The sequence below is a fragment of the Pseudomonas sp. BR20 genome, assembly GCF_050780135.1.
In the GTDB taxonomy this organism is placed as follows: Bacteria; Pseudomonadota; Gammaproteobacteria; order Pseudomonadales; family Pseudomonadaceae; genus Aquipseudomonas.
Genome location: NZ_CP172012.1, coordinates 325001 through 555686, shown reverse-complemented (window position 1 = coordinate 555686; position 230686 = coordinate 325001). Strand labels below are relative to the sequence as shown.

General features: G+C 59.7%; 183 protein-coding genes, 2 tRNA genes, 3 rRNA genes and 3 pseudogenes (2 of these 191 cut by a window edge). 86 read left to right on the top strand and 105 right to left on the bottom strand.

Annotation, left to right across the window (positions count from 1 at the left end; all coding sequences use genetic code 11):
* On the bottom strand, positions 1-12508 hold the 5' portion of the coding sequence (locus tag ACHPFG_RS02435; RefSeq protein ID WP_431701525.1) for a retention module-containing protein. It extends 1943 nt beyond the left edge of the window; only the first 12508 of its 14451 coding nucleotides appear in the window; it begins with the start codon at positions 12506-12508; its stop codon lies off the left edge, out of view.
* Positions 12509-12855: 347 nt separating this feature from the next.
* Between ACHPFG_RS02435 and ACHPFG_RS02430 the strand changes: the two genes are divergently transcribed.
* The 10 genes from ACHPFG_RS02430 (at position 12856) to ACHPFG_RS02385 (ending at position 24390) form a co-directional block, all read left to right on the top strand.
* The gene (locus ACHPFG_RS02430) at positions 12856-14208 is read left to right on the top strand and encodes a TolC family outer membrane protein (protein ID WP_431701524.1); all 1353 of its coding nucleotides are present in this window, start codon (positions 12856-12858) and stop codon (positions 14206-14208) included.
* A gap of 46 nt (positions 14209-14254) precedes the next feature.
* Positions 14255-16408, top strand: coding sequence for a type I secretion system permease/ATPase (locus ACHPFG_RS02425; protein WP_431701523.1), 2154 nt, complete (start codon positions 14255-14257; stop codon positions 16406-16408).
* Positions 16398-17774, top strand: coding sequence for an HlyD family type I secretion periplasmic adaptor subunit (locus ACHPFG_RS02420; RefSeq protein WP_431701522.1), 1377 nt, complete (start codon positions 16398-16400; stop codon positions 17772-17774). The genes ACHPFG_RS02425 and ACHPFG_RS02420 overlap by 11 nt, the downstream gene beginning before the upstream one ends.
* Positions 17775-17895: 121 nt before the next feature.
* Positions 17896-17971: transfer RNA gene (locus ACHPFG_RS02415), tRNA-Thr, on the top strand.
* Between the two features lie 164 nt (positions 17972-18135).
* Positions 18136-19464, top strand: a complete 1329-nt coding sequence (locus ACHPFG_RS02410) for a tyrosine-type recombinase/integrase (protein ID WP_431701521.1) — start codon at positions 18136-18138, stop codon at positions 19462-19464.
* Positions 19465-20367: 903 nt separating this feature from the next.
* A complete protein-coding gene (locus ACHPFG_RS02405) occupies positions 20368-21348 on the top strand; it encodes an integrase domain-containing protein (protein ID WP_431701520.1) in 981 nt (326 codons plus the stop codon).
* A complete protein-coding gene (locus tag ACHPFG_RS02400; RefSeq protein ID WP_221733175.1) occupies positions 21345-21620 on the top strand; it encodes a hypothetical protein in 276 nt (91 codons plus the stop codon). The genes ACHPFG_RS02405 and ACHPFG_RS02400 overlap by 4 nt, the downstream gene beginning before the upstream one ends.
* A 215-nt stretch (positions 21621-21835) precedes the next feature.
* On the top strand, positions 21836-22360 hold the full coding sequence (locus ACHPFG_RS02395) for a TIR domain-containing protein (RefSeq protein ID WP_221733176.1): 525 nt from the start codon (positions 21836-21838) through the stop codon (positions 22358-22360).
* A 6-nt stretch (positions 22361-22366) separates the two neighbouring features.
* Positions 22367-23557, top strand: a complete 1191-nt coding sequence (locus tag ACHPFG_RS02390) for a toll/interleukin-1 receptor domain-containing protein (RefSeq protein ID WP_431701519.1) — start codon at positions 22367-22369, stop codon at positions 23555-23557.
* Complete coding sequence (locus ACHPFG_RS02385; RefSeq protein WP_431701518.1) at positions 23554-24390, top strand: hypothetical protein; 837 nt, start codon at positions 23554-23556, stop codon at positions 24388-24390. The genes ACHPFG_RS02390 and ACHPFG_RS02385 overlap by 4 nt, the downstream gene beginning before the upstream one ends.
* 130 nt (positions 24391-24520) lie before the next feature.
* Here the strand turns inward: ACHPFG_RS02385 and ACHPFG_RS02380 are convergent, their stop codons facing one another.
* Complete coding sequence (locus ACHPFG_RS02380; protein ID WP_401162237.1) at positions 24521-25426, bottom strand: toll/interleukin-1 receptor domain-containing protein; 906 nt, start codon at positions 25424-25426, stop codon at positions 24521-24523.
* Positions 25427-26039: 613 nt separating this feature from the next.
* On the opposite strand from ACHPFG_RS02380, the gene ACHPFG_RS02375 reads away from it, so the two are divergent.
* The 5 genes and pseudogenes from ACHPFG_RS02375 (at position 26040) to ACHPFG_RS02355 (ending at position 31276) form a co-directional block, all read left to right on the top strand.
* A complete protein-coding gene (locus tag ACHPFG_RS02375) occupies positions 26040-27470 on the top strand; it encodes an IS1182 family transposase (RefSeq protein ID WP_431700200.1) in 1431 nt (476 codons plus the stop codon).
* Positions 27471-27759: 289 nt separating this feature from the next.
* Positions 27760-28156: pseudogene (locus tag ACHPFG_RS02370) on the top strand (integrase domain-containing protein); the annotation flags it as partial.
* Between the two features lie 115 nt (positions 28157-28271).
* Positions 28272-29714 carry a caspase family protein gene (locus ACHPFG_RS02365; protein ID WP_431701517.1) on the top strand — a complete coding sequence of 481 codons (1443 nt, stop codon included), beginning with the start codon at positions 28272-28274 and terminating at the stop codon, positions 29712-29714.
* 108 nt (positions 29715-29822) lie between these two features.
* Complete coding sequence (locus tag ACHPFG_RS02360; protein ID WP_401162235.1) at positions 29823-30785, top strand: caspase family protein; 963 nt, start codon at positions 29823-29825, stop codon at positions 30783-30785.
* The gene (locus tag ACHPFG_RS02355; RefSeq protein WP_221733181.1) at positions 30785-31276 is read left to right on the top strand and encodes a toll/interleukin-1 receptor domain-containing protein; all 492 of its coding nucleotides are present in this window, start codon (positions 30785-30787) and stop codon (positions 31274-31276) included. Before ACHPFG_RS02360 ends, ACHPFG_RS02355 begins: the two co-directional genes overlap by 1 nt.
* Positions 31277-32459: 1183 nt before the next feature.
* Here ACHPFG_RS02355 and ACHPFG_RS02350 read toward each other — a convergent pair.
* Complete coding sequence (locus ACHPFG_RS02350; protein ID WP_431701516.1) at positions 32460-33569, bottom strand: hypothetical protein; 1110 nt, start codon at positions 33567-33569, stop codon at positions 32460-32462.
* Entirely contained in the window at positions 33566-34090 is a 525-nt protein-coding gene (locus tag ACHPFG_RS02345) for a DUF4365 domain-containing protein (RefSeq protein ID WP_431701515.1), read from the bottom strand. The genes ACHPFG_RS02350 and ACHPFG_RS02345 overlap by 4 nt, the downstream gene beginning before the upstream one ends.
* A gap of 575 nt (positions 34091-34665) precedes the next feature.
* On the opposite strand from ACHPFG_RS02345, the gene ACHPFG_RS02340 reads away from it, so the two are divergent.
* A complete protein-coding gene (locus ACHPFG_RS02340; RefSeq protein WP_431701514.1) occupies positions 34666-35484 on the top strand; it encodes a hypothetical protein in 819 nt (272 codons plus the stop codon).
* Between the two features lie 450 nt (positions 35485-35934).
* On the opposite strand, the gene ACHPFG_RS02335 is transcribed toward ACHPFG_RS02340, so the two are convergent.
* Entirely contained in the window at positions 35935-36576 is a 642-nt protein-coding gene (locus ACHPFG_RS02335) for a BRCT domain-containing protein (RefSeq protein ID WP_431701513.1), read from the bottom strand.
* 210 nt (positions 36577-36786) lie between these two features.
* Between ACHPFG_RS02335 and ACHPFG_RS02330 the strand changes: the two genes are divergently transcribed.
* The 3 genes from ACHPFG_RS02330 (at position 36787) to ACHPFG_RS02320 (ending at position 40775) form a co-directional block, all read left to right on the top strand.
* Positions 36787-37293 carry a sigma-70 family RNA polymerase sigma factor gene (locus ACHPFG_RS02330; RefSeq protein ID WP_065941133.1) on the top strand — a complete coding sequence of 169 codons (507 nt, stop codon included), beginning with the start codon at positions 36787-36789 and terminating at the stop codon, positions 37291-37293.
* Positions 37290-38252 carry a FecR domain-containing protein gene (locus tag ACHPFG_RS02325; protein WP_431701512.1) on the top strand — a complete coding sequence of 321 codons (963 nt, stop codon included), beginning with the start codon at positions 37290-37292 and terminating at the stop codon, positions 38250-38252. Before ACHPFG_RS02330 ends, ACHPFG_RS02325 begins: the two co-directional genes overlap by 4 nt.
* Before the next feature lie 99 nt (positions 38253-38351).
* Complete coding sequence (locus ACHPFG_RS02320) at positions 38352-40775, top strand: TonB-dependent siderophore receptor (protein ID WP_431701511.1); 2424 nt, start codon at positions 38352-38354, stop codon at positions 40773-40775.
* A gap of 208 nt (positions 40776-40983) precedes the next feature.
* On the opposite strand, the gene ACHPFG_RS02315 is transcribed toward ACHPFG_RS02320, so the two are convergent.
* From ACHPFG_RS02315 to selD, 4 genes are all read right to left on the bottom strand, one after another.
* Entirely contained in the window at positions 40984-41925 is a 942-nt protein-coding gene (locus ACHPFG_RS02315) for a DHH family phosphoesterase (RefSeq protein WP_431701510.1), read from the bottom strand.
* Entirely contained in the window at positions 41922-43118 is a 1197-nt protein-coding gene (locus ACHPFG_RS02310) for a cysteine desulfurase family protein (RefSeq protein ID WP_431701509.1), read from the bottom strand. Before ACHPFG_RS02310 ends, ACHPFG_RS02315 begins: the two co-directional genes overlap by 4 nt.
* A 73-nt stretch (positions 43119-43191) precedes the next feature.
* Positions 43192-43962, bottom strand: a complete 771-nt coding sequence (locus ACHPFG_RS02305) for a sulfite exporter TauE/SafE family protein (protein WP_431701508.1) — start codon at positions 43960-43962, stop codon at positions 43192-43194.
* Position 43963: 1 nt separating this feature from the next.
* On the bottom strand, positions 43964-45013 hold the full coding sequence (selD, locus tag ACHPFG_RS02300) for a selenide, water dikinase SelD (protein ID WP_431701507.1): 1050 nt from the start codon (positions 45011-45013) through the stop codon (positions 43964-43966).
* A gap of 370 nt (positions 45014-45383) precedes the next feature.
* Here selD and ACHPFG_RS02295 point away from each other — a divergent pair, with 370 nt between their 5' ends.
* On the top strand, positions 45384-47513 hold the full coding sequence (locus ACHPFG_RS02295) for a M48 family metalloprotease (RefSeq protein WP_431701506.1): 2130 nt from the start codon (positions 45384-45386) through the stop codon (positions 47511-47513).
* A 73-nt stretch (positions 47514-47586) separates the two neighbouring features.
* Here ACHPFG_RS02295 and ACHPFG_RS02290 read toward each other — a convergent pair whose 3' ends face one another.
* The 4 genes from ACHPFG_RS02290 to ACHPFG_RS02275 all read right to left on the bottom strand — a co-directional run bounded on the left by ACHPFG_RS02290 (position 47587) and on the right by ACHPFG_RS02275 (position 53864).
* Complete coding sequence (locus ACHPFG_RS02290) at positions 47587-48903, bottom strand: OprD family porin (protein ID WP_431701505.1); 1317 nt, start codon at positions 48901-48903, stop codon at positions 47587-47589.
* A 382-nt stretch (positions 48904-49285) separates the two neighbouring features.
* Positions 49286-49501 (bottom strand): hypothetical protein, encoded by a 216-nt coding sequence (locus ACHPFG_RS02285; RefSeq protein ID WP_431701504.1) that lies wholly within the window; start codon positions 49499-49501, stop codon positions 49286-49288.
* Positions 49502-49735: 234 nt separating this feature from the next.
* Positions 49736-50842, bottom strand: a complete 1107-nt coding sequence (aguA, locus tag ACHPFG_RS02280) for an agmatine deiminase (RefSeq protein WP_131696950.1) — start codon at positions 50840-50842, stop codon at positions 49736-49738.
* A gap of 121 nt (positions 50843-50963) precedes the next feature.
* A complete protein-coding gene (locus ACHPFG_RS02275; protein ID WP_431701503.1) occupies positions 50964-53864 on the bottom strand; it encodes an aminotransferase in 2901 nt (966 codons plus the stop codon).
* Between the two features lie 147 nt (positions 53865-54011).
* Between ACHPFG_RS02275 and rfbB the strand changes: the two genes are divergently transcribed.
* The 7 genes from rfbB to ACHPFG_RS02240 are packed head-to-tail and all read left to right on the top strand — an operon-like array spanning position 54012 to position 61074.
* On the top strand, positions 54012-55094 hold the full coding sequence (gene rfbB / locus ACHPFG_RS02270; RefSeq protein WP_431701502.1) for a dTDP-glucose 4,6-dehydratase: 1083 nt from the start codon (positions 54012-54014) through the stop codon (positions 55092-55094).
* The gene (gene rfbA / locus ACHPFG_RS02265) at positions 55091-55966 is read left to right on the top strand and encodes a glucose-1-phosphate thymidylyltransferase RfbA (protein ID WP_431701501.1); all 876 of its coding nucleotides are present in this window, start codon (positions 55091-55093) and stop codon (positions 55964-55966) included. The genes rfbB and rfbA overlap by 4 nt, the downstream gene beginning before the upstream one ends.
* Positions 55963-56508, top strand: a complete 546-nt coding sequence (rfbC, locus tag ACHPFG_RS02260) for a dTDP-4-dehydrorhamnose 3,5-epimerase (RefSeq protein ID WP_431701500.1) — start codon at positions 55963-55965, stop codon at positions 56506-56508. The genes rfbA and rfbC overlap by 4 nt, the downstream gene beginning before the upstream one ends.
* Complete coding sequence (rfbD, locus tag ACHPFG_RS02255; protein WP_431701499.1) at positions 56505-57374, top strand: dTDP-4-dehydrorhamnose reductase; 870 nt, start codon at positions 56505-56507, stop codon at positions 57372-57374. Before rfbC ends, rfbD begins: the two co-directional genes overlap by 4 nt.
* A gap of 36 nt (positions 57375-57410) precedes the next feature.
* Positions 57411-59219, top strand: a complete 1809-nt coding sequence (locus tag ACHPFG_RS02250) for a sensor histidine kinase (protein WP_131696956.1) — start codon at positions 57411-57413, stop codon at positions 59217-59219.
* A complete protein-coding gene (locus ACHPFG_RS02245; RefSeq protein ID WP_259244607.1) occupies positions 59216-60592 on the top strand; it encodes a sigma-54-dependent transcriptional regulator in 1377 nt (458 codons plus the stop codon). Before ACHPFG_RS02250 ends, ACHPFG_RS02245 begins: the two co-directional genes overlap by 4 nt.
* 26 nt (positions 60593-60618) lie before the next feature.
* Entirely contained in the window at positions 60619-61074 is a 456-nt protein-coding gene (locus ACHPFG_RS02240; protein ID WP_339451499.1) for a YiiD C-terminal domain-containing protein, read from the top strand.
* Positions 61075-61139: 65 nt separating this feature from the next.
* Here the strand turns inward: ACHPFG_RS02240 and cysQ are convergent, their stop codons facing one another.
* Positions 61140-61976 (bottom strand): 3'(2'),5'-bisphosphate nucleotidase CysQ, encoded by an 837-nt coding sequence (gene cysQ, locus ACHPFG_RS02235; RefSeq protein ID WP_131696959.1) that lies wholly within the window; start codon positions 61974-61976, stop codon positions 61140-61142.
* Positions 61973-62539 (bottom strand): ADP compounds hydrolase NudE, encoded by a 567-nt coding sequence (gene nudE / locus ACHPFG_RS02230; protein WP_131696960.1) that lies wholly within the window; start codon positions 62537-62539, stop codon positions 61973-61975. Before nudE ends, cysQ begins: the two co-directional genes overlap by 4 nt.
* An 87-nt stretch (positions 62540-62626) precedes the next feature.
* Between nudE and yrfG the strand changes: the two genes are divergently transcribed.
* A complete protein-coding gene (gene yrfG, locus ACHPFG_RS02225) occupies positions 62627-63289 on the top strand; it encodes a GMP/IMP nucleotidase (RefSeq protein WP_431701498.1) in 663 nt (220 codons plus the stop codon).
* A gap of 108 nt (positions 63290-63397) precedes the next feature.
* Here yrfG and lysM read toward each other — a convergent pair whose 3' ends face one another.
* Positions 63398-63844, bottom strand: a complete 447-nt coding sequence (lysM, locus tag ACHPFG_RS02220; RefSeq protein WP_431701497.1) for a peptidoglycan-binding protein LysM — start codon at positions 63842-63844, stop codon at positions 63398-63400.
* A gap of 132 nt (positions 63845-63976) precedes the next feature.
* Here lysM and ACHPFG_RS02215 point away from each other — a divergent pair, with 132 nt between their 5' ends.
* The 4 genes from ACHPFG_RS02215 (at position 63977) to ACHPFG_RS02200 (ending at position 68825) form a co-directional block, all read left to right on the top strand.
* Entirely contained in the window at positions 63977-64864 is an 888-nt protein-coding gene (locus ACHPFG_RS02215; RefSeq protein WP_048725293.1) for a LysR family transcriptional regulator, read from the top strand.
* A gap of 97 nt (positions 64865-64961) precedes the next feature.
* Positions 64962-65801, top strand: coding sequence for a formate dehydrogenase accessory sulfurtransferase FdhD (gene fdhD, locus ACHPFG_RS02210; RefSeq protein WP_431701496.1), 840 nt, complete (start codon positions 64962-64964; stop codon positions 65799-65801).
* Positions 65798-68146: an FdhF/YdeP family oxidoreductase gene (locus tag ACHPFG_RS02205; protein ID WP_131696963.1), complete on the top strand. Its 2349-nt coding sequence runs from the start codon at positions 65798-65800 to the stop codon at positions 68144-68146. Before fdhD ends, ACHPFG_RS02205 begins: the two co-directional genes overlap by 4 nt.
* A 205-nt stretch (positions 68147-68351) precedes the next feature.
* Complete coding sequence (locus ACHPFG_RS02200; RefSeq protein WP_053140314.1) at positions 68352-68825, top strand: glycine zipper domain-containing protein; 474 nt, start codon at positions 68352-68354, stop codon at positions 68823-68825.
* Positions 68826-68970: 145 nt separating this feature from the next.
* Here ACHPFG_RS02200 and ACHPFG_RS02195 read toward each other — a convergent pair whose 3' ends face one another.
* The 3 genes from ACHPFG_RS02195 to ACHPFG_RS02185 all read right to left on the bottom strand — a co-directional run bounded on the left by ACHPFG_RS02195 (position 68971) and on the right by ACHPFG_RS02185 (position 72765).
* Complete coding sequence (locus ACHPFG_RS02195) at positions 68971-69402, bottom strand: acyl-CoA thioesterase (RefSeq protein WP_431701495.1); 432 nt, start codon at positions 69400-69402, stop codon at positions 68971-68973.
* 23 nt (positions 69403-69425) lie between these two features.
* Positions 69426-71363 (bottom strand): RecQ family ATP-dependent DNA helicase, encoded by a 1938-nt coding sequence (locus ACHPFG_RS02190; RefSeq protein ID WP_431701494.1) that lies wholly within the window; start codon positions 71361-71363, stop codon positions 69426-69428.
* A gap of 226 nt (positions 71364-71589) precedes the next feature.
* A complete protein-coding gene (locus tag ACHPFG_RS02185) occupies positions 71590-72765 on the bottom strand; it encodes a tetratricopeptide repeat protein (RefSeq protein WP_431701493.1) in 1176 nt (391 codons plus the stop codon).
* A 176-nt stretch (positions 72766-72941) separates the two neighbouring features.
* Here ACHPFG_RS02185 and ACHPFG_RS02180 point away from each other — a divergent pair, with 176 nt between their 5' ends.
* The 5 genes from ACHPFG_RS02180 to ACHPFG_RS02160 all read left to right on the top strand — a co-directional run bounded on the left by ACHPFG_RS02180 (position 72942) and on the right by ACHPFG_RS02160 (position 76181).
* A complete protein-coding gene (locus tag ACHPFG_RS02180; protein WP_431701492.1) occupies positions 72942-73112 on the top strand; it encodes a YhfG family protein in 171 nt (56 codons plus the stop codon).
* Positions 73112-73711, top strand: a complete 600-nt coding sequence (locus tag ACHPFG_RS02175) for a putative adenosine monophosphate-protein transferase Fic (RefSeq protein WP_431701491.1) — start codon at positions 73112-73114, stop codon at positions 73709-73711. Before ACHPFG_RS02180 ends, ACHPFG_RS02175 begins: the two co-directional genes overlap by 1 nt.
* 328 nt (positions 73712-74039) lie before the next feature.
* A complete protein-coding gene (locus ACHPFG_RS02170; protein WP_167655976.1) occupies positions 74040-74510 on the top strand; it encodes a hypothetical protein in 471 nt (156 codons plus the stop codon).
* A 277-nt stretch (positions 74511-74787) separates the two neighbouring features.
* Positions 74788-75144 carry a DUF1493 family protein gene (locus ACHPFG_RS02165; protein ID WP_431701490.1) on the top strand — a complete coding sequence of 119 codons (357 nt, stop codon included), beginning with the start codon at positions 74788-74790 and terminating at the stop codon, positions 75142-75144.
* 185 nt (positions 75145-75329) lie between these two features.
* The gene (locus ACHPFG_RS02160; protein ID WP_431703428.1) at positions 75330-76181 is read left to right on the top strand and encodes an EamA family transporter; all 852 of its coding nucleotides are present in this window, start codon (positions 75330-75332) and stop codon (positions 76179-76181) included.
* A gap of 57 nt (positions 76182-76238) precedes the next feature.
* Here ACHPFG_RS02160 and ACHPFG_RS02155 read toward each other — a convergent pair whose 3' ends face one another.
* The gene (locus tag ACHPFG_RS02155) at positions 76239-77780 is read right to left on the bottom strand and encodes a phosphoenolpyruvate carboxykinase (protein ID WP_131696972.1); all 1542 of its coding nucleotides are present in this window, start codon (positions 77778-77780) and stop codon (positions 76239-76241) included.
* Between the two features lie 179 nt (positions 77781-77959).
* A complete protein-coding gene (hslO, locus tag ACHPFG_RS02150; protein WP_223016790.1) occupies positions 77960-78862 on the bottom strand; it encodes an Hsp33 family molecular chaperone HslO in 903 nt (300 codons plus the stop codon).
* Between the two features lie 126 nt (positions 78863-78988).
* Between hslO and ACHPFG_RS02145 the strand changes: the two genes are divergently transcribed.
* The gene (locus ACHPFG_RS02145; protein ID WP_431701489.1) at positions 78989-79792 is read left to right on the top strand and encodes a phosphatase PAP2 family protein; all 804 of its coding nucleotides are present in this window, start codon (positions 78989-78991) and stop codon (positions 79790-79792) included.
* A gap of 63 nt (positions 79793-79855) precedes the next feature.
* On the opposite strand, the gene ACHPFG_RS02140 is transcribed toward ACHPFG_RS02145, so the two are convergent.
* Positions 79856-80263, bottom strand: a complete 408-nt coding sequence (locus ACHPFG_RS02140) for an RNA-binding S4 domain-containing protein (protein ID WP_431701488.1) — start codon at positions 80261-80263, stop codon at positions 79856-79858.
* Positions 80264-80379: 116 nt separating this feature from the next.
* Here ACHPFG_RS02140 and ACHPFG_RS02135 point away from each other — a divergent pair, with 116 nt between their 5' ends.
* The 3 genes from ACHPFG_RS02135 to rimK are packed head-to-tail and all read left to right on the top strand — an operon-like array spanning position 80380 to position 82558.
* Positions 80380-81159, top strand: coding sequence for an EAL domain-containing protein (locus ACHPFG_RS02135; RefSeq protein WP_431701487.1), 780 nt, complete (start codon positions 80380-80382; stop codon positions 81157-81159).
* Positions 81160-81191: 32 nt separating this feature from the next.
* Positions 81192-81656, top strand: coding sequence for an ATP-dependent zinc protease family protein (locus ACHPFG_RS02130; RefSeq protein ID WP_174245656.1), 465 nt, complete (start codon positions 81192-81194; stop codon positions 81654-81656).
* The gene (gene rimK, locus ACHPFG_RS02125; protein WP_003171022.1) at positions 81653-82558 is read left to right on the top strand and encodes a 30S ribosomal protein S6--L-glutamate ligase; all 906 of its coding nucleotides are present in this window, start codon (positions 81653-81655) and stop codon (positions 82556-82558) included. The genes ACHPFG_RS02130 and rimK overlap by 4 nt, the downstream gene beginning before the upstream one ends.
* Before the next feature lie 96 nt (positions 82559-82654).
* Here the strand turns inward: rimK and ACHPFG_RS02120 are convergent, their stop codons facing one another.
* Entirely contained in the window at positions 82655-83968 is a 1314-nt protein-coding gene (locus ACHPFG_RS02120) for an ATP-binding protein (RefSeq protein WP_115487864.1), read from the bottom strand.
* A gap of 116 nt (positions 83969-84084) precedes the next feature.
* On the bottom strand, positions 84085-84825 hold the full coding sequence (gene ompR / locus ACHPFG_RS02115; protein ID WP_015373500.1) for an osmolarity response regulator transcription factor OmpR: 741 nt from the start codon (positions 84823-84825) through the stop codon (positions 84085-84087).
* Between the two features lie 356 nt (positions 84826-85181).
* On the opposite strand from ompR, the gene ACHPFG_RS02110 reads away from it, so the two are divergent.
* The 7 genes from ACHPFG_RS02110 to tauD all read left to right on the top strand — a co-directional run bounded on the left by ACHPFG_RS02110 (position 85182) and on the right by tauD (position 93399).
* Complete coding sequence (locus tag ACHPFG_RS02110; RefSeq protein ID WP_431701486.1) at positions 85182-87518, top strand: Tex family protein; 2337 nt, start codon at positions 85182-85184, stop codon at positions 87516-87518.
* Entirely contained in the window at positions 87518-87901 is a 384-nt protein-coding gene (locus ACHPFG_RS02105; protein ID WP_065925818.1) for a PaaI family thioesterase, read from the top strand. The genes ACHPFG_RS02110 and ACHPFG_RS02105 overlap by 1 nt, the downstream gene beginning before the upstream one ends.
* 214 nt (positions 87902-88115) lie before the next feature.
* A complete protein-coding gene (gshA, locus tag ACHPFG_RS02100) occupies positions 88116-89699 on the top strand; it encodes a glutamate--cysteine ligase (protein ID WP_131696978.1) in 1584 nt (527 codons plus the stop codon).
* A gap of 244 nt (positions 89700-89943) precedes the next feature.
* Complete coding sequence (gene tauA, locus ACHPFG_RS02095) at positions 89944-90921, top strand: taurine ABC transporter substrate-binding protein (RefSeq protein WP_431701485.1); 978 nt, start codon at positions 89944-89946, stop codon at positions 90919-90921.
* A 17-nt stretch (positions 90922-90938) separates the two neighbouring features.
* A complete protein-coding gene (tauB, locus tag ACHPFG_RS02090; RefSeq protein WP_431701484.1) occupies positions 90939-91718 on the top strand; it encodes a taurine ABC transporter ATP-binding subunit in 780 nt (259 codons plus the stop codon).
* A complete protein-coding gene (tauC, locus tag ACHPFG_RS02085; RefSeq protein WP_431701483.1) occupies positions 91715-92551 on the top strand; it encodes a taurine ABC transporter permease TauC in 837 nt (278 codons plus the stop codon). Before tauB ends, tauC begins: the two co-directional genes overlap by 4 nt.
* Before the next feature lie 11 nt (positions 92552-92562).
* Positions 92563-93399, top strand: a complete 837-nt coding sequence (gene tauD / locus ACHPFG_RS02080) for a taurine dioxygenase (RefSeq protein ID WP_431701482.1) — start codon at positions 92563-92565, stop codon at positions 93397-93399.
* A 65-nt stretch (positions 93400-93464) separates the two neighbouring features.
* On the opposite strand, the gene mgrA is transcribed toward tauD, so the two are convergent.
* The 4 genes from mgrA to epsC form a co-directional block, all read right to left on the bottom strand.
* On the bottom strand, positions 93465-94502 hold the full coding sequence (gene mgrA / locus ACHPFG_RS02075) for an L-glyceraldehyde 3-phosphate reductase (RefSeq protein ID WP_053140257.1): 1038 nt from the start codon (positions 94500-94502) through the stop codon (positions 93465-93467).
* A gap of 108 nt (positions 94503-94610) precedes the next feature.
* On the bottom strand, positions 94611-95960 hold the full coding sequence (locus tag ACHPFG_RS02070; RefSeq protein ID WP_431701481.1) for an OprD family outer membrane porin: 1350 nt from the start codon (positions 95958-95960) through the stop codon (positions 94611-94613).
* Between the two features lie 158 nt (positions 95961-96118).
* Entirely contained in the window at positions 96119-98080 is a 1962-nt protein-coding gene (betT, locus tag ACHPFG_RS02065; RefSeq protein ID WP_339453456.1) for a choline transporter BetT, read from the bottom strand.
* A gap of 422 nt (positions 98081-98502) precedes the next feature.
* Positions 98503-99429 (bottom strand): serine O-acetyltransferase EpsC, encoded by a 927-nt coding sequence (gene epsC / locus ACHPFG_RS02060; RefSeq protein WP_145335788.1) that lies wholly within the window; start codon positions 99427-99429, stop codon positions 98503-98505.
* Between the two features lie 166 nt (positions 99430-99595).
* On the opposite strand from epsC, the gene ACHPFG_RS02055 reads away from it, so the two are divergent.
* The 12 genes from ACHPFG_RS02055 (at position 99596) to ACHPFG_RS02000 (ending at position 111572) form a co-directional block, all read left to right on the top strand.
* Positions 99596-100591: a D-cysteine desulfhydrase gene (locus tag ACHPFG_RS02055; protein ID WP_340053358.1), complete on the top strand. Its 996-nt coding sequence runs from the start codon at positions 99596-99598 to the stop codon at positions 100589-100591.
* Between the two features lie 217 nt (positions 100592-100808).
* The gene (tcyJ, locus tag ACHPFG_RS02050) at positions 100809-101603 is read left to right on the top strand and encodes a cystine ABC transporter substrate-binding protein (protein WP_108573701.1); all 795 of its coding nucleotides are present in this window, start codon (positions 100809-100811) and stop codon (positions 101601-101603) included.
* Positions 101603-102268, top strand: a complete 666-nt coding sequence (gene tcyL / locus ACHPFG_RS02045; RefSeq protein ID WP_032884921.1) for a cystine ABC transporter permease — start codon at positions 101603-101605, stop codon at positions 102266-102268. Before tcyJ ends, tcyL begins: the two co-directional genes overlap by 1 nt.
* 3 nt (positions 102269-102271) lie before the next feature.
* On the top strand, positions 102272-103018 hold the full coding sequence (tcyN, locus tag ACHPFG_RS02040) for an L-cystine ABC transporter ATP-binding protein TcyN (RefSeq protein WP_053140245.1): 747 nt from the start codon (positions 102272-102274) through the stop codon (positions 103016-103018).
* 368 nt (positions 103019-103386) lie between these two features.
* Positions 103387-104151 carry a hypothetical protein gene (locus ACHPFG_RS02035; RefSeq protein ID WP_431701480.1) on the top strand — a complete coding sequence of 255 codons (765 nt, stop codon included), beginning with the start codon at positions 103387-103389 and terminating at the stop codon, positions 104149-104151.
* Between the two features lie 187 nt (positions 104152-104338).
* Positions 104339-105580, top strand: coding sequence for an SfnB family sulfur acquisition oxidoreductase (locus ACHPFG_RS02030; RefSeq protein WP_167655984.1), 1242 nt, complete (start codon positions 104339-104341; stop codon positions 105578-105580).
* 24 nt (positions 105581-105604) lie between these two features.
* Positions 105605-106798: an SfnB family sulfur acquisition oxidoreductase gene (locus ACHPFG_RS02025; protein ID WP_431701479.1), complete on the top strand. Its 1194-nt coding sequence runs from the start codon at positions 105605-105607 to the stop codon at positions 106796-106798.
* Positions 106798-108150 (top strand): LLM class flavin-dependent oxidoreductase, encoded by a 1353-nt coding sequence (locus ACHPFG_RS02020; protein ID WP_431701478.1) that lies wholly within the window; start codon positions 106798-106800, stop codon positions 108148-108150. Before ACHPFG_RS02025 ends, ACHPFG_RS02020 begins: the two co-directional genes overlap by 1 nt.
* Positions 108151-108294: 144 nt before the next feature.
* A complete protein-coding gene (locus tag ACHPFG_RS02015) occupies positions 108295-109110 on the top strand; it encodes a MetQ/NlpA family ABC transporter substrate-binding protein (RefSeq protein WP_431701477.1) in 816 nt (271 codons plus the stop codon).
* Positions 109107-110222, top strand: coding sequence for a methionine ABC transporter ATP-binding protein (locus ACHPFG_RS02010; protein ID WP_431701476.1), 1116 nt, complete (start codon positions 109107-109109; stop codon positions 110220-110222). The genes ACHPFG_RS02015 and ACHPFG_RS02010 overlap by 4 nt, the downstream gene beginning before the upstream one ends.
* Complete coding sequence (locus ACHPFG_RS02005; RefSeq protein ID WP_016974994.1) at positions 110212-110856, top strand: methionine ABC transporter permease; 645 nt, start codon at positions 110212-110214, stop codon at positions 110854-110856. Before ACHPFG_RS02010 ends, ACHPFG_RS02005 begins: the two co-directional genes overlap by 11 nt.
* 89 nt (positions 110857-110945) lie before the next feature.
* A complete protein-coding gene (locus tag ACHPFG_RS02000; RefSeq protein ID WP_145335771.1) occupies positions 110946-111572 on the top strand; it encodes a class I SAM-dependent methyltransferase in 627 nt (208 codons plus the stop codon).
* A 109-nt stretch (positions 111573-111681) separates the two neighbouring features.
* Here the strand turns inward: ACHPFG_RS02000 and ACHPFG_RS01995 are convergent, their stop codons facing one another.
* The 3 genes from ACHPFG_RS01995 to ACHPFG_RS01985 are packed head-to-tail and all read right to left on the bottom strand — an operon-like array spanning position 111682 to position 116884.
* Positions 111682-114738, bottom strand: a complete 3057-nt coding sequence (locus ACHPFG_RS01995) for an efflux RND transporter permease subunit (RefSeq protein WP_431701475.1) — start codon at positions 114736-114738, stop codon at positions 111682-111684.
* On the bottom strand, positions 114735-115805 hold the full coding sequence (locus ACHPFG_RS01990; protein ID WP_431701474.1) for an efflux RND transporter periplasmic adaptor subunit: 1071 nt from the start codon (positions 115803-115805) through the stop codon (positions 114735-114737). Before ACHPFG_RS01990 ends, ACHPFG_RS01995 begins: the two co-directional genes overlap by 4 nt.
* Positions 115802-116884 carry an efflux RND transporter periplasmic adaptor subunit gene (locus tag ACHPFG_RS01985; RefSeq protein WP_431701473.1) on the bottom strand — a complete coding sequence of 361 codons (1083 nt, stop codon included), beginning with the start codon at positions 116882-116884 and terminating at the stop codon, positions 115802-115804. The genes ACHPFG_RS01990 and ACHPFG_RS01985 overlap by 4 nt, the downstream gene beginning before the upstream one ends.
* Before the next feature lie 205 nt (positions 116885-117089).
* On the opposite strand from ACHPFG_RS01985, the gene ACHPFG_RS01980 reads away from it, so the two are divergent.
* Positions 117090-117446 (top strand): hypothetical protein, encoded by a 357-nt coding sequence (locus tag ACHPFG_RS01980; RefSeq protein ID WP_131696996.1) that lies wholly within the window; start codon positions 117090-117092, stop codon positions 117444-117446.
* Positions 117447-117894: 448 nt separating this feature from the next.
* On the opposite strand, the gene ACHPFG_RS01975 is transcribed toward ACHPFG_RS01980, so the two are convergent.
* From ACHPFG_RS01975 to ACHPFG_RS01945, 7 genes are all read right to left on the bottom strand, one after another.
* The gene (locus ACHPFG_RS01975; protein ID WP_131696997.1) at positions 117895-118677 is read right to left on the bottom strand and encodes a MetQ/NlpA family ABC transporter substrate-binding protein; all 783 of its coding nucleotides are present in this window, start codon (positions 118675-118677) and stop codon (positions 117895-117897) included.
* A 149-nt stretch (positions 118678-118826) separates the two neighbouring features.
* On the bottom strand, positions 118827-119747 hold the full coding sequence (locus ACHPFG_RS01970; protein WP_431701472.1) for a sigma 54-interacting transcriptional regulator: 921 nt from the start codon (positions 119745-119747) through the stop codon (positions 118827-118829).
* A gap of 49 nt (positions 119748-119796) precedes the next feature.
* On the bottom strand, positions 119797-120378 hold the full coding sequence (locus tag ACHPFG_RS01965) for an alpha/beta hydrolase (RefSeq protein ID WP_131696999.1): 582 nt from the start codon (positions 120376-120378) through the stop codon (positions 119797-119799).
* A 314-nt stretch (positions 120379-120692) separates the two neighbouring features.
* Positions 120693-121094, bottom strand: a complete 402-nt coding sequence (locus ACHPFG_RS01960; protein WP_010565408.1) for an ExbD/TolR family protein — start codon at positions 121092-121094, stop codon at positions 120693-120695.
* A gap of 1 nt (position 121095) precedes the next feature.
* On the bottom strand, positions 121096-121815 hold the full coding sequence (locus tag ACHPFG_RS01955; protein ID WP_431701471.1) for a MotA/TolQ/ExbB proton channel family protein: 720 nt from the start codon (positions 121813-121815) through the stop codon (positions 121096-121098).
* Between the two features lie 52 nt (positions 121816-121867).
* On the bottom strand, positions 121868-122683 hold the full coding sequence (locus ACHPFG_RS01950; RefSeq protein ID WP_431701470.1) for an energy transducer TonB: 816 nt from the start codon (positions 122681-122683) through the stop codon (positions 121868-121870).
* 239 nt (positions 122684-122922) lie between these two features.
* On the bottom strand, positions 122923-123774 hold the full coding sequence (locus ACHPFG_RS01945; RefSeq protein ID WP_431701469.1) for a LysR family transcriptional regulator: 852 nt from the start codon (positions 123772-123774) through the stop codon (positions 122923-122925).
* Between the two features lie 108 nt (positions 123775-123882).
* Between ACHPFG_RS01945 and ACHPFG_RS01940 the strand changes: the two genes are divergently transcribed.
* Positions 123883-125070 carry a CynX/NimT family MFS transporter gene (locus ACHPFG_RS01940; RefSeq protein ID WP_431701468.1) on the top strand — a complete coding sequence of 396 codons (1188 nt, stop codon included), beginning with the start codon at positions 123883-123885 and terminating at the stop codon, positions 125068-125070.
* Here the strand turns inward: ACHPFG_RS01940 and ACHPFG_RS01935 are convergent.
* Positions 125041-127389 carry a TonB-dependent receptor gene (locus tag ACHPFG_RS01935; RefSeq protein WP_431701467.1) on the bottom strand — a complete coding sequence of 783 codons (2349 nt, stop codon included), beginning with the start codon at positions 127387-127389 and terminating at the stop codon, positions 125041-125043. The genes ACHPFG_RS01940 and ACHPFG_RS01935 overlap by 30 nt on opposite strands.
* Positions 127390-127543: 154 nt before the next feature.
* On the opposite strand from ACHPFG_RS01935, the gene ACHPFG_RS01930 reads away from it, so the two are divergent.
* Both ACHPFG_RS01930 and ACHPFG_RS01925 read left to right on the top strand, forming a co-directional pair.
* Positions 127544-128488, top strand: a complete 945-nt coding sequence (locus tag ACHPFG_RS01930; RefSeq protein ID WP_431701466.1) for a LysR family transcriptional regulator — start codon at positions 127544-127546, stop codon at positions 128486-128488.
* 99 nt (positions 128489-128587) lie between these two features.
* Positions 128588-130195 carry an alkaline phosphatase family protein gene (locus ACHPFG_RS01925; protein WP_431701465.1) on the top strand — a complete coding sequence of 536 codons (1608 nt, stop codon included), beginning with the start codon at positions 128588-128590 and terminating at the stop codon, positions 130193-130195.
* Positions 130196-130471: 276 nt separating this feature from the next.
* Here ACHPFG_RS01925 and ACHPFG_RS01920 read toward each other — a convergent pair whose 3' ends face one another.
* Positions 130472-131377 (bottom strand): TauD/TfdA dioxygenase family protein, encoded by a 906-nt coding sequence (locus ACHPFG_RS01920; RefSeq protein ID WP_431701464.1) that lies wholly within the window; start codon positions 131375-131377, stop codon positions 130472-130474.
* 179 nt (positions 131378-131556) lie between these two features.
* Between ACHPFG_RS01920 and ACHPFG_RS01915 the strand changes: the two genes are divergently transcribed.
* Positions 131557-132477 carry a LysR family transcriptional regulator gene (locus ACHPFG_RS01915; protein ID WP_053137653.1) on the top strand — a complete coding sequence of 307 codons (921 nt, stop codon included), beginning with the start codon at positions 131557-131559 and terminating at the stop codon, positions 132475-132477.
* Positions 132478-132530: 53 nt separating this feature from the next.
* Here the strand turns inward: ACHPFG_RS01915 and ACHPFG_RS01910 are convergent, their stop codons facing one another.
* Positions 132531-133532, bottom strand: a complete 1002-nt coding sequence (locus ACHPFG_RS01910; RefSeq protein ID WP_431701463.1) for an ABC transporter substrate-binding protein — start codon at positions 133530-133532, stop codon at positions 132531-132533.
* A 288-nt stretch (positions 133533-133820) separates the two neighbouring features.
* Between ACHPFG_RS01910 and ACHPFG_RS01905 the strand changes: the two genes are divergently transcribed.
* Genes ACHPFG_RS01905 through ACHPFG_RS01895 form a run of 3 tightly spaced genes read left to right on the top strand, consistent with a single transcriptional unit; the run spans position 133821 to position 137865 of the window.
* The gene (locus ACHPFG_RS01905; RefSeq protein WP_431701462.1) at positions 133821-135413 is read left to right on the top strand and encodes an ABC transporter permease; all 1593 of its coding nucleotides are present in this window, start codon (positions 133821-133823) and stop codon (positions 135411-135413) included.
* Positions 135410-136225: an ABC transporter ATP-binding protein gene (locus ACHPFG_RS01900; protein WP_431701461.1), complete on the top strand. Its 816-nt coding sequence runs from the start codon at positions 135410-135412 to the stop codon at positions 136223-136225. The genes ACHPFG_RS01905 and ACHPFG_RS01900 overlap by 4 nt, the downstream gene beginning before the upstream one ends.
* A gap of 29 nt (positions 136226-136254) precedes the next feature.
* Complete coding sequence (locus tag ACHPFG_RS01895; protein ID WP_431701460.1) at positions 136255-137865, top strand: arylsulfatase; 1611 nt, start codon at positions 136255-136257, stop codon at positions 137863-137865.
* Here the strand turns inward: ACHPFG_RS01895 and ACHPFG_RS01890 are convergent.
* Positions 137837-138916, bottom strand: coding sequence for a fatty acid desaturase (locus tag ACHPFG_RS01890; protein WP_431701459.1), 1080 nt, complete (start codon positions 138914-138916; stop codon positions 137837-137839). The two genes, ACHPFG_RS01895 and ACHPFG_RS01890, sit on opposite strands and share 29 nt — an antisense overlap.
* Before the next feature lie 101 nt (positions 138917-139017).
* On the opposite strand from ACHPFG_RS01890, the gene ACHPFG_RS01885 reads away from it, so the two are divergent.
* Entirely contained in the window at positions 139018-140022 is a 1005-nt protein-coding gene (locus ACHPFG_RS01885; RefSeq protein WP_131697003.1) for an AraC family transcriptional regulator, read from the top strand.
* 127 nt (positions 140023-140149) lie between these two features.
* On the opposite strand, the gene ACHPFG_RS01880 is transcribed toward ACHPFG_RS01885, so the two are convergent.
* Positions 140150-140515: a response regulator gene (locus ACHPFG_RS01880; protein ID WP_131697004.1), complete on the bottom strand. Its 366-nt coding sequence runs from the start codon at positions 140513-140515 to the stop codon at positions 140150-140152.
* A 38-nt stretch (positions 140516-140553) separates the two neighbouring features.
* Entirely contained in the window at positions 140554-141240 is a 687-nt protein-coding gene (locus tag ACHPFG_RS01875) for a Crp/Fnr family transcriptional regulator (protein ID WP_431701458.1), read from the bottom strand.
* Positions 141241-141323: 83 nt separating this feature from the next.
* On the opposite strand from ACHPFG_RS01875, the gene ACHPFG_RS01870 reads away from it, so the two are divergent.
* Complete coding sequence (locus ACHPFG_RS01870) at positions 141324-141851, top strand: DUF962 domain-containing protein (protein WP_431701457.1); 528 nt, start codon at positions 141324-141326, stop codon at positions 141849-141851.
* A 126-nt stretch (positions 141852-141977) separates the two neighbouring features.
* Here the strand turns inward: ACHPFG_RS01870 and ACHPFG_RS01865 are convergent, their stop codons facing one another.
* The 6 genes from ACHPFG_RS01865 to dibA form a co-directional block, all read right to left on the bottom strand.
* Complete coding sequence (locus tag ACHPFG_RS01865; RefSeq protein ID WP_431701456.1) at positions 141978-142958, bottom strand: sulfate/molybdate ABC transporter ATP-binding protein; 981 nt, start codon at positions 142956-142958, stop codon at positions 141978-141980.
* A gap of 3 nt (positions 142959-142961) precedes the next feature.
* Positions 142962-143834 carry a sulfate ABC transporter permease subunit CysW gene (gene cysW / locus ACHPFG_RS01860; protein WP_090401148.1) on the bottom strand — a complete coding sequence of 291 codons (873 nt, stop codon included), beginning with the start codon at positions 143832-143834 and terminating at the stop codon, positions 142962-142964.
* A gap of 13 nt (positions 143835-143847) precedes the next feature.
* Positions 143848-144666, bottom strand: a complete 819-nt coding sequence (gene cysT, locus ACHPFG_RS01855; RefSeq protein ID WP_027607868.1) for a sulfate ABC transporter permease subunit CysT — start codon at positions 144664-144666, stop codon at positions 143848-143850.
* A gap of 77 nt (positions 144667-144743) precedes the next feature.
* Positions 144744-145754, bottom strand: coding sequence for a sulfate ABC transporter substrate-binding protein (locus ACHPFG_RS01850; RefSeq protein ID WP_131697009.1), 1011 nt, complete (start codon positions 145752-145754; stop codon positions 144744-144746).
* A gap of 65 nt (positions 145755-145819) precedes the next feature.
* On the bottom strand, positions 145820-146002 hold the full coding sequence (oscA, locus tag ACHPFG_RS01845) for a sulfur starvation response protein OscA (protein ID WP_003170956.1): 183 nt from the start codon (positions 146000-146002) through the stop codon (positions 145820-145822).
* A gap of 230 nt (positions 146003-146232) precedes the next feature.
* Complete coding sequence (gene dibA / locus ACHPFG_RS01840) at positions 146233-148146, bottom strand: phosphodiesterase DibA (RefSeq protein WP_431701455.1); 1914 nt, start codon at positions 148144-148146, stop codon at positions 146233-146235.
* A 166-nt stretch (positions 148147-148312) separates the two neighbouring features.
* Here dibA and desA point away from each other — a divergent pair, with 166 nt between their 5' ends.
* Both desA and ACHPFG_RS01830 read left to right on the top strand, forming a co-directional pair.
* Complete coding sequence (desA, locus tag ACHPFG_RS01835; protein ID WP_131697011.1) at positions 148313-149497, top strand: delta-9 fatty acid desaturase DesA; 1185 nt, start codon at positions 148313-148315, stop codon at positions 149495-149497.
* 188 nt (positions 149498-149685) lie between these two features.
* Positions 149686-150687, top strand: a complete 1002-nt coding sequence (locus ACHPFG_RS01830; protein ID WP_431701454.1) for a sensor domain-containing diguanylate cyclase — start codon at positions 149686-149688, stop codon at positions 150685-150687.
* Between the two features lie 106 nt (positions 150688-150793).
* On the opposite strand, the gene gabT is transcribed toward ACHPFG_RS01830, so the two are convergent.
* Entirely contained in the window at positions 150794-152071 is a 1278-nt protein-coding gene (gabT, locus tag ACHPFG_RS01825; protein ID WP_431701453.1) for a 4-aminobutyrate--2-oxoglutarate transaminase, read from the bottom strand.
* Between gabT and ACHPFG_RS01820 the strand changes: the two genes are divergently transcribed.
* Complete coding sequence (locus tag ACHPFG_RS01820) at positions 152064-152186, top strand: hypothetical protein (RefSeq protein WP_256097758.1); 123 nt, start codon at positions 152064-152066, stop codon at positions 152184-152186. The genes gabT and ACHPFG_RS01820 overlap by 8 nt on opposite strands.
* 66 nt (positions 152187-152252) lie before the next feature.
* Here the strand turns inward: ACHPFG_RS01820 and gabD are convergent, their stop codons facing one another.
* Entirely contained in the window at positions 152253-153695 is a 1443-nt protein-coding gene (gabD, locus tag ACHPFG_RS01815; RefSeq protein ID WP_027607874.1) for an NADP-dependent succinate-semialdehyde dehydrogenase, read from the bottom strand.
* A gap of 370 nt (positions 153696-154065) precedes the next feature.
* On the opposite strand from gabD, the gene ACHPFG_RS01810 reads away from it, so the two are divergent.
* From ACHPFG_RS01810 to ACHPFG_RS01800, 3 genes are all read left to right on the top strand, one after another.
* Positions 154066-154142: transfer RNA gene (locus ACHPFG_RS01810), tRNA-Arg, on the top strand.
* A 175-nt stretch (positions 154143-154317) separates the two neighbouring features.
* Complete coding sequence (locus ACHPFG_RS01805) at positions 154318-155433, top strand: AAA family ATPase (protein WP_431701452.1); 1116 nt, start codon at positions 154318-154320, stop codon at positions 155431-155433.
* Positions 155434-155501: 68 nt separating this feature from the next.
* Positions 155502-155990, top strand: a complete 489-nt coding sequence (locus tag ACHPFG_RS01800; protein WP_431701451.1) for a hypothetical protein — start codon at positions 155502-155504, stop codon at positions 155988-155990.
* A gap of 316 nt (positions 155991-156306) precedes the next feature.
* Here ACHPFG_RS01800 and ACHPFG_RS01795 read toward each other — a convergent pair whose 3' ends face one another.
* Positions 156307-157371: a 2,3-butanediol dehydrogenase gene (locus tag ACHPFG_RS01795; protein ID WP_431703427.1), complete on the bottom strand. Its 1065-nt coding sequence runs from the start codon at positions 157369-157371 to the stop codon at positions 156307-156309.
* 562 nt (positions 157372-157933) lie between these two features.
* On the opposite strand from ACHPFG_RS01795, the gene ACHPFG_RS01790 reads away from it, so the two are divergent.
* Positions 157934-158569, top strand: coding sequence for a LysE family translocator (locus ACHPFG_RS01790; protein ID WP_431701450.1), 636 nt, complete (start codon positions 157934-157936; stop codon positions 158567-158569).
* A 44-nt stretch (positions 158570-158613) separates the two neighbouring features.
* Here ACHPFG_RS01790 and ACHPFG_RS01785 read toward each other — a convergent pair whose 3' ends face one another.
* From ACHPFG_RS01785 to ACHPFG_RS01730, 12 genes are all read right to left on the bottom strand, one after another.
* A complete protein-coding gene (locus ACHPFG_RS01785; RefSeq protein ID WP_431701449.1) occupies positions 158614-159219 on the bottom strand; it encodes a hypothetical protein in 606 nt (201 codons plus the stop codon).
* On the bottom strand, positions 159216-159788 hold the full coding sequence (locus tag ACHPFG_RS01780) for an RNA polymerase sigma factor (protein ID WP_431701448.1): 573 nt from the start codon (positions 159786-159788) through the stop codon (positions 159216-159218). Before ACHPFG_RS01780 ends, ACHPFG_RS01785 begins: the two co-directional genes overlap by 4 nt.
* A gap of 153 nt (positions 159789-159941) precedes the next feature.
* A complete protein-coding gene (locus ACHPFG_RS01775; RefSeq protein ID WP_431701447.1) occupies positions 159942-161564 on the bottom strand; it encodes a vWA domain-containing protein in 1623 nt (540 codons plus the stop codon).
* A gap of 156 nt (positions 161565-161720) precedes the next feature.
* Positions 161721-162371 (bottom strand): DUF799 domain-containing protein, encoded by a 651-nt coding sequence (locus ACHPFG_RS01770; protein ID WP_131697032.1) that lies wholly within the window; start codon positions 162369-162371, stop codon positions 161721-161723.
* On the bottom strand, positions 162368-162730 hold the full coding sequence (locus ACHPFG_RS01765; RefSeq protein ID WP_145335732.1) for a DUF4810 domain-containing protein: 363 nt from the start codon (positions 162728-162730) through the stop codon (positions 162368-162370). Before ACHPFG_RS01765 ends, ACHPFG_RS01770 begins: the two co-directional genes overlap by 4 nt.
* Before the next feature lie 29 nt (positions 162731-162759).
* On the bottom strand, positions 162760-163440 hold the full coding sequence (locus ACHPFG_RS01760; RefSeq protein WP_027608087.1) for a CsgG/HfaB family protein: 681 nt from the start codon (positions 163438-163440) through the stop codon (positions 162760-162762).
* Positions 163441-163479: 39 nt separating this feature from the next.
* Complete coding sequence (locus tag ACHPFG_RS01755; RefSeq protein WP_184745660.1) at positions 163480-164061, bottom strand: hypothetical protein; 582 nt, start codon at positions 164059-164061, stop codon at positions 163480-163482.
* A gap of 394 nt (positions 164062-164455) precedes the next feature.
* The gene (locus tag ACHPFG_RS01750; protein WP_431701446.1) at positions 164456-165076 is read right to left on the bottom strand and encodes a hypothetical protein; all 621 of its coding nucleotides are present in this window, start codon (positions 165074-165076) and stop codon (positions 164456-164458) included.
* 117 nt (positions 165077-165193) lie between these two features.
* Complete coding sequence (locus tag ACHPFG_RS01745; RefSeq protein ID WP_237683132.1) at positions 165194-165613, bottom strand: hypothetical protein; 420 nt, start codon at positions 165611-165613, stop codon at positions 165194-165196.
* A gap of 73 nt (positions 165614-165686) precedes the next feature.
* On the bottom strand, positions 165687-166568 hold the full coding sequence (locus ACHPFG_RS01740) for a tetratricopeptide repeat protein (protein WP_167656010.1): 882 nt from the start codon (positions 166566-166568) through the stop codon (positions 165687-165689).
* Between the two features lie 58 nt (positions 166569-166626).
* A complete protein-coding gene (locus ACHPFG_RS01735; protein ID WP_167656011.1) occupies positions 166627-167319 on the bottom strand; it encodes a hypothetical protein in 693 nt (230 codons plus the stop codon).
* Positions 167320-167396: 77 nt separating this feature from the next.
* On the bottom strand, positions 167397-167789 hold the full coding sequence (locus ACHPFG_RS01730) for a DUF2846 domain-containing protein (protein WP_205885720.1): 393 nt from the start codon (positions 167787-167789) through the stop codon (positions 167397-167399).
* A gap of 508 nt (positions 167790-168297) precedes the next feature.
* On the opposite strand from ACHPFG_RS01730, the gene ACHPFG_RS01725 reads away from it, so the two are divergent.
* The gene (locus ACHPFG_RS01725; RefSeq protein WP_145336111.1) at positions 168298-168555 is read left to right on the top strand and encodes a hypothetical protein; all 258 of its coding nucleotides are present in this window, start codon (positions 168298-168300) and stop codon (positions 168553-168555) included.
* Positions 168556-168588: 33 nt separating this feature from the next.
* Here the strand turns inward: ACHPFG_RS01725 and ACHPFG_RS01720 are convergent, their stop codons facing one another.
* The 9 genes and pseudogenes from ACHPFG_RS01720 to ACHPFG_RS01680 form a co-directional block, all read right to left on the bottom strand.
* A complete protein-coding gene (locus ACHPFG_RS01720) occupies positions 168589-169023 on the bottom strand; it encodes an RDD family protein (protein WP_431701445.1) in 435 nt (144 codons plus the stop codon).
* 90 nt (positions 169024-169113) lie between these two features.
* The gene (locus ACHPFG_RS01715) at positions 169114-169530 is read right to left on the bottom strand and encodes a hypothetical protein (protein WP_431701444.1); all 417 of its coding nucleotides are present in this window, start codon (positions 169528-169530) and stop codon (positions 169114-169116) included.
* Positions 169527-170312 (bottom strand): signal peptidase I, encoded by a 786-nt coding sequence (gene lepB, locus ACHPFG_RS01710; protein WP_431701443.1) that lies wholly within the window; start codon positions 170310-170312, stop codon positions 169527-169529. The genes ACHPFG_RS01715 and lepB overlap by 4 nt, the downstream gene beginning before the upstream one ends.
* A 139-nt stretch (positions 170313-170451) precedes the next feature.
* Positions 170452-170910 (bottom strand): SMI1/KNR4 family protein, encoded by a 459-nt coding sequence (locus ACHPFG_RS01705; RefSeq protein ID WP_431701442.1) that lies wholly within the window; start codon positions 170908-170910, stop codon positions 170452-170454.
* Positions 170911-171119: 209 nt separating this feature from the next.
* Positions 171120-171338 carry a hypothetical protein gene (locus ACHPFG_RS01700; protein WP_205885713.1) on the bottom strand — a complete coding sequence of 73 codons (219 nt, stop codon included), beginning with the start codon at positions 171336-171338 and terminating at the stop codon, positions 171120-171122.
* 89 nt (positions 171339-171427) lie between these two features.
* Positions 171428-171922 (bottom strand): hypothetical protein, encoded by a 495-nt coding sequence (locus ACHPFG_RS01695; protein ID WP_139237781.1) that lies wholly within the window; start codon positions 171920-171922, stop codon positions 171428-171430.
* Positions 171923-172281: 359 nt separating this feature from the next.
* A complete protein-coding gene (locus ACHPFG_RS01690) occupies positions 172282-172896 on the bottom strand; it encodes a hypothetical protein (RefSeq protein ID WP_167656016.1) in 615 nt (204 codons plus the stop codon).
* A 5-nt stretch (positions 172897-172901) separates the two neighbouring features.
* Positions 172902-173195: pseudogene (locus ACHPFG_RS01685) on the bottom strand (hypothetical protein); the annotation flags it as partial.
* 906 nt (positions 173196-174101) lie between these two features.
* Positions 174102-177900: pseudogene (locus tag ACHPFG_RS01680) on the bottom strand (hemagglutinin repeat-containing protein); the annotation flags it as partial.
* A gap of 272 nt (positions 177901-178172) precedes the next feature.
* Between ACHPFG_RS01680 and ACHPFG_RS01675 the strand changes: the two are divergent.
* Positions 178173-178442: a hypothetical protein gene (locus ACHPFG_RS01675; protein ID WP_431701441.1), complete on the top strand. Its 270-nt coding sequence runs from the start codon at positions 178173-178175 to the stop codon at positions 178440-178442.
* A 418-nt stretch (positions 178443-178860) separates the two neighbouring features.
* Here the strand turns inward: ACHPFG_RS01675 and ACHPFG_RS01670 are convergent, their stop codons facing one another.
* The 19 genes from ACHPFG_RS01670 to ACHPFG_RS01580 all read right to left on the bottom strand — a co-directional run bounded on the left by ACHPFG_RS01670 (position 178861) and on the right by ACHPFG_RS01580 (position 208578).
* A complete protein-coding gene (locus tag ACHPFG_RS01670; RefSeq protein ID WP_431701440.1) occupies positions 178861-179217 on the bottom strand; it encodes a hypothetical protein in 357 nt (118 codons plus the stop codon).
* Positions 179214-187301, bottom strand: coding sequence for a DUF637 domain-containing protein (locus tag ACHPFG_RS01665; protein WP_431701439.1), 8088 nt, complete (start codon positions 187299-187301; stop codon positions 179214-179216). The genes ACHPFG_RS01670 and ACHPFG_RS01665 overlap by 4 nt, the downstream gene beginning before the upstream one ends.
* Positions 187302-187332: 31 nt before the next feature.
* Positions 187333-189054: a ShlB/FhaC/HecB family hemolysin secretion/activation protein gene (locus ACHPFG_RS01660; protein ID WP_431701438.1), complete on the bottom strand. Its 1722-nt coding sequence runs from the start codon at positions 189052-189054 to the stop codon at positions 187333-187335.
* A 455-nt stretch (positions 189055-189509) separates the two neighbouring features.
* The gene (gene pgaD, locus ACHPFG_RS01655) at positions 189510-189983 is read right to left on the bottom strand and encodes a poly-beta-1,6-N-acetyl-D-glucosamine biosynthesis protein PgaD (protein ID WP_431701437.1); all 474 of its coding nucleotides are present in this window, start codon (positions 189981-189983) and stop codon (positions 189510-189512) included.
* A gap of 2 nt (positions 189984-189985) precedes the next feature.
* The gene (gene pgaC, locus ACHPFG_RS01650) at positions 189986-191326 is read right to left on the bottom strand and encodes a poly-beta-1,6-N-acetyl-D-glucosamine synthase (RefSeq protein ID WP_431701436.1); all 1341 of its coding nucleotides are present in this window, start codon (positions 191324-191326) and stop codon (positions 189986-189988) included.
* Between the two features lie 2 nt (positions 191327-191328).
* Entirely contained in the window at positions 191329-193326 is a 1998-nt protein-coding gene (gene pgaB / locus ACHPFG_RS01645) for a poly-beta-1,6-N-acetyl-D-glucosamine N-deacetylase PgaB (RefSeq protein ID WP_431701435.1), read from the bottom strand.
* A gap of 12 nt (positions 193327-193338) precedes the next feature.
* Positions 193339-195819 (bottom strand): poly-beta-1,6 N-acetyl-D-glucosamine export porin PgaA, encoded by a 2481-nt coding sequence (gene pgaA / locus ACHPFG_RS01640; RefSeq protein WP_431701434.1) that lies wholly within the window; start codon positions 195817-195819, stop codon positions 193339-193341.
* 337 nt (positions 195820-196156) lie between these two features.
* Positions 196157-197653 (bottom strand): YdgA family protein, encoded by a 1497-nt coding sequence (locus ACHPFG_RS01635; protein ID WP_431701433.1) that lies wholly within the window; start codon positions 197651-197653, stop codon positions 196157-196159.
* A 149-nt stretch (positions 197654-197802) separates the two neighbouring features.
* A complete protein-coding gene (locus tag ACHPFG_RS01630) occupies positions 197803-198435 on the bottom strand; it encodes an NADH:ubiquinone oxidoreductase subunit N (RefSeq protein ID WP_131700499.1) in 633 nt (210 codons plus the stop codon).
* Between the two features lie 95 nt (positions 198436-198530).
* Positions 198531-199973: an efflux transporter outer membrane subunit gene (locus ACHPFG_RS01625; RefSeq protein WP_431701432.1), complete on the bottom strand. Its 1443-nt coding sequence runs from the start codon at positions 199971-199973 to the stop codon at positions 198531-198533.
* Positions 199970-200860, bottom strand: coding sequence for an efflux RND transporter periplasmic adaptor subunit (locus ACHPFG_RS01620; RefSeq protein ID WP_431701431.1), 891 nt, complete (start codon positions 200858-200860; stop codon positions 199970-199972). Before ACHPFG_RS01620 ends, ACHPFG_RS01625 begins: the two co-directional genes overlap by 4 nt.
* Positions 200857-201066, bottom strand: coding sequence for a DUF1656 domain-containing protein (locus tag ACHPFG_RS01615; protein ID WP_012721577.1), 210 nt, complete (start codon positions 201064-201066; stop codon positions 200857-200859). Before ACHPFG_RS01615 ends, ACHPFG_RS01620 begins: the two co-directional genes overlap by 4 nt.
* A complete protein-coding gene (locus ACHPFG_RS01610; protein WP_431701430.1) occupies positions 201063-203141 on the bottom strand; it encodes an FUSC family protein in 2079 nt (692 codons plus the stop codon). Before ACHPFG_RS01610 ends, ACHPFG_RS01615 begins: the two co-directional genes overlap by 4 nt.
* On the bottom strand, positions 203138-203548 hold the full coding sequence (locus tag ACHPFG_RS01605; protein ID WP_431701429.1) for a MarR family winged helix-turn-helix transcriptional regulator: 411 nt from the start codon (positions 203546-203548) through the stop codon (positions 203138-203140). The genes ACHPFG_RS01610 and ACHPFG_RS01605 overlap by 4 nt, the downstream gene beginning before the upstream one ends.
* Positions 203549-203959: 411 nt before the next feature.
* Positions 203960-204376, bottom strand: coding sequence for a hypothetical protein (locus tag ACHPFG_RS01600; RefSeq protein WP_431701428.1), 417 nt, complete (start codon positions 204374-204376; stop codon positions 203960-203962).
* Complete coding sequence (locus ACHPFG_RS01595; protein WP_431701427.1) at positions 204373-205026, bottom strand: hypothetical protein; 654 nt, start codon at positions 205024-205026, stop codon at positions 204373-204375. Before ACHPFG_RS01595 ends, ACHPFG_RS01600 begins: the two co-directional genes overlap by 4 nt.
* A gap of 74 nt (positions 205027-205100) precedes the next feature.
* Positions 205101-206594, bottom strand: coding sequence for a Fic family protein (locus ACHPFG_RS01590; protein WP_431701426.1), 1494 nt, complete (start codon positions 206592-206594; stop codon positions 205101-205103).
* 100 nt (positions 206595-206694) lie between these two features.
* Positions 206695-206940: a DUF2789 domain-containing protein gene (locus ACHPFG_RS01585; protein ID WP_431701425.1), complete on the bottom strand. Its 246-nt coding sequence runs from the start codon at positions 206938-206940 to the stop codon at positions 206695-206697.
* A gap of 33 nt (positions 206941-206973) precedes the next feature.
* Complete coding sequence (locus ACHPFG_RS01580) at positions 206974-208578, bottom strand: glycosyltransferase family 39 protein (RefSeq protein WP_431701424.1); 1605 nt, start codon at positions 208576-208578, stop codon at positions 206974-206976.
* Positions 208579-208757: 179 nt separating this feature from the next.
* On the opposite strand from ACHPFG_RS01580, the gene ACHPFG_RS01575 reads away from it, so the two are divergent.
* Entirely contained in the window at positions 208758-210920 is a 2163-nt protein-coding gene (locus ACHPFG_RS01575) for an outer membrane assembly lipoprotein YfiO (protein WP_431701423.1), read from the top strand.
* Positions 210917-211621: a DUF3142 domain-containing protein gene (locus ACHPFG_RS01570; RefSeq protein ID WP_431701422.1), complete on the top strand. Its 705-nt coding sequence runs from the start codon at positions 210917-210919 to the stop codon at positions 211619-211621. Before ACHPFG_RS01575 ends, ACHPFG_RS01570 begins: the two co-directional genes overlap by 4 nt.
* Here the strand turns inward: ACHPFG_RS01570 and ACHPFG_RS01565 are convergent.
* From ACHPFG_RS01565 to ACHPFG_RS01530, 8 genes are all read right to left on the bottom strand, one after another.
* Complete coding sequence (locus ACHPFG_RS01565) at positions 211521-213056, bottom strand: efflux transporter outer membrane subunit (protein WP_431701421.1); 1536 nt, start codon at positions 213054-213056, stop codon at positions 211521-211523. The two genes, ACHPFG_RS01570 and ACHPFG_RS01565, sit on opposite strands and share 101 nt — an antisense overlap.
* Entirely contained in the window at positions 213053-214111 is a 1059-nt protein-coding gene (locus ACHPFG_RS01560) for an HlyD family secretion protein (RefSeq protein WP_431701420.1), read from the bottom strand. The genes ACHPFG_RS01565 and ACHPFG_RS01560 overlap by 4 nt, the downstream gene beginning before the upstream one ends.
* Positions 214112-214126: 15 nt before the next feature.
* A complete protein-coding gene (locus ACHPFG_RS01555) occupies positions 214127-215662 on the bottom strand; it encodes an MFS transporter (protein ID WP_431701419.1) in 1536 nt (511 codons plus the stop codon).
* A gap of 174 nt (positions 215663-215836) precedes the next feature.
* Positions 215837-216757 carry a LysR family transcriptional regulator gene (locus ACHPFG_RS01550; protein ID WP_431701418.1) on the bottom strand — a complete coding sequence of 307 codons (921 nt, stop codon included), beginning with the start codon at positions 216755-216757 and terminating at the stop codon, positions 215837-215839.
* 59 nt (positions 216758-216816) lie between these two features.
* A complete protein-coding gene (locus ACHPFG_RS01545; protein ID WP_431701417.1) occupies positions 216817-217665 on the bottom strand; it encodes an ABC transporter permease in 849 nt (282 codons plus the stop codon).
* Positions 217666-217677: 12 nt separating this feature from the next.
* On the bottom strand, positions 217678-218529 hold the full coding sequence (locus ACHPFG_RS01540; protein ID WP_431701416.1) for an ABC transporter ATP-binding protein: 852 nt from the start codon (positions 218527-218529) through the stop codon (positions 217678-217680).
* Position 218530: 1 nt separating this feature from the next.
* On the bottom strand, positions 218531-219556 hold the full coding sequence (locus tag ACHPFG_RS01535; RefSeq protein WP_431701415.1) for an ABC transporter substrate-binding protein: 1026 nt from the start codon (positions 219554-219556) through the stop codon (positions 218531-218533).
* A 14-nt stretch (positions 219557-219570) separates the two neighbouring features.
* The gene (locus tag ACHPFG_RS01530) at positions 219571-220464 is read right to left on the bottom strand and encodes a TauD/TfdA dioxygenase family protein (protein WP_431701414.1); all 894 of its coding nucleotides are present in this window, start codon (positions 220462-220464) and stop codon (positions 219571-219573) included.
* Positions 220465-220730: 266 nt separating this feature from the next.
* Here ACHPFG_RS01530 and ACHPFG_RS01525 point away from each other — a divergent pair, with 266 nt between their 5' ends.
* The 5 genes from ACHPFG_RS01525 to ACHPFG_RS01505 all read left to right on the top strand — a co-directional run bounded on the left by ACHPFG_RS01525 (position 220731) and on the right by ACHPFG_RS01505 (position 227327).
* Complete coding sequence (locus ACHPFG_RS01525) at positions 220731-221438, top strand: GntR family transcriptional regulator (protein WP_131700471.1); 708 nt, start codon at positions 220731-220733, stop codon at positions 221436-221438.
* Positions 221439-221775: 337 nt separating this feature from the next.
* Positions 221776-222534 carry a DUF3050 domain-containing protein gene (locus ACHPFG_RS01520; RefSeq protein ID WP_431701413.1) on the top strand — a complete coding sequence of 253 codons (759 nt, stop codon included), beginning with the start codon at positions 221776-221778 and terminating at the stop codon, positions 222532-222534.
* Complete coding sequence (locus tag ACHPFG_RS01515) at positions 222531-223469, top strand: diiron oxygenase (protein WP_431701412.1); 939 nt, start codon at positions 222531-222533, stop codon at positions 223467-223469. Before ACHPFG_RS01520 ends, ACHPFG_RS01515 begins: the two co-directional genes overlap by 4 nt.
* Positions 223466-226843 (top strand): amino acid adenylation domain-containing protein, encoded by a 3378-nt coding sequence (locus tag ACHPFG_RS01510; protein ID WP_431701411.1) that lies wholly within the window; start codon positions 223466-223468, stop codon positions 226841-226843. The genes ACHPFG_RS01515 and ACHPFG_RS01510 overlap by 4 nt, the downstream gene beginning before the upstream one ends.
* Before the next feature lie 19 nt (positions 226844-226862).
* Entirely contained in the window at positions 226863-227327 is a 465-nt protein-coding gene (locus ACHPFG_RS01505) for an SRPBCC family protein (protein WP_131700467.1), read from the top strand.
* Between the two features lie 38 nt (positions 227328-227365).
* On the opposite strand, the gene ACHPFG_RS01500 is transcribed toward ACHPFG_RS01505, so the two are convergent.
* The 4 genes from ACHPFG_RS01500 to ACHPFG_RS01485 form a co-directional block, all read right to left on the bottom strand.
* The gene (locus ACHPFG_RS01500; RefSeq protein ID WP_431701410.1) at positions 227366-229246 is read right to left on the bottom strand and encodes a methyl-accepting chemotaxis protein; all 1881 of its coding nucleotides are present in this window, start codon (positions 229244-229246) and stop codon (positions 227366-227368) included.
* A 399-nt stretch (positions 229247-229645) separates the two neighbouring features.
* Positions 229646-229761, bottom strand: a 5S ribosomal RNA gene (rrf, locus tag ACHPFG_RS01495).
* A gap of 109 nt (positions 229762-229870) precedes the next feature.
* Positions 229871-229986, bottom strand: a 5S ribosomal RNA gene (gene rrf, locus ACHPFG_RS01490).
* A 157-nt stretch (positions 229987-230143) separates the two neighbouring features.
* Positions 230144-230686: ribosomal RNA gene (locus ACHPFG_RS01485) — 23S ribosomal RNA — on the bottom strand (it continues 2349 nt past the right edge of the window).

Here is a 230686-nt window from a genome sequence, read left to right as displayed (position 1 = left end):
AGGTGATGGTCGCGCTTTGCATCTGGGTGCTGTCGACGTCACCAATGGCTACTTTGCCAGTGATCGCTACGCCACCGGTACCGCGCTCGGTGTAGGCCGCGCTGTAGCCGGTGAGGACGGAGCCGTCTGCGGTGCTCAGGTCCAGGGTCGGTGCGTCGTTGACCGAGGTCACGGTGATGGTGCCGTTAGCCGGGGCCGAGGTCAGCGGATTGCTGCCGTTAGCGTTGCCGCTGTCGGTCGCGGTGTAGGTGAAGTTCGCCGTGCCGTTGAAGTTCGCGTTCGGCTTGAAGTACACGGTGGCTTCGCCGTTGACCGCGTTAATAGCGCCGGTCACCGCTTTGGTCATCGCTGCGTCGGTGTAGAAGGTGCCATTGGTTGGCGTGCCGACAGTGAAGGACTTCACGTTCGCCAGGCCATCCACGTCGGTCGCGCTCAACTTGACTGCGATACCTACGCTTGGGTCTTCAGCACCGGTCGCGGTAGTCGCCGCTGCAACCGGCGCGTCGTTGACCGGAGTCACGGTGATGGTGCCGTTGGCCGCTGGCGAGGTCAGTACGCTGGTACCGTCAGCGTTGCCGCTGTCGGTCGCGGTGTAGGTGAAGTTCGCCGTGCCGTTGAAGTTCGCGTTTGGCTTGAAGTACACGGTGGCTTCGCCGTTGACCGCGTTAATGGCGCCGGTCACCGCTTTGGTCATGGCCGCGTCGGTGTAGAAGGTGCCATTGGTTGGCGTGCCGACAGTGAAGGACTTCACGTTCGCCAGGCCATCCACGTCGGTCGCGCTCAGCTTGACCGCGATACCTACACTTGGGTCTTCAGCACCGGTCGCGGTAGTCGCCGCTGCAACCGGCGCGTCGTTGACCGGAGTCACGGTGATGGTGCCGTTGGCCGCTGGCGAGGTCAGTACGTTGGTACCGTCAGCGTTGCCGCTGTCGGTCGCGGTGTAGGTAAAGTTCGCCGTGCCGTTGAAGTTCGCGTTCGGCTTGAAGTACACGGTGGCTTCGCCGTTGACCGCGTTAATAGCGCCGGTCACCGCTTTGGTCATCGCTGCGTCGGTGTAGAAGGTGCCATTGGTTGGCGTGCCGACAGTGAAGGACTTCACGTTCGCCAGGCCATCCACGTCGGTCGCGCTCAACTTGACTGCGATACCTACGCTTGGGTCTTCAGCACCGGTCGCGGTAGTCGCCGCTGCAACCGGCGCGTCGTTGACCGGAGTCACGGTGATGGTGCCGTTGGCCGCTGGCGAGGTCAGTACGCTGGTACCGTCAGCGTTGCCGCTGTCGGTCGCGGTGTAGGTGAAGTTCGCCGTGCCGTTGAAGTTCGCGTTTGGCTTGAAGTACACGGTGGCTTCGCCGTTGACCGCGTTAATGGCGCCGGTCACCGCTTTGGTCATGGCCGCGTCGGTGTAGAAGGTGCCATTGGTTGGCGTGCCGACAGTGAAGGACTTCACGTTCGCCAGGCCATCCACGTCGGTCGCGCTCAGCTTGACCGCGATACCTACACTTGGGTCTTCAGCACCGGTCGCGGTAGTCGCCGCTGCAACCGGCGCGTCGTTGACCGGAGTCACGGTGATGGTGCCGTTGGCCGCTGGCGAGGTCAGTACGTTGGTACCGTCAGCGTTGCCGCTGTCGGTCGCGGTGTAGGTAAAGTTCGCCGTGCCGTTGAAGTTCGCGTTTGGCTTGAAGTACACGGTGGCTTCGCCGTTGACCGCGTTAATAGCGCCGGTCACCGGTTTAGTCATGACCGCATCGGTATAGAAGGTGCCATTGGTCGACGTGCCGACGTTGAACGACTTGACGTTGGCCAGACCATCGACATCGGTGGCGGACAGCTTGACCGCGATCCCGACACTTGGGTCTTCAGCACCGCTCGCCGTGGTGGCGATCGCCACTGGCGCATCGTTGACCGCAGTGACCACGACGCTCACCTTGCCAGTCGTGACTTCTTCAACCTGCGTGCTCAACTCTTTGGCTGTTGCCGTCACAGTCAGATCGAAATTGGCCGTCGCATCCTTGGCCGGAGTGACGGTCAAGGTAGCCAGGTTCCAATTGCTGACATCGTACTGGGTGGTCGCGCCCGTCGAGGTATAGCTGTGGCCCGTGGCGCCGTCGGTAATTACAGCGCCTTCAGGCAGGCCGCTGATTTCTACCTTGTGCGATTCCGACTGGTCATTGTCGACAAACGTGGTCGTGATCGGGCTGATCTTGATCGCGCTGTCTTCCAGGCCGTGGTTGTAAACGTAGCCGGTGTAATAGCCTTCTCCGTTGACCACGTGAGCGTCGTCAAAGACCGCCCCGGCGGCTTTCAACGCGTCCAGGCTGGTATAGGTCTGCACGCCGCTGCTGCCCAACGCCATCGACGGGCCGTTGTTGATCGAGACATTGACGTCGTAGTTGCCCGGGCCGGCCTGGTTGTAGTGATAGATGTCGAGGGTGTAATAACCCGACTCTGTCGGCGTAAACGGGGTTGCGTTGATCCCGCTGCCCTGGCTCCAGGTCTCGGTCGACACCAACTTGCCGCCGACGGTAACCGCCATGCTGTCATCGGCGCTGCCGGTGAAGCTGTAGCTCTTGCCGGCTTCCAGGTAAATCAGGCCAGAGACTTTGGTCGCAGTGTGCTCCACCACATTACCGTTACTCACGTTTGCGGTCACACCCGTGGAGGCTGCGCTGCCAGGGGTTTGGGCGTTGATGACCCGGATCAAATCGCTGGACTGAACAACACCATTACCGTTCGTACCCAATGCACCAGGCAGGTTCCCGCCGGTCCAGGTTTGAATGGTCAAGCCGGTTGGCACGTCACCGAACGAGCCGACCGTCACGACAGGAACGTCCGTCACTGGGTGGATATCCACGGTGATGGTTTGAGTGTCGCTGTTGAGCTGGCCGTCGGTAGCCTGGAACTTCAGCTCGGTGTAATCACCCTGCTTGTTACCGACGCCGGTGTTGCCGAAGCTGCTATCACCCGACTCGTTGGCTGCTGGGCTGTAACGCACATTGTGATTGTCGAAGTCGGCCTGGCTGAAGGCCTTGCCCGGCGACGTATCGGTTTTCAGATCAGCTGCGTTGAGCTGGACCCAAACACCGTCGACTTTGTACTCAATGGCACCGCTGGGCAGGCTGGTGAAGACGACTTTCAGGTCCGTGGAATCCACATCATTGACCCCGAACGTCGACCATTTCAGCTCGACTGAAGTGTCTTCGCTGCTTTCTATGTGGCCATTGCTCGCAGTCGGCGCATCGTTGACCGCAGTCACGTTGATGGTGCCGTTGGCTGGAGCCGAGGTCAGCGGGCTGCTGCCGTCAGCGTTACCGCCGTCGGTCGCGGTGTAAGTGAAGTTCGCCGTGCCGTTGAAGTCCGCGTTTGGCTTGAAGTAAACCGTGGCTTCGCCGTTGACTGCGTCAATCGAGCCGGTCACCGGTTTGGTCATGGCCGCGTCGGTGTAGAACGTGCCATTGGTTGGCGTGCCGACGGTGAACGATTTCACGTCCGTCGGGCTGTCTACGTCGGTGGCGGACAGCTTGACCGCGATGCCTACGCTTGGGTCTTCAGCACCCGTCGCAGCAGTGGCATCAGCCACCGGCGCGTCGTTGACCGCAGTCACGGTGATGGTGCCATTGGCTGGCGCCGAAGTCAGCGGGCCGCCGTCGGTGGCGGTGTAGGTGAAGTCCGCGGTGCCGTGGAAGTTTTCGTTCGGTTTGAAGTAAACAGTCGCTTCGCCGTTGACCGCGTCAATGGAACCGGTCACCGGTTTGGTCATCGCCGCGTCGGTGTAGAAGGTGCCGTTGGTAGGCGTGCCGACAGTGAAGGATTTCACGTCCGTCGGACTGTCTACGTCGGTCGCGGACAGTTTGACCGCGATGCCTACGCTTGGGTCTTCAGCACCGGTCGCAGCAGTGGCATCAGCCACCGGCGCGTCGTTGACCGCAGTCACGGTGATGGTGCCATTGGCTGGCGCCGAAGTCAGCGGGCCGCCGTCGGTGGCGGTGTAGGTGAAGTCCGCGGTGCCGTGGAAGTTTTCGTTCGGTTTGAAGTAAACAGTCGCTTCGCCGTTGACCGCATCAATGGAACCGGTCACCGGTTTGGTCATGGCCGCGTCGGTGTAGAAGGTGCCGTTGGTAGGCGTGCCGACAGTGAAGGATTTCACGTCCGTCGGACTGTCTACGTCGGTGGCGGACAGTTTGACCGCGATGCCTACGCTTGGGTCTTCAGCACCCGTCGCAGTAGTAGCTTCAGCCACCGGCGCATCGTTGACCGCAGTCACGGTGATGGTGCCGTTGGCTGGCGCCGAGGTCAGCGGGTTGGTGCCGTCAGCGTTGCCGCCGTCGGTCGCGGTGTAGGTGAAGTCCGCGGTGCCGTGGAAGTTTTCGTTCGGTTTGAAGTAAACAGTCGCTTCGCCGTTGACTGCGTCAATGGAACCGGTCACCGGTTTGGTCATCGCCGCATCGGTGTAGAAGGTGCCATTGGTTGGCGTGCCGACAGTGAACGATTTAACGTCCGTCGGACTGTCTACGTCGGTCGCGGACAGTTTGACCGCGATGCCTACGCTTGGGTCTTCAGCACCGGTCGCAGCAGTTTCCGCAGCCACCGGCGCGTCGTTGACCGCAGTCACGGTGATGGTGCCATTGGCTGGCGCCGAAGTCAGCGGGCCGCCGTCGGTGGCGGTGTAGGTGAAGTCCGCGGTGCCGTGGAAGTTTTCGTTCGGTTTGAAGTAAACAGTCGCTTCGCCGTTGACCGCATCAATGGAACCGGTCACCGGTTTGGTCATGGCCGCGTCGGTGTAGAAGGTGCCGTTGGTAGGCGTGCCGACGGTGAACGATTTCACGTCCGTCGGACTATCCACGTCGGTGGCGGACAGCTTGACCGCGATGCCTACGCTTGGGTCTTCAGCACCGGTCGCAGCAGTGGCATCAGCCACCGGCGCGTCGTTGACCGCAGTCACGGTGATGGTGCCGTTGGCTGGCGCCGAGGTCAGCGGGTTGGTGCCGTCAGCGTTGCCGCCGTCGGTCGCGGTGTAGGTGAAGTCCGCGGTGCCGTGGAAGTTTTCGTTCGGTTTGAAGTAAACCGTGGCTTCGCCGTTGACCGCGTCAATGGAACCGGTCACCGGTTTGGTCATCGCCGCATCGGTGTAGAAGGTGCCATTGGTTGGCGTGCCGACGGTGAACGATTTAACGTCCGTCGGACTGTCTACGTCGGTGGCGGACAGTTTGACCGCGATGCCTACGCTTGGGTCTTCAGCACCCGTCGCAGCAGTGGCATCAGCCACCGGCGCGTCGTTGACCGCAGTCACGGTGATGGTGCCATTGGCTGGCGCCGAAGTCAGCGGGCCGCCGTCGGTGGCGGTGTAGGTGAAGTTCGCCGTGCCGTTGAAGTCCGCGTTTGGCTTGAAGTAAACCGTGGCTTCGCCGTTGACCGCATCAATGGAACCGGTCACCGGTTTGGTCATGGCCGCGTCGGTGTAGAAGGTGCCGTTGGTAGGCGTGCCGACGGTGAACGATTTCACGTCCGTCGGACTATCCACGTCGGTGGCGGACAGCTTGACCGCGATGCCTACGCTTGGGTCTTCAGCACCGGTCGCAGCAGTGGCATCAGCCACCGGCGCGTCGTTGACCGCAGTCACGGTGATGGTGCCGTTGGCTGGCGCCGAAGTCAGCGGGTTGCTGCCGTCAGCGTTGCCGCTGTCGGTCGCGGTGTAGGTGAAGTCCGCGGTGCCGTGGAAGTTCGCATTTGGCTTGAAGTACACCGTGGCTTCGCCATTGGTGGCATCAATAGCGCCCGTCACTGGCTTGGTCATGGCCGCGTCGGTGTAGAACGTGCCGTTGGTCGACGTGCCGACGGTGAACGATTTCACGTTCTCCACGCCATCGATATCAGTAGCCGAAAGTTTGACCTCAATGCCCTGGGCCGGATCTTCGGAACCGGTCGCGGTAGTGGCCATGGCTTCCGGTGCATCATTCACTGCAATCACATTGATCGGCAGAGTGATCGACTCGAATTTCGGATCAGCGGTGCCGTCCTGCGCAGTCGCAGTGACAGTCAGGTTCACCAGGCCGTTGGCGTTTTCCGCCGGGGTGAAGACCAGGGTGGCCTTGTTCCAGTCGCTGATGTCGACGCTTTGATTGCCAGCTGTCGCTGTGAAGGTGTGACCCGGCGTGCCATCGGTGATGGTCGCGTTGAGCGGGACGCCACTGATTTCCAGCTTGAGCGTCTCGGAGCCATCCTTGTCGGTGGCGTAGGCGTCGATGGTCGACAGCTTGATCGCATGGTCTTCCAGGCCGGTGTTCAGCACCTGGGTGACGTTGATGTTATCCAGCACGCCGCCCAACGAGTTGTTTGTCTCGCCAGCCGGGGCTTTGAATTCGAGCTTGGCATCGCCGTCAGCGGTGACCGGCACGACGAAGGTGTAAGTCTTCATGCCAACGGTGGTGGTGTCCAGGGTGCCGACTTTGACGCCGCCCCAGAATACGTCGATCACCGAGTTGTTCTCGGCACCCGCACGCGGCGAGTAGTCGACCGAGATGGTGTACGCCGTGCCAGCTTCCGCCTTGATGATGGTGTACAGGCTGGAGTCGTCGCCGGCGTTTTTCTCAAGCTCGATGACCTGGCTGTTGCCTGGGGTCTCTACGCCGTAGATGCTGCTTTGGCCGATTTCGACTTGGCCGTCGGCATTCCCCGTGAGCCACGGAGTGCTCGGGGTGCCATTGACGACCGGGTTGTTAGCATTACCTACCGCGACGTCGCCCCACGAACCATTGAGATTGGCGCCGTCGAAGTTGATCGAGGTCACCACGCCACCGCCAAGCAGGCCCAAGTGCGGGGTGTCGGTAACCGGCGCGATCGTGATGTCGGCTGTGGTTACGGTGCTCGATTTACCGCCGTTGTCGACCGCAGTAAAGGTCAGCTCGGTTTTGCCGCTCCAGTCGCCGGTCGGGGCGAAGTAAACCGCCGCCTTGCCGTCGGCACCCGCTGGCACCGAGTCGCCGACCTTGAGTTCAGTTTGCAGCGTAGCGTCGCTGTACAGCTTGCCGTTCTCCGGCAAGGTAGTAATGACAAAGCTGGAGACGGTACCGTCCACGTCCTTGCCGTCCAGCACAATCTTGGCCGTATGGTCTTCATCGGCGGTGGTGTTGTCGGCCGATGCAATCGGCGCGTCGTTGAAAAGGTCGATAGTGACCTTGCCGGTGGCGCTGCCGGTTTCCGGTGGTTCGCGATCCAGGTTGCCGCCGCCGACGTCAGTCACATCGATGGTGACGGTACGATCAGTGCCGACAGGATTGTCGCCCGGGCTCTGGAAGGTGATGGCTTCAACCACCTTGACGAAGTCGGCGGCGCTGCTGCCGGTCGCCGAGTCGCTGGTGAGGGTGTAGACGATTTTCCCGTCGGCGGCGCTGCCGCTCTGGGTGATGGTGATGCCGGCAACGGCCAGGGCCTTGAGCACGTCGGTATTGCTGAGCACATCACCCGAAGCCAGGTTGTCGACGGTGACCACGACTTTGCTGAAGGTGGTGTTGTCGACGTCTTTGATGGTCAGGTTTTCGACCAGCGCGACCGCGTCTTTTTGTTCAGTGAACGTGGTGCTGTCGAACTTGACCTCAGGCGGATCGTTCACCGGAACCACGTTCACCACGGAGGTCACGGGTGCCGAATCCAGCTGACCGTCGTTGACGGTGATGGTCAGGGTGCGATTGGCCGGGTCCGGGTTCTCGCTTTCGCTGGCGAAGTGCACCGAACGCAGGACTTCCTGGTATTCCGCCTTGGTGGCTTCACCAGACAGGGTCAGGATGCCAGTGGCTTTGTCGTAGCTGACTGCAATTTTGGTGTTGCTGACATCTGCGATCAGCACATCGTCTGCCAGGTGGTTGACGAGTGTGACTTTGGCGCTTTGCAGGGTGCTGTTGTCGACGTCGCTGACGGTCAAGGTCGCCGCCACGTAGCCGCCTGGCTTGCCTTCAATGTAGGTGTCGCCGAATGCGTTGGTCGAAGCGTTGCCCAGTACTGGCGCGTCGTTGACCGCAGTCACCGTGATGGTGCCGTTGGCTGGGGTCGAAGTCAGCGGGCTGCCGTTGTCAGTAATACCGCCGTCGGTAGCGGTGTAGGTGAAGTTCGCCGTGCCGTTGAAGTTTTCGTTTGGCTTGAAGTAAACCGTGGCTTCGCCGTTGACCGCATCAATAGCGCCGGTCACCGGTTTGGTCATTGCCGCGTCGGTGTAGAAGGTGCCATTGGTTGGCGTGCCAACGGTGAAGGATTTCACGTCCGCCACACCATCTACGTCGGTCGCGCTCAGCTTGACCGCGATACCCTCGCTTGGGTCTTCAGCACCGCTCGCCGTAGTGTCCGCAGCTACCGGCGCGTCGTTGACCGCAGTCACCGTGATGGTGCCGTTGGCTGGGGTCGAAGTCAGCGGGCTGCCGTTGTCAGTAATACCGCCGTCGGTGGCGGTGTAGGTGAAGTTCGCGGTGCCGTTGAAGTTTTCGTTTGGCTTGAAGTAAACGGTCGCTTCACCATTGACTGCGTCAATAGCGCCGGTCACCGGTTTGGTCATTGCCGCGTCGGTGTAGAAGGTGCCATTGGTTGGCGTGCCAACGGTGAACGATTTCACGTCCGCCACGCCATCTACGTCGGTCGCGCTCAGCTTGACCGCGATACCCTCGCTTGGGTCTTCAGCACCGCTCGCCGTAGTGTCCGCAGCCACCGGCGCATCGTTGACCGCGGTCACGGTGATGATGCCGTTGGCTGGGGTCGAAGTCAGCGGGCTGCCGTTGTCAGTAATACCGCCGTCGGTGGCGGTGTAGGTGAAGTTCGCCGTGCCGTTGAAGTTTTCGTTTGGCTTGAAGTAAACCGTGGCTTCGCCGTTGACCGCATCAATAGCGCCGGTCACCGGTTTGGTCATTGCCGCGTCGGTGTAGAAGGTGCCATTGGTTGGCGTGCCAACGGTGAAGGATTTCACGTCCGCCACGCCATCCACGTCGGTCGCGCTCAGCTTGACCGCGATGCCTACGCTTGGATCTTCAGCACCGCTCGCCGTAGTGTCCGCAGCTACCGGCGCATCGTTGACCGCAGTCACGTTGATGGTGCCGTTGGCGGGAGCCGAAGTCAGCGGGCTGCCGTTGCCAGTAATACCGCCGTCGGTCGCGGTGTAGGTAAAGTTCGCGGTGCCGTTGAAGTTTTCGTTTGGCTTGAAGTAAACGGTCGCTTCACCATTGACTGCGTCAATAGCGCCGGTCACCGGTTTGGTCATTGCCGCGTCGGTGTAGAAGGTGCCATTGGTTGGCGTGCCAACGGTGAACGATTTCACGTCCGCCACGCCATCCACGTCGGTCGCGCTCAGCTTGACCGCGATACCCTCGCTTGGGTCTTCAGCACCGCTCGCCGTAGTGTCCGCAGCCACCGGCGCATCGTTGACCGCAGTCACCGTGATGGTGCCGTTGGCTGGGGTCGAAGTCAGCGGGCTGCCGTTGTCAGTAATACCGCCGTCGGTGGCGGTGTAGGTGAAGTTCGCGGTGCCGTTGAAGTTTTCGTTTGGCTTGAAGTAAACGGTCGCTTCACCATTGACTGCGTCAATAGCGCCGGTCACCGGTTTGGTCATTGCCGCGTCGGTGTAGAAGGTGCCATTGGTTGGCGTGCCAACGGTGAACGATTTCACGTCCGCCACGCCATCCACGTCGGTCGCGCTCAGCTTGACCGCGATGCCTACGCTTGGATCTTCAGCACCGGTCGCACTAGTGGCATCAGCTACCGGTGCATCGTTGACCGCAGTCACGTTGATGGTGCCGTTGGCTGGAGCCGAAGTCAGCGGGCCGCCGTCGGTGGCGGTGTAGGTGAAGTTCGCGGTGCCGTTGAAGTTTTCGTTCGGCTTGAAGTAAACGGTCGCTTCGCCGTTGACCGCATCAATGGAACCGGTCACCGGTTTGGTCATCGCCGCATCGGTGTAGAACGTGCCGTTGGTAGGCGTGCCGACGGTGAACGATTTCACGTCCGCCAGGCCATCTACGTCGGTCGCGCTCAGCTTGACCGCGATGCCTACGCTTGGATCTTCAGCACCGGTCGCACTAGTGGCATCAGCTACCGGTGCATCGTTGACCGCAGTCACGTTGATGGTGCCGTTGGCTGGAGCCGAAGTCAGCGGGCCGCCGTCGGTGGCGGTGTAGGTGAAGTTCGCGGTGCCGTTGAAGTTTTCGTTCGGCTTGAAGTAAACGGTCGCTTCGCCGTTGACCGCATCAATGGAACCGGTCACCGGTTTGGTCATCGCCGCATCGGTGTAGAACGTGCCGTTGGTAGGCGTGCCGACGGTGAACGATTTCACGTCCGCCAGGCCATCTACGTCGGTGGCAGACAGCTTGACCGCGATGCCTACGCTTGGGTCTTCAGCACCGGTCGCGGTAGTGGCATCAGCCACCGGCGCATCGTTGACCGCGGTCACGGTGATGGTACCGTTGGCTGGGGTCGAAGTCAGCGGGTTGCTGCCGTCAGCGTTGCCGCTGTCGGTCGCGGTGTAGGTGAAGTTCGCAGTGCCGTTGAAGTTTTCGTTTGGCTTGAAGTAAACCGTGGCTTCGCCGTTGACCGCATCAATAGCGCCGGTCACCGGTTTGGTCATGGCCGCGTCGGTGTAGAAGGTGCCATTGGTTGGCGTGCCGACGGTGAACGATTTCACGTTCTCCACGCCATCGATATCAGTAGCCGAAAGTTTGACTTCAATGCCCTGGGCCGGATCTTCGGAACCGGTCGCAGTAGTGGCGATAGCTTCTGGCGCGTCGTTGACCGGAGTCACGGTGATGGTGCCGTTGGCAGGCGCAGAAGTCAGCGGATTGCTGCCGTCAGCATTACCGCTGTCGGTCGCGGTGTAGGTGAAGTCCGCAGTGCCGTTGAAGTTCGCATTTGGCTTGAAGTACACCGTGGCTTCGCCATTGGTGGCATCAATAGCGCCCGTCACTGGCTTGGTCATGGCCGCGTCGGTGTAGAACGTGCCGTTGGTCGGCGTGCCGACGGTGAACGATTTCACGTTCGCCAGGCCATCCACGTCGGTCGCACTCAGTTTGACCGCAATGCCCTGGGCCGAATCTTCAGCCCCGCCAGCTTCAACGACCTCTGCCACCGGCGCGTCGTTAACCGGCGTCACCGTCACGTCCAGCGTGCTGCTCGAACCGGTATTGGTGGTGTAGCCGATCTGTGGCGCTTCACCGTTGAAATCCTTGGCCGGGTTAAACGCATACGCGCCATCCGCACCGATGGTGATGGAGCCGACACCTTCGATAAAGGCGACTTTGCCTGCGGCATACGTGTTGCCGTCGACGGTAAACGTCGCGACGGTCAGCACGTTGTCGATGTCGCTGTCATTGCTCAGCACGTTGCCAGTGGCAGCCTGATCCTCGACAACGGTGTTGGTGTCCGCGACCAGCACGCTCGGATCGTCGACAGCGACCACTGTGGTCGTGGCGGCTTCCGGGTTGATCGCCAGGTTTTCGTAGTTACCGCCGCTCGCACCGGTGATGGTGGCGCTGACGGTCAGGTCTTTGCCGTCGGCCAGGTTTGCCGGCGTATCGACGCTGACGGTGCCCGTGGTTTTACCGGCTTCGATGGTGATAGTGGTGTTGTTGGACAGCGTGATGGTGACGTCGGTCTGCGCGGCGTTGTTCACGGTCGCGGTATAGACGATCTGGCCACCCTCATCGACCGACGCGTTCGCGCTCAGCGTGACGGTGGTGGTGTCGATGGTGTCATTGATCTGCGTAACCGCCGGCGCCGGGTCCGTGGTAATGATCAGGTTGCCGCCGCCGGACGTACCGGCGATGGTGGCGGATATCGACGAGGCATCCAGGTAAGGCGTGTCATTGCCCGCGAACGTGACGTTCAGTGCGCCCGAGGTCTGGCCGGCGAGGATCACGACGGACAGGCCGTTGGACAAGGTGACGGTCAGGTCACTGGTCGGCGCCTGGGTGATGAACGCGGTGTAAACCACGACGCCACCGGCTTCGGTGATGCTCGGCGTGGCGGTCAGGGTGATGGTGACGTTGAGTGGGTCGACGCCATTATTGGTAGCGGCGGTGAACTGATTGGCCGCGGCATCGCCGGCATTCAAGCCGTTCGTCGGGTAACCGATAGTAGGGTCAACCGTGCCTGCGGTGGCTTCCAGCACGACAAAGCTGTGGCCGCCGCCCGCAACGCCGTCTGCGCCGGTGGCAGTCTGGCCAGCAGCGGTGGCTTCGAGGTCTTGGGTCGGGTCGGCACCGGCAGCGATGGCTTGCTGCAGCTCGGCAACGGAGGGTGCCGCCTGGGCAGTGGCAGCGCTCAGGTCGGTCACCGAGTCAGGCGCGTTCGCGCTCCACTGGCTGTCGCGACCCAGGTCCAGGGTGCGGCCATCGGCAAGCTCCAGCGACACGGAGCCGCCAGGACCGGTTTCCACTAATTCCCCAGTGAACAAGCGATCCCCTTCTACCAGCAGGCGACGAATCCCTTCCGGGGATACCGCAAACACTTGACCGACAATGCTTTTGACGACCGCAACGCTGCTCATAAAAGACTCTCCGTGTATTACCGTTCAGGGGTATCCATCATGGAGACCGGCTTTTCTCTCTCGTGCCGATTCAATAGTTGGAGTACGTTAATCCCATGTAAAAAAATTTGGCGTCAATAATTTGTTATTTCGATCAGCAAATTACTTTTCCGTCAAGGTATTGACCTATTTGAAGCCATCCTAAACAATCTGCCCGGTAATGTCACATTGATATTTAAACGGCATCGCGACTTTCTGTTTGCACCGTCCAGCTCCAATGACAAGCAGTGATTTCGGTTGCCACTCCAATGCACTATTCCAAGTTTGTTGCGGTTTTTCAGGCAACCAATCCCCAGGGAAGAATCACAATGCGTTTGCACTTATTCAAAGCTTTGCCTTTTGCTCTAGCCGCCAGTTTCGTACAGGCTCAAACCCTGACAGAGGCGATGCAGAAAGCGGTGGAAGTTCATCCGGAGATCCAATCGGGTGTCAATGCACGCATTGCTGCTGACTACCAAGTCGACGCAGCCAAAGGCGGCTACCTGCCTAAAGTCGACTTGCTGGGCGGTTATGGCCGTGAACGCTCGGATAACACCTCGACCCGCGCAGCCAGCAACAGCCACGAATGGAAGACCTTGAACCGCGGCGAATCAACCATTCGCCTGCAGCAAAACCTGTTCCAAGGTTTTGGCACCCAAAATGAAATAGGCCGCCAACAAGCTACCGCCAATTCCCGTGGCTATGCACTGCTCAACACTACCGAGCGCACCGCCCTGACGGTCGCCCAGGTTTATCTGGATGTCTTGACCCGTCGCGAGATGGTGCAATTGGCAGAAGACAACCTGAAAAGCCACGAACGTATTTTTGACCAGATCAAATTGCGCACCAGCCGTGGCGTCGGAAGAATGGCGGACATGGACCAGGCCGAAGCCCGTCTGGCTCAAGCTCAAAACAACTTGATCACCGAACAGACCAACCTGGCTGACGCGAACACCAACTACTTGAGCGTGGTCGGCCAAGAGCCCGACCAACTGGAGAAGCCATCGGGTGTTGTGACCTTGCTGCCGGCCAGCCTGGATGAAGCGCGTCGCCAGATGATTGCGGACAGCCCGGTATTGCGCTCTGCCGAGTCGGATATCAGCGCCGCTGAAAAGCAGTACGAATCCGCTAAGTCGACCTTCTACCCGCGCTTTGATGCGGTACTGCAACGCTCGGCTAACAACAACATTGGCGGCGAAGAAGGCCATGACAATGGCTATTCCGCCATGCTGAACATGCAGTTCAACTTGTTCAACGGCGGCAGCGACAAGGCCAACCTGCAGTCCAAGGCCTCCCAGGCCACCCAGGCGCTGGATATCCGCAACAACGCCCTGCGTCAGCTGAACGAAGAGCTGGGCCTGGCGTGGAACGCCTACAATAACGCGACCCAGCAGGTGCCGATCGCGCAGCAATACGTGGACCGCAGCAATAAAGTGCGCACCTCGTACCAGCAGCAGTTCAGCCTCGGTGAGCGTACACTGCTCGACTTGCTCGACAGCGAGAATGAACTGTTCACCGCTCAGCAGCGCCTGGCGCAGATCAAAAGCCTGCAGCTATATACGCAGTATCGAATCAAGGCTGATATGGGCCAACTGCTGAAAAGTCAGGGCGTGGTTGCTCCGCTGGCATCGGTTGTGCAAAACGATATTAAACCGTCGGTAAACCTGCCAGGGATGAACTGATTCTTGACGGAGTTGGACCACTCAACTGCATTAAGTGAGAGTCAGCTTGGATTCTGAAATAGGTGTGGCGCAACTCAACCATGACCCGCGCAGTCAGCATGACGACCCCCTGCTGGATGGGTTGTTGACACTCTGCTCACTGCATTACAAACCCGCCAGCCGCGCGATGCTGACCACTGGGCTGCCACTGGCGGCCCAGCGTTTGAGCCCCGAGTTGCTGCCGCGCGCAGCCGCTCGGGCGGGTTTGCAGGGACGGTTGTTGCAACGCAAGCTGGAACAGATTCCGACCATCGCGCTACCCGCCATGCTGCTGCTCAAGGAAGGGCGCAGCGCGGTGCTGTTGGGATGGGAAGGTGACACGGCGCGCCTGCTGCTCAGCGAAAGCGACGGCGGCGAAGTACACCTCACCCGTGAAGTATTGAGTCAAGATTACAGTGGTCGGGTATTTTTCGCCCAACCGCAGCACAAATTTGACATCACCAGCGGCACGCTGATCCCGCGTGCACGCTCGTGGTTTCGAGACACCCTCAAGCGCTCGCGCTGGCTCTACGCCGACGCGATCGCCGCGAGCCTGGTGATCAACCTGATCGCCCTGGCCGCACCGCTGTTTGTGATGAACGTGTACGACCGCGTAGTCCCCAACCAGGCCACCTCGACCCTGTGGGTGCTGGCTATTGGTATTTGCGGCGCCTACCTGTTCGACCTGCTGCTCAAGAGCCTGCGCAGTTTATGCCTGGACCTGGCGGGCAAAAAAACCGACCTGATCATTTCCGCGACGCTGTTCGAGCGCATCGTGGGCATGGCGATGAAAGTACGCCCGGCACGGGTCGGCAGCTTTGCGCAGAACATCCATGAATTCCAGGGGATGCGCGATTTCCTCACATCGCTGACCCTCGCGAGCCTGATCGACCTGCCCTTTACCCTGATCATCCTGGTGGTGATCGCCATGCTCGGCGGCCACCTGGTGTGGATCCCGATCATCGCCTTCCCGCTGGCCCTGGGTATCGGCCACATGCTGCAAAAACCGCTGACTGCGACACTGGAGCGCACCATGGCCCTGGGCGCCGAGCGCCAGTCGAGCCTGATCGAAACCCTCGCCGGGCTCGATGCGGTCAAGGTCAATAACGCAGAAAGCGAACGCCAGTATCAATGGGAGCAGACCATTGGCACCCTCAGCCGCCTGGAACTGCGGGTCAAAGTGTTGTCCGGCCTGGCCATGAACATCACCTTGCTGATCCAGCAAGTGGCTGGCGTGGCGATGATCATTTTCGGCGTGTACCAAATCATTGATGGCGTCCTCAGCATGGGCGGCCTCGTCGCCTGCTACATGCTCAGCGGCCGCGCACTGGGCCCGCTGGCCCAGCTGTCGGGCCTGCTGACGCGTTACCAGCAAGCCAAGGTGACGATGGTGTCGGTCGACCAGATGATGGAGTTGCCGCAAGAACGCAACTACGACGAACGCCCGCTCAGCCGCAAGGCACTGCAAGGTGCGATGACGTTCCGCGAAGTCGACTTCACCTACCCGAACCAACAAAACCTGGCGCTGCGCGGCATCAACCTGAATGTGAAGCCGGGCGAGAAAATCGGCATCATCGGACGCAGCGGCTCGGGTAAAAGCTCCCTGGCCAAACTGCTGGTCGGTCTTTACCAGCCGGATTCGGGCTCGTTGCTGGTCGATGGCGTGGACATTCGCCAGATCGATGTCAGCGAATTGCGTCATAACATCGGCTATGTGGCCCAGGACATCCAACTGCTGGCCGGCACCTTGCGCGACAACCTCGTCTCGGGCGCGCGCTACGTGGATGATGAAATGGTGCTACAGGCCTCAGAACTTGCCGGCGTGCATGAATTTGCCAGGCTGCATCCGCAAGGTTACGAACTGCAAGTGGGCGAACGCGGGCAAAACCTCTCCGGCGGCCAGCGACAAAACGTCGCCCTTGCCCGCGCATTGCTGTTGAACCCACCGATCCTGCTGCTGGACGAACCGACCAGCGCCATGGACAACACCGGCGAAGAGCGCCTGAAACAGCGCTTGCAGTCGGTCATCGAGAACAAGACGGTGATTCTGGTTACCCACCGCGCCTCACTGCTGAGCCTGGTGGATCGCCTGCTGGTGATCGACCGTGGCCAGATACTCGCAGACGGTCCAAAAGCGGCCGTTATGGAAGCGCTGAAAAAGGGGCAAATCAGTGTCGCTTAATTCCGGCTCACGCCGTTTGAAAGACGTCATCTTCGGCTATTTCAGGGGCACCGACTCGCTCGAAGACCAGCCCTTGCCCGAAGTCGAAAAAGCCCTGGTCGACGACGCCCCGCGCATCGTGCGCCTGACCATTTGGGGCGTGATCGGCTTCTTCGTGTTCCTGCTGCTGTGGGCACACTTTGCGATCATCGATGAAGTGACCAAAGGCGAAGGCAAGGCGATCCCCTCCTCGCGCATCCAGAAGATCCAAAACCTGGAAGGCGGCATCGTCGCCCAGATCTACGTTCACGAAGGGCAGATCGTCGAGGCCGGTGCGCCGCTGGTACGCCTGGACGACACACGCTTTGCCTCCAACGTCGGCGAAACCGAAGCCGACCGCGTGGCCATGGAGCTGCGTGTTGAGCGCCTCAGCGCCGAGATCGAGAATCGCCCGCTGAACATCACCGAAGACGCACGCAAAGCGGTGCCCAACCAAGCCTCGAACGAAGAGTCGCTTTACCTGAGCCGACGCCAGCAACTGTCCGACGAAATTGGCGGGCTGCAACAACAATTGCTGCAACGTCAGCAGGAGCAGCGTGAGTTCGCCTCCAAGCAGGAACAATACCGCAACAGCCTGAACCTGCTGCGCCAAGAGATCGGCATGTCCGAACCGCTTGTAAAACAAGGCGCGATCTCGCCGGTAGAAGTGCTGCGCCTCAAGCGCTCCGAAGTGGAAACCCGCGGCATGCTCGACGGCACCACCCTGGCCATCCCCCGCGCCCAGGCCGCCATAAACGAAGTGCAGCGCAAAATCGACGAGACCCGCGGCAAGTTTCGCAGCGAAGCCCTGGCTCAACTGAACGAAGCCCGCACCAACCTGAGCAAGGCCGAGGCCACGTCCAAAGGCCTGGAAGACCGCGTCAGCCGCACCATGGTCACCTCGCCCCTGCGTGGCATCGTCAAGCAAATGCTGGTCAACACCGTGGGCGGCGTCATCCAGCCCGGCAGCGACATCGCCGAAGTCGTACCGCTGGACGACACCTTGCTGGTAGAAGCCAAAATCCGCCCGCAAGACATCGCCTTCCTCCACCCCGGCCAGGAAGCGATGATCAAATTCACCGCCTACGACTACACCATCTACGGCGGCCTCAAAGGCAAACTCGAGACAATCGGTGCCGACACCGTGATGGACGAAGAGAAGAAAAACACCTTCTACGTCATCAAACTGCGCACCGACCGCAGCCACCTGGGCACCGATGAGAAGCCGCTGCTGATCATCCCGGGCATGGTTGCCTCCGTAGACATCATCACGGGTAAGAAGAGCATCCTGAGCTACCTGCTCAAGCCGATCATCAAATCCCGTGCAGAGGCGATGCACGAGCGTTGATTTTTTGCTGATGGGACGGAGAAATACGGGGAGATTTGCGAAAACTTGGGTTTTCACAAAAATAGTCAGATTTCAGGGGTTTACAGAACCTTTTCAGTCGCTATAATCGTCGCCCTAACACGCCGGTATAGCTCAGTTGGTAGAGCAACTGACTTGTAATCAGTAGGTCCCGGGTTCGACTCCTGGTGCCGGCACCACATTAGGCTCCATTGCATTCCACCGAATGCTCTGGAAGCCCCGAAAACCCGCCTTTTGGCGGGTTTTTTCGTTCCGGGACCCTCTGTCGGGTTCCAACAAAATCCCCCTTCCCCGAGGGTATGTTAGGGGTACTGCGATTTCCCGGTCAGGAGCGCGTACCCCTATGCCACGTCTAGCGATCCCCCTCAGCGACCTGCAATGCCGCACGGCAAAAACCCGCGAACGCGCCTACAAACTGTTCGACGGCGGCGGCATGTACCTTTTCGTCAAACCCAATGGCGTGAAGACCTGGCGCTTGAAGTACACCAAGCCCAGCGGCAAGGAAGGTACGCTCATCATCGGCAATTACCCCATCGTTACCCTTTCCGTCGCACGACGTAAGCGAGACGAAGCCAAGGCGTTGCTGCTCGACAACCTCGACCCAATGGAAGAAAAGAAGAAGGCCAAGATCGTAGCCCAGCGAGCGGCACTGCTTTTCGAGACCGTTGCTCTGGAGTGGCACGCCGACATGTCCCGTCGCGGGACCGAAGGACACGCCAAAACCGTGATGAGCCGACTGCGTACCCACGTCTTCCCGCTGATCGGCCAACGAGCCATCGCTGAACTCGATACCCATGACCTGCTAGAGATCACCCAGCGCATCAAGGAACGCGGCACCATGGATGTGGCGTTACGGGTACAGAACTACTTATCCACCATCATGCGCGGGGCCAAAAGGGCTCGGCAGATCACCATGAATCCTGCACTGGATCTGGCAGGCTCGATTCACGCGCCGCGCACAATCCATCGCCCGGCCCTCTCCCTCAACCGCCTACCCGAACTGCTACACCGAATCGACAACTACAACGGCCGCGAGCTGACGCGCCTTGCCGTGCTGCTGACTCTGCATGTGTTCGTCCGCTCCAGCGAGTTGCGCTTCGCGCGATGGAGTGAGTTCGACCTCCAACGCGCCATGTGGGAAATCCCCGATACTCGCGCACCGATTGAAGGGGTACGCAACTCCATACGCGGGACCAAGATGAACGGCGACATTCAAATGGTTCCGCTATCGCCGCAGGTCATCGAAATACTGGAGCGCCTGCGCAGCCTCAGTCGCTTTTCAGAGTTAGTGCTACCGGGCGACCACAAGTACTGGAAGCCCATGTCCGAGAACACGGTGAACACCATGCTGCGCAACGTCGGCTATGACACCAGCAAGGACGTGTGCGGCCACGGTTTCAGGACCATGGCCTGTAGCGCCCTACTAGAGTCCGGGTTATGGACCGACGCAGCCATCGAAAGACAAATGAGCCACAAGGAACGCAACCGCGTGCGCGCCGCGTATATCCACAAGGCCGAATTCCTCGAACAGCGCAGGCTGATCATGGCGTGGTGGAGCAACTACATCGACGCCAACCGCCAAGGGCATGTGACACCCCACGAATTCGCTCACCCTGTCGGCGACAACATCACGGCCCTACAAAATAGCCGTGGCGCATCCAAACGTGGGTAAGCCTATGAGATCACCGTTGTCCGCCCTTCCACGCGGGTCCATCCAAGCGGGGCTGCAAAGCCGCCCTGCTTGGATGGACCTCATTTAAAAAATCTAAAGCCCACGCAATTGTCTGTGGAAAACCATAGATTTCCACCGGTGGATAATTTCATCCACAGCCGCAGAATTCCCGAAAATTCGAGCCTTGACCCAAATTATCCACAGGCGTAGAAAAGATCGGGCAAAGCGCTGTCTTTGACAGCAACCCAGGTAGCCAGAACCTTTAAGGCTACGCCACACCGTGGTGGTTCTCCCAAAGTGCGATTAGCGTCCGGCGGCTCGCACGGTCACAGCGATGTGATGGATGCCTACTTTTACCAGTGTGCCCACTGCGGCAACTCATCCCCTTTCATAGCTGCCCTGCAGCAACCTATCCGCTTGGCCATTTCCTTGCGCCAACCTGCGCCCGTCTCTTTCTCCCGGAAAGAGACGGGCGCTCCTACCGCTGCTGCAGCCCAACTCGTACAAGGCTTTTCGGCATTTCCCCTCGTGACAATCGGCGTGACAAACACCGAAGTCACCAGCAACAGCGATGCAGATGATGGTGCCGCAGCCCGAGGAATGGACTGCACCTGACTGACAGTCAGGCATGCCCCGGTCATCGCATCACTGCCTTCACCTGACTCAAGATCTCGCGGCGTCGGTCTCGTCAGCCAGCGCAGCCTCCACCCGCCCACTTCCTCGGAAGTGCTCAGGAGGCCGGATCATGAGATGCCCAAGCTCCCGGTCGTAAAGAGCCGCCAATCCCGCGTTAGTGGACAACCCTCACAGGTCGCAGGGGCCTTGATCCCTGATAACACTCAACATCCTTGGCGGGATGACGTGGGGAAAGTCTCAAGGTTTGGCTTCGAGAGGAGTTTGATCATGGCACTGGTAGGTAGACGGGACGGGCGGAATTTTGGCTATGGTCGGCAACTGAGCTATGCCGGGCCGCAAGCGCTAAAAGATCTGTTTGGCGGCGGGCACTATGGGACCGTTAAAGCGCACAGTGATCGCTGGCAGGCGTTTGTGCGTTGGTGTCGGTCGGAGGATGGACCAGGATTTAACGATGCGCGGCAGATTAATTGGCAGACCTTGCTGGACTACGCCGGACATCTGCGCCAACAAGTTGAACGAGGTGAGCTGGCCATCGCGACTGCGCAAAACCGGTTGTCCAGTGTGAATCGGACCCTGGCCGCGCTTCGCGGTGATCAGTATGTGAAAGTGCCGAGCCCGAGTAGGGCGTTGGGAATGCAGCGCACCAGTGTTCGTCAATCGGTGCCGCAAGGCCAAGACCCCGAACACGTGAAGCAGATCGTCGACGCGCTCTGCGAACACCAAATGTCGCGCCCCGCGGCCATCGTGCAGTTGGCGCGAGCCACTGGCATGCGATTGCGCGAGACCATTTTGGCCAACCTTCCGCGCCTAAAGCGTGAAGCTGAACAATTCGGCAAGATCAATATCCAGGACGGCACCAAAGGTGGCCGCTCAGGTGCCTCGGCACCTCGCTGGATTGCGGTGGATGATCATATTCGCGAAGCGCTGAGGTTTGCGGAACAGGTCTCACTCGACGGTAGCCACAACCTGCTTGCGCCAAACGAAAGCTACTTCGATTTCCAACGGGAAATCGTCCGCGCCGCACGAGACCTCCTCCATAAGCACAACCTCAAAGGCTTTCATGAATTACGGGCGGCCTTTGCATGCGAACGCTATGAGCAAATCACACAGCATCCCGCGCCTATCAACAATGGCCATTGCCACCAACTCGACCGACGCCTCGATCAGAAGGCCCGAGTGCAAATCAGCTATGAACTCGGACACGGCCGTATCGACGTGGTGTCGGCTTACATTGGTGGTCGAGCATGAGCACGGCATTCGATATGGAGCTGTTCCTATCAGGTGTCCTGACCGGGTCGCATACCACACGCCAACGCCACCTTCGTCAGGCAAAGACTATCCAAGCAGCAATCGCTGATCGCTGGCAACGCGACAATCCATGGACTTGGCAGAGAAAACACCTTGCGTGGTTTTTGAATCGCCACCTAAACCAGCACACTGAATCGACGCGCTATTACTATTTGCTGACAATGCATTTACTTACTTATCGCTTAGGAAAACCCTGGCAGTTCAACCGCTAAACGAAGTCAGAAAACGGCCAAAAGCAGCCAGCCAAATACGTTTAGGAAATTAAGGGCGATTCAGACTGACCGTTGCCAAGCGGGGGGAAAATGACAATAACAGCGGCAGCACCTGCGCAGAAACGACATAAGCTCTCATGCTGGACAACCTGAACACGGGGGAATAACGTGCGAAATCGCATTTCACCATCGACGGCAATTGCCAAGGAAAGCTAATGAGTTATGGGATTTTCGGTGCACCGGTGAAACACAAAGTATTCGTCAGTTACCATCACCACGGTGATCAGGCCTACTACAACGCTTTTTCAAACGCGTTTCACGATACCTACGACGTTATTTACGACAACTCCCTTGAACGCAGCATCGATAGCGATGACGTCAATTACGTGATGCGCCGTATTCGGGAAAATCATATCACCGGCACCTCTTGTACAATTGTGCTCGTTGGGGCAGAAAGCCCAAAGCGGAAGTACATCGATTGGGAAATCGCGGCAACGCTGGAAAAAAAACACGCCCTTATTGGTGTGCGTTTGCCGACCGCTCGAATGACTACGGACAATCAGCATGTCATTGTCCCTGATCGGCTTCACGACAATATCCGGTCCGGCTTCGCATCGTGGCTTACATGGGCACAGATTACGGCCAGCACGGCGAATCTGGAGGGCTACATTGCCGAGGCAAAAAACCGAAGTCTTACGCTCATCGATAACACTCGAACGCGCCGTGTTCGCAATGGGTGAGTTCAAATGACTGAATCGACCCGTCCTTTCCTGGTGGTGTATGTCGTCTGGCACCCGACTTTTGCCGACGGCCCTGTCATTGCTGAGATCCTTCGACAACATTTTCGTCGAAAGCTGTACGAGAATATCGCGGGAGGTACTGGGCTCAGCGTTATTTACCGATATGTTGTGGCACCGGAATCCAGCCAACCTCTGCCGATTGACCTCGCGGATTCGAACACTGCGGCCATTGTAGTCCTCGCAGACAACAACCTCGTCGGCGATGTTGCTTGGACCGATTATGTCCAAGAACTCTGTAATCGTACTGAGGAAGCAGGGTTAGGAACGAGGGTCTTTCCCGTCGAAATTGATAACGGTGTGCTAGGGCGCCTAGGAACTGATGAACAAGCGTTGCTTTGGGCGCGCTGGGAGGGGGAACTTGCCGAACGTGGCCGTCGATTGACTGCTGCATTGACATACGCATTTTGCCGTTTGTTACGGCATTACCTGGAGCACCTCACGCGTCCCGAAGAGGAAGAGGAGGCACTTGAGGCCTACCTAAAGAAGGTACAAATATTCCTTAGCCATTCAAAACACGACCAGCATGGCGAGAAGATTGCCCAAAACATCCGAAGCAGGCTCTACAACACACCAGGAATGGACAGCTTCTTCGATGTCTACGACATTCCAGCAGGCCTTCATTTTCAGAAAGTACTGCTCCACAAGGTACGCGTGAGCGCGATGGTCGCCATCCACACTGATTCGTACTCGTCACGTGAATGGTGTCGCAAAGAAATTATTGAGGCAAAGCGCTGGCACGTACCTCTTGTTGTAGCCAATAGCATTAGCGACATCGACGAGCGCGGCTTCCCCTATATGGGCAACGTCCCGGTGGTCCGACTGGAACCAGGCGGTGCCGATCGCATTGACTTCGTAATTGCCCGGCTGCTTGACGAGGTTCTGAAAAACTTCCTATGGCGTTGCCGTATTGCGCTTGAGCTAGCGGACGAACACCTCGATCCCGCAGTCATTTTCGTGCCCAGACCACCAGAGCTTATTTCACTTGCGAGCCTGCCATCCGAGGCGGATGTAACAAATCCGATGATTGTTTATCCGGATCCACCACTCAGTGCAGAAGAAGAGCGGCTGTTCGCAGAGATATCTCCACGGGTTCAGCTACGAAGCCTGACGGAATGGAAAGCGGGGGCTGTGCGATGAGCTACCAAGAGGTTCTTGGGCAGAAGACCATTGCGATCTCCATTTCGGAAAGCCCAGACATGCCCGCCTTAGGCCTGGGTGACGAACATCTGCGAGATGCCATGGCCGAAATAGCTCGTCATCTGCTCGCGCTCGGGGCGAGGCTGATCTATGGAGGGGATCTACGACAGCATGGATTCAGCGACCTACTATTCGAACTTGTTGCCCGGCATCGTCGAGACGCTGACGAGGGCGATAGCCGTACCGGAGTCACGAACTATCTCGCTTGGCCAGTCCACATCCTTCAACCAGTTGCCGAACTGGAAACGCAAATCGCTGAAGTTGAAGATTCTGCTGAACTCGTTTGCCTTCGAATTGACGGTAGCGGGCTACCCATTGAGGAGCGTCGCGGCCTTCCGTCTCAAGTACCCACAGAGCAAGAGTGGGCAGATGGGCTTACGTCTATGCGTATCACCATGATGTCGGACTCCGACGCAAGAATCGTTGTTGGTGGTCGGGTAGAGGACTACAAGGGGACCATGCCGGGTATTGCCGAAGAGGCGCTTCTTTCGTTGAAGGCTGGCAAGGCGATTTTCCTGATCGGTGGTTTTGGAGGGTGCACTCGCGATATCGCCGAGACCTTAGGTCTAATACAACCTCGCCCCACATCCAATCCTGCATGGGCTCATCGCCCTGAGTTCGCAGCGTTCACTGCTGCGAACCTTAACAACGGATTGACCGACGAGGAAAATGCAACGCTCGCATATACCCCGCACATCGACCAAGCAATAACGCTCATCCTGCGTGGGATGATGCATTTGGTCAAAACAGAAGGTTCAGAGATTGCAACCTAGAGCGCAACTGAATCAGCGCACTTTAGCTGCGCTACGAGTCGAACCGTCATTGTCGACTGCGGTTCATCGATCGTTGAGGCGTGACGTTTAAAGCGTCATGAGTACCCCGCCATATGACCCAAGAGCAAGGTTAAATCGGAGTAACTTGGATAGACTTAAATTTCTCCAGTTCTTCTTTTGTAGGTTTTTTTTCTGTTTGGGCGACATAGCTAAAGATGCGTCTAAAATAGTCAGTGATATTGATAAGCTGATCTTTACCGTTATCGTTCCCCATTTTGCGAGACTTGACTAAGACCTCCGTGCTCGCACCTGTTTTGGCGTCTGAGAATGTAAAATTTTTGGTTTGAGGTGCAGGGCTGTCGAGAATCAAAAACATTTCACTCTCTGCTTTTTCAGCGAAGTCCAGCAACATAATTGCATTTGTTGTACGCCCCATCCAACCCACATCTGCATCTACGTAGCGCATTTGACGACGGGTAGAGATCTCGTTATATATGCATTGAATTTCAGTGATAAACGACATTTCCAAGTGTTCCGAACTTTGCATCAAATAATAATTAACGAAGTATTTTCCATTCAGGACGCCGTAATCACAAGACCAATCTAAGAAACCTTCAGCATCCTCCAATCGACTTTGGTCGGGATTGGAGTGTTGAGCTACAGACTCAAGAAGCGCATACATTCCCGAGTCGAAGTCAGCTCTAAAGTCCGCATGTAGCTTGTCGCGCAAAAATAAGGGTATCTTGCAATCATCTAAAAGAACAGGAATCGTTACTACACGCTTCTCATCGAGCTCCCTAAACAAACCTGCCGTTAGTTCTCTTTTGCACCACTCTGACTCAACTGATGCTTTAGACAAAATTATCAAAAGAGCACTTGCCCCCTCGATTGCTTCTTGAACTCTGCTAATTATCGAATCGCCAGCCTTGAGCTCCCACCTGTCGATCCACACGTTTGTTCGTTTCCTGAGCAGGTGCCCTGCTATTAAATCTACTTTTTCTTTATCTACGTGTGAGTAGCTTACAAAAATAGGCATATCTGCTCCATCCCTTGATCCGGCATCATGCGGGTTTCTCGTAATACCTGACTCCAACAAATTTTGCTAGCGGCACCTGTCTCGTGCGCAATCTGATTAGTCCCTGTTTTCGTACGCACATTGAATTACGGCTTTTAGCTGTGGATTCAACCGGTCCAGAGTGTGTAAAAACGTATTCGATCAGCAGCATCGTAAGGCGCGGGGTCAAACCACGTTCTGTGTAGATGCCCGACAGACCGAAAACCATCGAACGATGGGGTCGTCTAAAACCAGTGCTCGTTCATTTTCGAAAGAAACTCTGGGTTAACCGGCGCGCTGGATGCTGAGCCGATGACCGCGTCAATCCCACACTTCGGACACAAAGCGGTGGTATCCAGATCGACCCACTCTGTGATTTCTGCGGACGAAAACACACTTAAGCAGTAAAAACAGCCACAACGATCACTTGCTTCAATTTGGGCTCGGTGATTTTTACAAAATCGGTGCGCTGAAATTACATCCATGGGTAAGCCCTTCAACTTCAAATTCAGTAGCATATCGTGCTTACGTCAGAGTACGTGAAGACCCGGCTAACGTTGCTATGATTACCCAAAGTGTTAACGCAGGATTGCCCATGAAACGTTTCATTCAAGGTGAGCATCGCGGACAAAGCACTTTGCTTCCCGAAAGCCTTGACGACTACGTCAGTGACACAAATCCGGTGCGAGTAGTCGACGTTTTCGTCGACGAACTCGACCTGGTCAATCTACGTTTTGAAGGCGTCATTCCAGCTGATACCGGCCGACCTGCTTACCACCCCGCAATCTTGCTGAAGATCTACATCTACGGCTATCTCAACCGCATTCAATCGAGCCGGCGTCTTGAACGAGAAGCCCAACGCAACGTCGAGTTGATGTGGCTGACAGGGCGTTTGATGCCCGATTTCAAGACCATCGCCAACTTCCGAAAAGACAACAGCAAGGCCATCCGAGGCGTCTGCCGCCATTTCGTGGTGCTGTGCCAGCAGTTGGGACTGTTCGGAGAAAATCTGGTTGCCATTGACGGCAGTAAATTCAAGGCCGTCAACAACCGCGACCGCAATTTCACCAGCGCCAAGCTGAAGCGGCGGATGGAAGAAATTGAATCGAGTATCAATCGGTACCTGAATGCGCTCGACGAAGCCGATCGGCAAGAACCCTCGATTGCTCAGCCCACGGCTGCTCGTCTGCAAGAGAAAATCGACAAGCTCAAAGCTCAGATGAAAGAGTTACGGGTCATTGAAACTCAGCTCAACGAATCGTCGGATAAACAGGTCTCACTGACCGATCCAGACGCCCGCTCCATGATGACTCGCGGCACGGGCATCGTCGGTTACAACGTGCAGACAGCGGTCGATACCCAGCACCATTTGATCGTTGCGCATGAGGTGACCAACGTCGGTTACGACCGCGACCAACTCAGCTCGATGGCCAAGCAGGCCCGCGAGGCGATGGCGTCAGAAACGCTGTCGGTAGTGGCTGACCGAGGTTACTTCAAAAGCGAAGAAATCTTGGCTTGTCACGATGCAGGAATCACTGCCTATGTGCCTAAGCCGATGACCTCTGGAGCCAAGGCAGACGGGCGCTTTAATAACGATGCCTTCATCTATGACGCGGCAAAAAACGAATACATTTGCCCGGCTGGAGAAACACTGATCTGGCGCTATACCAACGTTGAAAAAGGCCTGACGTTGCACCGTTACTGGAGTTCGAAATGCCGGGGCTGCGTAATGAAACCGCAGTGCACACCGAGCACGGAACGACGGGTTCGGCGCTGGGAGCATGAAGCCGTACTGGAGGAAATGCAGAATAGGCTGAGCAACGCGCCGGAAATGATGCGGATCCGAAAACGAACGGTTGAGCATCCCTTCGGGACGCTCAAGCAATGGATGGGCGCGACGCACTTCCTGACCCGAAAGCTTAACGGGGTGAGTGCAGAGATGAGCCTGAATGTGCTCGCCTACAACCTGAAACGGGTGATGAAAATCATCGGCACCACTGGCTTGATGAAAGCGTTAACGGCGTAAAAACCGGTCTTTTTTACCCCATCCGAAGGACCTTAAGAGGCTACTGAGCCGTTTTAACTGTTCTTGAAAACGTCGTGGCCTTGATCAGTTTGCAAAACCCGAGCACGGTCTCCTGGCGTCGCTATAGAAAACCCGATTTAGCGTTTTTACACACCCTGGGTCGTAAGGAACCACCAGTCCAGCGTTAGCGGACAACCCTCACAGGTCGCAGGGGCCTTGATCCCTGACAACACTCAGCATTCTTGGCGGGATAACGTGGGGGAAAGGCTTTAACGAGAGGAGTTGGATCATGGCATTGGTCGACAGGCGAGATGGCGGCAATTTTAGCTATGGTCGACAACTGAGCTATGCCGGGCCGCAAGCGCTGAAAGGTCTATTTGGCGGCGGACATTACGGCACGGTCAAGACGTACAGTGACCGCTGGGAGGCGTTTGTACCCTGGTGTCGGTCGGAGGATGGGCCAGGCGCCAACGATGCGCGACAGATTGATCGGCAGACGTTGTTGGACTTCGCCGAGCATCTGCGCCAGCAAGTTGAACAAGGTGCTATCGGCATCCACTGCGCAAAACCGGTTATCCCGTGTGAGTCGGACCATGGCCACGCTTCACGGTGATCTGTATGTGAAAGTACCGAGCCCGAGTAAGACGCTGGGAATGCGGCGCAACAGTGTCCACTGCTCAGTGCCATAAGGTCAAAATCACGAACACGTGAAGCGGATGAGCCTATCAATTCGTTGTACATAATGATGTCAAAATAGTAGCATTTCGCAGAGCGGCTCCACCCAATCAAGGAAGAATCTGGATGAAACGGCGTTTGACGGCACTTGTAATTGGAATTTCAAACTACCCTAACGGTGGAGCTTTAGCTAACGCTACGCATGACGCCATCGATATGGCCTCAGCACTTGAAACTCTGGATTTTTCAGTAATATTAAAGACTGATTGCACAGCTGAAGATATAGATAGATCCATACAAAACTTTAAGGATAATCTTAATAGTAATGATGTAGGGCTATTTTATTTTGCAGGTCACGGCATTCAGATAAAAGGCGAAAACTACCTAATTACTACCGATACAAGCTTCTCGGATGAAATTTCAGTAAAACACACATCGTTTGCTTTGAATCGGCTTATCGAAGTTATGGATGACTGTTCAAATCCAACAAATTTTATAATTTTGGATGCATGTCGCAACAACCCTTTTGTGCGAGCTTGGAATCGTGGGCCTGAATTGTCTGGGCTGGCCTCGGTATATACTCCGAAAGGAACGCTGATCGCATTTGCCACGTCGCCAGGCGAAGTGGCGGCAGACGGTCCAAATCGTAATGGGAGTTACACCGAGGCGCTCCTTAAGCACATCAACACCCTAGATATTTCCGTTGAAGATCTTTTCAAACGAGTTCGAAATACGCTAAGCGTCACCACGACCAACAAACAGACATCATGGGAGCACACTTCCCTTTCTGGTGATTTTTTCTTTAACATTAGCGCTGGGCGACGACTTACAATCTATAGCGCAGCAGCTATCGCGGACTCAACGTTCACTCCTCAGGCTGGAACATTAATTGCCGAATGTATTCGCGACTTAAAATCCAGGAATTGGTATACTCAAAATCCTGCCATTGCCAAGCTCACTAAGGAAAGGCTTGAATCATCGGATATAAACACGCTGTTCGTTTTGGGCAGAAACATCTATCAAGCCGCATGTGGCTCGGCGAACGACGCAATCAATTACATAGTTGATTTTAATAGCAAAACTTCGGAGCTTTCCCAGGAAAACAGAAAAGCCATATTGGACGGGATGCTATTTGAAGTGTTTTTCAATTCAAAAGGTGAGATCAGAGAAGCATTTAAGACATCAAAGTTCGATCAGCTTTTTGAGTTGCGAAAAATTGAGTCTCTTGCCTCTAGCTTTGAGCTTATATCAGACGTGCTAATTACGTACCAAAATCGATTTTATGTCATACCTGGAAAGCCCAGACAGATCAGCATCGACATTAAATCGAAGCAGCTCGACTCAGGTGAACAACTGATCACTGGGATTTTTTTCGAAGGCACCAATATCATTAATCTCACTTTCAACAAAAGCTACGAAGATATTACTGCTCACCCAATCAGATACGACAGCCTAGTAAAAATGATTACCACGCAGATGATGATCCCAAAGTCACAGCTAACCATTACTAGCGACTTTGATGAAGCATCCAATATCTTAATACCATTTGGCACTAATCTCGCAAAATAAACTTTCTTCTAAGAGAAGCTGCTTCTAGGTTTGTAAAGCGACCTTTAATAAGCTATCGATAGCTTAGGTTACTTTAGATTCCATTTGTACGCACAAGGAGGGCGAGCTATGCGTAAAGGCCTGTTTGTCGGAATAAATAACTACAGCCATGTTTCCAAACTCAGCGGCTGCAACAACGATGCCATGGCGATGGCTTCTGTACTGGAGCGTCATTCCAGTGGGCGACCAAACTTCAGCAATAAAATTTTGACCTCGGCTGAAGAAGACGTGAGTCTGACGTTACTCAAAGACAATATTCGTAGTCTATTTTCTGGAAAATGCGATGTCGCGTTATTGTATTTCGCCGGGCATGGTCAGTTTGATACGGATATTGATGAGGGGATGCTTATACCGCAGGACTACAAAATAGGAGGTGACGGTCTACGAGTCAGCGACATTTTGAAGTGGGCACATGATGCCACGCAGATTGAAAACAAAATAATCATACTGGACTGTTGCGAGGCCGGTGGTGCAGGAGATAGTCGCGCTCTAAGGGGCGGAGCTAGCATGTTGAGCGAAGGAATCACTATCCTCACAGCCTGCAAAAAAACAGAGCCTGCGCTGGAGAAAAACAGCCATGGCGTATTCACCGGCCTACTTCTGCAGGCGTTACACGGGGGAGCTGCTAACGTTCTCGGCAAGGTCACACCTGGTAGCGTCTACTCGTTTGTCGACAATGCACTTGGAGCTTGGGAACAGCGGCCCGTCTTCAAAACCAACGTATCGCAATTTATTGCGTTGCGAGAAGTCGCACCTCTAATTTCCGAGGAAATACTGCGCAAACTACCCGACTGGTTTCCCGATGCAAGCTTTGAGTTTCCCTTAGACCCTAGTTACGAACCTACTGAAACCGCAGTGTTCGACTCTGACAAAGGCGACGTCTTCGCTCAGTTGCAAAAGTGTAATCGCCACAGCTTGATAGAGCCAGTGAGCGCTGAGCACATGTATTACGCCGCAATCAACTCCACCGGCTGTCGTCTTACTGCCCTAGGAGCCTATTACCGAGAACTTGCAATCAAAGGACATTTCTGATGCCTGTATTTATCAGCTACCGCCACACCGACCGTGACCAAGCCATAGAAATAAATAGTCGACTGAAAAAAGCAAACATCAATACCTACTTAGACGTATTGGATGCTGAATCTCAATCCACCGAAGACATCACAGCTGTTATTACCCGTAACATCACCCAATGCACACATTTGCTCGCCGTCGTTTCGGAGAGAACCGCACTGTCGTGGTGGGTGCCATTTGAAATTGGTGAGGCTACAATCAGCAATCGACGAATCTGCTCCTTCAAAACTGGAGGAACTGAGCTTCCCGAGTACCTTGAAAAGTGGCCAAAAATGACCAAGGCCACAGATATCGACTTATTCATCGAATCCTATAAAAGCGAACTCAACTCCGAACGCTCGATAAGCCTTGAATCGATCACGGGCAGCGAATCACTCCATAAAACAAACAAGAGCAACGCTGACAAATTTCACTCGGAACTCAAGACGAAGATTCGTCGAGGGTATTAAAAAAAGCGAATATTTTAATAGCGACAAGGCCAGGATGATCCCGGCCTTGTTGTTTTTGTTATTTGGTTCGCCCACCCTGCGAGGTTAATTGTACCGCCGAAATAACGAGCAAGATCAGGTTTCGAACGTCGAACCGCTGCAGCCAGCGTGAAACGAATCAGACCTCCCAAAAAGTCTTTCGCTAATGACCGGCAATAAGTTTTACCACCTACTCAGCGTAGAACTCATCTGTAATGAATAGTTAGCCCGTTACCACAGTAATTTGTCCACGATTCGTGGTATTCCGGTCGTCCCACGTGTAGAGTCTAGTGCCAGAAAATCCCACAGATTTGGATTATGGTTGTTACTTCGCCAAATCTCATAAATATGCTGATTAATACCTATAGCCGCAACGAATCTTGCAGAGTCCCAATTTGCTCGCCCGGCTCCCCGCGGGCTCGGATTTGGTATGCCAAGAAGCAAAGTGCCATTCCATTGGTCCCACGTACGCAAACCGAGTGGAGGTAAATATGTAGCTCGGGATATGTGAAAGTACGAGAGCCCGGAGTGTCTCCCATCAATCATAGGGGCCAAATCTGGAAACAAGCAATGTAATGTCTTGCTCGCTGCAACAAAGCCGCCACTCAAGGTCACTGAGCCCGGCGCGGCCAATACGTTAAAGAGGTCCTGCAACTCCACTGATAAAGTAGAATGTGTCGAGGAGTTGATAATGGTGCAAGGCGATGTTGGCAGTGGAAGTGAGATATTTTGTATCCAGTTTAGGATCCCAGCAGGAAGTCCATTTAGAACCCCATGTAGCACTGGAAGAGTGACGAGAATCGAACGTTGTGCGCTCATGCCAAAGGCGGTCAGTAGATTATGAATTTCCGCAGCGGCGCTCCCATTTTTAATCCAGTTTGCGAGGTTTCCATGGGTAGCAATCCCTTGTGTTCTGCCAACTATAAAGTTTTCATATGTAACATTATAGTTAGCAGTACGTGAGTTCGGTGTGTTGTACGCCGCGATCATCGCTGGAAGCATCGCCGGCAGCGCCGCCAATTGCGTATTCACTGGTACAGGCATCTATCTCACCAAATAAAATATTTTTAAATGTAATGATTAATTATAAATAGATTACCAGAGGCATAACATATAACGGCTTGCGGCTAAATTTTTTGAAGTCAGCACAGCATCAGCTTAACCGCTATGCAGTAAAATCCGCTACATTCGTAATGCGAATCTGAGTTTTCAATCGCATTCCGTTACCGCGAATGGTCACCGATCGCTTGGTACGGTGGGCATCTACAGCACGTTGATACTGTTCATTAGTCAATATCGCAGACATAAAAGTTCGTTCTCCCTGGAAGTCTGTGACTACCCGAATATAGTTCCTATTACCTTCAGGATCGCGCGAGCGAAGCTCGACTATGGAGCCAGTCACCGTTATATTATCTTCCCCCCGGAAGTGCTTCTTGATAAAGGCGACATAGTCCTTTAACCGTGTAATCTTATCTTCGGTGATCCAACCGGTAGAAGAGGTTCGTATAGAAGCTCCTGTTTCTAAAGAAAACTCAATGGTATCCATACCAGGCCCTAAAATCATCTTCGATAAGGCTTCCAACAGTTCCACATCAAATAGTGAAATGGCATCCGCCAGTGACTCTTCGGTGTATAAGGACTCTGTATCGTTGAGTACTCGAGCATTCAGGAATTCAATAGCCGAAAATAATGACGAACAAACTTTATTCGAGTCAATCGCCTCGTGCCCGAATAAATCTGCCTGCCGGAGCGTTGTTCGCGGCACCTCGATGCTAGCAATGAAACTACCGACTTTAGTTTGAAGCAAAAGACATTCGTTTGCGAAAGTATTGGCTGTTACTCGATTAGAGTTATTATCCCCACCCAGCTTAAATTTGGCGCCTTCATATAACCCTGCTCCCATATGATTCAAAAACTCCCCAAACGCCAAAAGCGGTATCGCACCCCACCGAGTAGACGAATCCACGAATCGTGTTGAGATACGAGCAGGACTTGAATCTGCATTTGAAGCGGCGCTCTCAACCATTTCGCCGAAGCGGCTGTAACCATACAAATCCAGTAGAGAGTCAGCAGCTGCATGCAAAAGAGTATCAACACCAGGCTTGGATGAGTCATCGGGTAGCGCGATGGAATACTTCCCCTCGATCCCAAGGGCAGCCGGTGGATAAAAAAAACGAAGTCCCTTGGCTTGGCGCCCTTCTACCCATCCTGAGGCGGTGAGAAAAGTCTGGAGCTTTTCGGCGAGGATAGACAGGTCTTCAGATCTATGACTCATACCTCTATCCCCAGCTGTTCGTAGCAAGATCGGACGAAACCGAGCCCAAGACGATTGGCCTTCGGAATCGAAATCCTAATTTGGTGCGTGTTCTCGGTCTCAGTAACCCCCTCATCTGGTAGGTACCAGTATGCGCTTCCAGCAACAGACAATTGGAACTCGTCTATAGCTATACAGTCCGGTGGGGCTGAATCGAGCACTACGAGGATTAGGTGCATAGGCAAAAACTGAGGTCGTCGGGCGACGAGATCATTGTAGGTCTTGGATTCGAGATCAAACCTGATCTGATCGCCATCGTCCGTGACTCCAGCAGATGTAGTTGCCTTGAGCTGAAAATCTAGCTTGTAGGGGGAGTCAAGATAACGCATCCCCCCCTGGGGAGTGCGCCGCACTGTAACAGGGCAGACAACCATGTCTACTCCATGGTCAAGCGGGGGCTCCGTAACCTTAAATCCGTACCCGTTAGCGAGGATTCGAAGAAATTCCTTCGAGATCGCTTCCTTGATCTGAGCCTCCGTCATATCCCCGCCGTACCAAATTTTTTGACAGCATAACGTATGAAAATGCTGAACGTTAGTCATGAACGGCATAAGGCCATCATCACTCCAAGTAACGTTCGACACTGGAGCAAGCGTAGCGACACTTCCTTCATTAGCGAGGAAGGCGGGTTACACAGCGATTTGGCCATCTCGGGGCAGAAGAACACGCCCCCCTTCATGGGAAGCCGGTGGAGCCTCGGACGCCATAGAAGTTAGAAAACTTGATTTACATAGTCGACGTTGAACGACTTGCGTACAAATTGCACAAATGTCCCGAAAGTTGCTGAATCCGGATTCGATTCCACTGAATGCCATAACTAGCTGATTTATTTATAGTTACTAGTTGGGGTACGCCGAATTTTCCAGCGAACTCCAGACGCCCAGAAAACCTAGTCCCGCCGAAACGTACCGTTCGTCTGGTGCCGGCACCATTTAAAAACAAAGGCTTGCAGCGATGCAGGCCTTTGTTTTTTGCGGAATACGTAACAAGCCACGTAACAACTCACGCGCGAAACGCTCAGTCATGCCTGCGAGGCGATTGTCTAGGGAAGGGAGCAGTGAAAGGGAAAATTCTAGATTGGAAATTCGCCCTCACTACGGTATTGGCGATCGCCGCCGTCGTAGTACCTGTTTATTTCTGGAAAGCAGACTTGTCTGCTTATTCGTTGACAGTTCGCCTCGCCGCCTCGTCCTCCCTTGAGCTCCCTTCCGATTCCAAGATTCACGATCTACAGATAGTCGTGAATGGAACAAAAATCGAAGATCCCTACATCTACTCCTTAGCAATCATCAATACCGGTTCGAAGCCAATCCCGACCGGCAGCTTCGAAACGCCGCTCCAAGTGCGCACTCTTAACGATGCGAAGCTGATCACCGCGCAGATCACAGGGTCAGAGCCACCTGATATTCCAGTGAAAATATCAATTGATGATAATCAGCTGAAGGTCATGCCCTTTCTTTCGAACCCGCTCGATGAAGTCAAAATTACTCTAGTGAGCTCCGGCCCCTTAGATCTGACAGCGAAAGCTCGGATCTCCGGGGTGCGGGATATCATTTTTGAAGACGTGTCTAATGTTAAAACAAGACCGCTGGTAGCGACTCTCTACGCTGTCATATCCGTACTGAGCTTAGGGCTTTACCTGTTTTTCCTCCCGTTACCTGGTTTTGCGAAGCCAATCAAGCTTGGATTATCTGAGAGAATCCTAAGTACATTCACGCTTTTCAGCGCAGGTGTTTATTTCGTAGGCAAGACCAGCGGAGAGCTTGCCTATGCTGGATTCTCTTCCGTTTTCGTTATGCTTCCGTTGTTCGGGCTTGCATTCGTCATTACGGTGATTTTGGATCGAAGAAATCGTGCCTTCAACTCCCCCTCCTGAATCGCTGGCCATAAGCGTCCCAAGCTCGACGGAGGGGATGATCAACAACGTTCGAATTCAGGAGGTTTACCATTCCGTATGCGACTCTGAATTACTTGCAGACCGACAACGTGCTGACATCTAAAAAATCCCGAGTTCGATTCCACCGAACGCCATAACTAGCTGATTTGTTTATAGTTACTAGTTGGGGTACGCCGAATTTTCCAGCGAACTCCAGATGCCCGAAAAACCTACTCTCGCCGAAACATACCGTTCGTCTGGTGCCGCACCATACAAAACAAGGCCTCGCAGCAATGCGGGGCCTTGTTGTTTCTGGTACTTCCACTTTTTGTCCACACACACTGAAACCCGTGGGAGCGAGCCTGCTCGCGATGAGGCCGTCAAAACCAACGACGATCTACTGACCAAGACAAAGAGCTGCCTTTCTAAGGCACCAAAAAAGAAGCAATCTCAACCAAACAGCACCCTTTGCCAATGATCCTCACCCACAATGGCAATCGAAGCTCCTGCCTCCCGCAACTCCACTGCCTTCATGATCTTCGTTCCATAAGTCCTGTGGCGCCACTGCTCATTACCTACACTACCGACCATCAGGTAATGCACCTTCTTACTCACACCGCCCCCAATCAAACCACCTCGTTCTTCGACCAGCGCCTGACAATCCTTACGCGGCCCAAAGGCCATGACACCCGTAAATACGAACATCCGGCCATCCCACACCAAATCAGGGGCCGGTAAATTGAAGGGAAGGTCCGTAGGAGCAACGGCAACAGCACCGCCGACCTTCGCGCCCTCAATGCCCACTCCAGAAAAACCACGCAGGATGTTAAGCAGCTCCAGAGACTCATCCTTGTCTAGCGCATCGTCCTGAAGCATGCACGCCAAACGCGAATACAGCAGATTGATCACCGGATCATTCAGATGCGCGAGATTGTTTTCCAACCATTGCTTTAGAAAAACCGCTTCTGTGATGTTCACAACACCGTCGGCCGTAATCCCAGCGGCCAACCCGACCAAGGCATCGGCGGCGCGTCGATCGATTCGGGCGCGGTTGAAGAATTTACTGTTCTCGAACTCGTGGTGTAGATCCATTAGAAAATAAATCCGTCCCTTTTTCTGTGCAGCGGTCGATAGCGCTGGAGGGTAACTTCTCGGGTCCGAATACCCCGGTCAGGGTAATTCAAAGGCCTTCAGGAATAGTGGCAGAGAATTCCACCCCATCAAACAGGTGTAAACACTGTACAACCATTCGCCCGATCAATACGATGAGAAGCATTATCATTCACGCAGCGCGAGCCTCACATGCAGGATGCCAGCCCAACATCGTCTGTCGAACAGTTGTACGAGAATCATCACGGCTGGCTACAGGGCTGGCTGAACCGGCGATTGGGGCACAGTGCCGACGCCGAGGATCTGGCCCACGACACGTTCATCCGCGTGCTGCGCGCCCCGCAGCAGGTGCGCGAGTTGCGCCAGCCCATGGCGTTTCTCGCGGCGATTGCCAATGGACTGCTGGTCAATCGCTGGCGCCGCCAGGAGATTGAGCGAGCTTATCTTGAAGCGTTGGCTGCTCGGCCCGAAGGGGGGGAATCGTCACCCGAGGACCGGTATCTGGTGATCGAAACCTTGTTGCAACTCGACTCCCTGCTGATTGGCCTCTCTGAGCGCATACGGCAGATTTTCTTCATGTCTCAGCTCGACGGCCTGACGTATCCGCAGATCGCTGCGCAGTTGGGGCTGACTGTCGCTCAGGTGCAACGGGCCATGGGCAAGGCATTCAGTGTTTGCTATGCGAGCCGTTTCGAATGAGGGTCGAGATTAATCAGCAGGTGCGCGATATCGCTATTGATTGGCTTGTCAGGATGCAGTCCGGGCTTATGAGTGCGCCTGATCTGGAGGCATTGCGGTGTTGGCGCGAGGCGAGCGATGAGCATGAGCAGGCCTGGCAACGTGTCGCCAGCTTGCCGCTGTTGCAGCAGCCCGGCGCGAATCTTTTGCGCGATGCTACCGCGCGCAGGGCACTGGCGTCGGCTGGGCCGGACATGCAGAAACGTCGGCAGGTACTCAAGCGCCTGTTGGTCCTTGGTGCGGTTGGCGCAGTTGCCTGGCAAGGCGCGGGGTCCACGCCAGTGCGCGCCGCACTGGCGAACCACCGCACAGGAACGGGCGAGCGCCGCCAGTGGACGCTGGCTGACGGCACCTCGCTATGGCTGAACACGGCCAGTGCGGTGAACCTGGATTTTAATGACCAGGTGCGTCGCATCCAGATGATAGAGGGCGAGCTGGCCTTGAATGTGCGAGCAGAATCGCGCCCGCTGCAGTTGATCACGCCGGACGCGATCCTGCAGAGCCGCGAAGCGCAGTTGCAAGTGCGCCATGACCGGCAGGGCACGCAGGTCACCGTAATAGGCGGCCAGGTGCAGGTGCACTCACGCGGCCAACCCACGTCCTCTTCACTTGAGGCCGGATGGCAGGCACGCGTGGATCGCCTGGGTATCGGCGTACCGAGCCGCCCCGATCTGCTGGTCGCCCAGGCCTGGCTGCGCGGGATTCTGCCAGCGGATCGCCTGCGCCTGGATGCCCTGGTGGCGGAACTCTCGCGTTACCGTCCCGGTGTTTTACGTTGTCACGAGCAGGTGTCAGGGTTACGCCTCACAGGCAGTTTTTCGCTGGATGACACCGATGCAGCATTGACGCTGGTAGCGCGCACGCTGCCGGTGCGTATCGAGCGCATGACCCGCTATTGGGTCTCGATCGTACCCGTCTGAAATTATTTTTTTCGCTGTGCGATAGTTTTTTCAAACTCGCTTGGCCTATAGGGATCACCCACCCGCCAGAGGTGGGTCTTGACCCCTTAGGAGCCCCGTATGACTTCACCTTCCCGCGTCCTGCGTGCCCGTACGCTTGGGCTGTTGTTGCTCAGCGTGCAACCGCTTTGCAGCCTTCCAGTCTTTGCCGCGGGTAGTTCGCAGCATTACAGCATCGACGCAGGCCCTCTGGATTCTGCGCTGTCACGTTTCGGCGCACAGGCGGGAATTACCATGGCGGGCAGCTCAACGCTGACGGCTGGCAAGAAAACCCAGGGGCTGCAAGGCGATTTCAGTATGGAAGCCGGCCTGACGCAGCTGCTGCTCGGCTCGGGGCTGACCTATGAGCGCCAGGACGACGGTAGCCTGCTGCTGGTACCGAGCAACAGCGACGTGCTGGAGTTGGCGCCGACCGCCATCAGTGGCACCGCGTACGACACCTCGTTGGGCCGCAACGATGGCCTGGTCGCCAGCCGAACCATGAGTGCCAACAAGACTGATACGTCGATCATGGAAACGCCTCAATCGATCAGCGTGGTCACCCGTAAGCAGATCGATGCTCAGCAGCCACAAAGCATCGGGCAGGTGCTGCGCTACACGGCGGGGGTCAATGGTGAAGCCAACGGCGTCGATACCCGGCGCGACACTATTAGTATTCGTGGCTTTGACGCGACGACTGGCGGTGGTATCTATCGCGACGGTCTGCGCCAGTACAGCTTTGCCAACCAGAGCCGTGCCGTGGGTGAAGTCTATGGACTGGAGCGAGTGGAAGTGCTGCGCGGGCCATCGTCGGTGCTCTATGGTCAAAGCTCACCGGGCGGCATGGTCAACGTGATCAGCAAGCGTCCCACCGATGAGCCGCTGCATGAGCTGGTGATGCAGGCAGGCAGCTTTGATCGCAAGCAGTTGGCTGCGGACTTCGGCGGGCCGCTTACGGATGATGGCGTCTTGACCTATCGCCTCACCGGGCTGTGGCGAGAGAGCGGTACGCAAATCGACTACGCCCGTGATGACCGTCAATTCATCGCCCCGGCAATCAGTTGGCGCCCCTCGGACGACACCTCGCTGACGGTTCTGGCGTCATTTCAAAAAGACCGCAATGTGCTGGGCTACTACGCCTTGCCACGGGTCGGCACCCTTGACAGCTCGCGTTACGGACGGATCGCCACGGATCGTTTTGTCGGCGACCCTGACTTCGACAAGTACGATGTAGAACAGTGGTCACTGGGGTATCAGTTTGAACATCACCTCAATGATATCTGGACATTCCGCCAAAACGCCCGTTACAGCCGTTCCTACCAGGAACAGCGCACGATTTACCAATACGGCCTGGATGACGACCAGCGCACAGTGGGCCGTTTCGGTTATCTGGGCCACGAAAAGGTGAAGAATGCGCTGCTCGATAACCACTTCCAGGCCCAGTGGAACGCCGGCCGTTTCGAACATACAACGTTGGTCGGTATCGATTTTCAACACGCCAGTACCAACCAGTTGGGGGGTGGCAACGTGGTTGATCCCCTGGATATCTATGCGCCGGTCTATCACCAGGATTACAGCGACCTGGACGCCTTTTACGACATCAACCAGCGTCGTCAGCTTGACCAGGCGGGTGTGTATCTCTCGGAACAGCTCAAATTTGACGAGCACTGGGTCTTCAACCTGGGGGGTCGCCAAGACTGGGCACGCTCGAAAACGGTCCATTACGCCACCGATACTGCGGCAGACCTCAAGCAGCGCGATCACGCCTTCACGTGGCGGACCGGGGTGATGTACCTGGCAGACAACGGATTGGCGCCCTACGCGAGCTATTCCGAGTCGTTTTTTCCTAACATCACGGCGGTGGCGCGTGACGGCAGTGCGTTCGAACCCGAAACCGGTCGCCAGTACGAAGTCGGGATCAAACTCCAGCCCAAGGGGAGTGACAGCTACGTGACCGTCTCGCTGTTCGACCTGACACGGCAAAACGTATTGACTGCCGATCCTGCCAACAATCGTTTCTCGGTGGCGACCGGAGAAATCCAGTCGCGCGGTATCGAACTGGAAAGCAAGGCGCAGTTGTCCGACGCTCTGGAGTTGATGGCCAACTACAGCTATTCACACCTTGAAATTACCCGCAGCAATACGGCCGATGAGAAAGGCAATCAACCTGGCAATACCCCTGAACAACTGGCCTCGCTGTGGTCGCAATACACCCTTCAGGGCGGTGCGCTATCTGGCTTGGCGATAGGGGGAGGAGTACGCTATGTCGGCAAGAGCTATATAGATTCGCAAAATAGCGAAGGCATTCCCCACTACACGCTGTTTGACGCCAGCCTGAGCTACGACCTGGGCAAGCTGTCTTCATCCTATGCAGGGGCGAAGCTGGCGCTCAATGCGTCCAACCTGACCGACGAAACCTATGTCTCTCAGTGTGGTTACACCGGCGACAGCTGCAAATACGGGTATCGCCGAAATGTGACCGGGTCGGTGAGTTACAACTGGTAAGGCGTTGCGCTTACTTGCGAAAACTATCGATTGGTCAGCGCCCCCTTGGCGACCGGATCGGCAAGTAAGCGCAATTGCCAGACAAAACCGAGTACGGAAGAGCCCCTGCCAAAAGTAAAGATTTCAATCTCGGACGCGTACTTTTCTGATGCGCAATCCATAACCGACTTTTTCAACAGAATCGGCCAAAAGCAGCCCTTCGATGTGGCTACAAAACCAGAGGCGGTTTACTCACAACAGAGATGCTGGCCGCCCCCAACTTCAACAGTTCCTTACGTAGCAGCGAGCGCTCAAGCACAGCCATTCCGGCCCGCCATTCGATCGACAGCAAATGGCTCAACTTTTGTTGGCTGATCAAGGGCTCGGCCAGAAAGTAGCTTTTGCACTCGCGAATGCTGATGACGTTTAACAGCCAGTCTCCACCCTGCGCCGCCAGCCAGTGACCGATCGCTGAACGATGCGTTCGGATCAGCGCACTGGCATCCCACACCACCATCTGCGCGAAAAGCTGCGGCAGGTTGCTATCGGCTTTCAGCCACTTAATATCCAGCGCCAACGCGCCAATCAGGTCTGACTCGATAGTGGCTTGACACTCGGAGAAGTATCGCTCGGGCCAGTCCGTTTCCAGTTTCGCCCGCCGTGCAAGGACTTCATAAGCCCGGATATCCGATTGGGTGGTCAACTGCCCTGTGAAATTCAGGGTATTGTCCAGAATTGCCGTGGCCAGCAATGCAGCACTTTTTTCGCTGATTAGCGGCAACAGCTCTACCGCTTCCCAACGCTGAAAAACCAGAGTCGCCGCTGCGCCGATCGGCAGGATGTCTGCCGCAGATCCGAGTTTCCGCGCCCAATAGTTTTCAAAGCCTGGGTGATGGTCAATGACTTCCACCACCTGTTCAAGAACCACCACAGGGTCGAAATAGTGGTAGTCGGAAACATCCACCAACACGAACTCATCACCCGCTCTGGGCAGATATTCGTCCAGAGATGATTGCCATCCAAGCACAGTCCTGGAGATGCTGGCATTGAGCGGGGCGCTACTGACGGCCCGAGCATCAACGCCTTGGAGATTCAATAGCTCGGCGTAGGCAATGCAGCAGGCATACGCGTCGATGTCCAGGTACGCCGAGCCTGAGGTCACCACCCTCATAACACGTGGACCACAGCATGAGCTGCCGAGACAGTCGAAGACAGCTTCAGCGCATGAGCGATACCCTTCAGAATCCGCTCATACGCGAATTGACACTGTTCTTCGTCGATGGAAATGCGCACCGTGGCCCCGGCGATCCGGTCGGAATATCCCAGTTGTGTAACCGTATTGGACAGACTGAGTGTCTTGTCCGAGCATGCCGACCCACCGGTTATGTAGATCGACTGCGTGTTCAAGGCCCGCTGCAGTTTTTTTGTATTGACGCCCGGCAATGCAATAAAACTCACACAAGGTACACGCGGTGCTTGCTGACCGATCACGACCACTTCGCCCAGCATCGCTTGCAGCGTACGTTCAAATGTTTCCCGACTCTGTTGCACCGCGACTTTACCGTTGCCGTACTTGTGCTGTTTCTCCTGCAACGCGGCTTCAATCGAAAGAATGCCCGGATAGTTCTGAGTACCACCGCGCAACCCGCCTTCCTGGCCGCCACCAACAATTAATGGCAACAAACCGTAGCGGTTTCTGGTGTAGAGAAAACCGGCACCGGGCAACGCCCCGAACTTGTGTCCTGACGCAATGGCGAAATCAACGCCGGATGCGTGCAGATCCACAGGGATTTTTCCGATGGCCTGGGTCATGTCCGAAAACAGCAAACCACCCCAAGCCTTCACGTGTCGGGCAATTGCTTCGATCGGTTGAATCACGCCGGTTTCGTTATGCACTGCCATAACGCAAACCAATGTCGGGCGACCTGCATGGGCACGGAGCAACTGCTCCAATTGTTCAGTGTCGAGCAGCCCGTTCATTTGATGCCCGATCGCTATGGCTTGCAGGCCTTCCAGGCCGTAGCGCCTTATGTTCTGCAGGGTGCAGGAGTGTTCGATCGCTGAGTAGAGCACCAAGGGTTGCTCATGTTTGTAGCGTTCGAAAAAATCATGAAACACCTGGCTACAGCCCTCACTGGAGCCGCTGTTGAAAATCAGGCAGTCGGCGTCCACTTTCAAAAGGCTGGCGATGCTGCCTCGTGCCCGTTCCAATCGTTCGAGCAACTGAACGCCGAGGGCGTGATTGGCATTGGGGTTGGCGCATTGGCGGGTCGAAAACAACGCTTGAAGCATGTTGCTGACCGCCATTGAAACCGGTGCCGAACCACAGACGTCGGCATAAACTGCATCCACAGCAATATCCATATCAAACACTTCCAGTTTTCTGATTTATGTCACTCAGGATGCTGCTCGCAAAATGCGAACAGAGGCTCGCAGGTCAAATAAGCAAGCGCAGCATGAGCTGGACCGAGCACAGCAAAATGAACGCATTCAGCGCCTGCTTCAGATGCCTCGAGTCCAGCCGATGAGAAAGCATGGCGCCGAGGAAACCACCCACCAATATCCCCAGCACCAATTCACCTGTGTAGCCGAGAAAATCCATGGTTGAACCCACTCTGCCGAATAACGCCCCACTTGCTCCGATGATACCGATCAGCGCCGAGGTCGAAATGGCCTGCTTTATCTGCAGGCCAAACAAGCTGACCAGTACAGGTAGGTAGATGAACCCGCCGCCCTGCCCGACCAGCCCGCACAATAGGCCAAGCACCAGCCCTATCAGTGGCAACGACAGCGATTGATGGTTGTACAACAGGGGCACCGGCTTATGGAACAAGTACGTCACCAACAACGACATCAACCCCAGCAGTCCGAAGACGAACAGGATGAAGTTTTCGCTGAATGCATCAGCATGGAGCGAGGCAAAAAAGTTGGCGAGAGCCATCGGTACGGCAAAGCTTCTGATCACTCGCCAATCCGGCTGAAACTTGATGCGGTGCAGCGCGAACGACACGAGAGACGAAAAGAAGCCTTGTGCGGAAGACAGCCCCGTCACGACTTCAATCGGCAGTTTCTGACCGGACAATATCGGATAAATCAGCACCAACAGGGGCGTCACGATAATGCCCCCACCGATACCGAACAGACCTGACATGAAACCGGCCATCACGCCCACACCGACCATAACCGGGTAGATTGTCACGGCTACCATCTCAGCAGACTTTGATCTTGCCGGTCCCTTCCGTCATCCGACCGATAACAATCAGATCAGGGCAAAGCGCCTTCCACTTCTGACGGTTCTTTTCAAATCCTTCGGCACTCACAGTGAACAGCAAACCGCCATTCGTTTGCGGGTCATGCAACAGAAACTTTCTAGCCAGTGGAGGATCAGCTACGTACTCCACGTTCTGCGTGTACTTTTTAATGTTAGAGAAAATACCGCTGTCAGCCGAAGTCACCGCCACCGCCAATGACTCTGTGCCGTCATAAAAAACCAGACCGCTTGTATCCAGGTCAACATCCAGTTGCCCCAGCCCGACCATCTCACTGATATGGCCGATCAAACCGAACCCGGTGATATCAGTCAAACTGCTAACCTCAGGACTTTCGCTCAGTGTGCGGCCAAACGCGTTGTCGCCGGTAATCTGGGCAAGCGTCGACGCAGCAATATCCTCTTGTTCAATCACTCCGGTCTTCAGGGCATTGGCGAGGATGCCGACACCGATCGGACGCGTCATGACCAACAAATCACCGGACCTGGCCGTGTTATTTTTCTTCAAGCGGTGTTTTTCCACCTCACCAATGATCGAGAAGCCGTACAAGGGCTGGCTGTTCTTGATCGTATGGCCACCGACGATGCTGACATTGAACTTGTTCATCACCGACTGGGCGCCAAGGATCATCTGCGTTACTTGCTCGACCGAAACCAGTTCCGGGTCGAACGCCATGATCGAGTTGGCAATAAGCGGACTCCCGCCTGAAGCAAAGATATCGCTTACAGCGTTGCTGGCTGCCAATTGGCCGAAGACATAAGGGTCGTTGACTATCGGGGAGAAAAAATCGGTGGTGAATAAAAGATATTTTTCACCTGCGTCATAAACAGCGCAATCGTCAGAAGACTCAAAGCCCAATACCAACCTGTCATCCGAAACCGTATTGGCTGCTGCAGTTTGCGACAGAATCTTCGTTAACACACTGGATGGGATCTTGCACCCGCATCCACCACTCTCAGATTTATCCATGATCTGACAAAACATCGACATCGGTTTTCCTTAAAATCCATTTTTCTATAATTAAAACAGCGTATTGCGTGCTTAAAAATACTGTTAGGTCCTATTTCTGCCGACAAAAACTCGCATGTTTTCATTGCAGAAATATGACGGAATGGAGGCGTTTTTGAAGTCATGCGGATGTCAGCGCGCAGTGGTGTATGAACCGCCAAACCGGAATTATCACTTCGTTCAATAGGCGGTGCGCATGCACGCCTGCCTGGTAATACCGGGCAATAGGCAGGGCTGTGCTGGCTGGGCAGGCGCCATTGCGTGCAAGCCCGGCTCCCCCAGAAGAGCGCCTCGGCATGGGGCGCTTTTTTCGGTATAAACCTGCACACCCCCGCGTTGTGAACGGACTCCCATGAACGCCCTGAAACTGATCTGCCTCCTCATCGTTTTCCCGCTGTTGCTGGCCGCCCTCGGCGGCTGGGAGCGTCAGCGTGGTGAGGACGCAACCACAGCGTTGATCGATTACCACCTCAACCTTGATAAAGCCAAGCACCCGTTGCAAGCGCTGACAGCCAGACAGCCCGCGAGTAGTGTCAACCTGCCTGATGGCGTCATCAGCGTTGCGGAGGCCCTCTCGCGCCTGGAAAAAATCGAAGCCGAACTGCCCATTGCCCATCGCGTGAACCGTGCGATGCGGGCCCTGGCGCCGTGGGTGATGGGCTTGGGTCTGTTGGCGGCGTTGATTGGTGTGGCTGCGTTGGCGGGTACGTACTGGGCGGGGCGGCGGGCACGGCAGTCACGGGAGAGGTTATTGCAGGTGTTCTCCCTGGGCAGCCGCCTGTTGCCTTACGTGCTTGTCGGCCATGTGGTGGCGGTGGCGGCGGCCGTCGCGTTGGCGTTGAGTTTCGAAGGCTTGGCGATGTGGCATATCGGCCGGCTGGGCAGTGGCGAAGTCAAGCTGATGGCGGTGCTGGGGGTGGTCGCGGCGTTTTGTCTGTATTCGATCTGGCAGTTGCTTAGACAGCTGCGTCCTATGCTGGGGATGTTCAAGCCCGAGCCGCTGGAGATGTTCGGCCAGCTGGTGACGCCCGCGCAGGCTCCAGGGTTGTGGCGCCATGTGGACGAGTTGGCGGGTAGGCTCAGCGCGCTGCCACCGGACCACATCGTGGTGAGCCTGGCCCAGGGCTTTTACGTGACGTCCAGCGCGGCCACTGTGCAACCGGCGAATACTTCGCTGCAGGGGCGCACCTTGCATGTGCCGCTGCTGTATCTGGGCCTGCTGAGCCGCGAAGAAATCAGCGCGGTGATCGGCCATGAGCTGGCGCACTTTGTGGGGCAGGACACGGAGTACAGCCTGCGCTTTTTGCCGATCTACGATGGGGTTAATCGCAGCCTGGAGGCGCTGTTGAACACGATGCTGGCCAGCGATTTTATCCAGGGACGGCTGATGCGGCCGTCGTTCATGTTCGGTGTGTTTTTCATGCAGCGCTTTGATGACGCGGTGAACCACTGGAGCCGTGAGCGCGAATTGTTGGCGGACGCTGCCGGCGCGCAGTTGGCGGGCCCTGCTGCGGCGGCTTCGGCGTTGTTGCGGGTGTCGGTGTTGCAGCCGCACGTTGAGGATGCCTTGTTGGCGTTGTGTGAAGCAGGGTCGGCTACAGACCTGCCCGACGCCGTGTTCGCGCGCTTGCGTGAGTGTGAATTGCAACCATCACCCGAAGCCCTGGAGATTCATCAACCGCATCCGACCGACTCCCACCCCTCCAATGGCGAACGCCTGCAAGCGCTCGACGTGCCACTGGACGATACCCTGCGCGGTGCCACCCGCGAGGTGGATCGCGACGTAGCGAATGCGCAGATGGACGCCTATTTCAGCGCACCCCAGGCACTGCGCGAGCAGCTGTCTCGGGATGTGATGGACGTGGCCGTGTCGGAGAACACGGCGCACACCCATCTGCTGGAAACCTTGGCCGCTTCGGCCGAGGGTGAGCGTAGCTTGCATGAAGGCGGCCAGTGGCGCGGGGTACTGATGGCCGTGTCGAGCCTGCCCTTTGTGCTGGCTGCGCTGTTTATCCTGAGTCGAGTCTGGCTCGCCCCGGAGCGTTTGAAAGGTACACCGCTGTCGGCAGTCGGCGCTGGCGCGTGTCTCGGCATTATTGGGCTGGGCCTGCTATGGCTGGGCATCCGTCGATTCAAGCGTGCGCCGCAGACCGCGTTGCGCCTGACGCCGGAGCATTTTGTGTTCAATAACCTGGCGCAACCGCTGCCCATCGAACATATCGAGGAGATCACGTTGCAATTTGTCCAGGGCATCTGGGTAACCGTCCAACTGACGCCCGAGGCGCCATTACCCGCAACGCGCAAGACGGCGTTCGGCGTACCCGGCGTGCGGATCAACAAGAAGAAACGCCAGGTGCTGCTGCTGATGGCACAGCTGTGTATCGACAATAAAAAGATCGAACCCTATGAGGGGTTGTCCTTGATGCTCGACTACAAGAATGCAGCGTTGGCGCGCAAGATTTTGCAGAGCCGCCAGGACTGATGCACACACATAAAAAAACCCCGAACCAGTCGGGGTTTTTTATCGCCTGGAATCAGGCGCGACGTGCGATCAGTTAGAAAACGTTGATCGGGTAGTCGGCGAACAGACGCAGTTCGTTACCGCCAACATTGTAGTTGCTGGCGTTGTTGGAAACGCGCAACCACGAGGCGCGAGCACGCAGGCTCAGGTCTTTGGCTGGACCGCTCTGCACGACGTATTTGAACTGGTTGAAGATTTCACGTTCGGTGCCATTGCCACGGCCACTGCCGTCGTCAATGTTAGTACCGCGCACGTAGGCCACGTTGTAGGTCAGGCCAGGCACGCCGAAGGTGCTGAAGTCCAGACCGTAGCCGGCTTGCCAGGAGCGCTCGTCCTTGCCGTTGAAGTCGGACCAGTAGGAGTTGGCCAGCAGGATGGTGTTGCCACCGTCGCCGATGCTACCAGCGTTGCGGTAGCCGCCGTACAGGTAGCCGGTGTCGCCAGTACTGCGCTGGTGAGCGACGGTGAAGCTGTGCGGGCCCACAGCCCATGTGGCGCCCAGGCTCCAGATCTTGTTGTCGCGAGCGTCTTCGCTGCGTTGGTTTTCCAGGGCGAAGCTCTTGTCCAGCTTGGTTTTGTAGCCGTTGAAGTCAAAGGTCAGCGACTGTTTCTCTGGCAGGGCCAGTACGTAGTTGACGTTGACGTATTGCTTCTTCAGCACGTCTTGCATGTCGGAGGCGTACAGCGCGGCCGACAGGCTTTCGGTAAATTTGTAGCTACCACCGACGTAGTCGATGCTTTTCAGACGGCCGCTGTCGGTGCCTTCGGCGCTCTTGCGAGCTTCCTTGGTGAAGTGACCGGCGTCGAGTTGCAGGCCGGCGATCTCTTTGGAGACGATCGACGTACCCGTGAACGTTTCGGACAGCAGACGGGAGTTGTCGTAGGCCAGGACCGGAACGTTAGGGAACTGATCACCGTACTTGAGCACAGTGTTGGAGACGCGGAACTTGACGGCTGCGCCACCTTTGGCAAGGTCGTGTGGTGCCGAGCCTGGGTTTGCCGTGCCATCGGGGTTAGTGGTGCCATTACCTTGTTTGAAGAAGTCGATACCGCCCGCGCCGGCGCGACCTTGGCCACCGTCCAGACGGATAGCATATTGGCCGATCACGTCCACACCCACACCGACGGTGCCTTGGGTGAAGCCGGACTCGAACTTGCCGATGAAGCCTTGGCCCCATTCGGCTTTGTCTTGCTGGCCGTTTTTGTAGTCACGGCTGATGTAGGCGTTACGGGCTGCGATGTTCAGGTGGCTGTCTTCAACGAAACCCTTGGATTGCTCCTGGTCGTTTGCCATTGCGGTCGATGCGCTCAAAATCCCCAGAGCGATCAGACTCATCCGTTGCTTCAACATTTTTTTGTATTCCTTATTACGGGTTGAGTACGCGCTATGACACCAGGCTCCACGTCGCTTTTCTGGTATCGACTTTTTCCGAAAAAAGAAGGCCCGCGGACGAATGAACATGCCGCGGGCCTTTTCTTATTGGATGAGTCATGGCGGTTAGCCACAGGCGTTGGGCGCAATCCTAGTCGCGCGTTGAACTATGTGTCAATTTCGTGAATCGTCTGTATTTAGGCGAAATAATTCTAAGCAACGGCCTATGGCCTTTCTGAAAACGACCAAATTCCGTCTTCAGCGACCTCTGAAACACATCTCGTAACATAATTTCAGAGTCGGACGTTTGGTGATGGATACCGCGCGCAAGCAAGGCAACTGCGGGGTCAACGATATTTTTTCAGTTGCTCATCAACTCGCACAACGCGTGCATTTCATCCTCGCTGAACAACCCCACCGGGTAGCGCTCACTCATCACACTGCGCAAGTCCGACTGCTGCCTGACCTGGCGCGAGCCGTTTTCCTTCAACCAGAGCCCCAGCGAATGGATCGCGTCACTGTCAACCCGCGAAGGGTGGAAGGTGCGCGTGTACATCGGGTTGATATCGGCATTCATTTCAGCGCTCTCTCCTGCTGTGTGAGCGGCTAACTTACTCAAGGTTTATGACAGAACTGTGCGGTCATCACCCTGGGCCACTGGGGCAACACCGATACAAGAGCTATGCCAATGTCGCGTGTTTATAGGTGGTCGGACACAAAAAAGCCCACGACCGTGTTGGGCCGTGGGCTTGCTGTAAATGCTCAGACTGAGTAGCGCCCGTTCGCAGAAAAGGCGTTGTTACAACTGCACTCAGTTTTTATGCGGAGCCGGCTGTTGTTGGGTCAGGCAGTGGATATTCCCGCCACCCAGTAACAGTTCACGGCCCGGCACCATCACCACTTCGTGCTGCGGGAACAGGTTCTGCAGGATGGCCTTGGCTTCACTGTCCAGCGGGTCGTCGAAACTTGGCGCGATGATGCCGCCGTTGACGATCAGGAAGTTGACGTAGGAGCCCGCCAACCGCACGGTCGGATTACGTTCCTGTGTGCCGTCCACCGGGTCGACCCCGGCGCACTCTTCCTCAGTGGCATACAACGGCCCCGGGATCGGCATTTTATGCACTGTGAACGAGCGCCCCTGGGCGTCGGTGCTGCTTTGCAGGACGGCCATGGCGGCGTGGCAACGCGCGTAGTTCGGGTCTTGCGGGTCGTCGGTCCAGGCCAGTAACACTTCGCCCGGGCGCACGTAGCAGCAGAAGTTATCCACATGGCCGTCGGTTTCGTCGTTGAACAGGCCGTCTGGCAGCCAGATGATCTTATCCACAGCCAGGTTGGCGCTGAGTACCGCTTCGATCTCGGCACGGTCGAGGTGCGGATTACGATTGCGATTGAGCAGGCATTCTTCGGTGGTGATCAGGGTGCCTTCGCCGTCGACGTGGATCGAGCCGCCTTCCAGCACGAAGCCCTCTGTGCGGTAACGCGGCGCGCGCTCGATTTCGAGGATCTTGCCGCCCACCTGCGAGTCACGGTTCCACGGCGAGTACAGGCCACCGTCAAAGCCGCCCCAGGCATTGAAATCCCAGTTCACGCCGCGCACTTCGCCACGGTCGTTGATCACGAACGTCGGCCCGGTATCACGCACCCAGGCGTCATCGCTGGACATTTCCACCACACGAATATTCGGCACATCCAAGCGGGCACGGGCATTTTCGTACTGGCCGGCAGAAACCGCCACGGTCACCGGCTCAAAACGGGCGATGGCCTTGGCCACGGCCACGTGAGCGGCCTGCGCGGGCTTGCCGCCCAGGCGCCAGTTGTCCGGGCGCTCGGGCCACACCATCCAGGTTTGGGTTTGTGGCGCCCATTCGGCGGGCATGTGGAAGCCATCGGCGCGGGGGGTGCTGTGCAGGGTGGTCATGGCGATCAGGACTCCGAATGGGGTAAAGGCCGACTTTATAACGGATAAAAATCGGCTTTAAAAGCGAACAAACAGGCTAACTGATAAATATGACAGTCAATGACCGATAACAATCGATTATTTACAATTGCTCATCCAGCACCTTCGACAGCATGTCGACAAAGAAGTCCACGCTGCGCCTGGACGTCACCATCGGCGGCTTGATCTTGAGGATGTTCAAATAATCGCCAGTCGGCTGCATGAAAATCCCCAATTCCCGCAATCGATCACACAACAGGGTGGTCTCCTCGGTGGCGGGCTCCAGGGTTTGCCGGTCACGCACCAACTCCAGGCCCAGATAGAAACCGGAACCGTGAACCGCGCCCACCAGAGGATGACGGTCGATCAATGCTTCCAACCGCGCCTTGAAATGCCCGCCAACCACTTGGGCGTTTTCCCACAATTTTTCTTCTTCCATCACATCCAGCACCGCCATGCCGATCCGGCAACTCACCGGGCTGCCCCCCGACGATGAGAAGAAATACCCCTCGGCCTCCAATGCCTCGGCGATCTCGCGACGGGTGATCACCGCGCCGAGTGGCTGGCCGTTGCCCATGCCTTTGGCCATGGTGATGATGTCGGGCACCACGCCCTGCTCTTCGAAGCCCCAGAAGAAATGCCCCATGCGGCCGTAGCCGACCTGCACTTCATCGGCGATGCACACGCCGCCCTGGGCACGCACCAACCCGTACACCTGCTGCAAGTAACCCGGCGGCAGGGAGATGCCGCCGGCGTTGCCATACACCGGCTCACAGATAAACCCGGCCAATTGGCGCTTGCTCGCAGCGATTTTCGCCAGGTTATGTTCCACGCTTCGTACGTAGTCCGGGGCACTGTCCTGCCCGCGGAATTCACCGCGATAGGTGTTCGGCGCGGTGACCGGGTGGACCCACTCCGGGCGGCTGCTCAGGGCCTGGGGGTTGTCGGCAATCGAAGTGGACACCGCATCCGCCGCCACCGACCAGCCGTGGTAAGCCTCCAGCACACTGAGCATGTCGCGCCCGCCGCTGTAGGCCCAGGCCAGGCGGATGGCCAGGTCGTTGGCCTCAGTGCCGCTGTTGACCAGGAACACCCGATCCATTCCCGCCGGCGCCAGCGCCAGCAAGCGCTCGGAAAACTCGGCAATGGCGGCATAGTGAAACCGCGAGTTGGTATTGAGCAGCGACCATTGCCGCGCCGCCACCGCCGCCATGCGCGGGTGGCCGTGACCCAGCACGGCGACATTATTGAGCATGTCCAGGTAGGAACGGCCCTGCATATCGATCAGGTGGTTGCGCCAGCCGCGCTCGATGCGTGGCGGGTCGACGTAATAGTGCTTCTGCGACCGCGCGAAACTGGCGTCACGCCGGGCCAACAGGGCGTGGGCGTCGAGTTCCGGTTCGGCATCGCAGGCCAGTCCCAGTAATGCCGCAGGCGATGGACACAAGGCTTGCCAGGCCAAGGCACGGGACGGTGTACAAAACAGCGGCGGTTCGAGGTCGGCACGGCACAGTTGCACGGTCAGCGGCCCATGGACCTCACCGAGAACCTGCCCCTTCACCAGCAATGAACCGTGCTTCAACCGGGTGTTCACGCCCCACAGCCGCACGCTCAGCTCGACCCCTTGCACGCTCACAAGGCCATCGGCGTCCTGATGCAGCGTTCCGGCGAAAGGCGCCTCCAACACCGTGCCATGGGGCAAATGCAGCTCTACGTGGAGGGGGAAAGTGTGCGGTTCGGCGGCACTGTCCGGGCAGGTACGCGACAGCCGATATTGGCCATAACGACTTGCCGCCAGTCCATGCACGGTTGCCGCCTGATCCAGCAGATGCCGATCAATGCCGGGCAGTTCCCAGTTGCCGGCTTCGAAATGCGGGCTGAGCACGCCCAGGTCGATCAGCGCGAACTCACGTCCCACCAGGCCCGGCAGCAACGGCGCGAAGTCCTGGCTGGCAATCGACGGCAGCGTCTCACCGACACTGCTGAGAATCGCAGCCTCCATCAGTTCAAACGGCACCGACGTCGCCACATGGAAAATTTCCCACTCGTGCTCGGCGTTTTTCAATAGATAAGTGTTGTCCGGATCCAGGCGTTGCTGCTGTTCGCTGCTTAATACCAACACTGCCGCACGGGCGACGATCAGCGGCCACAATGCCTGCAATTCCTCGCGCTGCAGCGGGGTCACGGCGTGGCAGGCCTGGACCGCCGGCAGGATGGCAAAAGGGTCGCCCTCGGCATGGTGCAACAGGGCCGCGCAGGTCACCGACAAGTCGGCAACCCGCCAGGTGTTCACCAGGTCGCCGAAATCGATGACGCCTTGCAGTTGCCAGTGCCGTTGCGCATCGCGCTGCCAGACCACGTTGTCATCGGTGATGTCCATGTGCACCGCTTGCCTGGGCAGGCGGTCGGCCAGGGGGCGAATGCGCTGCTCAACCTGCTCGGCCACCTGTTCCAGTGCGGCGCGGTGGGGCAGGTTTTCCAGGGTCGCCAACAGATGGGTGATCAGTTCCCGAGCATGGCGCGGGTCCCATTGCAGGGTACGGTCCAGTCCAGGGTGCGAGAAATCAGCCAGCGCGAGGCTCATGCGCCCGCACAGGTCGCCAAAGCCTGCGATCACGTCGCGCCCCAAATGCGGCAGATGGGTCAAGGGCTGGCCGTCGATATAATCCAGCAGCCGCAGGTGCAGGGGCTGGCCATCGACCGTCACGCTCAACAGCTCTTCACCGCTCAGGGCCTTGATGACCTTGGGCACCCGCACGGCCTGCAGGGTGTTGAGGGCCGCGTGCTGGGCCTGCAGCTCAATCGCGGCGTAGTCGCCCCGGCAGATTTTCAGAACAAACCGGCCGCGGGTGCTGTCGACTTTGTAATTGAGGTCTTGCTGGCTGCCCAGTGACTGCAACGTGCCAGCAAGCCCGTAATGCTGCATGAGAAGTTGAGCCGCCTGATCGGCACCTACTTGGGGGCAGGGCAGACTGGCGCGATGGATCAACGTGGCGAGCAGCATGGGGGGATGACCTCGAATTTTTAGAGGTGTATATCGCCATTTTTCAGGGGGTTTACGCAACCCCCACACACATGCCGTCCTGCCCAGCGCCACAACACAGGCTATGCTGCACTCGCTAAACGTCCGTCTAAGGAAAGGGCCCCCGACATGCGCATTCTCATTACCGGTGGCGCCGGTTTTATTGGTTCTGCCTTGATACGTCACTTGATTCAGCACACCGAGCACGAGGTGCTCAACCTCGATAAGCTCACCTACGCCGGCAACCTGGAATCGCTGACCAGCATCGCGTCCAATAGCCGGTATGAGTTCGTTAAGGCCGATATTATCGACCAGGCCACCGTCAGCGCCGTGCTCGCACGCTTCGAACCCCACGCGATCATGCACCTGGCCGCCGAATCCCATGTAGACCGTTCGATTGACGGCCCGTCGGATTTTATCCAGACCAATATCGTCGGCACTTACAGCCTGCTGGAGGCCGCCCGTGGCTATTGGCAAACACTCGCCGAGCCAGAAAAACGTGCGTTTCGCTTCCACCATATTTCCACCGACGAAGTCTACGGCGACCTCCACGGCGTGGACGACTTGTTCAGCGAAACCACGCCCTACGCGCCCAGCTCGCCCTACTCGGCCAGCAAAGCCGCGTCCGACCACTTGGTCCGCGCCTGGCAACGCACGTACGGCCTGCCCGTGCTGCTGACCAACTGCTCCAACAACTACGGCCCCTTCCATTTCCCCGAGAAGTTGATCCCGCTGGTCATCCTCAACGCCCTCGCAGGCAAGCCATTGCCGGTCTATGGTGATGGTTTGCAGGTGCGCGACTGGCTGTTTGTCGAAGACCATGCCAGGGCATTGCTCACCGTCGTGACACAAGGCGTGGTCGGCGAGACCTACAACGTCGGCGGCCACAACGAGCAGAAGAATATCGATGTGGTCCGCAGCATCTGCACCCTGCTGGAGGAATTGGCCCCGCAGCATCCCCATGGGGTGGAGACATACACCGACCTGATCACGTTCGTGAAGGACCGTCCAGGGCACGACCAACGCTACGCAATCGATGCCGGCAAGATCGAACGCGAACTGGGCTGGGTACCCGAAGAGACCTTTGAAACCGGGCTGCGCAAAACCGTGCAGTGGTACCTCGATAACCTGGAATGGTGCCGCAGGGTCCAGGACGGCAGTTATCAGGGTGAACGCTTAGGCAATACCGACACGAGGGATCTGATTGCATGATGAAAGGAATCGTATTGGCCGGTGGCTCCGGCACCCGCTTGCACCCCATCACCCTGGGCGTGTCCAAGCAACTGCTACCGGTGTATGACAAGCCGATGATCTACTACCCGATCTCGGTGCTGATGCTGGCCGGCATCAAAGAGATCCTGGTGATATCCACCCCGGCGGACTTACCGCAATACCGCAACCTGTTGGGCGATGGCAGCCAGTTTGGCGTCAGCTTCAGCTACGCCGAACAACCGCAGCCGGACGGCTTGGCACAGGCCTTTCTGATTGGCGAACAGTTCATCGGCGACGACCCCGTGTGCCTGATCCTGGGCGACAACATTTTCCACGGCCAGCGTTTCAGCGAGCAATTACATGCAGCGGTCAAGCGCGGCAAAGGTGCCACGGTATTTGGCTATTGGGTCAAGGATCCGCAGCGCTTCGGCGTGATCGACTTCGACAGCGAAGGCCGCGCCCTGTCCATCGAAGAAAAACCCACCACCCCCAAATCAAGCTATGCCGTCACCGGCCTGTATTTCTACGACAATGACGTGGTCAGCATCGCCAAATCCGTCACACCCTCCGCCCGTGGCGAATTGGAAATCACCGACGTCAACAACGCTTACTTGAAGCGCGGTGACTTGCAGGTGGAGCGCTTCGGTCGAGGTTTCGCCTGGCTGGATACCGGCACCCACGACAGTTTGCTGGAAGCCTCACAGTACGTGCAGACCATCGAACACCGTCAGGGCCTCAAAGTGGCATGCCTCGAAGAAATCGCCTACAGCAACGGCTGGATCGACCGCGACCACCTGCTCGAACGCGCCCAATACTTCGGCAAAACCGGCTATGGCCAATACCTGTACACCCTGGCGGGAGACAACCGGTGAACGTCGTTGACACTTCACTCCCCGGCGTAATGATCATCGAGCCCAAGGTGTTCGGTGACGAGCGTGGTTTTTTCTACGAAAGCTTCAATGCTCGCGCCTTTGCAGCGGCCACCGGGCTCAAGCGCGAGTTTGTCCAGGACAACCACTCGCGCTCGCAAAAAGGCGTGCTGCGGGGCCTGCATTACCAACTGGAGCACACCCAGGGCAAACTGGTGCGGGTTACCGCCGGTGAAGTGCTGGACGTCGCCGTGGACATTCGCCGCAGCTCGCCGAACTTCGGGCGATGGGTCAGCGTGCGTTTGTCGGCGCAGAACCATCGCCAGCTGTGGGTGCCGGAAGGGTTTGCCCATGGGTTTGTGGTGCTGAGCGACTCCGCCGAGTTCCTGTACAAGACCACCGACTACTACCAGCCGAGCGCGGAACGCAGCATCCTGTGGAACGACCCGACACTCGCAATCGACTGGGAACTGAGCGAACCGCCGCAACTGTCCGCCAAGGACCAGGCTGGAAAACTGCTGATGGACGCCGATCTATTCCCATGAAAATCCTGATCACCGGCCAACACGGCCAAGTCTCCCAGGCGCTGCAAACGCAGCTTCAGGGCCTGGGCAAACTGATTGTGCTTGGCCGCGAGCAACTCGATCTGACCGACGCCGAACACATCCGCCAGCAGGTGCGCGCCCATCGCCCCGACCTGATCATCAACGCCGCCGCCCACACGGCGGTGGATCAAGCTGAAAGCGAAGCGGACCTCGCCTTCGCCCTCAACGCCATCGCCCCCGGTGTTCTCGCCGAGGAAGCCAAGGCCCTGGACAGCCCGTTGATCCACTACTCCACCGACTACGTGTTCGACGGCAGCAAGCCGGCGCCCTACACCGAAGCTGACACGCCCAACCCCTTGGGCGTCTACGGCCAGAGCAAACTGGCCGGTGAGCGGGCGATTGCCGCAGTGGGCGGCGCACACCTGATCCTGCGCACCAGCTGGGTCTACTCCAACCACGGCAAGAACTTCCTGCTGACCATGCAGCGCCTGCTGCACGAGAAACCCCACCTGCGAATCGTCGCCGACCAGATCGGCGCGCCGACGTGGGCCGGGACCATTGCCGCCAGTACGCGGGCCCTGATCGAACGCTGGCAAGCGGGCAAGGCCGGGGAATGGGGCATCTACCACCTGACCGCCGAGGGTGAAACCTCGTGGTTCGGCTTTGCCCAGGCGATCGGCGAGCACCTGCGCGCCAGCGGCCGTGCCTGTGCCGAACTGGAGGCGATCCCGTCCAGCGCCTACCCGACGCCCGCCCGGCGCCCGCTGAACTCACGCCTCGATTGCAGCCACCTGCGCCAGCAATGGCACGTCAGTCAGCCGCTGTGGCAAGACGCACTGCGCGAGTGTCTTGCCGGGCAGCACTAGGCATAATGCGCCTGTACCCACAGGCGCACGACTCCCATGACCCCACCCCTTCCGCGAAGACCCCGCTGGCGCAGCCTCGCCCTGTTGGCCCTGTGCCTGGCACCGCTGCTGTGGCCGCTGGAGCATTTGGCAGAGCGCTACTATCGCAGCGAACTGGCCGGGCAAAACCGCCAGACCCTCGACCTGTACGTCGCCAACCTGCTGGGCACCCTGCATCGCTATGAAGTGCTGCCGCAGATTCTCGGCGACTTGCCGGCCTTGCGCACGGCGCTGGATGCACCACAGGTAAGCACCAACCTGGTCAACGCCAACCTGCTGCTCAAGGACGTCGCCGCCCAGGCCGGGGTCGAGGTGATGTACCTGATGGACACCACCGGCAAGACCCTTGCCGCGTCTAATTGGGACAAGCAGGACAGTTTCGTCGGCCGCAACTTCTCGTTCCGGCCCTATTTCAGCGAAGCCATGGCCGGGCGCCTGGGGCGGTTTTTCGGTCTGGGCACCACCTCGGCCAAGCGTGGCTATTTCTTCGCCGCCGCCGTGCGCGATGGCGACAAAATAATCGGCGTCCTGGTGGTCAAGGTCGACCTGGACCACACCGAAAGCCTGTGGGGCAACACGCCCGAGCAACTGCTGGTCACCGACCACAACGGCGTGGTGATCCTCACGTCGCGTCCACAATGGCGCTTCCGTGCCACGCGGCCGCTGACCGCCGAAGAGCGCCAGGCCATCATTGCCATCCAGCCCTACCCCACACGTGACCCGCAGCCGCTGACCCTGAGCAACAGCGCATGGCTGCGCCAATCCACCGCCATCGCCGAGACCGGCTGGAATGTGGAGATCCTTGCACCGCAATCCTTGATCAGCCGCCCGGTGCGCACGGTGGTTGCGGTGGGCGGCGCCACGTTGCTGGTGTTGATGCTGCTGCTGGGCCTGTTGATGCAACGCCGTCGCCACTACCTGGAACGTATCGCCTTCGAAGCCAAGGCCCGCCGCGAGCTGGAAATGCGTGTGGTCGAACGTACCAGCGATCTGGAAGGCCTGAACCGGCGCCTCAAACAGGAAGTGCTGGAGCGCGAACACGCCCAGCAGGAACTGGTGCGCGCCCAGGATGACCTGGTGCAGGCCGGCAAGCTGTCGGCGCTGGGCACCATGTCGGCGAGTATCAGCCACGAACTCAATCAACCCCTGGCGGCGATTCGCAGCTATGCGGAAAACGCCGAGATCCTGCTCGACCACGAGCGCACCAGCGATGCCCGGGGCAATCTCAAGCTGATCAGCGAACTGACCGGACGCATGGCCTCGATCATCGCGCACCTGCGCGCCTTCGCCCGGCGCGATCGCCATGCGCCGGAAAGCGTGGCCCTGCAACCGGCGCTGGACGATGCGCTGGCGCTGCTGGCCAAGCGGCGGCGGTCGATGGAAGTCGAGCTGATCCGCGATTTGCCGGAGGCGACCCTGTGGGTGCAGGCCGGCGAAACCCGCTTGCGCCAAGTACTGGGCAACCTGCTGGCCAATGCCCTCGACGCCCTCACCGAAAAAGGCCCGCCGCGCAAACTGTGGCTGAGTGCCGAAACCACCGCCCAGGGCGTCAACCTGTACATTCGCGACAATGGCCCAGGCTTTTGCATGGAAGCGTTGGGCCGCGCCAGCGAACCGTTCTACACCACCAAAACCCGTACCCAAGGCTTGGGCCTGGGCTTGGCGATCTGTGAAACCCTGATGCGTGCCTTTGGTGGCGAACTGCTGTTTGCCAACCACAAGGAAGGCGGCGCGCTGTTAACCTTGAAATTGCGCGCCGGCTCGCCGGGCGTCAGTCTGCAACCGTCCGAGGACCGCAGTGTATGAGTATCGATAACCAGATTCAGGTGGTGTTGATCGACGATGATCCACACTTGCGTCAGGCCCTGTGCCAGACCCTGGACCTGGCCGGGTTGAAAGTCCTGACCCTGGGCGAAGCCACCGGCCTCACCGCGCGCCTGTCGCGGGATTGGCCGGGCGTGGTGGTCAGCGATATCCGCATGCCCGGCATGGACGGCCTGGAGCTGCTGGCCGAGCTGCACGCCCAGGATCCGGACCTGCCGGTGCTGCTGATCACCGGCCACGGCGACGTGCCGCTGGCGGTGCAGGCCATGCGCGCGGGTGCCTATGACTTCCTCGAGAAACCCTTCGCCAGCGACGCCCTGCTCGACAGCGTGCGCCGCGCCCTGGCCCTGCGCCGATTGGTGCTCGACAACCGCAGCCTGCGCCTGGCCCTCAGTGACCGCCAGCAGTTGAGCACGCGCCTTGTTGGACACTCCCCGCAAATGCTGCGCCTGCGCGAGCAGATCGGCGCCCTGGCCGCGACCCGTGCCGATGTGCTGATCCTCGGTGAAACCGGCGCCGGCAAGGAAGTGGTGGCCCGCGCACTGCACGACCTGTCGAGCCGACGCAGCGGGCCGTTTGTGGCGATCAATGCCGGGGCGTTGGCCGAATCGGTGGTGGAAAGTGAACTGTTCGGCCATGAGCCCGGCGCCTTTACCGGGGCGCAGAAACGCCGCATCGGCAAGTTCGAATTCGCCAATGGCGGCACGTTGTTCCTCGATGAAATCGAAAGCATGAGCCTGGACGTACAGGTCAAGCTGCTGCGCCTGTTACAGGAGCGTGTAGTGGAGCGCCTCGGCGGTAATCAGCTGATCCCGCTGGATATCCGCATCATCGCCGCCACCAAAGAAGACCTGCGCCAGGCCGCCGACCAGGGCCGCTTCCGTGCGGACTTGTACTACCGCCTCAACGTCGCGCCACTGCGCATTCCGCCACTGCGCGAGCGCGGTGAAGACGCGCTGATGCTGTTCCAGCACTTCGCCGACGAAGCCAGCAGCCGCCACGGCCTGCCGTTGCACGAGTTGCAACCGGGCCAACGCGCGCTGCTGTTACGCCACAATTGGCCGGGCAATGTGCGCGAATTGCAGAACGCCGCCGAGCGCTTTGCCTTGGGCCTGGAGTTGGCGCTGGACAACACGCCGGACAGTCCCGCCAGCAGCGTGCTGACTTCCACGCCGGGCGGCTTGAGCGAGCAGGTCGAGCAGTTCGAAAAAAGCCTGATCGCCGCCGAGCTGACCCGCCCCCACAGCTCCATGCGCAGCCTCGCCGAAGCACTCGGCGTACCGCGCAAGACCCTGCACGACAAACTGCGCAAACACGGCCTGAACTTCGCCAACCAAAGCGCTGACGACGAATGACCCTGCCCACCCATCAAGAGGCCCCCATGAGCCGCGACAGCCGTTACCTGGAATCCATCCTCCACCACGACATCCCCCTGACCCGCGAAATGGGCCTCAAGGTGCTCGACTGGCAAGACGGGCAACTGCGGCTGCACCTGCCCCTGCAAGCCAATATCAACCACAAGAGCACCATGTTCGGCGGCAGCCTCTATTGCGGTGCGGTGCTGGCGGGTTGGGGCTGGATGCACCTGCAACTGCGCGAGGAAGGGATTGAAGACGGGCATATCGTGATTCAGGAAGGGCAGATCAGTTATCCGCTGCCGGTGACGCAAGACGCGACCGCCCTTTGCGCGGCGCCGGAGGAGAAGGTGTGGAAGCGCTTTTTAGCGACCTACAAGCGCTATGGCCGGGCACGGCTGGCGTTGGACACGTGGATCGTGAATGAGGGCAGTGAAGAGCGGGCCGTTACGTTCACCGGCCAATACGTCCTGCACCGCTAGAAGCCAATACACAAAAAAATGTGGGAGGGGGCAAGCCCGCTCCCACATTTTGATCGGCTGAGGTATTAAGAGCGGGCCAAGGTCAGCAAGCGCTCACGCCACGCCGCCTTCGCAGGCAACGCCAGGAAAAACGGATTCAACAACGATGCCCGCGCCGGATAGCTGAACGGCTCGCCACTCAACTCCAGCACCTCGCCGCCCGCCCCCTCCAATACGCCCTGCGCCGCCGCCGTATCCCACTGCGAAGTCGGCGCCAGTCGCGGGTAGCAATCGGCACTGCCCTCAGCCAACAAGCAGAACTTCAACGAACTGCCGATATTCGCCAGCCTCAACTCACCCAAGCCTTCGCTCAAACCGTCCAGCAAACGCTCTTGCTCGGGGCTGGTATGCCGGCGGCTGGCAACCACGGTAAACGCCTCACCCATTGCCGGCGCCTCGCGCACCTGGATCTGCCTGGGCGCTTCGTTCACATCGGAGCGCCACGCCCCCAGGCCGGCACCCCCGAAGTAGCAACGGCCACTGGTGGGCATGGATACCACACCGAACACCACGCGGCCTTGTTCGACGAGGGCAATATTGACGGTGAACTCTTCGCTGCCGGCGATAAATTCCTTGGTGCCATCCAGCGGGTCCACCAGCCACCAACGCTGCCAGCCGGCACGTACGCTCTGGTCGATGTCGGCGTCTTCTTCAGACAGCACCGGGATACTCGGGTCCAGTGCGGTAAGGCCTGCGAGAATCAGATGGTGGGCAGCCAGGTCGGCCGCCGTGACCGGCGAATCATCGGCCTTGGAGGTCACCGCCACATCGGCGCGCCAATACGGCAGGATCACTTCACCCGCCTGGCGAGCCAGCTCGATCACAGGGGCGATATACGGGTGGCCTAAAAACAGTTCGCTCATGGGGTAAACGCTCCACGCTGAATCAACAAATCTCGTACCAGGTACAGCGCGGCCAGGGCGCGGCCTTCGCTGAATTGCTCGTTTTGCGCAAGCTGCGACAGCTCGCGCAGGTTGACCCGCTCCACGCGCATCGGCTCGGGCTCATCGCCTTCCAGGCGTTCTTCATAGAGTTCGGTGGCGAGCACCACCTGGATTTTCTGGCTCATGTAGCCAGGGGACAACGACAGTTCGGTAATGTGCTCCAGCTGCCGTGCGCCGTAGCCGGCTTCTTCCTTGAGCTCACGGTCTGCCGCCGCCAGCACGTCTTCACCCGGCTCGATCAGCCCCTTGGGCAAGGACAGCTCATATTCATCAGTGCCGCCGCAGTACTCCTCAACCAGCAACGCATGATCCTCGTCGATCATCGCCACAATCATCACCGCGCCGTAACCGGCACCGCGGCCTACCAGGCGCTCGTAGGTCCGTTCAACGCCATTGGAAAATCGCAATTGCACTTCCTCCACGCGGAACAAACGGCTACTGGCGACTATTTCGCGGGCGAGGACGGTGGGTTTCTGGCGCATAAGCGGCTCCTTGGCGTGATCGGGTTACTATACCGTGGCTTTTCCGATTGTCTGTGTCGGATATCTTTACTTACATGAGACCGCACCATGCCCTCTTTGCCCTGGCACGCCATCGACACTGTCCTGCTGGACATGGACGGCACCCTGCTCGACCTGCATTACGATAACCACTTCTGGATGGAGCACCTGCCCCAGCGTTACGCCGAGTTGCACGGGGTGAGCCGGGCCATGGCCGAGATGGAGTTGCAGCCTCTGTTCGAGCGTAACGCCGGACAGTTGCAATGGTATTGCCTGGACTTCTGGAGTGCGGAACTGAACATCCCGGTACGCGAACTCAAGCTGGAAACCGCCCACCTGATCGCCCTGCGCCCGGATGCCGACACCTTCCTGACGGCGATCAAACAGGCCGGCAAGCGCGTGATCCTGATCACCAACGCCCATCGTGATTCGCTGTCGTTGAAGTTGGAACGCATTGAACTGGCGCCGTATTTCGAGCGATTGATCAGCTCCCACGACTATGGTTTCGCCAAGGAAAACCCACAGTTCTGGGATGCCCTGCAAGCCGACATCCAATTCGACCCGGCGCGCAGCCTGTTTATCGACGATACCTTGCCGATCCTGCGCAGTGCCCGGGCGTTTGGTGTGGGGCACTTGTTGGCGGTGAAAGAGCCGGACAGCAAAAAAGGGCCGAAGGACACCGGGGAATTTGCGGCAGTCGAGGATTACCGCGATCTCATTGTCGGGCTCTGAGCAAATGTGGGAGGGGGCTTGCTCCCGATAGCAGTGTGTCAATCAAAACTTCCTTGACTGACACTCCGTCATCGGGGGCAAGCCCCCTCCCACCTTTTCGCCCGTGTATTACTCAGGAATACGCAGCGCCTGCCCTGGGTAAATCTTGTCTGGATGAGACAACAGCGGCTTGTTGGCCTCGAAGATCTTGTTGTACTTGTTGGCATCTTTGTAGAAGTGAAGGGAGATTTTGCTCAGCGTGTCGCCACTGACCACTGTGTAAAAGACGGCGGCCGCCACGACTGGGTCCGGGCCGGATACGGTGATCTGGTCATCCACACTGGCCACACCGGCAATATTGCCCAGCGCCAGCAGAATCTTCTCTTTCTCTTCCTGGGTCGCGACTTCGCCGGTTACGGTCACTTTGTCGCCATCCACCGTGGTCTGCACATTCGGATTACCCAGACCCACCTTCGCCACGTGTTCCTTCAACTGCTCACTGGCGTTTGCATTACCCGGCGTCAACAGATCGATCAACTTCTCGCCGGCTTCCTTTACAAAGCTCAAAAGACTCATGGTGCGCTCTCCTTGATGTTTGATTTCCAGATGCCAAAGACTAGACCAACCCTAAACGCTTGGGTTCCAGCCCGACCAAAGACCCAAACGCGCTAGAATCCCCCCGCCATTGGAATAAGCCCTGGAGCGAAGATGGACATCAAGCAGCTGAAATTCCTCATCGCCCTCGACGAGACCCGTCACTTCGGCCAGGCCGCGGCGCGTTGCCACATCACCCAGCCAACCCTGTCGATGCGCCTGCGCAGCCTTGAAGAAGAGCTGGACTTGCCGCTGGTCAATCGCGGCCAGCGTTTCGAAGGTTTTACCGCCCCTGGCGAACGGGTACTGGCCTGGGCACGCACGGTGCTGGCGGCCTATGACGGCTTGCAGGCCGAAGCAGCCGCCTGTCGTGGCAACCTGGTGGGTACGTTGCGCCTGGGTGTGGTGCCGTTGTCGAGCTTTGATCCACTGGCGTTGATGCAACAACTGCACAAGGAGCATCCGAGCCTGCGCTTTGAGCTCTCGGCCCTCAGTTCCGAGCAGATCCTCGAACAGTTGGCGAGCAATCGCCTGGACCTGGGCGTGTCCTACCTCGACCGCCTGGACAACGAGCGCTTCGACTCGCTGGCCCTCGGCGAAACCCGCATGGGCCTGCTCTACGACCAGCGTTATTTCAGTTTTGGCGACAAGCCGCTGAGCTGGGAGGCATTGATCGAACTGCCCCTGGGCATGCTCACCAGTGGCATGCACTTCCGTCAGTCCATCGACCACAACTTCCACAGCCGGGGCCTGCACCCGCAGCCGCTGTTACAAACCGACGCCGTGCATCAGTTGTTACAAGCTGTGCATGGCGGACTCTGCTGCGCAGTCATGCCGCTGGACGGCGGCCTGGACGCCCTCACCGAACATTTGCGCCTGCAACCTATCGAAGACGCCCACACCCTGGCGCGCCTGGGCCTGATCATGCGGCGCAGCGCGCCTCGCTCGGCGCTGGCGGAGGCGTGTTTCGCGCTGTTTCAGAAATCGCAAACAGAGTCTTGATCGACGTCATCTATCGGTAGATCAGTACTGGCAATTAGACGCGACGCTTTGTCGCGCCTAGTCTAAACACTGATCAATCCGCCGGTGGTACTGCCCCATGAACGCCAAGCGCCCAGCCTGCGCGGCGCCTGCTCCGGAAACGTCCGCGCCCGTCGCCAGCCAGAGCTACCAGTTTTGCAACCTTGAGCACACCGAAGTCGCCAGCACAGCCTTGGCGGAAGAAGTGGCGTTGGCGATTGCCTATAACGACATCAGCCAGGCGGTCATGCTGGTCACGCCGACAGACCTGGAAGACTTTATTGTCGGGTTCAGCATCGGCAGCGGCATTATCGCCGACGTCAGCGATATTTATGATCTGAAACTCAGCGGTTCGGGCTCGACCCAATACGCTCAGGTGCAGATCTCCAGTCGTGCGTTCTGGAACCTCAAGCAGCAGCGCCGCCAGTTGGCAGGCACCAGCGGCTGCGGCCTGTGCGGAGTGGAAGCAGTGGAACAGGCCCTGCCGGACCTTCAAGTGCTGCCCGGCGCGCCCTTGCCGCCTGCCGAGTGGCTCGCCGGCCTGCGCCAGCGCATCAGTGCGTTCCAGCCCCTGGGCCAGTACAGCGGCGCGGTGCATGCGGCCGTGTTCATGAATAACCAGGGCGAATTGCTGATGGGCCGTGAAGACATCGGCCGGCACAACGCTCTCGACAAGTTGATCGGCGCACTGATCCGCCAACAGATCCCGACCGACGGCGGGCTGGCGATTGTCACCAGCCGTTGCAGCCTCGAATTGATCCAGAAAGTCCTGCGCGCGGGCATCCAGACCCTGGTCAGCCTGTCGTCGCCCACCGGCCTGGCCCTGCAATGGGCCCGCCGGCATAACCTCAATCTCATCCACCTGCCGCAGAAAAGTGCGCCGCGGGTCTACAGCCCTGCGATGGAGAACCAGCCGTGAGCAATCATCATCAAGCCGACCAAACCCCTACCCCGCGCTACAAGCCCTACAAGGGCCCGGCTGGCGGCTGGGGTGCGCTGATCAGCGTGGCACAGGCGTGGTTGACCAGCGACAACGCGCTGAAAAACCTGCGCATGATGCTCAAGACCAACCAGAACGGCGGCTTCGACTGCCCGGGCTGCGCCTGGGGCGACTCGCCGGAAAGCGGCATGGTCAAGTTCTGCGAGAACGGCGCCAAGGCGGTCAACTGGGAAGCCACCAAGCGCCGTGTCGATGCGGCATTCTTCGCCAAGCACAGCGTCACCGCCCTGCTGGAGCAAAGCGACTATTGGCTCGAGTACCAGGGCCGCCTCACCGAGCCAATGCGCTACGACGCTGAAACCGACCGCTACACCCCCATCAGCTGGGAAGCGGCCTTCGACCTGGTCGGCAAACACCTCAACGCCCTGCCCAGCCCGGACATGGCTGAGTTCTACACCTCGGGCCGTGCCAGTAACGAAGCGGCGTACCTGTACCAGTTGTTCGTGCGCGCCTACGGCACCAACAACTTCCCGGATTGCTCGAACATGTGCCACGAGGCCAGCGGCGTGGCCCTGGCACAGAGCGTGGGCGTCGGCAAAGGCACCGTGACCTTTGATGACTTCGAACATGCCGATGCGATTTTCGTCTGGGGCCAGAACCCCGGCACCAACCATCCTCGTATGCTTGAACCGCTGCGTGAAGCGGTGAAACGTGGCGCCCAGGTGGTGTGCATCAACCCCCTCAAGGAGCGCGGCCTGGAACGCTTCCAGCATCCGCAGCACCCGCTGGAAATGCTCACCAACGGCGACAAGCCGACCAACACCGCGTACTTCCGCCCGGCGCTGGGTGGCGACATGGCCATCCTGCGCGGCATGGCCAAGTTCCTGCTGCTGTGGGAGCGCCAGGCTCAAGCCGAAGGCAAGGAAGCCGTGTTCGACCACGATTTCCTCAATGAACACACCGCCAACGTGCTCGATTACCTGGGCCAGATCGACGATACCTCCTGGGATGAAATCGTCGCGCAGTCGGGCCTACCCCTGGTCGAGATCGAGCAGGCGGCGCGCATGTACGCCAAGGGCAAGAACGTGATCATGTGCTGGGCGATGGGTATCACCCAGCATCGCCACTCGGTGCCGACTATCCAGGAAATCGCCAACCTGATGCTGCTGCGCGGCAACATCGGCCGCCCCGGCGCTGGCCTGTGCCCGGTGCGTGGCCACAGTAACGTGCAGGGCGACCGCACCATGGGTATCAACGAGCGCCCACCGGTGGCGTTCCTCGACGCCCTGGAGCGGCGCTTCCAGTTCCAGGTACCGCGCACCAACGGGCACAACGTGGTGGAAGCGATCCACGCCATGCTTGAAGGTCGCTCCAAGGTGTTTATCGGCCTGGGCGGCAACTTCGCCCAAGCCACGCCGGACAGCCCGCGCACCTTCGAAGCGCTGCGCAATTGCGACCTGACCGTGCAGATCAGCACCAAGCTCAACCGCAGCCACTTGATGCACGGCAAAGACGCGCTGATCCTGCCGTGCCTGGGCCGCACCGACATCGACATCCAGGCTGAAGGCCCGCAAGCCGTGACGGTGGAAGACTCGTTCAGCATGGTCCACGACTCCAACGGCCAACTGCAGCCGCTGTCGAAGTTGATGAAATCGGAACCGGCCATCCTCGCCGGCATCGCCGCCGCGACCTTGGGCAGCACACCGGTGGACTGGAACTGGTTGGTGGCCGATTACAGCCGCATTCGCGACCTGATCGCCGATACCATCCCAGGCTTCAAGGACTTCAACGAACGCCTCAAACACCCCGGTGGTTTCTACCTGGGCAACTCCGCTGGTGCACGGCGTTGGAACACCCCTTCGGGCCGTGCCAACTTCCGCCCGAACATCCTGCCCAAGGACCTGATCCACGAGCGTACCCACGCCACGGGCCGCGTACCGGACCTGATCATGCAGTCGATGCGCTCCCACGATCAGTACAACACCACCATTTATGGCCTGGACGACCGTTATCGCGGGGTCAAAGGCCAGCGTGACGTGCTGTTCGTCAACGAAGCCGACATCATCCGCCTGGGCTTCAAGCCGGGGCAGAAAGCCGACATCGTGTCGTTGTGGGAAGACGGTCGTGAGCGTCGAGTGAAGGGCTTCACCTTGTTGGCGTTTGATATTCCGGCGGGGCAGGCTGCGGCTTACTACCCAGAAGTGAACCCGCTGGTGCCACTGGAAAGCACTGGGGATGGCAGCCATACACCGACGTCGAAGTTCGTGGCGATACGTTTGGAAGCTGCGAGTGACAATGGGCTGATCATGGCGCGTTCGGCCTGACTGATCATTTCGGGCACAAAAAAGGCCGCTTTTGCATAAAAGCGGCCGTTCCGAAGTAGTTAAAGACTCGCAAAAATTACTTAAGTTCCCGAGTTAAAACAGTAACTTATAGAATTGTGTACAACTCGTGTTACTGGTCGGATTTCTATTGTAACCATGTCAATACGGCCTCAGGATCGCGCCGTCATCCTCTTGAGGTCTCTCTATGAAGTTCTCCTCGATTCTCTTGTTGTCCCTTGGCCTGGTCAGTGGCGCAGCCATGGCCGGTGGCACCACCGAAGCCGGTGTGGGCGGCGCATTGGGCGGGGTTCTTGGCTCGGTTGTCGGCCAGCAGTTGGGCGGCAACACCGGTTCGACCATCGGCGCGGCCCTGGGTGGCGCAGGCGGTAGCGCAGTCGGCGCCGATAAGCGCAGCCGCGGCGAAGCAGCCATTGGCGGCGCACTGGGCGCAGCCGGCGGCAACGTGGTGGGCCGCAGTGTCGGCGGCAGCACCGGTGCACTGATCGGTTCAGCGGCCGGCGGTGGCGCGGGCGGTGCGCTGGGCAACTACATGGGCAACAAGAGCGATGATGATGATCGTCGTAGTCGTGATAACCGCCGTTATGACCGCGATGACCATCGCGGCCGTGGCCATGCCTACGGGCATCGCAAGAACAAGCATCACTACCGTCACCGCTAAGCGCTAAAAAACAGCGCAAAACCAATGTGGGAGGGGGCTTGCTCCCGATAGCAGAGTATCAGCCACCCGTGTACTGGCTGACCCACCGCTATCGGGAGCAAGCCCCCCTCCCACATTGAGTTCCGTGGTGGCTGCAACGCCGAAGTCAGATCACCAACCGCTGCAACGCCTCGCGCAACATCCCCGGAATCGTCACCGGCTGGTTCGTCCCCCGATCCACGAACACATGCACAAAGCGCCCCGCCGCACAGGCCTCCTCTTCGCCTGCCTTGAATACCGCCAATTCGTACTGCACTGAGCTGTTGCCCAACTTGCCCACCCGCAGGCCGATTTCCAGGCGGTCGGGAAAGGCAATCGACGCGAAGTAATCGCACGCCGAACTCACCACAAACCCCACCACCTCACCGTCATGAATATCCAACCCACCCTGTTCGATCAGGTAAGTATTCACCGCCGTGTCGAAGAAGCTGTAGTAGGTGACATTGTTCACATGGCCGTACACATCGTTGTCGTGCCAGCGCGTGATGATCGGCTGGAAGTGACGGTAATCGGCGCGTTGCGGCATTGAGTCAGGCATGGGCACGTCTCATGAAAGTAGGGTTACAGGTCATTCAAATGGACTTGGGCCCACTCACGCACATCGGCGTAGGGATAGTCCTCCAGCGCAGCAAAACCAGGAATGCCGCGCGCCTTCAACTTGGTAAACAACGGCACGCTGATACCGCCCAGGAAACGTGTCAGCCGCTCAGCGCCTGGCAGTTGGCCGGTGTGCTCATGATGCCTGTGGATAAAATCACCGCACAGCCCCATGAAGTTTTTATCCACAAGCGGCGGCAGGCTCGGCGGCGCCGGCAGATGCGCGACGTGGCCGTGGCATACGGAGCAGTGCCCGCAGCGCAGCGGTGCGTTTTCATCACCAAAGTAATGCGCCAGCCGCTGCCCCAGGCAATGCTCAGTGGCGAACAGATCGAGCATGGCGTGAATCCGCGCCACTTCCGTCACCTCGTGCTGCTTGAAGCCTGTGTATAACTCGGCGCTCAACACCTGTGGATCAAAGTCGGTATCCAGCAGGCTGTAGACTTCGGTCATCTGCTTGCTTTCCAACTCGATCAGGCCTTGTTCCTGGAAGTAATCCAGGGCCTTCACCACCCGGCTGCGCTCGGCATTGTGTTGCTGGTAAAGCGCGTCGAAATCCACGGTCGCCCAGGTTTTTGCGCGTTTGCACACCTGGATGATCGCCGCGACAAACTGCTGGCGCTCGCCGGAAAAACGCGCCAACAGGGCCTCGGGCTCGATCAGGTACTTGAAGCGGTACTCGGCATAAAACGCGTAGCGCGGCGCGATAACGCCCTTGAGCTCCAGTTGCACCAGCAACGTCTTCAGCGGCAATTCGCGGATATTGCTGTGGTCCGACAGCGACCTCAGCAGGAACTCCCATTGCCCTTCACTGCGCGCTGCCTGCAACTCTTCCAGCACCCGCCGAATGCCGTCCTGCTCCGGCGTATCGCCATACACGAAGTTTTCCAGCACATTGAGGCTGTCGCGGTTGGCCAGCACCAGGCAGTCCGAGGGCTGCCCATCCCGCCCCGCGCGGCCGATTTCCTGGCTGTAGTTCTCGATGGATTTGGGCAGGTCAAAATGCACGACATTGCGGATATCGCTCTTGTCGATACCCATGCCAAACGCGATGGTAGCGACGATGCAATTGGAGCGCCCACCCATGAAGCGCTGCTGGATGCCCTCACGCCTGTCGTGGGGCAAGCCGGCGTGATACGCCTCGGCCTGGATGCCGTTGCGGTTCAGGTGCTCGGCAATCTGCTCGGCGGTTTTCTGCAAGGTGACGTAGACGATGCTGGGCTGGTTGGCCCGTTCGCTCATCCACTGCACCAGGCGACGACGTTTGTCCGCACCGGCGACCGGCTCCACCAACAGGTTGAGGTTGGGCCGGTAGAAGCCCGTGGTGACCACGTCGTCGGGCGCAATGGCGAACTTGGCCTGCATGTCGGCAATCACCTTGGGCGTGGCCGTCGCCGTCAGCAGCAGCGCTTGTGGGATCTTGAACTGGCGCTGGTAGTCCGGCAGCTTCAAATAATCCGGGCGGAAGTTGTGGCCCCACTCGGAAATACAGTGCGCCTCATCCACCACCAGCAGCGAGATCTGCACACTGTGCAGGAAGTGGCGAAAACGCTCGTTTTTCAAGCGCTCCACCGAGATCATCAGGATTTTCAGCTCGCCGGAACGTGCGCGAGCCATCACGTCATTGGCATCTTCGCGGCTTTGCGCCGAATCGATACTGCCCGCCGAAATACCGTGGCGTTGCAGGAAGCCCAACTGGTCCTGCATCAACGCCAGCAGCGGCGACACCACCAGTGTCAGGTGCGGCAGCAAAACCGCCGACAGTTGGTAACACAGGGACTTGCCCGACCCCGTAGGAAAAATGGCCGCAGCCGAACGACCCGCCAGTACGGCGCTGACCGTTTCTTCCTGGCCCAAACGAAACTGTGGATAACCAAAGACCTGCTGGAGGGTGTCGTGCATAAGCTGTCACTCCATTGACCGCTGACGGTGGCTTAAAAACGTAGCCCACTGAGCTCAGCGAATCGAGAAAGGTCGCATGGAAAAAAGAGACAGGATGATACACAGGGTGCAGCAATGGCCTTGGGCCAAATTCGACAAGTTCGACTGTGGCTGTAGGAACATCACAAACCAAATATGGGAGGGGGATTGCCCCCCTCCCACATTTCAGAACTGCGCTACAGCTGAATCAGCGATTCTGTACCCGCTCAATCGCCGTGTCATACACCGGGTTGGCCTTCTGCTCCTTGGCCAACTGGTAGTGACGCAACGCATCCGGGAACTGCCCCGCCGCTTCGTAGATCCGCGCAATGTTGTAGTAGGCACCTGCACGCACGGTGGCAGCATTGGCGCCAGTGGCAAGGGCGATAGCCTTGCGGTTGGCCCAGATCGACTCGGCAGTGTTACCGGCTTTCTGATAAGCCAGGCCGAGGTTGCCGTAGGCCTTGCCGAAGCCATTGTCCAGTTCGATGGCCTGGCGGAACAGGTCAATGGCCTGGTCCAGCTGGCCGGCCTGGTAGGCCGCCTCACCCTGCAGGTTCAGACGCTTCGCATCGGTTTGTACGGAAGAGCTGACGGTGACTGCGGTGACCGCGACGCTGTCATCCAGCAGCGGCTTGACTTCGTTCAGCACATTGGCGGCATTCACTGTCACGCCACTGAAGGTGTTGATGTCCTGGAAGTCGCCGCTGCCGGTCATGCGGAACACCGTCCACAGGTTGCCGCTGCGGTTCTTAGGCACGTAGTAGGTACGCACCAGCGATTGGCCCATGTACACGAACACCTTGGCTTCGCTGTCGGACAACTGGCGCGAGCCTGGGTTGCCGCCATTGCTGTAGTCGTGCACGGCATAGACGTAGCTTTCGCCGTAGTGTTTTTTCTGCAGGGTGATGGTTTCCGGGCCGTAGCTGTCGGTGTCATCCACATCCAACTCGGCGTCGGTACCCTTCTGGTTCTCGAAATAGATGTTATTGCCGGGGAAAATCATGTGGGAGTCGAGGTCACTCGGCGTCTTGCCCCAGGTCAGCACCACACGCAGGCCATCGAGGTTTTCCATCACCGGGCTGATGGCGTAGGTCATGCCCGCGCATGGGCACTTCACCACCAGGTTGGAGTAGCCGGGCTTCTTGATGATCAGCAGGTTGCTCGCATCATCGGCGGCCTCACTGGTCAGCGTCACTTGGCCCTGGGCGTTGGTGCGGCCCACCACATTCTGTGCGCCGTTACGTTGCAGCAGCACTTCGGCATCGGCGATTTTCTGGTCCTTGACCACCGCACTGAGCACTTCGATCGGCAACTGTCCCGCCTGGACCGAAAAAGCCACCGTACACAATGACACCGCCGAAGCAACACGAAGCAAACCCATGCTTAACTCCCTTTAAGTAGCGGGCGGAAATCGCCCTACAAGATTTTGCGGTGAAACATACGCTGAATTCCGGGTGTCGGCGGATTTTTTGTACAGAATGTGACGTGGTTTTTATCCCGCCTTCCCGTTGAAGCATTGCGCTACAATCAAACCTTGCTACCCAGGAGTGCGCTGCGATGAGCGAACTGACGTTTGAGCAAAAACAGGATCATTACCACAAGATCCGCCGTTCCAATTACCTGGCCAGCCTGCGCCTGGAAGGGTTCGACACCCAGCCGGCCGACGTCGACAAACCCCTGCCGACCCGCGAATCCGTGCTTGCCAAGTACCGCAACAGCCCACGCTGATGCTCGACAAATACGGGGTGGGCCAGGATCCGTACTGCTATCCCGGTAGCAGCGTCCTGCGCAACCGCCTCGATTTGCTCGACGAAGCCCGCCTGCACCAGGCCGAGCGGGAATTATCCGAAATCGCCGTAGGCAGCCTCCCGCTCTTTCCCCCGCCCTACGACCTCGACCGCCTGCAACACATCCACCGCACGCTGTTCGGTGACATCTACGACTGGGCCGGTGAGTTGCGCAGCGTGAACATCCAGAAAGGCGACACCCTGTTCTGCACCCCAGAGCGCATCCCACCAGAAGCCGCGAAAATCATCCGGCAGATGGCCGAGGCAAACTGGTTTGTCGGCGCCAGCCAAACCGAGTTGGTGAGCAAGATTGCCGAAGCCTACGGCGACCTCAACGTCATCCACCCCTTCCGCGAGGGCAACGGCCGGGCGCAGCGGATTTTGTTTGAACAGATCATCGTGAACGCGGGGTTTTCAGTGAACTGGTGGCTGGTGAAACACGCGGCATGGATACCGGCAAATATTGACGCGGTGGCGTGTGATTATCGGGGGTTGGAGGCGATTTTTGAGCGGTGTATCAGCAGGCCTGCAGGGCAGTGATCATTCCTCACGCCCTGCGTGGGAATGCTCTGAAATCTAAGCAACACCCTTTGTAGGAGCGAGCTCGCGAAAATCATCAACGACGACGCGGTAAACCAGAAGAAACGCGGCGTCCTTGAGTTTTTCGCGAACAAGTTCGCTCCTACAATTGACCAGCTTTGCTTGTTAAGTCACTGCCAAGCCACAAATGCCGGAAACGGTCGTAGGAAACCTCCAAACACCGCGACATCCCCTTCCCAAACTGCTCCAAACACCCGCTTGACCCTCTACAGAAGTTACCCGTAGCTGAATGAAAATAGCGCGGTCTCAACTTTCTCGGCAGAAACCTGTGAACATCGAAAGGGCTCAACACATCGGCCACTATGGCGTCATCTTCACAGTGAATCGCTTCACTGTTGTGCCTGACAATCGGCATGCTTTGGCCAATCTATGCCTGCTTGAAACAAAAACGGCAGCGCGACAAGTGCGCGATCAGATACGTAGGCTGTACGAAAAAATGCTGGCCAGAGACTTGCCATGCGAAATGGCGGTCGCGATTTCCCATCCTTTGAGACGGAATCAGGCCGATCGGTTGAACGACCAAAACGTGCTCATCAAACACATAATCTCCGGAGCGGTTAAAGCACCGGGGATTGCCATTTCAACCGTAACCGCGGGCTTCGTTGGAGATACGATTTCCGGCAAGCTTCGTAGATATCACGCTGGAGACATCATCATCGGTCTGGATGCCAGTGTGAGAGGAGGCATAGGGCCTCAGCGGTCAACACTCTCAATGCATGTCTACCCGGACGAGTCTTAGTGACATGGCCCTTTACCTTCAATCCGCTTCCTTTCTCATTATCTATTTGGTGCTGCACTACCAAATCACAGACCCAATGCTCAGAAAGCACTTCGCAGTCACATTTCTTACAACAGGCCTTATTTTGACGTTCCTACTACCCTATGTAGCGGTGATCCTCAGAATGCCCCTCCTACCTGTCTTTGTATTCTTGATAGGCTTGGCGCTCTTCATCACTCGAAACAAATACCGCTTCCAACGCAACCAGCCCCTTCATCCACTCCTGCGTGCCCCCACCATGAACCTCGCCCCCAACTTCCCCGAAGACCCCGTGATGCAGCAACTTCTGCAACTGCTGCACGAAGAAATCGGCCTGCCGAAACACAAGACCATCCGCCTGCAAACCTCACTCAATTTCGACCTGGGCTGTGACGGCAGTGAAGCCAAGCAACTGATGGAAGCGCTGGAGCAGGAATTCGCCCTCGACCTGGGCGACTACGACACTTATCGTTACTTCAACCCACCGGTCTTTGACGTGTTCCTCAAGCGTCGGGGCAAGGGGCATGCCGACAAGGTCCCGCTGACCATCGGCATGCTCTACCTGGCCATCAAGACCCACAGCTGGGACACGCAAACGCTGGAGAACCTCAGCTGAACGAACACCGGCCCGAGGCACACCGCAGGTCCCATGTGGGAGGGGGCTTGCTCCCGATAGCGGTGTATCAGCCAGTCGATCGATGACTGACACCCGGCTATAGCGAGCAAGCCCCTCCCACATTGGATCTGCGCTAACCTGGCAAGCCGCGCTCAAAACAACAAGGACCTTACATGGACGTAACAATGGGCCTGCTGGCCGCCCTGCTCTGGGGTGGTACGGATTTCCTCGTGGGTCTCAACGCCCGAGCCGTGGGCGTCAAGCGCGCGGTGTATTTCGGCCAGGCCCTCGGCTTCGTGATCATGACCCTGCTGCTGGCCATCTTCCCGGCCCTGCTGTTCAAGTCCCTGAACGCCTCGCTGAGCGTCTGGCTGCTGGGCATTGCCGCCGCACTGTTCACCGTCTCCGGCGCCCTTGCCCTGTCCAAGGCCTTCGCCCTGGGCAAAGCCGCCATCGTGGCGCCGCTGGTGACGTCCTACGGCGTCGTCACCACCCTGCTGTCCTGGGCCAGCGGCGAACACATCAGCCTGATCCAACTCGGCTGCATCGCCCTGTGCGTCATCGGCGTGATCCTTTCCAGCCTCCACAAGGACAATGGCATCCCGCACAACAGTTCAAACCGCTCCATCGTCTACGCCATGCTTGCCGCCTTGCTATACGGCACCAGTTTCTGGCTGCAAGGTCGCTACACGCTGCCTGCGCTGGGGCCGATCACCATGCTCTGGCTCGGTTATCTGGTAGGGCTGTGCGTGCTGGTGGTGATGGTGCTGAAGATCAAGGACGGCCTGAAGATTCCGCCGCTGAAAAACTGCGCCACGCTGACAGGGGCAAGCCTGATGAACCTGGGTGGATTTTCGGCGTTTTCGTGGGGAGCGATGGCGGGGTCGGTGTCGGTGGTGACGGTGATCAGTACGTTATCAGGGGGGATTGCGGCGATTCTGGGGTGTGTGTTTTTCAAGGAACGGTTGTCGGCGGTGCAAGTGCTGGGGGTTGTGCTGGTGCTGATCGGGGCGGTGGTCCTGCATATCGTCGACTGACCTTTCACGCACAAAAAAGCCGCCCACGAGGGGCGGCTTTTTAACAGCTTGCGAATCTTACAACTTCGGACCCGCAGCCTTGATCGCATCACTCACTTCAAACTTCTTGAAGTTCTCGATGAACAGGCCAGCCAGCGCCTTCGCTGCTTCATCGTAAGCCGCCTTGTCAGCCCAGGTGTTACGTGGGTTCAACAGGCCGGTCTCAACGCCCGGTACGGCCAATGGCACGTCGAGGTTGATGGTGTCGAGGTGTTCGGTTTCAGCACCGATCAACGCGCCGCTCTGGATCGCTGCGATCACGCCGCGAGTGGTCGGGATGTTGAAGCGCTTGCCAACGCCGTAGCCGCCGCCGGTCCAGCCGGTGTTGACCAGGTAGACCTTGGAACCGAAGCCGCGGATGCGCTTGATCAGCAGCTCTGCGTATTCGCCGGCCGGGCGTGGGAAGAACGGTGCGCCGAAGCAGGTGGAGAAGGTCGACTTGATGCCGCTGCCCGAACCCATTTCGGTCGAGCCCACCAGTGCGGTGTAGCCGGACAGGAAGTGGTAGGCCGCTTGTTCTTCGCTGAGGATGGACACGGGCGGCAGTACGCCGGTCAAGTCGCAGGTCAGGAAGATCACCGCGTTTGGCTCGCCGCCCAGGTTCTTCTCGGAACGCTTGGCAACGTGCTCCAGCGGGTAGGCGGCGCGGCTGTTCTGGGTCAGGCTGACGTCGGCATAGTCGGCGTGCTTGGCGTCGTCGATGACGACGTTTTCCAGCACGGCGCCGTGCTTGATGGCTTTCCAGATAACCGGTTCGTTCTTCTCGGACAGGTCGATGCACTTGGCATAGCAACCGCCTTCGATGTTGAACACCACGCCTTCGCCCCAGCCGTGTTCGTCGTCACCGATCAGGTAACGGCTTTCGTCGGCGGACAGGGTGGTCTTGCCGGTGCCCGACAGACCGAAGAACAGGGTCACGTCGCCTGCTTCGCCAATGTTGGCGGCGCAGTGCATCGGCAGTACGTCGGAAGCCGGCAGCAGGTAGTTCTGCACCGAGAACATGGCTTTCTTCATTTCACCGGCGTAGCGCATGCCGGCGATCAGCACTTTTTTCTGCGCGAAGTTGAGGATCACACAGCCATCGGAGTTGGTGCCGTCACGCTCTGGCACGCACTCGAAGTTGGCTACGTTGAGCACTTGCCACTCGTCACGACCGGCCGGGTTGTACTGGGCAGGGTTGATGAACAGGCAACGACCGAACAGGTTCTGCCAGGCAGTCTGGGTGGTCATTTTCACGGCCAGGTAGTGGTCTTCGGAAGCCCCTACGTGAACGTGGGAAACGAAATGCTCTTGCGCGTTATTGAACGCCTCGACGCGTGCCCACAGGGCATCGAACTTGTCGGCCGGGAACTTGCGGTTGATCGGGCCCCAGGCGATGGAATCCTGGGTGGAAGGCTCTTCAACGATGAAACGGTCGACTGGCGAACGGCCGGTACGGTGACCGGTTTCGACGACCAGCGCGCCGGTATCGGCAAGCACGCCTTCACCGCGCTGCAGGGCTTCTTTGACCAGATCGTCAACACTCAGATCGGTGTATACGGCGTTATTGGCTTGCGTCATGAGGTTCCCCGTCGGCCTGTGGCCGAGTGCTCCAAACGTTTTGTAGTAGAAAGTTGCGCACTACTACCGCGAAAAAAGTGGGCCGGATTATGCCAGAAAAGCCCAAAAAGAGTAGGGCCCTCCCGTCAGAACGCCTCTAATCCGGCATTTGACAGGTGATTTACCTGTGCTTAAACGTTTTAGTGGCGGGTGTCGGAAGGCGTGTCGATACCTGCGCCAGCGAACAATTGCGCTACATCGGCAGCGTCGAACAGGTAGCGCTCGTTGCAGAACTGGCAGTCGATCTCGATATTTCCACCGTGTTCCACCACCAGGTTCTGCGCATCTTCCAGGCCCAGGCTGACCAGGGCGTTCCCTGAACGCTCGCGGGAGCAGCTGCAGTGGAAGTGCAGAGTCTGCGCGTCGAACAGGCGCACGGGGTCTTCGTGGTACAGGCGGTGCAGGATGGTTTCGTTGTCCAGGCCCAGCAGTTCTTCGGCTTTCAGGGTATCGGCCAAGGCAATGCAGTGCCGCCAGCTTTCAGCGCGATCTTCGTCGTCCTTGATACGGTCGGCCGGCAGTTGTTGCAGCAACATGCCACGGGCGCGCTTGCCGTCGGCGTTGAGCCAGAACTTGGTGCCCACTTGCTGGGACATCACGAAATAGTTGGTGAAGCATTCCGACAGCGTTTTGCCGTCGAGGTCGACGATGCCCTGGTAACGCTGGCCTACGGTCGGGTCGACGGTGAGCGCCAGGACGCCGTTAGGCATCAGCTCGGCCAGGGTGGCGTCCGGGGCAATCTGGTCGGCTTCATAACGGGCCAGGCCACGGATTTCGCGCTCGCTTGAGCACTCGATCATCAACAGCGGAATCGGCCCTTCGGATCGGGCCTGCAGGATCAGCAAACCGTCGAACTTCATGGTGCCTACCAGCAATGCAGCAGCTGCCATCAGCTCACCGAGCAGTTGTGCGACCGGCTCCGGATAGGGGTGCTTGGCGAGGACTTCGGCGTAGCTGCGCTCCAACGAAACCATTTCGCCGCGGGCGTCGCTCTCGTCGAAGATGAAGCGTTGGGTGAAGTCGGTATCCGGTAGATCAGTCATAGGTCTGGGTATCTGAATTGATGACAAATTGTTTACAAGGTTTATAAAATCAAACGCTTTAGCACCATCTTGGTGCGGCTTTCTCCTGGAAACAGAGAGCTTTTATAGAGCGAAGAGGGACAGTTTATGAACAATCCGGGTTTGTTCCAAGCCAAGTGGAACCTCCGGCGATGGGCTCTGTGCAATCTACTCGCTATCGGGCTGCTGTGTTTTTGGCTGTGGCCCACGGGACAGATGCTGTGTGTGATTTTCGACGAGTGGCTGTTTCACCTTCTCAACGACCCGCTGGCGAGCAACGCAACATGGCTGCACGTATGGGCCGTGGCCAGTTTGCGGCCGTTTGATGCAGTGGTCGGGGTGATCCTGCTGATGCTGCTGATTCGTGGCGACTGGGTATTCAAGGCCGTGCAGGTCCGCCAGGCACTGTTAGGTTTTGTCGGCATTTTGTTGCTCTTGCTGTTTATCCGCATGCTGTTTTCCAAACTCGCGGCGCAGATGGGTTGGCAACACAGTAGCCCGTCGATGGTCATCGCCGGGGCGATCCAGATGAGTGACTATTTCCCGGGACTGGAGAAGACCTGGGAGCTGAAGGACCGCTCAAGCCAAAGCTTTCCGGGGGATCACGCCTCGGTGTTGCTGATCTGGGCAATGTTCATGACCGTGTTCGCCAAGCGCGTCGGCCAGGTGCTGGTGATCTGGGGCCTGGCGCTGTTGTTCATGATGCCGCGGCTGGTGGCGGGCGCACATTGGGGGCAGGACGATTACATCGGCGGTGTGTTGCTGGCGCTGTTGGCGTTGGGCTGGGGGTATTACACGCCGTTTGCGGCGAAGGTGTCGGGCGCTTTGTTACAAGTGACGATGCCGATCTTCGGGTTACTCGGCAAGCTGCCGGTGATCGGTGGATTGAGCGTCGTGCGCACATCCCCTTAACGCTGCAGGCCAAATGTGGGAAGAGGCTTGCCCCCTCCCACATTTGAATGGGCCGCTGCGCAATCAGTCATCATTGCCACTGCCGCGAAACTTGAACAGGTCGCGGCGCTGTTTCTTGCTCGGCTTGCCATCGGTGGTCATCCCCGTGGCGCCCGCCTTGCGCATGGCTGCCGCATTTTCGCGCCTGGCAATGCTCGCTTCGGTTTCGGTATACAGCGCCTGTGCTTCGGGGGCGCCACGGCGCACGATGGAAAGTGCCTGCACCACGACAGTCTTTTCGTCAAAACCTATCCGAATCTGCAACTCATCACCGACACGTGGCTCTTTGCCCGGTTTACAGCGCTCGCCTCGATGATGCACTTTGCCACTCTCAATCGCGGCCTTGCCCAAGGCACGGGTTTTAAAGAAACGCGCCGCCCACAGCCACTTGTCCAGACGGACCTTTTCTTCCTCTTCCTGCTTTTGAGCCACTTGAATTCCTCGCTCTGACAAATGTCGCAACTGTAACGTTGAAACCCTTCGACGCATAAATCCCAAGGCTCACCTAAGATACGCCAGGTAGCACCCTGTTTTCGCGAGGATACGCCGTGACCGACTTTCCCACTTCACTCACCTCGCCTGACCAGCGTTGCGCAGGCTGCCAGCAAAGCGAACCCCTGGGTTTCGATTTTGCTTTCGCCTACCAGCCTATCGTAGACCTTCGGGACCATTCGATTTTTGCCCACGAAGCCTTGGTGCGCGGTACACAGGGCGAAGGGGCGATATCGGTGCTGGAGAAGGTCAATGACAGCAACCGCTACCGCTTCGACCAGCGCTGCCGCACCCAGGCGATTGCCGGTGCTGCAGGCTTGGGGATGCAAACCCGCCTATCCATCAACTTCATGCCCAATGCCGTGTACCGTCCGGAGTTGTGCATCCGAAGCACCCTTGAGGCGGCTCGCGCGCACAATTTTCCGCTGGACCAACTGATTTTCGAGACACTGGAAAGCGAGCATGTAGATAACTATCGCCATTTGACGAATATTCTGCGTGAATACCGCGAGTTCGGCTTCAAGACCGCCATCGACGACTTCGGCGCGGGCTATTCGGGGCTGAATCTGCTGGCCGATTTCCAACCTGACCTGATCAAACTCGACATGGCACTGATCCGCGATGTCGACCAGGATCGTGTCCGTCAGGTGATCGTCCAGGGAATTGTCACAATCTGTGAGCAGTTGAACGTTACTGTCATCGCCGAAGGCATCGAAAGTGCCGGCGAGCGCGACTTTCTGTCTGACTGTGGAATATTTCTGATGCAAGGCTACTGGTTCGCCAAGCCTGCATTCAAAGCCCTGGCCGAGGTTTCACCGAAAGCCTGGGCGAATTGATCGGTTACCCATAATTGAAGACATTTGACCATTTGACCGTTGTAGGTCTGCGTGAGTGGGTGGCACTTCCCGACTTGGGAGTGGCGGGCCTGCGCGCCAAGATCGACACCGGTGCCAGCACCTCCAGCCTGCATGCCACCGATATCGAGCCTTTTGAGCGCGACGGTGAGAAATGGGTGCGCTTTACCGCGCACCTGGGCAGCGTTGTGCAACTGCGTCACCGCCGCTGCGAGGCGCCCCTGGTGACCATGAAAACCATCAAGAGCTCCAATGGCCATGCGCAGGTGCGCTACGTGATCAGCACCACCCTGGCGCTGGGTGATCGGGTATGGCGGGTGGAGTTCACCCTGGCCTGTCGCAAAGCCATGCGTTACCGCCTGTTACTGGGTTCCAAGGCGCTGATTGACGGCCATCTGGTGGTCAATCCCGGCGTCAAGTACGTTCAAGACAAGCCGGTGTTCCCGGTCTCTACTATTTCTGCCCCAGGTGCTGCATGAAGATTGCTGTGCTGTCGCGAAACCCGCGTCTGTATTCCACCCGCCGCCTGGTCGAGGCCGGCACCGAACGTGGCCATGAAATGGTAGTGATCGACACGTTGCGTGCCTATATGAACATTGCCAGCCACAAGCCGCAGATCCACTATCGCGGCAAGCCCCTCGAAGGGTTTGATGCGGTGATCCCGCGTATTGGCGCCTCGGTGACGTTCTATGGCTGCGCCGTGTTGCGCCAGTTCGAAATGATGGGGGTTTTCCCCCTCAATGAATCCGTGGCCATTGCACGTTCGCGGGATAAATTACGCTCGTTGCAACTGCTCTCGCGGCGGGGCATCGGCCTGCCGGTCACTGGCTTTGCACACTCCCCCGACGACATTCCCGACCTGATCGAAATGGTCAACGGCGCGCCGCTGGTGATCAAGGTGCTGGAAGGCACCCAGGGCATCGGTGTAGTACTGTGTGAAACCGCGACCGCAGCGGAATCCGTGATCGAGGCGTTCATGGGCCTCAAGCAGAACATCATGGTGCAGGAATACATCAAGGAAGCCGGCGGTGCGGATATTCGCTGCTTCGTGGTGGGCGACAAGGTGATCGCAGCCATGAAGCGCCAGGCCAAGCCCGGAGAGTTCCGCTCCAACCTGCACCGCGGCGGCAGCGCCAGCCTGATCAAGATCACACCTGAAGAACGCATGACCGCGTTGCGAGCGGCCAAGGTCATGGGGTTGGCCGTGGCGGGTGTGGATATCCTGCGCTCCAATCACGGCCCGCTGGTGATGGAGGTGAACTCGTCGCCGGGCCTGGAAGGGATCGAGACCACCACAGGGAAGGACGTGGCGGGGATCATCATTCAGCATCTGGAGAAGAATGGTGGACCGAATATGACCAGGACCAAAGGCAAGGGTTAGAGACGCGGCTGTTAGCTTAAAGCTATAAGCTGCAAGAAAGGGCAAAAGCTATCTGCCTTTCTCTTGCGGCTTTAAGCTTGAAACTTGCAGCTGTTTTTATACCGCGTCTCTTGGCAGCATCAGCCCAAGCGGCAAGCGCACCCGCGCTTCCAGGCCACCGTCTTCGCGGTTACGCAACTCGACATTTCCGCCGTGCATCGAAGCAATCCGCCGCACGATCGCCAGCCCCAGACCGGTCCCCTTGCCACCCCGGGCACGGTCGCCACGGGTGAAGGGGTTGAAGATACCCTCCAGCTCGTCCGGATCGATGCCCGCCCCCCGGTCCATCACACTCAGCACCACGTACGGCGCGGCACTGTCGCCGGACACATACGCAGCCACTTCCACATCCGAACCGGCGTGGTGCAAAGCGTTGCCGATCAGATTGTTCAGAAGGCGTTTCATCGACACCCGACGCAACGCAAACGGCTGGATCGGTTCAAGGCGCATGCGCACTTGCTCGCCATTCTGGTTGTAGGGCGCGACAACCTCACGCACCAGGTCCGTGAGATCGACTTCCTCCACCACCTCGTCACGTCCATCGCGGATAAACGCCAGGAACTGGTCGAGAATCGCGTCCATGTCTTCGATGTCGCGAACCATGTCGTCGGTGAGGTCGCTATGGTTGCCCATCAGCTCCAGGGACAGGCGCAATCGCGTCAATGGCGTGCGCAAGTCATGGGACACCCCCGCCAGCATCAGCTCGCGTTCGCGCCCGGCCTGTTCGACATCCTCCGCCATCTGGTTGAAGGCGCCATACACCTCGGTCATTTCACTGGGCGTATCGCTGACCGGCAGGCGCACGCTGCGCCCCTGGCCCAGTTGGCGGGCGGCAAATACCAGGCGTTTAAGCGGTTGGTTAAGCTGACGAACGAAAATCCACGCGGACGCGGTGGAAAGCAAGCCGATAGCCAGGAACCAGCCCAACACGTTCCAGATCTTCTGCCCCCGCAAAGGATGCGGATACAGCGGAACCTTGATCCAAGCATCGCCAAGGCTCGGCGCCCTCACCCACAGCGCAGGTGAAACATGCATGCGCAAGCGCACCTCGGTGTCCTCGCCCAGCTCGGCCTGCATCTGGCGTTGGTAGATCTCGCTGTAGGGCCAATGCTGCTCACCCTCGGGCACACCCGCCCCGTCAACGCGGGTCAACGTCGACGCCTTGGCTACTTTTTCCCGGTTCTCAGGGTCTACAGCCCAGTAACCACGCAGCGTCAGGGCGACACCATGGCTGTACTGCCGGTCCACCAGCACGTCTTCGTTCATCAGCAGATAAACCAGTGTCAACGCCTTGGAAAACAGCACGACGATCAGCACCAGCCAAAGGGTGCGGGAGAAGAAACTTTGCGGGAACCACAGAGGGGTTTTCATAGAAGACAGCTGGACACCTTGCAGGAACGAGCGGCGCTCGCAGAATTGCAGACGCCGGGCATCCCGTCGACCCTCATGGAGTCAAACGCCAGGATGCCCGTCCTGCAAATCATCGGTCACTTCGTGGCGGTGCCATCCGGCACAAACACATAACCCACACCCCATACCGTCTGGATATACCGAGGCTTCGACGGGTCCGGCTCGATCATCCGGCGCAGACGGGAAATCTGCACGTCGATGGAGCGCTCCAGGGCGTCCCATTCGCGACCGCGGGCCAGGTTCATCAGTTTGTCGCGGGTCAGCGGCTGACGCGCGTTCATCACCAGGGCCTTGAGCACGGCGAATTCACCGGTGGTGAGCATGTGCACTTCGTCGCCACGCTTGAGTTCGCGGGTCGCCAGCGACAGTTCGTAGTCGCCAAAGGTAACGCTTTCGTCTTCGCTGCCCGGCGCGCCCGGTACCGGCGGTGCCTGACGACGCAACACGGCTTTGACCCGCGCCATCAACTCGTCAGGGTTGAAGGGCTTGGCCAGGTAGTCATCAGCGCCCAGCTCGAGGCCCTTGATGCGGCTCAGCTCATCGCCCTTGGCGGTAAGCATGATGATTGGAATCTGGTTGTTCGCGCCGCGCAGGCGCTTGCAGGCGGTGAGGCCGTCTTCGCCGGGCAGCATCAGGTCGAGTACGACCAGGTTGAATACTTCGCGCCCCAGGAGACGGTCCATCTGCTCGGTGTTCGGCACCGCGCGGGCACGATAGCCCTTGGAGTTGAAGAAACGCTCCAGCAGGCTGCTCAGCCCCGGATCGTCATCAACGATGAGAATTTTTTCGCCTTCAGCAGTTTGTGCAGTGCTGCTCATTGGATGCTCCTCTTATCTCGGCGCGCATTATGGCGTAGCTGCCGTTATACGCACCGTGTGCATTGTTAGCAGATTTTTCCTCTGCTGCCAGCGAACCCGCCCCTTTCAACCATTGACGCAGTACCCTCCAAGGGCAGAACGCTGGTTATAATGCGGCGCCTTCGTGCAGGGCAACGTCAGATCGTTGCCGTTTAATGCCGGGCTTTTTTCACCCGCTTGTCGTGATTTTTTCGATTTCGAGGGTCAATAGGCTGCCTCTTGACCCAGGTAGCGGCGCCAGTCGGGCCGCTCAACCAGCCGCGCAAGGCCTTGTTTTTTGGGCCAGCGGGCTGCTTTTCAGAATTTCAGGTGGTTTTATGGACAGCATCAACAGCCGCATCGCCGAAGAACTCGGTGTACGCCCACAACAGGTCGAAGCGGCCGTCGCTCTACTGGATGAAGGCTCCACGGTGCCCTTCATCGCCCGTTACCGGAAAGAAGTGACCGGCAGCCTCGACGACATCCAACTGCGGCACCTGGAAGAACGCCTGCGCTACCTGCGAGAACTCGACGAACGGCGTATCAGCATCCTCGCCAGTATCGAGGAACAGGGCAAGTTGACCCCGCAGCTGGAACGCGACATCAAGCTCGCCGACACCAAGACCCGCCTCGAAGACCTTTACCTGCCGTACAAACAGAAGCGCCGCACCAAGGGTCAGATCGCCCTGGAGGCCGGCCTGGGCGAACTGGCCGACGGCCTGTTCAACGACCCGTCGCTGACCCCGGAGACCGAAGCCGCACGCTTCGTCAACGCTGAAAAAGGCGTTGCCGACGTCAAGGCCGCCCTCGAAGGCGCCAAGTACATCCTGATGGAGCGCTTCGCCGAAGACGCCAACCTGCTGGAAAAACTGCGCAACTATCTGAAACAGGAAGCCACCCTCAGCGCCCGCGTCATCGCCGGCAAAGAGGAAGAAGGCGCCAAGTTCCGCGACTACTTCGAACACGACGAACCGCTGAAAAGCATGCCGTCCCACCGTGCGCTGGCGATTTTCCGTGGCCGCAACGAAGGTATTCTCAGCTCAGCACTCAAAGTCGGCGACGAACTGCCGGGCACCATGCACCCGTGCGAAGGCATGATCGGCCAACAATTCGGCATCCAGAATCAGAATCGTCCTGCGGACAAGTGGCTCGGTGAAGTCGTGCGCTGGACCTGGAAGGTCAAGCTCTACACCCACCTGGAAACCGACCTGCTCGGCGAGTTGCGCGACGGCGCCGAAACTGAGGCGATCAACGTATTCGCCCACAACCTGCACGACCTGTTGCTGGCCGCCCCGGCCGGCCCGCGCGCCACCCTGGGCCTCGACCCCGGCCTGCGCACCGGCTGCAAGGTCGCCGTGGTCGATGCCACCGGCAAGCTGCTGGACCACGCCACCGTGTACCCACACGTGCCGCACAACAAGTGGGACCAGACCCTCGCCATCCTGGCCGCCCTGTGCGCCAAGCATTCGGTGGACCTGATCGCCATCGGCAACGGCACTGCCAGCCGTGAAACCGACAAGCTGGCCGCCGAACTGATCAAAAAATACCCAGCCATGAAGATGACCAAGGTGATGGTCTCCGAAGCCGGTGCTTCGGTGTACTCGGCATCGGAACTGGCGTCCAAGGAATTCCCGGACCTCGACGTGTCGATCCGTGGCGCGGTGTCCATCGCCCGTCGCCTGCAGGACCCGCTGGCCGAACTGGTGAAGATCGACCCTAAATCCATCGGTGTCGGCCAGTACCAGCACGACGTGTCGCAGCTGAAACTGGCGCGCGGCCTGGATGCGGTGGTGGAAGACTGCGTAAACGCCGTGGGCGTGGACGTGAACACCGCCTCCGTAGCGCTGTTGGCGCGTATCTCCGGCCTCAACGCCACCCTGGCGCAGAACATCGTCACTCACCGCGACGAAAACGGCGCGTTCAAAACCCGCGCTGCACTGAAGAAAGTCGCACGCCTGGGTGAAAAAACCTTCGAGCAAGCCGCCGGCTTCCTACGCGTGATGAACGGCGACAACCCGCTGGATTCGTCAGCCGTTCACCCGGAAGCTTATCCGCTGGTGCAACGCATCGCCGCCGAGACCGACCGCGACATCCGCTCGCTGATCGGCGACGCCGCGTTCCTCAAGCGCCTGGATCCAAAGAAGTACACCGACGAAACCTTCGGCGTGCCGACCATCACCGACATCCTGCAAGAGCTGGAAAAACCTGGCCGCGATCCGCGTCCAGAGTTCAAGACCGCCGAGTTCCAGGACGGCGTGGAAGACCTCAAGGACCTGCAACTGGGCATGATCCTCGAAGGCGTGGTCACCAACGTGACCAACTTCGGCGCGTTTGTGGACATCGGCGTGCATCAGGACGGTTTGGTGCACATTTCTGCGCTTTCGGAGAAGTTCATCAAGGATCCGCGCGAAGCGGTGAAAGCCGGTGATGTGGTCAAGGTCAAGGTCATGGAAGTCGACATCCCGCGCAAACGCGTTGGCCTGTCGATGCGCATGGGCGACACCCCAGGCGAAAAAATCGACGGCGCCCGTGGTGCACGTCCTGGCTCGGCACCGCGCCAATCGCAGAACCGCTCTGAAAACAATCAACCGCGCAAGGAAACCGCCACCGCAGCGCCAAGCAACAACGCCATGGCCTCGCTGTTCGCCAACGCCAAGCAGCTGAAGAAACGTTGATGGAAATCCCCGCCGGCTTGACCCAGAGCGCGTTCAGCGAACTGATCGGCTGCCGCCTGCAACGCCTCGAAGAAGGCGTTGCCGAAGTGGCCCTGACCCTGGAGCCGCACCTGCGCAACCGCGCGGGCAAGCTCCACGGCGGGGCGATTTTCAGCCTGGTCGACATCACCATGGGGCTGGCCTGTTCCAGCGCCCATGGGTTTGACCAGCAGAGCGCCACCATCGAATGCAAGATCAACTACATCCGCGCCGTGGAAGACGGTGACGTGCTGTGCACCAGCCGCGTGATTCACGCCGGTCGGCGCACGCTGGTGGTCGAAGCCGATGTGTATCAGGACGAAAGACTTGTCGCAAAAGCACAGGGCACGTTCGCTGTCCTATAGCTCCAAGCCCTCGATTTGAGTTAATTTCGGCGCTGCGATAACGGCGTCGGAATTTTCTTGCTGCGCTATAGCCCAATTCATGGAGTGAAGTAGGCTTTTTTAACGCGGGTCAAATCGACTCAAAACCAGGCGATCACGCCAGTTTCAACTTCACCCTTGTAGACCGTCCTGCCCACCCCCATATTGGGGCGACTGACGCGTGAAGGAATCCAACTTGAGCGAACTTCTCAACCGCCGCCTGGCCCTGCTCGGCAAGCGCGAACACCTCTCCCTGCTAGAGCAGTGCCTGCACGGCATCGAGCGTGAATGCCTACGTGTCACCGGTGACGGTCGCCTGGCGCAAACGCCGCACCCCGAAGCCCTGGGCGCCGCGTTGACCCATGAACAGATCACCACCGACTACTCGGAATCGCTGCTGGAGTTCATTACTCCGGCCCTGCCCAACCCGGCCGATACCCTGAGCAGCCTGGACAAGATCCATCGCTTTGCCTACACCAAGCTCGGCAGTGAGTACCTGTGGAGCCCCTCGATGCCGTGCCCGTTGCCGGCCGAGGAAGACATTCCGATTGCCTACTACGGCACCTCCAATATCGGACAGCTCAAGTACGTGTACCGCAAGGGCCTGGCCCTGCGTTACGGCAAGACCATGCAGTGCATCGCCGGCATCCACTACAACTTTTCCCTGCCGGAACCGTTGTGGCCGCTGCTCAAGGAGACTGAAGGCTTCGTCGGCACCGACCGCGACTATCAGTCCACCGCCTATATCGCGCTGATCCGCAACTTCCGCCGCTACAGCTGGCTGCTGATGTACCTGTTCGGTGCCTCGCCGGCCCTGGACGCGGGTTTCCTGCGCGGTCGCTCGCACCAATTGGAAGTACTCGACGCCGACACCCTGTACCTGCCGTATGCCACCAGCCTGCGCATGAGCGACCTGGGTTACCAGAGCAACGCCCAGGCGGGCCTGACGCCGTGCTACAACGACCTGGCCAGCTACACCGACAGCCTGCGCGAAGCCGTGGCAACGCCCTACGCGCCCTATGTCGAAATCGGTACCCACAAGGACGGTGAGTGGGTACAGCTCAACACCAACATCCTGCAGATCGAAAACGAGTACTACTCCAACATCCGCCCCAAGCGCGTGACCTATACCGGCGAGCGGCCGATCCAGGCGCTGATGGCCCGTGGCATCCAGTACATCGAAGTGCGCTGCCTGGACATCAACCCGTTCCTGCCGATGGGCATCGACCTGCCGGAGTCGCGTTTCCTCGACGCATTCCTGTTGTATTGCGCGCTGAACGACAGCCCGCTGTTCGCCGACAACGAATGCGGCAACGCCACGTCCAACTTCCTCAGCGTGGTCAAGGAAGGCCGGCGCCCGGGCCTGCAATTGCAGCGCAAGGGCCAGGCCGTGGACATGAAGGAATGGGCTACCGAGCTGCTGGAGAAGATTGCCCCCTTGGCTGCGCTGCTGGATGAAAGCCACGGCATCACCGAACACAGCCAGGCGCTGGACGCCCAGTTGGCCAAGGTCAAGGACCCGTCCCTGACCCCTTCGGCGCAGGTATTGGCGGCGATGGCCGAGCGCAAAGAGAGTTTTGCGCAATTCTCCCTGCATCAGAGCGAGGTGCATGCCGAGTATTTCCGCCGCGAGCCGTTGCCGGCTGAGGAACAAGCACGCTTTGAAGAGCGGGCGCGCACATCGCTGGCACAGCAGGCGGAGTTGGAGCAGAACGAAGTGGGCGACTTTGATGTGTTTGTCGGGTCGTACCAGGCGAGCATTCTGGCGATCAGTAACTAAGACCGAACTCGGTCCATTGTGGGAGGGGGCTTGCCCCCGATGGCGGTAGATCAGTCACTGATGGGTTGACTGACCCAGTGCAATCGGGGCAAGCCCCCTCCCACATTTGCCCGCAATCAAGCTCAAGATTCGCTTCAACCTTTCGCCCATAAGCTAATTCGAAAATGTTATTTATTTTCGGATTCTTAGATCATTTAGTCTCCTCACACGCCGACCCTCGGCCGCCTGATTGAGGAGCTTCCCCTTGAAACTGTTAACCCCTCTGCGCCTCCTGGCCGCGTTGTCCCTGGCCGGTGCCAGCCTGTTTGCCCAGGCGGCGGATGTAACCATCGCTTACCAGACCACCGTAGACCCGGCCAAAGTTGCCCAGGCCGACGGTGCGTACGAAAAAGCCACTAACGCCAAGATCGACTGGCGCAAATTCGACAATGGCGCCGACATCATCGCCGCCATTGCCTCCGGCGACGTGCAGATCGGCTACCTCGGTTCCAGCCCGCTGACCGCTGCGATCACCCGTAAAGTTCCGGTGGAAACCTTCCTGGTTGCCACTCAGATCGGCGGTGCCGAAGCCCTGGTGGCGCGCAACGGTGCCGGGATCAACGGCCCTCAGGACCTGATCGGCAAGAAGGTCGCCGTGCCCTTCGTTTCCACCGGCCACTACAGCCTGTTGGCCGCGCTGAAGCATTGGAACATCGACCCGTCGAAAGTGACCATCCTCAACCTCGCCCCGCCGGCGATCATCGCGGCCTGGAAGCGCGGTGACATCGACGCCACTTACGTATGGGACCCAGCACTGGGCGTGGCCAAGGAAAACGGCAAGGTGCTGATCACCTCCGGCGAGCTGGCCAAGTTCGGCGCGCCGACCTTCGATGCCTGGATCGTGCGCAAGGACTTCGCCGAGAAACACCCGGAAATCGTCACAGCCTTCGCCAAAGTCACTCTGGATGCCTACGCCGCGTACCGCAAAGACCCACAAGCCTGGCTCGCCGACAAAGGCAACGTCGACAAACTGGTGAAGCTCTCCGGCGCCAAAGCCAGTGACATCCCGCTGCTGCTGCAAGGCAACGTCTACCCGCTGGCCGCTGACCAGGTGACCCTGCTGGGCGCACCGACCACCAAGGCCGTGACCGATACCGCTGCGTTCCTCAAGGAACAAGGCAAGGTCGACGCCGTGCTGCCGGACTACGCCCCTTACGTCAGCGCCAAGTTCATCACCCACTGATCCAGGAGTTCATCGCGATGGCCTTGCTACAACTGGAGCGCATCAGCGCACAGTACCCAGGCGCCACAGAACCGGTGCTGTCCGACATTTCACTCGACCTGGGGCCCCAGCAATTGCTGGTGGCCCTCGGTCCGTCCGGCAGTGGCAAGACTTCGCTGTTGAACCTGATTGCCGGCTTTGTCGAACCTTCTGCCGGGCGCATCACCCTCGATGGCGTACAGGTCAAAGGTCCCAGCGCCGAACGCGGCGTGGTGTTCCAGGACGACGCGCTGCTGCCCTGGCAGGACGTGTTGGCCAATGTCGGTTTCGGCCTGGAACTGGCCGGCGTGCCCAAGGCGCAGCGTGAAGTGCGTGCCAGGGAAATGCTCGCGCTGGTGGACCTCGCCGGCTTCGACAATCGCCGCATCTGGCAGCTCTCCGGAGGCCAGAAGCAACGCGTCGGCCTGGCTCGCGCCTTGGCCGCCGACCCGCGCGTGCTGCTGATGGACGAACCCTTCGGCGCCCTCGATGCCTTCACCCGCGAACAGATGCAGGAACTGTTGCTGCAAGTCTGGCGACGCACGGCCAAGCCGGTGTTCCTGATTACCCATGACATCGAAGAAGCGGTGTTCCTCGCCACCGACCTGATCCTGTTGGCGCCCAACCCGGGGCAGATCGTCGAGCGTCTGCACCTGGACTTCGGCCAGCGCTACGCCGCCGGTGAGTCGGCGCGGGCGATCAAGTCCGACCCGCGCTTTATCGAAACCCGTGAGCACGTGCTGGGCAAAGTGTTCTCGCAACGGCAGGTGTCCGCATGAGCAGCTACGAACTCCCCGCCACCGCTGCCAAGCCGGTGGCCCACGCGGTTATTCCTGTCCGTCGCAGCCTGAGCACGCGCTGGATCAGCCTGTTGACCCTGGTCACCTTGCTGGCCCTCTGGTGGGCCGTCACCGCTACGGGCCTGATCGAACCGTTGTTCCTGCCACCGCCCTCCGCCGTGCTGCAAAAAGGCTGGCTGCTGGCGACTGCGGGCTATATGGATTCCACCTTGTGGCAGCACCTGGGCGCGAGTCTCAGCCGGATCGGCCTGGGCCTGGGCTTCGCGGTGCTGACCGCCGTGCCGGTGGGGATTGCCATCGGTTCCAACCGCATCGCCCGCGGCATTCTCGACCCGCTGATCGAGTTTTACCGGCCAATTCCGCCCCTGGCTTACCTGCCGTTGATCGTGATCTGGTGCGGTATCGGCGAGCTGTCCAAGGTGCTGCTGATCTACCTGGCGATCTTTGCGCCCATCGCGATCGCCACCGCGACCGGCGTGCGCACCGTCGACCCGGCCAAGCTGCGTGCGGCGCAGTCGCTGGGCGCCACCCGTGCCCAACTGATTCGCCATGTGATCCTGCCGAGCGCCCTGCCCGACATCCTCACCGGTGTGCGCATCGGCCTGGGTGTAGGTTGGTCGACCCTGGTCGCCGCCGAACTGATCGCGGCCACCAGCGGCCTGGGTTTCATGGTGCAGTCGGCGGCGCAGTTCCTGGTCACCGATGTGGTGGTGTTGGGGATCCTGGTGATCGCCCTGATCGCCTTCGCCATGGAAATGGGCCTGCGCGCCCTGCAGCGTAAGTTAGTGCCTTGGCATGGCCAGGCACATTGAGTGAGAACCCCATGAGCAGCCTGACCATTACCCCCTTGAGTACCGCCCTGGGCGCCCAGATCAGTGGCGTCGATATCACCCAGCCGCTGAGCGCCGAACACCGCGATGCCATCGAGCAGGCATTACTCACCCACTCGGTGCTGTTCTTCCGTGGCCAGCCGATCACCCCGCAGCAGCAGGCGCGGTTCGCGGCGAACTTCGGCGACCTGCATATCCACCCGATCTACCCCAACGTGCCGGAACAGCCCGAAGTGCTGATCCTCGACACCGCCGTCACCGACGTGCGCGACAACGCCGTGTGGCACACCGACGTGACCTTCCTGCCCACCCCGGCCCTCGGCGCGGTACTCAGCGCCAAGCTGTTGCCGGCGTTTGGTGGCGATACGCTGTGGGCCAGTGGCATCGCGGCGTATGAGGCGTTGTCCGCGCCGTTGAAGCGGTTGCTCGATGGGCTGACGGCCACCCACGACTTCACCAAATCCTTTCCGCTGGAACGCTTTGGCAACACCGCCGAAGACCTGGCGCGCTGGGAAGAAACCCGCAGGAAAAACCCACCGCTGTCGCACCCGGTAGTGCGCACACATCCGGTCAGCGGGCGTAAGTCGCTGTTTGTCAGTGACGGGTTCACCACCAGGATCAATGAGCTGGAGCCAGCGGAGAGCGAAGCGATCCTGAAGCTGCTGTTCGCCCACGCGATACGGCCGGAATTCACCCTCCGCTGGCGCTGGCAGGAGAACGACGTGGCGTTCTGGGATAACCGCGTGACCCAGCATTACGCGGTGGATGACTACCGGCCGCAGCGGCGCGTGATGCATCGGGCGACGATTCTTGGGGATGTGCCGTTCTAAACCACACTGCAAATCAAATGTGGGAGGGGGCTTGCCCCCTCTCACATTGACCCAGTGGTGTCAGGTTATTCAGCGCTGGATGGCTTTTCCCACAAGTTGATTCCACCTTCCTGCGCAAACCGATCGATCTCCGCCAGTTCTTCCGCACTGAAACTCAAGTTCTTCAACGCGCCGACGTTTTCGATGATCTGCTCCGGCCGGCTGGCGCCGATAAGCGCGCTGGTCACCCGTGGGTCGCGCAAGGTCCAGGCGAGCGCCAATTGCGCCAGGCTCTGACCCCGGCGCTGGGCGATTTCGTTCAGCGCACGTACGTGGGCGATGTTGGCTTCCGACAGATGCTTGGCCTGCAACGAACCACCCCCCGGACGGTTGACACGTGCGTCGGCCGGCACGCCGTTGAGGTACTTGTCGGTGAGCAAGCCCTGGGCCAGCGGCGTGAAGGCAATCACGCCGGCGCCGAGTTCTTCGGTGGTGTCCAGCAGGTCTTTTTCCACCCAGCGGTTAAGCAGGTTGTAGGCCGGCTGGTGGATCAGCAGCGGGACTTTCCACTCTTTGAGCAGCGCGGCGATTTCGCGGGTTTTCACCCCGGAATAAGACGAGATACCGATGTACAACGCCTTGCCCTGTTGCACGGCGGTGGCGAGGGCGCTGGCGGTTTCTTCCAGGGGTGTGTCGGCATCAAAACGGTGGGAGTAGAAAATATCCACATAGTCGACGCCCAGGCGTTGCAGGCTCTGGTCCAGGCTTGCCAGCACGTATTTGCGTGAGCCGCCGCCCTGGCCGTAAGGGCCCGGCCACATGTCCCAGCCGGCCTTGCTGGAGATGATCAATTCGTCGCGGTAGTGCTTGAAGTCTTCGCGCAGCAGGCGACCGAAGTTGATCTCGGCGCTGCCATAGGGTGGGCCGTAGTTGTTGGCCAGGTCGAAGTGGTTGATGCCCAGGTCGAACGCGGTGCGCAGCAGGGCGCGCTGGGTGTCGATCGGGGTGCTGTCGCCAAAGTTGTGCCACAGCCCCAGGGACAGTGCCGGCAGCACCAATCCACTGCGGCCTACGCGGCGATACGGGATAGATTCATAGCGGTTTTCGGCAGCAATGTAAGTCATCGAATCCTCTCTTGGACGTAGGCAAATAAGGCCTGGGAATAACGATATTCCCAGGCCTTTTAACCAGCTGAATCGCTTAAGTCTGCCCTTCCGTTTTACAGCAATTTCCTACCAGAGTGGAACGACATAGCTGACATAGAAGCGGTTTTCATCCTGCACGGTGGCGCCGGTAATGTCCGGGCTGGCGTGGGCGTTTTTCCAGGTCACGCCAAGGCCTTTGAGGGTACCAGTGGGCACTTGATACGCCACGGCCACGTTTCGCTCCCATTCGCTGGTGGTGCCCTGGGCGGTGCGGATGTCATCGCCGTGGGCGTAGGCAGCGGAGAACGTCAGGCCGTTGAGACCGAGTTTGCCCAAATCATATTTGTACTGCGCCAGCCAGGTACGTTCGCCGGCATGTTGGAATTTGTTCAGCTGCATGTTGGTCAGCGCCGGGGTGTCGGCACCCGAGCCTGGGCCTTGTCGAGCGTCACCGCTGTTGAGGCCGGAATCCAGGTACGGGAAGTCGCTGTCGCCGCTGTTTTTCTGGATGCCCAGGCCGACGGTATGGCCGTCCAGGCTGTAGCTTTCCAGCAGGCTGACGGTGGACTGGTTGATGCGGCCCTTGTTCACGCCGTCGCCGTACAGGCCTGCTGCGGCAAAGTCCTTGTCGCCGTCGGCGTTGCCGCCCACACCCAGGCTGCGGAACACGCGCACGTCAGTATCGATCGCACCGACTGACAAAGCGTCATGACGCTTGGCGCCGAGGAAGAACTGCTGGTAGTAATCCTCAAGGTTGGAGTACCACAGGCTGACAGTGGTGTTCTGTATGCCGGTGTAGTCCGCGCCGCCAAACAGGAAGCGATCGCTCTCTTTGGTCCCGCCGGCGGTGATCATGCCCTGGTCGCCGGTTTCGTTGCGGATCTTGGTCTTGAAAATATCGCCGCCGGTGAAGGTGAAGTCGCTGAGGTCCTTGGACACCAGTTGCACACCGGTATTGGTCTGCTGGTACAGGCGCCCGTCGGTGTTGGCCAGCACCGGGTTGTTGCCGTACAGCGTGCCGACGCGCAACTCATCCTTGGCAAAGCGCATCTTGAAGGTCGGGCTGAGCACGCCGAACTGGTCGGCGGATTTGCCGTTATCAAGCGGGAACATGCTGCCGGGATAGCGACCCTGGTGATCCTTGTCGTTGAGGTCGCCACCGGAATCCAGTTTCAAGCCATAGAACGCCTGCAGGTCCAGACCGAAGCCCACCGGCCCCTCGGTGTAGCCGGACTTGAAGTTGAACTCGAAACCCTGGCCCCAATCCCGAATGCTGTGAGCCTTGGCATTGCTGCCGACCACGTCACGTCCCTGCTGGTTGAGATAGCGGTTGAGCAGGGTCACGTCGGCGTGGCTGTCGTCGATAAAATCCGCATGGGCGGACAGCATAAAGCTCGCCATGGCGGCTCCCACCACAGGGCTTAAAAACGTCTTCATGGGTACCGGTCTCCGTCACTGTTCTGAAATGAAAGCGTCAAACGCTTCACACAATTACGCAGTGACCAGATGACAGTTACGCGTCAAAACAGCGCCTTGACGGATGAAATTAAGTTTAAGAAAGCCCCGTAGAACGGGGCTTTGCGGGGAGTTTAGCGTCAGCGCACCAAGTGCAGGAACTGCAGGTGGCGCTCGTATTGGTCGAGGATGTCGTTGATGATCTGCTCCTTGGTGTAGCCCACCAGGTCGTAGTCCTGGCTGCCCTCGCTCAAGTGCACTTCCGCCCGGTAGTAGCGGCGATTGTTGAGCTGTTTGGAACCCATGCCGCCGCGTGCAAATGAGGGCGTGAAATAGCCGCGCATCTGCACCTGGTACACGAACGGATGCTCTTCGCCGTGACCGATTTCCAGGCTGACGCTGTCATTGGACGGGTCGGGCTGGGTGACGACGTTGAGGCCTTTTTCGACAAACACCGCTGTCACTTCTTCGATCGCCGGACGCACCGTGGTCTCAAGGAACCGGTACACCTCATCCCGCGACGGGAAATGCACGGCCTGGCTCAAACGCTGGCGCCAACCGCCGGTGCCTTTGCGTGAGCCCGACACCGGCGCCAGCGAATGCAACTGCGCGATCTGCTTTTGCGACTCGAGGTAGAAGGCCTTGTGCAGCCCCCACATCATCAGCAGCAGGATCAGCGAGAACGGCAGCGAAGTCAGCACCACCGCCGATTTCAGCGAATCGATGCTGCCGGCAAACAGCAACGCACTGGTGACCAGTGCCGTCATCGCGCCCCAGAACACCCGCAGCCATTTCGGTCCGTCTTCGTCGGCGTTGCCGCCCTTGGACGACAGGGTCGAGAGCACCACGGTGCCGGAGTCGGCCGACGTGACGAAGAACACGAAGCTGATAAACACCGTGACCGCGATCACGGTTTTGCTCCACGGGTAGGTTTCCAGCAGCAGGTAAAGGCTCATCGATGGGTCATCGATGGCCGACTGACCGAGGGCGGTCATGCCGTGGTTGAGCACCTGGTCGATGGCGCTGTTGCCGAAGATCGACATCCACGCCAGGGTGAAGCCCAGCGGGATCAGCAGCACGCCGAACACAAATTCGCGGATGGTTCGGCCACGGGAGATGCGTGCGATAAACAGGCCTACGAACGGCGACCATGCGATCCACCAGGCCCAGTAGAACACCGTCCAGCCGCCCAGCCAGTCGCTCGGTTTGTCGTAGGCGTACACATCGAAACTCTTGGTCGGCAACGCGCCCAGGTAGTCACCGATGTTCTGGATCAGGGTGTTGAGCAAGTGCTGGGTGGGCCCGGCGAACAACACGAACAGCAGCAACGCACAGGCCAGCAGCATGTTGATGTCGGACATGACCCGCACGCCCTTGTCGACACCGGCGACGGCGACCAGGATTGCCGCGCCCATCATCAAGGTGATCAAGCCGACCTGGATCCACTGGGTGTGGGCAATGCCGAACAGGTAGTCGAGGCCGGAATTGAGGTGCAGCACGCCGAAGCCCATGTCGGCACCGAGGCCGAACACCGTGGCAATGATGCCGAAGCCATCCACCGCATAGCCGATAGGACCGTTGATGCGCTTACCAATCAGCGGGTACAGCGCCGAGCGCAACGCCAGCGGCAGGTTATGCCGGTAGGCGAAATACGCCAGCGCCATGCCGACAAAGGCAAACACGCCCCAGCCGTGCAGGCCCCAGTGCAGGAACAGCACCTGCATGGCCTGGCGTGCAGCGTCGGCATTCATGGCCTCGCCCTGGGGCGGTTGCACCAGGTGCGTCAGCGGCTCGGACACGCAGAAGAAGAACAGCGTGATGCTGATCCCGGCGGCGAACAGCATGCCGGCCCAGGACAGGTAACTGAATTCGGGCTCGTCGTGGTCGGCACCGAGTTTTATCTTGCCGTAGCCCGATAACGCGGTGACCACCACGAAGACCAGATACAGGGTCATCGCCAGCATGTAGTACCAGCCGACCGTGTTGGCCGCCCAGTTTTGCGCCGCCAGCAGCCAGGCACCGGCCTGTTGCGGGATGGCGATGACAGTGATGCCGAACAGCAGAATGAAGGTAGCGGCAAAGTAGAAAACCGGCGCATTCATGCGCACCAGGCCGCTGGATGGGGTGGACGATGCACTCATGAACGGTGCACCCCGAGGGTGAGGGATGTGGCTGTATAAAACGGACTCAGCAAAGGTAAGCCTCCTGTTGTGAGCGGGCAGCGAACCACCGGGTTTAACTTGAACGAACGTTCAAGTTAAACATAGGTAGGCGGTCTGGGACTAATCGCAGGGCTGAGTGGTAGATAATTCCTACACTAGCTCAAGGATTGGTATGACGGGTGGAAGAGGCAAATCGTTCAGCGGTTACTGACTGAAATACGGTTCAACGTTGGAATGCAATTCAATGTGGGAGGGGGCTTGCCCCCGATGGCGGTGGTTCAGCCAATTCATTTTTGACTGACACTCCGCTATCGGGAGCAAGCCCCCTCCCACAGGGTTTTGTGTGATTTTTAAGACCGGCGCTATTTTTGCGCCCCATCATCATGCTGCAAATTCGCCTGCGTAATATTCGCCCCCGCCGGCACACTGCGCGTCAGCCAAACATTGCCGCCAATGGTCGACCCTTTGCCGATGGTGATGCGCCCGAGGATCGTCGCCCCGGCATAGATCACCACGTCATCCTCGACAATCGGGTGGCGCGCATGGCCCTTCTGCAGTTGCCCATCCTCATCTGCCGGGAAGCGCTTGGCCCCCAACGTAACCGCCTGATAGATGCGCACCCGCTCACCGATGATGGCAGTTTCGCCGATCACCACGCCGGTCCCGTGGTCGATAAAGAAGCTCGGCCCGATCTGCGCACCCGGGTGGATATCGATCCCGGTGGCCGAGTGGGCGATTTCCGCGCTGATCCGCGCCAGCAGCGGCAAGCCGGCGCGGTACAGGTGGTGGGCCAGGCGATGGTGAATCACCGCGAGAATCCCCGGGTAGCACAGCAGCACTTCATCCACACTGCGTGCAGCCGGGTCGCCGTGGTAGGCAGCGAGTACGTCGGTATCCAGCAGGCTGCGCAGGGATGGCAAGGCCAGGGCGAAATCCTGGATCAGCCGGATGGCATGGGCGTCGATCTGGCTGTCATCCTGGCCGCCCTGGCGCGCGGCATAACGCAACTCCAGACGCGCCTGGGCCAGCAAGGCATTCAGCGCGACGTCTAGGGTATGGCCGACGTAGAAATCTTCACTTTCTTCACGCAAGTCCGCCGGCCCCAGGCGCATCGGAAACAGCGCACCACACAGGGCTTCGAGAATCTGCGCAACGGCTTCACGGGACGGCAATTCGCGGCCGCCATGCTCGCCGCTCAAACGGCCATTGCGCGTTCGCCACTGGTCACGGGCGTCGCGCAGTTGGCTGACGATGGTCTGTAATTGCCAATGGCTGGAACGCTCACTCACGGTATTCACTCCTGACGTAATGGCCATCACTTTACGGTATGCACCCTGACCGCCCTTAAGAACCAATGGTGTGATGCTAAGAACCATCGGGCATAAGCGATTGACGGTTGCCCGATGAAAAGTGCCTGCCTATAGTCCCTCCATCCCTTAGCCACCGTGCGTAGCCATGATCAAGCAACAGCTCGACCGTTTTAACCGCCTGGAACTGCTCGGCGGTGCCACCGCCCTGGAAAAACTCGAACGGCTGTCGACCTGGTTGGGACGCGACATCTACGTCAAGCGCGACGACACCACGCCACTGGCCATGGGTGGCAACAAGCTGCGCAAACTCGAATACCTGGCAGCCGATGCCATCGCCCAGGGCGCCGATACCCTGGTGACCGCCGGCGCGATCCAGTCCAACCACGTACGCCAGACCGCTGCCCTCGCCGCCAAGCTCGGCCTGGGCTGCGTCGCCCTGCTGGAAAACCCCACCGGCACCGAAGACCCCAACTACCTGGGCAACGGCAACCGCCTGCTGCTGGAGCTGTTCGACGCCAAGGTGGAGCTGGTGGAAAACCTCGACAACGTCGACGACCAACTCAACGCCCTCGCCGATCGCCTGCGCAGCAACGGCAAGAAGCCGTACCTGGTGCCTATCGGCGGCTCCAATGCCCTCGGCGCCCTCGGTTACGTGCGCGCCGGCCTTGAGCTGGCCGCACAGATCGAAGACAGCGGCATCGAATTCGCCGCCGTGGTGCTGGCCTCCGGCAGCGCCGGTACCCACAGCGGCCTGGCGTTGGCATTGAGTGAAGTGCTGCCGCAGTTGCCCGTGATCGGCATCACCGTATCGCGCACTGAAGAAGCGCAGTTCCCGAAAGTCCAGGGCCTGGCCGAACGCACGGCCGAGTTGCTGGGTGTGGACATCCCCGACGCGTTCAAGGTGATCCTGTGGGATGAATATTTCGGCCCCCGTTATGGTGAACCGAACGCCGGCACCCTTTCGGCGGTCAAGCTATTGGCGAGCCAGGAAGGCCTGCTGCTGGACCCGGTCTACACTGGCAAGGCCATGGCCGGCTTGCTCGACGGTATCGGCCGCCAGCGCTTTGAAGATGGCCCGATTATTTTCCTGCATACCGGTGGGGCACCGGCGTTGTTTGCCTATGACTCGGTTTTCAACTGAATAAACGCGGGCTAAATGGGAGGGGGGCAAGCCCCCTCCCACGTTAGACTCAACGCATATTCAAAAATAGAATATCAATTAAGATTTATATTGTTTTCAAGTCTTAAAACCTGGCTTTATCATCGCGCCGTAGGCGAAGACGCGCTACGCGCTTTAAGGCAGGATACGACTACTGCGTCACCTGCTTCGCTCAACATAAAAAACACAGGGGCTCTTCATGACTATTTCTGTATTCCGTCGCACGTTGCTGGTTGGCACTTTGGGTCTGGCTCTCGGCGCCGGTTGGCTGGGCCAGGCGGTTGCTGGCGAGCAACTGGGCAACATCAAAAAGGCCGGCGAGATCAAAATCGGCCTGGAAGGCACCTACCCACCGTTCAGCTTCGTCGATGAAAGCGGCAAGCTCAGCGGTTTCGAAGTCGAGCTGTCCGAAGCCCTGGCCAAAGAGCTGGGCGTGAAGGTCAAGCTCCAGGCCACACCATGGGACGGCATCCTCGCGGCCCTGGAATCCAAGCGCCTGGACGCGGTGGTCAACCAAGTCACCATCTCTGAAGAGCGCAAGAAGAAGTACGACTTCTCCACGCCTTACACCGTGTCCGGTATTCAGGCGCTGGTGCTGAAAAAGAACGTCGACACCATCAAGACCGCCGACGACCTGGCCGGCAAGAAAGTCGGGGTAGGCCTGGGCACCAACTACGAACAATGGCTCAAGGACAACCAACCAAAAGCCATTATCAAGACCTATAACGATGACCCGACCAAGTTCCAGGACCTGCGCATCGGCCGTATCGACGCCATCCTGATCGACCGCCTGGCCGCCCTGGAATACGCCAAGAAAGCCCCGGACACCGCCGCTGCCGGCGACGCCTTCTCCCGCCAGGAAGCCGGTATCGCCCTGCGCAAAGGCGAGCCCGAGCTGCTTGAAGCGGTGAACAAGGCCCTCGACAAGCTGCGCGCCGACGGCACCTTGAAGAAGCTGTCCGAGAAGTACTTCAACGCTGACGTCACTCAATAATGGAAGCAGGTTTCCAACTCGCGCTGGACTCCGCGCCCTTTTTGCTCAAGGGCGCGTATTACACGGTGATTCTCAGCCTTGGCGGGATGTTTTTCGGCTTGCTGCTGGGCTTCGGCCTGGCCTTGATGCGGCTGTCGCGCTTCAAGCTGCTGAGCTGGACAGCCCGCGTCTACGTGTCGTTCTTTCGCGGCACGCCCTTGCTGGTACAGCTGTTCCTGATCTACTACGGCTTGCCGCAAGTGGGCATCGAGCTGGATCCGATCCCGGCCGCCATGATCGGCTTTTCGCTGAACATGGCCGCCTACGCCTGTGAAATCCTGCGGGCCGCCATCGCTTCCATCGAGCGTGGCCAGTGGGAGGCCGCCGCCAGTATCGGCATGACCCGTGCGCAGACTCTACGCCGGGCCATCCTGCCGCAGGCGATGCGCACCGCCCTGCCACCTTTGGGCAACAGCTTTATTTCGCTGGTCAAGGACACCGCGCTGGCCGCCACCATCCAGGTACCAGAGCTGTTCCGCCAGGCTCAACTGGTGTCTGCGCGCACCTTCGAAATTTTCACCATGTATCTGTCCGCCGCCCTGATCTACTGGGTACTGGCCAGCATCCTGGCGCATTTCCAAAACCGCCTGGAAGACCGGGTCAACCGGCATGACCTGGAGTCTTGAAGCATGATCGTGGTTGAAAAACTGACCAAGCAATTCAACGGTCAGGTGGTGCTCAACGGCATCGACCTTGAGGTCAAGGAAGGCGAAGTCGTCGCTATCATCGGCCCCAGCGGTTCCGGCAAGACCACCTTCCTGCGCTGCCTGAATTTCCTCGAAGAACCCACCAGCGGCCGTATCAAGGTGGGCGACATCCAGATCGACGGCAGCAAACCGCTCAACCAGCAACAAGGCCTGGTGCGGCGCCTGCGCCAGCACGTGGGTTTTGTGTTCCAGAACTTCAACCTGTTCCCCCACCGCACTGCGCTGGAAAACGTCATCGAAGGGCCGACCGTGGTCAAGAAGATGCCGCGTGAAGAGGCTATCGCCTTGGGGCGCAAGTTGCTGGCCAGGGTCGGCCTGGCGGGCAAGGAAGACGCCTACCCACGGCGTCTTTCCGGCGGCCAGCAACAGCGCGTGGCGATTGCCCGCGCACTGGCCATGGAGCCGGAGGTGATCCTCTTCGATGAGCCCACCTCGGCGCTGGACCCGGAGCTGGTCGGCGAAGTGCTGGCAACCATCCGCAGCCTCGCCGAAGAAAACCGCACCATGGTCATCGTCACCCACGAAATGAGCTTTGCCCGCGATGTCGCCAACCGGGTGATCTTCTTCGACAAGGGTGTGATCGTGGAGCAAGGCGAAGCCAAGGCGTTGTTCGCCAACCCCAAGGAGGAACGCACCCGGCAGTTCCTGAGCAAATTCCTGGCCCACTGAGATCCACCTGCAGGTGCTGGCTTACCAACGAAAATCGTCAACGATAACGTGTTTAACCGAATTAACCGTGTCGTCTGGACGTTCTTCGCTGGCAAGCCAGCGCCTACAGGAACGCCTCGTTCCACCGAGTAAATCTCCCCACCACTCCCCCCTTAAAATCCCCCGCCCAGTCAGACCCTTCTGAATCTGCGCCAACCCGCCGTTTAGCCTTTTGCCTCCATTGACGCTCCTTGGCCAACTCTCTTATCTAGCGTCCAGAGGATTGGATCCTATCCCGGCTATTCACCGAATCGTTCTTTTCGGACCCAGCGCGCACCCGCGCCAAGGGCCCGGAACGGTTGCTGCTGGCTGCATCAAGGAGATTACTTATGACACGCCCCCTGCTCACCGCCCCGACGCTGCCCCAGGCCCTTCGAAATGGCATCAACGCCCTGGCGGCCGCACACCTGCAGATCGATATCGAGCCCTACCCCGGCATGGATGAAGGCGATCTGATCGAGCTGTTCTGGAACAACTGCTTTGCGGCCTCACGGCGGGTGACCGCAGGCAAGGTCGGCCTGCCAACCCATCTGCGGGTGCCGGAAAGTTTTGTGCAGGATGGTCCCGCTGAAGTTCACTACCGGGTCATGCAAATCGGCCACACACCCGCCTGCTCGGCCAGGGCCCACGTGCGGGTAAAAACCAAATGTCCGGGAGGCCCGCCCTCCCCGCTTTGCAGCGACGAAAACCAGAACCTTGCCCCTGTAGGCCTGCCCGAGACCATCCGCCGCTACGGCGTCAACGGTCGCCAGGTACGACGTGGTATTCCGCTGACCATCGCGCCTTACCTGAATATGGCCACGGGCGATGCCATCACCCTGCGCTGGGGAGATGTACGCATGGACCTGCCCAAGATCCAGGCCAAAGGCGTCGGGGTGGTCGTGCAGGTGTGGGTGCCTTCGACGGTGATTGTCGAGGCAGGTGACGACTGCCGCCTGGAGGTGACGTACTGCATTCTCGATCGTGTCGGCAACAATTCGCGCTGGGCTCCGACCCGCACCTTACGCATTGCCGCCTGCGCGCCGAGCCAGCCGGCCGGGAGAGCGCGGATCTATCAACCGCGCCCCCTTGGCTCACCCTGCGAACCTGGGTAGCAGACCTTCTATGCATATTCCCAAAAGTTAGTTTATTTAAATATTTAACACGCTTAGGGTATATGCACCGGACCACCGGACATCTCTGATTTTTCTGTTTTTATTTCATTGAATGCGAGGTCGGTATGGTCAGAATTACCCCGGTGCATAACGCCAGGGCATTACGTGCAGCCAAGGAGCGGCGCTGATGTCTAACTTGGCTCTAACACCCCCCCAGAATCATCTGGACGTTGCTCCCCTGCTGTTGCCGGCCACCGTGCTGCGCAACGATGCAGAGGCGCTGAAGGCTGCCCACGAGCTGGCCCAGGCCGCGCGCCTGCAAGCCGCCCAGCGTGACCAGCAACGTAAGCTGCCGTGGGCGCAGATCGAACAATTCACCCGCAGTGGGCTGGGCAGTATTTCCATTCCTCGCGAATACGGCGGCCCACAAGTCTCATTCGTGACCCTGGCCGAAGTCTTCGCGATCATCAGCGCGGCAGACCCGGCCCTGGGGCAGATCCCGCAGAATCATTTCGGCATCCTGCAGGTATTGCAGGGCGCCGCCACCGGGCGCCAGAAAGAGCAGCTGTTCCAGAGCGTCCTCGACGGCTGGCGCATCGGCAATGGCGGCCCGGAGCGCGGCACCAAGAACACCCTGGAGCTCAAGGCGCGCATCACTGCCCAGGGCGACGGCTACGTGATCAGCGGCCAGAAGTTCTATTCAACCGGCGCGCTGTTTGCCCATTGGGTGGCGGTGAAGGCGCTGAACGATGACGGCAGGCAGGTCATGGCGTTTGTGCGCCGTGGCACCGAAGGGCTGCGCATCGTGGATGACTGGTCGGGCTTCGGCCAACGCACCACCGCCAGCGGCACCGTGCTGCTGGACCGCGTGCCAGTGGAGGCCGAACTGGTCGTTGAAAACTGGCGTATCGGCGAAAGCCCGACTATCCAGGGCGCCGTTTCGCAACTGATCCAGGCCGCCATTGACGCCGGCATCGCCCGTGGCGCGCTGGATGACACCATCGCCTTTGTGCGTGAGCGTTCGCGCCCGTGGATCGACGCCAAGGTCGAGCGGGCCAGCGATGACCTCTACGTGATCGCCGATATCGGCAAGCTGAAGATCGAACTGCACGCCGCCGAAGCGCTGTTGCGCAAGGCCGGGCAAGTGCTGGACCAGGTCAGCGCCGCGCCGATCACCGCACAGTCCGCCGCGCGTGCGTCAATCGCCGTGGCCGAGGCGAAGGTGCTCACCACTGAAGTGTCGTTGCTGGTCAGCGAAAAGCTCTTCGAACTGGCCGGCAGCCGCGCCACCCTCGCGGAGTTCAACCTCGACCGTCACTGGCGCAACGCCCGGGTGCACACCCTGCACGACCCGGTGCGCTGGAAGTATCACGCCGTCGGTGCCTATCGCTTGAACGGCACGTTGCCGGCTCGCCATTCCTGGATTTAACCGACCAGACCTCTGGAGAAACTCATGACCCTTTCTCACCGTGTCGCGGTTATCACCAGCGACGAACAAGCCCTTATTGTCGCCAGCGACCTGGCCGAAGACTTCCGCCGCGACAGCGCCCAGCGCGACCGCGAACGCCGCCTGCCGCTGCCCGAGCTGGACGTATTCTCGCGCTCCGGCCTGTGGGGCATCAGCGTGCCCAAGGCATACGGCGGTGCCGGTGTGTCCAACGTCACCCTGGCCAAGGTCATTGCCCTCATCGCCCAGGCTGATGCCTCCCTGGGCCAGATTCCGCAAAACCATTTCTACGCCCTCGAAGTGCTGCGCGTGAATGGCAGCCCTGAACAGCAACAACGCCTGTATGCCGAAGTGCTCGCCGGCCAGCGTTTCGGCAACGCCCTGGCGGAACTGGGCACCAAGACCGCCCACGACCGCGTTACGTCCATCACCCGCGACGGCGACGGCTTCCGCATCACCGGCCGCAAGTTCTACGCCACCGGCGCGATCTATGCCCAGCGCATCCCCACCTCGGTGGTGGATGAACACGGCATCCAGCAACTGGCCTTCGTGCCCCGCGACAGCAAGGGGCTGACGGTTATCGACGACTGGAGCGGCTTTGGCCAGCGCACCACCGGCAGCGGCTCGGTGGTGTTCGATAACGTGTGGGTTGCGGCGCAAGACGTGATCCCGTTCCAGAGTGCGTTTGAGCGCCCGACCACCGTCGGCCCGCTGGCGCAGATTCTCCACGCCGCCATCGACACCGGCATCGCCCGCGCGGCCTTTGAAGATGCGCTGCACTTTGTGCGCACCAAGACCCGCCCGTGGATCGATTCCGGCAACGACAAAGCCACCGAAGACCCGCTGACCCTGAAGAGCTTCGGCCACCTGAGCATTCGCCTGCACGCCGCCGAGGCATTGCTGGAACGCGCAGGCGAACACCTCGACGGCGCCCAGGCCGACAGCAATGCCGAGACCGTGGCGGCGGCGTCCATCGCCGTCGCTGAAGTCCGCGCCTTGAGCACCGAGATCTCCCTGGCCGCCGGCAGCACCCTGTTCGAACTGGCCGGCAGCCAGGCCACCCTGGCCGAGCACGGCCTCGACCGCCACTGGCGCAACGCCCGCGTGCACACCCTGCACGACCCGGTGCGCTGGAAGTACTTTGCTGTAGGCAATTACTACCTCAACGCTGAAAACCCGCCACTGCGGGGGACCATTTGATGGCAAAGAAAAAGATCTTGCTCAATGCCTTCAACATGAACTGCATCGGGCATATCAACCACGGCATGTGGACCCATCCACGGGACACCTCCACCCAGTACAAAAGCATCGAGTACTGGACCGATCTGGCGCAAACCCTGGAGCGCGGGCTGTTCGACGGTTTGTTCATCGCCGATATCGTCGGCGTGTATGACGTGTACCAGAACTCGATTGATGTGCCGCTCAAGGAGTCGATCCAACTGCCGGTCAATGACCCGCTGCTGCTGGTCTCGGCGATGGCCGCCGTAACCGACAACCTCGGCTTCGGCCTGACCGCCAACCTCACCTATGAGCCGCCGTATCTGTTCGCCCGGCGCATGTCCACGCTCGACCACCTGAGCCGTGGTCGGGTGGGCTGGAACATCGTCACCGGCTACCTCGACAGCGCCGCCAAGGCCATGGGCCTCGCCGAACAGGTTGAGCATGACCGGCGCTACGACCAGGCCGATGAATACCTGGAGGTGCTCTACAAACTCTGGGAAGGCAGCTGGGAAGACGACGCGGTACTCAACGATCCGCAGGCGCGGGTCTACGCGCAGCCGGGCAAGGTGCACAAGGTCGAGCACCATGGCGAGTTCTATCAGGTGGAGGGTTATCACCTGTGCGAACCGTCGCCGCAGCGTACGCCGGTGCTGTTCCAGGCCGGCAGTTCGGACCGTGGCTTGGTGTTTGCCGGGCGCCATGCCGAGTGCGTGTTTATCAGCGGGCAGAACAAGGCCGCGACCAAAGTGCAGGTGGACAAGGTGCGTGCCAGCGCGGTCGAGGCCGGACGCAACCCGCAAGACATCAAGGTGTTCATGGGCCTCAACGTGATCGTCGGCGCCACCGAAGAACTGGCCTGGGCCAAGCATGCCGAGTACCTGAGCTATGCAAGTGCGGAGGCCGGCGTGGCGCACTTTTCGGCGTCCACCGCGATTGATTTTTCCCAATACGAACTCGACGAACCGATCCAGTACGTGAAGAGCAACGCGATCCAGTCGGCCACCAAGAACCTGCAAAACAACGACTGGACCCGGCGCAAATTGCTCGAGCAGCACGCCCTCGGCGGACGCTATATCACCCTGGTCGGCTCGCCCGAACAGGTCGCTGACGAGCTGGAATCCTGGATCAGCGAAACCGGGCTGGATGGCTTCAACCTGACGCGGATTGTGACGCCGGAAAGCTACGTGGACTTTATCGACCTGGTGGTGCCGGAGTTGCAGAAGCGGGGGTCGTACAAGACCGAATATGAGAGCGGCACGCTGCGGGAAAAGGTCTTCCAAGGCAGCGCCCGTCTACCCGAACAACACACCGGTTCCACCTACCGCCACTGATCACAAATGTGGGAGGGGGCTTGCTCCCGATAGCAGTGGTTCAGTTGGCAAATGTGGTGACTGATACACCGCTATCGGGAGCAAGCCCCCTCCCACATTGGATCTGCATTGTTTGTCCTAATACCTTATGACTGGAAACCCACTATGAAAAAGACATTCCTCAATAACCCAGTCAAAGCACTGGCCTTGGCCTTCGGGTTGTTCAGCTCGGCGGTGTTCGCCGCCGATGCACCGTTGAAAATCGGCACCACCGCCGCCTTCGCGATTCCCCTGGAAGCCGCAGTCGCCGAAGCCGGCAAGCAAGGCCTGAACGTCGAGTTGGTGGAATTCACCGACTGGATCGCGCCCAACGTCAGCCTGGCCGCCGGCGATATTGACGTGAACTACTTCCAGCACATCCCGTTCCTGGAAAACGCCAAGGCCGCCGCCGGTTTTGACCTGGTGCCGTACGCGCCGGGCATCATCAACAACGTCGGCCTGTACTCGAAGAAATACAAAAGCATCAACGACCTGCCCCAAGGCGCCAGCGTGGCGATTGCCAACGATCCGATCAACAGCGGTCGCGGCTTGCAACTGCTGGCCAAGGCCGGCTTGATCACCCTCAAGCCGGGCGTGGGCTACAAGGCCACCGAAGAAGACATCGTCACCAACCCGAAAAACATCAAGATCCTGCAAGTCGAGGCCGTGCAGCTGGTGCGCGCCTATGACGATGCCGACCTGGTGCAGGGCTACCCGGCGTACATCCGCCTGTCCAAGACCTTCGATGCCGAGTCGGCGCTGCTGTTCGACGGCCTCGACCACCCGGAATACGTGATCCAGTTCGTGATCCAGCCCAAGAGCAAAACCGACCCGCGCGTGATCAAGTTCGTCGACATCTACCAGCACTCGCCAGTGGTGCGCGCGGCGTTGGATAAATCCCTCGGCAAGTTGTACCAAGTCGGTTGGGAAGATAAAAAATGACCGCCGCCCACTCTCAACTACGCGACCTGGGTTCTCCGCCCAGGGAAGCCGAGCAGACAGAACTGCACCCGGACCTGAACCGCGCGCACGTGCGCTTTATCAACCTGGGCAAAACCTACGACGGCGGCGTGCATGCCTTGCAAGGCATCGACCTGGCGATCCAGCGCGGTGAAGTGTTCGGCATTATCGGCCGCAGCGGCGCCGGCAAATCGTCGCTGATCCGCACCATCAACCGCCTGGAACAACCCAGCAGCGGGCGCGTGTTGATCGATCAGGTCGACATCGGCGACTTCGACGAAGACCACCTGGTGGCGCTGCGTCGGCGTATCGGCATGATCTTCCAGCACTTCAACCTGATGTCGGCCAAGACCGTGTGGCAGAACGTCGAGTTGCCGCTGAAAGTCGCCGGCGTGCCCAAGCCCCAGCGTGAGCAAAAAGTGCGCGAGCTGCTGGAATTGGTCGGCTTGCAGGACAAGCACAAGGCCTACCCGGCGCAGCTGTCCGGCGGGCAGAAACAGCGCGTGGGCATTGCCCGTTCGCTGGTGCACGACCCGCAGATCCTGCTGTGCGACGAAGCCACCTCGGCCCTTGACCCGGAGACCACCCAATCGATCCTCGGCCTGCTGCGCGAGATCAACCGGCGCCTGGGCCTGACCATCGTCTTGATCACCCATGAGATGGCGGTGATCCGCGACATCTGCGACCGCGTGGTAGTGCTCGAACACGGGCGCATCGTCGAACAAGGCCCGGTGTGGCAAGTGTTTGGCAACCCACAGCACGAGGTCAGCAAGACCCTGCTGGCGCCGCTGCAACATGGGCTGCCGGAAGAACTGCAAAGCCGTTTGCACACCCAGCCTGAATCGCCAAACGCCGCGGTGGTGCTGCGCTTGCAGTTCACCGGCAGTGCCAGCGATGAACCCGACCTGGCCGCGCTGTTCAGCGCCCTCGGCGGGCGCGTGCGTCTGCTGCAGGGCGGTGTCGAACGGATCCAGGGGCATGCCTTGGGGCAACTGCTGCTGGCGGTGAACGGCTCACCCCATAACACCGAGGAACTGCGCAACCGCGCCGCGAACTGGGCACAACAGGTGGAGGTGCTGGGCTATGTGGTTTGATCGTTTAGTGCAGGGTGCCATCGACACCTTGTTGATGGTCGGCGTGTCATCGTTGATCGCCTTGCTGGTGGGGATTCCGCTGGCGGTGTTTCTGGTGACCAGCGACAAGGGCGGCATCTACCAGGCACCGGCGCTGAACCGGGTGCTGGGGGCGTTCGTCAATCTGTTCCGCTCGATTCCGTTTTTGATCCTGATGGTGGCGCTGATCCCCTTCACGCGGCTGATCGTCGGCACCACCTACGGCGTGTGGGCGGCGGTTGTGCCGCTGACCATCGCCGCCACACCGTTCTTCGCGCGGATCGCCGAAGTGAGTCTGCGCGAGGTCGACCACGGTCTGATTGAAGCCGCCCAGGCCATGGGGTGCCGGCGCTGGCACATCATCTGGCATGTACTGCTGCCCGAAGCGCTGCCGGGGATTGTCGGCGGGTTCACCATCACGTTGGTGACCATGATCAACTCGTCGGCCATGGCCGGGGCGATTGGTGCGGGCGGCTTGGGCGACATTGCCTATCGCTACGGCTACCAGCGCTTTGATACGCAGATCATGCTCACGGTGATTGTGCTGCTGGTGATCCTGGTGGCGGTGATCCAGTTGGGTGGCGATCGGTTGGCGCGGGTGCTGAATAAGCGCTGAAAGCTGGGGCTGCTGCGCAGCCCAACGCGGGGCAAGCCCGCTCGCCACAAGGTATAGTCGGGTCATCTCAACACCCGGTATTGCCCACCATGCCCCTCAAGCCCGACGACCTCGACCAGATCACGTCCACCACCCTCGGCCACTACAACAAGGTGGCCGAGGACTTCCGTGAAGGCACCCGCGATCACGATGTGAGCCAGAACATCGACGCGCTGCTGCGGCATATCCAAGGCACTGCGCCCTTTACCGTGCTGGACTTCGGCTGCGGGCCGGGGCGGGATTTGCAGACCTTTACGCGCATGGGGCATATCGCCGTCGGCCTGGATGGCTCCGAGCGGTTTGCGCAGATGGCGCGCGAAGACAGCGGCTGTGAGGTGTTGCAGCAGGACTTCCTCAAACTGGATTTACCGGCTGAACGCTTTGACGGGATCTTTGCCAATGCGGTGCTGTTTCATATCCCCAAGCAGGAACTGCCGCGCGTGCTCAAACAACTGCATGGGGCGTTGAAACCTGGGGGCGTGCTGTTCAGCTCCAACCCGCGGGGTGAGAACCAGGAAGGCTGGAATGGGCCGCGCTATGGGGCTTATCACGACCTGGAGGCGTGGCAAACACTGCTCACCGCCGCCGGGTTTGTGGAACTGGAGCATTACTACCGGCCGGCGGGATTGCCTCGAGAGCAGCAGCCTTGGTTGGCCAGTGTCTGGCGCAAACCTTAGAGGCAACGCATACCAAATGTGGGAGGGGGCTTGCTCCCGATAGCAGTGGATCAGTTGGAGCATCTTTGACTGACCCACCGCCATCGGGGGCAAGCCCCCTCCCACATTTTTAACCGTGCCCTTCCTGTTGGGGTTCGCGGATCTTGTACCAGGCCACATACAGCGCCGGCAGGAACAACAGCGTCAGCAAGGTGGCGATGATGATGCCGCCAATCATCGCGTAGGCCATCGGCCCCCAGAACACTTCCCGAGCAATCGGGATCATGCCCAGGCTCGCCGCAGCCGCCGTGAGCAGGATCGGCCGGCGCCGGTGCTCGGTGGCTTCCACCACCGCGTCCCACGGCGTGTAGCCGGCCACTTCATATTCGTGGATCTGCGTCACCAGGATCACCGAGTTACGGATGATGATACCGATCAACGCCAGGATACCGAGGATCGCCACAAAGCCCATGGGCGTGCCCGTGGGGATCAGCGCCAGCACCACGCCGATCAACCCCAGCGGCGCGACACTGGCCACCAGGAACATCTTCTGCACGCTGTGCAGCTGGATCATCAGGAAGGTCGCCATGAGGAACAGCATCAGCGGCACCACGCTGGCAATCGGGCCCTGGGCCTTGCCGCTTTCTTCCACGGTGCCGCCCGTGGCGACCTTGTAACCCACCGGCAGGCCGGCGCTGAATGCGTCGATCTCCGGCTTGAGCTGCTTGACCAGGTCGGTCGGCTGCATCTCATCGCGCACCGACGCTTTAATGGTGATGGTCGGCTTGCGGTCGCGACGCCACACCAGCGGCTGTTCCAGTTCATAGCGCACGGTTGCGAAGGCCAGTAGCGGGATCGAGGTGCCGTTGGGCGTGACGATCTGCAGGTTCTGCAAGGTTTCCGGCGTACCGCGCTCGGCGTCCTCGGCACGGCCGACCACGTTGACCAGGTAGATGTCGTCGTGCACCTGGGTTACCGACGCACCACTGACCACGCTGTTCATCAACTGCGCCACGTCTTCGGATGACAGCCCGAGCTGGCGCGCCTTGTCCTGGGCAATGTCGATGCGCAGCACTTTGCCCGGCTCGTTCCAGTCGTAGATGATCTCGCCCAGGTGGGTGTTTTTATCCAGCAGGGTCGCCAGTTCGATGGCGTGCTTGCGCACCTGGTCGGTGTCTTTACCGGACACGCGGTACTGGATCGGCCGCCCCACCGGCGGGCCCATTTCCAGCGGTTGCACAAAACTGCCGATCCCCACGAAGTCGTCGCGCAGGCGCTTTTGCAGACGCGCAATCAAGGCACCGCGCTCTTCCAGGCCTTTGCTGACGATCACCAACTGCGCGTAGTAGGGGTTTTCCAGTTGCTGGTCGAGGGGCAGGTAGAAACGGATCGCACCCTGGCCGATATAGGTGCTCCAGCGTGCAATGTCCGGGTCGTCCTTGATGATCGTTTCGAGGCGGTCGACGGCCTTGCGCGTCTCGTTGATCGAGGCGTTTTGCGGCAGGTTGAGGTCGACGAGGATTTCCGGGCGGTCCGACGACGGGAAGAACTGGTTCTGCACAAACTGCATGGAGAACACCGACGCCACGAACAGGCCCACGGTGATGCCGATGGCCCACCAACGGTTGCGCATGGCCCACAGCATGCCGCCATTGAACGCGCGGCCGATGCGCCCCGGCTCGGCGCTGTGGGGTTTCACCTTGGCACTGAGGATATGCACGCCGATCACCGGCGCAAACAATACCGCCACCACCCATGACACCAGCATCGCCACGGCAATCACCGCGAACAGGGTGAAGGTGTACTCCCCCGCCGAACTGGCGTTGAGGCCAATCGGCACGAAACCAGCGACGGTCACCAAGGTACCGGTGAGCATCGGGAATGCCGTGGAGGTGTAGGCGTAGGTGGCCGCCTGCTCCTTGGTTTCGCCTTTTTCCAGACGTGTGATCATCATCTCCACGGTGATCATCGCGTCGTCCACCAACAGGCCGAGGGCAATGATCAACGCACCCAGCGACACGCGTTGCATGGTGATGCCGCTGTATTCCATGAACACGAACACCAGCGCCAGCACCAGTGGAATCGAGCACGCCACCACCAGCCCGGCGCGCATGCCGAGGCTGATAAAGCTCACCACCAGCACGATGATCACCGCTTCGAACAGCGCGCTGGTAAAGCCGCCGACGGCCTCTTCCACCACTTCGGCCTGGTCGGAGACCTTATGCACTCCGACGCCCACCGGCAGGTCGGCGGTCAGTTCGTCCATGCGCGTGTGCAGTGCCTTGCCGAACGACTGGATGTTGCCGCCCTTCTGCATGGCGATGGCCAGGCCAATCGCCGGCTTGCCGTTGAAGCGGAACATCGGCCGCGCAGGGTCAACATAGCCACGGCTGATTTCGGCGATATCCGCCAGGCGATAGAAGCGGTCATTGAGGCGCAGGTTGACGTTGGCCAGGTCTTTTTCCGAGGCGAACTGCCCCGAAGTACGCACCGAGATCCGCTCCGGCCCGGCCTCGATCACCCCGGCGGGGGTCACCGCGTTCTGCGATTGCAGGCTTTGCACCACCTGGCGCTGGTCAATGCCCAGGGCCGCCAGTTTGCGCGTGGAGAAATTCAGGTAAATCACTTCGTCCTGCTGCCCGATCATCTCGACCTTGCCCAGCCCCGGCACTGAGCGGATCTCGGCACGCACCTGCTCCACGTAGTCGCGCAACTGGCGCATCGACAGGCCGTCGCCGGTAAAGGCGTACACCGAGCCGAACACATCACCGAATTCGTCGTTGAACGACGGCCCCTGCAAGCCCTGGGGGAAATTACCGCGAATGTCGTCGATCTTCTTGCGGACCTGGTACCAGATCTCCGGGATGGCCTTGGCGCTGGTGGTGTCCTTGAGGAACACGAACACCGTGGATTCACCAGGTCGCGTGTAGCTTTTCACGTAGTCGAGGGAGTCGAGTTCCTCGAGCTTTTTCTCGATGCGGTCGGTGACCTGCCTGAGGGTTTCTTCCTGGGTCGCGCCCGGCCAGCGGGTCTGGATCACCATGGTCTTGATGGTGAACGAGGGGTCTTCCTCGCGGCCCAGGTTCATGTAGGAGAACACGCCCATCAGCAACGCGACGAACATCAGGTACCAGACGAAGGACTGATGCTTGAGGGCCCAGCCGGATAAGTTGAAGCTCCCTTTCATCGCGGGCTGTCCTCGTCGATTTTGACTTTCTGCCCGGGCTTCAGGCTGTTCACGCCGGCGGTAACGATACGCTCGCCGGGTTTGACGCCGCCGTTGAGCAAGGCGCTGTCAGCGTCACGGCTAAGCACCGTGATGTCGCGCGGTTGCACGGTCTGGCTTTGGGTATCGAGCAACCAGATGCGGGTCTTGCCGTCGACTTCCTGCAAGGCGTTCAGGGGCAACTCGATGCGTGGGGCGATGGCCGAACTCAAGGTCACGCTGACCGCCGTGCCAAGGCGGAACGCGGGCGGCGTTTCGGCCAGGGTCAGGCGCGCGCGACGGGTGCGCGTGGCGCTTTGGGCCTGGGGTTCGATCTCGCGCACGGTGGCGGTGGTGTTGACACTGGGGTCGAGTTGCCCGGCGACGAGGAACACCCCATCCGGCGGCAGGCGCTCGGCGAGGCCGGCGGGTAGGTCGATGACCGCCTCCTTGATGTCCGGGCGCGCCAGGGTCACCACTTGCTGACCGGCGCTGACCACCTGGCCGGCCTCGGCATTCCAGGCGGTGACGATGCCGGCGTGGTCGGTGCGCAGTTCGGCGTAATTGAGCTGGTCTTTGGCTTGATTGACCGAAGCCCGGGCCTGGTCGAGAGAGGCCTGGGTGGTTTTCAGGTCGGTCTGGGCCACATCCAGTTGGGCCTGGGCCCCGACACCACGGTTGAACAGCTCCTGCTGGCGACGGGCATTGGCCTGGGCATTGATGAACTGCGCCTGCACCCGCGCCAAATCGCCTTGGGCGGCGCGCAACTGGTTCTGTTGGTCGGTAGGGTCGAGCACGGCGAGCAAGGCGCCCTTCTCCACTTCGGCGCCCACATCCACGGCACGCCGGGCGATGCGACCGGGGACGCGGAAGCCCAGGTTGCTTTCGTAGCGCGCCTGGATGGTGCCGGCGAAGCGGCCGAGGGTCTCCTGGTCTTCGGACTTCACCTCCATGGACAGCACCGGGCGCACGGGCTCGGGCGCTGGTTCCTCCTTGGAGCAGGCCATCAGCAACAGGCTGGCGGCGAGTACAACCGTCAGGCGCTTCATGGCTGGGCTCCTGGCTGGGCGATCTCGACCAGCATGCCGGGGTGCAGTAGTTGCCCACCGGCCACCACGACTTTTTCGCCGCCTTTAAGGCCCTCGGCAATAATCACTTTGCCCGTGAGGTAACGCGCCACCGTGACCTTGTGCAGTTGCGCCTTGCCCTCGCCGTCCACCAGCCATACGGCGGGCTCGCTGAGGTCTTTGGTCAACGCCGACCAGGGCAGCTCGATGCTCGATTTGGCCGGGCCATTGGCGGTAGCGCTGACCACCGAACCGAGTCGCATGCCTTCGGGCAACGATTGCAGGGCGATCTTCACTTGCACCGTGCCGGTATTGGCGGCCACGGCCGGTGTGACTTCACGCACTTTACCCACGGCCTTGATGCTCGGGTTATCCAGCAGGCTGACGGTGATCGGCGCATCGGGCGGCGGCTCAACCAGCAGTGACTCATAAACATTGAACACCGCATCGCGCTCGCCATCGGTGGCCAGGCTGAAAATCGGCACGGTGGCCTGTACCACCTGACCGACTTCGGCCTGCCGTGCGGTGATCACCCCCGGCGCATCCGCAATCAGCGCGGTATAGCCGAGTTGTTCACGGGCGTTGGCCAACTGCGCCTGCGCGGCGGCCAGGGCACTTTGGCTGCTGCGCAGCGCGGCCTGGGCGGAGTCGTATTCGCTGCGGCTGGTGTAGCCCTTGGGCAGGAGTTTTTCCTGGCGCACAAACGCGGCGGCGGTTTGCTTGACCCGCGCCTGTTCGGCCACGACCTGGGCCTGGGCGGAATCGACGCTGGTCTGCAAATCCTTGGGATCGAGCTTGGCCAGCACTTGCCTGGCGGTCACGCGGTCACCCACATCCACCATGCGCTGGATGATCTTGCCGCCGACGCGGAAGGACAAGTCGGTCTGCACGCGCGCCTGCACATCCCCGGTCAGTGTGACGGCCGCGGCGAAATCCGCGGGTTGCACGGTTTGCACAAATACTCGGGAATGCTGCTTGGGTTCGGCGTTTTCCTGGCCGCAAGCGCTCAGCAACACCACTAAACCCAAACCGACGATACAGGTGGAAATACGACCGCCCATGCGGACTCCTTGTGCGCGATGCGATGTGCCAGTGTGTATGCGACTGTGAGCTTAGATCAGGGTTCCCAAGCCGGCGCGACCTGTGAGTTCTAACAGTAGACAGCCCTCGACAACCCTCGTAAACATTGACCCCGGTCTTGCTGCACGGTCATTCGCGCGTGCTGCAGTGCAAGCAAATCACGCCCCCTGTACTGAGGTAGACCCAATGAGCAGCCAAGATAAAAAAATGCTTCCACCCCTGCAGATTACCGAAGCCACGCCGCCGACGCCGCCTTCCGACCACTATGAACTGTCCTTGAAGAATGTCCCCGACCAAGGAGCGACGGTCATCATCCAGCCGACCGATATAGGTACGAGCAAGGACCGTCTCCAGATCTTCATCAGCCGGCGGCCGGTGGTGGATATCGAATTCAACAACAACCCACCGCAGCAAATTCGCACACATATTCCCCGAGCTGTATTGCTGCAACACCTGGGCGTCCATCCCATCCATTACATGATTCGAATCGGCCAAGGAAATGGCGAGATGGGCGCCTCGGAAAACTATCGGATTACCCATTGAACAGTGGCCAGGCTCATCTTCCGTTTCGACAGGACCAACGTCACGCAGTACGAGCGTGGGGGTAGAAGCCGTAACATTCAGCCCCGATTCGCGGGTTTGCCAGGTGACAGCTATGGTTGGGGGGTCTGTTTTCGAGGGAATGAACAATGAACAAAGCGAAACCGATTGATCCGCAGGAGCTGGTGAAATGGTTGGTGGCGTTGCGCAGGGCGATTAACAGCCGAGCGCTCTAAAACCATTAACAATCCAAAGTGAGATGAAGATCAATTGTGGGAGGGGGCTTGCTCCCGATAGCGGTGGTTTAGTCAGTACATCTTTGACTGACACACCGCTATCGGGAGCAAGCCCCCTCCCACATTTAGATTGCATTCCAAATTCCAGGCATAAAAAAACGCCGACGCTCTACAAGCCGTCGGCGTTGAAACCTTGAAGGAGGTTTTGAGTTACATCAGAACGCGGGCACGACTGCGCCGTTGTACTTTTTCTCGATGAAGGCTTTGACTTCCGGGCTGGTCAGGGCTTTGGACAGTTTCTGGATAGCGTCGCTGTCCTTGTTGTCCGGACGAGCCACCAGGAAGTTCACGTACGGCGAGTCGGCACTTTCGATGATCAGCGCGTCCTTGGCCGGGTTAAGACCCGCTTCCAGCGCGTAGTTGGTGTTGATCAAATCCAGGTCAACCTGGTCCAGCACACGTGGCAGCAGGGCCGATTCCAGCTCTTTGAACTTCAGGTTCTTCGGGTTGCTGGCGATGTCTTTCGGCGTGGCCAGGGCGTTGGTCGGGTCTTTCAGGGTGATCACACCGGCTTTCTGCAGCAACAACAGGGCGCGGCCGCTGTTGGAGCCTTCGTTCGGGATGGCCACGGTGGCGCCATCCTTGAGCTCGGAAATATTCTTGATCTTTTTCGAGTAGCCGCCGAAGGGTTCAACGTGCACGCCAACCACGGTGACCAGGTTGGTGCCCTTGCCCTTGTTGAAGTTTTCCAGGTACGGCAGGGTCTGGAAGTAGTTGGCGTCCAGGCGCTTCTCGGCGACCTGCACGTTTGGCTGGACGTAGTCGGTGAAGACTTTGATTTCCAGGTCCACGCCTTCTTTTTTCAGGGCTGGCTTGACCAGTTCGAGGATCTCGGCGTGCGGGACCGGGGTCGCGGCAACCACCAGTTTCTCGTTGGCCTGGGCGAAGCTTGCAGTCAGGGCAGCCGCCAGTGCGGTAAACAACAGAACCTTTTTCATGCAGTGTCCTTATTGGAATTGCGGGGCGTCTCTGACGACCGTTTTTTATGTGGTGTGCCAGCGAAGTGCTATCGCGGCGTGGGAGGGACAATACCTAGATTTTTTATTCCCGAACAATATCTTTTATTCACGTTGATATTCCATTTTGCTCATGTAGCGGCTTGTTCACGTAGAAAGCGGCGCAAGTCTTCCTGCTCAGCCAGGCTGGCATTGGCGAAGATCCGCTGCACTTGCTCCAATGGCGACCCCGCCACCGGCAGGTTCAGATGCTCGGGCAGAATTTCGTCGCCGCTGCTCACCAGCAAGGCGAAGTGAATGACGTTCTCCAGCTCGCGGGTATTACCCGGCCAGCTGTGGTGTTCCAGTACGCGCTGGGCGGCGTCGCTGATCAACGGCACCGGCAGGTCCAGGCGCTGGCTGTAGATACCGAGAAAGTATTCAGCCAACGACAGGATATCGCCCACCCGCTCACGCAACGCCGGCAGGTCCAACTGGCCCTCGCTGAGGTAATGGAAAAGCCGCTCATGAAACTTGCCGGCGGCCACGGCCTGGGCCAGGTCGATGCTGGTGGCGGCCACCAGGCGCACGTCTACCGGGCTCGGCTGGTGGGCGCCAACGCGGGTGACTTCATGGTTTTCCAGGGCCGCCAGCAGTTTCACCTGGATCGGCAGCGGCAAGTCGCCGATCTCATCCAGGTACAAGGTGCCGCCATTCGCCGAGCCAAACCATCCGGCGCGGCTGCTGGCCGCGCCACTGTGGGCGCCGGCCGCGTAGCCGAACAATTCGGCGTCGGCGTAGGTTGGGCTGATGGCGCCGCAATTGACCGAGACAAACAAACCGGAGCGGTCGCTGCCCCGGTGAATATGCCGCGCCAGCAACTCTTTACCGCTGCCGGTCTCGCCCCGAATCAATACGGGCAAGGCGCGCGGGGCGAGATTTTCCAGGTCTTCGCGCAGCTTGCGCGAGCGTGGGTCGACAAACACCAGCGCCTTGGCGCGGATGCTCAGCGGGCTTTTTTCGGCGTCGGGGAAGGTCAGCAGTGGCTGACCGAAGGTTTCATGCAGACTCATGGCAGGCTCCCGCCCCAAATCCACTCAGGGACGGGGCGTTGAAAAAATATCAGGCGGTGCGCCGGGCGTGATGCTCGAGGCGGCTTTGCAGGCGATACAGGTAGGCGAACCCCTGCTCCCAGCGTTGGTGGCCGGACTTCACATTGATATGCCCGGCCCCCGACAGGATGCCGGCTTCGGCCCCCCAGTGACGCGCCAGCTCTAGGGCCCGGGGGGCGCTGACGGCGCTGTCGTTATCGGAACTGACTACCTGGCTGGGAAAGGGCAGCAGGTCGGTCGGGATCGGCGCAAAGTTGCGCAGCGCGGGCGAGCACGCCGGACGTTCGACATCCGCAGGAGCCACCAACAAGGCCCCGCGCACCTGCCGCAGGAATTGCACGGGTGCAGTGGCAGCCCAATGGGCCACGGTGATGCAGCCCAGGCTATGGGCGATCAGAATCACCGGGGTGCTGTCGGCGGCGATCGCCTCGGCCAGCGCGGCTACCCAGTCCTCACGGCGCGGCGTCAGCCAATCGGCCTGCTCCACGCGCGCGCTGTTGGGCAGGCTGTTCTGCCAATGAGTTTGCCAATGATCTTCTGGCGATCCTTGCCAGCCCGGCACGATCAGGTAACGAATCGACTCGCTGTGCATGGGTGTGCCCTCCTGCAGCGTTTAACGTTGCAGGACAGTATAGGGACGAGGGTTATATTCGTTAAGGAATAAGAAGCTATTTATTAATAACCAAAAACTCAAACCTGCATGAGGTTCAAATGTGGGAGGGGGCTTGCTCCCGATGGCGGTGGGTCAGCTGACAAATAGGCCAACTGACACTCCGCCATCGGGAGCAAGCCCCCTCCCACATTCCACATTCCACATTGGGAATTGGCGGCGTGGCTTGAATTCCAGGAAAAAAAAGGCCGCACCCTGCCAAGGAAACGGCCAAAAAATTGTCGAGGCTTTTGCCACTAACGTGCGGTAATCACCGACAGCTTGGTAATGCCCGCGCGCTCGATAGACGCCATGGCTCGCGCCACTTCGCCGTAGTTCACACCATCGTCAGCCTGCAGTTGCACCCGCACATCGGGGTCCTTGGCCTTGGCCGCCTGCAGGTTGAATTCCAGCAGGTCCGGCTGGATTTCGTCCTTGTTGATAAACAGTTTGCCGGCGCCGTCGATGCTCACCACCAGCGGGTCCTTCTGCTCCACCGGGGCTACGGCTTCGGTCTTGGGCAGGTTGATCGGGATCGCATTGGTCAACAGCGGCGCGGTGACGATAAACACCACCAGCAGCACCAGCATCACGTCCACCAGCGGCGTGACGTTGATCTCGCTCAGTACCTCATCACTGTCTTGCGTGGAGAAGGCCATTTCAGGACGCCTCCTTCACTTTCTGCGGGTTGCCGGCGGCACTCTTGGTCAGGGCCGGGTGCAGCAGGACGCGGAAAGAGTTCTTCTGCGCCAGGCTGTAGAAGTCGTGGGCAAAGTCATCCAGGTCAGCCGCCGTGAGCTTCAGGCGACGCAGGAAGTAGTTGTAGACCAGCACCGCCGGCACCGCGACGGCGATCCCCACGCCAGTGGCAACCAGGGCGGCACCGATGGGGCCGGCCACGGTTTCGAGGCTGGCGGAACCGGCGGCGCTGATGCCCTTGAGCGCTTCCATGATCCCCCACACCGTGCCGAACAGGCCGATAAACGGCGAGGTGCTGCCGATACTGGCGACCACGGCCAGGCCGGTTTCCAGGGAGCGGCGTTCACGTACGATCTGCTGGCGCAGGGCACGCTCGAGGCGGTCCTGGTGGTTGATCGCCTGGCTCAGGTCGGCCGCGTGCGGCGCTTCCCCAACCTGGATCGCGGCGTAACCGGCCTGCGCCACATGGGCAGCGGCGCCGGGCTGGGTTTCGGCCAGTTCGGCGGCCGAGTCGAGACTCGACGCCGCCCAGAACTGTTTGTGGAACTTGCGATCCTGCGCTTTAAGGCGACCGAACTGCACGCCCTTGAGCAGGGCCAGGCCCCAGGTGGCGACCGAAAAGACCACCAGCAGCCAGATCACCGCGCTTTCGATGGATTCAAGTGGAGATGCTAATGCCATGGTGTTTTCCCTCTGAACAGATCGCGGCGTGTGCAACACCCCGCAGCAATAGTTAGTGAATCTTGAAATCGATCGGTACGCTGACCCAGCCGTCCTGGGCCACATCGCCCTGCTTGGCCGGCACGAAGCTCCAACGCTTCACGGCGGTCAGTGCGGCGTCGTCGAGTTGCTGGCGACCGCTGCTTTTCTGGACCTGGATCTCGCCCGGCTTACCGCTGGCCAGTACCTGCACCCGCAACAACACCGTGCCTTCCCAACCGCGACGCTGAGCCAGTGACGGGTACTCCGGCGCCGGGTTCTTGAGGTACGCGGCGTTGGCCGAAGCCGGTGTCACCGGGGCTGGCGCGGGCGGAGCGGGCGCGGGGGCCGGTGGCGCCGGTTGCGGTGGCGTGGGGGCCTGCTCGACCGGTTTCGGTGCGGGCTTGGGCTCAGGCTTTGGCACTGGCTTCGGCTTGGGTTTTGCAATCGGCTTGGGCGCCGCCGGCTTGGCGGCCAACTCATCCACCACCGGCGGCGGTGGCTCGACTACGGGCGGCGGCGGTGGTGGTGGCACAGGCGGTGGCGGTTCCACCACGGGCGGTGCCGGCTGGGAAAATTCGATGGTCATCGGCGGAATTTCCGGCGGCACAATCGGCAGCACCGGGGTGGGTTTCTGGCTGACCCAATAAATCACTGCACCGTGCAGGGCCAGTACCAACAAACCGAGCAGGATCCCTTCGCGGCGGCTGGAGAAGCGCTTTGGGGTTTTCTGCGTTCGCAATTGCCCCAACGGCGCGCGGTGCGGCCGGCCAAGGTCGACCAACTCACCACTCGGTGCCTGGCGCCATTGCGCCTCGGGTGCACTGGCGGCGGTCTGGACATTGCCCATTGATTGACTCCCTACGGTTTCGAAACCAAAAAACCGACGGGCCTGCGTGGAAGGCCGTCGAGGGCTGAATCATCGGGGCCAGACGCTTATCTCTTAAAGTAATCTTTAAAGTTATACATAGATCTAAATTGAATAAATGAAACACCCGAAAGCGCCAAAGTCCCGGCCCACGTGGCCTGGCGACAAGGCGCTGTTTTTCAATGCTTTTCAGGCATGCAAAATATTCAGCAAAGGCATGGTTAAGCGGGGCTGTTTGCGCACAAATCGAGCAGTTGCCGCTGCAAACTCTGCCCCGCCGCGCCCAGGCCACTGCGGGCATACAAGGCCAGCCGCACGCCTTGAATCATCGGCAAACCGCTGTCTGCCCCCAACACCACATGCCCGGCCTGTACCACCCTTAGTGGCAACAAACTAATGCCCAGCCCGGCCGCCACCGCCGAACACACGCTGGCCAGGCTCGCGCTGGAATACCCGATGCGCCAGCGCCAGCCACCCACCTCCAGGTGTTGCAGCATTTCATTGCGGTACAGGCCGCCCACCGGAAAGGCCACCAACGGCAACGGATCGCGGCCCAGGCACGGCGTGCTGCGACTGTCGACCCAGCACAGTGGCTCGGGCCATGAGGCCAGGCAGTCGGCGCTGTCACCCATCTGCTTGACCAGCAACACATCGAACTCGCCACTGCGGTATTGGCGCTGCAACTCGGGGCCGAGGCCGCTGGTGACCTCCAGCCGCACCCGTGGATACGCCAGCACAAACGCCGACAGCAACGGCATCAGGCGCTCGGCGGCAAAGTCTTCCGGTACGCCGAGGCGCAGCACGCCGTCGCTCTGTTGGTTGATCAACACATCGGCGGCTTCTTCATGCAGCGCGAGGATGCGCCGCGCATAGGCCAGTAAGCGCTCGCCCTCAGCGGTGGCGACCACGCGGCGCTGGTCGCGGTCCAGCAACTGGCACGCCACCGCCTCTTCCAGGCGGCGGATCTGCTGGCTCACGGTGGACTGGGTCAAGTGCAGGCGCTCGGCGGCGCGGGTGAAATTGCCGCAGTCCACCACAGCGACAAAACTGCGCAACAACACGGGATCGAACATGGGCGTCACCATTCCATTAGCCACTGATTGGCATGGTTATATTTAATTTCAGAATACCTTTGGCGCTGGCCATACTCACGCCTCATTTACCGACTGCAAGAGCGTTGCATGACCCTGAATAAATCCCTCGCCGGCTGGGGCCTGCTGGTGGTGCTCGGCCTGAACCTGCGGCCGATCCTCAGTTCCATCAGCCCGTTGCTCGGCGAGATTCGCCAGGCCACCGGCATGAGTTTCCAGAGCAGCGCCCTGCTGACCAGCCTGCCGGTGGTGTGCATGGGGCTGGTGGCGCTGGTGGGCGTGCGTGTGGAAGCCCGTCTGGGCGAGCGGCGCGGCATCGCCCTGGGCTTGATGATGATCCTGCTGGCGTGCCTGGCACGCTGGTTGATGGGCCAGGCGTCGGCGCTGCTGGTCACGGCGCTGCTCGGCGGCGCGGGTGTGGCGCTGATCCAGGCCTTGGTGCCGGCGATGATCAAGCGCGAATTCCGTCATCGCGTGCCGGTGGCGATGGGTGTGTACTCAGCTTCGCTGATGGCCGGCGGCGGGCTGGCAGCGCTGCTCAGCCCGCTGGTGGCCACGCATTTCCAGGAGTGGCAGGCGGGGTTGGGGGTGTGGCTGCTGCCGGCGCTGGGCGCCTTGCTGCTGTGGGCCTGGCTGCCCCTGGGCGCGGCCAGAAATCCACAGGTGGTGCCGGCCTTCAAGGACCTGCGCAATCGCCGCGCCTGGTTGCTGGCGCTGTATTTCGGCCTGGTCAATTGCGGCTACATGAGCCTGGTGGCGTGGCTGCCGGCCTACTATCAGCAACTGGGCTGGGGGGTGTTGCCCAGTGGTTCGCTGCTGGCGTTCATGACCATTTTCCAGGTGATCGCCGCGCTGTTGATGCCAGTGTTGGCGCAGCGCGGTATCGACCGTCGGCCGCTGCTGGGCATTGCCCTGCTGGCCCAGACCGTGGGTTACCTCGGCCTGATCATCGCGCCGCAGGAGTATCCGCACCTCTGGGTGGCGTTGTGTGGCTTCGGCCTGGGCGCGTGTTTCGCCTTGAGCCTGCTGCTGACCCTCGACCACCACCGCGACCCACGCCAAGCCGGGCAACTGGCGGCCTTTGTGCAAGGCGTGGGTTTCTTGATCAACGCTGTGTCGCCGTGGATGACCGGTTGGCTGCGCGAGCTGACCGGCAACTTTGTCAGCGCCTGGGTGGTGCTGACGGTCACGGCGGTGGCGATGCTGGTGGTGACGCGAGTGTTCAGTCCGGCCACCTATCGCACGGGGCTAGAAGTCATAGCGCCCAGTCACTCCTAGCGTGCGCGGCGTACCGAGCAAGCCTTCGTAGCCGCCGTTCCCCCCCGTCCACAGAGTGGTGTAGTAGGTCTTGTCGAAGGCGTTTTTCAGCCATAACGACACGTCCCACTGCCCCTGCTCATAGTTGCCTCGCAGGCCGGTGGACAGGTTGACCACGGCATAGGCAGGAATCTGTCCAGAGTCGGAGTCCTCCACCGTGCCCACGGCCTTGGAGCGGAAGGCATAGCTGGCGGTGACATAGGGTTCGAAGCCGTTATCCAGGTTCCACTTGTATTCGCCGTTGGCGTTGGCGATCCATTTCGAGGCCCCCACCACTTGGTGCCCACTCAGGTCGCAGGAGGCCGGCGCACCGGGGCGCAGACTGACTTCCGGCGGGCACGGCGCATCCTTGTAAGACAGGTAGCTCACATCGTTGAACGAGCCGTTGAGGTTCAGCGTCAGGCCCTTGATCGGCACCAGGGTGCTTTCCACCTCGACGCCCCGCGAGCGCACCGCACCGGCGTTGGTCAGGTACTGCACACGGTTGTCCTGGTCATAGGCATTGGTCTGGTAACCGTTGACCTGGGTCCAGAACAGGTTGGCATTGAGCTGCAGTCGCCGGTCCCACAGCGTGCTTTTGAAACCCAGCTCGGCGTTGTTGGCGCGCTCGGTGCCGATCAGCAGTGAGTCGGCGCCGGCCGTTGGCGCAGAGCCTACCGCCAGGTTGACCCCGCCGGACTTCTCGCCATGGGACAGCGTCGCGTAGCCCAGCAGGTTGTCGTTGAAGTGGTAGCTCAGGTTGAGCAAACCCGAGGGGCTGGCGCTGTATTGCGTGAGGTCACCGGAATCGTATGCCCCCGCGCGGCCACGTCGAGCCGTAGCGGCAGCACCGGCGACCGCCGCACCTCCGATGGGATTGTTACGCGTGACCCAGGCACTTTTTTCTTCATAGGTACCACGCAGGCCGGCGGTGAAATCCAGGCGCTCGGTAAGGTGCCAGGTGCCTTGGGCAAACAGTGCAAAACTGTCGGTGCGAATGTGCCCGTTGCCGACGCTGCTGACATTGGCCAGTGCGCCGGCCGGCGTGCCATTCCAGATATCGGCCTGAGGCCCGTAATAGCTGAAGGATTTGTTATCCAGCGAATTACCGAAGTAGTAAGCACCGAGCACGTAATCGAAGAAACCGCCAGTGGGTGAAGCCAGCCGGAATTCCTGGGACCACTGTTTGTCTTCCACCGACACCCCGCCGTTATACAACGCCGGCACGTTAAGGCCGTCGTCGTTACGCGGGGTGAAATTCCAGAAGCGATACGAACTGACCGAGGTCAGGGTGAAGTCACTCGGCAACGTCCAGTTGGCTTCCAACGACGTGCCGCCCTGGAACACGGTGACGTGCTGGTCGCTGTCCAGGTTGACCTTGCGATGGGTGCCGTCCACCAGGGTCGCGCCTGCCGCGTTGGCCCGCGACTGGTAGAGGTTGGTGCCGTTGATGGTCGGCCCGGTGCTGTACAGCACACGGGTGCCGGCGCTGGAATCCTCTTCGTTGTAATCGCCGATCCAGCGCAGGTTGAACGCCTCGCTGGGCTTGTACAGCAGTTGCCCACGGAAACCCTGGCGCGAGCCGCCGTTGAGGTCATGGCCGTTGTATTCGTTCTTGATGTCGCCGTCGCTGCGGGTGCGATACGCCGAGAAACGCCCGGCCAGGTCATCGGTGAGCGGGCCGGAAATCGTGCCCTTGGTCTGGAAGTAGCCGTCCTCGCCCAGCGAGGTTTCGATGCTGCGCTCCGGGGTAAAACTCGGCGCGCGCGTGCTGATGTTGATCACGCCGGCGGTGGTGTTTTTGCCGAACAAGGTGCCTTGCGGGCCGCGCAAGACTTCAAGCTGTTCGATGTCCATCAGGTCGAACACCGCCATGCCCGGCCGCCCGAGGTAAACGTTGTCGATGTACAGCCCCACGCTGCCCTCAAGGCCGTCACTCGCCGGGTTGTTGCCCAGGCCACGAATCGACACGCTGGACTGGCGCGCATGCATATAGGCGACGTTGACGCTGGGCACCAGTTGCTGCAAATCCTGAATCCGGTACACCCGCTGGCTCTCCAGCGCCTGCCCGCCGATCACGCTCATGGGCGTCGGCACTTCCTGGGCACTCTCGGTGCGGCGTCGAGCGGTCACCGTGACGGTTTCCAGTTGGCCACTGGCGCTCTCGCCTTCGGGCGCAGGCGTGTTTGCGTCGGCCGCGTGGCTGGGCGTCCAATTGGCACTGCCGGCCAGCAACAGCGCCAGCGGCAAGCGCTTGAGCCGCCAGGGAGAGGAAGGGACAGCGGACTTCAACAGACTCATAAGCGGCTCCGAACCCGGAAATATCCATCGAGAGATATTCCTTTAGGTTATTTATTTATGTTTTAACGAACATTTACTGCATAAGAGATAGCCTTTATAAGGAGTCGACCTAATGCATAGCCAATGCATTTCCCGGATATTTTTGATGTGAAAAATGCATATCGATTTGCGCCAGCTTCGTCATTTCATCGCCCTTGCCGAACAACGCAGTTTTGTCGCGGCAGCGTTGACGGTGAACCTGTCGCAGTCAGCGTTCAGTCGCAGTATCCAGGCCCTGGAACACAGCGCCGGTTGCCAACTGATTGACCGTGGCCGTAAAGACCTGGCACCGACCAAACAAGGCCAGGTATTGCTGGAGCACGCCCGGCGCCTGGTCAGCGGCGCGCAGCAATTGGCCAACGAGATCAGCCAGTTCAATGGCCTGGAGGCGGGAGAATTACGCTTCGGTTGCGGCCCGGCACCGGCCGGCGGCTTGGTCCCCCGCGCCATCGGCAGTTTTATCGGGCGCTACCCCAAGGCACGCGTGCAGTATCAGGTGGACGACTGGCAGAGCCTGAGCAAACGCCTGCTCAGTGAAGAGTTCGAGTTTTTCGTCGCCGACACCCGACACTTCGAAGCCAACCCCGACTATCACACCCACCGCCTGCGCCCACGCCGCTGGTATTTCTGCTGCCGCGCCGGCCACCCGCTGGCCCTGCGCGACAGCGTGAGCGCCGCCGAGCTGATGAGTTACCCGCTGGCCGTGACCGTCCGCCCGCCCAACCTGCGCAAGGTCATCGTCGACCTCAGCGGCCGGCCCGATTACCTGCCCAATGTCGAATGCGAGAACGGCTATAGCCTGATGGGCGTAGTGCTGCACTCCGACGCCATCGGCATCGTCAGCGCCAACAGCGATGTGCTGCACATGGCCCGGGGCGAACTGGTGTGCTTGAAGATCGAGGGCCTGGCTGAGGATCTGGAGGAGCGCTACACCCGCTACGGCATCGTCAGCCGTGCGGGGTATCGCTTGTCGCCGCTGGCGGAAGCGATGATCGAGCACATCAAACAGATCGATGAGTTGGATGAGAGTGTGTGTGCGCTGGAGAACGTCGCCGTTTAGGCCATGCATTCACTGCATCAGGCCCAGTCCCCAAATGCACTTGCCAGCCCCCGCCCGAACGGCGAAAAACCTCACCTGTCCTCCGTCTGGTGAAGCCCCATGTCCCACCCCCAACCCGTGCGTAACGTGCTGTACATCATGTGCGACCAACTGCGCCGCGATTACCTGTCGTGCTATGGCCACGCCCACTTGCACACGCCGAACATCGATCGCCTGGCCGCCGCCGGTGTGCGCTTCAGCCGTGCCTATACCCAAGGCACCATCTGCGGGCCCTCGCGCATGTCGGCCTATACGGGTCGCTACGTCAGCAGCCACCAGGTGGCGTGGAACGCGGTGCCGTTGCCCCTGGAAGAACTGACCATCGGCGACTATCTGCGCCCCCACGGCATCCGCACGGCGCTGGTCGGCAAGACCCACGCCACGCCCAATGTGGAAGCCTTGCAACGCCTGAATATCGACCCTGACAGCGAGCAGGCCGAGCCGTTGAACGAGGTCGGCTTCGAGGCGTACCTGCGTCATGACGGCATCTACCCCGACAGCCCGCTGTTCGATGAAAAACGCGAGTCCGCGCCCTACACCCATTACCTGCGCGAGCAGGGCTACAGCGGCACCAATCCGTGGCACGAATGGGCCAATGCAGCAGCAGGTGAAAACGGCGAAGTGCTCAGCGGTTGGCACATGCGCAATGCAGGCCTGCCCGCGCGCGTGGCCGGGGAACACTCGGAAACCGTCTACACCACCGACCGTGCTATCGACTTTATACGTGAGCAGGCCGAACAACCGTGGTGCCTGCACCTGTCGTATATCAAGCCACACTGGCCCTACATCGCACCGGCGCCCTATCACGCGCTGTATGGCACCGAGCATATCCAGGCACCGATCCAGCCAGGGGAAACCAGCGATCACCCGGTGTACCAGGCGTTCCGCCAGCACCAGGAGAGCCTGAACTTTTCCCGTGACGAGGTACGGCTCACGGTGATTCCCACCTACATGGGCTTGATCAAACAGGTCGACGACCAACTGGGGCGACTGTTCGATTTTCTGCAAGGCAATGGCCGTTGGGACGACACCCTGATCGTGTTCACCAGCGACCACGGCGACTTCCTCGGCGATCACTTCCTCGGCGAAAAAGAATTTCTGCTGGAACCTGCCGTGGGCATTCCGCTGATCGTGCGCGACCCACGCGCCGCTGCCGATACCCGCCGTGGCACAGTGGATGCGCGCCTGGTGGAAACCATCGATGCGCTGCCGACCTTCCTCGATGCCTTGGGCCTGCCCGCGGCCGAGCATCGCCTGGAAGGACGCTCACTGATCCCGCTGTTGCACGGCCAGGAAACAAGCTGGCGCCGCTACGCCATCGCCGAGTACGACTACGCCTTCCAGGCCCCGGCCCGCGAACGCCTGGCGCAACCCATCGACCGTTGCCGCATGACCATGGTGCGCAGCGAGCGCTGGAAATACCTGGCGTACGACGGCTTCCGCGCACAATTGTTCGACCTGGAAAACGACCCACAGGAACTGCACGACCTGGGCGACGACCCGGCCTATGCCGAGGTGCGCGAAACCCATTTGGGGTATCTGTTCGAATGGCTGCGCGGGCTGAAGCGGCGCACCACCATCAGCCACACTGAGATCGATCTGCGTGGCCAACGGTTTCGTTACGGTGAGCCGGAAGCGGAGAAAGTGGTGCAAATCGGCGTCTGGTAAACCACACATCGAATGTGGGAGGTCCCACTACCTCTTCGAAGTAGCGTTGTCGCGCAGCAAACGGGGCCCCCTGTGGCGAGCGGGCTTGCCCCGCGTTGGGGTGCGAAGCGCCCCTGATGAAGACGAATGCGGTGTATCAGGCACTCCTCTGCGCCTGGTTCCGGGGCTGCTGCGCAGCCCGACGCGGGACAAGCCCGCTCACCACAGGTACGGTGTTCGCCCTTAACTAACTGGCATTGGGGCTTGCCCCCCTCCCACATTTGAAGCGTTGTCAGCTCAGAGTCCTTTGGTGGTCTGACTCCGCTGCCCGTGCACGCCCACCGGCACATCGCCCTTGAGCGTCACCCGGCGCACGATGCGTTCCTGGGTGCCGTAGTCGTCCACTGCGTAATGCTGGGTGGCGCGGTTGTCCCAGATCGCCACGTCGCCGGTGCTCCAACGCCAGCGCACGGTGTTTTCCAGGCGGGTGACGTGGCTTTGCAGCAGGTTGAACAGCTGGGTCGAGTCCGCCTGGGAATAACCTTTCAGGCGCTTGACGAAGTGCCCCAGCAACAGGGTTTTCTCGCCACTGACCGGATGCACGCGCACCACCGGGTGCTCGGTTTCATACACCGTCGAGGTGAACACCTTGCGGTATGCCTCAAGCCGCTCTGCCGACACATCCGGCTTGAGCGCGGCGTAGTCGTATTCGTTGCTGTGCACTGCCCACAAGTTATCCGCCAGGGCGCGCAGTTCGACGCTGAGGTCGTTGTAGGCGCTCGAGGTGTTGGCCCAGACCGTATCGCCACCGGATTTGGGCGCCAGCACCGAACGCAGGACCGAAGCTTTCGGGTAGGCGTCGACGAAGGTCACATCGGTGTGCCAGGAATTGGCGCGCTGGCCACGGGTACCGTCCAACTCCATAAGAAAGCGCGTGCCGTCGCGCACCGGCACCGTCGGGTGGGCAATCGGCTCGCCGAGCAGATGGGCGAAGGCTTCCTGGCTCTGGTCATCGAGGTGAGTCTGCTCACGGAAGAAGATCACCTTGTACTGCACCAGCGCCTGCTGGATGGCTTCCACCGTGGCGGCATCCAGATCGCCGGACAGTGTGATCCCGCGAATCTCGGCGCCGATGCGGCCGGCGACCGGGTGAATATCCAGCGCCTGGGCGACGGGTTGAACAGCTAATGCGGCGTTGCTCATGGTGATGACCCTCTTGTGCCTGCTGATGGGGACGCTTTCCGACAACGCTCTATCCATATGCAATTTAGGTCTAGCAAATGAATGGATGCTTCGTTGACGGAATAAGAGCTTGCATTTAAAACCTCTGCTCCCGTGGTCGCAAATGCCTTCGACCTATTTTTAAGATGCAGGGAAAGCATATGGATCTTCGCCAACTCCGGTACTTCATCGCCCTCAACGAACACCGCAGTTTCGTGCGCGCAGCGGACGCCATGGGCATCACCCAACCGGCGTTCAGCCGCAGCATCCAGGGACTGGAACAGGAGTTCGGCTGCGTGCTGGTCGACCGTGGCCACAAGGATCTGCGCCCCACGCCGGAAGGCCAGGTAGTGCTGCAACACGCCCTGACCCTGGTGCACGGCGCGGCGCTGCTGAGCAGCGAAGTGACGCGCATGACCAAGCTCGACGCCGGCGACCTGCGCTTCGGCTGCGGCCCGGCACCGGCGGTGAAACTGGTGCCGGATGCGGTGGCGCGCTTTATCAGTGCCCACCCGAAAATCCGCACCAGCTTCCAGGTGGATAACTGGGAAAAACTCAGCCGAGCCCTGAGCCGTGAAGAGATCGAGTTCTTTATCGCCGACATCCGCCAATTCGAAGCCGACCCGAATTTCCAGACCCGCGCGCTGACCCCCAAGCGCGGGGTATTTTTTTGCCGACCGGGGCACCCGTTGCTGGCCAAGGACAGCCTGTCGACCAACGACATGTTCGACTACCCGCTGGCGGCGCCGCTGATCTCACAGGGCATTCGCAAACTGTTGGCGAACCTGAGCGGGCGCATGGATTTTTCCCCGAGCATCCAGACCGAACATTTCCCGGCGCTGGTGAAGATCGTGCTGCAGTCCAATGCCATCGGCGTCGGCACCGAGGAGGCGTTCGCCGAAGACATCGCCCAGGGCACGTTGAAGCTGCTGCACTGGCGCAACCTGCCGCAGAACATGGAGACCATGAGCGCCCGCTGCGGGATTGTCAGCCGCACCGGTTCGCGGTTGTCGCCGGCGGCGAAGGCGATGATCGAGACGCTGGTGGAGGTAGACAGGCAGGAGGTAAGTGTGGCGGTTTGAAGGGCCTCATCGGGGGCTTGCCCCCGATGGCGATGGCCCAGACACCACCCGACTCAACGCCCCGCCGCCTCCAGATTCGGCGCCACCCAGTCACTCACCTGGAACGACTTGCGAATCAGCTTCTCCTTGGAGGCCAGATCCACCGAACCCTGCAATTTAGCCAGGAACACCGGGTCCAGGGTCGACGGGAAAATCTCGCTGAGGGTCTGGTCTTTCAAGTCATTGGTGAGGATCACCGGCGGGTAACTGGCCAGCCCGGACACCAGCGCAATGTAGGCTTGCTTGTTGTTGTCATCGGTCAACCATTGCACCGCCTGCTGCTGGGCCTTGAGCAGCTTGGCGACGGCGTCGGGATGCTCGTCGACAAACTGTTTGCTGCCCACCAGCACCGCCTGGACGCTGCCGGCGCCGCCGAGGTCCTTGGTGGTCAGCGGAATTTCAGCCAGCCCCTTGGCTTGCAACGCCGTCAGGTTCGAACCGCCCCAGGTGGCGTCGATCTGCTTGGCGGCCAGCGCGGCATTGGCGGCGCTGTAGTCCAGGCTGATGACTTTGAGGTCCTTCTCACTCAAGCCCTGGCTGGTCAATGCACTGTCGAACGACAACTGGCTGGCCGTGCCACGGAACACCGCGACGCGCTTGCCCTTGAGGTCCTGCAAGGTCTTGATGCCAGAGCCGGGCACCACGCCGAGGTACTGCTTGATGTCCCGCGCGGTGGCACTGAGCAAGCGCGTCTCCAGGCCATTGGAACGGCCGATGATCGCCGCCAGGTCGCCCAGGTACGCCAGGTCCACCTGACCGTTGGCGAAGGCTTCATTGATCACGGGGCCGGCGCCCTTGAAGTAATTCCACTGGATCTTGATGCCTTGGTCGGCAAAGGCTTTTTCGAAGATCTGCTGCTCGCGCAGCACGTCCGTTATGCCCCCACCACTGTGCTGGCTGCCTGCGCTGAGGTCGGGCACGGCGATGCGGATTTCCTTGAGGTCGGCAGCCTGTACCAGGCCCGCCAGTGCGGTGCCTGCGACCAGGGTGATCAGACGTTTGAAGGGCAGTTTCATAAGCGCAGCTCCTTGTGGGCGAGGGTCGCCTGGGGAGCAGAAAGTAGGCACAGACGGATAAAAACTTTAAATACTATAAATTCACAATTTAATAGCTTTTGGATCTATGCAAGTGAAAGCGCCGGTCCCAGGGGGCTATGCATAAACAGCATCGAAAATATTCTTCGAATGCATTGGATGCGCGCCGGGCAGAAGCTTTAAATGATTTTTCTTATCCCCCAATCATCTTGATTGCGTTTTTATAAGATCAAAAACACATAACGCCATCGGCGACAACGGAGGTCCTCCATGGCCCGAATTTCACTTTTGAGCCTCCCGCTCGCGGCCCCCGGCGCCCCGCCACACTGGCCGCTGCGCAGTGAACGCCTATTGACATGGTTGCTGCCGGTGACGCTGTTTGCGCTGTGGTGGCTGGCCAGCCGCAATCACTGGATGAGCGAGCAGATCCTGCCGCCACCGTCCCTGGTGTGGAGCAGCGCCGTGGAACTGGCCGGCGGCGAGTTATGGAGCCACTTGGCAATCAGCCTGCAACGCCTGTTCTGGGGCCTGCTGGCGGGCATTGGCGCCGGGGCGCTGCTGGGGGCGTTGCTGGGGTTCAGTGCGCGCGCCGAGCGCCTGGTGTTTCCGACGTTCAGCGCGTTGTCGCAAGTACCGACCCTGGCCTGGATTCCGCTGTTCATGGTGTTCTTCGGCATTGGCGAAACCCTGAAACTGGTCGTGCTGGTGAAGGCAATCGTGGTGCCGGTGACCCTGCATACCCTGGTGGGCGTGCGCGACGCCCAACCCCAGTTGCGTGAAGCCGCCCGCGTGCTGCGCCTGCCCACGCACCTGTTGATCCGTCGCCTGATCCTACCTGCCGCGCTCCCCGCCTTTATGGCCGGGGTACGCCTGGCCCTGGCGGCCGGCTGGACCTCGCTGCTGGCGGTGGAGTTGCTGGCCTCCAGCGAAGGGATCGGCTACCTGATGGTGTGGGCGCGCCAACTGTTCATGCTGGATATCGTCTTCGTGTGCATCGTGGTCATCGGCGTATTCGGCGTGGCGATGGACCGTGGCATTGGCTGGCTGGACCGCAAATGGGTGCACTGGCCCCATCCGGCCACGGCGCAGATTCGTCGCGGGCCGCGCTATCAAGGCTGGCAGCGCCTGCAACCGTGGTTGCTGCCCCTGCTGTTGCTGGCGCTGTGGCAGGTCGCGACGCAACAAGGCTGGATCGACCCGAATATTCTGGTCAGCCCATGGGTGGTGCTGCACACCACCGTCGCCGGGGTAGTGGATGGCAACCTCAGCGGTGCACTGGGCACCAGCCTGGGGAGAAGCCTGGGCGGGTTGCTGCTCGGTGGCGGCCTTGGCTTTGCCATGGGCCTGTGGCTGGGACTGTCACGGCGCAGTGAGCGGGTACTCGGGCCGACCCTGGCGGCCTTGCGTCAGATCGCAATTTTTGCCTGGGTACCGCTGCTCACCGCCTGGTTTGGCCTGGGTGAGTTAGCCAAGTGGGTGTTTATCGCCCTCGCCGCCTTCTTCCCGCTGTTTATAGCCACCCAACGCAGCGTGCTGAATCTGTCGCCGCAGCTCAACGAAGCGGCGCAGGTGTTGCGCCTGAACCTATTCCAACGGTTACGACGCCTGGTACTGCCAGGTGCCGCAGCCGGTATTTTCGCCGGCCTGCGCCTGAGCCTGGTCTACGCCTGGCTGGGCACCATCGGTGCGGAATATTTCATGCCGTCCAACGGCGGCATCGGCAGCCTGATGATCGGTGCCCAACAACTGCTGCGCATGGATCTGATCATGAGCGGCATGCTCCTGGTCGGCCTCACCGGCGCAGCCCTCAACCTGATCGGCCAGCGCATCGAAACCCGCGCCACCCGCTGGAGACACGCATGAACGCACCTATCGTCAGCTTCAACCATGTGGGCAAGACCTTCAACGTCGACGGCTTCGAGCTGGAAGCCATCCGCGAATTCAACCTGGAGATTGCCGAAGGCGAATTCGTCGCGATTGTCGGCTCCAGCGGCTGCGGCAAATCCACCCTGCTGCGCCTGTTGGTGGGGCTGGATACGCAGTTTCGCGGCGAGATCCGCGTCGACGGCAAAGCGGTCAGCGGCATCGGCGGCGAACGCGGCATCGTGTTTCAGGAGCACCGTTTGTTCCCCTGGCTGAGCGTGGCGGAAAACATCGGCCTGGGTCTGGTCAACGAGCGGTTGAGCGAGGCAGAGCGAAACCAGCGCATCGCTGACTTTATCGAACTGGTCGGCCTCACCGACTTCACCCGCGCCTATCCGCACCAACTGTCCGGCGGCATGGCGCAACGGGTGGCGATTGCCCGCGGACTGGTGGCCAGCCCGCGCATTCTGTTGCTGGACGAACCGTTCGGCGCCCTCGACGCCCTGACCCGCCAGCAGATGCAGGACGAACTCCTGGCGATCCGCGCCCGCGCCAAAATCACCACGGTATTGGTGACTCACGATGTGGAGGAAGCGATTTTCCTCGCCGACCGGGTGGTGGTGATGGAGCCCCGGCCGGGGCGAATCAAGCAGGTCGTCGAGATTGCCCTGCCCCACCCGCGCCAACGCAGCAGTTTCGAATTCCACCAACTGCGTGAGGAGTTGCTGCATGAACTGACCAGCGACGGCCATTACCAGCCGCCCGCGCGCGAACAGATCCGCGACCTGCCACTGGCGTTTATCGCCTGCTGAAAAACCGCCTGCTAATGAGGAGTGCCGTGATGCCGCAACGTCCCAATTTTCTCGTGATCCTGGCCGATGACATGGGCTTCTCCGACCTCGGTGCGTTTGGCGGGGAAATTTCCACGCCGCACCTGGACGCCCTGGCGCTGAACGGCCTGCGCCTGACCGACTTCCACACCGCCCCGACGTGCTCGCCTACCCGCTCGATGCTGCTCACCGGTACCGACCACCATATCGCCGGTATCGGCACCATGGCCGAGGCACTGACCCCGGAGCTGATCGGCAAGCCCGGCTACGAGGGCTATTTGAATGACAAGGTGGTGGCGCTGCCGGAGCTGCTGCGCGAGGCCGGTTACCAGACGCTGATGAGCGGCAAGTGGCATCTGGGCCTGACCGCTGAACTGGCACCCCACGCCCGCGGTTTCGAGCGTTCGTTCTCGCTGCTGCCGGGGGCGGCCAACCACTACGGCTTCGAACCGACTTATAACGACGACACCCCAGGTCTGCTCAAATCCACCCCGGCGCTGTACATCGAAGACGACCGGTTCATCGAGCAACTGCCCAAGGATTTCTATTCCTCCGATGCCTTCGGCGACAAGCTGCTGCAGTACCTCAAGGAGCGCGATCAGGCACGGCCATTTTTCGCCTACCTGCCGTTTTCCGCGCCGCACTGGCCGTTGCAAGCGCCTGCGGACATCGTCGAGAAGTACCGTGGTCGCTACGACGCCGGCCCCGACGTGCTGCGCCTGGAACGCTTGGCCAAACTCAAAGCATTGGGGCTGATCGACGCCGACGTCGAGCCCCATCCGTTGATCGAACTGAACACCCAGTGGGCCGCCTTGACCGACGAACAGCGCCAGGTCTCGGCGCGGGCCATGGAAGTGTATGCGGCGATGGTCGAGCGCATGGACTGGAACATCGGCCGAGTGGTGGATTACCTGCGCCAGCAGGGGCAGTTGGACAATACGTTCATTGTGTTCATGTCCGACAACGGTGCCGAAGGTGCGCTATTGGAGGCGTTCCCCAAGTTCGGACCGCAGTTGCTCACCTACCTCAACCAGCATTACGACAACAGCCTGGACAATATCGGCCGCGCCAACTCCTACGTCTGGTATGGCCCGTCGTGGGCGCAGGTGGCAACCGCACCGTCACGATTGTTCAAGGCGTTCACCACCGAGGGCGGGATTCGCGTGCCGGCGCTGGTGCACTATCCGCAGCTGTCCCTCAAAGGTCGTATCAGCCATGGGTTCGGCACGGTGATGGACATCACGCCGACCATCCTGGACCTGGCCGGCGTGCGTCATCCGGGCAAACAATGGCGTGGCAAGCCGGTGGCGCCGCTGCGGGGCAAGTCGTGGCTGGGCTTCCTCTCTGGCGAGACCGCCCAGGTGCACGACGAAAACACGGTGACCGGCTGGGAGCTGTTTGGCCGCCGTGCGATTCGCCAGGGCCAGTGGAAAGCCGTGTACATCCCCGGCCCCGTGGGCCCGGCGACCTGGCAGCTGTATGACCTGGGCCAGGACCCAGGAGAAATCCACGACCTGGCCTTGAGTCATCCGGACAAACTCGCCACGTTAATCGGCCACTGGCAGCAGTATGTGGACGAAACCGGCGTGGTGCTCAGCGCGTCGCCGTTTCAGCCGGATTGAGCCGGGTCTGGGGCGACGCCATGGGTTCAAGCCGATTGGCCCGCGCAAACGTACCGAAATCATTGAAGCGCACGCCCATCTCGGCCATGACCTCATGCGCCACCTTGGCCGTCATCTGGCGGATGTAGAACGGCTCCTTCACCACAAAATGGTGAATCCCGTGGGTGCTGCCGAAGTTGAAGCAGAACGCCTGCAACGGCCACATCCACCATGGGTTCAACACTTGGGTTTGCTGGATCACATTGCCCAGTTCCACATCGCCGTAGTAGTGCATGTTGGAGCTGACAAAGTGCAGGCAAAAGGTGCGCAGCACGTTGGGGCCGATGATCACCACAGCGGCGATGTCGATCACGTGCATCATCTGCAAGGTGCCGGTGGCCCAGTCGATCGGCGTGCCCAGCAGGCTGGCGATGCCGTTGGCGGCATGGAAACCGAGGAAGAGGTACCACGCGCCCCAATGCAGCAGCGCCAGCGGTGCATAGACCAGCAGCGAGCGCTTGAGGATCTTGAGTTTGTGGCCCCAGGTCCTGGCGCGCAGCATGCGGATAAACGCCGACATCACGTTATCGCCCACCATCAGCAACCGCGCCAAGCCCCAGGGCTCGCCGTTGGTGATCGCACGTTCCTCCATATCGGTCTCGGTGCCGGAGACCTTGTGGTGATTGAGGTGCAGGTGGCGACGGATCCACGGGTTGATGGTGCTCGGCCGCGCCAGCCACACCAGGCCCATCATCAGGTTGTGCGGCACGCGCTGTTTGCGAAAGTACATGCTGTGGATCAGGTCGTGTTCCAGCTCGTGGGTCAGTGAGGCCAGGAATGCATTGAGCAGCAGGCAGGCCCACCAGGCCATGTGACCGCTGATATAGAGCGCCGCCGAGCCCATCATGCCCAGCAAGGCAAAGGCCAGGATGCCCGCGCCCAGGGCGTCCTGATGCAGCAACCACGGGTGCTGCCGGCGCAAGCGCACGCCTTCGGCGAGCACCACCTCGCGGATATGCGCCGAACGCTGTTGCGCGTTCATCTGCTGGGGACTTGCAGAAGTACCGTCCATGCTCCCATCCTCTTATTCATTGATGGTTACATCCTGCACCAGGGCTTCTTGCAGGACGCTAGCCCCACACGCCAACCTGTTGACCGCAAGCGCCAATTGCCATGACCGAACCGACTTCCCTCGCCAGCTGGACCCGCGCCCTGCGCAAGCAGCTCGATGCCCTGGGCCTCGACAGCGCCGCGCTGTGCGCCCAGGCCGGGCTCGATCCGCAGCAGATGGACGACCCCAACGCGCGTTACCCGCTGTCGGCCACCACGCGCTTGTGGGAACTGGCGGTGCAGGCCAGCGGCGATCCGGCAATCGGGTTGCGGGTGTCGCGGTTTGTCAGCCCGACCACCTTTCATGCGTTGGGTTATGCGTTGGTGGCGAGCGGCAGCCTGCGCGAGGTGTTCGAGCGCATCGTGCGGTATCACCAGGTGGTCAGCGATGCCCTGACCCTTGAGCTCAGCGGCGATGGCGAGCGCTACCGCTTTCGCCTGCTGCAACCGCCGGGCAGCCCGGCGCCGGCGCTGGAAGCCATCGATGCGTTTGCCGCGATCTATGTGCGTACGTGCCGCAACCGCCTGGGCCGCGACTATGCGCCGTTGGCGGTTTACCTACGGCGCCCGCAACCTGCCGACCCCAAGCCCTGGCACACGGTGTTCCGCGCACCGGTGTTTTTTGGCGCCGAGGAAGACCGCCTCGAATTCGCCGCCAGCGATTTCGACAGCCACTTGGACGACGCCAACCCGGAACTGGCGGAACACAACGAAACCGTGCTCAAACGCACCCTGGCCCAACTGCAACCGCTGACCTGGGAACGCAAGGTGCGCGCGGCCATCGAGGCGCAACTGCCCGATGGCGAGCCGAGTGCCGAGCGGATTGCCCAGGCGCTGCACTTGAGTTTGCGCAGTTTGCAGCGGCATCTGGCGGATGAGGGGTGTCGGTTTGATGCGCTGCTCAATGAGTGCCGGGAGAATCTGGCGCTGTTGCATCTGCGTGATCCACAGTGCTCGTTGGCGGAGATCAGTCATCTGTTGGGGTTTGCTGATACCAGCAGCTTTAACCGGGCGTTCAAGCGCTGGACGGGGATGACGCCGGGGCAGTTTCGGGATGGGTTGCGGTAGGGGGATGTGTGGTGACGGTGATGGCCTCATCGGGAGCAAGCCCCCTCCCACATTTGAAATGCGTTCTCCTGTGGGAGGGGGCTTGCTCCCGATGGCAATCTTTCAGGCACTACAGTGACGGGATCAATCAGCGACCCCGATCGCGCCGCAACAGTTTCTTCACCCGCATCACCAACCCCTTGGCCTCAAACGGCTTGAGCAGGTAATCATCCTCATGCAGCTCCAAGCCGCGCAGGCGATCCTCAATCCCGCCCGGCGTGGTCAGGAACAACACCGGCGTTTCGCCCTTCTGCCGGATCGCCTGCTGCAGCTTCCAGGCATTCAGGCCAGGCAGCATCACATCCAGGATCACCAGGTCGTACTCAGCGCTTTCGACAAAGCGCTGCGCCGCCATGCCGTTGGCCGCAACTTCCACGGTGTAGCCGGCCTCGTTCAAGCCCTGGGCCATCCGCTGTGCCTCTTCGGATTCATGTTCCACTAACAGGACACGCATAACACACCTCGATTGATCAGGTTTGCAGGCTAACACCCTCAGGTGTGCGCCGCCTCTCGTAGCCGCTGTGCATCGAGGATTTCGATCTCGCCGTAGCCCAGGCGCACGATGCCCTGGGTTTGCAGGTCCTTGAGCAAGGCATTGGTGGTCTGGCGCGACAGGCTCAACATCGCCGCCAGGTCTTCCTGGGGCAGTTGCAGCACGCGCTTTGACGGCTCCATGTCGCCGTAACCCGCAACGATCATCAACAGCCGGTGGGCCAGGCGAACCGAGGCGGGCATCAGGCTGAGCTGTTCGAGGCCGATAAAACTCAGGCGCAGCTTCTGGCTCATCAGCAACGCCAGGTCGCGCCAGTACCGAGGAGATTCATCAAGGATCTTCAGCAGCGCCTGCTGCGGCACCTGCACCAGCGTGCACGGCCCCGTGGCGCAGGCGTCATGGGTGCGCGGCAAACCGTCGAACAGGCAGATTTCGCCGAACCAGTAGGGCGCCCCCACCAGGCTCAACAGCGCTTCCTTGCCGTGCTCATTCACCGCACTGACACGCAGGGTGCCGTCGAGCACCGCATACAAGCCACAGGGCGGGTCGCCGCGCTTGAACAGGTACTGTCCCGCCGTCAGCTGCCGCAGCCGCGCATGGGCCAGCAGGCTATGCTGGAACGGTACGGGCAGGTGACTGAACCAGTGACCGACGGCCAACCGGGAGTGCCATTGCGTCGCATCCATGAGAACTCCGAAGATTGTCGCCCAGCTGACAGTTAGTCCCAGGCTGACAGGGCATGATCAAACATCCTACAGGAGGAACAACAATGAAAAGCCTCGTCGACCACCTCAGTCAATACGCCGCCTACCACCGCGACCCGCGCAATATCGCCAGCCACTTCATTGGCATCCCGATGATTGTGGTCGCGGTGGCCGTGCTGCTGTCACGCCCCCAATGGGCGGTGGGCGGGCTGTGGATTTCACCCGCCGTGATTGTCGCGCTGTTTTCCGCGTGGTTTTACCTGCGCCTGGAATTGGCCCTGGGGGTGCTGATGACAGTGTTGATGGGCTTGTCGGTGTGGGCCGGGCATGAGCTGGCGGCGCAGAGCACGATGGTGTGGCTCAGCAGCGGCGTCGGCCTGTTTGTGGCGGGCTGGGTGATTCAGTTTGTCGGGCATTACTACGAAGGCAAGAAACCGGCGTTTGTGGATGACGTGTCGGGGCTGATTGTGGGGCCGTTGTTTGTGGTGGCGGAAGTGGCGTTTTTGCTGGGGTTGCGCCAGGGCCTCAAGCAACAGATTGAGGAGCGCTCGGGACCGGTGGTTCGCCGCGATCTGAAGCCGAGACAGGTCTGAATGTGGGAGGGGGCTTGCTCCCGATTGCAGTGGGTCAGCAGCAGATAAGCTGGCTGAAACACCGCTATCGGGAGCAAGCCCCCTCCCACATTGAACCTGTTTCACATCGGGATTTTTGTTTGGGGCTCAGGCTTTTTGCCAGACCTTGGGTTTGAAGAACAAGGTCTCGCCGCGAGCCAAACCGGTCAGGCTGTCGTGGTCCTTCACCACTTCGGCTTCGATCAGGTCTGTCTGGCCTTCGACCTTCAAGGTTACCCGCGTGGTCGCGCCCAACGGGCGGATATCACGCACTTCAGCCGCGTGGTGATCCTCCAGCTCATGCCGCGACAGCGACACTTCGTGGGGGCGGAACAGCACGTGCTTGTCTTCACCCAGGTGCAGGCGGTTGGAGTCGCCGAGGAAGTGGTAGACGAAATCGCTGGCCGGGTTTTCGTAGACGTCGCCCGGTGAGCCGATCTGCTCGATCACGCCCTTGTTCATCACCACGATGCGGTCGGCGACTTCCATGGCCTCTTCCTGGTCGTGGGTCACGAACACCGACGTCAGGTTGATGTCTTCGTGCAGGCGCGCCAGCCAGCGGCGCAGCTCTTTACGCACCTTGGCGTCGAGGGCGCCGAAGGGTTCGTCCAGCAGCAGCACTTTCGGCTCCACCGCCAGGGCGCGGGCCAGGGCGATACGCTGGCGCTGGCCACCGGAGAGTTGTTCCGGGTAACGGTCGGCCAGCCAGTCCAGCTGCACCATGTTCAGCAGTTCGTGAACCTTGGCCGCAATCTGGCTTTCGCTCGGGCGCTGTTTTTTCGGTTTCATGCGCAGGCCGAAGGCGACGTTGTCGAACACGGTCATGTGGCGAAACAGCGCGTAGTGCTGGAACACAAAACCGACGTTGCGATCGCGCACGTCGTGGCCGGAGACGTCTTCACCGTGGAACACGATGCTGCCGTCATCCGGGGTTTCCAGGCCGGCGATGATGCGCAGCAAGGTGGTCTTGCCGCAGCCGGACGGGCCAAGCAACGCCACCAACTCGCCACTCTGGATGTCCAGGTTGATGCTGTTCAGGGCCTTGAAGGCGTTGAAGTTCTTGCTGACATTACGGACTTCGATCGACATGACTTATTCCTCAGCCGCAGCGGCGCGCAGGCGATTAATACGGTTCTCGCTCCACTGCTTGAGCAGCAGGATGAAGAGCGCCAGGATCAGCAGCAGACTCGCCACCGCAAAGGCGGCAACGTGGTTGTATTCGTTGTAGAGAATCTCGACGTGCAGCGGCAAGGTGTTGGTCACGCCGCGAATGTGGCCGGACACCACCGACACCGCGCCGAACTCACCCATGGCCCGTGCGGTGCACAGCACCACGCCGTAGATCAGGCCCCATTTGATGTTCGGCACGGTGACATGCCAGAACATCTGCCAGCCATTGGCGCCCAGCAGGCGCGCGGCCTCTTCTTCCTGGGTGCCCTGCTCCTGCATCAGCGGGATCAGTTCACGGGCGACGAATGGCACGGTCACGAAAATGGTCGCCAGCACGATGCCGGGCAAGGCGAACACGATCTGGATGTCGTGCTCCTGCAGCCATGGGCCGAACAAGCCCTGGGCGCCGAACATCAGCACGTAGACCAGGCCGGCGATCACCGGGGACACCGAGAACGGCAGGTCGATCAGCGTCACCAGGATGCTCTTGCCACGGAACGAGTACTTGCTCACGCACCAGGCGGCGCTGACGCCGAACACCAAGTTGAGCGGCACCGAAATCAGCACGGCGATCACCGTGAGTTTCAGCGCGGACAACGCGTCCGGTTCGAGGATCGCGGTGAAAAACGCACCGAGGCCGTTCTTCAAGCCCTGGGACACCACGATAAACAGCGGCAGCAGCAGGAACAGGAAGAACACCAGCCACCCCAGGCTGATCAGGATGCGCCGGGAAACAGCACTGCCACGGCGGGCTGCGTTGGCCGAGGATGCCGCGGAAATAGACGATTGGGACATGTTCCGCGCCTCCTTATGGACGTTCGATACGCCGCTGCAACAAGTTGATCAGCAGCAGCAGGACAAAGGAAACCACCAGCATCAGCACGCCGATGGAGGTGGCGCCGCGGTAGTCGTACTGGTCGAGCTTGACCATGATCAGCAGCGGCAGGATCTCGGTTTTCATCGGCATGTTGCCGGCGATGAAAATCACCGAGCCGTACTCACCGACGCCACGGGCAAACGCCAGGGCGAAACCGGTCAGCCAGGCGGGCAACAGCGCGGGGACGAGGATGTAGCGGAACACCTGCAACGGCTTGGCGCCCAGGCAGGCGGCGGCTTCTTCGATTTCCCGGGGGATATCGGCGAGTACCGGCTGCACCGTGCGCACCACGAACGGCAGGGTCACGAAGGTCAGCGCCAGGGTGATGCCCAACGGGCTGTAGGCGATCTTGAAGCCCAGGTCAGCAGCGAACTGGCCCACCAGACCGGTCGGCGTGTACAGCGCCGTCAGCGCAATACCGGCCACGGCGGTGGGCAGCGCGAACGGCAGGTCGATCATCGCATCGATGATCTTGCGGCCGGGGAAGGTGTAGCGCACCAGCACCCAGGCCAGCAGCGTGCCGATCACGCCATTGATCAGGGCGGCGTACAGCGCGGTGCTGAAGCTCAGTTTCAACGCCGCCAGCACACGGGGTGCGGAGATGATGTTCCAGAACTGATCCCAGGTGAGTTGAGCGGCGTGTACGAACATCGCCGCCAGCGGGATGAGTACGATCAGGCTGAGGTACACCACGGTGTAGCCCAGCGTCAGCCCGAAGCCGGGTATGACGGGGGAAATACGACGCGACATAAGAGTCCTTGGTTAGCGGAACTGACACACAAAACCCGCAGGTGAATGCGGGCTCTGTGGGCGGGTTGTTGCTCGGCTTACTGCGCCGTGTAGATCTGGTCGAACACGCCACCGTCGTTAAAGAATTTCGGCTGGGCAGTTTTCCAGCCGCCGAAGTCTTTGTCGATAGTCACCAGGTCCAGTTTCGGGAACTGTTGGGCGTATTTGGCGGCGACTTTCTCATCGCGTGGGCGGTAGAAGTTCTTCGCCGCAATCTCCTGGCCAGCCGGGCTGTACAGGTGCTTGAGGTATTCAGTGGCGATCTCGGTGTTGCCCTTTTTCTCGGCGTTCTTGTCGACCACGGCCACCGGCGGCTCCGCAAGGATCGACAGGGACGGTACGACGATGTCGAACTTGTCGGCGCCGCCGTCTTCTTTCAGGGCCAGGAAGGCTTCGTTTTCCCAGGCCAGCAACACGTCGCCCTGACCGTTGTTGACGAAGGTAATGGTCGAACCGCGCGCGCCGGTGTCGAGGATCGGCACGTGCTTGAACAGCTCTTTCACGTATTCCTGGGCCTTGGCTTCGCTGCCACCGGATTTCAGGCCGTAGGCCCAGGCGGCAAGGAAGTTCCAGCGCGCGCCGCCGGAGGTTTTCGGGTTAGGTGTGATCACCGACACGTCTTTCTTGATCAGGTCGCCCCAATCCTTGATGCCTTTAGGGTTGCCCTTGCGCACCAGGAACACGATGGTCGAGGTGTATGGGGTGCTGGCGTCCGGCAGGCGGGTCTGCCAGTTCTCCGGCAGGGTCTTGCCCAGCTTGGCGATTTCGTCGATGTCACCGGCCAGGGCCAGGGTCACCACGTCGGCGCGCAGGCCGTCGATCACTGCCCGGCCTTGCTTGCCCGAACCACCGTGGGACTGCTGGATCTTGACGTTGTCGCCGGGGTGAGACTGTTTCCAGAAGTTGGTGAACTCAGCGTTGTAGTCCTGGTACAGCTCACGGGTAGGATCGTACGAAACGTTGAGCAATTCGTAGTCCTTGGCAACCGCGGAACCGGCAAACACGGCACTGGCCAGGGCGGCCAGGGCATAACGGCGAATCGACGACATAGAAGCTCCTGAAATTCTGGGGTGTTGGCTTTTTCTTATAGTTGCGGGTCTATCGCCGTTCTTGCTTAGCTCGGTTTGTTACCCGGGTTCTGCAAACGGAATTTTTCCTTGCGTTCGATCTGTACCACTTGGGCGTTGTGCACAGTGATTTCCACCGCGCCAAACCGCAGATCGCGCAAGGCGCTCTGGATCTCACGCAAAATGGCTGCTTCGTCCTGGCCGTCGACGCTACGTAGAGATGCGCTCATGGTCTCGCTCCTGAAATGAATAGTGCCTCGCAGTGGCGGCACTGCTTGCGGCGTAGGGCGATAGTAGATAAGCGCGGATATTCTTAAAAATACTATTTAAGAATGTTTATATAACCAAAAAGAATTTTCTGGCAGGGCGTGAGGTTGCGAGAGGGTTTTGTGTCTGAGCGGAGAAATTAGGCCTTGTGAATATCCAAACGTGGGAGCCCCCTCCCACATTTGAATGCATTTCAAGTCTGGATGGCGGGTGCGCGGTCCCAGTCAATTTCCAGCGCCGGCATTGGCCGCCCAAACCAGTACCCCTGGCCCATATCGCAGTTCTGCTCCAACAAGAACCGCGCCTGCTCCACCTGTTCGATCCCCTCGGCATGCACCTGCATGCCCATGCTTTTCGCCAGGGCGATCACCACCCGCACGATGGCGGCATCGTCTTCGTCCCACGGCAGCCCGGCGACGAAGCCCTGGTCGATCTTGAGCTTCTGCACCGGCAGGCGCTTGAGGCGCAGCAAGGAGGAATAGCCAGTGCCGAAGTCATCAATGGCCAGGCGCAAGCCCAGTTCGCGCAAGCGGTGCAGCTGTTCCAGGGCCACTTCAGGGTCATCCATCACTGCGCTTTCGGTGACTTCCAGCTCAAGGAAAGCCGGGTCCAGGCCGGTATCGTGCAGCACCTGGGCGACCTGATCGTAAAGTTCGCGTCGGGCAAACAGGCGGCTCGACACATTGATGGCGATAAAGCTCAATGGCAAACCGTCGGCCAGCCATTGGCACATCTGTCGGCAGGCCTGGTCCATCACCCACCCATCGATATCGGCAATCAGCCCGGTGCGTTCGGCGATGGGGATGAAATCGCCCGGCGGCACCAGGCCACGCTCGGGGTGCTGCCAGCGCACCAGCGCTTCGACGCCGATCAGGCGGCTGGTGTGCAAATCGTGCACAGGCTGGTAGTAGACGCGCAGTTCCTGCCGTTCGAGGGCACGGCGCAGTTCGCTGGCGATTTCCACCCGGTTCTGCGCGTGGGCGGTGAGTTCTTCGGTGTACAGCGCATAACCTTCACGCCCCACACTTTTGGCTTTGAACAGCGCGGAATCGGCGTTGCGCAACAACTGCTCGGCGTTCAGGGCGTCATTGGGGAACAGGCTGATGCCGATGCTGGCGCTGATAAACAGTTGATGGCCGTCAAAGATGAACGGCTGCTTCATTACATCCAGCATGCGCTGTGCCAACGCCGCCGCCTGCACCACCTGTGAGCAATTTTCCGCGAGCACCGCGAACTCATCCCCGCCCAGGCGCGCCAGGGTGACGCCGGGGCCGAACAACACCTTGAGCCGCTCGCCCACCAGCTTGAGCAACTGGTCGCCCACGTTATGGCCAAGGCTGTCGTTGATGATCTTGAAGTGGTCCAGGTCCAGCAACAGCAGGGCGCAGCCGCGCTTGTGGAGTTGCGCCGAGGCCATCGCCTGCTCGGCGCGGTCGGTGAACAGCAGGCGGTTGGGCAGGTCGGTCAGCGGGTCGTGGTGAGCCAGGTGGGCCAACTCGTGCTCGGAATCCTTGATGGCGCTGATGTCGGAAAACACCGCAACGTAATGGCTGAGATGACCCAGGTCATCGTGAATCACGCGAATGGTTTGCCACTGTGGATAAATCTCACCGCTTTTGCGCCGATTCCAGATTTCACCGCTCCATTCACCGGTGTGTTCCAGGGTCTGAAACATCTGTTGATAGAAATGCGACGAATGGCGACCGGACTTGAACAGGCTCGGCTGCTGGCCCATGACGTCTTCGCGCTGGTAGCCGGTGATTTCCATGAAGGCCCGGTTCACATGCACGATCAAGCCTTTGGCGTCGGTGACCAACACCCCTTCGCGGGTACAATCGAACACGGCAGCAGCCTGGCGCAGGCGCTCGCGGTTCTCTTTCAACGGTTGCCGCTGCTGGTGGGCCTGGGCAGATCGGGCACAAATCAGGTAGATCAGCAGGGCGCTGAGCGCTACCCACACATAGCCGCGCACCTGCAACCAATGGCTCAGCTCGGTCGGATTATCGAGAAACTCGATCAATACCCGTTGAGTAACGCCTATCCAGGCGCTTGAAGCCAGCAGGTATACCAGCCCCGCACTCAGGGCACCTCCGTATGAAAACAGCATATGCCTAGTAATCCTTACTAAAAGCCAAGAATCGTCCTACAAAGAATGGGGATTATAGGATATGTAACATCTGGTAAGTCTTATCTGAAAGGGCCGCTGGTTTTCTCTGTAGGCTTAGTGATAATGCGTGAGCTGTTCTTTTCTTTATCTGAGGGCCATACAGCCTATGTGGTACAACGGTTTTCTTGACTTGTCGGCCTGGCAACTGGTGGCAGTCACTCTGTTGATGACCCACGTGACCATCGTTGGGGTCACGGTCTATCTGCACCGCTATTCAGCCCATCGCTCCCTGGAGCTCAATGCTGGCCTGAAACACTTCTTCCGCTTCTGGCTGTGGCTGACCACGGCGCAGAACACCCGCGAGTGGACCGCCATCCACCGCAAGCACCACGCCAAATGCGAGACCGTCGACGACCCGCACAGCCCGGTGATCAAGGGCCTGTCCACCGTATTGCGCAAAGGCGCCGAGCTGTACCGCGCCGAGGCCGAAAACCCCGAGACCCTGCGCATCTACGGCAAGAACTGCCCGGACGACTGGATCGAGCGCAAGATCTACACCCCTTACCCGCTGCTGGGTGTGGCGATCATGGGCGTAATCGACCTGCTGCTGTTCGGCACCATCGGCATCACGATCTGGGCAATCCAGATGATGTGGATTCCGTTCTGGGCCGCCGGTGTGATCAATGGCCTGGGCCATGCCGTCGGCTATCGCAACTTCGAATGCCGTGACGCCGCCACCAACCTGGTGCCGTGGGGCATCATCGTCGGCGGCGAAGAGCTGCACAACAATCACCACACCTACCCCAACTCGGCCAAGCTGTCGGTGAAGAAGTGGGAGTTCGACCTGGGTTGGGCATGGATCAAAGTGTTCAGCTTCCTGCGCCTGGCCAAGGTACAGCGTGTGGCACCGATTGCCCACCGCGTGGAGGGCAAGGGCCATCTGGACATGGACACCGCCATGGCGATCCTCAACAACCGCTTCCAGATCATGGCCCAGTACCGCAAGTTGGTGATTGGCCCGCTGGTCAAGCAGGAGCTGGAGAAGGTCGATCACTCGGTGCGCCACCAGTTCCACCGCGCCAAACGCCTGCTGTCGCGGGAAACCAGCCTGCTGGATGACCGCCACCACCTGCGTATCCAGAGCATGCTGGAACACAGTCAGGCGCTGAAAGTGATCTACGAAAAACGCCTGGCGCTGCAGCAGATCTGGCTCAAAACCAGCTCCAACGGCCACGATATGCTGGCGGCCATCAAGGAATGGGTACACGAGGCCGAGGCCAGCGGCATCCAGTCCCTGCGGGATTTTGCCCACCAATTGAAGACCTATTCGCTGCGACCTGCATCTGTATGACAACATGGCGGGAGGGCCTTCCCTCCCGTCCATCAGCTTTTTGGCGCCATTTCTCGGACACCGTCAATCGATACTATTGACGGAACTTCACTGCAATTCGCCTCTCTCAATGAACACTTCGCCATCATGGTGACCCCTTGTAGTGACCGCTGCTTGATCTTGCGGCGCGCCCAGAGAGAGTTGTGCCGATGGTTCTCGAAAAGCCCTTCACCACCGACAGCCCTACCGCTGACCCTCCGCGTCCGGCTGCGGCAGCAACCCTGCTGGCACTGGTACATGCCCAGGGCGAAGTCGAACGACTGAGCGAACGCGAACAATTACTGAGTTCGCTGCTGGTCAGTGTGAATGCCGTGCTCTGGGCCATCGATTGGCAAACCCGCCGCGTGCTCTACGTAAGCCCGGCATACGAACGGATTTTTGGACGTTCCGCCGGCCTGTTGCTGGCCGACCACCGCGAATGGCGCAACAGCATTCACCCCGAAGACCTTGATTACGCCGAACACAGCCTGGCGCGCGTGCTGGAGCAGGGTGCCGTGGAGGATCGCGAGTACCGCATCATCACCGCCGACGGGCAGATCCGCTGGCTGAGCGACAAGTGCTACATCAACCAGCAGGTCGAACCTGGCGAGCCGGTGATCGTGGTCGGCATGGCCGAGGACATCACCGAAAAAAAGCAGATGGAAATGGAGCTGCACCGTCTCGCCACCACCGACGTGCTGACCCAGAGCAGCAACCGCCGGCACTTCTTCGAATGCGCCAACCAGGCCTTCGACAGCGCCTGCGCCCAAGGCGCGCCGCTGGCCTTCCTGCTGTTGGACATCGATGACTTCAAGGACGTCAACGACACCTACGGCCATCTGGAGGGCGACCAGGTGCTACGGCGTATCGCCGAGAGCGGTCGCGGGGTACTGCGCCGTGGTGACCTGTTCGGACGCATTGGCGGCGAAGAGTTCGCCGCAGTCCTGCCGGGTTGCGCGCCGGAGATGGCGCTGCAAGTGGCCGAACGCCTGGGCAAGGAGATCCAGGAACTGAGTTTCAGCTATGAAGGCCAGGCGTTCAGTGTGACCATCAGCCAGGGCCTGGCCAGCCTGACCGAGGAAGACTCCACCCTGGACAGCCTGTTCGCCCGCGCCGATGCCGCCATGTATGAGGCCAAGCGCCTGGGCAAGAATCGCGTCATCGCTGGCTGAATGCCGATCACTGTGGGAGGGGCGGTGCGAGGAGGTCTGAAGGTGCTGCAAGCGCACAAAAAAACCCGCCGAAGCGGGTTTTTCTATCGATCAGGCCAACTTCCGCTTACAGCTCGGAGAAGCACTCTTCGATGATCGCCAAGCCTTTGTCCAACTGCTCGTCCGGCGAGGTCAGCGGGACCAGTACGCGCAACACGTTGCCGTAGGTGCCGCAGGACAGCAGGATCAAGCCCTTGTCACGCGCCTTGGCCACCACGGCGGCAACGGCCGCAGCGTTTGGCTTGTGGCTGTCGCCGTCTTCGAACAACTCAACCGCGATCATCGCGCCCAGGGCACGCACGTCACCGATTACCGGGTACTTGGCTTGAATCGCCTTGAGGCCAGTCACCAGGCGCTCGCCGACAGCCTTGCAGCGGTCCAGCAGGTGCTCTTCTTCAAACACTTCCATCACCGCCAGCGCAGCGGCGCAAGCGATCGGGCTACCGGCGTAGGTGCCGCCCAGGCCACCTGGGGCAATGGCATCCATGTATTCGGCCTTGCCGCACACACCGGCCAGCGGGAAGCCGCCTGCGATGGATTTGGCGAAGGTGGTCAGGTCGGCGGCAACGCCCATCTGTTCCATGGCGAAGAAGGTACCGGTACGGCCGGCACCGGTTTGCACTTCGTCGGCGATCAGCAGGATGCCGTGCTTGTCGCACAGTTCACGCAGGCGCTTCATGAACGGCTTCGGCGCGACGTAGAAACCGCCTTCGCCCTGTACCGGCTCGATGATGATGGCGGCAATATCACGCGGCTCGGCATCGTTCTTGAAGATGCGTTCAATGCTGGCGATGGAGTCGTCGTCGCTGACACCGTGCAGCTCGTTCGGGTACAGCGCGCGGAACACGCCGCCGGGCATCAGGCCCATGCCGGCCGAGTAAGGCACGACTTTACCGGTGAGACCCAGGGTCATCATGGTGCGGCCGTGGTAGGCGCCGGTGAACGCGATCACGCCGGCACGGCCAGTCGCGGCACGGGCGATTTTCACGGCGTTTTCAACGGCTTCGGAACCGGTGGTGACCAACAGGGTTTTCTTGGAGAAATCGCCTGGAACCTTGGCGTTCACTTTTTCGCACACTTCGACGTACGGCTCGTAGGCCAGTACCTGGAAGCAGGTGTGGGTCAGCTTGTTCAGCTGTTCGGTCACGGCAGCGATGATTTTCGGGTGCACGTGGCCGGTGTTCAGCACGGCGATACCGCCGGCGAAGTCGATGAACTCGCGACCTTCAACGTCGGTCACGGTGGCGTTCTTCGCGGATTCGGCGAAGATCGGGTGAATCTGGCCAACACCGCGCGGTACAGCGGCTTCGCGGCGTTTCATCAGGGAAGCGTTGGTCTTGCTCATAAAGTCCTCATTCGCCACTCATCGGGTGGCGTTGCTCAAGGAATACGTGGCGGGGAGGCAACTACGGCAGCATGCGATGATCGACTGCCACAGCTTTCCCGGCCACTACGAATAACGGTGTGAAACACGCAAAGGGTCAGCGCTCTCGTGCCCTTTGCGTTTACTGCAATCCCTTCCCGGCTTAGATGCCCAGGCAGAGGTATTTGATTTCCAGGTAGTCCTCGATCCCGTACTTGGAGCCTTCACGGCCCAGGCCCGAGGCCTTGATGCCGCCGAACGGCGCCACTTCGTTGGAGATCAACCCGGTGTTGACCCCGACCATGCCGTATTCCAGGGCTTCGGCCACACGGAACACACGGCCCAGATCGCGGGCGTAGAAGTAAGAAGCCAGGCCGAACTCGGTGTCGTTGGACATCGCGATCACTTCGGCTTCGTCTTTGAAGCGGAACAGCGGCGCCAGCGGGCCGAAGGTTTCTTCCTTGGCAACGGCGGCGTTTTTCGGCACGTCGACCAGGATGGTCGGTTCAAAGAAGTTGCCTTCCATGACCTTGCCACCGGCCAACAGCTTGGCGCCTTTGCTCAGGGCGTCGGCGATGTGTTCCTGGACCTTGGCCACGGCTTTTTCGTCGATCAGCGGGCCGGTGGTGGTGCCTTCTTCCAGACCGTTGCCGATCTTCAATTTGGCCACCGCGACTTTCAGTTTTTCCGCAAACGCGTCGTACACCGAATCCTGGATGTACAAGCGGTTGGCGCAGACGCAGGTCTGGCCGTTGTTGCGGTACTTGGAGATGATCGCGCCTTCGACGGCCTTATCCAGGTCCGCGTCGTCGAACACGATGAATGGCGCGTTGCCGCCCAGCTCCAGGGAAACTTTCTTGATGTCCTTGGCGCATTCGGCCATCAACTGGCGACCGATTTCGGTCGAGCCGGTGAAGGACAATTTACGCACGATCGGGTTGCTGGTCAGCTCACCGCCGATGTCGCCGGCGCTGCCGGTGACCACGCTCAGCACGCCTTTCGGGATACCGGCACGGTGCGCCAGCTCAACCAGGGCCAGGGCCGAGAACGGGGTTTGCGAAGCAGGCTTGATCACCATGGTGCAACCGGCGGCCAGGGCCGGGCCGGCTTTACGGGTGATCATCGCGGCCGGGAAGTTCCACGGGGTGATGGCGGCGGTCACGCCGATAGGCTGCTTGATCACGATCAGGCGCTTGTCGGGCTGGTGGCCGGGGATCACGTCGCCATAGATGCGCTTGGCTTCCTCGGCGAACCACTCGATAAAGGACGCGGCATAGACGATTTCACCCTTGGCCTCGGCCAATGGCTTGCCTTGTTCCAGGGTCATCAGGCGACCGAGATCGTCCTGGTTTTCGATCAGCAGCTCGAACCAACGGCGCAGCTTGTTGGCGCGCTCCTTGGCGGTCAGCGCACGCCAGGCCGGCAGCGCCTTGTCGGCAGCTTCGATGGCACGGCGGGTTTCCGCAGCGCCCATCTTTGGCACGGTGCCGATAATCTCGCCCGTGGCAGGGTTATTGACCTTGATGGTCTGACCGTTGTCCGCATCCACCCAAGCGCCATCGATAAAGGCCTGCTGGCGGAACAACTGGGAATCTTTGAGCTGCATGTCGGCTTTCCTTAACAGCACCGCGCGCACGCGGAGCGAATTAGAGTTGTTGAAAGGCGCCTTGTGGGCTGCCGTCAGGGAAATCAGCCCCCGCGCGCGCGATCAATGAATAGCGCACGAGAGACAGAGCGTTTGAAATCTCAAACGAATCCTAGGATCAATGGGGGTACAGGGCAATAGTCTGTTCGAAAAAAAGAACGAAAACGGCGCATTTGCCGGAACTTTCAGATCAGCGTGATTTGAGCGCGTTCCGCCGCATTGACCAACGGCGCCCGGCGCAGGGCCTTCCACCGGCAAATTCCTACTGGGAAACGGCAAAAGACCGGCATGGACGCCCAAGGTCGACATGGGTATGATGTCGCCCGCACAAGCATCCGTAGCTCAGCTGGATAGAGTACTGCCCTCCGAAGGCAGGGGTCGTGGGTTCGAATCCCGCCGGGTGCACCAGATACAGATGAAAAAGCCCCAGGTCGAAAGGCCTGGGGCTTTTTTGTGGGTTGAATATACTGCTGTCGGTGAACGCCTATATCATGCGCAAGCCAATATTTTTCTGAAGTTCAATCAGCTGGCGGCGTAAAAGCACGCCGTGCGACGACCGCCGATGAAGGTCGAAGGGATTGCCATGAATATCGAATCGATCACGATCAATGGATTTAAAAGCGTCGCAAGTCTTACGCTTGAGCATCTATCGCCCTTTACTGCTCTAGCGGGCTCCAACGGCGCGGGGAAAAGCAACATTACGGATGCCCTTGCTTTTTTGGGCGCCGTCGTGAAGCGGGGCGCGGCAACCGCTATTCGTGATTTTGGTGGTTTTAAACAGATCCACTGTTTCAAACATCGAAAAGAAAAAAGAACAACTATTTCCTTCGACATAACAGTCGAAATCAACTACGAGAAATTTGAATATTCACTCAAACTCATAGAGATCGATAAGACGCCTCAGGTAATAGAAAGCCTGAAGATCGATGGCACCCCGTATATTGACCGAAAACATAACAGTGAAACCCGAATTACGTTGTCTGAATCCGCACCACTTATGCCGCTGCTGGAATACCCTAAGGACATGGCTGCACTCATGTTAATGAGTCATTCTGCGCTCTATAAGTTTCTCACCAATGTGCATGTTTATCGTATTGACCCCATGGCGGCAAAAGAGCCGGCCAGCTCAACTGAAGATGCGACCATGCTCGACAGCCATGGCCGCAACGTTGCGACGATGCTGTCAGTCCTGGAAAAAGACGAACAGTTCAGAACCCAAGTGCTGGAATGGATTGAGCTAATAGTCCCTGGAATGGAGAATTTCTCTATCGGAGAACGGGGAATAGATAGCGCGACCTTTCTCACCTTCAAGGAGGAAGGCACCAAAACCCGCTTTCCCGCACACTTGATCTCTGACGGAACCATCTATGCGCTTTGCATCATGACGGCGATATTAAGCAGAACTTCTCAGCCGGGACTCACGATCATTGAGGAGCCCGAGCGTGGCATTCATCCCAAGGCGATTGGTGAGCTGGTCGGACTCATGCGCGACAACGCTACAATTGAGCACCCCGTTTTTATTACGACACACAGCGAGTCAGTAGTGCGCAACCTAAACCCTGAAGAACTATGGTTTGTTAACAAGGTTGACGGACGCACAAACGTTAAATGTGCTGCCGAGTCAGGTGTCGATAAAAAACAGATTCCACTGGACACCGCCTGGTTGACAAACCTTTTTAACGGGGGTCTACCATGGTAAGGGCTGGTTTCATAGTCGAAGGTGACTGCGAGAGGCTCGTAGTTGAATCGCCAACATTTAGGAAGTTTTTGAGTGATCACAATCATGAACTGATCTTCCCAGTCGTTGATGCAAAGGGCGGCGGAAACCTGTTACCACACAACATAGAAGCATTTATCCAAGGGCTTGAATTACAAGGCGTGGATAAAATCTATGTACTGACTGATCTAGAAGACGACCTATCAACGCAGGTCGTGCGCGACCGGATTCAGAACGCAAAAGTGGAAACCATTTTTGTTGCTGTTAAAGCGCTTGAAGCTTGGTTTCTTGCCGATACCCCAGCGATGAGCAATTGGCTCAAACAAGGGTATCAAGAGCCCTTTCCTGAAAAGACCGTCGATAAGCCTTTTGCTCGCCTAAAAGAAATCGCAAGCAATTTGGGAGCCTCGGGGCCAGGTAACAAGGTCGCTTTTGCGAAAAAGATGGTCAACCGCTTTGGATTCAGCGTGGCCCAAGCAGCGACACATCCAGAATGCCCCAGCGCGCGGGAGTTAGTCGACTATTTCCGAAACGCTTAAACCCCTGTAGCTGAATCACTAGGAATACAGGGCGTAGATTCAGTTGTTCGGGCTTACCGAACAACTGAACCTCGTCAACTTATCGCTTTGACCGCAAGTTTATCCGCCAACGAACCGACAACTTCGGCCTGTACCGGCGCTGCTTCTGCCGGGCCTCGCCTTTTTTCAATCTGTCGAAATCGGCCTTTTCCCAGATTTTGTGAATATGGATGCGAGCGCGTACGGAAAGTGGACAGAGGACCATGGGAATTTTTCCCATTTAACCTGGGGCTATTTTGTGCGCGCTGGGTAAAGCCCGAAACGCTCATCCTTCGCCTCAGGCCCGAGCAGGCGACACAATGATCTTCACATTGTGTTCCTTGTTTTTAACCAGCTCCTCAAAGCCCTGCCCCACGATTTCCTCCAGCTGAATGCGCCCCGTCACCAGTGGCGAGATGTCCAGCCGCCCATCCGCGATAAACGCGATCACGTCGGCGAACTCACCGTTATAGGCCAGCGCACCGAGTACCTGTTTTTCCGTGGCCACCAGCTCGAAAAAGTTGAACTCGCTGGGCTCTTCGAAGATGCCCACCAGTACGCACTTGCCGGCCTTGCGGATCAGGTCGATGGCGAGTTTGGCGGTGTGTTTGTTGCCGATGCATTCGAAACTGACATCCGCGCCGAGCCCGCCGGTGAGGCGGCGTACTTCGGCCAGGGCATCGCATTCGTTGGGGTCGAGCACATGGGTCGCCCCCACTTCCCTGGCCTTGGCCTTGCGCGCGCCGGACATTTCCAGCGCGATCACCTGCGCCGCGCCCGCCGCCTTGGCGCACATGATGGTGCACAGGCCGATGGTGCCGGCACCGACCACCACGACGTTTTGCCCGAGCAGGCTTCCGGCTTTTTTCACCGCGTGCATGCCGACGGCCAGAGGCTCGATCAGTGCACCGGCTTCAGCGGGGAAGTTCGCCGGTAGCTTGTACAGCAGGTTGGCGGGCACGTTGACCAGTTCGGCGAAGGCACCGTTGTTCATCAGGCCGGTGAAGGCCAGGTTCTCGCAAATGTTGTAGAGCCCGTGGGTGCAGTAGTAGCACGTGCCGCAGTGTTGGCAGGCATCGGCTGCCACCGGCTCGCCGACGCTGAAGCCCTGTACGCCGGCACCGAGTTCGACGATCTCGCCACAGAACTCATGACCGAGAATGCACTGGCCCTTTATCCCGGTCAGCGGGTGCGGGGCGTCGACCGGGATGAACACCGGGCCGGCCACGTACTCATGCAGATCGGAGCCGCAAATGCCACACCATTGCACGCGGATCTGCACCCAACCGGCAGGCGGCGAGACGGGCAGCGGCACGTCTTCGACGCGGATGTCGTTGCGACCATGCCAGACAGCGGCACGCATGCTGCGTTGCGAGTTGCTCGAAAGGCTCATAGCGAAGTCTCCTTGAAACGGTTGGCACTGGCGCGCCGGGTGGGTTGCAAGGGGCCAGAGCAAGGCCGGTGCCAGTTGCGCAAAAACGCCTGGACGCCCCTCTCCTAGAGCCGCCGAATGCAAACCCAAGGGTGGCCGGCATCGAGGTCAAACGAGACGCGCCATGCCAGATCGTGTGCGGTAGCGACGAGACCGTGAGACGTTGCGTCTCAGCGCAAGCCCTAATGCCAGTCAGTTAAGAAGTAGAAAGGGTAAACAGTAACCTGTGGCGAGCGGGCTTGCCCCGCGTTGGGGTGCGAAGCGCCCCTGATGAAGACGAATGGGGTGTATCAGGCACTCCTCTGCGCCTGGTCTTGGGGCTGCTGCGCAACCCAACGCGGGGCAAGCCCGCTCGCCACAGGTTGGTATGAGTGCAAGCGCCCTGTATGACGTTTTGTCAGCCGATCTGTATCTAACGCGCGCCTTTCTCCCGCCCTACCATCAAGCGCATTCAACCTGCGCAACGACGCGCTCAACCTACAGGAGTAAACCCATGCCCGAACTGTCGAGCCTGCTGGCGTACGGTCTGATTTCACTTGGGATGGTGCTGACGCCCGGCCCGAACATGATCTACCTGATTTCGCGGTCGATCTGCCAGGGGCCGCTGGCCGGGTTGATTTCCCTGGGCGGCGTGGCGCTGGGTTTCGTCGTCTATATGCTGTGCGCGGCGCTGGGTATTACCGCTTTGCTGATGGCGGTGCCGTATGCGTATGACGCGCTCAGGCTCGGTGGTGCGCTCTACCTGTTGTACCTGGCCTGGCAGGCGGTCAAGCCCGGTGGGCGCTCGGCGTTTCATGTGCGCGATTTGCCCAGGGACGGTCCCCGCAAGCTGTTCATGATGGGTTTTGTGACCAACCTGTTGAATCCGAAAGTGGCGGTGATGTACCTATCATTGCTGCCCCAATTCATCACCCCCACCGGCCACGGCAGCGTGCTGACGCAATCCATCGTGCTGGGCTTTACCCAGATCATGATCAGTGTGAGCATCAATGCGGTGATCGCCATCATGGCCGGTTCCATCGCGACGTTTCTGGCGGCCAAGCCGGTATGGCAGTTGTTACAGCGCTGGTTGATGGGGACGGTGCTGGCAGGTCTGGCGGTGCGCATGGCTTTTGATGCGCGGCGTTGAACGCGGGGCCACCGGTAACCGGTGGCCCGTTCTGTCTTTTGTGGTCAATGCTTGCGCAACGCCTCCAGCCGCGCCGGCAGGTCTTCTTCAGGGAAACGCGCGTGCAACGCCAGCAGTTTTTCATCCGCGGCTTTGCTTTGACCCGCTTCACGCAAGCGCACTATCGCCTGTAATTCTTGCTCCAGCGACGGCAACGCTGACGGCGCGCGCTTGCTGAGTCTGGCGTTCGATTCATCTGCCATCGCACCTGCAATTTCAGCCTGAACCGGCGCACTTTCAGCCTTGGGCGCGGCGGCTATGCGCGCCATTGGCGCAGGTGCGGACAACGCTTGCGGCGCCGGGCGGGCGGCTTCCTCGTGCATAGCGGAGAAGGTCGCGGTGGAGATTTCGGGTTGCGGCACTGGCGAGCGCGTGACCACGCCGATCATCAGCGCCAAGCCGGCCACGGTGGCGAATGCCATTTGCCAGCGCGGACGTTGGCAGGCTTGCAGCCAGCGTTGCCACAGGCTCGGTGGCGGCGCCGGGGCTTCGCGGCGGGCGGCGTTGAGGATGAAGGCGTCGAGGGACGCGGGCGGCTCGCCGGTGCTGTGTTGACGGTAATGCTGGATCAGCACGTCGTCGGAGTCGGGAGTGTGTCGGGAGTCGGTCATGCGAGTATCTCCTCGGCCAGCAGGCGGCGCAGTTTCTGCTGGGCGTAACGCAGGCGGCTTTTTACGGTTTCCAGCGGGGCGCCGGTGAGGGCGGCGATTTGCGGCACTTCGAGGTCGCCGTGCAGGCGCAGCAGGAAGACTTCGCGCTGGTCTTCGGGCAAGTCTTGCAAGGCGGCGTCGAGGCGCGCCTGGTCGCGGCTCAGGCTCAGCTGTTGCTCAGGGCCGGCGCTGTCGTCGGCCTGGGCGTGCAGTTGCTCATCGTAGCTGTCGTGCAGCGGGTTGTGGATGCCGTGCTTGCGCCAATGGTCGATCAGGCGGTTGCGAGCAATCTGGAACAGCCATGTACGAAAGCTCGCCCGGCCTTGCGGCTGGGTGCTGCTGCGGATCAGGCTGAGCCAGGCCTCCTGGTAGATTTCCTCGGCCAGTTCAGCCTTGTTGCTCAGGGACACGAGGAAGCGGTAGAGGCCTTGGCGATGCCGCGCGTACAAGGCTTCGAACGCGGCGGCATCACCGGCGCGGTAACGGGCCAGCAGCGATTCGTCGCTGGGTGGGTCATCTGGAACAGCCATGTAGGGGGCGAACTCCTTTTATAAATTTAACGCTGTTCATGTGTGGGAGGGGGCCTGCTCCCGATGGCGGTGTATCAGTAACAGATGTATTGACTGGCCCACTGCCATCGGGGGCAAGCCCCCTCCCACATTTGATCCGTGTCGTGGTCGAGATCAAGGTTTCAGGCTTTGGGCCAGTTCCACCAGTTGCACGAACTCGTTGCGCAAACCAAAGGGGTCATCGCCCCGGGCCGAGCGGGCCAGTGCGGCAGTGTCCTTCAAACTCATGCTGCCAGTGTAGCGGCCATCGCCCTTGAGCTGTTGGGCGAAGGCGGCCACCGCCGCCGAGAAGCGCAGGTCGTCGCTGGCCTGGGTGACTTCCTTGCTGATGGGCCGTTCGATCAAGCGGCTATCACCGCCCGTGGCAGGCTTGTAGCGCACACGTAACATCGCCAGCTCATTGGCACCGCCTTCAGCGGCGGGCGCGCGGGTGTAGCGCAAGGGCTCCAACCAGCCCTTCTCGCCCGTCGGCACAATTTCATACAGCGCGGTCACGGTATGCCCTGCGCCGATCTCGCCGGCATCGACTTTGTCGTTGTTGAAATCCTCACGCTTGAGGGCGCGATTTTCATAGCCCAGCAGTCGATACTCGCTGACCTGTGCCGGATTGAATTCCACCTGCAACTTCACATCCCGCGCGACCACCGCCAGGGTTGAACTGAGCTGATCCACCAGCACCTTGCGGGCTTCGCGCAGGTTGTCGATATAGGCGTAATTGCCATCGCCGGCATCGGCCAGTTGCTCCATCAGGTGTTCGTTGTAGTTATCCACACCGAAGCCGAGGGTGGTCAGGGACACGCCGCTTTTACGCTGCCGGGCGGCCATTTGCTTGAGGCTATCGAAGTCGCTGACGCCCACATTGAAGTCACCGTCGGTGGCCAGCAGGATGCGGTTGATGCCCTTGTCGATAAAGCCTTCGCGGGCCATCTGGTAGGCCAGTTCGATGCCGGATGCGCCTGCCGTGGACCCGCCGGCGGTGAGTTGATCAATGGCATTGCGGATCTTGGCCTTGTCGCGACCTGACGTAGGCTTGAGCACCACGCGGGACTCACCGGCATACACCACCAATGAAACCCGGTCCTGATCACGCAACTGGTCCACCAGCAATTTCAGGGTGCTTTGCACCAACGGCAAGCCTTCGCGGCGATCCATGGAGCCGGACACGTCCACCAGGAACACCAGGTTGGCCGGCGCCAGGTCCGCCACGGCGCGGTCGGACGCCTTGATGCCGATGCGCAGCAGTTGGGTGTGCGGGTTCCAGGGTGTGGCGGCGACTTCGGTGGTCACGCCAAACGGTGAGCCGTCGGTGGGCAAGGCGTAGTGGTAGGGGAAGTAGTTGACCATTTCCTCCAGTCGCACAGCACCCTCGGGCGGCAGGCTGCCTTGGTTGAGGAAGCGTCTGACGTTGGCGTAGCTGCCCGTGTCGACATCCACACTGAAGGTGGACACCGGCGTTTCAGCCACGCGATGCACCGGGTTGTCCGGCAGGTTGGCGTATTGCTCGCGGGGCTCACTGCGGTAGTCCATCGCCGCTGATTCCTGCATGCGCATTGGCGCGGGCATTGCCATGCGTTTGACCAAGGCGCCCTGGGGTGACGCGCGTTGCAACTCGGCGACGGGCTCAGCCGGTTTGGCCAACTCGGGGGACGAAGACAGCCCGCAACCGGCCAGCGCCACCACCATGGTGACGGCAAAGCCTTGGGCGGCAGGACGCAGGAAAAGCAGAGGACGGGACATGGGCTGAACCTCGTGAATGAATGATCCGTTCACAAGGTCAGACGCAAGGTGCGGGGTGTTCGGGTTAACCCTGATTCAAATAACACAGACATTCAAATGTGGGAGGTGGCTTGCCCCCTCCCACAGTTGGTCTGTGGTGTTCTCAGAATCCGGATATCAGTCCGTGCCGTACTTCGGGTTACGCGGACCGTACAGGATCCCCGCGCGTTGGCCCGGCGACAGCAGGCGTGCGCTGGTGATGCCGGCAATCGGGTGCGCCGCATCGGTGGAGCTGTTGATCACTTGTTTGACCGCCGCCGTGATCAGCATGCCGATCAGGCCGCCGCTGTTGTTGTTACCTTCCTCGCTGGAGGCACGCGCCGAACCGGTCCACAGGGTGGTGCCGGTGCGCAGGTCCACCAGTTTGGCCGAGGCCGTCACGGCGGTGTCGCTGGAGATCAGCATGTACTTGGTGCCGTACTCGCTGACGGTGATGTACAGCGCCGCGTCCGCGCCAAAGATGTCATGCAGCTTGGCCGGTGGCACGCCCTGGATATCGTTGGCGGTGGTCAGGCCGTTCTGGCGGAAGGTTTCGTCCACCAGGGCAATCGGCAGCACGTAGTAGCCGGCTTCGGCCAGCGGGTAGGTCACTTGCGAGACCAGGCTGTACGAGGCCTGCACTTCCGGCGACTCGTTGATCGGCGGCAGTACCAGGATCGACTTGGGCCGCGCCTGCTTGTACGCCGTGTAGTCAATGGTCTTGGGGGCTGCGCAACCGCCGAGCAAAGCCAGGGCCAGCAAGGCGCCGGTGAGTTTTAACAGGCTCATTTAGTGGCCACTCCGGTCTTGGCATTTTTCAGCAGGAAGTCCATGTACGAAGCAGACTCGGGAAACAGCGCCTTCTCGGTGCGGAACTCCTGCACCATCTGGTCATCCTTGCCCATGCTCAGGTACAGCATGCCCAGGTGCGCGTGGTAACCCGGAGGCGCCTTGCGGCCACTGGCGTTGATCTTTTGCAGATCACGCTCCAGCGCCTCGACCTGCGCTTCCTTGGGCTCGCCCTTGAAGTACTCGTAAACCTGCGGCTGGTAGCTTTCCCATTGATACAGGGGCTGGGGCGCCGTCTGGCACCCGGCGACCGCCGCGATTGCTGTCAGCATCAGCGCCAACTTCACTGCCTTGCTCATCCGTGTACTGCTCCTTGAGGGGTTGCTGATCAGTTGCGCGGGTTCCAGGCGCCGGCGTTGATGCCGTCGACCAAGCGGTTAATGGCTTCGCGCATGGCCAGGTCCAGGACCTTGCCATTGAGGGTGGAGTCGTAGCTGGCGGTGCCGCCGAAGCCGACCACTTCACGGTTGGACAGCGCGTATTCACCGGCACCCTGGGTGGAATACACCACTTCGGAGGTGCTGATGTTGACGATGTTCAACGCCACTTTGGCGTAGGCCACCTGGGTTTTGCCACGGCCGAGGATGCCGAACAGCTGCCGGTCGCCGGTCTCTTTGCGACCGAACTCGGTCACGTCGCCGGTCACCACGTAGTCAGCGCCCTTGAGCTTCTGCGCGGTGCCTTTGATCGCGGCTTCCTGGGAGATTTCACCCATGTTGTCGCGGTCCAGCACGCTGAAGCGGTTGGTCTGCTGCAGGTGGGTGATCAAGATGGTCTTGGCCTGCCCACCGAGGCGGTCGACGCCGTCGGAGAAGATGCCGCGCATGTAGCTGGAGCGGTTGTCGAACTTGCCTACGGCGATTGGCACACGCACGCCGGAATAGGCGACGTTGGCGCTGGCGACTTGTTCCACCGGCATGGCGCGGTTGCTCTCCGTGGCGCAACCGGCCACGGTCAGCAGCGCTGCGGCGGTGAGGCCCGACAGCAGGATTTTGGACAGTGTGTTCACGTAGTGCTCCTGGGGGTGATAAATCGGTAGTGGGCAACGTTAGCGAGACGGGATATCGCGCAGATCATCGACGATGTCGCGGCTCAACACGCCGGTATAAAAACGCTCGACGCTCGAGTTACCGGAGTTGGTGATGATGCCGCCCATGGTCTTCCATTTTTGCGCTTCACCCATCACGCCGGCAGGCACAAGGTTGTTACGCGTCTTGGCAAAATGCAGGACCTCGCCAGCCCCCTTCCTGACCTTGACCCGATAACTGAAATCGACAGCGGCCAGAATGGTGTTGTCATCAACGATCAACGTCGAGAGGCCGCCTTTGGAGTCCGGGATATGGCGCGTATAGACGATGCTGACATCCAGCAGGTAATCGGCCTTTTCCTTGCTGGTTGCATAGCGCTTGGCGCTGAGCAGGCGGTCGACCAGATCGACACCGAGTTGCTGGCGAACCTTGTCATCCGGCAAGAAACGCTCGTTCTTGCCCACCACCTCAACATCAAACGTGTCGAGCCAGTAAGTGGCTGTCTTGGGAATGGTGACCGGCGCCGGCGAGATGTAGTACTCCGGCTTGGAGGCGCAGCCCGCCAGTAGGCAGACGCAGAGGAATACGGCAAACGCGCGCATGTCTGAATTCATCCCTGAAAAGTATCGTGCTTTAAACAATCGCGGCATTTTACGGGGTTGAGGGCGCTTCTCAAGGTGTTTCGTCGGATGCCGTGCGGTGGCGCACATTCCCTCAAGTTATGGGCGAGCAGGACGTCACGCTCAAATTCAACATGACCGCCCTCCAGGGCCATCGCGCGCTGCACCCGGCGTACGTGCCTGGTGCAGATCGTGGGCATCCCGTTCCAGAGCGATACACGGGAAGTGGTCGAGGCGCCGACGCGCAGTACGCTAGATGAAGCGGTGCAGCGCAAGTTGCTGTAACCCCGCCCTCTGTAGGAGCGAGCTTGCTCGCGAAAAACCGGAGAACACCGCAGGCATTCAACATGCCCGCGGTATCGTTGCCAGCCTCAGCTCACTTGATCAGGTCAGGTCGAGTGGTCTTGAGCATCGCTGCACTCACCGCACCCTGAACCGAACAGGTGATCATGCCATTGCTGGCCTTGGCCAGGTCACCGGGTGCGGGCTCGACCATCAAGATGCGTTCGGCGGTATCGGTGACCAGCTTGCCCGCGTTGTCATCGCCGCCTTCCGGCACCCAGGCTGATTGCTTGTGCGACCAGATCTGCGCACGCGCGTAGATACCGTTGGCTTTCTCCAACGCCGTACCCGGTACTTTACTCAGTTGTGCGTAAAGCGCGTCGGGCGCCTGCTCGGTGTAGAAACCCCAGTTGATGATGCGCGAGCCCATCAGGTCCTGGTCTTCGGCGAAAAAGCCGGTCAAGGTCATACCGTCAAGCGTCAGTGGCGTGTCGAACATCCAGCGCTGGCCCATATCGGATTTTGTGCCGCCACTGAGCGTGATCTTGCCGTTCTCCAGCTTATGGGCAACACGCTCCTTGAGCCCTGGCTGGCTTACCACCGCCAGGGAGTTCTGGTCGCAGGCGAGAAAACTTTGCAGGGCAGGCGCCGCGGCGAAGCTGCTGGTGCAGGTCGCCAGTGCAGTGAGTGAGATAAACAGACGATACAGTTTCATTGACAGCTTCCTTGGGTCCAAATAATGGGTGGGTGGGAGCGAGTTTGCTTCTGCAGTAACGGGATAAATCGGTTAACACGCATACAGGGCTTTGAGCATCATGCCGTTGGCATCAACTCACGGTGTTTGTGGCTGTTCTGAATGTGAACGGGCGCAGATTTGCTCCCACCCTTTCTCAATCGTGCCCGTGTACTTACCGCACGATGCGCCCTTTAACTGAGCGTCCATAAAGTCCTGCTCCGGCTCGACCCACAGCAGGCCAACCAGATAGGCCACCCCCGCCGCAAGCACCAGCAACGCCGATGTCCGAGTCAGCATGAATCGCAGCGTGGCCGCAGCGGTTCGAGACCGTTCAAACACATACGCGAACAACAACCCGATGCCGCCCCAGACGAAACCCGCCACGGCCGTGCCCAACCACGACGAACTAGGATCGAGGTAGGCCCAGGCCAGGGTGAATGCGGTGGCGCTGACGAACATCACCAGCAGGCAAACACCCTGCACCAACCGCCACCCCATAATCGCTAAACCTGCCATTCGCCCCCCAGGTGCCATGGGAACCTTGTACCGACACGCGCCCGAACGGCCCATGGCATAGGGCTCCTGCACTTCAATTCAAACCAACCTTGAGAGACCGCTCGGACGACCAGGAATCCTGGCCTGCCTGCAATAGCGGCGCGGCAGGAATGCGGTATTTACCGAATGCGGTGACTACGGCCTGGTCTACCTCAGCGTTGCCCGAGCTTTCGATCAGTACGATTTGCGGCACATTCGAACCCGATTTGCCTTGCACTTGCAGCGTCACCGGCTTGCTCGCACTACCGCGCTGGATTTGCTTGTTCAAGGCAATCTCGATGTCCAGTGCCGTACGATTGAGGCTCTTGCGGCTGGTGTCACCCCAGGCATCGTTGTAGCGCTGTGTCTGTTCAGGCGTCAGCACCGGCCCTTGAGCGCGAATGCGCTGAAGGCCCTTCCACGCGACATCGCCGGCATGCTGGCTGGCCTCCACGTAATACATCATTGCCCCGAACAGATCCTGCGGCCCACCGCGGCCCTCTTCCATCAATCTGGCCAAGGCAAGTTTACTTTTATCGCTGTCACTGTTGGTCAGCGCCAACTGATAAAGCCGTCGCGCCTCCACATCATTGCGCACTTGCCCGTGGCCCTCCTCGGCCATGCGCGCCAGTCTCTCGTAACCGACGCCATCCACGGCAGCGACGGACTCATAGAGCGATCTGGCCTTGGCAAAATCCTGTGGCACGCCGCCACGACCGGATTCGTACAAACTACCGAGCGCGGTCTTACAGCGCACGTTGCCGTTATCGCTGGCTTTACGAATGGACTGAACCTGATCTGCTGTGAGGCTTTTCGCGCCTTCAGATAGCATGCACTGAACGTTGGCCAGACTCTGCTCAAAGGAGCTTGGTGGCCCGGAAGCTTGACACCCTGCGACGAGGCCCGTGATTGCCAGTACAACAATTGCCTTTTTCATATGATGCATCCGTGGAGTCGGAAAATAGGGGCAGCCCGGTATTCACGCACTCGCAGGCTTACTTGAGTTCTTTCACCAAATACCCACTGGAGATCTGCGTAATACCCGTGAGCGCCCGGCGCAATGCCTCGGGGTCGGTGCGATAGGTGAGCGGCGTGTAGCCGTAGACATTCTGGCCATTGAACGGCGTGACCGCCTCGCTGGTGCGCCAGACCATTTCATCACCGCGATTCATCTGCGCCAGCACGTTGAGGGTGGGATAAATCACACTGCTGAAACCTTGAGTCAGGCGAAAGCCCCACTCGGCCACGGTCAGCTGGATCTGCGCATCGGCGGGTTCATCGTCGCCCACCACCTTGAGCGTTGAGGTCTTGCCCAGCGCGTCGATAAAGCCCTGCTTGAGCAGCACGCCTAGATCGATTTTTTCCGCCTCCATCACCGTCAGAATCGCCACGGGCGTCGGCATCTCGGCCAACTGTCCGAGCTTCATGCCGCCCGCAAAACCGGCACCGGTCAACGCCGCGGTGCCCACCTTGGATGCACCGCTGGCCATGCCAACACCCGCACCAAGCCCGGCCCCCAGGGCCGCGCCCCAGGCTTGCTCACGGCCTAAATACACCATGTTCTTTTCCCACTTCACGGGCAGGACTTTTACGGTCTTGATCTGCGCGCGGTTTTCGGGCGTCAGGGGGTGACTGACGCAACCGCCGAGGATGAGGGTGGTGAGGAGGATGAAGAGGAGGTTTTTCACGTCAGTCCTTTAATGTTTGCAGGTGTACAGCGACTGCCGGCAGAGCCTCTGGCTCGGCCGGCACCCAACGCGTTAACTCATTTGCTTTCTTTGGCAATAGTGCCCAAGGACGCATCCTTGACCAGATAACGGCCTTCCAGATCGCTCAGCACTTTGAGACTGTTGCGCGCCACGGCGAAGCCCATTTCGACTTCCTGCTTGAGGTAAACCACCTCACCGGCCTTGACGTCGATAGGCAGGTCCGCCCAGTTTTCAGCCTTGGAGCTGATCACGTGCTTGCCCGGCGTCACGAAAAAATAGATGTACTGGTTACCGCGGTTGTAACCCATCTCCGAGTCGGCTTCCTTGTCATCCAGGAACACGTTGAACCGTACCAGCATCCCGACGTTGCTAGGGCGTACGACATACACCAAGCCTTTATCGGCCACAGCAGCCTTGGGCAGCGAATAGCTTGCCACGTCAGCCTGCATCTTCTCCACCGACGGCGTCGAAGAACAGCCAAACAGTGTGGCCAGGGACAGAAGGACAGCAGCTTTGCAGAACAACTTGATCATGTATTTCTTCCTTGTGGGTAGCGGTGGGGCGGTTTCGAAAATGTCGGCGAAGGCCGATTCAGATTTTTGATGCGCCTGGGCATCGCCAATATGTCGGCAGCGAATGGCATTGCATGAGGCATTGTGCCACCACCCTGATGCCTTGCGCGGTTTTGGGTGAGGGGCTTATAGTCCGGCCGTCGTCCAAATGGCGATCAGGTTTGGCGACCTGACAACAGAGTGCAAAAGCAATCCGCTTTCATGCAGGTGTTTTTGCACCCGCAAAGCCGTGCCTTTTATGGCGGCTGTGCGCGGGAGACCTTCGGGTCTGCCGGTTTACTCTGTTGCCGGTTCGCCAACCTGCGTACAGCTGCCACCCATTCGTTTGGCGACGATTGAGTGGTGGTCTCAACCACTTAACAGAGTGCCAATTATGAACCGTTACATGCCCCTGACCGGCCACGACTGCACCGTCCCCGCCCTGCTCATCGACACCCAAGCCCCCCTCGACGTCCTCCACGACGCCGCCGTGCACCGCATCCAAGCCGTCACCCAACTCCTGGAAAACCTGGCCTTCCGCGATCAGCTCAGCAGCGATGCCGTGGTGCTGCAGGACTTTGCCCATCTGCTGGCGATTCCGTTGCGTGACGGCTGTGATTTGTTGGATGTGATCAGTCGCAGGCTGAACGCCAACCCGTCTTGAGTTAAACCGGGCGGCCCGTCCAGGCCGCCCTGCTCAGGTATTGACGACGATCGTCTTGGCCAACATATCGCCCAAGCGACGACGCAGGCCGAACAGTACAAAAAGACCGTCCAGCACACTGAACACCATCTTCGGAACATTGCGCAGGAACGACTGGAACAACGTGCAGTTCATGGGGTACGGATAACCCACTACCGCCGTGCGGCACACCCGCTTGCCCAGGCTCTGGCCATTGGGCAAGGCATCGCAAAACAAGTAGTACCCGAAGGCTGAAAACAGCAGCACATAGTGGAGGGCATCAAACAATGCCGGGCCTCCTGCAGAGCCCAGATAGAAATAGGCGTAGTCCAGGTTTCGGTTCAAAAACAGCAGGAAAAGCACCACGGCCATATCGATGAAATAGCCGAGCAGGCGCTTGCCTGGGCTGGCGAGGTTCCAGGTGCCTGCGGCCGATACTGATTCGCTCATACCGTCATTTATCCAAAAGTCGAAGAGATGTCATTGAGGCCGGCACACGTTGTACATGCCCGCTCGCGTCCATACGCGGTGGCTTTAACCTCATGGCATTTGTGGCTGTTCTGAATGTGAACGGGCGCAGATTTGCTCCCACCCTTTCTCAATCGTGCCCGTGTACTTACCGCACGACGCGCCCTTTAACTGAGCGTCCATAAAGTCCTGCTCCGGCCCGACCCACAGCAGGCCAACCAGATAGGCCACCCCGGCCGCAACCACCAGCAACGCCGATGTCCGAGTCAGCATGAATCGCAGCGTGGCGGCGGCGGTTCGAGACCGTTCAAACACACACGCGAACAACAACCCGATCCCACCCCAGACGAAACCCGCCGCGGCCGTGCCCAACCAAGACGAATCACGATAGAGGTAGGCCCAGGCCAGCATGAACGCGATGGCGCTGACGCACATCAGCAGCAGGCACAGCCACTGGGCGATCCGACAGCCGATACTCGAAAGGCTCATGGAAACGTCGTCCCGATACGCGCTCGTTCATTCGAGAACCAGATGCCGGTGACCTTGCCCACCACATCCTCAAGCGCAACCTGGCCCATGAAGCGGCTGTCGTTGCTGACATCACGGTTGTCGCCCAACAGGTACACATGCCCCGGCGCTACCTGGAGTGGCGCCAACTCAAGGGAGTAGTCCTTTTTGACGCGCTCAGCCGGTGCGTGAAACAAACCCAGGTTCTCACCGTTGCGGATAACCTCGCCATTGACGATGGCCAGAGTGTCACCACCGATTCCCGCCACCCGTTTGACCGCCTCGGTGCCATTCCAGCGATACACCACGATATCCCCCACTTTGGGCACGCCAGCCCGCAGGTCCGACATGATGTAGTCGCCAATCGACAACGTCGGAACCATCGACCCCGATGGAATGTAATAGTTTTTGAAGCCCAACCACGGCACCCGAAAGACGTCCAGCGTCAGCACCAGGATCACCACCACGCCGACGTAAAGAGCGTGGAAGCGTTTACGCGGCACATTGGGCGGACCGCTGTAGCGACGGGCCAACACGGCGGACACGATGGCAGAGGTCAGTTTGACCGTGATGACGAAAGCGAAGAATGCATACAGCCCAAGGGGCGTAGTGACCAACCCCAAGGCGCCCATCAGCGCGACCCCGCCGAGCAACAACGCTGCGACCCGGATACCCCACTGCGTGCGGCCTACATACACCAAACCCCAGCCGGGGATGAGGCAGGCCATCAGGAAGGCCTGGAGGGAGAATTTTGCGGGTTTCATTGATCGTCCTTAATGCAAATGCTGGCGCCGCGCATATTACTGCTGGGCTCGCCAATCCACATAACCTTTAATCGCTGTTAACTGGCTAAGGATTGTGACGGTGGTCTGCCCCTGATTTCCCTTTCTCCATAATCATTAATCAACTGTAAGCCATTATTCTTTTTTCTAAGAAATCGATAAAATTTTTCGCGTACACACTAGAAGCTTGATTAGAAAGATCAAGCCTATAAACAGGATACTCCCCATCATTAAGACCATCGTCCGTGGCAAAATAAAATGATCCCCCTGTCCCCGGCGCTTCACAGATAAATAGCCTCTCCTTCCCACACAACCCATTTCGACCGTTAACGATTGACATATAAACGATATCACCACCATTTACACTGTCAAAATCCATTTCGCAAATACTATAAATCTCCTCCCCAGATATTTCCCCGCCAGAATAACACTTCAGCCACCATTTATAGCTATCAGGCAGTTTCAACCCAAGACGAGTTTCAGCTTTATAAATCCACTCATCAGCAATCCCGTCACCATAATCAGAAAACTCAACGAATTCCGACTCTCCAATAAGATTAATTATTCTCGAATAATCCACGCCTAATTACTCCCCGCTCCGAGCCCGCAACGTCCAACAATCCGACTGAGAAGAGTTAAATTCTTTGGCCTGCTTTGTCAAAGTTTTTGCATTCAAATCCGTAGGAACTGAAACAGGGGAAATAGGGCTCAGACCATCATTAAAGCGTGGTCTGATTCCGATTTCGGGACCCCAATTTCGTGCCAAAGGTAAATTAAAAGCCATGCGAATTAAACTTGTAAAACTATCCACTTCACCTCAAAATCAACTAACTGAGCCTGAAGACCTGCCTCACGCTCGAACCAATATTCAAACCCTTCAATATCACCTTTTTTCAAGTAAAGATAATACCCACCAGTATCGCCATCACGGTCGTCCGCAACAACAATTTCCCAGCCAGAATATTCGCCAGTGACAACAACACCCTTCCGAACGATAGACATATTCATATTTTAGTCTGCATAGGGAACATGATTGTTAGAAGCAGGGAAATAGAGGTCAAACCACCATTAATGTAACCGTGGTCTGCCCCCTATTTTCATTGACTAAATTCCAATACAAACCCCAACAAATAAATAACAAAAGACACGCACGCCAGTGATGCCCGCCCCACAGGGCTTGCATCTTTGCCTAAACCACCTGGACCTATAGAGATCCAGCCGCCTCTCAGATATGCAAACACAGCTTGCCCAAACCACAACTGAAGCATCAGAGCGCTGAAAAATGGCCTTGCATCGCCCCAAAAACGAAGAAAACAATTGAGTAACGCGGCGATCAACAACAATGCCCCCAATAGATACCGGTATTTGTACAAAGCCGACTTCATACTAATTTCCCTTGAAAGCACCAATATCCCTTTCGGCCAGTTCATCTCAGACTTTAGCAACACCCAGTGCATTGGATACTCTCGCAGCCTCACTGACAGGAATACCTTTACAGCGGCTGCGCCTCCCGTCGTGAATACTGCTATGCCACCCATGGCCGTTCCAACATCGGAGACTATCTTGGCATCGGCCGCTTTTATCCATTTCAACGTATTGGCATCAACCAGATCGATATTGGCACCCGATGAAATACACTCTGCCGTACCGCAGCAGAAATAGGGGGCAAACCGCCAATATACATTGGTGCACTAATCGTGGCCTGATCCCTATTCCAACATTAACCCCTTAAAATTTCAGAGACTTAAGCATAGCCGCATATAAAAATCACGAAAAATAATCCAAAAAAATGGATTTTTAAAGAGCATCAATAACTACAGTAATTACGCCCGCCACGCCACCAAGAAAATTTTCCCGCTTATTTGGAAACTTTATAAAAATGTGGTCTGCCCCCCGACTTCTGATTTCTCGACCTATCAACTAGAAAAAGACACCGACGGGCGACTTTCCGTTAGTAAAGTGCCTCATTCAACAGCTCAAGCCATAAAGCGGAAGCATCCGCCTTAATTCCAAGAGTCACTAAGCGCAAAGAAAACTCCTGCACGCCGGATTCTGGTTCTTCCTCATAATCCATTGAGACCTCATGCAAATTGCCCGCGACGATAATCAGTTGTTCAAAAGAGTCTGCCATTGGCCGCAAACTCAATTTATGACCAGAACTTATATCCAAGAAGTAGGCCCTGCTGTTATTACTGGAGTCTTTTCGCCCTAAACAAATAATATTGGCTTCCCAACGTGCAACCTCAACAATTTCGTTATCATTGTAAAATGTAAGCCATGGATTTTCAGGGCTTCTGTTTGCCTCTATCAGGACTGACGATAACTCGCGCCGCCCGTAAGGTACTGGCCATAAATTCAATTGGCCGATTGAAACGCCGAGCACTTGCACGCGCTCAAGCAACACCAGATAGTCATCAGGAAAATGTTGTCCATCCTCCCTCAGCGAGGACAAATAATTCTTTGAGTAACCAGGAGAACACAGCTTTATTTCTGAGGCAATGACGGAAAACCTGGCAGCCATTTTTTCGGAATATTTTATTAGTCCATCTAAATCATTAATCATCACGTGACCTATTGACCTGAATGTTCGGGATGCCAAATACCCCATCCCGGTTGCTTACTATGAACCGAGCTAGGGAGCGGAATCGCGTTTTTACCATAGTCCAAATGGTGGTGAATAATGGTTTCATCAAGAAAAGACTGATGTTCCGGAAATTTATCCACCCAATGCTGATCGACCACTGGAGACTGCTTTGCCTCAATACGGAGTAAGTTTTGTGGACTAAGGGTATCACCGTAGTTATTTTTCCACTCCGCCCAGAATTGTTTGGAGTTCCGAACGCCTCCATCCATCGTTTTTGGACCGGACGTAAATAAAGATGAGTCAATCGCCATCGGCCCTTGACCTTTAATGGGATCGATTCGAATGAAATAAGGGCTACCTACTACCTGAGGAGGAAGAAAAACACCTTCAGCACCAAGGCTACCCTTGGCGAAATTTGGGCCTGCTTGCAGAACGTTTCTATCAACCAGAATGCCGAGCTCTGCGTCGGGTATTGCCCCAACCACGCTCTCATTTTTGGGTATCGTCACCTTCGTGCTGCCAGCGACTGACTGTCCCTTAAACAAACTTGGCAACCCCGCAGCCGACGCGTTCAAAAGCCCAAGAAAAATGTTCTTGGTACCGTCACCCGCATCACCGTTGCTGGCCTGTACTCCACCATAAGTGATCTGCAATATCCCACTTTCAGCAGTCACCAACCGTATTGCCAAGCCTACCGACCCGCCCAATGCATACAAGGCAGGAGTGCCAACTGCAGCTTCTGCCTGATAGTTCTGTTCGAAGCGCCATATATGTTGCGCTTCGCGGTAAAGCTGTTCGTTTTCGCTAGGAGAGCGGTTCATCTGCGCCGACAGATCGCCGGGATAGAGCCGTTCCAGGGAAGCGTCTTTGATGGAATTCCCAGCTGCGTACGCCACATCGTTGCTTTGCCGCAGAGGACCGGGTCGCATAAGCGCGTAGATGCGACGAGCTGCCTCATCCTTCCCGTACGCCACAACGAGTGCGTTTGCGTAATCCGCGAGATACGCCTGCGCCGCGGCTTTATCGGCAGCCGACATCGAGTCTGGGTTGCGGCGCAGGCGCTCAACCAAAGCATCTGAAATCTGATCTTGTTGATCGAGCGCAATCAGCGTCTTTGCGTCCTCGGAGGTGTACTTGTTGCGTTTGATCGCATCGCGAGCCTTTTGAAGCAAAGATTCGTTGGCTGGACTCAAAAGGTTATTTTCAACCGCATTCTTCCCAACCTGCGCGGCTGCCACCGCATTCAGCGCGTCCTTGCCAACCAACGATCCGGAGAGCCCAGCCGCCAGGGTCGAGAGACTGGAAATTGTCTGCTTTTGCGCTTCGGACAGGTTTTCGTTACTGACTCCGCCATACAGACTTTCTTTGATCAGCTGTGCGGTTTTCTCCGCCACCACGGCCCCGGCTGCCCCTGCCAGCGCGGAGTTACCACCGGCCCGCGCCAACACCGCACCCAGCACGGCGTGAGCCATCAAGTTGGCGTTCGGGTCGCCCTCGGTCATCTGCTTGACCGTTTGCGCCAGATACGGCGCCGCCGCCCCTGCCAACGCACCACCAACGCTGCCCCCCATCGCCGCTTGCACCACGGCAGTCACCGCCTGGCTGGCCTTCTGGAAGCTGCTGCCAACGCCATAATCCTGCTGGGCTTGCTGGCTGATCTGAGCTGGCGTCGGGTTGGCAACCCCATTCGCCACGAGTTTCTCTCTCGCCGCCTTGCTGACTTCACTGTTGGGGTCGTTAGCCGCTTTGATTCTCGATGCAGCAATGGCGTCGCCAATCCCTTTGGTCAACTCCATCGAACTCTTGATCAGATCCATGCGTTCCTGCATGGCCTTTTCATCAGGCTTGTCGAGACGTTGGTTGGCGTTGGCGGTGTCGCGGTTAAGGCCAACCAGGTCACCCGTACCCTCAGGGTTACGCACCACGATCGTGCCTTCGCTGACGGCACTGCGCGTGTAGCTGTGGTCCGAATCGTTCAGCGACATTCCATACAAGGCACCCGGCGTGAGGGTACTCGCGCCGCTACTGTAGGAACCGGAGACGCTGACGCCGGCCGATTGGCTCTTGATCTCGCTCTTGTTCTTGATGTCACTGACCAGCAACCGATCGGTGAGCAGCAGGTTCCTGTCGGCCGCAGCCTCGCTGGCAATCACCGCACCTTGCAGGGTGGTGTTTTTGGCCACATCGATGGTGTAGCCACCCTTACCGGCAAAAAAGCCGCTCTGGTCGGTAACCGCCTGGTAGTCGCTGTTCATCTTCGAAGCCGCCAGGTTCGCCGACGCGGTTACCGGGGAGCCATAACAGATCGGCGGAATGCAGATGCTCGCACCGAAGCCCGCGCTGTTCTGCTTGCTCTTGGACGTTTCGGTGTCTTGGCGCGACAGGATGTTGAGGTTGCCGCCGATGTTGGCATCGATACGCTCAGCGCGTACCTGCGCCCCGATCAGGCTGGTGTCCTGGCCGCTGCGCAGCACCAGCGACCCGGTGTCCAACGTGGTGTTGACCTGGGTAACCGAGCCACCCGAGCCAAGGTTCTTGGCGGTTTGTGCACCGAGGTCGATGGTGAAACCGTTTTGCTCGCCTATGTTGAAGCTGGCACCGGTAGCGGTCCTGTTGCGTGAACCGTCGTTTTTGCGGTCGGTGGTGTTCTGTGCGCTTTGCATCAGGATGTTGTTTTTCGCGGACAGCAACGTGCTGTCGGCTTTCAACGTACTGCCGGTAATCGTCAAGTCACCCACAGTGCCCGGCGCGTCGCCCGCAGCGATGATCGACAGTTTGCCCCCGGCGTTGAGGTTGCTCTGGTGAGCGGTCTGCGCCGTGTATTCGCTGCTGCTTTTGGTACGGGTGTTGGCCAGTTCGGTACCGATCTTGATCAGCGACCCGTTGCCAGCAGAGCCACCGGTCTTGTCCTTGAAGCCAGTACTTTGTTTAGCGAGATCGCCCGCCTGGTTATTCAGGTTGTACATCGACAGCGCCGCCTGGGCGATCTTCACGGCCTTGAGGCGCGGGTCGTCGGAGCTGCGCGCCGCCTCGGCTGCGTCGCGGATGCTGTTGGCGGTGTCGACCACGGTGCCCGCGATCACGCGCCCAACCGCCAAGCTCTTGGAACTGTCCTTACTGGTCTGACTGGCCGTCTCCATCCCCGAAGTAACGGTGACATCAGCCCCACTCAACTCCATGTTCTTGGTGCTCACCAGATCACTGGCCACCACCTTCAACTCACGCCCCGCCGTCAACGACACATTGCCCGCGCTCGAGCCAATCGTGCTGCCGGTCAAGGTCATTTCATTGGCCGTGCCGTTGTGCTTCGAGCTGTTGATGTACAGCTTCTGGTTGCCGGTCATGTCGTCCAGACCGAGCTTGTTGCCGGTCAGCACGCCGGTGAGGTCGCGATTTTTTTCCTTGTGCATGTCGGTGCGGGCGAAGGTGTTTTGCGCCGCGTCGATGGTCAGGTCGCGGCCGGCCTGGACGGCGAGGTCGCCGGTGCTGACCAGGGACGAGCCGGTGACCGTGGCATCGCGCTTGGCGGCGACGGTGACGGTTTCGCCGGAGACCATGCTGCCCATGGCGGTGGTGCGTTTTTCGTCGACTTTGTCCTGGACTTTGCTCGACTTGAGGCCGCCCCAACTGCTTTTGCTTTCCTTGCGTTCGTGACGGGCGCTGTCGGCGTTGCTGACGGCGAGGATGTTCACGTCCTGGCCGGCCACCAGTTGCGTGGCGCCTTTTTCAGCAGTGACGGCACTGCCGGCCAGCAGCAGGTCTGCACCGGCGACGACTGTGCTGTTCGTCCCCGCGCTGACCAGGCTGCCAACGTTGTTGACGACGTCGGTTTCGTCGAGGCGGAATTTTTTGCCCTGGGAGGTTTTCTTGGTCTTGCTGTAGAAGCTGTAGTCCTGATTTTCGGCGGCTTTGAGCTCGAGGTTTTTACCGGATACCAGGTAGGCCTCGTTGCCGGCATTGACCTGACTGGCGACCAGTTGCAGGTTCTGCCCGGCACTCAGGGTGGCGTCGCCGCCGGCCTTGATGACGCTGGACACTTGCTGCACGTGGTCTTCGATGCTCTTGACCTTTTTCGTGTTGCCCGTGGAGTGTTGCTCGTTGGCTGCCGCGATGGCGTTGAGGTCGCGGGTGGCAATCAGGTTGACGTCGCGTTTGGCATTGACCTGGCTGGCCACGGCGCTGATGTCGCGCCCGGCGATCACATGCAAGTCGCGGCCAGCGTCGACCACAGAGCCCTGTTGGGCGATGGTGGTGAAGCTGGAACGGTTGCCGATGGCGCCGCTGTCGAGGCTTTTTGAAGCGGTGATGTTGACGTCGCCCGCCGCCTTGACTGTGGTGTCGGCACCGCTCTTGAGCACGCCGCCGACGTTGTTGACGTTGCCGCCAGCCTGCATGGCCAAATCGTTGGCCGATTCGATGCGCGCGGCGCTGTCGACGAAGTCGCTGCGTTCGGTGCGGTAGTTGCTGGCGCTTTCGTGGGTGGTGACGCTGCGTTCGTTGAGCAGGTCGGCCCCGGCGGCGAGGTTGACGTTGCCTGCGCTGATCACACCGCCTGCGCGGTTGGTCAGGTTGTTGCCGCTGAGGAGGTCGAGGCGCCCACCGGCTTCCATCAACCCACTGTTGGTGAGGTTGCCGCCGACGTTCGCCAGCAGGCTGCCGGTAGCGCGCAAGGTGCCGGCGTTGTTGAGGTTGCTGCCAGTGATCAGGCTGACGTCGCTGCCGGAAATCAATGCACCGTTGGGTGCCAGGCGGTTGTTCGCCTGGGCCAGGTACAGCACCGGCACCAGCACTTGTTGGCCGGCGACGGTGGCGTTTTCCAGCCACACGATGTCGTGGGTCAGGGCGCCGACTTGCTGGTTGGTGAGGGGATACCCCGAGGCTCAGGCGCAGGGCGTCTTTGCTGGCGAGGAAGTTGTCCATCAGGTAGCGGAATTGGTCGGCGTCGCTGTAAAGGCCGCCGGCGAGGAAGCGTTGGCCTTTTGATGCCTTGCGCGTTTTTACGCCAAGGACTTATAGTCCGCCGGTCGTCCCCATGGCGATTCAGGTTTGGCGACCTGACGGTAGAGAATGCGCAAGCTGGTGGCTTTTTTGCAGCCACTTGCGCGCCTGCAAAGTCGTTTTATGACGGCTGTGCGCGGGAGACCTTCGGGTCTGCCGGTTTTCTCTACTGCCGGTTCGCCAACCTGCGTACAGCTGTCACCCATGCGTTTGGCGACGTTTGAGTGATGGCATTTATCACTTAAGTAGAGAGCTTAAACATGAACCGATACATACCATTAACAGGTCACGACTCAACCATTCCCGCGCTGCTGATCGACACGCAAGCGCCTCTCGATGTTCTCTATGACGCCGCCGCGTATCGTATTCGCGCGGTGACGCAGTTTTTGGAGAACTTGGCGTTTCGGGAGGAAATCAGCAGTGATGCAATTGTGCTGCATGATTTTGCGCTGTTGCTGGCTATACCGCTGCGGGACGGGTGTGATTTGCTGGACGTGGTTGGACGAAAGTTGAATACGCAGACTCCGTAAAAAATGGGGGCGGTTAATCGATAACCGCCCTACTTAACACATATCAAGCAGATAAAAATAAAAACCAAATTTTTAAAGAGCTCTTTCATACCAGCCTTATAAACTCTAAAAACAAATATATATCTTACATTCGATTCCTCACCAAAACGGTTCCATACAAATAGATCCGTCCCCTTCCGCACCCTTCGATCCTCATTTTGTGTCGACATCTAATGCCAGTCGAGACAATGCCATGCGAGACAGATTTATTTAACTCAGACCATTTAAATAAATCCGTCCCCTTTTCCACAGGTCATCCCAGTTATCACGCAGTGCTCTCCAGTCTGCGGCATTTGTACGAACAACACCTGTCCGAGTAGTACCAGAAATAACAACAGGCACAGGAGTGCACGACTTCGCCCGTCGCTTTTGCACCAATTTATTCATCGTCCCAAAAATTCCCCGGCGGCGCATAGTTGCCATGTTCCAAGATGCTGCACCATCCAAAAAGCCTATAAAACATTTCAAGATCTAATATTTGGTAGATGTCAGCATCAACTTTTCTTAACGACACCCGACCGTGTGCATAGTGAGAGTATTGCCCACCTACCCCTCCTATCGCTCTTTTTTCAAGTTGTGCACGATCCCACTCCAGAACGGTTCCTGCAGCTTCTGGCAAAGGGTCCAAAAATTCAATTTCAAACTCCGTTGCAATTTTGCAAATGCAAGGAATCAGCCTTTGCTCGAGCAGGCTTTGGGTTAACAAATTCTCGGGAAACTTAATGCTTAATTTCATCTCAGAGCATCCTTTGGAACAACAACATAACCTGAAAAATTCTTTTCAAAAGTAGTCGCGGGGCTAAAATACTGCTTACCATGAGGATCACGAATTGCTACGACAGAAATGCCATTTCTGGTCGTAATGCCGTCGACCACAACAAAATGGGAAAATCCGGTACCTGCTGCTTTATCCACCACTTGGACAATAACAGGCGTTCCGTTTGCTGTGTATCTTGCCAAATCAGCAACGTTACGGCTTGCATAAACTGCCGTGTTGACGCCCTCAGACTTCATCAAACTTGCAACGTCCTGAGGGAAAATCCCGTCTTTTCCGGGTGGAAGCTTTTCAATCAGATTTCCTATGTCTACTTTATGTCCCATGGTATCCAAAACCATACCACATGAGTTGTGACCACATGTAGGTACGGGCCCTTGATTCACAACTAAACGATCACCGCTTCGGGGTAGCGAATCACCAAGAAGTGGATTTTTAGGACCTGCTCCTGAAGGTAAGCTCTTTGCTAGTTCTTCTACCAAGTCCGCAGACTCAGCAACCTTTCCTTCCAAATACAGCTTTTTAGCCTTACCTAAAACTTTTTGTGCCGCATCCCCAGCGCCCGGGATGAGTCCAATACTCGCCATGGCATAGTCAAACGGATCCTCAGCCTCATAGAAGCCCTTTGCATCGCCGTAAACCGGAATGAAGTCTGAACCAAATTCAGCGAGCTGCTCAGCCAGGCGCTTTGTCTGAGCAAGCGCAATCGGGCTATCTACTTGCTTAATGCTTCGAAGCTCCGCCTCAATGGAATACGCCGCAAGCTCTTTATTCTGGTCAATTTGCTTAGCCTGCTCTTTAGCCTCAGGGCCAAATCTTGCAACCACAAGGCTTCGAGCAGCCTCCGATGCTTCTCGCCGTAAAGAACGACAGGTAGCACCTGCACCATTCGCACTGCAGGCTGTGGTTAGCGCCAAATCTCGACTTTTATCTAGAACATCCAGAGCGTCAGCACGCCCACACGCAGCACTATCTCCTCCCTGGCATTTCTTCTTGGCAGCCCAGCGCTCTTGGTTTTCTTCATGGTTGAGGTAGTTGTACTGTGTCGAACTGCCCGCCACCCATGCTCCAGTTTGCAAACTCTCACCGTCAGCATCACTGTCCACCGACGCCGCAAGCACACCAATCAACTGCGAGCTCATCACCAGCAAACCTTTTCTCTTATCCTCCGGCATGCTGGCGTATTGTTTAGCGAGGCTATCCACCAATGCCTCGTTCACACCTGCTGCCAACGCACCAGTACGGAAATCGCCGCCAGCGGCTTCAGCTGCCAGCCCGCCCATCAACGCATGCAGCCCAATCTTGGTGATACCGCCGTCGGCGAACCGATTCTTGGAGACGTCACCAATCATGTTGAAGCCATAAGCAGCAAATGCATTGGCGAGGCTGCTTTGCAATGCATCCCCTAGACTGGCCTCTCCTCCCAGCGCTTTAGTCAGGATGGCCGACGTGCCGTTTTGCAGAACCTGATTCGCAGTGAATTGACCAACACCTTGCCAGGTACTCAATGGGCTAGCAGATGTCACCACACCCGAGTTAGGCAGCGCAGTAGTAGTGCCTGTCTGAGTGCTGGTCCAGTCGTCGTAGAACCCTGCGGTTAACCCCGCAGTAACGCCCGATACAACATAGCCTCGCATCGCGTCGCTGGAAGTTACGTCCTTAAACACTGCGCCCAAATTGCCACGGTTATTGATCGTACTGATCGCACCATTACTGGCCATGCCGGCAAGCACAACGCTGCCCGCAGCGTTGGCCCAGCCTGCGGCAGATGTGGCTGTGGCAGCAGCCGTCGCCCCAGCCATCGAGGTACCCGTCCCAGCGGCGGCGATTGCGCCGCTGGCTGCCCCCATCGTGAAGTAGGTAACAATGATCGCTATGACAATTTGCGCGCCGGCGCCCAGGCCAGAATTACTGTATTTGAAGCTGTCGTGCAGCTCTTTGACCTCGCGCCAGTCAACATCGCCACGCTGCTCCATTTGCTTGATCCAGGCGAGGCTTGGGTCCGCCTGGACCATCGCGTCGATGGTCTGGCTTACCGTGTTCTGGTTAACCTGCCTTATATCAATCTTCAAGCCGTCCACGGCCTTGATTGCCAGCTCGCCCTGCGCCACCAACTCACTCTGACGCAACGTCTCGTCGGTATTACCCTTGCCCTTGGCGCTGGTCCAAGCCAAGTCACCCTTGCTTTTCTCGTGACTCTCCTGGTGCAGGTCTTTGACTGCCTCGAACGTCACCGCACCGCCACTGGTGATGGCCAGGTCGTTACCACTCTCAAGCTTGGCCCGCTGATACAGCTGATCACCGCCACTGACCAGGGACAAATCACCACCAGTCTTGATCTCAGTCCCCACATTCGTAACGCGTGTCACCTCATCGCGCTTGGTCTTCTTCGCGCCCCAGCCACCCTTCTCCTTCATGTCGTAAAGGCTGTAGGTGCTGTTCTGCGCCGCCAACAAACTCAACTTATCCCCGCTATACAGATAAGCCTCATTCCCCGCGCTGATCCTGCTCGCCACGATCGTGGTGTCACGCCCAGCCTGGCTGACAAAATCCCCACCCGCCGTCAGCACACTCGCCACTTGGGTGGTCTGCTCGTCCGCTGTCTTGATGCGTTTCTTGCCGTGCTTTTCCTTGCCCTCGACGTTGTGCACATCGCTGACCGACGACACGTTGAAATCGCGCCCGGCGTCGATGTTGAAGTCTTTGCCGGCGGAGGCATTACTGCCGATGATGTTGACGTCCTGCCCGGCTTTCATATTGAGGTTGCCGCCCGCCGTGACGCTGGCGGCGAGGTTTTTGACGTCGGTGGTGATGCTGGATTTTTGCCCGCCGTCGCTGAAGGTGTGTTTCACGCTGGTGTCGCTGACAGGCAGGATGCTGATGTCGCGGCCGGCGATTAAGGTGACGTCGGTGCCGCCTGTCAGGGCGCCTCGGGTGATGAGGTCGCGGCCAGCATCCATGGCCAGGTTTTCACGAGCGACGATGAGGCTGGAGCTATTGTCCGTGAGGGTGCGCATGCCTACGCCGTCGCGGACCTGGATAGCGGTGCTGTCGTTGGTGATGTCACCCCTGACTGCTTTCATGCTCACTTGCTTGCCGCGAATTTCACCGGCCATGGCGTTGCGAATGCTGTCCTGGGCCAGCAGCGTCAGGTTGTTGCCGGCTTCGATTAGGCCGCCGTTGTAGAGACTGCCGCCGGCGGCGGCGGAGAGGTTGTTGCTGGCGCGCAGGGTGCCGACGTTGATCAGGTCGCCGCCAGTGAACAGGTTGAGGTCACGGCCCTGGATCAGGCTGTTGCCGCGCACGTTGCGCGACTCCGCCTGGGCCAAGTAGAGCACCGGCACGAGGACGGTCTGGCCGTCGACCACGCGGTTTTCCATCCACACGATGTCGTGGGTCAGGGCGCCGACCTGCTGGCGGGTGAGCGTCACGCCGAGGCTCAAGCGCAGGGCGTCCTTGCTGGCCAGGGCGTTGTCCATCAGGTAGCGGAACTGGTCGGCGTCGCTGGTCAGGCCGCCGGCGAGGAAGCGTTGGCCGGTTTGCGCGAGCACCGCGTCGCGGATCAGGCGGCTTTCGTATTGGCCATCACCGAGGCGGCGCCAGGCGTTGTCGCTGGTGAAGCTGAGTTTGCCGAGCATGTAGTCGGAGCTGAAGAAGCCGGTGAGGCTGGCAAATTCCGGGTTGGTTTCGATCAGGTAGTGGCTGGTGGGGTCGGCGTTTTTGACGAACAGGCCGTACTCGCCCTTGGGCAACTGGAAGTTGGGCGCGGTGGTGGGGTCGACCGGGGCGAAGGCCACGCCGGTGTAGTCAACGGGTACAAAACCGCCACCCGCTGCTGGGGTAACCACCGGCAGTACGCTGCCAGGCGCCTGGGCGCCGGGGCTGTTGGCGTGTTGGCTCAGGTTGATGTTGATGCCACCGACCGGGATGCCGGTCTGGTTATCGCCCAGGCGTCCGGTGAGTTGGGCCAGGGTGTTGTCGTGCAGCGTACCGTTTTGCAAGATGCGGGTGACATTGAGGTTGACCGTGCCGCCAGCTTGCAGGGTGGCGTCGTAGCCGGGGCCGCTGTTGTTGGTCCAGGTGGTGACGTCGCTTGCGTAAGCGAAAGGCAAGCTATTAGGTGAGCGGTTTTTCAGTTCTTCGAAGCGTGCCTTATCGAAATGCCCAGCCGCCGTGGCCGCATTGAAAGCGGGAACGTCGACCCATTGCATGCGTTCAAACAAATCGTCGGAAACGCGTTCTGGCGTGCTGATGACAATCTTGCGCTGCCCCGTGCGCGTACCAGCGCCCTGGTTCAGCAGGTCACCGGCGGCAATACTCAAGTCGCCATTGGCAGCCATCAGGCTGTAGCGATTCTGCACATTGTCGCCTTGCAGCAGCATGTTTTTGCCAGCTACCAGGCGCGCCGATGCCGAATCCTTGGTCGCCGCCTCAAGGTACGTCTCGTAGATGGTGATTATGCCTTTTTCCCACCAGTCTTTTTCGCCGCAGTGCTGGCCACAGATCCAACTCAAGCTGCCGGTGGTTAGCGTCTGCCCGAGTTCGAATTCATCTTTGGCGTTTTCGATAAAGCCCGCATTGATGCCGATTGAGCCTTCGCTTTCCACGGTGCCGGAACGGTTGCTGAACAGCGCGGCACGCCCGCCATCGCGCGCGGCGAAGCTCAAGTCGCCTTTGCTGTAGACGTCGCCATGGAGGTTGCTGAAACCATTGGCGCGCAGAGTCAGGTCGCCACCGCTGAACAGCAGCGAATCGGCCGCGTTGGTGATGCCGTTGACCGCAGTGAGATTTACCGCACCCTGGGCTCCGAGGGTGCCGCGGTTATTGATCTGCGCCGCGGCGATATCCAGTTGCTGACGCGCAGTGAGGAAACCGAGGCTGTCGAGGGTGCCGGTCAGGCTCAGACGGGTGCTGGTGCCGGCCAGACGGCCGCCGTTCTGGCTCAGGTTATTGGCTGTAACGGTGAGCGTTTGGAGGGCCGATACGCGGCCGGTGTTGGTCATGTCGCCGGTGGTGATGCTCAGGTCACCGTCGCTCAGCAGTTCGCCGCCGTTATCCAGGCTGGCCACGTCGATGACCAGGCCCTTGCCGCTGGCCATGCGGTCACCGGCTTTCAGCGCCAGCGCCTGGCTGCTTTTATAGGTGATGACTTCGTTGAGTTGCACACGGCCCAGACCATCGACCTTGCCGAATGCCCAGTCGGCTGTGCCCATGCCGTTGATATCGCCCTGGCTGCCGGTGAGGCTGGCGGTGTGGACGCGCATCAGGCCGCTGCCGGCGTGCTGCAATTGGCCGGACTGGTTGTTCAGGCTGGCGGCGTCGAGGCTGAAGCTCTGGCTGCCAAACTCCAGAATGCCATTCTGGTTATTGACTGCGCCGCTGACGTTGATGCTGCTGGTGATCCCTTTCAAGGCGCGCAGTTGACCACCCGCGCTGTTGTCGAGGTTGCCGCCACCGACGGTCAGGCCCTGGTTGGCCTCGATCAGGCCGCCGCGGTTGGTCAAGGTGTCGCGTGACGTGAGGTTGAGCTGATTGCCGCTGAGCTGGCCGCCCGCACTGTTGTCGAGGGCGCCGCCGCTGATGGTCACCTGCTCTTTGCCGAACAGCTTGCCGCCGCGGTTGGCCAGGGCTTCAACGGTCAGTTGCAGATTGCCGATCAGGCTCGCCATCAGGCCGCCGCTGCCGTTGTCGACCGAGTCGGCGGTGACGGTCAGGGTATCGCCCTGCACGGTGCCGCCCTGGTTGTCCAGGCTGCCGGTGGTCAATTCGGTGAGGGCGCCGCCGCTGAGGATCAGGCCTTTGCGGTTGCTCAGCTCTTGGCCGCTGTAGTTCAGGCCAAGGTTGCCGGCCAGCAGTTGGCCGTTATCGTTGTCCAGATGCTGCGCGGTGATGTCCAGGCGCTTGCCACGCAGCAGGCCGCCGCTGTTGTTGAGGGTGGTGAGCTGTTTGACCAGCACGCTGCGTTCACCAGCGTCAATCGCGCCACCGGTATTGGTCAGCAGGTCGCTGATGTTGAGCGTCACGTCACCGGCATCGCTGATCAACGAGCCTTTACCGCTGTTGTTGAGGGTCTTAGCGGTCACATCGACGGCGTTGCCCAGCACGGTGCCGGCGCGGTTGTCGATGTCACTGGCGGCGAGCAACAGTTGCTTGCCGACGATCACGCCGCTCTGGTTATCCAGGCTCGCGGCATGCAGTTCAATATCGCCCTTGCCTGCCTGCAAACGGCCCTGTGCGTTATTGAGCTGTTGCGCAGTCACGAGGGTGAGCTTGCCGGTGTCGGCGCTCAGCACGCCATTGGCGTTACTGCTGAGGCTGCCGGCGTTGAGGTTCAGATCGGTGCTGGCTTGGGCAAACCCCTGGCTGTTGTTGAAGGCGTTGGCGACGTTGAGGGTGAGCGCGCCGGCGTCGGCCTGGATCAGGCCCTTGAGGCTGTTATCCAGGTCAGTGGCGTTCACGGTGGTGGCGCCAGCGACCACTACGCCGTTCTGGTTGTTGAGGCTGCCCGCATTCACGGTCAGGTTGTTGGCGATGATTTGTCCGCCGTTGTTGTTGAGGTCGGCACTGGTGAGCACCAGGCTGCCGCCGGCCATTTCGATGCGGCCCTGGCGGTTATCCAGCGAGGCGCTGTTGAGACTTGCGGCCTGGCCGTCACCAAAACGAATCAGGCCGCCGAGGTTGACGATGGCCGGCGAGTTGAGCGCCAGGCTTTGTTCGCCAAACAGGCGTGCGGTAGCGCCCTGGTTGGTCAGTTTGGCGCTGCTGACGTCGACGGTTTTGGCCTGGATGATCGCACCCTGATTGGTCAACGCTTGCGCGGCGGTGATCGCCAGTGCGCGGCTGGCCAGCAGGTTGCCGTTGGTGTTGACGGTTTGCGCGTTAATCACCAGGTCGCCGGTGATATTGCGGGTGTTGTCGGGGGCGACGCCGGCTTCGATGATGCCGGGGTTGTTGACCGTGGCCGCATTGATGTCGATGCGTTGGCCGGCGGCCACGCTCTTGCGGTTGACCAACGTCTGGGCGCTGGTCAGTTGCACATTACCGGTGGCGTAGACCTTATCGGTGAGGTCGATATTCTGCGCATTGACCGTGACGTTACCGGTGGCCGCTGCCTGCGCCATGGTCAAGCGACCATTGGCGTCCAACTGAATATCACCGCCACTGGCCGCCAGTGTGCCGTCGAGCTTCACGCCCACGCCGGCTTCGGTGCCCACCAGCTTGATCGCGCCGGCGTACATGCCGCCCAAGGCCGATGAGTCGATGGCCAGTTCCGGCTTGGTGCTGCCGTCGTCGGCGCGCGCGGTGGTTTTCAGGCTTTGGGCGTCAACGTCATTGCGCCCGGCAATCACGGTGAGCTGGCGCGCGTTGATTTGCGCGTTGATCTTGGCCGAGCGGGTGATGATTTCGAAGCGGTCGACGCTGCTGGCGTTCAGGCCCTGGCCGTCGATGGTCACGGCGCCGCCGTCGACTTGGTAGCTCTTGAGTTGGCCGGCCGCGTCGAGCACCGGTTTGCCGGTGGTGAGGGTGACGTTCGGGGTGTTGATAAAGCCGCAACCGCTGCAGGTGATGCCGTACGGGTTGGCGACGATGACCTTGGCCGACTGCCCCGCCACTTCGGTGTAACCGCGTAACTGGCTGGGGTTGGCGCCGGTGACTTCGTTGAGGATGACGTTCGCGGCGCCGCCCTTGAGGTTGGGGTTGCCAACGATATAGCCGCCAAGCTGGGTGTTGGCCATGGGGCTATTGGCGTTGTTGAGGATCACGCCGTTGGGGCCGACGTTGTAGTCCGTGTACTGGTTATGGGACACGCCTGCGCCGTTGGGCGTGGCGATGTTCACCACCGGCACGCCATTGCCCGCCGCGCCCACCGTGGTGCCTGGGGTGGCGACCACGATACCTTCGGCCTGGGCCAGCAGAGGCTGCCAGAACAGCGCGTTGGCGAGGATCAGCACCAGCCCGCGCTTGGGCAGACCGAAGAACGCGTCTCGCGGCCTCAGGGCAGCAGAAGGTTGGCGGGCCAGGAAGGCGAATTGGCGAACATCCATTTTCAGACTCTCGTTGCGGTGCAGCGTTGAATTACAGGAAGAAATCCATACGGAAGTAGATCGGTGCTTCGCGTTCGGTCAGCACGCCGGGTCTTTCCAGCGAATGGGCAAAGGTCACGCTGGTGCTGACATGTTTGCCCCGGGCGAACAATTCCAGAGAGTTGCTGGAGACTCGGCCATGAACGTTGTCGTTGTAACGATCATGGGTGATCACACCCTGGTCATAGCCGATGCTGGCGCCGTATTCGGCGAACGCCGGGCGCATCCAGTCGAGGGTCACAGGGCGGGCCCAGCGCACTTCGTTGCGCCAGTAACCGCCGCTGTCGCCCATCAGTTGCTGGTCCTTGAAACCACGCACCGAGGCCGAGCCCCCCAGGCTCATGCGCTGGGGGCTGAACAGGACGTCTTCACTGCGTTGGCCGGTAGCCAGGCTGCTGAAGCTGAACGACTCGCCCCACAGGCTGAATGGCTGCAGGTAGCTGACGGTGGCGGTGTACTTGCGGTAGCGCGAATTGGGTTGGCGACGGCCGAGCGAGTCGCGCTCTTCCTGAGACTGGGCGTCGAACAAACCGATGCCGTTCTGCATGCCAAGGTCGAGGTTGACGAAAGCACTGCCGATGCGTCGCCCGTGGTTGACGCCCAGTTGCAATTCGCTGAGGCGGTTGCTGCTGGGCGCGGTGCGCACGTCGAGGATGTAGTTGTTGGTACGCAGGTGTGCCAGGCCGACGTTCACCGACGTCTTGCTGACGTCGTCGCGGTGGATGACTCGCTCGGCACGCAGTTGGTGGTTCTGGTTGTCGCCGTTCTGCTTGAACTTGAAGTCGTTGGTCACGCCGTAGGTGCGGTAATCGCTCTCGCTGTAGGTGTAACTGAAGTTCCACCAGCCCCACGGCACGTTGTAATACAGCATGCTGTTTTTCGAGGTTTTCTGATGGTCGCTGATGGCGTCGTGGCCGCCGCGCAGGATCAGTTGATCGGCCAGGCCCAGCGGGCTGTCCCACTCAAGGCCGGCGCCCCACTGCTGTTCGCCGGTGCTTTTCTGGCCGTCGTTGTTGCGCGACAGGCTGGCGCGCCAGGGTTTTTGCGGCTGGTTCTTGACCAGCACTTCGCTGCCGCCGATCTGGGTGCCGGGGGTCAGTTCCATTTGCGCCTGTTTGGACGGCAGGCGGCTCAGTTGATCCACCAATTGTTCGACTTCGCGCAGGTTGAGCGCTTCACCGACCTTGCCGGGAAACGCCATCGCCAGCTCGCGGTCGGTGACCGTGCTGCCCTGGGCGCCCTTGATGCCTTCCAGTTTGCCTTCGACTACGAGCACCTGCAGATGGCCGCTGGAAAGGTCCTGCTGCGGCAGGTAGGCGCGGCTGGTGACGTGGCCCTTGGCGATGTAGTAGTCGGTGATGACCTTGAGCAGTTCGTTGAGCTGGGTAACGCCCAGGCATTGGCCGATGTAGGGTTTGAGCAGGCGGGTACGGTCGGCGGCGGACAGGCTGTCGGCGCCCTTGAGTTCGATGTCCTGGATGGGGAAGCAACGGGTATCTGCCGGCGTGGCCGGGGCCTCGGGCTTGGCCGCTTTGCCGGGCAGATCCTGGAGTTCCTGCAGGCGCCGCTGTTGCTCTTCGAGCAGGCGATTCTGACGGTCGCGGATCAGGTCCTGGTCCCCGGGCGTAGGGGCGGCCATGGCACTGTTTGCGCTCATATAGGCGAGCAGCAACGTGCAGAGGAAATACCGAGTCCGTGGCAATAAAAAAGACATATTCGGTCCGTCGAAAATCAAGGGCCGCGAAACTAACATTGAACTTGCGCCAACCCAAGAAGCTGAGCCAGTTGCACATTCGCACTCGTTAATTTCACAACTCACTGATTACTAACAATAAATAATCATCAAAAAGACAGGCGACCTGAAACTCGAAGTATTATTCCGACAGGCGGCAGCTCTTTTGATGGCGATTTTTCGAATGAACTTATAACTGCCATTATTTGGCCACTAAGTTCTTCCGAGATAAGTTAGTACCGAAAAGAACCGAATAGTTCGCGGCGTTTTTGTGAATTGGGTCCCACTTGTCGACATTCATGTTCGAGGTCGAGTGGATAGACAATTGTGGGAGGGGGCTTGCCCCCCCGGTAGCGGTGTGTCAGCCAAGTATTCATTAGCTGAACCACCGCTGTCGGGAGCAAGCCCCCTCCCACATTGGATTGGATTTGCAGTCCTTAGCTGACGTCTTTTTTCTCGGGCACCAGGGTCAATCCTTGTTTTTCCACGTCGCGGGAGACGTGGGCTTTGACTTCCGCCACGCCGCCGTCTTCGTCGTTGTGAATCACCAGTACACCCGGTCGGCGCAGTTGCTCCAGGTCGCCCTCGGCCAGGCTGAAACTCTCGTTCAGGTTCTGATCGCTGAGCGCCTTGGCCTCGGCGCGCCGCTGGGCGAACTTGCGCCCCTTGCGTTGCTGGTAGCGCGCCCAGGTGACCAGGATCACGGCGTTGAACAGTGCGATCCACAGGTAGATCTGCAAGGTGTTCAGCGCCGCGAAAATCGGCGCCTCGATGCGTGGGCCGCCATGGGTTTCAAGCATCGAGGTGATCCCGCGCGCCAGCAGCCAGACCAACCCGGCCCAGGCCATCAGGGTCAACAACACATCGATGAGCCACATCACGGTACTTTGGCGGGTTCTGACCAGTTTCATGATCACGCCTCCTCTTCAACAGGTTTGATACCGCGATCCGGGCTGACCCAGCGCGCGCGCTTCTGGTGCTGGTTGAACAGCACCTTGGGGAAACTGACCAGGGTGGTGAACAGGCTGACCAGCCAGAACACCATCGGGTACCACACGGTCCAGAACAGGGTTTTCCACAGGTCTTTCTCATAGCGGCGGTCGATCAGGATGCTCACCGCAAACTGCACCAGGCACACCATCGCCAGCACCAGGCCGGTAAAGGCCGGCGGGACCAGGGAGTCCACCGTGATCGCCGGCGGCAGCACAATGAATTTGCCCAGGCCCCAGAAAATCACCGAGAGCAGGAAGGTGAAGGCCCAGCCGGTGGACAGGCAGTATTCGAACAGCAGCGGCCACAGGTAGCGATGGCGCCATTGCCAGATGCCACGGATATTCTTGAACAGCACTTCGGCACCGCCCTGGGCCCAGCGCAGGCGCTGTTTCCACAGACCGCCCACGGTTTCGGGCATCAGGATCCAGCACAGCGCGCGCGGCTCGTAGAAGATGCTCCAGTGGTCGAGTTGCAGCTTCCAACTGACATCGATGTCCTCGGTGATCATGTCGGTGCTCCAGTAGTCGATGCGGTCCAGCGCCTTTTTACGGAACGCCACCACCACACCCGAGACCGTGAAGATTCGCCCGAATACGCGCTGGGTGCGCTTGATCAAGCCGATGATCGAGGAGAACTCGCCCACCTGCACGCGGCCGATCAAGGTCGAACGTGTGCGGATGCGTGGGTTGCCGGTCACGGCACCCAGGCGCGGGTTGTCGAGCATCGGCGCGACCATGTAGGCCGCCGCGTTTTTATCCAGCAGCGCATCGCCGTCGATGCACACCAGGTATTCGCTGCGCGAGGCCACCGCGCCCATGCGCAAGGCCACGGCCTTGCCCTGGTTCTGCGCCAGGTGCAGCACCCGCAGGCGCGGATGCTCCAGCGCCAGGGCATCGAGGACGGCGGCGGTGTTGTCCTTGGAACCGTCGTTGACCGCGATCACTTCGATATTCGGGTACAGCTGGCCCAGCGCCGCATGGATGGTGTCGGCGGCGTTATCCCCTTCGTTGTAGCAAGGGATGATGATCGAGATCAGCGGGTTGCCGGCCAGGGCAGGCGCAGGGGTGTCTTCTTCCCAGGGCCAGTGGCGCTCCCAGTGCAGCCAGAAGTACCAACCGCCGGCGATCCACAGCGCCGACATGAACAACGGATAGAAAAACACGAAGTCCATCAGGAACTGCCCGGTGACCAGGAAGATCAGGCCCAGGGGCACACCCAATACCAGCGCGAGTACGAATATAGCCAGGATTCTGTCGAACATGGTCAAGGGTTCCATTGGTTGGAAAGGGCCGGACGCACAGTCTTCAGGTCCGGGGAATTTTCCAGGAAGTTGTCCGGGTAGTAGCCAAAACTCGTGACACCCTGGCGCTTGAGCACACCCATCCATTCAGCCATCTGCACAGCGTCGATATCCGGCGCGGCCTTGGTGCGCCAGTCTTTGGCCTGCAGTTCGAATACGGTGCGCTCCAACGCGCCGGGACGCGCCTTGACCGTTGCCACCAGCTTCTCCAGCCAGGCATTGGAGGTCTTGTACTCCTGGCCTTCCATCAGCGGCATGGCCATCGGCGCGGTCCAGTCATAGGTCTGGAGGAAATCATCGAGGTTCTGGGCGAACCAGGCCTCGCTCGCCGGGTTGAGCATCGGCTCGGCGAAGATATTGCGCGCAGTCCGCACCTGCGGCCCACCGATGGCGCGGACCTTGGCGGTCAACTCATTGGTGAAGTCGATCAGGTAGCGGCTCTTGAAGCGCGTCCAGCGCTGCATTACGGCCGGGTCGGCGCGCAGGGCCTGGATGCTGTCCGGCAGGCCCTCGGCGGCATAGGCCTTGAGCGCGGCGGGGCTGGCGTCTTCGAAGTCCGAGAGCACTGCGTCGTCGTGGTACAGCACGCCGTCGATGGCATTGTTGCGCGCCAGGTCTTCATAGATCTCGCCAATGATCTTGCGCACCTGCGGATCGAACGGTGACAGGCGTTTGTATTGGTCCGGGTCGGTGCCGACCTTGCCGGTTTCCGGGGCCCAACGCGTCACGCGGGGCAGCTTGGGATCGAGGGCAAAACTCAACACTGGCATCCACGCATACACGGCGGCATGGGCACGGGTGTGCAACTGCCAGGAGACGCGGTTGAACAGGTCGGCGCGTACCGGCAAGTGACGGTTGGGGAAGTACAGTTCGTGCACCAGGCCGTCACCCTTGGGGTCGGCGAAGGCCTGCAGGAACACCGTGCCGGCACCCATGTCCACCACGCGCTGCACCAGTTGGTCGAGGTTGCGCGCCTGCTGGGCCGGGTCCGGGTCGTAGACGTTGTCCAGGTCCACATGCAGCACGCGCAGCGGTGCCGGGGTTTGCACGGCGACGATGCTGTTGGCGAAATGCTCGCCGTCCGGGTCGGAAGCGACCAGGAAGCGGGGGCTGTTCATCAGGTCACTGGAGCTGTCGAGGCCGTCTTCCAGGGTCAGGGCCATCTGGTAGCCCTGCTCGCTGACGATCGCCAGCGAGGTGCCCTTGGCGGCGCCGTACGGCCACACCCATACCCGTGGTTTCTTGCCGGTCACGGTTTGGATCTTGTTGGAGATCGCCGAGACATCCGCCCGCATCCGCGCCTGGAACTGGGCTTGGCTTTCATAACGGCCCGTGGCCGAGTCATAGCGCAGCGAGGTTGCCGCCGGCTCGAGGTTGCCCTGGGGGTTGGCCAGGATCCCGGTGTGGCTGGCATCGGTGTGCGCGGCGATTTCCACCAGGCCCGATTGCGACACTTCGCGGATCTGCTGCCAGGTGAGGAACTCGCCGCGCGGCCGTGGCGAGCCGGCGAAGTCCACCGGTTTGTTCATCGGCGTGTCGATCCAGTAGCCCACTGGCGCCAGCAAGGCCGGCCAGCGATAGGCGCGCAGAATCGGCATCACGCGGGTATAGAAGCTGGAGTAGCCGTCATCGAAGCTGAGCATGATGGCTTTGGGCGGCAACGCGGGGCCGCCACGGCGAGCGGCCAGGATCTGGTCGACGCTGACCGCCTGGTAGCCGTTCTCCCGCAGCCAGGCCAGCTGTTCGATCAATCGCTCGGTGCGTACCGCCACCACGGCCTGGTCAGGATCACGGTCCGACACGTCATGGTAGGCAATGCCCAGAAAATGGTTTTTCGGCCACGCCGTCTCGTTGGCCGGTGTCGGCCGCTCGGCGGGTGGAGTGAAAGGCGCGGGTTGCTGGGCGCAGGCACTGGCCAGCAATACGCCCAGAACCAACAAGCAACGGCTGAGGAAGGTCATGGTCAGGCTCTTTTAGAAACGGTAAGTGAGGTCGACGAGCAGGCGCAGATCGCGTTCGCGATCACCGTCATAAGGTCGGCTGATCAGGCTCAGGTTGGCGCCGGCGTCCAGAACGTCGTTCCAGCGAAAGCGTTGGCCGTAGCCCACCAGACCGATGCCACCGGTGGAATAATCCCGCTGGCTATAGGTACCCGCACCGACTTGGAACTGCTGACTCCACTGGGTCTCGTAGCGGTGATAGAGCACATGGTTGATGTTGAGGATGGGCAGCACGGTGAAATCCGACTTCGGGTTGAAGTACACCGTGTCTTCCTTGCTGTTGCGGCTGGCGCCGACTTCCAGGCCCAGGTCCACTTGCACTTTCGGCGAGCTGTAGAGGCCTTCGCGGCCGCTGAGCAAGGCTTCGAAGCGGTCGTTGCCATCGCTGAAATGGGAGGGGCTGAGGGTCAGTTTCCATTCGCGGCTTTCGTTGGCGCGCCAGCGGATAAAGCCGCTGCCACCGTTGGCCGTGACACCGTCATTCAACGCCCGCAGCGGCGTGGTGCTCAGGAGGTAGCCCAGGCTGCCGCCGTATTGCCAGTTGTCGTTGATGTCGCGGGCAATCGACACCGCGGCGCCTTGTTTGGAGCCATCGCCGTAGGAGTGGTTGGACACCTCGGCTTCAATGGTCATGTCGCGGGTACGCCGCTCTACGCCCACGACCTGCCAGCGATGCTGGCCCGTGCCTTCGCTGAAATCGGCCTTGGCGTACCCGGCGCCGGCGAATACACGCCAGTCTTCGTCGATGGGCGGCGTGTAGATGCGACTCTCAATGCCCCAATCGCGGCTACCCGCGACGGCGCCCGCGTCACTGTCATTGCCGCCGCCAAAGCTTTTGCCGGTGTACGCCTCGACACGCAGTTCGGCCATGTCATGCACGTCGCGCAGGCGGCTCAGGCGCTGCACCTGGCGGTTGTCCGGGTTGCGGGCGAGCACATCGTCGGTGAGCACGTCGAGCTGGCGCCACTCCTGCAGGTCCATGGCGGTGTAGGCCTGGCTGACTTCCAGGCCGATGTCGCGCGGGGCCTGGGCTTCGGTGTCCTTAAGAATGCCTTCGGCGCGGCGCGGCAAATCACGGGCGCGGTACATATCGGCCTGGGCCAGACGCAGGCCGACGTTGCCAGGCGCTTGTGCCACCAACGCTTCCAGGCTGGCCTCGCTGCCCGGCAGGTCGCCGCCATAGGTGCCGGCCTGGGCCGCCAGCTGCTGCGCGTCCATCCAGCTGTCATTGGGATTGCCGATCGGCAGGCCCTTGAGTTCTTCACGCGGGTTCTGGCTCTTGGCCAGGTTGCTGGCGACCTCGCGAGCCTCCACCACCTTGTCGCTTTCCAGCAGGGCATAGAACAACGCCGTGCTGTCTTCCACATGGTCAGCCGGATCGGCGTCCGGCGCGGTGATTGCCTGGCGATACAGCGGTTCGGCTTTTTCCGGCTGGCGTTGGTCGAGATAAGCGGCAGCGACCCAACGCACTGCGTAGGTCGGCAATTGCACACCTTCGCCTTTGAGGGTTTCGTATTCGCGGATCACGTCAGCGGTACGCGCCCGCGCCTTGAGTGCACCCAGGCGGTCGATACGCCAGCGCACCACGTCGTCATGGGCGCTGGCGTCAGGTGTCCAGCGAGCGAGCAGTTTGTCGTAATCCGCCAGGGCGCGGTCGGCAATCACGTAGCGTTCTTTTTCGCTGCGTGTGGCGAACTCGGCCATACGCACACGTTCGGCTGCGAGATCGCCTTCCAGACGGCGCTGGGTCACCGGGTCCAGCAGGCCAGGACGCTGGGCCGACAGGCGCAACGCGGCTTCCGGCAGGCGGGCCTTTTGCAGGGCGACGATATATTCGCGGGCGACTTCAGGCTTGTTGCCAGCGCGGATAAACGCCTGGTCGAATTCGAACAGCGCATCGTAGTTCAAGCCGGCGCGGGTCAGTGCATACCCCAGGGCCATGCGGCGGTTGGGGTCATCGGGCTTGGTGGCGACCAATGCTCGGGTGCGTTGTACCGCCTCGTCCGCCTTGCCGCCGTCGGCCTGGGTCAGGGCCAGGCCCAGCTGCAGATCGACGTTATTCGGCTCACGCAGCAACGCCTGGCGATAGACCGTCTCGGCCTGGGCCCATTGCTTTTGGTTGCGATAGGTCCGCGCGACAGTGGCGAGCGCCTGGGTGCTGAGGTTGCGATGTTTGCCCTGGGCCTCGTACACCTTCAACACTTCGGCATCCTGGCCGGCCCAACCGGCGATCACCACATGATCGCTGACCTGGCCTGGCGTCTGGCGTTCGGCAGACAACTGGCGCAATTGGGTCAGGGCGGGGGTGAAGTTGCCGTTGCGCGCCTGAATAATCAGCGCGTCATAGGCCGGATCGGCCATGGCGAAGGCGGGCATCAGTAATTGGCTGCATAAGGCGGCCCCGACGAGCAGTCGCAACCGGCCTGATGCACTGAGTGGTAGGTTTCGCAGCATATCGTGAGCTTCCTTACACACGGAAAGCTGTAACGATAGGTGGTCCTGAGCGAATTGCCGCAGGGTGCCGGCGTCTAATGACCCGACCTAGCTTTCCTGTGCGAACTATCTCTCAGGAAAGTAGGAAAAAGACCGATTCAGAACAATTGTTCAGAATTGCGCGACCCGCCTGAAATATGAATGCGGGGGCGGACTTGCCTGCGATAACGGGGGGCCAGCCTTGTGGCGAGCGGGCTTGTCCCGCTCGCCACAGAGCCCCAGTTTGCTGTGCGACAGCGCTATGTCGCAAAGGTAGTGGGGCCTCCCACATTATTTATTTCGGGGCGATGGCAAAATATTACTGAGCGCCGCTGACCGCGCCGACCTTGGCCATCACAAACCCAATGAATTGCTCGACGGTCATCTTCTGGCCGTTGAAGGTCACTTCATTGTTGGCGTAGTGCAGCTTGGACACGACGTCGCTGCCGACCAGGGTCGCCAACTGAGTGCCGACCGCCATGCCGCTGACCATCTCGGCGGCCATTTGGGACTGCTGCTCGATGGCTTTCGGGTCGCTCACGCCACCGAGTTGCGCTTGCAGGGCGGCAACGTCACCTATCATCGGCTTGGACAGCGTGAGGTTGGCGTCCAGCAATGCAATCATCTGCTTGCCCAGTTCAACCGGCGGCAGTTCCATGGACGTCGGCTTGGCCAGGTCAACCAACAGGTTGAACTTGCTTTCGCCATGGGTGGTTTTCAGGGAAAGGTTTTCCACCGCCACTTGCGGCTTGGCGGCCAGTACCTGGTTGACGTTCGCTTCGGCAAGGGCCTGCTCGGCTTCGTTCAGTTGCAGCTCAGGTGCAGGCTCGCCCGCTGCGGCGGCGGCTTGCACCGGCTGCATCTTGTCCTGGTAAAGCTTGGTCAGCACCAGCATGGCCGGGATGTCGACATTCTTCATGCTCAGGGCCATGGCCGCCGAACCCACGGGTTTGCCTTGGTAACCGATCTCGTCGATCTTGTAGTCGACACGGCCGGCCAGGTTGTTGTCCTTGGTTTCGCTGGAGTCTTTCTGCTCGAAGCCTTTGACGGTCAACACGGCTTTCTGCGGGCCGAAGGTGAACTTGCTGTCGGTCAGCTCAACGGTGTTTTGCCCGGTGTAGAAGCCAAAGGTGGATTTTTCCAGGTTGCTGGCGATGGTCAGGCCAGCCAGTTCGGCCTCGAAGGCGTCACCCTTGGCATCGACCGCTGCGATTTTGAGGCTGTTCATGAAGCCGTCGGCCTTGACCTTCTGGCCTTCGGCGGTGCTGTCGAAATTCATGTTGGCGCCGGAGAAGCTCACCGAAGACTTGTCGTCCTTGAACTCCAGGGGCAGCAACTCGATGTTGCCGTTGACCGAGCGGCTATAGCCGATATTGGCCACGCCTTTGAGTGGCGACACGTCTTTAGCGGCGGCGAACCACTTCTCGGTGGTGGCGTTCTTTTCCAGTTCGTAGTGACTGGTGGCCATGACCGGCAGCCATTTGAGCGTCACCAGGCGCGAAAACGGCAGCGGGCCGTGTTCGATATGGTCGACGAACAGCAGTTCCGGATTAGGGTTTTCTTCGCCGAAGACCGAACCCTGGCCTTTCAAGCGGTAATGGGCGGTGCTGCTGAATACGCCACGCTCCAGGGACACCAGCTCCAGGGCCACGGTGCCATCGACGCCGGCCATGGAGGTCTGCAGTTCCTTGTTGGCGTTCTGGATCGCGGTTTGCAGCACCGGCTCCAGTTGTTTACCGGTGTACCAGGCGCCGCCTGCACTGACGACGCCTACGGCGACAACAAAACCCAAAAGAACGACTGCTGGCTTATTCATGAAGTGACCTGATCAAATCCTGTGAGAAGTGGGCTGTCTTCCTTGAACCCTGTTGGGGTTGGCTCAAGCCCGCCGAAAACGGGGAGAAGATTAGCACTGGCAGCCGCGAACGGCCCAGCTTTCTCAGAGGGGTCAGGCGCGCCGTTGGTTCACGAGTACTCCAATTCGATCTCGTCGAGTTGGTGGTCGAAACTCTTCAGGCGTGCCGTCCAGGTGTATACCAGCACCTCAAACTCGCGGTGTATGACCGCATTGCCGGGGGTGTCGGACTTGGGGTCGCAGAAGTCCAGTTGGTAGCGCTCACGGGCCATCTGCGTGGCAACGTCGGACAATTCCCGCGCGTTATTCAGCCAATGCCGGCCCTCGGCGACCTGCCGATCCAGCAATACACACTGTTTTTTCAGGACTTCGAGACTTTTTTCCAGGGGCGTGCCGGTGAGGTCGCCCATGACCTCCTGGAAGGTGCGCCCAGGCTGCCAGTAGCTGCCCCAGAAATAGCGGTCGAACACGGTTTCGACGCGGCGCAGCGCCACCTTGGTGTCCCAGATCGCTACGCGGGTCTTGCCTTGTTCCAGGAGTTTTTTCTTGACCCGTTGATTTTGGTAAGAGGCCCAGGCGACGACGCCGATGGACAGGGTGCCGATCACCAGGCAGGCGCTGTCGAGAAACACCATGGCCTTGTCGAGTTGATGGGCGAGCATGACGCCGTAGAAATACGCGGCCGATAACAACACCAGTGCGAAGAGCACGCACCAGAAAGCGGGAGCATAAGGGTTTTTCATTATTGGAATCCCCATGAGCAAACGCGAGCAGTGTCAGGGGAGCACCTGCCCGTCAAACCGCAGTGCGCTCCACCTGACAAAGCATAGTCATTCGCTCAGGGTTTGCCGGGCTGTGACGCTTGCGTTCGTCCGCTTTCCCAGCCGCCGCCCAGGGCCAGGAACAGATCGATCTGGCTCATGGCAACCTGGGTGTTTGCCGCCGCCAGCTGCGCACGCATCGCGGTGTAGGTGCGGGTGGCTTGCAGGTCGGCGAGAAACGATTCGCGGCCGGCCTGGAAGAACCGGTGGGTCTGGTCCGCAGCCTCTTGGGCCGAGTGCTCGGCGTCCGCCAGCGCCTCGCGCCGTTGCAACACGGCGGTGTATTGCGCCAGGCCGGTCTGGGTTTCGCGGATGGCGTTGAGGACCACCCCGTCGAAATGCGCCAGGGCGCCCTGGGTCGCGGCTTCGGCTTCGTGGATGCGCGCACGGGCGCCGTTGGTCGGCACCGTCCAACTGATCATCGGGCCGAAGCCCCAGCGGTTGGTCGCCGGCTGGCCGAGGTTGTCGAGCAGGCCCACGGTGCCCACCGTGGCGCCGATGGCGATGTCCGGGTACAACGCGCCGGTGGCCACGCCGATACGCGCGGTGGCGGCGGCCAGTTGGCGTTCGGCCTGGCGCACGTCGGGGCGACGCTTGAGCAGTGCCGCGCCGTCGCCCACCGGCAACAATTGGGCGATGTGCGGCAGCTCGGCGCAGGTGCCGGTGCCCGCCGGCAGTTGGTCCACTGGCTTGGCCAGCAGCATCGACAGGCGGAACAGCCCGGCCTGGCGCGCCGCTTCATAGCGCGGCATGTCGGCGCGCAAGGATTTGTATTGGGTTTGCGAGCGGGTGACCTGGGTTTCATCACCACGGCCCGCGTCGCGCAGGCGTTGAGTCAGCTTGGTGCTCTGGGCTTGCAGGTCCAGGGACTCGTTGGCAATCGCCAGCTCTTCGTTGGCCGCGCACACCTGGGTGTAGGAGCGCACCACATCGGCCACCAGGGTGATGCGCGCGATATCGGCGGCGGCCTGGGCCGCATCGGCGCTGGCCTGGGCGCTTTCGATGCCACGTTGCAAGGTGCCGAACAGGTCGAATTGATACGAGGTGGTAATGCCCACGCTGCCGATGTTGTCCACCGGCACTTTGTCCGCCTGCAAAAACGCTTCGCCGGACTCCTGCAGGCGCTGCACCTCGGCCTTGGCGCCGGCACTCCAGCCGCCGGCAGATTCAGCTTGTTGGGTCTGATAACGCGCGCGCTGCAAGTTGGCAGCGGCCACGCGCAGGTCGGTGTTGGAGGCCATGGCCTGGCGCACCAACTCGTCCAGGCGCGGGTCTTTGTAGAGCTTCCACCAGTCGGCCGGCACTGGCGCCGACACCACGTTGTTGCCCTCGCCCGCCAGCTGCCCTTGCAGGTCAGTGCGGTTGACGGCAGACGTTGGCGGCAGCTTGTAATCCGGCCCCACCACTTGGCAGGCCGACAGCAACAACCCCAGCGCAGCGGTTGCCCAAAGCTGCTTCATGGCTTGGCTCCCTCATTGGGTTTGTCGCCAATGATCGACACAGTCGCCGTACGCCCGGCGATCATGCGGAAGTCCGCCGGCACATCGTCAAAGGCGATGCGCACCGGAATCCGCTGGGCCAGGCGCACCCAGCTGAACGCTGGGTTGACGTTGGGCAGCAGGTTCGAGCCGCTGCTGCGGTCGCGGTCTTCGATACCGGCGACGATGCTCTGCACATGGCCGTGCAGACGGGCGTTGTCGCCGATCACACGGATGTCGACGCCCATGCCGACGTGGATGCCGTCGAGTTTGGTCTCTTCGAAGTAGCCGTCGATATGGAAGGAATTGCTGTCCACCACCGACAGCACCGGCCGCCCGGCGGTGACGAATTCCTGGGTACGCGGCGCGCGGTCGTTGACGTAGCCGTCCACCGGGCTGCGGATGACGGAGCGATCGAGGTTGAGTTGGGCCGAATCCACCGTCACTTGCGCTTCGGCCAGGGCCGACTGGGCGCGGGCAACGCGGGACTGGCTTTCTTCCAGTTGCTCGCTGGGCACCAGGTTGCCGAGGCCACGGTTACGCTTGTACTCGCGGCTTGCCTGGGCCAGGGTTTCCTGGCGGTCGGCCACGGCGGCCTGGGCTTGGCGCAGGGCCAGCTTGAAGCGGTCCTGGTCCACGGCAAACAGTACCTGCCCCTTGGTCACCAGTTGGTTGTCGCGTACATCGACGCGCTGGATCAGCCCGGACACGTCGGGCGCGATCTGCACGATGTCGGCACGGATGTGGCCGTCACGGGTCCAGGGGGCAAACATGTAGTACATGACCATGCGCCACACAACGACGACCGCGAAGCTCACGATCAACAACGTCAGGACTACACGGCCGATGGTCAAAAAAGGTTTTTTCATGTCATCAGGTATCGACTGAGTGAGTCCACCGCGCCCAGCAACAGCGCGTAGAGCCCCACATTGAACAATGCCCGGTGCCAGACCAGGCGATAGAAGTGGACGCGAGTCAACAGCCCGTGAACCACCAGGAATAACACGTACGTAATGCCCATCAGCACCAGCAGCGTGGGCAGGAACACCCCGCTGATGTCCAGGTCACCGATCATAAAGGCGCTCCATCGGGTAGCGGCGCTTCCATCTCCGTGCCGCCAATGAATTCCACACCCGGCAACAAGGCCAGGCGCAGGCCGGCCAGCGCGTGCAGCAGGTGCAGGCGGGTGTCGTCTTCGTCTTGCAGGCCCTGGCCGTTGAGGGCGCGGCGCGTGCGGTCGAGGGTCATCAGCAGACCGCTGGGCGCGGGCAAGCGTTCACCCGCCTTGAGGCAGGCTTTGAAGTAACCGCCCACACCTTCCACCACTTGGTTGAGCAGCACCCGCGGTACGCCGAGGACGCGCGGCGAATAGGCCAGCAGGTCGAGCAGGTTGAGTGCCACGCGCAAGTCGCGCAGGGCACTGCCGGTGTCCTGGTTGATCAACGCCAGGCGCGGCAGGTGCTGCATCAGGCGGTCGAGCATTTGCGCGGCCAGGTGCCGGTGTTCGTTCAGAGTAGCGGGCTCGGTCAGACCGACGATGTCGCGCCAGCTGAAACGGGTCAGGCGCTTGGCCGCCAGTTCGGCGCCGAAGGGCCGTGCGATCAACGTCCACACAAAGGCGAACAGCAGGCCCACGGGCCCGGCCAGGTTGACGTTGGCGAAGTTGAGGAAGTCTGCGTCGTAGGCACCCTGGATGCTGATGAACGACGAGGTGTTCACCAGCGTCAGCAGCATGCCCAGGTAAAAACGTGGCTGCACGGTCAGCGTGCCGATGCAGATGAACGGCACCGCGAACGCCAGTACCAGCATCGGGAAATCATGCAGGTTGGGCAGGACCAGGAACAGATAGAGGCTGGCGAACAGCACCGACATGGCGGTCCAGAAAAAGAACCGATAGATCTGCGGTGCCGGGTCGTCCATCGAGGCGAAAAAGCTGCAGGCCACCGCTGCCAGGATCACCGCGCTGCCGCCGTCGGTCCAGCCCAGCAAAATCCACAGTACCGAAGCGACGATGATCGCGGTGACGGTGGAAAACGCCGAGTAGAACATCAGGCCACGGTCGAGGAACGGCGTGAGCCGGCCCAGGCGCCAGTGGCGGTACACGGCACGCCAGGTGTCCTGGCTTTCGCACTGGATGGCGGCTTGCAGGCTGCGACAGTCCTGCCACAGGTCGATCCACTCACCGAGGCGGTAGAGGGCGTTGGAGAACAGCAGCGTGTGGCGGTCATCCAAAGCTTCGCCGTGGGGTTGCTGGGCGTCGACCTGGTCACGCAGGGCGCGCCAGCGTTCCAGCGGTGCGCTTTCGGTGGTGTTTTCCAGCCACTGCCGGGTGGCTTCCAGCAGCGGCGTCAGTTGCTCTAGAAACTGCGGCGCACGCTGTTCGACGGCATACAGCGCATCGTCGAGTTCCTCCACCAACGGCAGCAGGTGGATCATGCGCCCGCGCAATTCCTTGGTATTGCGCACCGTCTGCGGCCGCGCGCCTTCGTGGGGCAACTGGCCGATCATCAATTCAAGGGTATTGAAGGTGGCAACCATGCCGCCACGCAGGGTGCTGACTTCTTCCGGCTGCACATTGCGGGTGAGAAAGCGCTGGCTGTAGACCTGGGCGTCGCTGAACCACTTGGCCACCGCGCCATCGAACACCGGCATCAGCCGCCGTGGCCAGAACATCGCGCCCACCACCGCCGCGACCGCAATGCCGAGGAAGATTTCTTCGGTCCGCGCCTCGGCCACATCCCACACCGCCAGCGGGTTATCCACCACCGGCAGGGCGATCAGCGGCAAGGTGTAGCCGGCGAGCATCAAGGCATAGTTGTTGGCGGTGCGCAGGTGCATGGAGAGGAACAGCAAGGTGCCCGTCCACAGTGCGATCACCACCACCAGGATGTACGGCGATTGCACAAACATCGGCACAAAAAACACCGCCGCCGCCGCCCCCATCAAGGTGCCGATGGCGCGGTACAACGCCTTGGAACTGGTAGGACCGACAAACGGGCTGGAGACGATATACACCGTCGCCATCGCCCAGTACGGACGCGGCATTTGCATCAGCATGGCGATGTACAACGCGATCATCGACGCGGCGAAGGTACGAACCCCATAGAACCAGTCACGGGCGGGCGGAAAACCGGTAAAAAATCCGTTCAAAGCGTCGCCGCCTCAAAGGCCCGCAGTACGCGCAGTGCGGCTTCCATATCGGCGGTCGGAAGGTCCGCCAGCACTTCGCGGCGCAGGCGCACCAATTGCACCTCCACCGCCTGCACCAACTGGCGACCACGCTCGGTCAGGCTCAGGGCCTTGGCGCGGCGGTCGTAGATGTCTTCGGTACGGCACACATAGCCGTCATGGCACAGCCGGTCGAGCAGACGCACCAGCGACGGGCTTTCCATCCCGGAGGCCTGGGCCACTTTGACCTGATGCACCCCGTCGCCCAGGCGGCCGATCATCAACAGCGGCACGGCGCAGGCTTCGGAGATGCCATAGCTGACCAGCGTGCTCTGGCAGATTTTGCGCCAGTTACGGGCGCCCACCACCATGCTGCTGCTGAGGTTCATCTGGAGTTGTTCGAGGGATTGAGGCACTGGATAGTTCGCATACAGTTAGTTTGCTAACTATCAATATGGAGAAAGGCGCTAGATGCGTCAAGTTTTGAAACAATTTAGCGATGGATGGAGCGATTCAGTGGCAACACCGCAGGACGAATGTGGGAGGGGGCTTGCTCGCGATAGCGGAGTGTCAGTGAACAGATTCATTAGCTGATCCACCGCCATCGGGGGCAAGCCCCCTCCCACCTTTGGGTCGGTGTCAGCTTCAGGATTGCTGTGCGGCCTGGCCATCCAGGCGACGCTTGTTTTGGCCCATCACATCGCGCAGGGGATTCGTGTGGCCGTGACCAAGTGGATGGTTGGGTCTGTGCAACCGGCTTATTGGCCGCTCAGTCTCCTAAGCGGCCCTGCTGGAAAACGTCAGCACCTTTTGCTCCACCGCCAGACGCTCCAGATTTTCACTGCCTCGGACGCAACGACTAACGCAGCCATTAACACCAAGTTGTAGTTAGGAAAAAACTGAGCACCTACCAGCAACAGCGAAACAGAGGGCACAATAAAAGCCAATCGCAAGGGTGTTTGAAGGTATGTAACCCACCTCACCTGTTCACGTCCAAGAAAGAACAGTAGGCACGAGATCACGATGGAAACTTGCAGCAGCATGGCAAAGCCGAACATGTATAACTGCACAACACTATGATCACGCAGCACCCATAAGGCACTTTCAAAATCGCTTAAATAAGGAATCCTTCCCTCTATTGCGCTGGCCACTGCATACCGAATCAGAAAAAGAGCATCCATGGCTCCCCAAAACCAAAAAACATGCTTGCGCGTCATTTTCCTGCTTCCTTGTACTCATAGGCCACATCCGGTGTTACAGGCTGCCAATGCCATGACTTACCACCCACCTGCCAGTTGTCATCGCCCTCCAGATAACGTTGTTTTATATGCCGCAGCTCTCCATACCGACGCTCAACTGATCGGTGGGCAAGTTGATCATCCCGACTATCAAGCCTTACCCACCGTTGAGTCATAACTCTAGTGGTGTTCGCGAGATCTTTCCCATCCGAGAGAAATACCCTTCCCTCATCAGCTGCTGAAACTAACCGATTAGCAGCGAGTATCGCGGTATTTTTAATTCCATCGTAATCGATGCTTACCTTCTCCCATTTGCCAGGCCCAACATACAGTCGGCGTCCCATTAGATGTTCATATTTGACGCAACATTCGCGACTTAAAGGGAGAAAGGGATAGTCCATCACAAACAACCACTCACCGGCTGCCAGTTTATCCAAAACCCGCCGTTGGTCTTTTTCAGCGGAGCAGCGAACGGGAGAAAGACCGCACTCACTGAGCAGTTCACTCAACCCGGGCAGCGCATATGGGGCACGAAAAAACTCTCGGACTTTTAGTCCTGCAAAATAGGGACTCTCGATCTTTGTGAGTTCATAGCTTTCAATTTCGTTGCGTGGGATCAAGCGTTTCATGTTGTGTCCAGAGCAGGGAGCTAGCGCCTGTTAATAACGAGCTCCTTCCACCGGCCACTATCATCCACTTCCGTTTAGTCGATAGGAAATTTCCCAGTGTCGCGCAGAGCATGCCCCACCTTCTCTTCAATAAACTCAAACACCTCCTCCGACACGCTGTACTGAAACTGTTTGCGCCGGAGCTTGGAAATCTTGCCCTCGTTATCCAGGCACATCATCACCAGCTTCGATAGATCACTGCCGCGCACATCAAAGCGCTGGTTCACGGCCTTGATCACGCGGTCGTAGCGGTCGAGAAATTCGGTTTCTTCGCGCAGTTCCACTTCCAGCGCCCGGCGGGCCATTTGCAGGGTGAATTCGACGCAGTGGGTGGCGTCCCAGTAGCGGTAGATCGAGGGGTGGCCGATGAAGTCGAAGGCCATTTGATCGCCGTCCAGCCACGTGACGTTCCAGAATTCCCGCGTCGGGTGGGAAAAGGCTTTGAGTGCCGCCAGATAGGCTTGTTCTTCGTGTTTCATCGCGACGGACACCGGTAGCAGCAAGCCGTTTTCCAGTGCCCCGTAATGGCAGAGCGTCTGATGGATCAGGAAGCGCGACAATCGCCCGTTGCCGTCCATAAACGGGTGCAGGAATACGAAGCCGAAGGCAGTGACTGCCGCTGCTACCAGGGGGTCGACTTCACGTACTGGCTGATTGGCGAAGGCCATCAGCTCTTCCATCAGTTCCTGGCAAAGTTCAGGGGCTGGAGGAACATAGCTGACGCCCGCCGCGCCGCGCAGGCCGTTGTGCAGATGATTCTGCTCATGGCGAAACGCGACAGCTTTGTCGAAGGGGTTGTAGACGGTGCTGTTCTGCAGGTCTACCAGGTAGTCCTCGGTCAGCAAGCGGCCTTCGTGGGCCTGGCGTAACAGTTGAACGAAGCGGCGGGATTTTTCTTCGCTGGGTTGTTCTTTTTCGATGGCAAACGAATCACGGGTTTCGTGGAGGTAGGCCCACTGGATGGCACGGTCCATCATTTCGGGTGAGAGGGTGGCCATGAAGGATTTGGCGCGGCCCAGCACATTGAGCGCCAACAACGCGTCCAGCTCAGGCGTTCGCTCCACGGTGGCGCAGTAATGCAGAGACCCCAAGCCGTTGAAATCCACGCGCCAGCGGCTGTTGCGGATGCTGGGTCCGGTTACGTAGCGCTCGGGATCGAATAAGGCAACGACGCGGCCTCGAACGGGCTTTGAATAATCCAGGGCCTGCCCAGTAAATCCCTCCCATAGAAAACAAGCTTTGCGAATGAACGCACCATTGGGCGAATCCGCCAAGGCAACCAAAAAGGGCTCAGGACCAAGCCGTTCAAAAACCTGGGCGAGCACGGCCAGGTTCACGCCTTCATGCTTGAGAGCAAATAGCACATGCTCAAATAACGCAGCATGCGCGGGCGCCACAGCGGCCGGCACAGCCAGACAAGTGCCGATTCGAGTGATTCTGGTCACGGGTTTAATCATCGCAACACGGGAGGGCGCAATAATCTTCAGGTCCAGTACTTCACATAGATGGGCATATCCGACTGTTGCCAAGGTGAATCCCCCAAGAAAAAATAACTCAGGCGATTAGAGCCCAGTTTTTTTTACTGCTCACCTTTTTTTTTTACAAAAACACAATTTTCAAAAGATTTTTTTACACCTCTCGCCCACCCCGCAACATCAGGTTCAACTCATCGACCACTTCCGCCCAATCCGCATCGTCCAGAATTTCCTCACGCAAAAATGCTTTCTGGCTCTCCGTCCAGAAAAACGCCTCTGCCAATTTCAGATCCGGCTTGAGTGGCGAGTGGGCGGTCACAAACCGATCAATACTGACCGGGTCATGCTCCAGGCCAAGCTGTTTGAACAATGACGGCAAACTGTGCACGGGCGATTCCATGACGGGCTCCTGAAAGAAGGTAGTTAACCGAGTCTAGCGGCAGCCCTCGGGTTGCGGTTGCGGCGCGTTGCACAACACGAATAAACGCGCCCTGGCACCGCCGCCATCCTGGCGACTCAGCTCGCGCCAGCCCTCGGGCAGCGGAGCGAACTCATCCGGCGCTTCGTTGCTGCTGATCAGCCAGACGCGGCGGGTGTCGGCGGGCAGTGCCGACAGGCGGTCGAGGTAAATGCGCCCGCCGTCCTGGTCCACCAGGGTGCCGAAGCCGTAGGCGTTCGGCCGGGTCGGCGTGCCATCGGGCCTGGGCGGGGTGTAGAGCTGCAGTTGGGCGTCGGTCTGGTCGTAATACACGTAGCTGAGGTACCACATCATGTCGCTGAGGACGATGCGGTCGTCTTCCTGGTAATTGCGATTGACGAACTCCACCGGCACGTTGAATTGGTCGTGCTCATCCACCGTGAAGTTGTTGTTGAGGCCCACCAGCTCCACGCCGACAAACAGCACGAACAGCGCCGCACCCACCAGCGACAAGCGCGCAGGCAGGCGGTCGATAGCCATGGCTACAAGGATCGGCAAACCCAAGGCGTACACCGTAAGGTAGCGCTCGATAAACACAGGGGAGATAAACGACACCCCGTAGACCAGCAACAGCGGCAGCAGGAAAAACAGCGCCAGCAGGCAAGCGGGCCGATGGCGTTCGCGGTCTCGCGCGGCAGTCATCACGACCACGGCCATCAGCAACAGCGGGACCCACCAGAACAGCGGCGGCCAGAAACCGACACCTTCATCCTGTAACACGAACTGCCAGACCATCGAAGGCAGGGAAAACAGGGTGACCGGTTCTTCCCAGCCAATGTCCCCGCCTACCTTGAGTTGTTCGACGTGCTGCACCAGGTCCAGCAGGTTCGGCAACCACGGCACGTACAACAGCACAATCGCAGCATTGGCTACCCACCAGGCCGGGCGCGCGATCAGCCGTCGGCCTCGCGGCTGCGCCTGCCACAGCACCCCCAGGTAAGCCCAATGCACCAGCACGCACAGGGCGGTGAAGTAATGGGTGTAGAACCCGGCGCTCATCAACACCACATACACGGCCAGGTAGCGCAGGCGCTCGGGTTGGCGCACCCAGTACACCAGCGCCAGCGTGGCCCCCAGCAGCCACACGCCCAGCAGCGAATACATGCGCACTTCCTGGCTGTAGCGCACCGCCGTGGGCAGCAGCGCCAGCAGGATCCCCGCCAGCACGGCAGCACGCCGGGTCGACAGTTGCCGTGTCAGCCAGACCCCCAGGCCCACGGCAATCACGCCAGGGACGGCACTCATGCCACGAATCGACCAGATACTGTCGCCGAACAGCTCGATCCAGCCGCGCAGCATGAAGAAGTACAACGGCGGGTGCACATCGTGGGCCGCGTGAAACCACAGGTCGGTCGCAGCGTATTCGCTGAGCAGCAAGCTTGAGCCTTCGTCGCCCCAGATCGCCGCCGAGGTGAGATGGTAAAACCGCAGCGCCATGGCGAGTGCCAGGATCGGCACCCACCACAAGCGGCTGAGCCAGCCGGCGCCCTCCCAGGTAAGGCGATTGAATGCCGGCAACGCCCCGACCTTTTCGTTTTGCTCTACCACAGACCGACGCACCTCGATTCCTCTACAACTGCTTTGATTGCCCACGTGCAAACACCGCCACTCTAGGACAAAAGCCCAAGAATCGCTGCTGGAATCGGACAAATCGGCAATTTGTGTAGGGCTTCACCAAAGCGCTGGTACGAACAAGCTATTATTGCCCCCCTCCAAGGACCCAGGATCAAGGACACGTCATGCGCATCGGTTTTCTATCACCCCTGGCACTGGCCCTGCTGGCCGGTATTTCCCAGCAGGCCCAGGCCAGCTCCGACGATTCGTGCTACCCCGATTGGCGTGTCTCGCGTGACAGCCTGGACCCTTGCAACAACGTGCCGTTCCTGAGCCCAGGCAATGACAGCCGGGCCAACCTGCGCCTGTTGCTGGCCGACAAAAAGGCCGCGCCATTGTCGCCCAAGGCGTTGAGCGAAGATGACCTGGCCCAGGGGTTCGGCCCGGTGCCGTTCCCGGTGTATCGCCTGGCCGCTGCCTCCAGCGCCGAGACTGAGCCCGACTCGGACGATTCGCCTACCGCCGAACTCGACACCCTGCTGACGCCCCTGGGCATCAAGCGCGAGGAGTACAAAACCGCCGGCGAAGCGTTCCTCAATGGCGAAGGCAGCCGCTGCCGCAGCAACGACGATGACAGCGCCACGGCGTTTATCCGCCAAGTGGTCAAGGCCGATATGCCGGCGGCCGAGCGCGAACTGCTCGCGAAGGCGCGGCTGCAACTGCTCACCACCTGCACCTGGGATGGCCCGGTGATCGCCGAGCCGCAGCAGATCCAGTCAGCTGACGGCCAACTGTTTCGCACCTACTTGCAAGCCGCCGCCGACTTCTACAGCGGCCGCTTCGCCGAGGCCGCGCAAGGCTTTGCTGGCGTCGGCAGTGCCCAGTCGCCGTGGCTGAAGGAAACTGCGCTGTACATGACCGCCCGCACAGCGCTCAACCAGGCCCAGGCCGACACCTATGACGAAGACGGCGTGCCGCACCTGGACCGTGTGGATAAGCCCGCACTGGCCACGGCCGAGCAGGGCTTCAACGCCTACCTGAAGACTTATCCACAGGGCGAGTACGCGGCCTCGGCCCACGGTCTGCTGCGCCGGGTGTACTGGCTGGCCGACGACAACACCCAGCTCGCCGACGCGTTCGCCTGGGCACTGACGGCCACCGACGAGCAGCGCAATGTGTCTGAGGATGAGCTGGTAGAAGAAGCTGACCTCAAGCTGTTGATGGTCAACAGCGATACCGTCAAGACCCCGATGATCCAGCTCGTCAGCGACCTGATGGTGATGCGCGGCGGCAACCAGCCGGCCCTCAGCCGCGCAGACCTTGAGAAGCAAAAGGCCGTGTTCGCCAGCGAGCCAGAGCTCTATGAGTACTTGCTGGCCGTGTGCGCGCTGTACATCGAGCATCAACCGGACGCCACCTTGAAGCAGTTGCCGCAGAGCGTGCCGTCGAACCTGAACTACTTCGCCTTCAGCCAACAGACCCTGCGCGCCCTGGCACTGGAAGCCAAGCAGGACTGGAAAGGCGCCGAGGCCCTGTGGCTGCAACTGTTGCCACTGGCAAAACTGCCGCTGCAACGCGACCAGTTGGAGTTGGCCCTGGCCATGAACTACGAGCGCAGCGGCCAGTTGGCCAAGGTGTTCGCCAGCGATTCGCCGATCAGCGCCAAACAAGTGCGCTACATCCTGCTGCGCAACGTCGCCGGGCCTGAACTGCTGCGCCAACAGATCGCCCAGGCCAGCGATCCGTTGGAGCGCCAGACGGCGCAATTCGTGCTGCTCTACAAAGACCTGCTGCGCGGCCAGTTCGCCACGTTCGCCGAGGACCTCAAGCAACTGCCGGCCCAGGCCCCCGAGGACAAACTGGGCACCAGCCTGGGTTATGTCTACAGCGCCAGCCAGACGCTTAAGCTGTTCCAGTGGAACGGCGACAAGGCCGAATCCGGCTACGCCTGCCCGAGCATCGCGCAAACCGCAGCGACCTTGCAGACCGACGCGAAGAACCCCCAGGCCCTGAACTGCTTCGGCGAATTCATCCTGCGCAACGGCCTGGACGGCATGCCCCTGGAACAAGCCCGTGCCGCCGGCAGCCTGGGCAGCAGCGCATCGGACTTCAAGGGTGAAACCTTCTCGCGGCTCGACGGTTACAAGCAGGTCATCGCCAACGCCAAGGCGCCAAAAAACGATAAGGCCTACGCCTTGTTCCGCGCCATCAACTGCTACGCGCCGGCCGGCTACAACAGCTGCGGCGGCCAGGACGTCGAGCCCGCCGTGCGCAAAGCCTGGTTCCGCCAACTGAAAAGTGGTTTCGCCGACACCCAGTGGGGCAAATCGCTGCAGTACTACTGGTGAAACACCTGTGGCTGGGCGTGCTGTTGCTGGCAAGCCCGGCATTCGGTGCCGTCGATGCCCGCGACTATGACGCCTTCTGGCTGTGGAGCGGCGTCACTCCGCAGCCGGTACTCAAGCAGGCCAAGACCCTGTACATCCTCCAGGGCCAGATCAACTCCACCCGCCGCGCGCCCCAGCGCGGTGTGCAACTGATCGCCCAAGGCATCAGCGTACCGCGCCTCACCCGAGGCGAGGTCTGGGTAGTCTACCGCGCCCACACCCTGCACTGGCCCGAACAGGTCTACACCCAACTGCTCGGCCAGGTACAACGCTGGCGCGACGCAGGCAACCCGGTGGTCGGCATCCAGATCGACTTCGACGCCCGCACCCAATACCTGCACGAATACGCCGACTTCCTGCGCGACCTGCGCCAACGCCTGCCGGCCGATCTGAAACTGAGCATCACCGGCCTGATGGACTGGAGCAGCAACGCCGACCCCACCGCCATCGCCCAGCTTAAGGGCGTGGTAGATGAAGTGGTGGTACAGACCTATCAAGGGCGCCAGAGCATTCCGGATTACGCGGCGTATCTGCCACGGATGAACCGGATGGGACTGCCGTTCAAGATCGGTTTGATTCAGGGCGGGGAGTGGGAGGAGCCGGGGTATTTGCAGGGGAGTGAGTGGTTTCGGGGGTATGTGGTGTTTTTGCGGAATCACTAAGCGTTTGCAGCGGATACACCGACTCCCACCCTCCCCCCAACGCCTTGTACAGCCCCACCATCGCCAACGACACCCCAGTGGAACTCTCCACCCACTGCTCCTGCGTGGCCAGCAGCGCGCTTTGCACGGTGAGTACGTTGACGAAATCCACCACGCCTTCGACGTACTGGTGCTGCGCGGTGGTCAGGGCGATCTGGTTCTGGCGCACGGCTTCGGCGAGGCTGTCGCGGCGCAGTTGGCTGGCGTTGTAGCGGGTCAATTGGTCGTCGATTTCATGCCAGGCGCGCAGCACAGTTTGCTGGTAGGCCAGGGCCGCTTCCTGTTGCTGGGCTTCGCGCAGGTTCAGCATGCCTTGCAGGCGTCCGCCGTTGAACAGCGGCAGGCTCACTTGCGGGCCGAAGGCAAACGCGCGGGAGCCCCAGGAGCCGAAATCCGACAGTTGCATGGCCTGGGAGCCGAGGCTGCCGGACAAGGTGATGCGCGGGTAAAAGTCGCCCTTGGCCACGCCGATGCTGGCGGTGGCGGCGTGCAGGCGCGCTTCGGCCTGGCGGATGTCGGGGCGGCGCTCGGCGAGTTCCGACGGCAGGCCGATGGCGACCTGGCGGTGGGTCTGCGGCACGGCAGCATCCTTGGACAATTGCGCGTGCAAGGCTTGAGGTGGCTCGCCCATCAGCAGGCTGAGGGCGTTGATCAACTGGTCCTGGCGTTGCTGCAGATCCGGCAGGCGCGCTTCGATGGCGGCGACCTGGGCGGCGGCTTCGGCGACGTCCAGGTCTGTGGCCACGCCGTCGGCCAGGCGCAGTTGCGAGAGCTTGAGGCTGTGGCGGGCGACGTCGAGGTTTTGCTCGGTCACCGCGCGGGTGTTTTGCACGCCGCGCAGTTGGATGTAGTCCTGGGCTGTCTCGGCCAGCACCGATAACAACACGGCGCGGCGGTCGTTTTCCGCCACTTGCAGGGTGGCGTCGGCGGCTTCGGTTTCGCGTTTGACCCGGCCCCAGAAGTCCAGCTCCCAGGACGCCGAGAATCCCGCGTCCCACTGGTTGAACGCGGAACGGCCGTTTTCGCCGGAGGGGTCGTTCAAGCCTTTGCCGCTGTTGCGTTTGCGCTGGTAGGCACCCGTGGCGTCGACAGTGGGATAGCGCTCGGCGGTGGTCACCTGGCGCACGGCGCGGCTTTGTTGCAGGCGGCTGCTGGCCAGTTTCAGGTCGAGGTTATCGCTGAGCGCGCGGCGCGTGAGGGCCGACAGTTGCTCGTCGTGGAACACGTCCCACCAGCGTTCTTGCAGCGGCTCGCTGACAGCGTGGCTGGCGGCTTGTCGACCCTGAGGTTCGCTCCATTGCGTGGCTTGCGAGGTGTCCGGGCGCTGAAAATCCGGGCCGACGGTGCAGGCGCTCAGGCTGATAACGCTCAGGGTGAGCCAGGCGAGGTGTTTCATTGCTGGGCCACCTCACGCTGCTGCGCGACCGGCTGGGTGTCGACGCTGGCCTCGACCGACATGCCGACCCGCAGGCGCTCGGTCAGCGGCTGGTTGGGTTCGAGGACAATCTTCACCGGGATACGCTGCACCACCTTGGTGAAGTTGCCGGTTGCGTTATCCGGCTTGACCGACGCGAAGGTCACACCCGTGGCGGGCGCAAGGCTCTCCAGGTGGCCGTTGAGCAGCTCCCCGTCGAGGCTGTCGACCCGCACCTGTACGGCCTGGCCGGCGTGCATATGGGACAGCTGGGTTTCCTGGAAATTGGCCACCACATACGCCTCGGCCAACGGCACCACCGCGAGGATCTTGCTGCCCGGCGTCACATAGGCCCCCACCCGCACCGCGCGCTCACCGACCATGCCATCCACCGGCGCGACGATGCGCGTATAGGACAGCTGATAGCTGGCCATTTCCAACGCGGCCTGGGCACGCTTGAGCCCACCTTCGGCGGCATCGCGCTGGGCAGTGAGGATTTCCACCTGCTTGCGCTCGGCCGCCAACACCGCGGTGGCGTTGGCCAGGCGCGCGGTGGCCTGGTCGATGCGGGTCTTGGCTTGCTGGGCGTTCTGCACGGTACCCGCGCCCACCCCGGCGAGGTGGTTGTAGCGGTTCAGTTCGTGTTCGGCGAAGGCGACTTCGGCACGGTCTGCCGCCACGGTGGCCTGGGCCTGGGCAATCACCGAGCTTTGGCGCTCCAGGGTCGCGGTGGCGTTTTTCAGCTGGGCCTGGGCGACCAGGGTGTCGGCGTCGGCGGCCTGGGCAGCGGCGCGAAAATCGCGGTCGTCGATCAGCGCCAACAGTTGGCCGGCCTTGACGCGCTGGTTGTCTTCCACCAGCACTTCCTTGATAAAGCCCGCCACACGTGGCGCCACCAGGGTGAAGTCGGCGGCGACGAAGGCGTCGTTGGTGGCCTGGCGTTTGTTGCCCAACAGGTCGGGCGCGGCCAGGTACACCAGCACGCCGACGGCAAACACGGCGATAACGGAGACGGCAATTTTGTCTTTGCGTTTCATGGGAAGTCCTTGTGGCTAGGTCGGTGCGCGAGGCGGAAAAATCCGCGTGGGCATCCAGAAAATCAGTAGGATCAACGCCACCGCGACAGCGGCCATGACGTAATAGAGATCCGAAGAAGTCAGCACCACGGCCTGTTCGTGCAGGCGGTGGGCCAGGCCCGGCGCATCGCCGTCGGCCAGCGGCGAGTTACCCAGGCGGTCCACCAGCATGGTCGAGTGAAAGTGCAGGCGCTGGGTGGTCAGCGCATCCAGCACGCCGGTGGCAATCACGGCGGCCAGGCCTTTGACGGTGTTGAACCAGGCCGAGGCGAACGGCCCATCCGCCGGTTGGATGCTGCCGGTGGAGAGCATCAGCAGCGGCAACACCGCCATGGGCTGCCCGAAGATTTGCAGCAGGTACAGGCCGTAGAAATCGTCGCGAATCCACGCCGAGGTCAGGTGCGCACTGCCCACGCAGCACAGCACCAACATGCCCAGCCCGATCCCAAGTACCCAGCGGCAATCGACCCAACGCAGGTTGCACAACGCAGCCACCAGAGGCAGCGCGATCAATTGCGGCAGCGCCATCAGCAGCATCACCGGCGCGGTTTGCAGGGGGCGATAACCCTGGACCTGGGCGAGGAAACTCGAGGGGATGATGATCACCGAGGTCAGCACCATCAGCACGCCTGCCAGCACGATCAGGGCAAACGCCAGGTTGCGCAGGCCGAGCATCTGCAACTTGAAAAACGGCATCGGGTGCGACCATTCATTGAACATGAACAGCACCAACAGCAGGCTGCCGCCACACAGCAGGAAGGTGATCAGGCCCGACTCGAACCAGTCCAGGCGATTGCCCTGCAGAATGCCGATCACCAGCATGCAGATCGCCGGAAACCCCAGCAGCAGGCCGCGCCAGTTGAACTGCTTGAAGCGCTCCAGGCGCAGCGGGTCTTGCGGCAAGCCGAAAGCCACGGCGGCCATCGCCAGCAGACACGGCCCGACGATCTGCCAGAACGCCCACTGCCAGCCGACATATTCAGTCCACAGCGCCGCCAATGGCGTGCCGAGGCTCGGCCCGAACGTGGCGGTAAGTGCGTAGCCAGCCAGGCCATACAGCTTGACGTTGGCCGGCAGGAAGCGCAGCGCCACGGTCATCAGCATCGGCGGCAAGGCACCGCCCGCCAGGCCTTGGACGGTACGCAGCAGCAGCAGGCTTTCGTAGTTCGGCGCAAACGGGCAAAGGATGCCCAGCACGGTGAACAGGCCGATGGCGCACAGGGTGAAGCGCCGCAGGGAAAACGTCACCGAACACCAGGGCGCAAAGGCCATGGCCGACACGGAGGTGGCCGTGTACGCAGCGACCAGCCAGGTGCCTTCGTCAAAACCGATGTACAGCGCACCGCGAATATCCGCGAGGGCCACCTTGGTGACCATCTCGTTGAGACCGGACACCAGTACCGCCAGCAACACGCCGACCAGGCCGATGATGATGCGCGGTCCAAATACAGGCGGGGTGATAGCGGTGGGTTTGGCTGCAGCCGCAAGGGTGGGGGCAGCGAGGGAAGTCATGAACAGGTAACTCGGGATTAGAAATACCCGAGCAGTTTAATCAGGCACATGCATGACAAAAAGTTACATGTTGGCAGGGTATAAGTGCACCAGACACAATCCTGGATTCACTATAGAACCCTTGTGGGAGGGGGCTTGCTCCCTCCCACATTTTGACCGTGCATGGCTTGTAAATCAGGTCGGCTGTGCTTCCAGCCAGGTGGCGTGGCAGCTCTCACGCATCGTCTCGCGCAGCCACTTATGAGCCGGGTCTTTGTCGAAGCGCGGGTGCCAGGATTGGGCCAATACCAACGTCGGCAGCGAGATCGGCAACGCGAACGCGCGCAGCGGCAGCTTCAGGCGATTGGCGCTGTAGAGCGCCTCTTTGGGCACCGGCAGAATCAGGTCGGAGTCGGGCAACATGAACATCGCACCGTGAAAGCCCGGGGCAATCATCGCCACGCGTCGCTCCAGGCCCTGGGCATTCAGTGCAGTGTCAATCGGGCCTCGGGCGATGCCACGCCGCGAGATGCTGATATGGGAATAGCTGGCGAAGCGCGCGGCGGTGATCTCTTCGTCAAACAATGGATGGTCCTCGCGCGCCAGACCGACGAAGGTGGTGGAAAACAGGTTCTGCACCTTCACTTCCGGGGTGACCGGCATGGTGTTGCTCACCCGCAGGTCCAGCCGCCCTTCGCGCAGCGCTTCGTCGTCGGTGTCGCCTTCGGGTACGAAACACAGCTCGCACAACGGCGCCATGCGCTCCATGGTGTCGAACAGGCGTCCACCATACACGCCGATGAAAAAGTCATTGGCGCGCACACTGAAGCGACGGCGCAGGGTGCTCAGGTCAACCTGATCCGCCGAGCGAAACAGCAACGCCGCCTGCTCCACCACGTTGCGCACCTGGCTCTGCAACTGCAAGGCCTTGGGCGTGGGTACCAGCCCGCGACCGGCGCGTACCAGGATCGGGTCGCCCACCGCTTCGCGAATACGTGTGAGGGTACGGCTCATGGCCGCCGGGCTGAGGTTCATCCGCCGCGCGGCGCCCACCACGCTACCCTCGTCGAGCAGGGCGTCGAGGGCGACCAGCAGGTTCATGTCGGGTAGTTGCATGCCAAGCACTCGTGATCAGTCGGGAGTGAGCTGGCCGCAATCGTAGCAGGATGGGTGTATCAGCGCTGCATGCCCCAACGCTTCACGGTGAGCCGCTCGAAGGTGTCGAACACCAGGTTCTCCACCAGCAGGCCGATCAGGATCACCACCGCCAACCCAGCGAATACCTTGTCGGTGTACAGCTCATTGCGGTTCTGGAAGATGTACCAGCCCAGACCGCCCTTGCCGCTGGTCGCACCGAATACCAGCTCGGCGGCGATCAGGGTGCGCCAGGCGAAGGCCCAGCCGATTTTAAGACCGGCGAGGATCGACGGCAGTGCCGCCGGGATCAGGATGAACACCACGAAACGCATGCCCTTGAGGCCATAGTTGCGGCCGGCCATGCGCAGGGTTTCGGACACACCGAGAAACCCCGAATACGTGTTGAGCGCCAGCGCCCACAACACCGAATGTACCAGCACGAAGATCAGGCTGTTCTGGCCCAGGCCAAACCACAGCAGCGCCAACGGCAATAAAGCGATGGCCGGCAGCGGGTTGAACATCGAAGTCAGAGTGCTCAGCAGGTCACGGCCCAATTGGGTCGACACGGCCAGGGTGGTCAGGGCAAACGCCAGCACGATGCCGATCAGGTAGCCCTTGATCAGCACCACCAGCGAGATGCTCACCTTGCTCAGCAGTTCGCCACTGAGCAGGCCGTCGTAGAGCGCGTGAAAGGTCTGCAGGAAACTCGGCAGCAGCAGGTCATTGTTCTGGTAGCGCGCGACGGCTTCCCAAAGGCTCGCGAGCACGATCAGGATCAGGCCCTTGCGCAGCCAGCCTTGCTGCCACAGGCGTTGGCGCAGGGGCAGTTCGCGTTCAACGGGGACGCTGAGCAGCGGCTCAAGGGTAATTTCGTATTCCTGGCGCATTGGGTTGTCCCCTTAGTAAGCGATACGGATATCGGCGAAACCCAACTCACGTTCGGCCTCGGGCGCTTCATCGAACAGCAGGCGATGAATCCGCCGCGCGGACGCCTGGAACTCCACGCCACCGAGGCTGTGCAGGCCGTATTGATGGCTGTGGATTTCCGCGCGCACGCGCCCCGGGTGCGGCGACAGCAACAGGATGCGATTGCCCACCACCAGCGCTTCTTCGATGGAGTGGGTGACGAATAGCAGGGTGAAGCGCACCTCTTCCCAGAGCAGCAGCAATTCTTCCTGCATCTTGCGCCGGGTCAGGGCGTCGAGGGCGGCGAAGGGCTCATCCATCAGCAGGATTTTCGGCTGCATGGCCAGGGCGCGGGCGATGGCCACGCGGGCTTTCATACCGCCGGAAAGCGTGTGCGGGTAAGCGTCGGCAAAGGCAGTGAGGCCAACTTTGTCTAGGTAGTGCAGTGCCCGCTCTTCGGCTTCGCGACGCGGTAAGGTTTTCGACGCCAGCAGCGGGAACATCACGTTCTGTTTGACGGTTTTCCACGGCGGCAACTGGTCGAACTCCTGGAACACCACGATGCGATCGGGGCCCGGCTGTTCGACCTTTTGCCCCAGCAGGCGGATCTCGCCTTCGCAGGGTTTGATAAACCCGGCAATGGACTTGAGCAGTGTGGATTTGCCGCAACCCGATGGGCCGAGCAACACGTAACGATCCGCCGGGTCGATCTCGAAGCTGACTTGATGAGTGGCCCGCACCACGCGCTCCGGTGTGCGGTATTCCAGGCTGACGTTATCCACCGCCAGCAATGGCAAGGGGGTGTGCAGGTTGCTGGCCGTGTGGCCTTGCAAGGGCGCGTTCATCTCAACTTCCTTGCAGGGGCTTGGCGTCCTGGAAGAAGTAGTCCTTCCACGATTCAGGCTTGTTTTTGATGGCGCCGACGCGGTAGAGGAACTCCGCCAGCGGGTAGGTGTTTTTCGGTGTGATGCTGAATTCGAACTGCGGGTTGTCGATGATTTTCAGCAACTCGGCGCGGTCGATCCTGGCCTTGGTGACACGGATGTAAGTATCGGCCGCTGCGCCTTTATCGTTCTGGGCGAACTGCGCGGCTTCGGTCAACGCCTCGACAAACGCCTTGTAGGTTTTCGGGTTGTCGTTGCGGAATTTTTCGGTGGCGAACAGCACCGTCGGCGAGTTTGGCCCCAGCAGGTCGTAGGTGTTCAGCACCACATGCACGTTCGGGTTAGCCAGGGCCTGGTCCTGGAATGGCGGGTTGGAAAAGTGCCCGGTCAATTCGGTGCCACCAGCGATCAGGGCAGCGGTGGCATCCGGGTGCGGGACGGCGACGGTGTACTTGTCGAGGCGATTGAATTCCTTGTCGCCCCATTGCTTAGCGGCGGCGTATTGCAGGAAGCGCGACTGCACCGACACGCCCACCGCCGGCACGGCGATACGGTCCTTGTCGGTGAAGTCGGCAATGGTCTTGACCTTGGGATTGTTACTCACCAGGTAGTAGGGGAAGTTGCCCAGGGAGGCCACGGCCTTGACGTTCTGCTTGCCGTGGGTGCGGTCCCAGATGGTCAGCAGTGGGCCGACGCCGGCACCGGCGATGTCGATAGAACCGGCGAGCAGTGCGTCGTTGACCGCGGCGCCGCCGGACAGCTGGGTCCAATCGACCTTGATGTCGAGGCCTTCCTGCTTGCCATATTTTTCGATCAGGTTCTGGTCGCGCACCACGTTAAGCAGCAGGTAGACGATGCCGAACTGTTCGGCGATGCGGATCTCGCCTTCGGCTTGCGCGGCCGTCGGCGCGACCAGGCTGCCGGCCAACAGGCTGACACCCAGGCCGACAGTCGCGGCCAGCCGTGCAAATGGAATGTTCCTGGACATGGTCATGCTCCGAATCAGAAAGGCGCGTCGCCCTGGATGGTGGTGCGAAACAGCTTGCGGCGCAGATGGCTCGGGCAACCGGCGGCCAGGTGGATCAACGAGCGGTTGTCCCAGAACACCAGGTCGTGGGGCTGCCACTGGTGGCGGTAGATGTTCTGCGGCTGCACGCTGTGGGCGTAGAGCTGGGCCAGCAGGTCGCGGCTTTCGTCTTCCGGCAGGCCGACGATGCGGGTGGTGAAGCCTTCACTGACGAACAGCGCCTTGCGGCCGTTTTCCGGGTGGGTGCGCACGATGGGGTGAACCACTTCCGCGACTTGGGCAAGCTGCTCGGGCGTCAACGTCGGCCGCCAGTTGCCTTCGAATTTGGTTTCGCTGTAGCGCGCGGTATAAGAGTGCGCGGCACTGCGGCCTTCAACGGCTTTACGCAGGTGCTCGGGCAGTTGATCCCAGGCTTTGTGCATGTCGGCGAACAGGGTATCGCCGCCTTCGGACGGCAGCTCCTGGGCGTGGAGCATCGAGCCCAGGCTCGGCAGCTCTTTATAGGACAGGTCCGAGTGCCAGAATTTGCCCGCGTCACCCAGGCCGATGGATTGGCCGTTTTCGATGATATTGGAGACGATCAGGATTTCCGGGTGGTTGGCCAGCAGGAACTGTTTGAGCACGTGGATTTGCAGTACGCCAAAGCGGCGACTGAAGGCGATCTGTTGTTCGGGGGTGATGCGCTGGTCGCGGAACACTACGACGTGATGGTTCAGGTGCGCGCGGTGAATGCGGGCGAAATCCTGATCGTTGACCGGGCGGGACAAGTCCAGGCCGATGATCTCGGCACCCACGCTGCCAGGCAGTGGTCGAATCTCGAATGCTTGGGCGCAGAGGGTCGCTGTTGGAACAGTAGAGGTGGCGGACATGAGGTCACTCCCGATCAGTCAGGAGAGTGACTTTATAGATATAAGAACGGTAATTTAAATACCGTTAAAGAATATCGATATAGGGGAATGTCGCAACATGGCACTGGCGCGTCAGACCCCGCAAAGCCTGCATGTGGGCCGCCGGAATCACGCGTTGAAACGCTTACAAGCCGAAACTGTGCTGGTTTGACAAGCTTATGGGCAGCCTCTAGTGTGCATTGGATCCAATTAGCCACCACTATTTTAATAAGGAGGATAGCGTAACCGTGACGCAGAAGCCGAATCCTTTGAACAGCATCAAGGTCAGCGGTCCTATTCCCGCCCATCTTGCTCGCTCCGTGATTGAAGAAACCTTGCGCAATGCCATCCTTGATGGCCGCTTGCCCTGCGGTACCGCCATGCGTCAGCAGGAGCTGGCCAGCCTGTTCGGGGTCAGCCGCATGCCGGTGCGTGAAGCCTTGCGCCAGTTGGAGGCCCAGTCGCTGCTGCACGTGGTCACCCACAAGGGCGCCGTAGTTGCACCGTTGATCGAAGACAATTCGGCTGAAACCTATGAGCTGCGAATGTTGCTGGAGTCTGAAGCCCTGCGCTTGTCGATTCCCTTGCTGACCGAAGCCGATATCGCCGAGGCAGACACGTTCATCTGTGCCCTGGAACAGGAAAAAGACTACACCGAGATTGGCCGTCTCAATCGCCTGTTTCACATGACCCTGTATAGCAAGGCTCCCAACCAGAGGCTGCTCAAGCTGGTGGAACACGGGCTGAATGAGGAGGAGCGCTTCCTGCGCTTCAACCTTGAGGCGATGGGGCTGGGCGAGACATCCCAGGAAGACCACCGCGAACTGCTGAACCTTGTGGCACAAAAGAAAGTCCAGGAAAGTATCCTGACACTGCGTAATCACTTGATGCGCGGGATGGAAGTGATCACAACCTATCTCAATAACCTGGATGCCAGCGGAGCGAAGACTCTCTAACAAGGTGTCAGGTCTCTTATCTTGCCCGCCAAGCGCCGCGGGGTTCCCTACCTGACCGGTGGCGCCCCGCGCAGAAGAAACTTCCCACTCTTATAAAGTAAGTTGCCGACAGCTTATATTATTTAGAAAAACATCTAATGCATTCATATACTCGCCAATTTGTTTAGCCCGCTTATTATCTTTCCTTACTAGACCAGACACTCAAATCGACCGTGCAGCCCCACTTGCGTGAGCGCTCGTGCGCGCAAAGCCTGGTTTACATCTTTTTATCTTCTTGCCGCATACAAAAGTCCAATGCTGTTTTAGCGGCAGACGCAATAACTTATAGGCATCAACCATGTACCAACCTTTGCTGGAACAAAGAAAACGGCTGTTGTGCAGCCATCCGTTATTTCTGGAAATAAGTTCGCTGGAAAAGTTACAACTATTCATGGAACACCATGTGTTCGCTGTCTGGGACTTCATGACACTCACCAAACGCCTGCAACAGGACCTGACCTGCACTCGCCTACCCTGGCTGCCACCGGCCGACCCGCAAGCCGCACGCCTGATCAATGAGATTGTGCTGGGCGAAGAATCAGACTCTCACCCCAGGCAAGGCCATTGCAGCCACTTCGAGTGGTACCTGGAAGCCATGGTCGAAGTCGGCGCCAGCACCTCGGCGATACACCGTTTCATTGCACTGCAGCACCAAGGCGTGGAAGCAAGCACTGCCCTGCGCATGGCCGATGTTCCTGCTGGCGCAGCGCGCTTCGTCAGTGACACGCTGCGCATGGCGCTGGAAGCCCCTACCCATTGCGTAGCAGCCGCATTCCTTCATGGGCGTGAGCGCGTCATCCCAAGTATGTTCGAACACCTCCTGCAGCCCGACACGCTCATCCATCGCAAGGCATCCGCCTTGTGTGGTTACTTCGAGCGCCACATTGAGGTGGACACTGAGCATCATGGGCGAGCAGCAGAGCAGTTGCTCGAACGCCTGGTGGGTGCCGACCCGACTTATCCGCAGCAGGCCCACGACGCAGCCCTTGCCGCCGTAGAAAGCCGTATCACGTTCTGGGACGAGGTGCAGGCCGCACTGCAAGAGGTGCACCCATGAATACGGCTGGCTACACCACCATCGCCGACGACTGGGAACGCCGCGCAACCATCCGAACCCGCCCTCGCCGCTTGCTGGAAGACGATGACAAGCTGATCTACCCACTGTGCCGTCAGCCCTTGGTACTCAGCGAGACCTTCATGGAACATTGCCCGCAGTGGCGCGACTTCGTGCTGGTGCAGAGCTTCTACAAATTCATCCACGACGTGGTTATTTTCGAAACCGAAATCGTCGATAAGACCGCGCGCAGCATTGCCAAGAATCGCTTCTCGCTGCCCTTCCCCCTCGCCTGTCGCGTTGATGCGATGACGGTTGTGGTGGACGAGGACTACCACGCCTTGGTGGCCCTGGATTTCATGCAACAGACTGTCGCAATGACGGGCATACAACCGCTCGACCTGCCCGGGCATATCGAACTGAGTCGTGCGTTGCCGGCGGCGCAGGCGCAGGCTCCGGCACACCTGAGCGATGCAGTAGAGCTGATTGGCGTAGCCATCGCCGAAAACACCGTGACCCACGATGTAGCAGCGTTTTCCAAGGACCGCAGTGTCAAGGCCTCCATACGAGGTTTGATGGACGACCACCTGTTTGACGAAGGTCGCCACGCGCAGTTCTGGACGCGGCTGGTGCGTATCTACTGGCAAGCCGCGAGTTCGGACGACCGTGACAGCATCGCCCACGTACTGCCAACATTCCTGGCGCACTATCTGACCAACGACCTGCAGAAAAACTTCGACCTGCACCTGATCGAACACCTCGACATCAGCGAGCGCCTGCGCGGTGTGCTGCGCGATGAAATATCAGCGCTGGCGTTCCCCATCACCCGCCAGCACCCGTTGATGAGCAATATCATGGGCTTCCTGCAACACAGCGGCTTGCTGCAAACGCCGAGTGTGGGGCAGGTGCTGAACGACTACCTGTCGGTGTCGCCATGAGGTGCCTGACCATCGGCTGGTGCGGCACAAGCAAGGCACTTGGCGAAATCAGGCTAATACTGGAACAGTACGGCCATGTGGCGGGGGATGAGGCCACCGACCTGTGGATTGAAGACGGTAGCCTGCCGTTGCCGGATGACCTGGGCGAAACCACCTGTATATGCCTGCGCCTGGGGGTGGGTCCGTTAACCAGCAGCGGGTTACCCACGCTGCAATTGCGCGCCTATGACCATGACCGACGTCTGTTTGCCGCGCTGGGCATTGCCGAGGAGCCCAGTGGTAACGGCCAGCGTCTGCGTCAGCAGGCAACAACTGCGCTGGTGGATTGGGTCGCGCTACTCGTCAGTGGCTTCTCACGTGACCCCGAGTCTCTCTCTAGAAGCGCGGTTGCCACTGACTGGCCCGAGCACGATTTGCACGGGCTAGAGCCGTTGGCATTCATGCATCGATTCAATCGCACGGCAGACCCCGATCTGATCCGGGAAGCCCAGGTGCCGGTGATCGAGCGGGTGCAGGCCAGCCTTAATCTGTTCGCCGACCGGCCGGCGCTGAACATGGCGGGGCACACCGTGACCTACCGCCAACTACACCTGCGGGCCATGGCGATTCAGCAGCGATTGCGCCCGCTGCTGGAGGCGCTTGAGGCGCCACCGGTGATCGGTGTATGCCTGGAAAAATCCATGGAGTTGTATGCCAGCATTCTTGCCGTGCTGGGCAGTGGTGCGGTGTACCTGCCACTCGGACCTGATCAGCCCGCCCAACGCCACCGGGCCATGCTCGAAAACGCCGGGGCGAGCGTATTGCTGGATGCAGGCCAGCATCCATTACGGGAGCGTTTCATTTCTCTGGATGTCAGCGCAGTCGAGCCGCTCAACGCCAACTCAGCATCCTCGTTGATGCACAATCGCCCCTGCGCGCATATACCGTGCATGGTGCTCTATACATCGGGTAGTACTGGCCAGCCCAAGGGTGTGCTGCTCAGCCAAGGCAACCTGGCACATTTCACGGCCTGGTTCAGGTCGTGCATAACGCTAGATGAACGGAGCCACGTCCTGCAATTTTCGCCCTTGGGTTTCGACTCGTCACTGATCGAAATCTTCCCCGCCCTGATTGCCGGCGCCGAGTTGATCGTACCCGGCGAGGAACAGCGACACGACCCTGGACAACTGGTGGAATTGCTCCGCCGACAGCGTGTCACTCATGCCTTCCTGCCGCCTGCGCTGCTCAATATCCTGCCGCTGGATCCCCCCCTGGGCGTGACGCATCTGCTTACCGGTGGCGATGCCTGCGAACCCCATGTAATCGAGCGTCTGGCAGGACAGTGTCAGTTGCACAACCTCTATGGCCCCACCGAAACCACAGTACTGATTACGCACCGGACGCTCGAGCCCAATGACAATAATCGTAATGTCGGCCACCCCATCGCCAATAGCCAGGTGCTGATCCTCGATGACGATCTGCAACCGGTGGACGAGCGGGTGATGGGCGAGCTGTACATCGTCGGGCCCGGAGTGAGCCTGGGATATGTGAATGCGCCGCGGCAGGCTGACAGCCCGTTCGTCGAACTGCTGGTGCCAGGCGGCCAAACGCTGCCGGCCTACCGCAGCGGCGACTTGGCGCAGTGGACCGCCGAAGGCATTGTGCTGGGTGGGCGTCGCGACGATCAGGTAAAGATCCGCGGCTTTCGGGTCGACCCCCGGGAGATTGAACAATGCCTGCGCAGCAGCAGGCTGTATCGTGAGCTGGCCGTGGTGATCGACCATGAAAGCAGGATCTGCGCCTTTGTCGCCCAGCCCGAACCCAACGCTACGCTGGTGGCCTTGCAGCAGCATGCGCGCCAGTGGCTACCGAACTACATGCAACCTGGTTTCTGGGTGGAACTGCCAGCCATGCCGCACAGCAACAACGGCAAAGTCGACCGCAAGGGGCTGCTGTCGCGACCCTTCCAAGCCATTTTGCAGGCCACTCCCCGCGCTGCGCACACGCCACTTCAAGCGCGATTGAGCGACCTTTGGGGTGAGCTGCTGGACTTGCCCACCAGCCAGTTGCCCATCGATGAAAGCTTCTTCGCACTGGGCGGCCATTCGATTTTGCTGTCGACACTGTTGTTGCGTGTTCGCGAGCAATTTGGCCGTAGTTTCGCGTTGAGCCATTTCATTGAAGTACCGACTATCCGTACGCTCGCAACACTGATGGAGGATGGTGAGCTGCCCGACGCATCCTCTGCCCAAGCGGTCATGGACGCTCAACGGGAGTGGGTGATCAATCCGTTGCAAGGGGACCGCGCAGGCAATCCGCACAAGGTGATCGTGACGGGGGCCAACAGTTTCGTCGGCGTCCATATTGTCGAGGCGTTGTTGAACGCCGGTGCCACCGAGGTCGCGTGCCTGGTGCGTGACTTGCCGGGGAATCCTGCGATGGCTCGTTTTACCCAGGCGCTGCGTGACTACCAGCTGGAACAGCTGGACTTGAGCCGGGTACGAGTATTTGCCGCCGATATCAGCCGGCCGCGATTGGGCTTGGCCTGTGACGCGTACGACGCACTCGCCGCAGACTTTGGCGCGCTGGTGCATAACGCAGCAAGGGTCAACCACGTAATGGACTACGCCTCACTGGCCAGAGACAACGTCGCCCCCATATTCGAATGCCTGCGCCTATGCGAAACCCGCTGCAAAAAAGTCTTCAACTTTGTCTCGACGTTGTCGGCCGCCAGCAGCATCGGCACGATGGGGCATGTGCTCGAAGCTCCGGCGGCAGACACCCTGCCGCTGTACATCCGAAATGGCTACAACCTCTCCAAGTGGGTAGCCGAGCGGGTCCTGGGACGTGCAGTTGAGCAAGGAGCCTGGGTGAACATCCATCGCCCTGGAAATATCAGCTTCAACAGCCATAACGGAGTCTGCCAGCCACAGAAGAATCGCCTGATGTTGATGCTCAAGGGGTCGCTGCAGTTGGGCATGCTGCCGAGGCTGGATCTGAATTTCGACCTGATGCCCGTGGACTTTCTGGCTCGCTTCATTGCGTTCCACTGCAATCGCTTTCAAGCCGATAGAAACGTATTCAACCTGCACAACCCACAACCCCTGAGCTGGGAGCACTACCTGGATGCATTCATCCGGGCGGGCCACAGGTTCGAGCGGGTCAGTACTGCGTATTGGCAGCAGACGCTGCGAACGGTGAGCCAGGACAATGCGATGTTTGGTGTACTCGGGTTTTACCTTGATCGACTGGATGAAGACATCGGTGACACCTCGATGATCCTCCATGACAACGCGCAACGCGGCGTTCAGCAGATGGGTGAGCAATACCCCGAAAAAGACCCGGCACTGCTGAGTAAAGGCTGCAACTACCTCAAGGCCATCGGCTTTCTTTGAACCGATTCAGGACAACTTCATGAAACCGCTGCAACCCGATACGTTAATTCATAACCCGAACGGCCAGCCGATAGTGTCCTCTGTGGTGATCGACTGCCATGCTTCCCGCCTGTGGAACCTAGTGGGGCAGTTTGCAGGCTTCGATGCGTTCATCCCTTCCTTGACGCATATCGAAATGACCGGCAACGGAGTGGGCGCTTTACGCACGAAATTTTTCCGCGATGGCAACCGCGTCGTAGAACAGCTCAATAGCCGGGAAGAGCACGCGATGCACATGACCTGGACCATGATCTACAACACCCTGGGCGTGGCCAGGTTGTGGGCGTCGATCAAAGTAGAAGCGCTTGGAGCGCACTGCTCCAGAGCAACCTGGACCATCATTGCCGACCCCTTGGACACGGCACAGGTGGGATTTGAACAGTTTGTGCAGGGCTTCGCCGACAGCGCGCTGGACAATGTCCGCCGCTTGCTGGGTAAGCGGTAGGAGCGAAACGGCTCGCTCCTACTCGTACACTCAGCGGGTCAGATCTTGAAGCTGTCGACCAGCTGCTTCAACCGATTGGCCTGTTGCGACAACGCATCGCAGTCTTTCAGGGTTTCGTTGAGGTTGGTCACGCCCTGCTGGTTCAGCAGGTTGATCTGGTTGATGTCGACGTTGAGGGTTTCCACCACGGCAGTTTGTTCCTCGGTGGCCGCAGCGACGGATTGGTTCATGCCGTCGATCTCGACAATTCGCTGCGTTACGCTGACCAGGCGCTCACCGGCCTGGTTGGCAACCTGGACACTTTCCTCGCTGGAGGTCTGGCTGGCATTCATGGTGGTCACTGCCTCACGCGAACCCACTTGCAGCGAAGTGATCATTTTATGAATCTCCTCAGCCGACTCCTGGGTACGGTGAGCCAGGTTACGCACCTCGTCGGCGACCACGGCAAACCCGCGTCCGGCTTCCCCGGCACGTGCTGCTTCGATCGCAGCGTTCAGTGCCAGCAAGTTGGTTTGCTGGGAGATACCTTTGATCACATCAAGGATGTGGCCGATATTGTCGGTGCTGGCGTTCAGGGTTTCGATCTGAGTGCAGGACAGGCTGATCTTCTGCGACAGCTCCGACATTGCCAGGATGGTTTGCTCGACCACTTTACGCCCATCATCGGCCTGCTCGCTGGCACCGCTGGCGTGCTGTGAAGCATCGGCGGCGTTACGCGCGATTTCCTGGGTGGCAGCCCCCAGTTCGTTGATTGCGGCGGCCACGCTGTTGGTGCGTGCGCTTTGCTCATCAGAGCCGATGATCGAGGCGTTGGATGATGCCATCACACGCTGAGACAGGTCATGCACTTGACGTGTTGCAGAAGACACTTCGGAAATCGAGGCGTGGATACGCTCCACGAACCGGTTGAACGCGCTGCCCACTTCACCGAACTCGTCTTTACTGGTGACCGTCAAGCGGCGAGTCAGGTCGCCCTCACCCTGGGCAATGTCCTGCATGGCAATGCCCATGGTGGTCAAGGGCCGCAGTAACACTTGAATCAGCAGGCTCAACAGCACGGCAATCGCAACTACGGCGATCAGCATGGCGATCAATGCAGACGTACGGAATTTACCCAGCGGTGCGTAGGCTTTGTCTTTATCAATCGACAGGCCGATATACCAATCTGCACCGGGCAGGCCACTGATAGGCGTGAACGACAGAATGCGGTCCTGGCCCTTGAGAACTACGTCCTGATTAACTTTCTCAATACGGACGTTAGTGCCTGGGTAGATGTCCTTGAGGTTTTTCATCACCTGGTCCTCGTCAGGACTTACGATGACTTGGCCGTCTCCGCTGACCAGAAACGCATGGCCGATGCCGCCGAAGTCCACCGAATTGATGATTTTCACCAGAGTTTGCAGGCTCAGGTCTCCGCCGACCACACCGAGCAACTCACCGTTCTTTTTCACCGGCATAGCGATAGTTACGATCTGCCCACCTACGGCGGCCATATAGGGCGGCGTGAGCATGGGTTTATCGGCAGCCACGGCTTGCTTGTACCAGGGACGCTGACGAGGGTCGTAGCCGTCAGGCATTTTTGCGTCCGGGCGCTGGGTGAACACACCGTTGGTTTGACCAACATAGGTGAACTGGAAGTTCGAAGTGAACGCCGGTTGATCGACCAGTCCCGGGAGATCAACAGCGCTACCCTGATGGGCAACGTTTTGCGTCAGACTTTCGAGCACCAGTATTCGACCACTGAGCCAGTTCTGCACACTACTGGCGGTGAGCTCGCCGGATTGCTGGATAGACGACTCCAGATTCTGTTTGATTGTGCTGCGCTGCAGATAATCGTTGTAAAGGGTGAATAACGCGAAGGCCAGAACCACAACGCCTGACGCGGCCAACAGAATTTTATGACTGAACTTGAGATTCATTTCATCGACTTCTTTTTGCCAAAGGGGGTGAGCGTGCCGAGAGGAACATTCCATGTAACGGTATAGGCGGCGTCTTGGCCGCTCTATTTCGGTGCACGCATAGCTCATCAGGCTGTCGGCCAAGCAGGAGGAAAACTTAGGGAATTGTGGGACGAATCGTCTTTTTACGTAGGAAGCCGACCAAAGGTTGTCGTACAAGATGTAGGTGTAAGGACTTCATCCCTTCAAGCGGTGCGACAAATTTTCATTAATACCTGTGTCGCGCTTTTAAAAATAGGCTGGCGCCATGAACCTGATGTTTGGAGCTGGATAGGCGTATCTGCTCGCTTACAAAGTTAATAAACCCTCTAAACGACAAAACCCCTGTCTGCATGGGCAGACAGGGGTTCTGGAATTTAATCTTGACGATGACCTACTCTCACATGGGGAAACCCCACACTACCATCGGCGATGCATCGTTTCACTGCTGAGTTCGGGATGGGATCAGGTGGTTCCAATGCTCTATGGTCGTCAAGAAATTCTGTGTATCGGAGCGTTGCTTTAGCAACGTACCGATGAAATTCATGGACTTCTACATAAACGAAACCCCTGTCTGCGTTAGCAAACAGGGGTTTCGGAATTTAATCTTGACGATGACCTACTCTCACATGGGGAAACCCCACACTACCATCGGCGATGCATCGTTTCACTGCTGAGTTCGGGATGGGATCAGGTGGTTCCAATGCTCTATGGTCGTCAAGAAATTCGGGTACTGAGTCGCGGCCAGCTGGCCTCGCTTCAGCAAATTGGGTATGTGACAGCTATCGGTGTTTTGTGAGCATCGAACTTTCGGTTCATTGCGTCTTCACACACCGCAATCTGATGCTCTTTCGAGTATTCAAATTGCTTGGGTGTTATATGGTCAAGCCTCACGGGCAATTAGTATTGGTTAGCTCAACGCCTCACAGCGCTTACACACCCAACCTATCAACGTCGTAGTCTTCGACGGCCCTTCAGGGGACTCAAGGTCCCAGTGAGATCTCATCTTGAGGCTAGTTTCCCGCTTAGATGCTTTCAGCGGTTATCTATTCCGAACATAGCTACCCGGCAATGCCACTGGCGTGACAACCGGAACACCAGAGGTTCGTCCACTCCGGTCCTCTCGTACTAGGAGCAGCCCCTCTCAAATCTCAAACGTCCACGGCAGATAGGGACCGAACTGTCTCACGACGTTCTAAACCCAGCTCGCGTACCACTTTAAATGGCGAACAGCCATACCCTTGGGACCGGCTTCAGCCCCAGGATGTGATGAGCCGACATCGAGGTGCCAAACACCGCCGTCGATATGAACTCTTGGGCGGTATCAGCCTGTTATCCCCGGAGTACCTTTTATCCGTTGAGCGATGGCCCTTCCATACAGAACCACCGGATCACTAAGACCTACTTTCGTACCTGCTCGAC

What these genes read in the sequence shown, in the direction of transcription:
- ACHPFG_RS01775 (WP_431701447.1), bottom strand. Translation starts at nt 161,564, where the DNA reads ATGTCCCGTCCTCTGCTTTTCCTGCGTCCTGCCGCCCAAGGCTTTGCC.
- ACHPFG_RS01850 (WP_131697009.1), bottom strand. Translation starts at nt 145,754, where the DNA reads ATGTCGTCGATTCGCCGTTATGCCCTGGCCGCCCTGGCCAGTGCCGTG.
- ACHPFG_RS01615 (WP_012721577.1), bottom strand. Translation starts at nt 201,066, where the DNA reads ATGATCGGTGACCTGGACATCAGCGGGGTGTTCCTGCCCACGCTGCTG.
- ACHPFG_RS02285 (WP_431701504.1), bottom strand. Translation starts at nt 49,501, where the DNA reads ATGAATGCCGATATCAACCCGATGTACACGCGCACCTTCCACCCTTCG.
- ACHPFG_RS01720 (WP_431701445.1), bottom strand. Translation starts at nt 169,023, where the DNA reads ATGAGCGAATCAGTATCGGCCGCAGGCACCTGGAACCTCGCCAGCCCA.
- ACHPFG_RS02355 (WP_221733181.1), top strand. Translation starts at nt 30,785, where the DNA reads ATGCCTGTATTTATCAGCTACCGCCACACCGACCGTGACCAAGCCATA.
- ACHPFG_RS01805 (WP_431701452.1), top strand. Translation starts at nt 154,318, where the DNA reads ATGAATATCGAATCGATCACGATCAATGGATTTAAAAGCGTCGCAAGT.
- ACHPFG_RS02015 (WP_431701477.1), top strand. Translation starts at nt 108,295, where the DNA reads ATGAAAAAGACATTCCTCAATAACCCAGTCAAAGCACTGGCCTTGGCC.
- ACHPFG_RS02390 (WP_431701519.1), top strand. Translation starts at nt 22,367, where the DNA reads ATGACTGAATCGACCCGTCCTTTCCTGGTGGTGTATGTCGTCTGGCAC.
- ACHPFG_RS02035 (WP_431701480.1), top strand. Translation starts at nt 103,387, where the DNA reads ATGACACGCCCCCTGCTCACCGCCCCGACGCTGCCCCAGGCCCTTCGA.
- ACHPFG_RS01605 (WP_431701429.1), bottom strand. Translation starts at nt 203,548, where the DNA reads ATGAACCTCAGCAGCAGCATGGTGGTGGGCGCCCGTAACTGGCGCAAA.
- ACHPFG_RS01550 (WP_431701418.1), bottom strand. Translation starts at nt 216,757, where the DNA reads ATGCAACTACCCGACATGAACCTGCTGGTCGCCCTCGACGCCCTGCTC.
- dibA (WP_431701455.1), bottom strand. Translation starts at nt 148,146, where the DNA reads ATGCTGTTTTCATACGGAGGTGCCCTGAGTGCGGGGCTGGTATACCTG.
- ACHPFG_RS01675 (WP_431701441.1), top strand. Translation starts at nt 178,173, where the DNA reads ATGAACCGATACATACCATTAACAGGTCACGACTCAACCATTCCCGCG.
- ACHPFG_RS02305 (WP_431701508.1), bottom strand. Translation starts at nt 43,962, where the DNA reads ATGGTAGCCGTGACAATCTACCCGGTTATGGTCGGTGTGGGCGTGATG.
- nudE (WP_131696960.1), bottom strand. Translation starts at nt 62,539, where the DNA reads ATGCGCCAGAAACCCACCGTCCTCGCCCGCGAAATAGTCGCCAGTAGC.
- ACHPFG_RS01565 (WP_431701421.1), bottom strand. Translation starts at nt 213,056, where the DNA reads ATGAAACACCTCGCCTGGCTCACCCTGAGCGTTATCAGCCTGAGCGCC.
- ACHPFG_RS02335 (WP_431701513.1), bottom strand. Translation starts at nt 36,576, where the DNA reads ATGGATCTACACCACGAGTTCGAGAACAGTAAATTCTTCAACCGCGCC.
- ACHPFG_RS01985 (WP_431701473.1), bottom strand. Translation starts at nt 116,884, where the DNA reads ATGGGCGGTCGTATTTCCACCTGTATCGTCGGTTTGGGTTTAGTGGTG.
- pgaD (WP_431701437.1), bottom strand. Translation starts at nt 189,983, where the DNA reads ATGAAACTGGTCAGAACCCGCCAAAGTACCGTGATGTGGCTCATCGAT.
- ACHPFG_RS01670 (WP_431701440.1), bottom strand. Translation starts at nt 179,217, where the DNA reads ATGAAATTAAGCATTAAGTTTCCCGAGAATTTGTTAACCCAAAGCCTG.
- ACHPFG_RS02020 (WP_431701478.1), top strand. Translation starts at nt 106,798, where the DNA reads ATGGCAAAGAAAAAGATCTTGCTCAATGCCTTCAACATGAACTGCATC.
- ACHPFG_RS01620 (WP_431701431.1), bottom strand. Translation starts at nt 200,860, where the DNA reads ATGAAAAAACCTTTTTTGACCATCGGCCGTGTAGTCCTGACGTTGTTG.
- ACHPFG_RS02165 (WP_431701490.1), top strand. Translation starts at nt 74,788, where the DNA reads ATGAACCTCGCCCCCAACTTCCCCGAAGACCCCGTGATGCAGCAACTT.
- cysQ (WP_131696959.1), bottom strand. Translation starts at nt 61,976, where the DNA reads ATGAGCGAACTGTTTTTAGGCCACCCGTATATCGCCCCTGTGATCGAG.
- ACHPFG_RS01870 (WP_431701457.1), top strand. Translation starts at nt 141,324, where the DNA reads ATGAAAAGCCTCGTCGACCACCTCAGTCAATACGCCGCCTACCACCGC.
- ACHPFG_RS01515 (WP_431701412.1), top strand. Translation starts at nt 222,531, where the DNA reads ATGAATACGGCTGGCTACACCACCATCGCCGACGACTGGGAACGCCGC.
- betT (WP_339453456.1), bottom strand. Translation starts at nt 98,080, where the DNA reads ATGAATGCGCCGGTTTTCTACTTTGCCGCTACCTTCATTCTGCTGTTC.
- ACHPFG_RS01970 (WP_431701472.1), bottom strand. Translation starts at nt 119,747, where the DNA reads ATGAGTCTGCATGAAACCTTCGGTCAGCCACTGCTGACCTTCCCCGAC.
- ACHPFG_RS01940 (WP_431701468.1), top strand. Translation starts at nt 123,883, where the DNA reads ATGACCCTGAATAAATCCCTCGCCGGCTGGGGCCTGCTGGTGGTGCTC.
- cysW (WP_090401148.1), bottom strand. Translation starts at nt 143,834, where the DNA reads ATGTCCCAATCGTCTATTTCCGCGGCATCCTCGGCCAACGCAGCCCGC.
- ACHPFG_RS01540 (WP_431701416.1), bottom strand. Translation starts at nt 218,529, where the DNA reads ATGAACGCGCCCTTGCAAGGCCACACGGCCAGCAACCTGCACACCCCC.
- ACHPFG_RS02360 (WP_401162235.1), top strand. Translation starts at nt 29,823, where the DNA reads ATGCGTAAAGGCCTGTTTGTCGGAATAAATAACTACAGCCATGTTTCC.
- ACHPFG_RS01660 (WP_431701438.1), bottom strand. Translation starts at nt 189,054, where the DNA reads ATGTCTTTTTTATTGCCACGGACTCGGTATTTCCTCTGCACGTTGCTG.
- ACHPFG_RS02310 (WP_431701509.1), bottom strand. Translation starts at nt 43,118, where the DNA reads ATGGATATTGCTGTGGATGCAGTTTATGCCGACGTCTGTGGTTCGGCA.
- ACHPFG_RS01700 (WP_205885713.1), bottom strand. Translation starts at nt 171,338, where the DNA reads ATGAATATGTCTATCGTTCGGAAGGGTGTTGTTGTCACTGGCGAATAT.
- ACHPFG_RS01630 (WP_131700499.1), bottom strand. Translation starts at nt 198,435, where the DNA reads ATGAAAAACCCTTATGCTCCCGCTTTCTGGTGCGTGCTCTTCGCACTG.
- ACHPFG_RS01925 (WP_431701465.1), top strand. Translation starts at nt 128,588, where the DNA reads ATGTCCCACCCCCAACCCGTGCGTAACGTGCTGTACATCATGTGCGAC.
- ACHPFG_RS02330 (WP_065941133.1), top strand. Translation starts at nt 36,787, where the DNA reads ATGCAGGATGCCAGCCCAACATCGTCTGTCGAACAGTTGTACGAGAAT.
- ACHPFG_RS01880 (WP_131697004.1), bottom strand. Translation starts at nt 140,515, where the DNA reads ATGCGTGTCCTGTTAGTGGAACATGAATCCGAAGAGGCACAGCGGATG.
- ACHPFG_RS01875 (WP_431701458.1), bottom strand. Translation starts at nt 141,240, where the DNA reads ATGGATGCGACGCAATGGCACTCCCGGTTGGCCGTCGGTCACTGGTTC.
- ACHPFG_RS01535 (WP_431701415.1), bottom strand. Translation starts at nt 219,556, where the DNA reads ATGTCCAGGAACATTCCATTTGCACGGCTGGCCGCGACTGTCGGCCTG.
- ACHPFG_RS01965 (WP_131696999.1), bottom strand. Translation starts at nt 120,378, where the DNA reads ATGCACAGCGAGTCGATTCGTTACCTGATCGTGCCGGGCTGGCAAGGA.
- lepB (WP_431701443.1), bottom strand. Translation starts at nt 170,312, where the DNA reads ATGAAACCCGCAAAATTCTCCCTCCAGGCCTTCCTGATGGCCTGCCTC.
- ACHPFG_RS02395 (WP_221733176.1), top strand. Translation starts at nt 21,836, where the DNA reads ATGAGTTATGGGATTTTCGGTGCACCGGTGAAACACAAAGTATTCGTC.
- ACHPFG_RS01955 (WP_431701471.1), bottom strand. Translation starts at nt 121,815, where the DNA reads ATGGCATTAGCATCTCCACTTGAATCCATCGAAAGCGCGGTGATCTGG.
- ACHPFG_RS02405 (WP_431701520.1), top strand. Translation starts at nt 20,368, where the DNA reads ATGGCACTGGTAGGTAGACGGGACGGGCGGAATTTTGGCTATGGTCGG.
- ACHPFG_RS02385 (WP_431701518.1), top strand. Translation starts at nt 23,554, where the DNA reads ATGAGCTACCAAGAGGTTCTTGGGCAGAAGACCATTGCGATCTCCATT.
- ACHPFG_RS02175 (WP_431701491.1), top strand. Translation starts at nt 73,112, where the DNA reads ATGCTCGACAAATACGGGGTGGGCCAGGATCCGTACTGCTATCCCGGT.
- rfbB (WP_431701502.1), top strand. Translation starts at nt 54,012, where the DNA reads ATGCGCATTCTCATTACCGGTGGCGCCGGTTTTATTGGTTCTGCCTTG.
- ACHPFG_RS02315 (WP_431701510.1), bottom strand. Translation starts at nt 41,925, where the DNA reads ATGAGGGTGGTGACCTCAGGCTCGGCGTACCTGGACATCGACGCGTAT.
- ACHPFG_RS01770 (WP_131697032.1), bottom strand. Translation starts at nt 162,371, where the DNA reads ATGAGCCTGTTAAAACTCACCGGCGCCTTGCTGGCCCTGGCTTTGCTC.
- ACHPFG_RS01830 (WP_431701454.1), top strand. Translation starts at nt 149,686, where the DNA reads ATGGTTCTCGAAAAGCCCTTCACCACCGACAGCCCTACCGCTGACCCT.
- pgaC (WP_431701436.1), bottom strand. Translation starts at nt 191,326, where the DNA reads ATGTTCGACAGAATCCTGGCTATATTCGTACTCGCGCTGGTATTGGGT.
- ACHPFG_RS02240 (WP_339451499.1), top strand. Translation starts at nt 60,619, where the DNA reads ATGAGCCGCGACAGCCGTTACCTGGAATCCATCCTCCACCACGACATC.
- tauD (WP_431701482.1), top strand. Translation starts at nt 92,563, where the DNA reads ATGAGCAGCCTGACCATTACCCCCTTGAGTACCGCCCTGGGCGCCCAG.
- ACHPFG_RS02005 (WP_016974994.1), top strand. Translation starts at nt 110,212, where the DNA reads ATGTGGTTTGATCGTTTAGTGCAGGGTGCCATCGACACCTTGTTGATG.
- desA (WP_131697011.1), top strand. Translation starts at nt 148,313, where the DNA reads ATGTGGTACAACGGTTTTCTTGACTTGTCGGCCTGGCAACTGGTGGCA.
- ACHPFG_RS01595 (WP_431701427.1), bottom strand. Translation starts at nt 205,026, where the DNA reads ATGAAACGCTTGATCCCACGCAACGAAATTGAAAGCTATGAACTCACA.
- ACHPFG_RS01885 (WP_131697003.1), top strand. Translation starts at nt 139,018, where the DNA reads ATGACCGAACCGACTTCCCTCGCCAGCTGGACCCGCGCCCTGCGCAAG.
- ACHPFG_RS02190 (WP_431701494.1), bottom strand. Translation starts at nt 71,363, where the DNA reads ATGCACGACACCCTCCAGCAGGTCTTTGGTTATCCACAGTTTCGTTTG.
- ACHPFG_RS02070 (WP_431701481.1), bottom strand. Translation starts at nt 95,960, where the DNA reads ATGAAGACGTTTTTAAGCCCTGTGGTGGGAGCCGCCATGGCGAGCTTT.
- ACHPFG_RS02430 (WP_431701524.1), top strand. Translation starts at nt 12,856, where the DNA reads ATGCGTTTGCACTTATTCAAAGCTTTGCCTTTTGCTCTAGCCGCCAGT.
- ACHPFG_RS02120 (WP_115487864.1), bottom strand. Translation starts at nt 83,968, where the DNA reads ATGAAAACCCCTCTGTGGTTCCCGCAAAGTTTCTTCTCCCGCACCCTT.
- ACHPFG_RS02295 (WP_431701506.1), top strand. Translation starts at nt 45,384, where the DNA reads ATGAACGCCCTGAAACTGATCTGCCTCCTCATCGTTTTCCCGCTGTTG.
- ACHPFG_RS02025 (WP_431701479.1), top strand. Translation starts at nt 105,605, where the DNA reads ATGACCCTTTCTCACCGTGTCGCGGTTATCACCAGCGACGAACAAGCC.
- ACHPFG_RS02215 (WP_048725293.1), top strand. Translation starts at nt 63,977, where the DNA reads ATGGACATCAAGCAGCTGAAATTCCTCATCGCCCTCGACGAGACCCGT.
- ACHPFG_RS01900 (WP_431701461.1), top strand. Translation starts at nt 135,410, where the DNA reads ATGAACGCACCTATCGTCAGCTTCAACCATGTGGGCAAGACCTTCAAC.
- ACHPFG_RS02320 (WP_431701511.1), top strand. Translation starts at nt 38,352, where the DNA reads ATGACTTCACCTTCCCGCGTCCTGCGTGCCCGTACGCTTGGGCTGTTG.
- ACHPFG_RS01790 (WP_431701450.1), top strand. Translation starts at nt 157,934, where the DNA reads ATGCCCGAACTGTCGAGCCTGCTGGCGTACGGTCTGATTTCACTTGGG.
- selD (WP_431701507.1), bottom strand. Translation starts at nt 45,013, where the DNA reads ATGTCGATGTTTTGTCAGATCATGGATAAATCTGAGAGTGGTGGATGC.
- ACHPFG_RS02410 (WP_431701521.1), top strand. Translation starts at nt 18,136, where the DNA reads ATGCCACGTCTAGCGATCCCCCTCAGCGACCTGCAATGCCGCACGGCA.
- tcyN (WP_053140245.1), top strand. Translation starts at nt 102,272, where the DNA reads ATGATCGTGGTTGAAAAACTGACCAAGCAATTCAACGGTCAGGTGGTG.
- ACHPFG_RS01715 (WP_431701444.1), bottom strand. Translation starts at nt 169,530, where the DNA reads ATGAGCCTTTCGAGTATCGGCTGTCGGATCGCCCAGTGGCTGTGCCTG.
- ACHPFG_RS02380 (WP_401162237.1), bottom strand. Translation starts at nt 25,426, where the DNA reads ATGCCTATTTTTGTAAGCTACTCACACGTAGATAAAGAAAAAGTAGAT.
- ACHPFG_RS02400 (WP_221733175.1), top strand. Translation starts at nt 21,345, where the DNA reads ATGAGCACGGCATTCGATATGGAGCTGTTCCTATCAGGTGTCCTGACC.
- ACHPFG_RS02290 (WP_431701505.1), bottom strand. Translation starts at nt 48,903, where the DNA reads ATGTTGAAGCAACGGATGAGTCTGATCGCTCTGGGGATTTTGAGCGCA.
- ACHPFG_RS01975 (WP_131696997.1), bottom strand. Translation starts at nt 118,677, where the DNA reads ATGAAAAAGGTTCTGTTGTTTACCGCACTGGCGGCTGCCCTGACTGCA.
- ACHPFG_RS02375 (WP_431700200.1), top strand. Translation starts at nt 26,040, where the DNA reads ATGAAACGTTTCATTCAAGGTGAGCATCGCGGACAAAGCACTTTGCTT.
- ACHPFG_RS01910 (WP_431701463.1), bottom strand. Translation starts at nt 133,532, where the DNA reads ATGAAACTGCCCTTCAAACGTCTGATCACCCTGGTCGCAGGCACCGCA.
- ACHPFG_RS01765 (WP_145335732.1), bottom strand. Translation starts at nt 162,730, where the DNA reads ATGAGCAAGGCAGTGAAGTTGGCGCTGATGCTGACAGCAATCGCGGCG.
- ACHPFG_RS02195 (WP_431701495.1), bottom strand. Translation starts at nt 69,402, where the DNA reads ATGCCTGACTCAATGCCGCAACGCGCCGATTACCGTCACTTCCAGCCG.
- ACHPFG_RS01865 (WP_431701456.1), bottom strand. Translation starts at nt 142,958, where the DNA reads ATGTCGATCGAAGTCCGTAATGTCAGCAAGAACTTCAACGCCTTCAAG.
- ACHPFG_RS01555 (WP_431701419.1), bottom strand. Translation starts at nt 215,662, where the DNA reads ATGACTTCCCTCGCTGCCCCCACCCTTGCGGCTGCAGCCAAACCCACC.
- ACHPFG_RS01560 (WP_431701420.1), bottom strand. Translation starts at nt 214,111, where the DNA reads ATGAAACGCAAAGACAAAATTGCCGTCTCCGTTATCGCCGTGTTTGCC.
- ACHPFG_RS01890 (WP_431701459.1), bottom strand. Translation starts at nt 138,916, where the DNA reads ATGGACGGTACTTCTGCAAGTCCCCAGCAGATGAACGCGCAACAGCGT.
- ACHPFG_RS01755 (WP_184745660.1), bottom strand. Translation starts at nt 164,061, where the DNA reads ATGCGCGCGTTTGCCGTATTCCTCTGCGTCTGCCTACTGGCGGGCTGC.
- ACHPFG_RS01530 (WP_431701414.1), bottom strand. Translation starts at nt 220,464, where the DNA reads ATGTCCGCCACCTCTACTGTTCCAACAGCGACCCTCTGCGCCCAAGCA.
- ACHPFG_RS01585 (WP_431701425.1), bottom strand. Translation starts at nt 206,940, where the DNA reads ATGGAATCGCCCGTGCACAGTTTGCCGTCATTGTTCAAACAGCTTGGC.
- ACHPFG_RS01785 (WP_431701449.1), bottom strand. Translation starts at nt 159,219, where the DNA reads ATGACCGACTCCCGACACACTCCCGACTCCGACGACGTGCTGATCCAG.
- ACHPFG_RS01935 (WP_431701467.1), bottom strand. Translation starts at nt 127,389, where the DNA reads ATGAGTCTGTTGAAGTCCGCTGTCCCTTCCTCTCCCTGGCGGCTCAAG.
- ACHPFG_RS02275 (WP_431701503.1), bottom strand. Translation starts at nt 53,864, where the DNA reads ATGCTGCTCGCCACGTTGATCCATCGCGCCAGTCTGCCCTGCCCCCAA.
- cysT (WP_027607868.1), bottom strand. Translation starts at nt 144,666, where the DNA reads ATGTCGCGTCGTATTTCCCCCGTCATACCCGGCTTCGGGCTGACGCTG.
- gabT (WP_431701453.1), bottom strand. Translation starts at nt 152,071, where the DNA reads ATGAGCAAGACCAACGCTTCCCTGATGAAACGCCGCGAAGCCGCTGTA.
- ACHPFG_RS02145 (WP_431701489.1), top strand. Translation starts at nt 78,989, where the DNA reads ATGAACAATCCGGGTTTGTTCCAAGCCAAGTGGAACCTCCGGCGATGG.
- ACHPFG_RS02365 (WP_431701517.1), top strand. Translation starts at nt 28,272, where the DNA reads ATGAAACGGCGTTTGACGGCACTTGTAATTGGAATTTCAAACTACCCT.
- ACHPFG_RS02000 (WP_145335771.1), top strand. Translation starts at nt 110,946, where the DNA reads ATGCCCCTCAAGCCCGACGACCTCGACCAGATCACGTCCACCACCCTC.
- ACHPFG_RS02250 (WP_131696956.1), top strand. Translation starts at nt 57,411, where the DNA reads ATGACCCCACCCCTTCCGCGAAGACCCCGCTGGCGCAGCCTCGCCCTG.
- ACHPFG_RS02350 (WP_431701516.1), bottom strand. Translation starts at nt 33,569, where the DNA reads ATGAGTCATAGATCTGAAGACCTGTCTATCCTCGCCGAAAAGCTCCAG.
- ACHPFG_RS02180 (WP_431701492.1), top strand. Translation starts at nt 72,942, where the DNA reads ATGAGCGAACTGACGTTTGAGCAAAAACAGGATCATTACCACAAGATC.
- ACHPFG_RS02055 (WP_340053358.1), top strand. Translation starts at nt 99,596, where the DNA reads ATGATCAAGCAACAGCTCGACCGTTTTAACCGCCTGGAACTGCTCGGC.
- ACHPFG_RS02185 (WP_431701493.1), bottom strand. Translation starts at nt 72,765, where the DNA reads ATGGGTTTGCTTCGTGTTGCTTCGGCGGTGTCATTGTGTACGGTGGCT.
- ACHPFG_RS01730 (WP_205885720.1), bottom strand. Translation starts at nt 167,789, where the DNA reads ATGCAGGCTGACGTGGCAAGCTATTCGCTGCCCAAGGCTGCTGTGGCC.
- ACHPFG_RS01995 (WP_431701475.1), bottom strand. Translation starts at nt 114,738, where the DNA reads ATGAAAGGGAGCTTCAACTTATCCGGCTGGGCCCTCAAGCATCAGTCC.
- ACHPFG_RS02030 (WP_167655984.1), top strand. Translation starts at nt 104,339, where the DNA reads ATGTCTAACTTGGCTCTAACACCCCCCCAGAATCATCTGGACGTTGCT.
- ACHPFG_RS01635 (WP_431701433.1), bottom strand. Translation starts at nt 197,653, where the DNA reads ATGAATAAGCCAGCAGTCGTTCTTTTGGGTTTTGTTGTCGCCGTAGGC.
- ACHPFG_RS01990 (WP_431701474.1), bottom strand. Translation starts at nt 115,805, where the DNA reads ATGAAGCGCCTGACGGTTGTACTCGCCGCCAGCCTGTTGCTGATGGCC.
- ACHPFG_RS02200 (WP_053140314.1), top strand. Translation starts at nt 68,352, where the DNA reads ATGAAGTTCTCCTCGATTCTCTTGTTGTCCCTTGGCCTGGTCAGTGGC.
- oscA (WP_003170956.1), bottom strand. Translation starts at nt 146,002, where the DNA reads ATGAGCGCATCTCTACGTAGCGTCGACGGCCAGGACGAAGCAGCCATT.
- ACHPFG_RS01915 (WP_053137653.1), top strand. Translation starts at nt 131,557, where the DNA reads ATGGATCTTCGCCAACTCCGGTACTTCATCGCCCTCAACGAACACCGC.
- ACHPFG_RS01505 (WP_131700467.1), top strand. Translation starts at nt 226,863, where the DNA reads ATGAAACCGCTGCAACCCGATACGTTAATTCATAACCCGAACGGCCAG.
- tcyL (WP_032884921.1), top strand. Translation starts at nt 101,603, where the DNA reads ATGGAAGCAGGTTTCCAACTCGCGCTGGACTCCGCGCCCTTTTTGCTC.
- ACHPFG_RS01520 (WP_431701413.1), top strand. Translation starts at nt 221,776, where the DNA reads ATGTACCAACCTTTGCTGGAACAAAGAAAACGGCTGTTGTGCAGCCAT.
- ACHPFG_RS01895 (WP_431701460.1), top strand. Translation starts at nt 136,255, where the DNA reads ATGCCGCAACGTCCCAATTTTCTCGTGATCCTGGCCGATGACATGGGC.
- ACHPFG_RS02110 (WP_431701486.1), top strand. Translation starts at nt 85,182, where the DNA reads ATGGACAGCATCAACAGCCGCATCGCCGAAGAACTCGGTGTACGCCCA.
- ACHPFG_RS01745 (WP_237683132.1), bottom strand. Translation starts at nt 165,613, where the DNA reads ATGGCAGGTTTAGCGATTATGGGGTGGCGGTTGGTGCAGGGTGTTTGC.
- ACHPFG_RS02325 (WP_431701512.1), top strand. Translation starts at nt 37,290, where the DNA reads ATGAGGGTCGAGATTAATCAGCAGGTGCGCGATATCGCTATTGATTGG.
- ACHPFG_RS02245 (WP_259244607.1), top strand. Translation starts at nt 59,216, where the DNA reads ATGAGTATCGATAACCAGATTCAGGTGGTGTTGATCGACGATGATCCA.
- tcyJ (WP_108573701.1), top strand. Translation starts at nt 100,809, where the DNA reads ATGACTATTTCTGTATTCCGTCGCACGTTGCTGGTTGGCACTTTGGGT.
- hslO (WP_223016790.1), bottom strand. Translation starts at nt 78,862, where the DNA reads ATGACTGATCTACCGGATACCGACTTCACCCAACGCTTCATCTTCGAC.
- ACHPFG_RS02105 (WP_065925818.1), top strand. Translation starts at nt 87,518, where the DNA reads ATGGAAATCCCCGCCGGCTTGACCCAGAGCGCGTTCAGCGAACTGATC.
- ACHPFG_RS01575 (WP_431701423.1), top strand. Translation starts at nt 208,758, where the DNA reads ATGCGCATCGGTTTTCTATCACCCCTGGCACTGGCCCTGCTGGCCGGT.
- rimK (WP_003171022.1), top strand. Translation starts at nt 81,653, where the DNA reads ATGAAGATTGCTGTGCTGTCGCGAAACCCGCGTCTGTATTCCACCCGC.
- ACHPFG_RS02160 (WP_431703428.1), top strand. Translation starts at nt 75,330, where the DNA reads ATGGGCCTGCTGGCCGCCCTGCTCTGGGGTGGTACGGATTTCCTCGTG.
- ACHPFG_RS01725 (WP_145336111.1), top strand. Translation starts at nt 168,298, where the DNA reads ATGCCCCTGACCGGCCACGACTGCACCGTCCCCGCCCTGCTCATCGAC.
- yrfG (WP_431701498.1), top strand. Translation starts at nt 62,627, where the DNA reads ATGCCCTCTTTGCCCTGGCACGCCATCGACACTGTCCTGCTGGACATG.
- pgaA (WP_431701434.1), bottom strand. Translation starts at nt 195,819, where the DNA reads ATGCTGCGAAACCTACCACTCAGTGCATCAGGCCGGTTGCGACTGCTC.
- ACHPFG_RS01950 (WP_431701470.1), bottom strand. Translation starts at nt 122,683, where the DNA reads ATGGGCAATGTCCAGACCGCCGCCAGTGCACCCGAGGCGCAATGGCGC.
- ACHPFG_RS01750 (WP_431701446.1), bottom strand. Translation starts at nt 165,076, where the DNA reads ATGAAACTGTATCGTCTGTTTATCTCACTCACTGCACTGGCGACCTGC.
- ACHPFG_RS02010 (WP_431701476.1), top strand. Translation starts at nt 109,107, where the DNA reads ATGACCGCCGCCCACTCTCAACTACGCGACCTGGGTTCTCCGCCCAGG.
- ACHPFG_RS01545 (WP_431701417.1), bottom strand. Translation starts at nt 217,665, where the DNA reads ATGCGCCAGGAATACGAAATTACCCTTGAGCCGCTGCTCAGCGTCCCC.
- lysM (WP_431701497.1), bottom strand. Translation starts at nt 63,844, where the DNA reads ATGAGTCTTTTGAGCTTTGTAAAGGAAGCCGGCGAGAAGTTGATCGAT.
- rfbA (WP_431701501.1), top strand. Translation starts at nt 55,091, where the DNA reads ATGATGAAAGGAATCGTATTGGCCGGTGGCTCCGGCACCCGCTTGCAC.
- ompR (WP_015373500.1), bottom strand. Translation starts at nt 84,825, where the DNA reads ATGAGCAGCACTGCACAAACTGCTGAAGGCGAAAAAATTCTCATCGTT.
- ACHPFG_RS01960 (WP_010565408.1), bottom strand. Translation starts at nt 121,094, where the DNA reads ATGGCCTTCTCCACGCAAGACAGTGATGAGGTACTGAGCGAGATCAAC.
- ACHPFG_RS01740 (WP_167656010.1), bottom strand. Translation starts at nt 166,568, where the DNA reads ATGAAAAAGGCAATTGTTGTACTGGCAATCACGGGCCTCGTCGCAGGG.
- ACHPFG_RS01500 (WP_431701410.1), bottom strand. Translation starts at nt 229,246, where the DNA reads ATGAATCTCAAGTTCAGTCATAAAATTCTGTTGGCCGCGTCAGGCGTT.
- tauB (WP_431701484.1), top strand. Translation starts at nt 90,939, where the DNA reads ATGGCCTTGCTACAACTGGAGCGCATCAGCGCACAGTACCCAGGCGCC.
- pgaB (WP_431701435.1), bottom strand. Translation starts at nt 193,326, where the DNA reads ATGACCTTCCTCAGCCGTTGCTTGTTGGTTCTGGGCGTATTGCTGGCC.
- ACHPFG_RS01945 (WP_431701469.1), bottom strand. Translation starts at nt 123,774, where the DNA reads ATGTTCGATCCCGTGTTGTTGCGCAGTTTTGTCGCTGTGGTGGACTGC.
- ACHPFG_RS01510 (WP_431701411.1), top strand. Translation starts at nt 223,466, where the DNA reads ATGAGGTGCCTGACCATCGGCTGGTGCGGCACAAGCAAGGCACTTGGC.
- fdhD (WP_431701496.1), top strand. Translation starts at nt 64,962, where the DNA reads ATGAACGCCAAGCGCCCAGCCTGCGCGGCGCCTGCTCCGGAAACGTCC.
- ACHPFG_RS01665 (WP_431701439.1), bottom strand. Translation starts at nt 187,301, where the DNA reads ATGGATGTTCGCCAATTCGCCTTCCTGGCCCGCCAACCTTCTGCTGCC.
- ACHPFG_RS02345 (WP_431701515.1), bottom strand. Translation starts at nt 34,090, where the DNA reads ATGACGGAGGCTCAGATCAAGGAAGCGATCTCGAAGGAATTTCTTCGA.
- ACHPFG_RS01780 (WP_431701448.1), bottom strand. Translation starts at nt 159,788, where the DNA reads ATGGCTGTTCCAGATGACCCACCCAGCGACGAATCGCTGCTGGCCCGT.
- ACHPFG_RS02155 (WP_131696972.1), bottom strand. Translation starts at nt 77,780, where the DNA reads ATGACGCAAGCCAATAACGCCGTATACACCGATCTGAGTGTTGACGAT.
- ACHPFG_RS01625 (WP_431701432.1), bottom strand. Translation starts at nt 199,973, where the DNA reads ATGAAGCAGCTTTGGGCAACCGCTGCGCTGGGGTTGTTGCTGTCGGCC.
- rfbD (WP_431701499.1), top strand. Translation starts at nt 56,505, where the DNA reads ATGAAAATCCTGATCACCGGCCAACACGGCCAAGTCTCCCAGGCGCTG.
- ACHPFG_RS01795 (WP_431703427.1), bottom strand. Translation starts at nt 157,371, where the DNA reads ATGCGTGCCGCTGTCTGGCATGGTCGCAACGACATCCGCGTCGAAGAC.
- ACHPFG_RS01920 (WP_431701464.1), bottom strand. Translation starts at nt 131,377, where the DNA reads ATGAGCAACGCCGCATTAGCTGTTCAACCCGTCGCCCAGGCGCTGGAT.
- ACHPFG_RS01930 (WP_431701466.1), top strand. Translation starts at nt 127,544, where the DNA reads ATGCATATCGATTTGCGCCAGCTTCGTCATTTCATCGCCCTTGCCGAA.
- tauC (WP_431701483.1), top strand. Translation starts at nt 91,715, where the DNA reads ATGAGCAGCTACGAACTCCCCGCCACCGCTGCCAAGCCGGTGGCCCAC.
- ACHPFG_RS01905 (WP_431701462.1), top strand. Translation starts at nt 133,821, where the DNA reads ATGGCCCGAATTTCACTTTTGAGCCTCCCGCTCGCGGCCCCCGGCGCC.
- ACHPFG_RS01980 (WP_131696996.1), top strand. Translation starts at nt 117,090, where the DNA reads ATGAGCAGCCAAGATAAAAAAATGCTTCCACCCCTGCAGATTACCGAA.
- aguA (WP_131696950.1), bottom strand. Translation starts at nt 50,842, where the DNA reads ATGACCACCCTGCACAGCACCCCCCGCGCCGATGGCTTCCACATGCCC.
- ACHPFG_RS01600 (WP_431701428.1), bottom strand. Translation starts at nt 204,376, where the DNA reads ATGACGCGCAAGCATGTTTTTTGGTTTTGGGGAGCCATGGATGCTCTT.
- mgrA (WP_053140257.1), bottom strand. Translation starts at nt 94,502, where the DNA reads ATGACTTACATTGCTGCCGAAAACCGCTATGAATCTATCCCGTATCGC.
- gabD (WP_027607874.1), bottom strand. Translation starts at nt 153,695, where the DNA reads ATGCAGCTCAAAGATTCCCAGTTGTTCCGCCAGCAGGCCTTTATCGAT.